189 protein-coding genes, 1 tRNA gene and 5 pseudogenes (2 of these 195 only partly in view) are annotated in these 230686 nt (G+C 67.4%); 101 read left to right on the top strand and 94 right to left on the bottom strand.

Annotated features, from left to right (window positions below):
- Both WS78_RS32710 and WS78_RS32705 read left to right on the top strand, forming a co-directional pair.
- Nucleotides 1-309: the 3' portion of a c-type cytochrome gene (locus tag WS78_RS32710; protein ID WP_038753687.1), read on the top strand. The gene continues 39 nt to the left of window position 1, outside the view; the window shows 309 of its 348 coding nt (coding positions 40-348); its start codon lies beyond the left edge, outside the window; it ends in the stop codon at nucleotides 307-309.
- Nucleotides 291-719: a DUF3564 domain-containing protein gene (locus WS78_RS32705; protein WP_059579323.1), complete on the top strand. Its 429-nt coding sequence runs from the start codon at nucleotides 291-293 to the stop codon at nucleotides 717-719. The genes WS78_RS32710 and WS78_RS32705 overlap by 19 nt, the downstream gene beginning before the upstream one ends.
- Nucleotides 720-1076: 357 nt before the next feature.
- Here WS78_RS32705 and WS78_RS32695 read toward each other — a convergent pair whose 3' ends face one another.
- Nucleotides 1077-1364, bottom strand: coding sequence for a hypothetical protein (locus WS78_RS32695; protein WP_038749393.1), 288 nt, complete (start codon nucleotides 1362-1364; stop codon nucleotides 1077-1079).
- Between the two features lie 320 nt (nucleotides 1365-1684).
- Between WS78_RS32695 and WS78_RS32690 the strand changes: the two genes are divergently transcribed.
- Both WS78_RS32690 and WS78_RS32685 read left to right on the top strand, forming a co-directional pair.
- Nucleotides 1685-2626 (top strand): LOG family protein, encoded by a 942-nt coding sequence (locus WS78_RS32690; protein ID WP_038749390.1) that lies wholly within the window; start codon nucleotides 1685-1687, stop codon nucleotides 2624-2626.
- 266 nt (nucleotides 2627-2892) lie between these two features.
- Nucleotides 2893-3174, top strand: a complete 282-nt coding sequence (locus tag WS78_RS32685) for a hypothetical protein (RefSeq protein ID WP_038749414.1) — start codon at nucleotides 2893-2895, stop codon at nucleotides 3172-3174.
- Nucleotides 3175-3669: 495 nt separating this feature from the next.
- On the opposite strand, the gene WS78_RS32680 is transcribed toward WS78_RS32685, so the two are convergent.
- Nucleotides 3670-4320, bottom strand: coding sequence for a BON domain-containing protein (locus WS78_RS32680; protein WP_038749387.1), 651 nt, complete (start codon nucleotides 4318-4320; stop codon nucleotides 3670-3672).
- A 165-nt stretch (nucleotides 4321-4485) separates the two neighbouring features.
- Between WS78_RS32680 and WS78_RS38435 the strand changes: the two genes are divergently transcribed.
- The gene (locus WS78_RS38435; protein WP_059579330.1) at nucleotides 4486-4764 is read left to right on the top strand and encodes a hypothetical protein; all 279 of its coding nucleotides are present in this window, start codon (nucleotides 4486-4488) and stop codon (nucleotides 4762-4764) included.
- Between the two features lie 52 nt (nucleotides 4765-4816).
- Here WS78_RS38435 and WS78_RS32670 read toward each other — a convergent pair whose 3' ends face one another.
- The gene (locus WS78_RS32670) at nucleotides 4817-5131 is read right to left on the bottom strand and encodes a hypothetical protein (RefSeq protein ID WP_156437573.1); all 315 of its coding nucleotides are present in this window, start codon (nucleotides 5129-5131) and stop codon (nucleotides 4817-4819) included.
- 308 nt (nucleotides 5132-5439) lie between these two features.
- On the opposite strand from WS78_RS32670, the gene WS78_RS32660 reads away from it, so the two are divergent.
- Nucleotides 5440-6276 (top strand): polysaccharide deacetylase family protein, encoded by an 837-nt coding sequence (locus WS78_RS32660; protein WP_059579337.1) that lies wholly within the window; start codon nucleotides 5440-5442, stop codon nucleotides 6274-6276.
- A gap of 19 nt (nucleotides 6277-6295) precedes the next feature.
- On the opposite strand, the gene WS78_RS32655 is transcribed toward WS78_RS32660, so the two are convergent.
- The 7 genes from WS78_RS32655 to WS78_RS32620 form a co-directional block, all read right to left on the bottom strand.
- Nucleotides 6296-7783 (bottom strand): efflux transporter outer membrane subunit, encoded by a 1488-nt coding sequence (locus tag WS78_RS32655; RefSeq protein WP_059579342.1) that lies wholly within the window; start codon nucleotides 7781-7783, stop codon nucleotides 6296-6298.
- Entirely contained in the window at nucleotides 7761-8846 is a 1086-nt protein-coding gene (locus tag WS78_RS32650; RefSeq protein WP_038749376.1) for an HlyD family secretion protein, read from the bottom strand. The genes WS78_RS32655 and WS78_RS32650 overlap by 23 nt, the downstream gene beginning before the upstream one ends.
- Nucleotides 8843-9547 carry an ABC transporter ATP-binding protein gene (locus WS78_RS32645; protein WP_059579345.1) on the bottom strand — a complete coding sequence of 235 codons (705 nt, stop codon included), beginning with the start codon at nucleotides 9545-9547 and terminating at the stop codon, nucleotides 8843-8845. The genes WS78_RS32650 and WS78_RS32645 overlap by 4 nt, the downstream gene beginning before the upstream one ends.
- Nucleotides 9544-10680, bottom strand: a complete 1137-nt coding sequence (locus WS78_RS32640) for an ABC transporter permease (protein WP_038749370.1) — start codon at nucleotides 10678-10680, stop codon at nucleotides 9544-9546. The genes WS78_RS32645 and WS78_RS32640 overlap by 4 nt, the downstream gene beginning before the upstream one ends.
- Entirely contained in the window at nucleotides 10677-10928 is a 252-nt protein-coding gene (locus WS78_RS32635; protein WP_059579348.1) for a hypothetical protein, read from the bottom strand. Before WS78_RS32635 ends, WS78_RS32640 begins: the two co-directional genes overlap by 4 nt.
- Before the next feature lie 36 nt (nucleotides 10929-10964).
- Nucleotides 10965-11435 carry a universal stress protein gene (locus WS78_RS32630; protein WP_038749365.1) on the bottom strand — a complete coding sequence of 157 codons (471 nt, stop codon included), beginning with the start codon at nucleotides 11433-11435 and terminating at the stop codon, nucleotides 10965-10967.
- 214 nt (nucleotides 11436-11649) lie between these two features.
- On the bottom strand, nucleotides 11650-12519 hold the full coding sequence (locus tag WS78_RS32620; protein ID WP_059579352.1) for a TetR/AcrR family transcriptional regulator: 870 nt from the start codon (nucleotides 12517-12519) through the stop codon (nucleotides 11650-11652).
- 295 nt (nucleotides 12520-12814) lie between these two features.
- Here WS78_RS32620 and WS78_RS32615 point away from each other — a divergent pair, with 295 nt between their 5' ends.
- Genes WS78_RS32615 through WS78_RS32600 form a run of 4 tightly spaced genes read left to right on the top strand, consistent with a single transcriptional unit; the run spans nucleotide 12815 to nucleotide 19753 of the window.
- Complete coding sequence (locus tag WS78_RS32615) at nucleotides 12815-14326, top strand: efflux transporter outer membrane subunit (RefSeq protein ID WP_059579355.1); 1512 nt, start codon at nucleotides 12815-12817, stop codon at nucleotides 14324-14326.
- A gap of 11 nt (nucleotides 14327-14337) precedes the next feature.
- Entirely contained in the window at nucleotides 14338-15411 is a 1074-nt protein-coding gene (locus WS78_RS32610; protein ID WP_059579359.1) for an HlyD family secretion protein, read from the top strand.
- Nucleotides 15408-18626: an ABC transporter ATP-binding protein/permease gene (locus WS78_RS32605; protein WP_059579362.1), complete on the top strand. Its 3219-nt coding sequence runs from the start codon at nucleotides 15408-15410 to the stop codon at nucleotides 18624-18626. Before WS78_RS32610 ends, WS78_RS32605 begins: the two co-directional genes overlap by 4 nt.
- 2 nt (nucleotides 18627-18628) lie before the next feature.
- Nucleotides 18629-19753, top strand: coding sequence for an ABC transporter permease (locus WS78_RS32600; RefSeq protein ID WP_059579365.1), 1125 nt, complete (start codon nucleotides 18629-18631; stop codon nucleotides 19751-19753).
- A 277-nt stretch (nucleotides 19754-20030) separates the two neighbouring features.
- Here WS78_RS32600 and WS78_RS32595 read toward each other — a convergent pair whose 3' ends face one another.
- Nucleotides 20031-20435 carry a DUF3331 domain-containing protein gene (locus tag WS78_RS32595; RefSeq protein ID WP_226377272.1) on the bottom strand — a complete coding sequence of 135 codons (405 nt, stop codon included), beginning with the start codon at nucleotides 20433-20435 and terminating at the stop codon, nucleotides 20031-20033.
- A gap of 31 nt (nucleotides 20436-20466) precedes the next feature.
- Nucleotides 20467-21759, bottom strand: coding sequence for an NAD(P)/FAD-dependent oxidoreductase (locus WS78_RS32590; RefSeq protein WP_059579368.1), 1293 nt, complete (start codon nucleotides 21757-21759; stop codon nucleotides 20467-20469).
- Between the two features lie 139 nt (nucleotides 21760-21898).
- Between WS78_RS32590 and WS78_RS32585 the strand changes: the two genes are divergently transcribed.
- Together WS78_RS32585 and WS78_RS32580 are read left to right on the top strand one after the other, a co-directional pair.
- A complete protein-coding gene (locus tag WS78_RS32585) occupies nucleotides 21899-22570 on the top strand; it encodes a TetR/AcrR family transcriptional regulator (RefSeq protein ID WP_059579372.1) in 672 nt (223 codons plus the stop codon).
- Nucleotides 22571-23169: 599 nt separating this feature from the next.
- Complete coding sequence (locus WS78_RS32580; protein WP_038749349.1) at nucleotides 23170-23679, top strand: hypothetical protein; 510 nt, start codon at nucleotides 23170-23172, stop codon at nucleotides 23677-23679.
- Nucleotides 23680-23819: 140 nt separating this feature from the next.
- Here the strand turns inward: WS78_RS32580 and WS78_RS32575 are convergent, their stop codons facing one another.
- The 12 genes and pseudogenes from WS78_RS32575 to atpD form a co-directional block, all read right to left on the bottom strand.
- Entirely contained in the window at nucleotides 23820-24257 is a 438-nt protein-coding gene (locus tag WS78_RS32575; RefSeq protein WP_038749346.1) for a hypothetical protein, read from the bottom strand.
- A 373-nt stretch (nucleotides 24258-24630) separates the two neighbouring features.
- Complete coding sequence (gene adhP, locus WS78_RS32570) at nucleotides 24631-25656, bottom strand: alcohol dehydrogenase AdhP (protein WP_059579376.1); 1026 nt, start codon at nucleotides 25654-25656, stop codon at nucleotides 24631-24633.
- A 498-nt stretch (nucleotides 25657-26154) separates the two neighbouring features.
- Nucleotides 26155-26358, bottom strand: a complete 204-nt coding sequence (locus WS78_RS32565) for a hypothetical protein (protein WP_038749342.1) — start codon at nucleotides 26356-26358, stop codon at nucleotides 26155-26157.
- Nucleotides 26359-26440: 82 nt separating this feature from the next.
- On the bottom strand, nucleotides 26441-27289 hold the full coding sequence (locus WS78_RS36740) for a F0F1 ATP synthase subunit gamma (RefSeq protein ID WP_059579379.1): 849 nt from the start codon (nucleotides 27287-27289) through the stop codon (nucleotides 26441-26443).
- On the bottom strand, nucleotides 27286-28989 hold the full coding sequence (locus WS78_RS32560) for a F0F1 ATP synthase subunit alpha (protein ID WP_156437571.1): 1704 nt from the start codon (nucleotides 28987-28989) through the stop codon (nucleotides 27286-27288). Before WS78_RS32560 ends, WS78_RS36740 begins: the two co-directional genes overlap by 4 nt.
- Entirely contained in the window at nucleotides 28973-29722 is a 750-nt protein-coding gene (locus WS78_RS32555) for a F0F1 ATP synthase subunit delta (RefSeq protein ID WP_038749336.1), read from the bottom strand. Before WS78_RS32555 ends, WS78_RS32560 begins: the two co-directional genes overlap by 17 nt.
- Before the next feature lie 13 nt (nucleotides 29723-29735).
- Nucleotides 29736-29984, bottom strand: a complete 249-nt coding sequence (locus tag WS78_RS32550; RefSeq protein WP_004187193.1) for a F0F1 ATP synthase subunit C — start codon at nucleotides 29982-29984, stop codon at nucleotides 29736-29738.
- Entirely contained in the window at nucleotides 29981-30682 is a 702-nt protein-coding gene (locus WS78_RS32545; RefSeq protein WP_059579435.1) for a F0F1 ATP synthase subunit A, read from the bottom strand. The genes WS78_RS32550 and WS78_RS32545 overlap by 4 nt, the downstream gene beginning before the upstream one ends.
- 2 nt (nucleotides 30683-30684) lie before the next feature.
- Entirely contained in the window at nucleotides 30685-30987 is a 303-nt protein-coding gene (locus tag WS78_RS32540) for an N-ATPase subunit AtpR (protein ID WP_038749334.1), read from the bottom strand.
- On the bottom strand, nucleotides 30980-31444 hold the full coding sequence (locus tag WS78_RS32535; protein ID WP_038749332.1) for an AtpZ/AtpI family protein: 465 nt from the start codon (nucleotides 31442-31444) through the stop codon (nucleotides 30980-30982). Before WS78_RS32535 ends, WS78_RS32540 begins: the two co-directional genes overlap by 8 nt.
- Nucleotides 31441-31920, bottom strand: a complete 480-nt coding sequence (locus WS78_RS32530) for a F0F1 ATP synthase subunit epsilon (protein WP_059579383.1) — start codon at nucleotides 31918-31920, stop codon at nucleotides 31441-31443. The genes WS78_RS32535 and WS78_RS32530 overlap by 4 nt, the downstream gene beginning before the upstream one ends.
- 438 nt (nucleotides 31921-32358) lie before the next feature.
- Nucleotides 32359-33817, bottom strand: a pseudogene (gene atpD / locus WS78_RS32525) (F0F1 ATP synthase subunit beta); the annotation flags it as partial.
- Nucleotides 33818-33911: 94 nt separating this feature from the next.
- Here atpD and WS78_RS38075 point away from each other — a divergent pair.
- The 4 genes from WS78_RS38075 (at nucleotide 33912) to WS78_RS32505 (ending at nucleotide 38559) form a co-directional block, all read left to right on the top strand.
- Complete coding sequence (locus WS78_RS38075) at nucleotides 33912-34046, top strand: hypothetical protein (RefSeq protein ID WP_257789115.1); 135 nt, start codon at nucleotides 33912-33914, stop codon at nucleotides 34044-34046.
- Between the two features lie 130 nt (nucleotides 34047-34176).
- A complete protein-coding gene (locus tag WS78_RS32515) occupies nucleotides 34177-35970 on the top strand; it encodes a PHA/PHB synthase family protein (protein ID WP_059579386.1) in 1794 nt (597 codons plus the stop codon).
- Nucleotides 35971-35980: 10 nt separating this feature from the next.
- Nucleotides 35981-37384, top strand: a complete 1404-nt coding sequence (locus tag WS78_RS32510; protein ID WP_038749325.1) for a bifunctional enoyl-CoA hydratase/phosphate acetyltransferase — start codon at nucleotides 35981-35983, stop codon at nucleotides 37382-37384.
- Nucleotides 37381-38559, top strand: coding sequence for an acetate/propionate family kinase (locus tag WS78_RS32505; RefSeq protein WP_059579391.1), 1179 nt, complete (start codon nucleotides 37381-37383; stop codon nucleotides 38557-38559). The genes WS78_RS32510 and WS78_RS32505 overlap by 4 nt, the downstream gene beginning before the upstream one ends.
- 521 nt (nucleotides 38560-39080) lie before the next feature.
- On the opposite strand, the gene WS78_RS32500 is transcribed toward WS78_RS32505, so the two are convergent.
- The 4 genes from WS78_RS32500 to deoA all read right to left on the bottom strand — a co-directional run bounded on the left by WS78_RS32500 (nucleotide 39081) and on the right by deoA (nucleotide 43423).
- Complete coding sequence (locus WS78_RS32500; protein ID WP_059579394.1) at nucleotides 39081-40022, bottom strand: 1-phosphofructokinase family hexose kinase; 942 nt, start codon at nucleotides 40020-40022, stop codon at nucleotides 39081-39083.
- Nucleotides 40023-40377: 355 nt separating this feature from the next.
- Nucleotides 40378-41025, bottom strand: coding sequence for a BON domain-containing protein (locus WS78_RS32490; RefSeq protein ID WP_038749398.1), 648 nt, complete (start codon nucleotides 41023-41025; stop codon nucleotides 40378-40380).
- A 375-nt stretch (nucleotides 41026-41400) separates the two neighbouring features.
- Nucleotides 41401-41793, bottom strand: coding sequence for a cytidine deaminase (locus tag WS78_RS32480; protein WP_038749317.1), 393 nt, complete (start codon nucleotides 41791-41793; stop codon nucleotides 41401-41403).
- Between the two features lie 307 nt (nucleotides 41794-42100).
- Entirely contained in the window at nucleotides 42101-43423 is a 1323-nt protein-coding gene (gene deoA, locus WS78_RS32475; protein ID WP_059579399.1) for a thymidine phosphorylase, read from the bottom strand.
- A gap of 485 nt (nucleotides 43424-43908) precedes the next feature.
- Between deoA and WS78_RS32470 the strand changes: the two genes are divergently transcribed.
- Complete coding sequence (locus tag WS78_RS32470; protein WP_038749313.1) at nucleotides 43909-44088, top strand: hypothetical protein; 180 nt, start codon at nucleotides 43909-43911, stop codon at nucleotides 44086-44088.
- A 13-nt stretch (nucleotides 44089-44101) separates the two neighbouring features.
- Nucleotides 44102-44359 carry a hypothetical protein gene (locus WS78_RS32465; protein WP_059579402.1) on the top strand — a complete coding sequence of 86 codons (258 nt, stop codon included), beginning with the start codon at nucleotides 44102-44104 and terminating at the stop codon, nucleotides 44357-44359.
- A 28-nt stretch (nucleotides 44360-44387) separates the two neighbouring features.
- Here WS78_RS32465 and deoC read toward each other — a convergent pair whose 3' ends face one another.
- The 4 genes and pseudogenes from deoC to WS78_RS32445 form a co-directional block, all read right to left on the bottom strand.
- Entirely contained in the window at nucleotides 44388-45173 is a 786-nt protein-coding gene (gene deoC, locus WS78_RS32460; protein ID WP_038749308.1) for a deoxyribose-phosphate aldolase, read from the bottom strand.
- A gap of 13 nt (nucleotides 45174-45186) precedes the next feature.
- The gene (locus tag WS78_RS32455) at nucleotides 45187-46461 is read right to left on the bottom strand and encodes a NupC/NupG family nucleoside CNT transporter (protein ID WP_038749304.1); all 1275 of its coding nucleotides are present in this window, start codon (nucleotides 46459-46461) and stop codon (nucleotides 45187-45189) included.
- A 469-nt stretch (nucleotides 46462-46930) separates the two neighbouring features.
- Nucleotides 46931-48110: pseudogene (locus tag WS78_RS32450) on the bottom strand (pyridoxamine 5'-phosphate oxidase family protein); the annotation flags it as partial.
- On the bottom strand, nucleotides 48035-48679 hold the full coding sequence (locus tag WS78_RS32445; RefSeq protein ID WP_038749298.1) for a glutathione S-transferase family protein: 645 nt from the start codon (nucleotides 48677-48679) through the stop codon (nucleotides 48035-48037). The gene WS78_RS32445 and the pseudogene WS78_RS32450, both read right to left, overlap by 76 nt.
- A 231-nt stretch (nucleotides 48680-48910) precedes the next feature.
- On the opposite strand from WS78_RS32445, the gene WS78_RS32440 reads away from it, so the two are divergent.
- On the top strand, nucleotides 48911-49810 hold the full coding sequence (locus WS78_RS32440; protein WP_059579407.1) for a LysR family transcriptional regulator: 900 nt from the start codon (nucleotides 48911-48913) through the stop codon (nucleotides 49808-49810).
- 366 nt (nucleotides 49811-50176) lie between these two features.
- Here the strand turns inward: WS78_RS32440 and WS78_RS32430 are convergent, their stop codons facing one another.
- Nucleotides 50177-50830: a TetR/AcrR family transcriptional regulator gene (locus WS78_RS32430; RefSeq protein WP_038749292.1), complete on the bottom strand. Its 654-nt coding sequence runs from the start codon at nucleotides 50828-50830 to the stop codon at nucleotides 50177-50179.
- Between the two features lie 103 nt (nucleotides 50831-50933).
- Between WS78_RS32430 and WS78_RS32425 the strand changes: the two genes are divergently transcribed.
- The 22 genes from WS78_RS32425 (at nucleotide 50934) to WS78_RS32300 (ending at nucleotide 84757) form a co-directional block, all read left to right on the top strand.
- Nucleotides 50934-51842 carry an SDR family NAD(P)-dependent oxidoreductase gene (locus WS78_RS32425; protein WP_038749289.1) on the top strand — a complete coding sequence of 303 codons (909 nt, stop codon included), beginning with the start codon at nucleotides 50934-50936 and terminating at the stop codon, nucleotides 51840-51842.
- Nucleotides 51839-53434 carry a flavin-containing monooxygenase gene (locus WS78_RS32420; protein ID WP_059579414.1) on the top strand — a complete coding sequence of 532 codons (1596 nt, stop codon included), beginning with the start codon at nucleotides 51839-51841 and terminating at the stop codon, nucleotides 53432-53434. The genes WS78_RS32425 and WS78_RS32420 overlap by 4 nt, the downstream gene beginning before the upstream one ends.
- A 5-nt stretch (nucleotides 53435-53439) precedes the next feature.
- Complete coding sequence (locus tag WS78_RS32415) at nucleotides 53440-54414, top strand: alpha/beta fold hydrolase (RefSeq protein ID WP_059579418.1); 975 nt, start codon at nucleotides 53440-53442, stop codon at nucleotides 54412-54414.
- Between the two features lie 909 nt (nucleotides 54415-55323).
- Nucleotides 55324-56787 (top strand): sensor domain-containing diguanylate cyclase, encoded by a 1464-nt coding sequence (locus WS78_RS32405; RefSeq protein ID WP_038749395.1) that lies wholly within the window; start codon nucleotides 55324-55326, stop codon nucleotides 56785-56787.
- Between the two features lie 204 nt (nucleotides 56788-56991).
- The gene (locus WS78_RS32400) at nucleotides 56992-57441 is read left to right on the top strand and encodes a zinc-finger-containing protein (RefSeq protein WP_038749277.1); all 450 of its coding nucleotides are present in this window, start codon (nucleotides 56992-56994) and stop codon (nucleotides 57439-57441) included.
- A 1013-nt stretch (nucleotides 57442-58454) separates the two neighbouring features.
- On the top strand, nucleotides 58455-60389 hold the full coding sequence (locus WS78_RS32390) for a S53 family peptidase (protein WP_059579422.1): 1935 nt from the start codon (nucleotides 58455-58457) through the stop codon (nucleotides 60387-60389).
- A 773-nt stretch (nucleotides 60390-61162) separates the two neighbouring features.
- A complete protein-coding gene (locus WS78_RS32380) occupies nucleotides 61163-62995 on the top strand; it encodes a collagen-like triple helix repeat-containing protein (RefSeq protein ID WP_085701546.1) in 1833 nt (610 codons plus the stop codon).
- 89 nt (nucleotides 62996-63084) lie between these two features.
- Nucleotides 63085-64368 carry a methyltransferase family protein gene (locus WS78_RS32375; protein WP_059576521.1) on the top strand — a complete coding sequence of 428 codons (1284 nt, stop codon included), beginning with the start codon at nucleotides 63085-63087 and terminating at the stop codon, nucleotides 64366-64368.
- A gap of 712 nt (nucleotides 64369-65080) precedes the next feature.
- A complete protein-coding gene (locus WS78_RS32365; protein WP_059576522.1) occupies nucleotides 65081-66424 on the top strand; it encodes a hypothetical protein in 1344 nt (447 codons plus the stop codon).
- 31 nt (nucleotides 66425-66455) lie between these two features.
- Nucleotides 66456-67784, top strand: a complete 1329-nt coding sequence (locus WS78_RS32360) for a cellulase family glycosylhydrolase (RefSeq protein ID WP_059577002.1) — start codon at nucleotides 66456-66458, stop codon at nucleotides 67782-67784.
- Nucleotides 67785-67890: 106 nt separating this feature from the next.
- Nucleotides 67891-70254, top strand: a complete 2364-nt coding sequence (locus tag WS78_RS32355) for a GNVR domain-containing protein (protein ID WP_059576525.1) — start codon at nucleotides 67891-67893, stop codon at nucleotides 70252-70254.
- 473 nt (nucleotides 70255-70727) lie between these two features.
- Entirely contained in the window at nucleotides 70728-71924 is a 1197-nt protein-coding gene (locus WS78_RS32350; protein WP_063889431.1) for a glycoside hydrolase family protein, read from the top strand.
- Nucleotides 71925-72201: 277 nt separating this feature from the next.
- Nucleotides 72202-72567 (top strand): hypothetical protein, encoded by a 366-nt coding sequence (locus WS78_RS32345; protein WP_059576531.1) that lies wholly within the window; start codon nucleotides 72202-72204, stop codon nucleotides 72565-72567.
- 318 nt (nucleotides 72568-72885) lie between these two features.
- Nucleotides 72886-73155, top strand: coding sequence for a metal/formaldehyde-sensitive transcriptional repressor (locus tag WS78_RS32340; RefSeq protein ID WP_038746235.1), 270 nt, complete (start codon nucleotides 72886-72888; stop codon nucleotides 73153-73155).
- A gap of 12 nt (nucleotides 73156-73167) precedes the next feature.
- Nucleotides 73168-74463, top strand: a complete 1296-nt coding sequence (gene dmeF / locus WS78_RS32335; protein WP_059576534.1) for a CDF family Co(II)/Ni(II) efflux transporter DmeF — start codon at nucleotides 73168-73170, stop codon at nucleotides 74461-74463.
- Nucleotides 74464-75306: 843 nt separating this feature from the next.
- Complete coding sequence (locus WS78_RS32330) at nucleotides 75307-76359, top strand: deoxyribonuclease II family protein (protein ID WP_038746226.1); 1053 nt, start codon at nucleotides 75307-75309, stop codon at nucleotides 76357-76359.
- A 66-nt stretch (nucleotides 76360-76425) separates the two neighbouring features.
- A complete protein-coding gene (locus tag WS78_RS32325) occupies nucleotides 76426-79368 on the top strand; it encodes a phosphorylase family protein (RefSeq protein ID WP_059576537.1) in 2943 nt (980 codons plus the stop codon).
- Nucleotides 79365-80147: a hypothetical protein gene (locus WS78_RS32320; protein WP_059576540.1), complete on the top strand. Its 783-nt coding sequence runs from the start codon at nucleotides 79365-79367 to the stop codon at nucleotides 80145-80147. The genes WS78_RS32325 and WS78_RS32320 overlap by 4 nt, the downstream gene beginning before the upstream one ends.
- Nucleotides 80144-80947, top strand: coding sequence for a hypothetical protein (locus WS78_RS32315; protein WP_038746218.1), 804 nt, complete (start codon nucleotides 80144-80146; stop codon nucleotides 80945-80947). The genes WS78_RS32320 and WS78_RS32315 overlap by 4 nt, the downstream gene beginning before the upstream one ends.
- Complete coding sequence (locus tag WS78_RS32310) at nucleotides 80948-82570, top strand: metallophosphoesterase family protein (protein WP_038746215.1); 1623 nt, start codon at nucleotides 80948-80950, stop codon at nucleotides 82568-82570. It abuts the gene before it with no gap.
- A gap of 75 nt (nucleotides 82571-82645) precedes the next feature.
- Nucleotides 82646-83584, top strand: coding sequence for a hypothetical protein (locus WS78_RS32305; protein ID WP_059576543.1), 939 nt, complete (start codon nucleotides 82646-82648; stop codon nucleotides 83582-83584).
- 18 nt (nucleotides 83585-83602) lie between these two features.
- Nucleotides 83603-84757, top strand: coding sequence for a ferritin-like domain-containing protein (locus tag WS78_RS32300; RefSeq protein WP_038746209.1), 1155 nt, complete (start codon nucleotides 83603-83605; stop codon nucleotides 84755-84757).
- 132 nt (nucleotides 84758-84889) lie between these two features.
- Here the strand turns inward: WS78_RS32300 and WS78_RS32295 are convergent, their stop codons facing one another.
- Nucleotides 84890-85642 carry a class II aldolase/adducin family protein gene (locus WS78_RS32295; protein ID WP_038746206.1) on the bottom strand — a complete coding sequence of 251 codons (753 nt, stop codon included), beginning with the start codon at nucleotides 85640-85642 and terminating at the stop codon, nucleotides 84890-84892.
- A gap of 298 nt (nucleotides 85643-85940) precedes the next feature.
- On the opposite strand from WS78_RS32295, the gene WS78_RS32285 reads away from it, so the two are divergent.
- Complete coding sequence (locus WS78_RS32285) at nucleotides 85941-86597, top strand: uracil-DNA glycosylase family protein (RefSeq protein ID WP_059576545.1); 657 nt, start codon at nucleotides 85941-85943, stop codon at nucleotides 86595-86597.
- Between the two features lie 159 nt (nucleotides 86598-86756).
- Here the strand turns inward: WS78_RS32285 and WS78_RS32280 are convergent, their stop codons facing one another.
- The 5 genes from WS78_RS32280 to WS78_RS36725 all read right to left on the bottom strand — a co-directional run bounded on the left by WS78_RS32280 (nucleotide 86757) and on the right by WS78_RS36725 (nucleotide 91934).
- A complete protein-coding gene (locus WS78_RS32280) occupies nucleotides 86757-88691 on the bottom strand; it encodes a Xaa-Pro dipeptidyl-peptidase (protein WP_059576548.1) in 1935 nt (644 codons plus the stop codon).
- Nucleotides 88688-88957: a hypothetical protein gene (locus tag WS78_RS36735; RefSeq protein ID WP_157131167.1), complete on the bottom strand. Its 270-nt coding sequence runs from the start codon at nucleotides 88955-88957 to the stop codon at nucleotides 88688-88690. The genes WS78_RS32280 and WS78_RS36735 overlap by 4 nt, the downstream gene beginning before the upstream one ends.
- Nucleotides 88958-88992: 35 nt before the next feature.
- Nucleotides 88993-90507, bottom strand: coding sequence for a S8 family peptidase (locus tag WS78_RS32275; RefSeq protein WP_081989468.1), 1515 nt, complete (start codon nucleotides 90505-90507; stop codon nucleotides 88993-88995).
- A gap of 621 nt (nucleotides 90508-91128) precedes the next feature.
- Nucleotides 91129-91407 carry a hypothetical protein gene (locus WS78_RS36730; RefSeq protein WP_156437363.1) on the bottom strand — a complete coding sequence of 93 codons (279 nt, stop codon included), beginning with the start codon at nucleotides 91405-91407 and terminating at the stop codon, nucleotides 91129-91131.
- Between the two features lie 296 nt (nucleotides 91408-91703).
- Entirely contained in the window at nucleotides 91704-91934 is a 231-nt protein-coding gene (locus WS78_RS36725) for a hypothetical protein (RefSeq protein ID WP_145986849.1), read from the bottom strand.
- Between the two features lie 293 nt (nucleotides 91935-92227).
- On the opposite strand from WS78_RS36725, the gene WS78_RS32265 reads away from it, so the two are divergent.
- From WS78_RS32265 to WS78_RS32255, 3 genes are all read left to right on the top strand, one after another.
- Entirely contained in the window at nucleotides 92228-92920 is a 693-nt protein-coding gene (locus WS78_RS32265; protein ID WP_038746198.1) for a heavy metal response regulator transcription factor, read from the top strand.
- Nucleotides 92917-94371, top strand: coding sequence for a heavy metal sensor histidine kinase (locus WS78_RS32260; protein WP_038746195.1), 1455 nt, complete (start codon nucleotides 92917-92919; stop codon nucleotides 94369-94371). Before WS78_RS32265 ends, WS78_RS32260 begins: the two co-directional genes overlap by 4 nt.
- Nucleotides 94372-94521: 150 nt before the next feature.
- Nucleotides 94522-94863 (top strand): DUF4148 domain-containing protein, encoded by a 342-nt coding sequence (locus WS78_RS32255; protein ID WP_038746192.1) that lies wholly within the window; start codon nucleotides 94522-94524, stop codon nucleotides 94861-94863.
- 186 nt (nucleotides 94864-95049) lie between these two features.
- Here the strand turns inward: WS78_RS32255 and blaOXA are convergent, their stop codons facing one another.
- From blaOXA to WS78_RS32220, 7 genes are all read right to left on the bottom strand, one after another.
- Entirely contained in the window at nucleotides 95050-95859 is an 810-nt protein-coding gene (gene blaOXA, locus WS78_RS32250; RefSeq protein WP_059576551.1) for an OXA-42 family class D beta-lactamase, read from the bottom strand.
- Between the two features lie 28 nt (nucleotides 95860-95887).
- On the bottom strand, nucleotides 95888-97054 hold the full coding sequence (gene ampC / locus WS78_RS32245) for a class C beta-lactamase (protein ID WP_059576554.1): 1167 nt from the start codon (nucleotides 97052-97054) through the stop codon (nucleotides 95888-95890).
- Between the two features lie 386 nt (nucleotides 97055-97440).
- Nucleotides 97441-100278, bottom strand: a complete 2838-nt coding sequence (locus WS78_RS32240; protein WP_059576559.1) for a bifunctional YncE family protein/alkaline phosphatase family protein — start codon at nucleotides 100276-100278, stop codon at nucleotides 97441-97443.
- Nucleotides 100279-100795: 517 nt separating this feature from the next.
- On the bottom strand, nucleotides 100796-101632 hold the full coding sequence (locus tag WS78_RS32235) for an FTR1 family iron permease (protein WP_038746181.1): 837 nt from the start codon (nucleotides 101630-101632) through the stop codon (nucleotides 100796-100798).
- Nucleotides 101633-101644: 12 nt separating this feature from the next.
- Nucleotides 101645-101983 (bottom strand): cupredoxin domain-containing protein, encoded by a 339-nt coding sequence (locus tag WS78_RS32230; protein ID WP_038746178.1) that lies wholly within the window; start codon nucleotides 101981-101983, stop codon nucleotides 101645-101647.
- Nucleotides 101984-102501: 518 nt separating this feature from the next.
- Complete coding sequence (locus WS78_RS32225) at nucleotides 102502-102939, bottom strand: hypothetical protein (RefSeq protein WP_059576562.1); 438 nt, start codon at nucleotides 102937-102939, stop codon at nucleotides 102502-102504.
- A gap of 1 nt (nucleotide 102940) precedes the next feature.
- Nucleotides 102941-103174 carry a hypothetical protein gene (locus WS78_RS32220; RefSeq protein ID WP_038746173.1) on the bottom strand — a complete coding sequence of 78 codons (234 nt, stop codon included), beginning with the start codon at nucleotides 103172-103174 and terminating at the stop codon, nucleotides 102941-102943.
- A gap of 516 nt (nucleotides 103175-103690) precedes the next feature.
- Between WS78_RS32220 and WS78_RS32215 the strand changes: the two genes are divergently transcribed.
- Nucleotides 103691-104179, top strand: a complete 489-nt coding sequence (locus WS78_RS32215; protein WP_059576566.1) for a DUF411 domain-containing protein — start codon at nucleotides 103691-103693, stop codon at nucleotides 104177-104179.
- A 348-nt stretch (nucleotides 104180-104527) separates the two neighbouring features.
- Here the strand turns inward: WS78_RS32215 and WS78_RS36720 are convergent, their stop codons facing one another.
- Nucleotides 104528-104944, bottom strand: a complete 417-nt coding sequence (locus WS78_RS36720; protein WP_156437364.1) for a hypothetical protein — start codon at nucleotides 104942-104944, stop codon at nucleotides 104528-104530.
- Between the two features lie 180 nt (nucleotides 104945-105124).
- Between WS78_RS36720 and WS78_RS32210 the strand changes: the two genes are divergently transcribed.
- Both WS78_RS32210 and WS78_RS32205 read left to right on the top strand, forming a co-directional pair.
- Complete coding sequence (locus WS78_RS32210; RefSeq protein WP_059576570.1) at nucleotides 105125-105526, top strand: rhomboid family intramembrane serine protease; 402 nt, start codon at nucleotides 105125-105127, stop codon at nucleotides 105524-105526.
- Between the two features lie 54 nt (nucleotides 105527-105580).
- A complete protein-coding gene (locus WS78_RS32205; protein ID WP_059576573.1) occupies nucleotides 105581-106306 on the top strand; it encodes a hypothetical protein in 726 nt (241 codons plus the stop codon).
- 288 nt (nucleotides 106307-106594) lie between these two features.
- Here the strand turns inward: WS78_RS32205 and WS78_RS32200 are convergent, their stop codons facing one another.
- Entirely contained in the window at nucleotides 106595-107377 is a 783-nt protein-coding gene (locus WS78_RS32200; RefSeq protein ID WP_156437365.1) for a S1 family peptidase, read from the bottom strand.
- Between the two features lie 871 nt (nucleotides 107378-108248).
- Here WS78_RS32200 and WS78_RS32195 point away from each other — a divergent pair.
- On the top strand, nucleotides 108249-110579 hold the full coding sequence (locus WS78_RS32195) for an AAA family ATPase (protein ID WP_059576584.1): 2331 nt from the start codon (nucleotides 108249-108251) through the stop codon (nucleotides 110577-110579).
- A 438-nt stretch (nucleotides 110580-111017) separates the two neighbouring features.
- Here the strand turns inward: WS78_RS32195 and glmS are convergent, their stop codons facing one another.
- From glmS to WS78_RS32160, 7 genes are all read right to left on the bottom strand, one after another.
- A complete protein-coding gene (gene glmS, locus WS78_RS32190) occupies nucleotides 111018-112835 on the bottom strand; it encodes a glutamine--fructose-6-phosphate transaminase (isomerizing) (RefSeq protein ID WP_059576587.1) in 1818 nt (605 codons plus the stop codon).
- 42 nt (nucleotides 112836-112877) lie between these two features.
- A complete protein-coding gene (locus WS78_RS32185; RefSeq protein ID WP_038746335.1) occupies nucleotides 112878-113960 on the bottom strand; it encodes a hypothetical protein in 1083 nt (360 codons plus the stop codon).
- Between the two features lie 89 nt (nucleotides 113961-114049).
- Nucleotides 114050-116203, bottom strand: coding sequence for a polysaccharide deacetylase family protein (locus WS78_RS32180; RefSeq protein ID WP_059576590.1), 2154 nt, complete (start codon nucleotides 116201-116203; stop codon nucleotides 114050-114052).
- A gap of 324 nt (nucleotides 116204-116527) precedes the next feature.
- Nucleotides 116528-117331, bottom strand: coding sequence for a hypothetical protein (locus WS78_RS32175; RefSeq protein ID WP_059576594.1), 804 nt, complete (start codon nucleotides 117329-117331; stop codon nucleotides 116528-116530).
- An 11-nt stretch (nucleotides 117332-117342) separates the two neighbouring features.
- Nucleotides 117343-118557 carry a YaiO family outer membrane beta-barrel protein gene (locus tag WS78_RS32170; RefSeq protein ID WP_059576599.1) on the bottom strand — a complete coding sequence of 405 codons (1215 nt, stop codon included), beginning with the start codon at nucleotides 118555-118557 and terminating at the stop codon, nucleotides 117343-117345.
- A gap of 13 nt (nucleotides 118558-118570) precedes the next feature.
- On the bottom strand, nucleotides 118571-119560 hold the full coding sequence (locus tag WS78_RS32165; protein ID WP_059576600.1) for a polymer-forming cytoskeletal protein: 990 nt from the start codon (nucleotides 119558-119560) through the stop codon (nucleotides 118571-118573).
- Nucleotides 119561-119563: 3 nt separating this feature from the next.
- Complete coding sequence (locus WS78_RS32160; protein ID WP_038746332.1) at nucleotides 119564-121138, bottom strand: glycosyltransferase family 2 protein; 1575 nt, start codon at nucleotides 121136-121138, stop codon at nucleotides 119564-119566.
- 109 nt (nucleotides 121139-121247) lie between these two features.
- Between WS78_RS32160 and WS78_RS32155 the strand changes: the two genes are divergently transcribed.
- Both WS78_RS32155 and wecB read left to right on the top strand, forming a co-directional pair.
- Nucleotides 121248-121463, top strand: a complete 216-nt coding sequence (locus WS78_RS32155) for a hypothetical protein (RefSeq protein ID WP_059576603.1) — start codon at nucleotides 121248-121250, stop codon at nucleotides 121461-121463.
- Nucleotides 121464-122391: 928 nt separating this feature from the next.
- Nucleotides 122392-123606 carry a non-hydrolyzing UDP-N-acetylglucosamine 2-epimerase gene (gene wecB / locus WS78_RS32145; protein WP_038746329.1) on the top strand — a complete coding sequence of 405 codons (1215 nt, stop codon included), beginning with the start codon at nucleotides 122392-122394 and terminating at the stop codon, nucleotides 123604-123606.
- A 724-nt stretch (nucleotides 123607-124330) separates the two neighbouring features.
- Here the strand turns inward: wecB and WS78_RS32135 are convergent.
- Nucleotides 124331-124407, bottom strand: a tRNA-Val gene (locus WS78_RS32135).
- A gap of 752 nt (nucleotides 124408-125159) precedes the next feature.
- Nucleotides 125160-126041 carry a LysR family transcriptional regulator gene (locus WS78_RS32130; protein WP_038746152.1) on the bottom strand — a complete coding sequence of 294 codons (882 nt, stop codon included), beginning with the start codon at nucleotides 126039-126041 and terminating at the stop codon, nucleotides 125160-125162.
- 137 nt (nucleotides 126042-126178) lie between these two features.
- On the opposite strand from WS78_RS32130, the gene WS78_RS32125 reads away from it, so the two are divergent.
- From WS78_RS32125 to WS78_RS32110, 3 genes are all read left to right on the top strand, one after another.
- On the top strand, nucleotides 126179-126934 hold the full coding sequence (locus WS78_RS32125; RefSeq protein ID WP_038746150.1) for a TerC family protein: 756 nt from the start codon (nucleotides 126179-126181) through the stop codon (nucleotides 126932-126934).
- Between the two features lie 174 nt (nucleotides 126935-127108).
- Entirely contained in the window at nucleotides 127109-127426 is a 318-nt protein-coding gene (locus tag WS78_RS32115) for a TFIIB-type zinc ribbon-containing protein (RefSeq protein WP_059576608.1), read from the top strand.
- Nucleotides 127427-127612: 186 nt separating this feature from the next.
- Nucleotides 127613-128041, top strand: a complete 429-nt coding sequence (locus WS78_RS32110; RefSeq protein WP_038746144.1) for a GFA family protein — start codon at nucleotides 127613-127615, stop codon at nucleotides 128039-128041.
- Nucleotides 128042-128090: 49 nt separating this feature from the next.
- On the opposite strand, the gene WS78_RS32105 is transcribed toward WS78_RS32110, so the two are convergent.
- Entirely contained in the window at nucleotides 128091-129512 is a 1422-nt protein-coding gene (locus tag WS78_RS32105; protein WP_059576611.1) for a pyridoxal phosphate-dependent decarboxylase family protein, read from the bottom strand.
- Between the two features lie 183 nt (nucleotides 129513-129695).
- Here WS78_RS32105 and WS78_RS32100 point away from each other — a divergent pair, with 183 nt between their 5' ends.
- Entirely contained in the window at nucleotides 129696-130601 is a 906-nt protein-coding gene (locus tag WS78_RS32100; protein ID WP_038746138.1) for a membrane protein, read from the top strand.
- 112 nt (nucleotides 130602-130713) lie between these two features.
- Here WS78_RS32100 and WS78_RS32095 read toward each other — a convergent pair whose 3' ends face one another.
- Nucleotides 130714-132285, bottom strand: coding sequence for a xylulokinase (locus tag WS78_RS32095; RefSeq protein ID WP_059577005.1), 1572 nt, complete (start codon nucleotides 132283-132285; stop codon nucleotides 130714-130716).
- 246 nt (nucleotides 132286-132531) lie between these two features.
- Between WS78_RS32095 and WS78_RS36715 the strand changes: the two genes are divergently transcribed.
- A complete protein-coding gene (locus WS78_RS36715; protein ID WP_152611666.1) occupies nucleotides 132532-132840 on the top strand; it encodes a hypothetical protein in 309 nt (102 codons plus the stop codon).
- Between the two features lie 245 nt (nucleotides 132841-133085).
- On the opposite strand, the gene WS78_RS32080 is transcribed toward WS78_RS36715, so the two are convergent.
- A complete protein-coding gene (locus WS78_RS32080; protein ID WP_059576614.1) occupies nucleotides 133086-134771 on the bottom strand; it encodes a M4 family metallopeptidase in 1686 nt (561 codons plus the stop codon).
- 412 nt (nucleotides 134772-135183) lie between these two features.
- Between WS78_RS32080 and WS78_RS36710 the strand changes: the two genes are divergently transcribed.
- Entirely contained in the window at nucleotides 135184-136182 is a 999-nt protein-coding gene (locus WS78_RS36710; protein ID WP_156437367.1) for a hypothetical protein, read from the top strand.
- Here WS78_RS36710 and WS78_RS32075 read toward each other — a convergent pair.
- Both WS78_RS32075 and WS78_RS32065 read right to left on the bottom strand, forming a co-directional pair.
- Nucleotides 136083-136763 carry a TetR/AcrR family transcriptional regulator gene (locus WS78_RS32075; protein WP_038746127.1) on the bottom strand — a complete coding sequence of 227 codons (681 nt, stop codon included), beginning with the start codon at nucleotides 136761-136763 and terminating at the stop codon, nucleotides 136083-136085. The genes WS78_RS36710 and WS78_RS32075 overlap by 100 nt on opposite strands.
- A 151-nt stretch (nucleotides 136764-136914) precedes the next feature.
- Nucleotides 136915-138087, bottom strand: a complete 1173-nt coding sequence (locus tag WS78_RS32065; RefSeq protein WP_059576620.1) for an acyl-CoA dehydrogenase family protein — start codon at nucleotides 138085-138087, stop codon at nucleotides 136915-136917.
- A 142-nt stretch (nucleotides 138088-138229) separates the two neighbouring features.
- On the opposite strand from WS78_RS32065, the gene WS78_RS32060 reads away from it, so the two are divergent.
- The 8 genes from WS78_RS32060 (at nucleotide 138230) to WS78_RS32025 (ending at nucleotide 148600) form a co-directional block, all read left to right on the top strand.
- Nucleotides 138230-139063 (top strand): SDR family oxidoreductase, encoded by an 834-nt coding sequence (locus tag WS78_RS32060; RefSeq protein WP_059576623.1) that lies wholly within the window; start codon nucleotides 138230-138232, stop codon nucleotides 139061-139063.
- A 17-nt stretch (nucleotides 139064-139080) separates the two neighbouring features.
- Entirely contained in the window at nucleotides 139081-139941 is an 861-nt protein-coding gene (locus tag WS78_RS32055; protein ID WP_059576626.1) for an SDR family oxidoreductase, read from the top strand.
- Nucleotide 139942: 1 nt separating this feature from the next.
- Nucleotides 139943-141559 carry an acyl-CoA carboxylase subunit beta gene (locus tag WS78_RS32050; protein ID WP_059576629.1) on the top strand — a complete coding sequence of 539 codons (1617 nt, stop codon included), beginning with the start codon at nucleotides 139943-139945 and terminating at the stop codon, nucleotides 141557-141559.
- Between the two features lie 12 nt (nucleotides 141560-141571).
- Nucleotides 141572-142723, top strand: coding sequence for an acyl-CoA dehydrogenase family protein (locus WS78_RS32045; RefSeq protein ID WP_038746118.1), 1152 nt, complete (start codon nucleotides 141572-141574; stop codon nucleotides 142721-142723).
- A gap of 6 nt (nucleotides 142724-142729) precedes the next feature.
- Nucleotides 142730-143572 carry an enoyl-CoA hydratase/isomerase family protein gene (locus tag WS78_RS32040; RefSeq protein WP_059576631.1) on the top strand — a complete coding sequence of 281 codons (843 nt, stop codon included), beginning with the start codon at nucleotides 142730-142732 and terminating at the stop codon, nucleotides 143570-143572.
- A complete protein-coding gene (locus WS78_RS32035; RefSeq protein ID WP_059576634.1) occupies nucleotides 143569-145593 on the top strand; it encodes an acetyl/propionyl/methylcrotonyl-CoA carboxylase subunit alpha in 2025 nt (674 codons plus the stop codon). The genes WS78_RS32040 and WS78_RS32035 overlap by 4 nt, the downstream gene beginning before the upstream one ends.
- A gap of 32 nt (nucleotides 145594-145625) precedes the next feature.
- Nucleotides 145626-146510 carry a BKACE family enzyme gene (locus WS78_RS32030; RefSeq protein ID WP_038746112.1) on the top strand — a complete coding sequence of 295 codons (885 nt, stop codon included), beginning with the start codon at nucleotides 145626-145628 and terminating at the stop codon, nucleotides 146508-146510.
- Nucleotides 146511-146938: 428 nt separating this feature from the next.
- The gene (locus tag WS78_RS32025) at nucleotides 146939-148600 is read left to right on the top strand and encodes an AMP-binding protein (RefSeq protein ID WP_059576637.1); all 1662 of its coding nucleotides are present in this window, start codon (nucleotides 146939-146941) and stop codon (nucleotides 148598-148600) included.
- 191 nt (nucleotides 148601-148791) lie between these two features.
- On the opposite strand, the gene WS78_RS32020 is transcribed toward WS78_RS32025, so the two are convergent.
- The gene (locus tag WS78_RS32020; protein ID WP_059576640.1) at nucleotides 148792-149739 is read right to left on the bottom strand and encodes a hypothetical protein; all 948 of its coding nucleotides are present in this window, start codon (nucleotides 149737-149739) and stop codon (nucleotides 148792-148794) included.
- 202 nt (nucleotides 149740-149941) lie between these two features.
- Nucleotides 149942-150553 (bottom strand): cysteine hydrolase family protein, encoded by a 612-nt coding sequence (locus tag WS78_RS32015; protein WP_038746104.1) that lies wholly within the window; start codon nucleotides 150551-150553, stop codon nucleotides 149942-149944.
- 177 nt (nucleotides 150554-150730) lie between these two features.
- On the opposite strand from WS78_RS32015, the gene WS78_RS32010 reads away from it, so the two are divergent.
- From WS78_RS32010 to WS78_RS31920, 18 genes are all read left to right on the top strand, one after another.
- Nucleotides 150731-151696: a GlxA family transcriptional regulator gene (locus WS78_RS32010; RefSeq protein WP_059576643.1), complete on the top strand. Its 966-nt coding sequence runs from the start codon at nucleotides 150731-150733 to the stop codon at nucleotides 151694-151696.
- 551 nt (nucleotides 151697-152247) lie between these two features.
- Complete coding sequence (locus tag WS78_RS32005) at nucleotides 152248-153279, top strand: acyl-CoA desaturase (protein WP_059576644.1); 1032 nt, start codon at nucleotides 152248-152250, stop codon at nucleotides 153277-153279.
- A 25-nt stretch (nucleotides 153280-153304) separates the two neighbouring features.
- Nucleotides 153305-153589 (top strand): acyl carrier protein, encoded by a 285-nt coding sequence (locus WS78_RS32000; RefSeq protein ID WP_038746098.1) that lies wholly within the window; start codon nucleotides 153305-153307, stop codon nucleotides 153587-153589.
- An 11-nt stretch (nucleotides 153590-153600) separates the two neighbouring features.
- Entirely contained in the window at nucleotides 153601-154536 is a 936-nt protein-coding gene (locus WS78_RS31995) for a class I SAM-dependent methyltransferase (RefSeq protein ID WP_059576647.1), read from the top strand.
- Nucleotides 154533-155558, top strand: coding sequence for an acyl-CoA desaturase (locus WS78_RS31990; RefSeq protein ID WP_059576650.1), 1026 nt, complete (start codon nucleotides 154533-154535; stop codon nucleotides 155556-155558). The genes WS78_RS31995 and WS78_RS31990 overlap by 4 nt, the downstream gene beginning before the upstream one ends.
- 39 nt (nucleotides 155559-155597) lie before the next feature.
- Nucleotides 155598-156632, top strand: coding sequence for an amidohydrolase family protein (locus WS78_RS31985; RefSeq protein ID WP_059576652.1), 1035 nt, complete (start codon nucleotides 155598-155600; stop codon nucleotides 156630-156632).
- A complete protein-coding gene (locus tag WS78_RS31980) occupies nucleotides 156629-158482 on the top strand; it encodes a fatty acyl-AMP ligase (protein WP_059576655.1) in 1854 nt (617 codons plus the stop codon). Before WS78_RS31985 ends, WS78_RS31980 begins: the two co-directional genes overlap by 4 nt.
- Nucleotides 158483-158495: 13 nt before the next feature.
- A complete protein-coding gene (locus WS78_RS31975) occupies nucleotides 158496-158915 on the top strand; it encodes a PaaI family thioesterase (RefSeq protein WP_038746088.1) in 420 nt (139 codons plus the stop codon).
- Nucleotides 158916-158921: 6 nt separating this feature from the next.
- On the top strand, nucleotides 158922-159893 hold the full coding sequence (locus tag WS78_RS31970) for an alpha/beta fold hydrolase (RefSeq protein ID WP_059576658.1): 972 nt from the start codon (nucleotides 158922-158924) through the stop codon (nucleotides 159891-159893).
- Between the two features lie 403 nt (nucleotides 159894-160296).
- Nucleotides 160297-160962 carry an HAD family hydrolase gene (locus WS78_RS31960; RefSeq protein ID WP_059577010.1) on the top strand — a complete coding sequence of 222 codons (666 nt, stop codon included), beginning with the start codon at nucleotides 160297-160299 and terminating at the stop codon, nucleotides 160960-160962.
- A 651-nt stretch (nucleotides 160963-161613) separates the two neighbouring features.
- Nucleotides 161614-162675: an inositol-3-phosphate synthase gene (locus WS78_RS31955; protein ID WP_038746082.1), complete on the top strand. Its 1062-nt coding sequence runs from the start codon at nucleotides 161614-161616 to the stop codon at nucleotides 162673-162675.
- Between the two features lie 10 nt (nucleotides 162676-162685).
- Complete coding sequence (locus WS78_RS31950; RefSeq protein ID WP_226377271.1) at nucleotides 162686-163363, top strand: DJ-1/PfpI family protein; 678 nt, start codon at nucleotides 162686-162688, stop codon at nucleotides 163361-163363.
- The gene (locus WS78_RS31945) at nucleotides 163360-164106 is read left to right on the top strand and encodes an SDR family NAD(P)-dependent oxidoreductase (RefSeq protein ID WP_059576667.1); all 747 of its coding nucleotides are present in this window, start codon (nucleotides 163360-163362) and stop codon (nucleotides 164104-164106) included. The genes WS78_RS31950 and WS78_RS31945 overlap by 4 nt, the downstream gene beginning before the upstream one ends.
- A complete protein-coding gene (locus WS78_RS31940; protein WP_059576670.1) occupies nucleotides 164103-164525 on the top strand; it encodes a RidA family protein in 423 nt (140 codons plus the stop codon). The genes WS78_RS31945 and WS78_RS31940 overlap by 4 nt, the downstream gene beginning before the upstream one ends.
- Nucleotides 164518-165588: a carbohydrate kinase family protein gene (locus WS78_RS31935; RefSeq protein ID WP_038746075.1), complete on the top strand. Its 1071-nt coding sequence runs from the start codon at nucleotides 164518-164520 to the stop codon at nucleotides 165586-165588. Before WS78_RS31940 ends, WS78_RS31935 begins: the two co-directional genes overlap by 8 nt.
- On the top strand, nucleotides 165566-167053 hold the full coding sequence (locus WS78_RS31930) for a phosphohexomutase domain-containing protein (RefSeq protein ID WP_059576673.1): 1488 nt from the start codon (nucleotides 165566-165568) through the stop codon (nucleotides 167051-167053). Before WS78_RS31935 ends, WS78_RS31930 begins: the two co-directional genes overlap by 23 nt.
- 26 nt (nucleotides 167054-167079) lie before the next feature.
- The gene (locus WS78_RS31925; RefSeq protein WP_038746071.1) at nucleotides 167080-167796 is read left to right on the top strand and encodes a histidine phosphatase family protein; all 717 of its coding nucleotides are present in this window, start codon (nucleotides 167080-167082) and stop codon (nucleotides 167794-167796) included.
- A 29-nt stretch (nucleotides 167797-167825) separates the two neighbouring features.
- Nucleotides 167826-168641 carry a phosphorylase family protein gene (locus tag WS78_RS31920; RefSeq protein ID WP_038746069.1) on the top strand — a complete coding sequence of 272 codons (816 nt, stop codon included), beginning with the start codon at nucleotides 167826-167828 and terminating at the stop codon, nucleotides 168639-168641.
- A gap of 200 nt (nucleotides 168642-168841) precedes the next feature.
- Here the strand turns inward: WS78_RS31920 and WS78_RS31915 are convergent, their stop codons facing one another.
- Entirely contained in the window at nucleotides 168842-169333 is a 492-nt protein-coding gene (locus WS78_RS31915) for a nucleotidyltransferase family protein (RefSeq protein WP_038746067.1), read from the bottom strand.
- A gap of 120 nt (nucleotides 169334-169453) precedes the next feature.
- On the opposite strand from WS78_RS31915, the gene WS78_RS31910 reads away from it, so the two are divergent.
- Nucleotides 169454-170296: an NAD-dependent epimerase/dehydratase family protein gene (locus WS78_RS31910; RefSeq protein ID WP_038746317.1), complete on the top strand. Its 843-nt coding sequence runs from the start codon at nucleotides 169454-169456 to the stop codon at nucleotides 170294-170296.
- An 18-nt stretch (nucleotides 170297-170314) separates the two neighbouring features.
- Nucleotides 170315-171058 carry an SDR family oxidoreductase gene (locus tag WS78_RS31905; RefSeq protein WP_059576676.1) on the top strand — a complete coding sequence of 248 codons (744 nt, stop codon included), beginning with the start codon at nucleotides 170315-170317 and terminating at the stop codon, nucleotides 171056-171058.
- A 420-nt stretch (nucleotides 171059-171478) separates the two neighbouring features.
- On the opposite strand, the pseudogene WS78_RS31900 reads toward WS78_RS31905, so the two are convergent.
- From WS78_RS31900 to tssJ, 19 genes and pseudogenes are all read right to left on the bottom strand, one after another.
- Nucleotides 171479-172441, bottom strand: a pseudogene (locus WS78_RS31900) (transposase).
- 515 nt (nucleotides 172442-172956) lie between these two features.
- Complete coding sequence (locus WS78_RS36705; RefSeq protein ID WP_152611664.1) at nucleotides 172957-173283, bottom strand: hypothetical protein; 327 nt, start codon at nucleotides 173281-173283, stop codon at nucleotides 172957-172959.
- Nucleotides 173284-173294: 11 nt separating this feature from the next.
- Complete coding sequence (locus tag WS78_RS36700) at nucleotides 173295-177830, bottom strand: RHS repeat-associated core domain-containing protein (protein WP_082717455.1); 4536 nt, start codon at nucleotides 177828-177830, stop codon at nucleotides 173295-173297.
- Nucleotides 177831-177852: 22 nt separating this feature from the next.
- Nucleotides 177853-179118: a hypothetical protein gene (locus WS78_RS31890; protein ID WP_059576680.1), complete on the bottom strand. Its 1266-nt coding sequence runs from the start codon at nucleotides 179116-179118 to the stop codon at nucleotides 177853-177855.
- A 15-nt stretch (nucleotides 179119-179133) separates the two neighbouring features.
- Nucleotides 179134-181338, bottom strand: coding sequence for a type VI secretion system Vgr family protein (locus tag WS78_RS31885; protein WP_038746060.1), 2205 nt, complete (start codon nucleotides 181336-181338; stop codon nucleotides 179134-179136).
- Complete coding sequence (gene tssH, locus WS78_RS31880) at nucleotides 181335-184001, bottom strand: type VI secretion system ATPase TssH (RefSeq protein ID WP_059576683.1); 2667 nt, start codon at nucleotides 183999-184001, stop codon at nucleotides 181335-181337. The genes WS78_RS31885 and tssH overlap by 4 nt, the downstream gene beginning before the upstream one ends.
- Before the next feature lie 12 nt (nucleotides 184002-184013).
- Nucleotides 184014-185273: a type VI secretion system baseplate subunit TssG gene (gene tssG / locus WS78_RS31875; protein ID WP_059576686.1), complete on the bottom strand. Its 1260-nt coding sequence runs from the start codon at nucleotides 185271-185273 to the stop codon at nucleotides 184014-184016.
- On the bottom strand, nucleotides 185237-187108 hold the full coding sequence (tssF, locus tag WS78_RS31870) for a type VI secretion system baseplate subunit TssF (RefSeq protein ID WP_059576689.1): 1872 nt from the start codon (nucleotides 187106-187108) through the stop codon (nucleotides 185237-185239). The genes tssG and tssF overlap by 37 nt, the downstream gene beginning before the upstream one ends.
- Nucleotides 187109-187112: 4 nt before the next feature.
- Nucleotides 187113-187673, bottom strand: a complete 561-nt coding sequence (gene tssE / locus WS78_RS31865; protein ID WP_038746309.1) for a type VI secretion system baseplate subunit TssE — start codon at nucleotides 187671-187673, stop codon at nucleotides 187113-187115.
- A 20-nt stretch (nucleotides 187674-187693) separates the two neighbouring features.
- Complete coding sequence (locus WS78_RS31860; RefSeq protein WP_038746052.1) at nucleotides 187694-188185, bottom strand: Hcp family type VI secretion system effector; 492 nt, start codon at nucleotides 188183-188185, stop codon at nucleotides 187694-187696.
- Nucleotides 188186-188242: 57 nt separating this feature from the next.
- Nucleotides 188243-189751: a type VI secretion system contractile sheath large subunit gene (gene tssC / locus WS78_RS31855; RefSeq protein ID WP_038746050.1), complete on the bottom strand. Its 1509-nt coding sequence runs from the start codon at nucleotides 189749-189751 to the stop codon at nucleotides 188243-188245.
- Complete coding sequence (tssB, locus tag WS78_RS31850) at nucleotides 189744-190337, bottom strand: type VI secretion system contractile sheath small subunit (protein WP_059576693.1); 594 nt, start codon at nucleotides 190335-190337, stop codon at nucleotides 189744-189746. Before tssB ends, tssC begins: the two co-directional genes overlap by 8 nt.
- A gap of 64 nt (nucleotides 190338-190401) precedes the next feature.
- On the bottom strand, nucleotides 190402-191487 hold the full coding sequence (gene tssA / locus WS78_RS31845) for a type VI secretion system protein TssA (RefSeq protein WP_059576696.1): 1086 nt from the start codon (nucleotides 191485-191487) through the stop codon (nucleotides 190402-190404).
- A 52-nt stretch (nucleotides 191488-191539) separates the two neighbouring features.
- On the bottom strand, nucleotides 191540-194161 hold the full coding sequence (locus tag WS78_RS31840) for a serine/threonine-protein kinase (RefSeq protein WP_059576699.1): 2622 nt from the start codon (nucleotides 194159-194161) through the stop codon (nucleotides 191540-191542).
- A gap of 305 nt (nucleotides 194162-194466) precedes the next feature.
- Nucleotides 194467-195363: a type VI secretion system-associated protein TagF gene (tagF, locus tag WS78_RS36695; protein ID WP_059576702.1), complete on the bottom strand. Its 897-nt coding sequence runs from the start codon at nucleotides 195361-195363 to the stop codon at nucleotides 194467-194469.
- Entirely contained in the window at nucleotides 195360-198989 is a 3630-nt protein-coding gene (tssM, locus tag WS78_RS31830; RefSeq protein ID WP_059576704.1) for a type VI secretion system membrane subunit TssM, read from the bottom strand. Before tssM ends, tagF begins: the two co-directional genes overlap by 4 nt.
- A 2-nt stretch (nucleotides 198990-198991) precedes the next feature.
- Nucleotides 198992-200305 (bottom strand): DotU family type VI secretion system protein, encoded by a 1314-nt coding sequence (locus WS78_RS31825; RefSeq protein ID WP_038746037.1) that lies wholly within the window; start codon nucleotides 200303-200305, stop codon nucleotides 198992-198994.
- 15 nt (nucleotides 200306-200320) lie between these two features.
- Nucleotides 200321-201703 carry a type VI secretion system baseplate subunit TssK gene (gene tssK, locus WS78_RS31820; protein WP_059576706.1) on the bottom strand — a complete coding sequence of 461 codons (1383 nt, stop codon included), beginning with the start codon at nucleotides 201701-201703 and terminating at the stop codon, nucleotides 200321-200323.
- Nucleotides 201700-202224 carry a type VI secretion system lipoprotein TssJ gene (gene tssJ, locus WS78_RS31815; RefSeq protein WP_038746033.1) on the bottom strand — a complete coding sequence of 175 codons (525 nt, stop codon included), beginning with the start codon at nucleotides 202222-202224 and terminating at the stop codon, nucleotides 201700-201702. Before tssJ ends, tssK begins: the two co-directional genes overlap by 4 nt.
- Nucleotides 202225-202863: 639 nt before the next feature.
- On the opposite strand from tssJ, the gene WS78_RS31810 reads away from it, so the two are divergent.
- Both WS78_RS31810 and tagH read left to right on the top strand, forming a co-directional pair.
- A complete protein-coding gene (locus WS78_RS31810; RefSeq protein WP_059576709.1) occupies nucleotides 202864-203271 on the top strand; it encodes a TssQ family T6SS-associated lipoprotein in 408 nt (135 codons plus the stop codon).
- Between the two features lie 49 nt (nucleotides 203272-203320).
- The gene (gene tagH / locus WS78_RS31805) at nucleotides 203321-204745 is read left to right on the top strand and encodes a type VI secretion system-associated FHA domain protein TagH (protein WP_059576712.1); all 1425 of its coding nucleotides are present in this window, start codon (nucleotides 203321-203323) and stop codon (nucleotides 204743-204745) included.
- A gap of 44 nt (nucleotides 204746-204789) precedes the next feature.
- On the opposite strand, the gene WS78_RS31800 is transcribed toward tagH, so the two are convergent.
- Nucleotides 204790-206697, bottom strand: coding sequence for a DUF3857 domain-containing protein (locus tag WS78_RS31800; protein WP_059576716.1), 1908 nt, complete (start codon nucleotides 206695-206697; stop codon nucleotides 204790-204792).
- 53 nt (nucleotides 206698-206750) lie between these two features.
- Here WS78_RS31800 and WS78_RS36690 point away from each other — a divergent pair, with 53 nt between their 5' ends.
- Entirely contained in the window at nucleotides 206751-207062 is a 312-nt protein-coding gene (locus WS78_RS36690) for a hypothetical protein (protein ID WP_156437368.1), read from the top strand.
- 38 nt (nucleotides 207063-207100) lie between these two features.
- Nucleotides 207101-208345, top strand: a complete 1245-nt coding sequence (locus WS78_RS31795; RefSeq protein WP_059576719.1) for a flavin-dependent oxidoreductase — start codon at nucleotides 207101-207103, stop codon at nucleotides 208343-208345.
- A 106-nt stretch (nucleotides 208346-208451) separates the two neighbouring features.
- On the opposite strand, the gene WS78_RS31790 is transcribed toward WS78_RS31795, so the two are convergent.
- Nucleotides 208452-209156 carry an SDR family oxidoreductase gene (locus tag WS78_RS31790; protein ID WP_038746303.1) on the bottom strand — a complete coding sequence of 235 codons (705 nt, stop codon included), beginning with the start codon at nucleotides 209154-209156 and terminating at the stop codon, nucleotides 208452-208454.
- A 134-nt stretch (nucleotides 209157-209290) separates the two neighbouring features.
- Between WS78_RS31790 and gcvA the strand changes: the two genes are divergently transcribed.
- Nucleotides 209291-210190 carry a transcriptional regulator GcvA gene (gene gcvA, locus WS78_RS31785; protein WP_038746026.1) on the top strand — a complete coding sequence of 300 codons (900 nt, stop codon included), beginning with the start codon at nucleotides 209291-209293 and terminating at the stop codon, nucleotides 210188-210190.
- Nucleotides 210191-210413: 223 nt separating this feature from the next.
- Here the strand turns inward: gcvA and WS78_RS31780 are convergent, their stop codons facing one another.
- A complete protein-coding gene (locus tag WS78_RS31780; RefSeq protein WP_038746024.1) occupies nucleotides 210414-211742 on the bottom strand; it encodes a D-serine ammonia-lyase in 1329 nt (442 codons plus the stop codon).
- Nucleotides 211743-211837: 95 nt separating this feature from the next.
- Here WS78_RS31780 and WS78_RS31775 point away from each other — a divergent pair, with 95 nt between their 5' ends.
- On the top strand, nucleotides 211838-212827 hold the full coding sequence (locus tag WS78_RS31775; RefSeq protein ID WP_059576722.1) for a LysR substrate-binding domain-containing protein: 990 nt from the start codon (nucleotides 211838-211840) through the stop codon (nucleotides 212825-212827).
- Between the two features lie 223 nt (nucleotides 212828-213050).
- Here the strand turns inward: WS78_RS31775 and WS78_RS31770 are convergent, their stop codons facing one another.
- Nucleotides 213051-213482, bottom strand: coding sequence for an Lrp/AsnC family transcriptional regulator (locus tag WS78_RS31770; protein WP_038746022.1), 432 nt, complete (start codon nucleotides 213480-213482; stop codon nucleotides 213051-213053).
- 214 nt (nucleotides 213483-213696) lie between these two features.
- On the opposite strand from WS78_RS31770, the gene WS78_RS31765 reads away from it, so the two are divergent.
- The 6 genes from WS78_RS31765 to WS78_RS31740 all read left to right on the top strand — a co-directional run bounded on the left by WS78_RS31765 (nucleotide 213697) and on the right by WS78_RS31740 (nucleotide 220135).
- Nucleotides 213697-214773 (top strand): ornithine cyclodeaminase, encoded by a 1077-nt coding sequence (locus WS78_RS31765; protein ID WP_059576724.1) that lies wholly within the window; start codon nucleotides 213697-213699, stop codon nucleotides 214771-214773.
- A gap of 44 nt (nucleotides 214774-214817) precedes the next feature.
- A complete protein-coding gene (gene ctlX, locus WS78_RS31760) occupies nucleotides 214818-215762 on the top strand; it encodes a citrulline utilization hydrolase CtlX (protein ID WP_038746020.1) in 945 nt (314 codons plus the stop codon).
- 169 nt (nucleotides 215763-215931) lie between these two features.
- Entirely contained in the window at nucleotides 215932-216198 is a 267-nt protein-coding gene (locus WS78_RS37335) for a hypothetical protein (RefSeq protein WP_156437369.1), read from the top strand.
- Nucleotides 216199-216209: 11 nt separating this feature from the next.
- Nucleotides 216210-217526, top strand: coding sequence for an MFS transporter (locus tag WS78_RS31750; RefSeq protein ID WP_038746017.1), 1317 nt, complete (start codon nucleotides 216210-216212; stop codon nucleotides 217524-217526).
- Nucleotides 217527-218001: 475 nt separating this feature from the next.
- A complete protein-coding gene (locus WS78_RS31745; RefSeq protein WP_038746015.1) occupies nucleotides 218002-218925 on the top strand; it encodes a LysR substrate-binding domain-containing protein in 924 nt (307 codons plus the stop codon).
- Between the two features lie 64 nt (nucleotides 218926-218989).
- Entirely contained in the window at nucleotides 218990-220135 is a 1146-nt protein-coding gene (locus WS78_RS31740; protein ID WP_038746013.1) for an alpha-hydroxy acid oxidase, read from the top strand.
- 251 nt (nucleotides 220136-220386) lie between these two features.
- Here WS78_RS31740 and WS78_RS31730 read toward each other — a convergent pair.
- A pseudogene (locus WS78_RS31730) lies at nucleotides 220387-220623 on the bottom strand (NAD(P)H-dependent oxidoreductase); the annotation flags it as partial.
- A 1-nt stretch (nucleotide 220624) separates the two neighbouring features.
- Between WS78_RS31730 and WS78_RS31725 the strand changes: the two are divergent.
- A pseudogene (locus WS78_RS31725) lies at nucleotides 220625-221134 on the top strand (LysR substrate-binding domain-containing protein); the annotation flags it as partial.
- Nucleotides 221135-221608: 474 nt separating this feature from the next.
- Here WS78_RS31725 and WS78_RS31720 read toward each other — a convergent pair.
- The 5 genes from WS78_RS31720 to WS78_RS31700 form a co-directional block, all read right to left on the bottom strand.
- Complete coding sequence (locus WS78_RS31720) at nucleotides 221609-222727, bottom strand: dihydrolipoamide acetyltransferase family protein (protein WP_038746009.1); 1119 nt, start codon at nucleotides 222725-222727, stop codon at nucleotides 221609-221611.
- Between the two features lie 4 nt (nucleotides 222728-222731).
- The gene (locus WS78_RS31715) at nucleotides 222732-223712 is read right to left on the bottom strand and encodes an alpha-ketoacid dehydrogenase subunit beta (RefSeq protein ID WP_059576733.1); all 981 of its coding nucleotides are present in this window, start codon (nucleotides 223710-223712) and stop codon (nucleotides 222732-222734) included.
- On the bottom strand, nucleotides 223705-224793 hold the full coding sequence (gene pdhA, locus WS78_RS31710) for a pyruvate dehydrogenase (acetyl-transferring) E1 component subunit alpha (RefSeq protein ID WP_038746005.1): 1089 nt from the start codon (nucleotides 224791-224793) through the stop codon (nucleotides 223705-223707). Before pdhA ends, WS78_RS31715 begins: the two co-directional genes overlap by 8 nt.
- A gap of 19 nt (nucleotides 224794-224812) precedes the next feature.
- Nucleotides 224813-226318, bottom strand: a complete 1506-nt coding sequence (gene glnA / locus WS78_RS31705) for a type I glutamate--ammonia ligase (protein ID WP_038746003.1) — start codon at nucleotides 226316-226318, stop codon at nucleotides 224813-224815.
- A 106-nt stretch (nucleotides 226319-226424) separates the two neighbouring features.
- Nucleotides 226425-226718, bottom strand: a complete 294-nt coding sequence (locus WS78_RS31700) for a GYD domain-containing protein (protein ID WP_038746001.1) — start codon at nucleotides 226716-226718, stop codon at nucleotides 226425-226427.
- A gap of 450 nt (nucleotides 226719-227168) precedes the next feature.
- Here WS78_RS31700 and WS78_RS36685 point away from each other — a divergent pair, with 450 nt between their 5' ends.
- From WS78_RS36685 to WS78_RS31685, 3 genes are all read left to right on the top strand, one after another.
- Nucleotides 227169-227510 carry a hypothetical protein gene (locus tag WS78_RS36685; RefSeq protein ID WP_156437370.1) on the top strand — a complete coding sequence of 114 codons (342 nt, stop codon included), beginning with the start codon at nucleotides 227169-227171 and terminating at the stop codon, nucleotides 227508-227510.
- Nucleotides 227511-227779: 269 nt separating this feature from the next.
- Nucleotides 227780-228559, top strand: a complete 780-nt coding sequence (locus WS78_RS31695) for an alpha/beta fold hydrolase (protein WP_081989454.1) — start codon at nucleotides 227780-227782, stop codon at nucleotides 228557-228559.
- Nucleotides 228560-229960: 1401 nt separating this feature from the next.
- Nucleotides 229961-230686, top strand: partial view of a LysR family transcriptional regulator gene (locus WS78_RS31685; RefSeq protein ID WP_081989453.1) — the 5' portion only. Its footprint extends 213 nt past the window's final position; only the first 726 of its 939 coding nucleotides appear in the window; its start codon is at nucleotides 229961-229963; its stop codon lies beyond the right edge, outside the window.

Genomic DNA, 230686 nt, shown 5'->3' with positions numbered 1-230686 from the left:
CTGGGCGCGGTCTGCATCGGCGCGGCCGGCGATGTGCGGGCGCAAGTGCGCGAGCCGACCGAGCTCGTCGACCAGCAGCATTGCATGTTCTGCCACGCGCCGAACATGCCGTTCCTCGCGCCGTCGTTTCATCAGATCGCGGAGCGCTATCGCGACGTGCCGAATGCCGCCGAGATGCTCGAGCAGAAGCTGCGTCTCGGCGGGCGCGCGCACTGGGGCGACGCGCCGATGCCGACCGCGCCCGAGCGCGGCGGCCCGCTGTCGAAGGAAGACGCGCATACGTTGATCCAATGGGTCATGAGCCAGTAGCGCGGCGTCGCCGCGCATTTTGCAAGGAGCCAGCCGTGCGCATCACCGTTCATCTCGATACGTTCGCGTCCGCCGATCCGGCCGCCTACGCGATCCTGTGGATCGACACGGCGGAGCGCAGGTGGTCGCGCGAAGGCCATGCGGGCGTCGAGCTGCCCGCATGGGGCAACGTCGTCTGCCGCGACGGCGCGACCCGCGTGACAGGCGCCGACGATTCGCATTCGCTGTGCGTGCTCGAAGGTCTCGACCTCGGCGCGAAGCACGGTCCGTTCGAAGGCGAGACGGGCGCGGCGCACTGGTATCGTCACGCGCACCACTCGCCCGTCGTCGGAGAGTGGCACGTGCAGTGCGTCGACGAAACCGCCGCGCCCGCCGAGCACGAGCTGTTCACGGGGCGCGAGGCATCCTGAGCGGACGGCGTCGCGCGGGCGCGAAGCGTCGCCCCGCGCGCGCCGATGTGTCCGTGCGGGATGCGCTCGGGGAATTTTCGGAGTCTTCGGGAGTCACCTGTTCGTCGCTTCGTCGCTTCGTCGCTTCGTCGCTTCGTCGCTTCGTCGCTTCGTCGCTTCGTCGCTTCGTCGCTTCGTCGCTTCGTCGCTTCGTCGCTTCGTCGCTTCGTCGCTTCGTCGCTTCGTCGCTTCGTCGCTTCGTCGCTTCGTGAAATCGGGATTCCGATCGTCGATCGTTGCGATCACCGGCCGTCACGCGGGCCGGCCGCGCCGCCGATCCGCGCGGCTCGATTCGTCACGCCACGCGGCTCGCTCCCGTCACGCCAACGCCGTGGCGAGCCCGCGCTCCGCGGCGTCGAATGCGCTTCGGATCGCCGCCAGCGGATCGGCGCCGTTCATGTGCGGAACCGGCTTCAGCTCGTAGTCGCGCGTGATCAGATCGAGACGGACATCGTACGTCGTGTTCGCGGTGCCGGCGCCGAGCGCCTCGATCGCGAGATGGCAGCCCGCGAGCCGCGCGCTGAATCGCTCCAGACGGATCAATTGGATGCTCGCCTCGGCTTCGAGCTGCGCTGATCCGGCAAAGCCGAAATAGGCGATCTGCATTCCAATTCCCATGATCCTTTTCTCCCCTGGCGCTCATACGGCAAAACGAAATGACGTGCCGGAGCGATAAGCATTGCGTCCATCCTCGGGGCGCTTCACTAGCATCTTCCGGTTCTTTGACGGATGCCGCTTGACATGCGTCAAGCGTGAGGCCGATACCGGGCGCGCGACTCACCTGAGAGCCCGATGCGCGGCTGCCGGGCAAGCGCGCCGCGCATGGTCACATCCGCTTTGTCGGGCCGCGTTGACCGCGATCAATCCGCGCACATCGAACCGGCTTAACGTGGGATCGACCCGACTTACCGCATCCGGACGGCGCGATGAAAAAACCGACCACACCCCGCACCAAGCGACGCGCCCCTTCCGTCGCGAACGCCGCCGCGCGCCGAGCGCCGCTGCGCCGTGTGCGCGCGGCGCCGAAGAGCCGGCTGCCGCTGCCCGCCGCCGTCGAGCGGCTCGTGTCGAGCCCGACGTACCGGCAAGCCGACGAGGATCTCGACTTCCTGCAGCGCCCCGAGATGTGCGGCGTGCGGCTGCAGCTCGATTACTGGAAGACGGAGGAAATGCTGCAGCGCGTCGGCATCAGCGATACCGTCGTCGTCTACGGCAGCACGCGGATCGTCGCGCCCGCCGTCGCGCGCGCGCGGCTTGCCGACGCGCAGCGCCAGCTCGCCGCGCGCCCGAACGATCCCGAGCGACGCCATGCGGTCAGCGTCGCGGTGCGGCTGCTCGAGCGCAGCCACTACTACGGCGTCGCGCGCGACCTCGGCCGGCTCGTCGGCAAGACCAGCCGCTCGCCCCATCCGCGCCGCCTCACGATCGTCACGGGCGGCGGCCCCGGCATCATGGAAGCGGCCAACCGCGGCGCGCACGAAGCGGGCGCGCCCAGCATCGGGCTCAACATCGCGCTGCCGCACGAGCAATTCCCGAACCCGTATGTGACGCCCGAGCTGTGCTTTCGCTTCCACTATTTCGCGATCCGCAAGCTGCACCTGCTCGAGCGCGCGAAGGCCGCCGTGTTCTTTCCGGGCGGCTACGGCACCTGCGACGAACTGTTCGAAGTGTTGACGCTGCTGCAAACCCGCAAGATCGCGCCGTTGCCCGTCGTGCTGGTCGGCCGCGCGTTCTGGCGCTCGGCGGTCGACTTCGGCTTTCTGGTCGACGAGGGCATGATCGATCCGCGCGACGCGGAGCTGTTCCGGTTCTGCGAAACCGCCGACGAGATCTGGACGGCGATCGGCGGCCCGCATCGTCCCGCGTGAGCGGCGCGGGCCGGATTCGGGTTGTCCCGCAGCCTGGTCCACCCCCGCGCGCGCGGCGCTCCGGGTTCTCCCGTAAGGCGCTTTCCTATTCGAAGAAAGCGCGCATCCGCGTTGTAGGAAAGCGCCGATAGGCCCGCCGCATTTCCTACGAGAAGCTCGGTGTGCGCTGCTTGGAGCGAATCGTTCGTCACACGATACTGTCATTGCAGACACGCATCACGCGACGAATGCAAGAACAAACGCTCCACGGGGATCAGGAGGTCGCCATGTCATACCAAGACGTCTACGCCGAATCGGGCTACCTCGCTTATGGCCGCACCGAAGCGACGCCCGCCGCCGATACGGACCGCACCGCGCGGCCGCAGCCGGCGGCGGCGAGCGCCGACCGGGCCGACGCGCTGCTTGCGCTCGCCCGCGAGGCCGGCATGCTCGTCACGCTCGACGGCCAGATCGGCCGCGAACGTTATCAGAGCGTCGCCGGCTCCGTCGCGTCGCTGATGCGCTTCGTGACCGCGCTCGAACAATCGCTGCTCGACGCAGACCGCTGACATGCTCGCCTGCGAAACGCCGGTGCGCTGCGCACGTGGCCGTTGCCGTTGCGCGCGCACGCCGCTCGCCACTGCCGCCCGCGCACGCAGCCGCCGCACCAATTCCGCGTCGCGCCGCTACGCGTCCGGCTGCCGCTAGGGCCGGTTCATCCACCCGCCTGAGCTCAAGTCTTCGTTCGCTTTCGTCTCGCGAGCCGCGCACCACCATCTCCTCTCACCGGCTCGCGAGCTTCTTTTTCCCCGCTCGACCGATTCGAATCCGCATCCCCCGCATCGGGCGGCCGTCACGCATCCCTTTCCGCCGTTTCATACGCCGCGCCGGCTTCCTTGCGTCGCCGCACGGCGCACGCGCCGCGACATGCATCGAACGGCGCGGGCGACGAGCGGCGCAGCGCGCAGTGCACGGCGCATTCGGCACCTGCGACACCGACGACACCTACGTTGCGCGTCACGCATGCGCGACTGCGCAATGCGCGCCGCGCCTTTCGCCCGACCTCACTCGACGACCAGGTCGTCGACCACCGCCCGCACGCCGCGCGCCGACCACGCGGCGCCGCGCGCGACTGCGCGCTCCGCATACGAGCCGACCTTGCCCGACAGCGTCACGGTGCCGTCCTTGACCGTCACGTCGATATGCTTCGCCTCGCGCTCCGCATGACGCTGCATCGCGAGCCGGATGCCGCCCGCGATCTCGTCGGCGCTCACGTCGCCGAGAACGTCGATCTCGTTCGTCACGCCGGTCACGCCGCGCATCTGCGAAATCGCACGAATCGCGACATGGCTCTGATACGCCCAGTCGACCTTGCCCGACAACGTCACCCAGCCCGATTCGACCTGCACCTGAACGGCCGCGTCATGCAGCCCGACGGTCCAGTGCAGGATCGAGCGCACGGCGTCGGCGATCTCCTCGTCGGAGCGGACGTCGCCGTGCGGCAGCCGCACCTGCACGTCGACGACCACCGCGCGCACGCCCGCGACCCGGTTCGCCGCCTTCTCGGCCGCGAGCTTTTCCGCGTAGCTGGCCGGATGGCCCGTCAGCGTGACGATGTGCCCGGCGACGTCGACATTGAAGTGCGCGACGTCGATCATCGGGTCGCCCGTCAGTTCCTCCTCGACTTCCTGCTTGATCTGCCTGTCCGTTTTCATCGCTCGCTCCACCTGAAAACACGGCGCGAATCCGCCGCTTCAGAACAGCTTTGCATACGCGCACCACGAGTTTTCTGATGCACGTCAAGTGCGATTCGGCGCTGCGCGGCCGAAGCGCCGGAGGGTCGAAGAACGCGATGCGCGCCGCGCGACGAATCGCCTTGCATGCCGGGGCGCAGGCTGCGCCGGCATTCGTCAGTCGGTTACGTCGAACGCCGCGTTCGATGCGTCGGGCGGCTCCGGCGCGCCGCCGTGCGGGCCGGCATGCGCGCGCCGCCGCAACCTGCCGCGCACCGCCTGGAGAAAATCCGCGCAATGCCGGCGCGCCGCGATATCGCGGAAATTCGACTGTGCAAGATCGCGCCACGGTTACCGCCGCCGCCGCGCATCGAAGCGTGCGGCGCGCGGGCACGACATGCCGGTGCGGATCGCATCGCCGATTGAAGCGCCCGTCGCACACGAAGCGCGGCAAGCGGCGAATGCAATCGATGGGCGCTCAATCGACATGGCGCGCCTTTGCAGCGCGCGATCGGATACGCGCGCCGCATCGCCGCCGCGTCGTCGAGCGACAGTCGCGCGGTGCGGTGCGGTGCGGTGCCGTGCCGAGCGCGAGATCGGCCGCAACGGGCGGCTCGCCAGACCACAGCACACCCTTGAGATTCGGCTGCGTCCGCCGCGCGCGTTGCGACACTGCGCTTTCGGGTCGCGCCGCCCGCACGCGTCGAGCGTCGCGCCCGAACGGCGCATCGTTGACCTCGCCGAGCCGCACGCCCCGCGTCCGCCCCCGCAAACCCGCGCGAATTTGACGCACGTCAACAATCGTGCGCGCGGCCGCGCACCGCTTCCGCAGCACCTGCCTATAGTGGCGCCCTGCATTGGTGCGACTGCGTTGACTTGGCTCAACGCGCGCGGGCATGCGCGGCGCATCCTATTTAAAAGATGCTTCGCATGCCGTTCACGAGGCTCGCACGTAGGTTCGTCCAGCGCCGCTCGACAGAAGACCCGGCGCGCCGACATCGCGCTCCCGCGCCGAGACGAACGCTCGCGTCCCGCCTCCGATCGCAGCCTGCATGCAACCGGCGCGATGCCGGCCCCGATAACCCAGCGACGCACACCATCATGTCACCTCGTTCCCGGTTCACTTGGCGCACGGCCGTCTTCGGCCCCGGCTTGCGGCCCGTCTCGCGGATCGTCGCTGCCGACGCGTCGGCCGGCGCACCCGCCGTCGACGCGCCGCCGACCGACGTCGCCGTGCTCGTCTACCACCGCTTTTCGAACACGTCCGGCGCCGATCCGATGACGGTCGGCACCGAAACGTTCGAAACGCAGCTCGCGTACTTGCGCCGGCTCGGCTACCGGATCGTCCCGCTGCGCGACATCGTCCGCTGGTTGCGCGGCGAGCGCGTCGCGCTGCCGCCGAAGTCGGTCGCGCTGACGATCGACGAAGGGCACGCGTCGATCTTCGAATGGGCGAAAACGATCGCGCTGCACGAGCGGGTGCCGATCACGCTGTTCGTCTATCCGTCGGCGGTCGGCGAAGCGCCCGGCTCGCTCACGTGGCATCAGCTGCGCGTGCTGCACAAGACCGGCTGGTTCGACGTGCAGTCGCACGCGTGGTGGCATCCCGATCTGAACGCGATGCATCGTTCGACCGTCGCATTTTGCGACGCGACGCGCGCGCAGTTCGAACAGGCGCGCGCGCGCATCGAGCGCGAGATCGGCAACACGGTCGATCTGCTCGCCTGGCCGTTCGGCGCGTTCGACGGCGAGCTCGGCGCGCTCGCGCGCGAAGCGGGCTACGTAGCGGGCTTCACGCTCGAGCCGAGCAAGATCCGTCACGACTCGCCGCTGCTTACGCTGCCGCGTTTTCTGATGGTCGAGGAATGCACGCCGCCCGTGCTGCGGCGGCTGCTCGCGAAGAGCGGCGCGCCGCGCGAGGAAGCCGCTCGGAGATGATGCGCGCGGCCCGCCGCCGTCACGGTGCGCGCGAATCGTCCCAGCCGCCGCCGAGCGCCGCGTACAGCGCAACGGTATCTTGCAGCCGCTGCGCGCTCGCCTGCACCCACGCGAGCCGCGCCTGCCGGTATTGCTGATCGGTGGCAAGAACCTGCAAATAGCCGGCCGCGCCCGTCTCGTATTCGATCGTCACGAGCCGCAGCGCCTCGCGCGCCGCGTCCATCGCGCGCGACTGCGCATCGAGTCCCGCCGCATCGTGATCAAGTGCGCGCAACGTGTCGGCGACTTGCGCAAACGCGCTCAGCACCACCTGCCGATAGGCGGCGTTCGATTCGTCGAACGCGTCGATCGCGGCCTTGCGCTGATACCACAGCGCGCCGCCATGAAAGAGCGGCGCGGTGATCGACGCGCCGACGCTCCACGCCTTGCCGCTCGCCGCGAACAGCGACGGCAATTGCGTCGCGTTGAAACCGCCCGAGGCCGACAGCGTGACGCTCGGAAACAGCGCCGCCGTCGCAACGCCGACGTTCGCGCTCGCCGCATGCAGCGCCGCCTCGGCCTGCAGGATGTCGGGGCGGCGGCGCACGAGCCCGGACGGCACCGTCTGCGGCAGCCGCGCCGGCAACGCGATGTCCGCGAGCGACAGCGTCGGCGGCGTGCGCTCGGCCGGAAAGCGGCCCGCGAGCGTCGCGAGCAGATCGTCGGCCTGGCCGATCTTCTGCTCGAGCGCGGGCAGCGACGCGTCGAGCGACGCGCGCGCGGACTCGAGCGCGAGCACGGCCGAGTACGCGCTCGTGCCGGCGCTCACCTGCGCGCGCGTGAGACGGATCTGTTCGTCCGTCAACGCGATCAGCTCGCGCGTGACCGCGACCTCGTCCGCATACGCGGCGCGCGCGATCATCGTGTTGACGACGTTCGCCGCGAGCGTGAGGCGCGCGGCCGCGAGCGCGTGACGCTGCGCGTCGGCCTGCGCGGCGAGCCCCTCGACGTTGCGCCGTTCGCCGCCCCAGATGTCGAGCGCATAGCTGATCGTCGTCGACAGCGTGAACAGGTTGAAGATCGAAGCGGGCAGATTCGTGCCCGTGCGCAACGGCACGTTGCGCTGCCGCGACGCGCCCGCCTGCGCGTCGATCTGCGGATAGAACACGCCCGCGCCCGCCATCAGTTCGTGCTCGCTGCGTCTGAGCGTCGCCTGCGCGCCGTCCAGCGTCGGGCTGCCGGCGAACGCGTCGTCGACGGCCGCGTCGATCTCGCGCGAGCCGAACAGGCGCCACCACGCATCGGGCAACGGCGCGTCGGGCGCGAGCGTCTGCGTCGCGCCGCCCGCGGTGAAGCTCGTGCGCGCGGCGGCGTCCGGCACGTAGGCGTCGACGCGGGGCGGCTCGGGCCGAACGAAGTCGGGCCCGACCGCGCAGCCGGCGACGAGCGCCGCGCCGCCGAGCGCGATCGCCGCGAAGCGCAGCCGGCGGCGCCGTCGCGCACGGTCAATCCGACGCGATGTACACATCGACGATCTGCCCCGGAAACAGCCTCAGATCCTTGTGCGGCACGACGCGGAAGATCACGGGCAGCACGCGCACGTCGACGCGCTCGGTCCGTTGATTGGACAACTGAATCTTCGGCGTCACGTAAGGCTGCACGCGAACGAACTCGAGATCCGCCTCGGTCGGCGTGCCGCGCACCGACATGTGCGCCTTCGGCATCTTGCCGGCCGGCAGGCGGCTGATCAGGATCTCGTCGACATAGCAGCGCACCTGCAGCCGGTTCGCCGACGAGCCGAGCACGATCGCCGGCGCGTTCCCTTGCGTGTACGTGTCGTACATCCCCTGCGGCGACAGGTACGAGCCGAGCGCCGCGTTCATCGCGAGCACGACGCCGTCCGAGGGCGCGCGCAGCGTGTAGTGCGCGAGCAGCGCGCTCGACGCGTCGGCCGCCCGGCGCAGCGCGGCGACCTGCTTCTCCTGGTTGCGCACGTCGTACACCCACGCGCCCGCGCGCGTCAGCCGATACTGGCGCGTGACGACGTCGAGGTTCGCGCGCGCCACCTTCACGGCGTTCAATGCGTTGTCGAGCGCGTCGCGGCTCACTGTCTTCGGATCGATCGCGAACGCGCGCTGCTGCTTGTCGTACTGGTCCTGCGCGGTCTTCAGGCTCGCGGCGGCCGCGTCGACCTGCGCGGCGGCGACGTCGAGCGTCTCGCGGCGCGGCTGCGCCTTCAATTCGTCGAGCAACGCCTGCGCGGCGTCCGCTTGCGCGGCGAGCTGCGCGGCGGTCGCCTTCTGCACCGAATCGTCGAGCGTGAGCAGCGTGTCGCCCGCCTTCACCGCGTCGCCCTCGCGCACGAAGATCCGCGTGACCGCGCCCGTGACGTCCGGATACAGGTTGACGTTCACGCCGGAGCTCTGGTCGCTCTCGACGATGCCCGTCGCATAGACGCCGCGCGGATACGGATTCGAAGCGGGCTTGAACACGGGCGGCTGCGGCGGCTCCTGAATGCTGTAGACCCATGCGGCGGCGACGCTCACGAGAAACCCGACGATCGCGATCAGGAAGATGAGCCGATGCTTCACTGGCCGCCCCCGCTCTCGATCGCGGTGAGCTTGCCGTCCTCCATCCGCAGGATGCGGTCCGCGTAGTCGAAGATGCGGCTGTCGTGCGTGACGATCACGATGCAGCGCTTGTCGTTGAGCACCTTGTGCTTGACGAAATCGATGATCGTGCGGCCGGTGTCGCCGTCGAGCGACGCGGTCGGCTCGTCGAGGATCAGGATGTCGGGCTGGCTCACGATCGCGCGCGCGATCGCGACGCGCTGCTGCTCGCCGCCCGACAGCTTCACGGGCGGCAGCGTCGCGCGGTTGCGCAGGCCGACGACGTCGAGATATTCGTGCGCCGCGTCGATCGCGAGACTCCAGTCGCGGCGCTTGAGGATCAGCGGAATCGCGACGTTCTCGGCCGTCGTCAGGCGCGGAAACAGATGGTAGTCCTGAAACACGAAGCCGATCCGGTTGAGGCGGAAATCGGCGATCGCGTCGTTGCCCTGCGCCCACAGATCGACGCCGTCGACGAACACGTTGCCCTCGTCCGGCCGCAGGATGCCGGACATCACGCTGAGCAGCGTCGTCTTGCCGCTGCCCGACGGCCCGACGATCAGCAGCATCTCGCCGAAATTCGCCTGCACCGACACGTCCGACAGCGCGCGCGTGCGCGCGTCGCCTTCGCCGAACCACTTGGTGAGGCCGCGTGCGTCGATCGCGAGCTCCGCCATGGTCATCCCCTGAAAATGTCGAACGGCTCGATCCGCAGCACGCGGCGCACGCCGAGATAGCTCGACAGCCCGGCGATCACGACGACCATGCCGAACGCGAGCGCGAGATTGCCGTACGTGATGAGCGCCGCGTAGCTCGGCAGGCGCAGCCGCGCGAAGCTGATGAGCGCGGTGCAGAGGCCGACGCCGAGGCCGTAGCCGGTGAGCGCGGTGAACGTCGCCTGGAACAGGATCATCGCGACGAGCTCGTGGTTCTTCGCGCCGATCGCCTTCAACGCGCCGAATTTTTCGAGATTCTCGAGAATGAACGTGTAGAACGTCTGGCCCGAGATCGACAGGCCGACGATGAAGCTGATCACGGTCATCAGCAGGATGTTCGTGCCGACGCCCGTCTCGTACTTGTAGAAGTCCGAGATGTGCTTCATGAATTCTTCTTTCGTGTACGCGCGATAGCCGAGCGCCGAGACCTCGCGCTTGATGTGCGCGATGTTCTGGCTGGACTTCGGCTCGACGAGAATGTACGACGTCGTGAAGCGCGTCGACGGAATGTACTGCGTCGCGCGCGCGTAGGTCGTGTAGAGCGTGGGCGTGCCGAACAGGCCGCTGCTCGCGACCTTCGCGATGCCGACGATCACGCCGCGGTTGTCGTTCAGCTCGAAGGTCGTGCCGAGCGCCGGATTCTTCAGCTTCGGGAACTCGGCGTCGTCGATCGCGATGAAGCCGTTTTCCGCGTAGATGTCCTCGATGCGGCCCGCCTTCATCGTCGGCCTGCCGAGCAGGCTCGCGTCGTCGAGGCCGATCACGGTGACGGCCTGGTAGGTGCCGTCGGCGAGCTTCACGAGCGCGCCGCCGGAATAGATCGGCACCGCGTACTTGACGCCGTCGATGCTGCGCACCGCGTCGAGCACGTAGTCGGGCATCCCGATGCTGCTCGCGATCGTCTGCACGCCCGGGTCCATCACCCACACCTTCGCGCCGACGTTGATGACGGTCGACGACGACTTGTTCAGGATTCCCGCGAACAGCGACGTCATCTCCACCATCAGGAACACGGCGAACGTGATGCCGACGATCAGCGCGCTGAACTTCGCGCTGTCGTTGACGAGCAGCTTGAACGCGAGCCTCAGTATCCCGTTCACGATGCGTCGCGCGCGGCCCCCCGGCGACGTTGGACGGGCACTGCGCGCTGCCGCGCGAACGCCGGCGCGAAGATCGGCCGGCAATACAGATCGACGAAGCCGAGCGCGCCCGCGACGATCGCGAACAGCATGAAATACGGGGCCGAGCCGTCGGCGACGAGCAGCCCGCGCACCGCGGCGATCAGGCCGACTTGCGAGGCGAACACGGCGACGGTCGATGCGATCGCGTTGCGGTCAGAATGCATCATGTCGTTCTCCTTGTTTTCCGGGCGCGCGCGATGCGCTCACACATCCACGTGATGTTCGGCTTCCTCGCCGCGCACGAGCAGCACCGGGCAGTGCGACGCGCGCAGGAAGCGCTCGGCGACGCTGCCGAGCACGACGCGCCGCATGCCGCGGCGGCCATGCGTGCCGAGCACGACGAGATCCGCGCCGTTTTGCTTCGCGCAGCGCTCGAGCGCCTGCGCCACTTCCTCGCCGATGCCGGCGGTTTCGAACAGCTCGGCGTCGCCCTTCACCTGCGCGGCCTCGATCGCCTTCTCCGCTTCGCCGAGCGCCTTGCGGCCGTCGTCGCGGAAGCCTTCGAGGAGCGCGTTCGGATCGAAATGGCCCGCGTAGCTGAACACCACCGACTTGTCGACGACGTACACCGCATGCACGCGCCCGCCCGTCGCCTTCGCGATCTTGATCGCTTCGCCGAGGCCGCGCTTCGAGATGTCGCTGCCGTCGAGCGCCACCATGATCTTCTGGTACATAAAACCTCCTGGTTCAAGTCGATGTCGTTTCGGCGGCCCGGCGGTCCGGGGCTTTCGCATGCTTCGAGAAACCGCCTCGCGCACCGGATTGCTTCATCGTTGCGCGGAACCGTTCGGGATGCCGAAAACATGCGTTCATGATCCGGCGTTCCATGTGCGGAAAGTTGACTTCCGTCAAGCTTCCGCCGCGCGGCGCACGGATTCGCGCATTTCGTCAGGTCAACAGTTCCTCGATGAAGCGCGCATAGTCGCGCCGCGATGCAGCAAGCTCGCGCCGGGTCGCGGGCGCGGCGCGCAGCGCCTGCCGCAGGCACGCCTGCGTGAGCGGCGCGACGAGCAAAAGCGGCGTGCGCGCGGCGATGCCGGCGCGCAGCTCGCCCGCGTCGACGCCCTGCCGCACGAGCCGGCCGACCGCCGTCGCGACCGCGTGCTCGACCTGTTTCTGCCAGCGCTCGACCGCGTGCGGCGCGCGCCTGCTCTCGGCGACGAGCAGGCGCAGCATCGCGATCACCGGCTCGCTCGTCGACCACGTGTAGAGATCGCCGGCGAGCAGATCGACGAGCGCGGCGAGCGCCGCGGGCGCTTCCGATTCGGATGAAGCCGCCCGGGCATTCGCGGTGATCGACGAGCGCGGCGCGCAGCGCGCATCCGATTCGCTCGGCGCATCGTGCGCATCGTGCGCATCGCGCGCATCGACGCCGCTCGGCGCACTCGCCGAATTCCTCGCGCGCGCGGCGCGATCCACATTCGCCCCATTCGCCTTGCGCGCCCCCTTCGGGCGGCGTGCGGCAAGCGCCGCCTTCGACGCGCCCGGCAGCGGCGGCATCAGCGAGCGCTCGAGCAGCGCCTCGAAAATCTCGTCCTTGCTGCCGAAGTGCGTGTAGACGCCGCCCTTCGACATCCCCGCGCGCGCCGCAATGTCGTCGATCCGCGCGCCCACGAAGCCGCTCGCGGAAAACTCGGCGAGCGCCGCATCGAGGATCTGGTGGATGCGGACGTCGGCGGGCAAACGGCAGCGCGCCGACCTGGCCGGTGCCTCGTCTCGCGCCTTCGCCGCCCGCTCGTTGCCGTTCCGGTTTCGCATGGTCCGCCGCCGCTTCGCCGCCCCGCGGGCGGCCGTTCGTTGTGCCGTTTCGTTTCGCGATGCGCGACGCCCGCGCGCGGCGGACGCACCTGCATCGTGCATGGCGACATCTTAAAAACTGACCAGTCGGTATCTCACTGACTCAGATCAAGATAAGACACGGTAATCGTCGGATATAAAGGGACACGAGAGCGGCGCGCGCGGCGCATCGCTTTTCCGCGCCGCGCGACGGTGAGCGTTTTCGGGAGCGCGCGGCGTCCACGAAGAACAGTCGGCTACATCGATCACCGAGGATATGACCATGCGCAACGATGCGCGTCACGACGAACGGCATCAGCGGCGGCGCGGCATCGCGCGCCGCGTGTCGCGGCACGCCGCCACGCTCGCGCTGTGCGCGGCCGTGTCGGGCTGCCTGTCTCTCGCGCCCGACTACGCGCGCAAGCCGCCGCCCGTGCCCACGGCCTACCCCGCCTATCCGGGCGACCCGACGGGCGCCGGCGCGCGCGCGCTCGGCCAGTTCGACTGGCGCGGCTATTTCGTCGATCCCCGGCTGCAGGCGCTCATTGAAACCGCGCTCGAGAACAACCGCGATCTGCGGATCGCGACGCGGCGCGTCGACGAGGCGCGCGCGATGTACGGAATCCGCCGCGCGGACCAGTTCCCGACGATCACGGCGAACGCCGCCTACATTCGCTTTCGCGAGCCGGGCGGCCTGCTGCTGCCGAGCCCGATCGTCGGCGAGCTGTATTCGGCGTCGCTCGGCGAAGTGCAGTGGGAAATCGACTTCTGGGGCCGCGTGCGCAACCTGAAGGCCGCCGCGCTCGACGCGTTCCTCGCGAGCGACGCGTCGCGCCGCGCGGTGACGATCAGCCTGGTCGGCCAGGTGGCCGACGCGTATCTGTCGCTGTGCGCCTACGACGAGCGCCTCGCGCTGACGAACGAGACGATCGAGAGCCGCCGCGAATCGTTGCGCATCTTCCGGCGGCGCTACGAGGAAGGGGCGATCTCGAAGCTCGATCTCACGCAATCGGAGATCCTGCTGCAGCAGGCGCAGACGCTCGGCTCGCAGCTCCAGCAGGCGCGCGACGTGCAGCAGCACGCGCTCGATCTGCTCGTCGGCGCGAGCGCGCCGGCGCAAACGCCCGCGTCGCTCGACGATGCGAGCGTCGCGCCGAACCTCGCGCCCGGCCTGCCGTCCGAGCTGCTCGCGAACCGCCCCGACGTCGTCGCGGCCGAGTATCAGCTGCGCGCCGCGCACGCGAACATCGGCGCGGCGCGCGCGGCGTTCTTCCCGCGCATCGCGCTGACGAGCTCGATCGGCACCGGTAGCACGGAGCTGCACAACCTGTTCGCGTCCGGCACGACCGCGTGGAATTTCATTCCGAACCTGTCGATGCCGATCTTCGACGCCGGCCGCAACATCGGCAACCTGAAGCTCGCCAACGCGCGCCGCGACGAAGCGCTCGCGCAGTACGAGAAGACAGTCCAGACGGCGTTTCGCGACGTCGCCGACGCGCTCGCCGCGCGCCACTGGCTAGCCGATCAGGTGCGCATCGCGCAGGACACGCTCGCGACGCAATCCGAGCGCGCGCGGCTCGCGAAGCTGCGCTACGACAGCGGCGCCGCGCGCTTTCTCGAAGTGCTCGACGCGCAGCGCGACTTGCTGAGCGCGCAGCAGCAGCTCGTGCAGACGCGCCGCGCGCTGCTGTCGAGCCGCGTCGCGCTGTACGCGGCGCTCGGCGGCAACCTGTCCGAGCCCGCGCGCGACGCGGCCGCGCCCTCTTCCACCGAACCCCAAGCGAAATAAGGTCCGTTGTCATGATCCAAGTCACCAGGAAGCAGATCGCCGCCGCGGCCGCCGCCGTCGTGCTCGCGCTCGGCGGTTACTACGGCTGGACGCTGTTGCGCCATCAGGGCCCCGGCGACGCCTTCGCGAACGGCAACGGCCGCATCGAGGCCACCGAAATCGACGTCGCGACGAAGCTGCCCGGCCGCATCGACGAAATCCTCGTCGACGAAGGCGATTTCGTGAAGGCCGGCCAACCGCTCGCGAGCATGCAGATCCAGGTGCTGCGCGCGCAGTACGACGAAGCGACCGCGCAGCGGCAGCGCGCGCTGAACACGGCGGCGGGCGTCGAATCGCAGGTTGCGCAGAGGAAGAGCGACAAGGCGGCCGCGCAGGCGATGGTCGTGCTGCGCGACAGCGAGCTCGACGCCGCGAAGCGCCGGCTCGCGCGTTCGGAGACGCTGTCGCGCGAGGGCGCATCGTCGATGCAGGAGCTCGACGACGATCGCGCCCGCGCCCGCAGCGCACAGGCGGCCGTGTCCGCGGCTGCCGCGCAGGTGGCCGCCGCGCAGGCCGCGATCGAGGCGACCGAGGCGCAGCTCGTCGCCGCGCATTCGGCGGTGACGGCGGCCGACGCGACCGTCGCGCGCGTGCAGGCCGACATCGACGACAGCAAGCTCGAGTCGCCGCGCGACGGCCGCGTCCAGTACCGCGTCGCGCAGCCCGGCGAAGTGCTGCCCGCGGGCGGCAAGGTGCTCAATCTCGTCGATCTGTCGGACGTCTACATGACGTTCTTCCTGCCGGAGACGGTCGTCGGCAAAGTCGCGCTCGGCGCCGACGCGCGGATCATCCTCGACGCCGCGCCGAACTACGTGATTCCCGCGACCGTGTCGTTCGTGTCGAGCACCGCGCAGTTCACGCCGAAGACCGTCGAGACCGCGAACGAGCGGCAGAAGCTGATGTTCCGCGTGAAGGCCCGGATCGATCGCGAGCTGCTGCAAAAGCACCTGAAGCTCGTGAAGACGGGGCTGCCCGGCGTCGCGTGGGTGCGCGTCGACCAGAGCAAGCCGTGGCCCGCGCAACTGATGGTCAAGGTCCCGCGGTGAGCGCGCCGAGCGTCGTTCGCTTTTCCGACGTCACCCTGCGCTACGGCAAGACCGTCGCGCTCGACGGGATCACGCTCGACGTGCCCGCCGGCCTCACGATCGGCCTGATCGGGCCGGACGGCGTCGGCAAGTCGAGCCTCCTCGCGCTCGCGTCCGGCGCGCGCGCGCTGCAAACGGGCGGCGTCCACGCGCTCGACGGCGACATGCGCTCGCGCCGCCATCGCGAACGCGTGTGCCGGCGCATCGCGTACATGCCGCAGGGGCTCGGCAAGAACCTGTATCCGACGCTCTCGGTCGAGGAAAACCTGCAATTCTTCGCGCGCCTGTTCGGCCACGATGCCGGCGAGCGCCGCCGCCGGATCGATTCGCTCACGCGGAGCACGGGCCTCTTTCCGTTCCTGTCGCGGCCGGCGGGCAAGCTCTCGGGCGGGATGAAGCAGAAGCTCGGCCTCTGCTGCGCGCTGATCCACGATCCGGATCTGCTGATCCTCGACGAGCCGACGACGGGCGTCGATCCGCTCGCGCGCGCGCAGTTCTGGGATCTGATCGCGCGGATTCGCGCGGAGCGGCCGACGATGAGCGTGATCGTCGCGACCGCGTACATGGACGAAGCGCAGCGCTTCGACTGGCTGATCGCGATGGACGCGGGCCGCGTGCTCGCGACGGGCGCGCCCGCCGAGCTGCTCGCGCGCACGAACTGCGACACGCTCGAAGCGGCGTTCATCGCGCTGCTGCCCGAGGACAAGCGGCGCGACCACAAGCCCGTGAAGATCGAGCCGCTGCGCGCCGACGCGCAGGCGGGCGCCGCGATCGAGGCGCGCGGCCTGACGATGCGCTTCGGCGATTTCACCGCGGTCGATCACGTGAGCTTCCGGATTCGCCGCGGCGAAATTTTCGGCTTCCTCGGCTCGAACGGCTGCGGCAAGTCGACGACGATGAAGATGCTCACGGGCCTGTTGCCCGCGACCGAAGGCACCGCGCAGCTGTTCGGCAAGGAAGTCGATCCGAAGGACATCAACACGCGCCGGCGCGTCGGCTACATGTCGCAGGCGTTCTCGCTCTACAGCGAGCTGACCGTGCGGCAGAACCTCGTGCTGCACGCGCGCCTGTTCGGCGTGCCGGCCGCCGGCATCGACGCGCGCATCGACGAAATGGCGTGCCGCTTCGGCCTCACCGACATCTACGACACGCTGCCCGACAGCCTGCCGCTCGGGATGCGGCAGCGGCTGTCGCTCGCGGTCGCGATGGTGCACAAGCCCGAGCTGCTGATCCTCGACGAGCCGACCTCGGGCGTCGATCCCGTCGCGCGCGACGGCTTCTGGCAACTGATGATCGACCTCGCGCGCCGCGACCTGGTGACGATCTTCATCTCGACGCACTTCATGAACGAAGCGCAGCGCTGCGACCGGATCTCGCTGATGCACGCGGGCCGCGTGCTCGCGAGCGATTCGCCGGCCGAGCTCGTGCGCGCGCGCGGCGCGGCGACGCTCGAGGACGCGTTCATCGGGTATCTCGTCGACGCATCGGCGGGCGAAGCGGACGGCGCCGACGCCCACGCCGAAGCGGCAGCCGCAACGGGTGCCCGGACCAACGCCGAAGCCAAAGGCATCGTAAAAGCAGACCCCGAAGCCGAAAACCTTCCCAAACGCGCAAGCGGCCGCGAACACGCAGCGGCCATCGAAGCCGGAGCGAACACCGAAGTCGACGTCGGAACCGGCGCGCGCGCCGAAGCCGCGACGGACATCGGCAACGACGCTCACGCCCGCCGTGCCGCCGCCGATACCGCCGATACCGCCGCGCACGCCGCCGCCGACATCGCGGCTCGCGACCGCGACGAGACCGCGATCCGAACCGAGACCGAAGCGCGGGCCGCCTCACCCGCCGCTTTGCCCGCCGCCTTGCCCGCCGCCTTGCCCGCCGCCTTGCCCGCCGCCTTGCCCGCCGAATCGCCCGCCGAATCGCCCGCCGCCTCGCCCACCGAATCGCCCGCCGAATCGACCCCGCCCGCCCGATCCAATCCGTCCGCTCGATCCGCCCCGCTCGTGGCCGCGCCGCGCTCCGCTACGCTCGCCTCCGAGCCGCCGCACCGCGCATTCAGCGCGCAGCGCGCGCTCAGCTACATGTGGCGCGAGATGCTCGAGCTGCGCCGCGATCCGGTCCGCGCGACGCTCGCGCTGATCGGCTCGCTCGTGCTGATGTGCGTGATCGGCATCGGCATCAGCCTCGACGTCGAGGATCTGACCTACGCGGTGCTCGACCGCGACCAGACCGAGCTGAGCCACGACTACGCGCTGAACCTGTCCGGTTCGCGCTATTTCGTCGAGCGGCCGCCGATCGCCGACTACGCGGAGCTCGATCGCCGGATGCGCACCGGCGAAGTGTCGCTCGCGATCGAGATTCCGCCGAACTTCGCGCGCGACGTCGAACGCGGCGCGCCCGTGCAGATCGGCATGTGGATCGACGGCGCGATGCCGCAGCGCGCGGAGACGATCCGCGGCTACGCAATCGGCATGCACACGATGTGGCTGTCGGACAAGGCGCAGCACCGCCTCGGCGTGACGCTCGCGCCGCGCGCGGAGATCGTCACGCGCTACCGCTACAACCCGGACGTGAAGAGCCTGCCCGCGATGATCCCCGCCGTGATGCCGCTCCTGCTGCTGATGCTGCCCGCGATGCTGACGGCGCTCGCCGTGGTCCGCGAGCGCGAGCTCGGCTCGATCCTGAACCTGTACGTGACGCCCGTCACGCGCACCGAGTTCCTGATCGGCAAGCAGGTGCCGTACGTCGTGCTCGCGATGCTGAACTTCCTGCTGATGACGGTGCTCGCGCGGCTCGCGTTCGACGTGCCGGTCAAGGGCAGCTTCATGACGCTGCTGCTCGCGGTGCTGATCTTCAACGTCGTCGCCACAGGCATCGGGCTGCTCGCGTCGACGTTCACGCGCAGCCAGGTCGCGGCGATCGTGATGACGATCATCGGCACGATGATCCCGACCGTGCAGTTCGCGGGGCTGCTCACGCCGCTGTCGTCGCTCGAAGGCACCGGGCGCTTCATCGGCCTCGTCTATCCGGCCACCTACATGCTGTCGATCAGCCGCGGCGTGTTCAACAAGGCGCTGTCGCTGTCCGATCTCTATTCGCAGTTCTGGCCGCTCGCCGCGTCGGTGCCGGTGATCCTCGGCGCGACCATACTGCTCTTGAAAAAACAGGAACGCTGATCATGCGGCGCCTCGCGATCGTCTATCGTCTCGGCATCAAGGAACTGTGGAGCCTCGTGCGCGACCCGATCCTGCTCGTGCTGATCGCCTACACGTTCACCGCATCGATCTACTCGGCCGCGACCGCGCGCCCCGACACGCTGCACATGGCGCCGATCGCGATCATCGACGAGGACGCGTCGCCGCTGTCCGCGCGGATCGCATCGGCGCTCTTCCCGCCGCAGTTCGCGCTGCCGAGGATGGTGACGCTCGCTGAAGCCGACCGCGGGATGGACGCGGGCGACTTCACGTTCGCGCTCGACATCCCGCCGAACTTCCAGCGCGACGTGCTCGCGGGCCGGCCCGCGCAGATCCAGCTGAACGTCGACGCGACGCGGATGAGCCAGGCGTTCACGGGCAACGGCTACGTGCAGCAGATCGTGAGCGGCGAGATCGACGATTTCGCGCGCCGCTACCGGAGCAGCGCGGCGCCGCCCGTCGACATCGCGATGCACATGCGCTTCAATCCGAACCTCGATCAGACATGGTTCGGCTCGCTGATGGAAGTGATCAACAACGTGACGCTGCTGTCGATGGTGCTCACGGGCGCCGCGTTGATCCGCGAGCGCGAGCACGGGACGATCGAGCACCTGCTCGTGATGCCGGTGACGCCGGGCGAGATCATGATGGCGAAGGTGTGGTCGATGGGGCTCGTCGTCGCGTGCGCGGCGGTGTTTTCGCTGACGTTCGTCGTGCGCGGCGCGCTGCATGTGCCGATCGAGGGTTCGGTCGCGCTGTTCGTCGTCGGGATGGCGATTCACCTGTTCGCGACGACGTCGATGGGCATTTTTCTCGCGACGCTCGTGCGCAGCATGCCGCAGTTCGGCATGCTGCTCGTGCTGGTGCTGCTGCCGCTGCAATTGCTGTCGGGCAGCCTGACGCCGCGCGAGAGCATGCCGTTCGCGGTGCAGAACATCATGCTCGCCGCGCCGACGACGCACTTCGTCGAGATCGGGCAAGCGATTCTCTATCGCGGCGCGGGAATCGAGACGGTTTGGCGGCCGTTTCTGATTCTGGCGGTGATCGGAACGGTGTTGTTTTTGCTGTCGTTGAAGCGGTTCAGGAAGACGATCGGGCAGATGGCTTAGGCGGGCCGGCGAACGGTCGCGGGCACGCTTCACCGCGTCAGCCCCGTTGCCCAAATCGCCCTGTTGACAAGCAGGCGCCAAACGGGCGTCCGTCAGGTCGTGCAGTCACATGATCCTCACGCGAGCGAAGTAACGACCATCCGAACGTGTCGGGGGTGACGTCGATGTCGCACGTCCGATAGCGAGAACGCATGTCGCCGAATCTCGAAGACTCGGGGCCACGGCAGCGCCGGTGTGCGTCGCCGGCGGCATCAGCGGACAAACTCCCCCGCGAAAACTAGCAGCGTTGATCGGCGAACGCGCGGTCGACCGCAACCGCGAGCATCATGGCGGCGGCATTGGCCGGAGGCGGCTTGACCTTTGCGGGGCGAAAGATCGCATCGCCCGCGGCGACCGGCTGTCCGCTCAGCGCGCATATCCCAGATTGTTTGGCGGTGACAAGGCGCCAAACCTGCTCGCCGTACTTGCAATCTTGCGGATCGCTCCACGAGACCGTGGCGGCTCGCGGGCTGATTCGATCGAGCAGAGCGATCACAACGGCGCCGCGACCAGTCGACAGGCGGTGCTCGCCATGGGAACCGACCAGGTGCCTGACGCGAGCCGTCAGTTGGTCCGCGTGCCCGGCGTCAAGCAGGCTGACAGCGCGCTGCCATGCGGTGTCGTCCGTCACGTACTGCTCCATGCCAGTGCTCCTGTCAAAAGCGGGGCGGCCTTCAGCTCAGCCGTATCTTCGGCTGCACGAGGCCGTTGATCCGCTCCGCCGCCCATAGCAATGTGGATTTGCCGAAGCCGTGCAACGCCTGCTGATGTTGGCGATAAAGCATGGCGTGACTCAGTTGCGCGAATCGGCCCTTGATGAACCCGCCACGGAAGAAACCGAACTGCCCGAGCGTCCCGAAAGCGTTGTAGTCGCTCAGCGACACGAGCGCGCCGAAGTCGCGAAACGCAAAGTCGGGCAGCGAGCCGGAGCCTAGCCATCCCGGTATGTGCTTCGCGAGAAACTGTGCCTGTTGCGTGGCGACCTGCGCGGTTGGCGCGAGAGGCCGCTCATTGCCCGCGAGCGTCAAAGTGGAGCAATCGCCGAGAACGAATATTTTGTCGTCGTCCAGCGCCTGTAGCGTCGGCCTGACGCTGATCTGGTTGGACCGATTCGCCGTGATTCCATCCAGCTTGCCCAGAAAATCAGGCGCCTTGACGCCCGCCGCCCAAACCATCAAATCGGCCGGCTGCCTGCTACCGTCGCCAAGCCGGAATCCATCCGGCTCGGCTGCGGTCACGCGCGTGCCCGTTCGTACCGTGAAGCCGATATGTCGCAGCTGCGCCTCGCTGGATTCCGATACCGCCGCTGGAAATGCCGCCAGTATGCGCGGCGCGCTTTCATAAAGCGTGAGGTTCAGGCGTGCGCGGATGCCCGGGTCGCCATAACTCGCGGCCACTTCGAGCAAGCGGCTCAGTTCCGCCGCCAACTCGACTCCGGTCGCCCCGGCGCCGACAATCGATACGCGCAACGAGCCATTCGTCACGACGCTCTGGAATACGCGAATGCGCAATGCTTCGTTGAAGATTTCAGCCTGCGCCTGACTGTCGATGAAATGGCAATGCTCGAGTACGCCCGGGGTGCCGAAATCGTTGGCACGGCTGCCCAGCGCGAGAATCAGCACGTCGTATTCGACCGTGCGCGGGCCGACGACGACTTCGCCGGATGGCGCTCTGAGTTCGGCCAGCTTCACGACGCGCGCATTGCGGTCCAGACCGTCCATTTCGCCGGGCTGGTAGTCGAACCCGTGATCGCGGGCGTGGGCGAGATAGATGACCTGCTGTTGCTGGACGTCGCGCGTGCCGGCCGCGATGGTGTGCAGCATGGGCTTCCAGATGTGCGTGGCGCTTTTGTCGATGAGCGTGACGCGAGCGCGGCCGCTGCGGCCGAGCGTGTCGCCCAGCCGGGTCGCAAGCAGGAGCCCGGCGATGCCCCCGCCGACGATGACGATTCGGGTGGCTTGACTCATGGTCACATATTCTACGAGTGATGAATTAACGCGATACTACGGGCTCGAGGGGCTCGTGTCAAACATGGCGCCGCGCTCACGCGCGGGAGCACACCGGTTAAACTTTCGAACTTTCCCTGAACACGATCCACCGCCGCTGATGAAACGTTCGAACGACACCGCCGCGCCCGGCACGACGATTTCCACGCCGCGCCGCACGCGCGGTCGTCCGGCCTGCAGCGACGCGGGCGGTGCCGAGGCACTGCTTCGCAGTGCGCGCGCGGCGTTCGCGAAGAGCGGCTACGAGGCGACCAGCGTGCGCGAAATTGCCCGGCTGTCGCGCGTGGACCCCGCGCTCGTCGCGCATCATTTCGGATCGAAGGAAGCATTGTGGGTCGCCGTCGTGGGCCAGATCGCCGACGAAGCCGCGCCGATGATCGCCAGCACCGCCGCGTTGCGCGCGACGCCCGGGCTAGGGCCGCGAGAGCGCGTCGAGGCGGCGGTGTCGCTCCTGATTGATCAGGTGTTTCTCACGCCGGACGTGGGCATGTTTTTTTCGACTGCCGCAACTGAAACGGGAGAGCGCCTCGATGTCCTGATTGAGCGCTTGGTGCGGCCATTTCATGACGTGTTCGTGCCGCTGCTCGTCGATGCGATCGATGCTGGCCAGGTACCGCGGCAGGACCCCGAGATCATGTTCCTGCTGCTCGCCAACGGCATCAGCAAAACCGTCGCGTACAGCCATGCGCTGAGCCCGTTTTCGGCGTTGCCGCGGCGCCCCAAGGAATTCAAGCGCGCCGTCCTGACGTCGGCTTTAGCCGCGCTCGGCTGAACTGCCCGGCCGCGGCCGAGCACCGACGGGCACCATTTGATCGGCAGCCCGCCCGTCTCCTGCATTCGGCGTCAATGGAACGTTCGTTTATCGCGTGAGCGCACGACGGTGGGGATAGGGAAGAGAGACCATCCGAGCCCCGCCCGGCCTTTCCCCGATAACGAGCAGACAACGCTTGTCAAACAACGACTTCCGTGGAGTGAGCCTTCATCGATGCCGCCTTCCGCAAACGGCGCGAGCAGCGCCGAATCATGCCCATTGGGGCCGCGATAAACATGCGGTGGAGCGGCCCTTCGGATATTGCCCTCGGGCGACCGAGTCCGGCCGACAGGCGGGCATCCATTTCCCTACGCATCCGAGAAGCGCGTCGAACGCTTGAGCCAAGACAGCGCCTGCCCAATGGCCCGGCTTGCCTCGGCATGGCTCGGCGCATCCAACGGCCGCCCGGCGCGACGCTTGCCGAAGCCCGCGTATCACCTAGACTTCGTCATATAGGCCTCGAACAACGAGCCTATCTCGCACGCGGCTTGCCGGGCAACACGCCATCGAAGTCATGGGGTCCGACGCGGATGCCCGGGCGTCCCCTGACAGAGGTCATCATGAGACGAATCTATTTCCTGCTGCCCGACGCGGACACGGCACGGGTGATCGTCGACGAACTATTGGTCAAGCGCATCGAATGGCGGCACATCCATGTCGTCGCGAATGATCAGGTTCCGCTGGAGAATCTGCCCGAAGCGTCGATCGCGCAAAGCAGCGATCTGCTGCCCGCGCTCGCTCGTGGAACCGCTGCCGGCGGCGTCACGGGCGCGCTCGCCGGATTGGCCGCGATCGCGTTTCCGCCCGCCGGCCTCACGATCGCGGGCGGCGCCGTGGTCGCGTTCGCGATCGCCGGGGCGGGATTCGGCGCGTGGGTCGGCACGATGATCGGCGTGAGCGTGCCGAACACCCGGCTCAGACACTTCGAGGACGCCGTCGAGAAAGGCGAATTGCTGATGATGATCGACGTGCACCGCGATCGCGTCGAGGAGATCGAGGCGTTGATCAAGCAGCATCATCCGGACGCCCATTTGGAAGGGACCGATCCGACTATTCCGGCGTTTCCGTGACACGACGCATGACGCTTCGGCGACGAGCCGATAATCGCGCCGGAGCAAGCGGCGCGTGTCGGCGACAGCCGCGCCGCGGCTCGTGAGCAACGGGCGGGCGCGCGTCGCCTTTCATCGCGATCGGTACTGAATAGAACGGCCTAGCGAGAATCCGCCTGAGATGCGAAGCGCGAGAAATTCAATCGCAGAAATCGCACGACGACATACCATGCTCCCGTGAAAATCGGGGCGTCGGGTCGCGCCTCGTCAATGACGGCGCAATCGCCGTCCGCAGCCGGAAGGATGCGGTATTGCACGCCGCTTTGCGAGAAGGTCTTCGGCATGCCCTCCCATGCCCGACGAATGCCGCGCATCAGTTCCTCGAAATCCGACGGCGCGACTTCGTCCGCCGAAACTGTGGTCCACGCTTCCTCATACTGAACATGGTCCGTGTTCCGGGCATCCGGGACGACGTCGATCTCCCACCCCATCGATTTTGTGAAAGAAAGCGCGTCGCGCAATCGTTTCTCGAACGCCGCGTGACTTACCCCGTAAAACGCCAGCGTGCGCTGGTCGACATGGATTTTTATTTGGCTCATGTTTTTCTAATTGAACGTCAGCAATATCGGCGAGCAGCGCCGATTCGTCACACCCTCGTACATGACTCGAACGCCTGCCGCGCGAGCGGCCGTCGTCGCCCCGGATTGGCAAGCGGCGCATGACGCGACGCGCATCTCGATGCGCGGCCGTCACCCGATCATTCTATTTCCTTTTCTGTCGCGATTCCTGCACGATCGAATGCCCGCCAAACGCGTGCGGCCTCGATTCCCATCCTGTCTTCTCGTCCCGATGCGGCACGTGCGCGAGAAACGCCCCGGCTCGCGTCACAACCACGGCAAGACGAAACGTAAGCTCCGTGGCGATGCGCGATCCGCTCGGCGCAAGCGGCCCCGCCGCCCGCGCCCCTTTGCATCACTCGCCGGTCAACACGATCCGCCCGTCGACCTTCCCTTCCCGCAGCGCCGAGAACACGCTGTTGATGTTCTCGAGCCTGTCGCGATGGATATGCGCGCGCACGAGCCCCTCGGCCGCGAAATCGAGCGACTCCTGCAAATCGCGCCGCGTGCCGACGATCGAGCCGCGCACCGTGATCCCGTTGAGCACCGTAGAGAAGATCGGCAGCGGAAAATCGCCCGGCGGCAATCCGTTCAGCGAGATCGTCCCACCGCGCCGCACCATCCCGAGCGCCTGCGCGAACGCGCCGCGCGACACGGCCGTCACGAGCACGCCGTGCACGCCGCCGATCTCCTTCTGGATCACCGCGGCGGGATCGTCCTTCGACGCGTCGACGACGAACGCCGCGCCCAGCTTGCGCGCGAGCTCGAGTTTCTCCGGCGCGACGTCGACCGCGACGACGTGCAGCCCCATCGCCTTCGCATACTGCACCGCGACGTGCCCGAGCCCGCCGACTCCCGAGATCGCGATCCACTGGCCGGGGCGCGTGTCGGTCACGCGAATGCCCTTGTAGACGGTCACGCCCGCGCAGAGGATCGGCGCGATCTCGTCGAACGCGACGTTGCTCGGCAGATGGCCGACGTAGTTCGGATCGGCGAGCACGTATTCCGCGTAGCTGCCGTTCACTGAATAGCCGGTGTTCTGCTGCTCGTGGCACAGCGTCTCCCAACCGGTCTGGCAATACTCGCAATGGCCGCACGCGGTGCAGAGCCAGGGCACGCCGACGCGATCGCCTTCCTTCACGTGCTTGACGCCCTCTCCAACCGCCGCGACGAAGCCGACGCCCTCGTGCCCCGGAATGAACGGCAGCGTCGGCTTGACGGGCCAGTCGCCGTCGGCCGCATGCAGATCGGTGTGGCACACGCCCGATGCCTTGATGTTCACGAGAATCTGGCCCGGTGCCGGCGTCGGCACCGGGACTTCCTCGATGCGAAGCGGTTCGCCGAATGCGTGCACCACCGCGGCTTTCATGTATTGCGCCATCTGTCGCTCCTGGTTGGTTCGATGCCCGATCGAGTATCGATCACGCACGGCGCCGGTCATTGACGTGCGTCAACCGCGCTCGGCGCGTCGCGCGGTTCCGTTGACGATTCGCTTGCGTTGCGCGGCGCCGCGGCATGTCGGGTGCGCGCGGCGCATGAGTCGGTGCGTGAGTCGGTGCGTGAGTCGGTGCGTGGGTCGGTGCGTGAGTCGGTGCATGAGTCGGCGCGTGGGTCGGTGCATGAGTCGGTGCGTGAATCGGCGCGTGAATCGGCGCGTGGGTCGGCGCATGAGTCGGCGCGTGGGTCGCCGCACAAGTCGGCTCGCGAATCGGCGCACCAATCGGCTCGCGGTTCCGCACACGATTCGCCGCTTGCGCGGCCGTTCGCCGCGGATGCGATCGATTCGCCGCACGCGCGGGTATCGAAACCGTTCGGCCGTGCGTCGCCGACGAGCGCGAGCGCGCGGCAGCACGATGCCGAGCGTGCGATCCGGCGACGATCACACCGGATACGCGCCGAGTTCGACGGCTGCGAAGCCGGCCTTGCCGAGTCGCGCGACGTCACGCCGTGAGCATTTCCGCACTCGCATCGCGCGCGTCGCCAACTCGACGATATCCGCCGTGATCTCGCCCCGCCGCGCGATCCGATACGCTTGCAGCAGCTCGCCGAGCGTGCGCTCGACCGATTCGCGCGCGGCGATCATCGCGCGCGTGCGCGCCTATCGTCGAGACGCACGCGCGCGGCATCGCCGCGTCCGGCTCCGCGCGACTCGTTCGCGTCCCCACTCAAAGCGCGCTCGCCGCCAACTCGACGATATCCGCCGTGATCTCGTCCTGCCGTGCGATCCGATACGCCTGCAGCAGCTCGCCGAGCGTACGCTCGACCGATTCGCGCGCGGCGATCATCGCGCGCGTGCGCGCCTCGTTCTCCGCCGCGAACGCGAGCATCGCCGCTTCGCACAGCTCGACGAACACGTACGCCTGCGCGAGCTCCGCGAGCAGCGCCGCGGGCGGCAGATGCACGAGCGGCGGCTGCGCGCGCGGCGCGCTGTCGAAGCGCGCGTAGTCGAACGGCAGCAGGCGGCGCTCGATCACGTCGAGCCGCTGCGCGGCGCCCGGCATCGCGTGGACGATCGACACCGGCTGCGCGCCGCGCTCGGCGAGATGCGCGTAGAGCGCATCGGTGATCCGGTTCGCGAGGTGCACGACGTCGTCCGCGTGCGACGCCATCGGCATGCTCCAGACGAGCGGCACGCCGCCCGCCTCGGCGAGCATCGCGCCGCGCGTGCCGACCATCATGTATTCGCGCGACGCGGCCCCGTCGGGCCGCGTCGCATATTCGATCATCTGCGCGTTGTATGCGCCGACGAATCCCTGCTCGCTGCACATCACGATCACGAGCCGCGCGTTCGGCGCGGCCCGGCGGGCGGGCGCGGCGTCACGCGAGGGCGCGCCGGCCGACAGCGCGTCGCCGATCGCCGCGCCGACCGTCGCCGCCGACGCGCGGATTCCCGGCAAGCGCTGCTGCGCCTCGTGCGCGCGCGCGGCGGCGACGCCCCGCATCGCGCCGATCACCGTCTGCAGTTGGCGTGCGGTGTCGGTGCGCGCTTCGATCGCGGCAAGCTTGTCGCTCATCGCTTGCGCTCCGCGTCGGCTTCGGCGTCGCGCGGCGGCGCAGGTTCGGCGCGCGCCGCGTCGGCAGGCGCATCGCGGCCGCTCCCCAGTTCGCCGTCGTCGCCGCGGAGCCCGCCGCCCATGTCGCCCGCCGCGTCTTCCGAACGCATATGCCCCGCCGCGAGATGCGCGGCGTCAGCCGCGATCCGTTCGAGCAGCTCGCCGACCGATTCCACGAGCGTCGCGAGCGCCGCGTCGTCCGCGAGCCAGTCGCGCGGCGGCGCGCCCGCCGGCGTCAGCGCCGCGATCCGCGCGTCGAGCCACGACGGCAGCCGCTCGCGCAACGGCGCGATGCGATCCGGCGGCATCGTGTCGAGCGCGCCTGCCGCGAGCGCCTTCAGCAGCACCACTTCGTCGAGCGTGCGCAGCGCGCGAAAGCGCGGCTGCGTGATCGACGCGCGAATCCGCTCGCCGCGCGTGATCTGCGCGCGCAGCCGCGCGTCGGTAAGCCCGCCGAAGCGCGTGAACGCCTCCAGCTCGAGGAATTGCGCGTAGTCGAGCCGCAGGCGGCCCGACGCGCCGCGCAGCGCCGGATGCTGCGCCTTGCCGCCGACGCGGCTCACGCTCAGCCCGACGTCGACGGCCGGCCGCTGGTTCGCCGCGAACAGCGCCGAATCGAGCACGATCTGCCCGTCGGTGATCGAAATCAGGTTGGTCGGAATATACGCGGCGAGGTTGCCCGCGTCGGTCTCCGCGATCGGCAGCGCGGACAGCGACCCGCCGCCGAGCTTCGCCGACAGCTTCGCCGCGCGTTCGAGCAGGCGCGCGTGCACGTAGAAGATGTCGCCCGGGTACGCCTCGCGGCCGGGCGGCTCGCGCGTGAGGAGCGCGAGCTCGCGGTGCGTCGCCGCGTGCTTCGTCAGATCGTCGACGACGACGAGCGCGTGCTGCCCCCGGTCGCGGAAATACTCGGCGATCGAAAAGCCCGCGAACGGCGCGATCCATTGCAGCCCCGGCGCGGACGCGGCCGGCGCGACGACGAAGATGCAGCGCTCGGGCGCGCCGTAGCGGCGCACCGCGTCGATCACGCGCTGCACCGCGCTCGCGCGCTGGCCGATCGCCACGTACACGCAGATCACGTCCGAGTGCCGCTGGTTGACGATCGCGTCGATCGCGAGCGAAGTCTTGCCGGTCGCGCGATCGCCGATGATCAGCTCGCGCTGGCCGCGCCCGATCGTGAAGAGCGCGTCGACGATCAGCACGCCGGTGTCGAGCGGCTCGCTCACGAGATCGCGCTCGATGATCGCGGGCGCGGCGCGTTCGATCGGCAGCGTGCCGGCCGCGCCGAGCGGCGCGCCGTCGTCGAGCGGGCGGCCGAGCGGATCGACGACGCGCCCGAGCAGCTGCGGCCCGACCGGCACTTCGAGCACCGCGCCCGTGCGCGCGACGGCCGCCTGCGCCTCGACGCTCGCATCCGGATCGAGCAGCACGACGCTGATCAGATCCTCGTCGAGCGTGTGCGCGAAACCCGTGACGCCGCCGTCGAAGCGCAGCACTTCGTTGAGCATCGCGTCCTCGAGGCCGGACACGAACGCGATCCCGTCCGCGACGCGCTCGACCCGCCCGACCGCCTGCGCGACGGGCGCGAGCGACACGCGCGCGAGCGCGTCGCGGCGGCGCGCGAGCCAGCCCGCCTCGGTTGCGTCAATGGTTTGCGTCATCGTCGTTCAGCAACGCCGCCTCGATGGTCGCGAGATCCTGGCGCAGGCTGTTGCGCACGTTCGCGTATTTCGATTCGAGCTCGAGCCCCGCGATCAGCGCGGGATCGACGCGCACGTCGGCCTCGAGCGGCCGCCCGACGCTCGCCGCGAACGCCGCGCGGCACGCGGCCGCCTCCTGCGAGGTCAGCGCGCGCGGCGCGACGAGCCGCACTTGCGCGTCGTTCGCGGCGAGCGACGCGCGCACGTCGGCCGGCAGTCGCGCGAGCGACGCCGCCACGCCGTCGACGAAGCCCGCGACGCGCGCGCTGTCGGGCAGCCGCGCGAGCAGCTTCGCGGCGATGTCGACGGCGAGGCGCGTCGCGCGCGCGTCGAGCTCCTTCGCGCGCTGCGCGGCGTCGGCTTGCGCCTGCGTGCGCGCCGCTTCACGCAGCGCCAGCGCGTCGGCGCGCGCGGCCTCGATCAGGCGCTCGCGCTCGGCGCCCGCCTGCGCGAGCGCGTCCTTCAACGCGTCGTCGCGCGCCGCGGCGAGCGACGCGCGCTCGGCGCGCGCCCGTTCGTGCTCGGCGCGCGCGGCGTCGCGCTCGTGCGCCGCGTCGTCGATCAGCTTGCGCGCGGCGGCCTGGCGCTTCGCGATGATGTCGCTGACGGGCCGAAACAGGAAGCGCGACAGCAGCCACACGAGCACGACGACGTTGACCGCCTGCAGCGCGAGCGTGGACCAGTCGATTCGCATCGCCGTCTCCCCGTCACTTGACGAACGGATTCGCGAACAGCAGCAGCAGCGCGACGACGAGGCAGTAGATCGCCATCGTCTCGATCATCGCGAGCCCGACGAACAGCGTGCGCGACACGGTGCCGGACGCATCCGGCTGCCGCGCGATCGCGTCCATCGCCGCGCCGACCGCGCGCCCTTCCGCGAGCGCGGGACCGATCGCGCCGAACGACACCGCGAGCGCGGCCGCCGCGATGCTGACCACTTCGATGAGATTGTTCATGAGTTCTCCTGCCCGCGCCGCGGCGCGGAAGTTTCTTCACCGGACACGGCCGCGCCGATGAACACCATCGACAGCACCATGAAGATGTACGCCTGCACGGTGCCCGTCAGCAGATCGAGCGCCATCAGCGGAATCGGCACGAACAGACCGGCGAGCGACAGCACGATGCCGATCACGAACACGCCGCTCATCACGTTGCCGAACAGGCGCACGATCAGCGAGAACGTGCGCGTCAGCTGCTCGACGACGTTCAGCGGAATCATCACCCAGGTCGGCTCGGCGAACGTCGCGAGATAGCCGCGCAGGCCGCGCACGCGCACGCCGTAATAGAGCGTCGCGGCGAGCACGACGAGCGCGAGCGCGGCGTCGGTCTCCAGATGCGCGGTCGGCGGCTCGACGCCCGGCACGAGCGACGCGCTGTTCGCGCAGAACACGAGCGCGAAGATCGTGCCGATCAACGCGCGGTAGCGCGCGGGCGGCGTCTGCATCGTGTCGGCGATCTGCGCGTCGATCGTCGCGACGAACAGCTCGAGCACGCTTTGCAGCCGCGACGGCGCGTCGACGCTCAGCCGCCTGCGCGCGACGAGCGCGAGCACGACGAGCAGCGCCATGATCGCCCACGTCGCGAGCACGGGCTCCGAGATGCCGACGGGGCCGATCGAGAACACCGGCACGGTCGACAGCGGCGACGCGTTCATCGTCACGCTCCCGTCAGCGCGTGCGCGCGGCGCACCGCGATCGAGCGCGCGGCGAGGAAGCCCGCCGAGCCCGCGACGAGCATGCCTGCGCCCGCGCGCGCGAGCACGACGAGCACCGCGACCGCGAGCGCGATCCGCAGAAGCTGCAGCGCGAGCGCCGCGCCCGCGCGGCCCGCGACGAACAAGCGGCTGTTCCAGCCGAGCGATACGAAGTGGCACGCGCCCGCCGCGAGCCCCGCTGCAAGCCCGATCGCGACGGCGACGCCGTCGAACGACGCGCGCGCGGCTTCCCACATTTCAATCATCGCGATCTCCTTCTTGTTGAGTTTTCATCCAGCGCCATGCGAGCCAGAAACCGAGCGCCGCGCCGAACATCAAGAGCGGCGCGGAAAAAAACACGCGCGACGCGAACGCGCGGTCGAGCCAGCGGCCGAGCGCGAGCGCGGCGAGCGTCGGCGCGAGGATCGTCCAGCCGAGCACGCCGATCTGCGCGAGGCGCCGGCCGAGCGACGGCTCCGGATCGCGCGCGCCGCGCGCCGCGCGCTTCGCGGCCGTGCGCGCCGCCTGTTCGACGCGGTCGGCGGCGGGCGTTCGCGCCGTGCCGGCGGGCGGCGGCGCGTCGCGCTTCGACACGTCCCGCGCGGCGGGCGGCCCGGCGCGCTTCGCATCGTCTCCCGCCGCGGACGCCGCCGCGGGCTTCGCGCCGGCACGGGCATCCGCTCCCGCGTCGCGCTTCGCATCGGCCGGGCGAGGCTTCGTCATTCGAGCGTCTCCGGCTTGAGCGGCGCGTGCATGCCGTCCTTCGCATGCTCGGGCCGCAGATACGTGAGGAGCCGCCGCATCGCCTGCGCGTGCAGCCGCGTCTCGTCGACCCGCGCGCGGCGCTTCTCGTCGAGCTGCGCCGCGCGCACGCCGCGCACGATCGCGTCGAGCTCGGCGAGCGACTCGCCGAGCACCGCCTCGCGGCACGCGATCTCGATCCGCGAGCCGCGCGTCACGCGCAGCACGCCGCCGTCGATCGCCGCGTAATGCGTGACGTCATGCGTCGCGCTGCTGCGCGTGTCGGCGGCGGTGCGCCAGCGCACGACCGACGCGCGCAGCAGCGTGACGAAGTCGACGTGGCCCGCGCGGATGCCGAACGAGCCGCTCGCGTCCTCGGCGCGCAGCGACACGATCGGCAAATCGTCGACGCACACGCGCGCCGGCGTCGCGATCGCGAGGCGCAGCTCAGCGGGCATGTGGCGCTCCTTGCGGCGCGTCGGGGCCGGGTGCGGGCGCGCGCGTCTCGGCGGCCTCGCGATCGCTCGCGGCGGCGTTCGTTGTCGCGGCCTTCGCCGCATTCGCGCCGCTCGCGCCCGCTTTCTCGCCGCGAGAAGCCGAGGCGCCGCCGTTCTCGCTGTTCTCGCTGTTCTCGCTGTTCTCGCTGTTCTCGCTGTTCTCGCTGTTCTCGCTGTTCTCGCCGTTCTCGCCGTTCTCGCCGTTCGCGCCGTTCGCGCCGTTCGCGGCGCTCGCGCCATTCGTCTCCGTCGAACGCGTTGTGTTCGTCGAACCCGCCAATTCATTCAAACCGATCGCGCCCTGCACGCCGTCCGCGCCATCTGCGCCGTCCGTGCCCTTCACGCCATCTGCGCCCTTCGTGCCGCCCGCGCGATGCGCGCCCGCCGCGCCGCTCCCGCCATCGCGCCGCGCGTCCGCGTCGCGCGCGGCCTCTTCCTTGCGCCGCGCGTCGTCGAGCGTGCCGACCATGTACAGCGAGCTCTCGCGCCAATCGTCGCAATCGCCGCGCAGGATCGCGCGGCAGCCGGCGATCGTGTCGGCGATCTCGACCGACGCGCCCGCCTGCCCCGTGAACGCCTCGGTCACCGCGAACGGCTGCGTCAGGAAGCGCTGGAGCCGGCGCGCGCGGCCGACGATGCGCCGATCGTCCGCGCCGAGCTCGTCGATGCCGAGAAGCGCGATCACGTCCTGCAGCTCGCGGTAGTGCTCGATCACGCGGCGCACCTCGATCGCCACCTCGACGTGCCCGTCGCCGACGACGAGCGGATCGAGCAGGATCGACGACGACGCGACCGGATCGATCGCCGGATACATCCCTTCGGCCGCCATCGCGCGCGACAGCACGACCATGCTGTCGACGTGCGCGGCGATCGCGGTGACGGCGGGGTCGGTGAAATCGTCGGCGGGCACGTACACGGCCTCGATCGCCGTCACGGCCGCCCCCTCGACCGACGCGATCCGCTCCTGCAGCGCCGCGACCTCGCTCGCGAGCGTCGGCTGATAGCCGACCCGCGACGGCAACCGCCCGAGCAGGCCCGACACCTCGGCGCCCGCCTGCACGAAGCGAAACACGTTGTCCATCAGGAGCAGCACGTTCTGCGCGCGCTCGTCGCGAAAATGCTCGGCGATCGCGAGCGCGGTGAGCGGCACGCGCCAGCGCGCGCCGGGCGGCTCGTTCATCTGCCCGTAGACGAGCACCGTGCGGCCGAGCACGCCGGAGCCGCGCATGTCGAGCAGCATCTCGTGGCCTTCGCGCGAACGCTCGCCGATGCCCGCGAACACGGAGATCCCGCGATAGCGTTCGACCATCGCATGAATCAGCTCCATCACGAGCACCGTCTTGCCGACGCCCGCGCCGCCGAACATCGCCGCCTTGCCGCCCTGCGCGAGCGGCGCGAGCAGGTCGATCACCTTGATGCCGGTCGCGAACAGCGCGGTCGCGCTCTTCTGCTCGGACAGCGGCGGCGCGCCGCGATGGATCGGCCGCCGCGCGACGCCCGCCGCGAGCGGCGCGCCGTCGTCGCCGGGCTCGCCCGTCACGGTCAGCAGACGGCCGAGCACCGCGTCGCCCACCGGCACGCGAATCGGCCCGCCCGTGGCGCGCGCGGCGGCGCCGCGCCTGAGCCCGCCCGTCGGGCCGAGCGCGAGCGCGCGCACCGCGGTGCCGCTCAGGTGCGCATGCACCTCGGCGAGAATCGGCGCGGCGCCGTCGACCGGAATGACGAGCGCGTCGTTCAGCGCGGGCAGCACGCCGCCGTCGAACGCGACGTCGACGACCGCGCCGCGCACCGCGACGACGCGCCCGTCGCGCGCCGCTTGCGCCGCAGTCTCGCCATTCGTCGCATGCAGTTCCGCCACGCTCGCTCCCGCCTGAGTGGTTCGTCGATGGCTTCACCATAACGACGGGCGGCGCCCGCCGGCTGATCTCGGTCAAGAAACGGGAAATCGCCAGATGAAACGATCCATCGCGCGAAGCGAAACGATCCGTGCGAAAACGCGCGGCGGCGACGCGATTGCCGCGGCGTCCGTCATTGATGCAAATCAGATTCCACAGACCTATGCGTGGCTACAGTGGCCGTGTCAGTGATCGTCGACGCATGCGGTCGAAGCGAGCGGCGGGCGGCAACGCCCGCGGCGCGGCTTCGCGCGCGGCCGCCGCATCGGCCGCCGTACTTCGTCATGCCGTCGCCCGCGCAGCGCCAGCCGAAGGAAGCCCGATGGATACACGCCACACCCCCGAACCCGGCGCGCCCGCCGCGCCGCCGCCCGCCCATCCGCCCGCGTCGTACGCGCCGGAAAGCCCGTATCGCATCTTCGATCTCGCGAAGGAGGCGTCGCTCGCGAAGCTGACGTCGGGCCTGTCGCCCGCGTCGCTGCAGCTCGCGTTGTCGGACTGGCTGATTCACCTCGCGGCCGCGCCCGGCAAGCGCGCGGAGCTCGCGACGCTCGCGACGAAGCACGCCGTGCAGCTCGCCGAATACCTGTTCGAAGCGGCGACCGGGCACGCGCCCAACGCGCCCGCGCAACCGTCGCCGGGCGACCGGCGCTTCCGCGCGAGCGCATGGCAACTCGAGCCGTTCCGCTTCTGGAATCAGACGTTCCTGCTCGCCGAGCAATGGTGGCGCGCGGCGACCCGCGACGTGCCCGGCGTGTCGCCGCATCACGAGGACGTCGTCGCGTTCACCGCGCGGCAGATGCTCGACATGCTCGCTCCGGCGAACTACGTCGCGACGAATCCGGAAGTCCTGCAGCGCACCGTGCTGTCGTGCGGCGCGAATCTCGCGCAAGGCGCGTGGAATTATCTGGACGACGTCCGCCGCCTTCTGACGAAGCAACCGCCCGCGGGCGTCGAGCGCTTCCAGGTCGGCAAGGATCTCGCGACGGCGCCCGGGCGCGTCGTGTTCCGCAATCACCTGATCGAGCTGCTGCAGTACGGGCCGACGACGCCCGACGTCTACGCGGAGCCCGTCCTGATCGTGCCCGCGTGGATCATGAAGTACTACATCCTCGATCTGTCGCCGCACAACTCGCTCATCCGCTATCTGGTCGACCAGGGGCACACGGTGTTCTGCATCTCGTGGCGCAACGTCGACGCGAGCGATCGCGACCTGAGCATCGACGACTACCGCCGGCTCGGCGTGATGGACGCGCTCGACACGATCGGCAAGATCGTGCCCGGCGCGAAGATTCACGCGACCGGCTACTGCCTCGGCGGCACGCTGCTCGCGCTCGCGGCCGCGGCGATGGCGAACGCGCGCGACGAGCGCCTCGCGTCGATCACGCTGCTCGCCGCGCAGACGGACTTCGCCGAGCCGGGCGAGCTGCAGCTCTTCATCGACGACAGCGAGATCTATTTCCTCGAGAGCATGATGTGGGAGCGGGGGTACCTCGGCGCGCACCAGATGGCGGGATCGTTCCAGCTGCTGATGTCGAACGATCTGATCTGGTCGCGCGTGGTCCACGATTATCTGCTCGGCGAGCGCACGCCGATGATCGATCTGATGGCGTGGAACGCCGATTCGACGCGCATGCCGTACCGGATGCACTCCGAATATCTGCGCCACCTGTTCCTCGACAACGATCTCGCGACCAACCGCTACGTGATCGACGCTCAAACGGTGTCGGTGCACAACATCCGCGCGCCGTTCTTCGCCGTCGGCACCGAGCACGATCACATCGCGCCGTGGCGCTCGGTCTACAAGCTCCACTACCTGACCGACAGCGACGTGACGTTCGTGCTGACGGCGGGCGGCCACAACGCGGGCATCGTCAGCGAGCCGGGCCATCCGAAGCGCCATTACCGGATGAAGCTCACGGCCGCCGACGCGCCGAACATCTCGCCCGACGAATGGCTCGCCGGCGCGACGGACTTCGAGGGCTCGTGGTGGCCCGCGTGGCACAAGTGGCTCGCCGGGCATTCGAGCACGCAGCGCGTCGCGCCGCCGCCGCTCGGCAAGCCGGGCGCACACGCGCTCGGCGACGCGCCGGGCACCTACGTGTTCCAGAAATAAGGAGCGCCGCGTGGACCGCGAAATCCTGCAGAACCGCCCGTTCGACTCGCTCGCGATCGGCGACAGCGCGTCGGTCGTGCGCATGGCGTCGCGCGACGACATCGACCTGTTCGCCGCGATGTCGGGCGACGTGAACCCCGCGCACCTCGACGCGGCGTTCGCCGCGCACGACCTGTTCGGCCACGTCGTCGTCCACGGAATGTGGACGGGCGCGCTCGTGTCCGCGGTGCTCGGCACGAAGCTGCCAGGGCCGGGCACGATCTATCTCGACCAGACGCTGGAGTTCCGGCATCCGGTCGCGCCGGGCGACACGGTCACGGCCACCGTGACCGTCAAGGAAAAGCGTCCGGAGAAGCGGATCGTGCTGCTCGACACCTGCTGCACGAACCAGGACGGCCAGGTCGTGCTGCGCGGCACCGCCACCGTGATCGCGCCCGACAAGCCGCTCACGTGGGAGCGCGTGCCGGGGCCGGAAGTCGCGGTGCGCCGCCACGACCGCTACGAGACGTTCGTGCGCGACGCGCGCGAGCAGCCGCCGCTGCGCACCGCCGTCGTGCATCCGTGCTCGCCCGACGCGATCCGCGCGGCGATCGACGCGCGCGACGAGAACCTGATCGATCCGATCCTGATCGGCCCCGAGGCGAAGATCCGCGCGGCCGCCGAGGCGGCCGGCGTGAATCTCGCGGGCGTGCGGATCGAAGCGGTCGAGCACAGCCACGCGGCCGCCGCGCGCGCGGTCGAGATGGGCGGCGCGGGCCAGGTCGCCGCGCTGATGAAGGGCAGCCTGCACACCGACGAGCTGCTCGCCGCGGTCGTCGGCCCGGCGTCGCTGCTGCGCACCGAGCGGCGCATCAGCCATGTGTATGCGATGGACGTGCCCGCGTATCCGAAGCCGCTCGTCATCACCGACGCGGCGATCAACATCGCGCCGACGCTCGAGCAAAAACGCGACATCTGCCAGAACGCGGTCGACCTGCTGCACGTGCTCGGCGTCGAGCGGCCGCGCGTCGCGGTGCTCGCGGCGGTCGAGACCGTCAACCCGAAGATGCCCTCGACGCTCGACGCGGCCGCGCTCACCGTGATGGCCGCGCGCGGACAGATCGCGGGCGCGATCGTCGACGGGCCGCTCGCGTTCGACAACGCGGTGAGCGCGATCGCCGCGCAGTCGAAGGGCATCGCGTCGCCCGTCGCGGGCGACGCCGACATCCTGCTCGTGCCCGACCTCGAGGCGGGCAACATGCTCGCGAAGCAACTGATGTATTTCGCGGGCGCCGACGGCGCGGGCCTCGTGCTCGGCGCACGGCTGCCCATCATCCTGACGAGCCGCGCGGACAGCCTGCGCGTGCGGATCGCGTCCGCCGCGCTCGCGAAGCTCGTCGCCGAGAGGACGCGCGCCGGCGCGCTCGCGTCATGAGCGAGCCGCTGCTGCTGACGTTCAACGCCGGCTCGTCGACGCTGAAGATCGGCCTCTACAGCGTCGCGAACGGCGAGCCCGCGCCGCTCGGGCGCGGCAAGATCGACTTCAACCGCACGCCGCTCCAGTTCGAATACGCGAACGGCGGCGACGCGCGCACGGTGCCGCTCGCCGCGCCCGTCACCGACGATCTGCACGAGGTGCTCGACGAGGCGCTCAACTGGATCGCCGCGCATCTGTCGCTGCACGAGCTCGTGTCGGTCGGCCATCGCGTCGTGCACGGCGGCGACGCGTTCGACGGCCCGGTGCGCATCGACGATCGCACGCTCGACGCGATCGCGGCGCTCGTGCCGCTCGCGCCGCTGCACCAGCCGCAGAGCGTGCGGCTGATTCGCGCGCTGCGCCGTCTGCGGCCGCATCTGCCGCAGGTCGCGTCGTTCGACACCGCGTTCCACCGCACCCAGTCCGATCTCGTGCGGCGCTTCGCGCTGCCGCGCGCGCTGTTCGACGAAGGGGTCAAGCGCTACGGCTTTCATGGGCTGTCGTACCGGTACGTCGCCGGACGGCTGCGCGAGCGGCACCCGGCGCTCGCGCGCGGCAAGGTCGTGGCCGCGCACCTCGGCAGCGGCGCGAGCCTCTGCGCGCTCGACGCCGGCGTGAGCCGCGACACCAGCATGGGCTTCTCGACGCTCGACGGCATTCCGATGGCCACGCGCTGCGGCGCGCTCGACGCGGGCGTCGTGCTGCATCTGCAGAAGATGCTCGGCCATTCGGTCGACGAGGTCGAGCAGATGCTGTATCACCGCTCCGGCCTGCTCGGCGTGTCCGGCGTGAGCGGCGACGCGCGCGTGCTGCTCGCCGATCCGTCGGCCGGCGCGCGCGACGCGCTCGAGCTGTTCGCATTCCGGATCGCCGGCGAGACCGCGCGGCTCGCGGCGACGCTCGGCGGCCTCGACGCACTCGTGTTCACCGCGGGCATCGGCGAGCATCAGGCCGAGACGCGCGCCGCCGTGTGCGAGCGGCTGCGCTGGCTCGGCGTCGAGCTCGATTCTCACGCGAACGCGCGCAACGCGGAGATCGTCAGCCGCGACGCGAGCCGCGTCGCGGTGCTCGTCGTGCCGACAGACGAGGAGCAGGTGATCGCAACGGATGCGGCATCGGTGTTGCATGCGTGAGCGCTCGGACCGGTCGGGCGATCCTTCGGGCCTCCCGACCGCTCGATGCGCGTCGTTCCGGGGCGGGAGGCGCGGACCGTCCGCCTGATCCGCTGCGTCGCGCACCGCACGGCTTGCGCTGAGCGTCGCGCGCCACGCGCCGGCGCCGCGGGCGGTGCCTCGGCGATCGGATGCCTCCCGGCTGTCGGGCGAGCGATCGCCCGACGCAGCTGCCACCGGCATCACCGCAGGTCGCGCCGCAGGTTGTGAATCGGCCCTCTCGCGCTAATGCAAGCGATCGCGTCCGCGCGGCCGGCGAAACCGGGCATCGGGGCGCAATCGCAAGACGCGGCCCGAAGCGAGGATGCAGAAAGAGCGCCGGGCGGGCAGGCGCTACGCGTGCCATCGCCGGCAATGTGAATCGGTCCTCTCACTTTCACGCAAGCGATCGCGTCCGCGCGGCCGGCGGAACCGGGCATCGGGGCCGAATCGCAACGCGCGGCCCGAAGCGAGGATGCCGAAAGGGGCCGGGCGGGCAGGCGCTACGCGTCGACCGTTCCCGGCAATTCCCGATAGATCCGCTCGACGTCCTCCTTCGCGCACAGCGCGGTGCCCGCGCTCAGCAGCGAAGCCGACGCCGCGGCTAGCGCGTAGCGCGACGCATCGGCGACGCTCGCGCCACGGTTGAGCGCCGCGACGAGCCCCGCGACGAAGCTGTCGCCCGCGCCGATCGCACTGCGCACCGCGACCTTCACGCCCGGCAGCCGCACCGCATCGTCGCGCGACACGACGAGCGCGCCGGCGTCGCCGAGCGTCAGCGCGACGATCTGCGCGCGCCCGCTGCCGACGATCGCGCGCGCGGCCGCGAGGCGCGCGGCGTCGTCGTCGAGCGGCAGGTCGGTCAGCGCGCGCAGCTCGCCCAGGCTCGGCTTCACCAGATAGACGCCCGCATCGAGCGCGGCCGCGAGCGCCAGCCCCGACGTATCGACGACCGTGCGCACGCCGCGCGCGTTCGCGAGCCGCGCGAGCCGGCCGTAGCAATCGTCGGGCATTCCGGGCGGCAAGCTGCCGCTCATCACCAGATAGCGCGACGCGTCGGCGAGCCGCGCGAGCGCGTCGACGCAGCGCGGCCATTCGTCGGGCGCGAGCGCCGGGCCCGGCAGCACGAAGCGGAATTCGCGCCCCGTCGATGTTTCGAGCACCGAAAAGTTTTCTCGCGTCTCGCCGGCGACGTCGATGCAGCTCGCGCGCACCCCTTCGTCGGCGAGCAGGCCGCGCAGCGCGCGACCGGTATCGCCGCCCGCGAGATAGAGCGCCGAGCAATCGGCGCCGAGGCGCGTGAGCACGCGCGCGACGTTGATCCCGCCGCCGCCCGGATCGCGCCGCGCCGGCGCGCAGCGCAACTTGCGGGTGTCGGTGATGCGATCGACGGACGTCGCGACGTCGACGGCGGGGTTCGGCGTGATGGTGACGATTTCGGGCATCGTGGCGGTCGGGATGATCGTGGTGGTTGTGACAAAAGGGTCCGCAACGGAAAGGAAACGGGGTGATCGAACGCGGCGGCGCGCGCCGCGTTGCGCGTGTTCGGTCCGGCGTCGAACCTTCTGCTGCGGAGCAGGTCCGCCGCCGTTGGCCGTTGGCCGTTGGCCGTTGGCCGTTGGCCGTTGGCCGTTGGCCGTTGGCCGTTGGCCGTTGGCCGTTGGCCGCTTGCCGCTTGCCGCTTGCCGCTTGCCGCTTGCCGCTTGCCGCTTGCCGCTTGCCGCTTGCCGCTTGCCGCTTGCCGCTTGCCGCCGATCAGTGTCGGGCGCCGTGCGCGCGATGCGCAAGCGCCGCCCACGCCTATGCGACGCTCAAATGATCGATGACTTCGCGCACGCCCTTGACCGACCACGCAGCGCCGCAAGCCGCGCGCCGCTCGATCAGCGAATCGACGGTGCCGGTCAGCGTGACGATGCCGTCGCGCTCGTCGACGTCGATATGCCCGGCCTCGCGCTGCGCGCGCCGCGCGAGCGCATCCGCGACGCGCTCGCGCACGGTCTCGCCCGCGTCGCGCGAGCGCACGTCGATCCTGTTGACGACGCCGATCACGCCGCGCATCCGGCTCACGACCGTCTCGGCCGCCTGACGCTGATAGCCGAACTCGACTTCGCCCGTGAGCGTCACGCAGCCTTCGTCGACGTCGACGTGAAGCTCCTGCCCGGCAAGCCCTTCCTGCCACGCGAGCGCCGACACGATCGCGGCGGCGAGCACTTCGTCGTCGCGGGGCGATTCGCTCGGCAGCACCTTCAGCTCGAGCACGAGCGCCCGCGCGCCCGCGATGCGCTGCGCGGCCTTCTGCGCCGCGTACTTCTGCGCCCAGCTGGGCACGAAGCCGCGCAGCGTCACGATGCGATCGTGCACCGACACGTCGATCTGCCGCGCATCCAGCGACGGGTCCCAATACAGTTCCTGCTCGACATCTTGCCTGAGCGCAGCATCCGATTTCATCGTCGTCTCCTCGCCGACCGGTTTCGATAAGCGGCCGCCCTCGGCGAACAACGCGCGGCGGCGCACGCAAGCCAGCATCGCGCATTGCGCGGCGCGGACCTTGACGCGCGTCAATGAAGGAGAAGTGACAAACGGATGCGCGGCGATGCGGCCGGCCGATACGCTGCGACGCGGGAGACGGCGCGGCTCGCGGCGGGTTCGTCGTTCGGCCGCCGATGGCCATCACGCGAAAAACCGACGAAATGCGCGGGGGAAAAAATGAAACCGCACGAATATGTACGAAGGCGTACGAATACGCGCGGAAACCGGGAAAAGCACGAGAAACCCGAGGCGGCGCGACGCATCGCGCACGCGCCGCCGCCGGCGCGCCGCGCGTCACTCCAGATAGAACGCGTCCGGCAGCAAGTCGCCCGCGCTCGTCACGCGCACGTCGCCCTTCATGTTCGTCAAGACGATTTCGAGCGCCGGCTTGCCGAGCTCGATCATCACCTGCCGGCATGCGCCGCACGGCGCGATCGGCCCGTCCGTCTCGCCGACGACCGCGATCGCCGCGAACTCGCCCGGCCGATAGCCCGCCGCGAGCGCCGAGAACAACGCCGTGCGCTCCGCGCAATTGCACAGCCCGTACGACGCGTTCTCGACGTTGCAGCCGTGGAAGATCTTGCCGTCCTTCGTCGCGAGCGCCGCGCCGACCCTGAAGTTCGAATACGGCGCATAGGCCTTCTCGCGCGCGGCCTTCGCGGCTTCGATCAATGCGTTGTGCGTCATGTCGTGTTACCTCGTTCGATGATTCGATGAGCTGTGATTCGGTTCTCGGGGTGCGATGGTGGTGTTGAGCGTCGCTTGCCGCACGTCGCACGTCGCACGTCGCACGTCGCATGTCGCACGCCGCATGCCGCACGCCGCACGCCGCACGCCAGTCTGCGTCGACGTGCGATTTTATGCCAACGTCCATCGCAGCGCCCCGCACGGCCGGCAGGCTCGATATGCCCGATTCTCCTGAGCCGCCCGATGCTCACGTTGCCTGCGGCGCGTCCGATGTGTGCGCCCCTCGCGCGCGGCCCAATTCGCTCGATTACTCGATCACCGCATAGACGACGTGCGCCTGCGCCGGCTGCTCCGCGCCGATCCGATACGCGCGCCGCACGGCGTCGGCGGCCCGCGCAGCCGCGTCGGGCTCGCGCGCGTGAACGATCGCGATCGGCTGCCCCGCGTCGACGCGCGCGCCCCGCTGCGCGAGCGCGGACAGCCCGACCGCATAATCCAGCGCGTCGCCGATCTTCGCGCGGCCGCCGCCCAGGCCGACGACCGCGAGCCCGAGCGCGCGCGCGTCGATCCGGTCGATCCAGCCGGCGCGCTCGGCGAGAACCGGCGCGGCGAGCGCCGCGCGCGGCAAATGCAGCTGCGGCCGCTCGATCAGATCGGCGGGCCCGCCGAGCGCCGTGACCATCCGCGCGAAACGCTCGGCGGCCGCGCCCGATTCGAGCGCGACGCGCAACTGCCGGCGCGCGTCGTCCGCGTTCGCGGCGAGCCCGCCCATCGTCAGCATCTGCGCGGCGAGCGCGAAGCTGACCTCGCGCAGCCGCGCGGGGCGCGCCGCGCCCGTCAGGAAGTCGATCGCGCAGCGCACCTCGATCGCGTTGCCCGCGCACGGCGCGAGCGCCTCGTTCATATCGGTGAGCGTCGCGGCCGTCTTCATCCCCGCGCCGTTGCCGACGTCGACGATGCTGCGCGCGAGCTCCGCCGATTTCTCCACGGTCGGCATGAACGCGCCGGTGCCGACCTTCACGTCCATCGCGAGCGCGTCGACGCCCGCCGCGAGCTTCTTCGACAGGATCGACGCGGTGATCAGCGAGATCGATTCGACGGTCGCCGTCACGTCGCGCACCGCGTAGATCCGCTTGTCGGCGGGTGCGAGCTGCGCGGTCTGGCCGACGATCGCGACGCCGACCTCGCGCACGACGCGCCGCAGCGCGTCGACGGACGGCGCGACGTCGTAGCCGGGAATCGCCTCGAGCTTGTCGAGCGTGCCGCCCGTGTGGCCGAGGCCGCGGCCCGAGATCATCGGCACGCAGCCGCCGCACGCGGCGACCATCGGCCCGATCAGGAGCGACGTCAGATCACCGACGCCGCCCGTCGAATGCTTGTCGACGACGGGACCGTTCAGGCGCTCGCCGCGCCAGTCGAGCACGTCGCCGGAATCGCGCTGCGCGAGCGTCAGCGCGATCCGCGCCGATAGCGGCAGCTCGTTGAAATAGACGGCCATCGCGAACGCGGCGATCTGGCCTTCGGTCACGTCGCCCGTCGTCACGCCGCGCACGAAACGCTCGACGTCGGCCGCGTCGAGCGGCTCGCGGTCGCGCACCTTGCGGATGAATTCCTGCGGCAGGAAAGTCATGACTTGCCCAAGTATTTGATTTTCAACGACACGATCGAATGCATCCCGTACGGCGCTGCGCCCCGCCGCGCGCGGTCGACGTTCCATCCGTTGCCGGGACCGGCAGGCCGGGCGGGAATCTCATGAAGAGCGACGCTATCACGGACGCGCAAGCCGCACACGCAATCCCGACGCGCCGCGAAGGCCCGCTCGATCGGAACGATGCGGGCCCGCGATGGAAGCGATCGCGAATCCGGCTGCGCGGGCAACGGCCGATTCCGGCAGGCGGCGGCGTCCCGCGCGCGTGCATATCGAGGCGATCGAATCGAGTGGCGACCGCTCGCCGCGAGCCGCGAGCCACCGGCCATCGCCATCGCCATCGCCATCGCCACCGCCACCGGCCGCCGGACAGCCGGCAAATTCGGCGCATCACTCTAACCGGGGAATTTCCCGGTCAAGAAAGCGATCCCCGCGGCCGTTAAGTTGGCTAAAGACAGGAGGTCGACATGCTCTACGCCATCTTGACGCCGAAAGCGGAAACGCCGCTGGGTTACTACGATTCGTCGGTGACGCCGACACCGGAGGACATGGCCGACCATCTCGCCAAAGCCATGGGATTCGACGATCGCGAGGAATGGATGGAGGCGTATGGAGTCCACAAGCTCGGCTATGCGCCGGTTCACTGACGGGAGCCGCGAGATGCGCGTCGATCCGTCACGCGGTCGCGCACACGTGCGCGCGCCTTTCGCGACGCGCGCGTCGCGGCGGGCGTGCCGGCGGCTTCAACGGCTCGCGCCGGCCATCGGACTGCGCGCGATCCTGACCGCGCTGCTCGGCTGCCGGTGGCTTCGAGCACTGGCCGAACTCGCGCGTGCGAGCGCGGCCCCCGGCTACAGCCTCGCCGTCGTCGAACGGCGCCCCGATCGCATTCGCCCCCGGCGCGCCCGTATCGACTGACGCCGCCCTTCGGTTCGCGCAACGTCGCTCAATACCCTGCGCCCCGCGTCGCCCCTGCCCGATGCCCGAGCGTCTCGAGCAGATTCCCGAGCAGCCCCGACGCGCCGAAGCGAAACGTCGCGCTCGTCAGATAGCCCGGCCCGAGCTCGCGCTCCGCGAGCGACAGATACTGCGCCGCGTCCTGCGCGGTGCGCACGCCGCCCGCCGCCTTGAAGCCCACCGCGCGCCCCGCCACGCGAATCGTCGCGAGCATCACGGCCGCCGCGTCGAGCGTCGCGTTCACCGCGACCTTGCCCGTCGACGTCTTCAGAAAATCCGCGCCCTCCTCGATCGCGATCTCGCTCGCCTGGCGGATCGCCGCCGCGTCGCGCAGCTCGCCGGTTTCGAGGATCACCTTCAGACACTGGCCGCCCGCCGCCGCGCGGCATTGCGCGACGAGCTCGCGTCCGACCCGCTCGTCGCCGTCAAGCAGTGCGCGATACGGAAACACGACGTCGATCTCGTCCGCGCCGCGCGCGAGCGCATCGGCCGTCTCGCGCGCGGCCGCATCCGGATCGGCCGCGCCGTGCGGGAAATTCGCGACGGTCGCCACCGGCAGCACGAGCCCGCGCGCCGCGAGCGCCGCGTGCGCGACGCCGGCGAAGCGCGGATACACGCACAGCGCGGCGGGCGTGCCGACCGGCGTGTCGGCGGACGCGGCGAGCGCGGCGATCTTCTCGTCGGTGTCGTCGTCGTTGAGCGACGTGAGGTCGATCAGGTGCAGCGCCTTCAGCGCCGCTTCGGTCAATTGGTTGCGATTCAACGAAAGCTCCATGCGAGCACCTCGTTCAAGAAAGGGACAGGAACAGCCCGGCGATCGTCGCGCTCATCAGGTTCGACAGCGTCGCGGCCGCGAGCGCGCGCATGCCGTTGCGCGCGACGTCGGAGCGCAGATCCGGCTCGACCGCGGTGAAGCCGCCCGTGAGGATCGCGATCGACGAGAAATTCGCGAAACCGCACAGCGCGAACGACACGATCGCGATCGTCTTCGGCGCGAGCACGGGCAGCCCGGCCGCGGCAACCTGCGCGGCGTCCTTCAGATACGGCGACAACGCGCCGTACGCGACGAACTCGTTCAGGATCAGCTTCTGGCCGATGAAGCTGCCCGCCACCGGCGCATCTTGCCACGGCACGCCGATCAGCCACGCGAGCGGCGAGAACAGCGCGCCGAGCAGCGACTGCAGCGTGACGCCCGCGAAGCCGAGCCAGCCGGCGACGAGCCCGACCATCGCGTTCAGGAGCGCGATCAGGCCGATGAACGCGATCAGCATCGTACCGACGTTCACGGCGATCCGCATCCCGACGCCCGCGCCGGACGCGGCCGCCTCGATCACGTTCGCCGCGCGCTTCTCGTCGAACTCGAGCGAATCGACGACGACGCGGGACGGCTCCGTCGTCGGGCACAGCATCTTGCCGAACAGCAGGCCGCCCGGAATCGCCATGAACGACGCGGCGAGCAGATACTCCATCTTCACGCCGAGCCCCGCGTAGCCGGCGAGCACCGAGCCCGCGACCGACGCCATGCCGCTCGACATCACCGCGAACACTTCGGTGCCGTTCATCCGCCGGATGAACGGCTTCACGAACGCGGGCATCTCGCTCTGGCCGAGGAAGATCGTCGCGACGGCCGAGCACGCCTCGATGCGGCTCACGCCGAGCAGCTTCGCCATCGCGGTGCCGACGATCGTGATCAGCCACTTCATCACGCCGATGTAATACAGCACCGCGATCAGCGACGTGACGAACACGATCATCGGCAGCACGCGCAGCGCGAACGCGAAGCCGCCGTCGCCGAAGAGCGCGAACATCTTGTCGCCGACGAGGCCCGCGAACAGGAACGCAACGCCGTGCTGGCCCATCTCGAGCACACTGTTGACCGCATGCGCGATCGCGGCGAGCGCGTCGCGGCCGACGGGCACGAACAGCACGAGCGCGCCGATCGCGAGCTGCGTCGCGAGCGCCGCGACGACAGTGCGGGCGCTGATCGCACGCCGGTTGATCGACAGCGCAAAACCGACGCCGAGCAATACCACGATGCCACACAAGCTGCGCAAGATATCCACGAACGTACCTCGGATGATGGGATGAGAGGCCCGCCGTCGCCGGCGCGGCCGGCGGGCTGGCCAGCCCGCTCGATCGGGCGGACGGGCGCGTCCGTCCAATCGTCGGACGAGAACATAACGTGCGCGGCCGGCGAACGCCAGTGGTCGAATCGATCGGCGAACGAAAGATGCGCGCCCGCGCGTTTCGCGCGCGGTTTCGGTTGTCAGCGGGATTTTGGCGAGGTAGGCGAGGGGCGGGCGCTTCGCGGCGATTTGGCGATTTGGCGATTTGGCGATTTGGCGATTTGGCGATTTAGCGTTCTGCGTTCTGCGGTTTGCGGTTTGCGGTTTGCGGTCGAGCGTTACGCGTCAAGTATCAAGTGTCAGGTATCGAGCGTCGGACATCGAACGTCGGGCGTCGGGCGTCGGGCATCACGCATCACGCATCACGCATCACGCATCACGCATCAAGCATCAAGCGCACAATATCGTCGCCTCCCGTGCCGGATTCGGACGCCGACGAAAGCGCGGACGCGGACGACGCCACCGAAGCCGTCGCCAACGCCGCAGCCACCCCCGCCGCCTCCATTCCTCCCACCCCCGCGAACTGCGGCGCGAACCGCGGCGCCGACCACCGAAACGGCAGCACCGCCGCGCTGCGCCGCACCTCGCGAACCCGAAACCGCACGAGACGCCGCGCGTCGTCGAACGCATCGAGCGCCGGCCCGTCCCACACGATCCGCGCGTCGACCGCGACGTACAGCAGATCGCCGCGCTCGAAGTCGACGAACAGCAAACCGGCGCGCGGATCGTGCAGCAGATTGCCGATCGTGTTGAAGAAATTGTTGCCGCTGTAGTCGGGCGTCGTCAGCGTGCGATCGTCGTCGACGCGCACGAAGCCGGGCGGCCCGCCGCGATGCGACACGTCGACGCCGCGCGCGCCGCCCGCCGCTTCCGACGCGTTCGCGCTCGCAATGAAGAACGTATCCGCTCGCGCAAGCAGCGCGCGGTCGTCGGCGCCGAGCTGCGCGGCGCGGCGCTGCGGCGGCGCGGCGTCGATCCGCTGCGGCGGCGCCGGAGTCGACGTGCGGCTCTGGATGTACTTCGGGCAATTGCCGAAGCTCTGGTCGACCGCCACCGCCATCGCATCGCCCGCGAGCGACGCGACGACGCCGTTGATCCGGTTGCGCCGCCGCGTGTGCAGTTCGATGCCGAGCCCGCCGAGCAGGCTGCCGACGCGCCAGCTGCCGGCGAGCGGATCGTCGCGCAGCGCGCCGCCTGCGATGTCGAGCGTGCGCGGCTCCCGCGACGACACGAAGCCCGGCGCGCCGACGCGCAGCGTCGCCCACGGCTGGCCGTCGCCGTCGACGCCGCCGACGACGAAGAACGGCAATTGCGCGTAGAACGCGCGATGCTGATCGGGCATGAACGTGCGGATGCCGCGCCCGCCGGACACGGCGGCCGCTTCCGCGACGCCCGCGCGCCGCTGCGCGGCGAGCTCGCCGTCGTGAAACGGCGCGACGGGCGCCGTCGATGTGGATTGCGTCATGTCGTTCTCCTTCGCGATCGATTCGGCGCCGCGCCCGAGCTCGCGTCACGCGACGCGCAGCCCCGCGCGGCTCGCCCGCATCGGCACGAAGCCCGGCAGCGCCTCGATGCGCGCGAGCCACGCGCGTACGTGCGGATACGGCTCGAGCGATACGCCGCCCTCGGGCGCATGCGCGATGTACGCATATGCGGCGACGTCGGCGATCGTCGGACGGTCGCCCGCCGCAAATTGCCTGGCGGCGAGCTCGGGATCGATCACGTCGAAGAGCCGCTGCGCGATCCTCACCGCGCTCGCGTGATCGAGCGGCGCGCCGAACACGGTGACGAGGCGCGCGGCGGCCGGGCCGTACGCGATCGGCCCGGCCGCGAGCGACAGCCAGCGCTGCACCGCGGCGGCGCCTTGCGGATCTTCGGGCAGCCACGACGGATCGCCGTAACGCTTCGCGAGATAGACGAGGATCGCGTTCGAATCGAACAGCACGGTGCCGCCGTCCTCGATGATCGGCACCTGGCCGAACGGATTGAGCGCGAGGAACGCGGGGCGACGGTTCTCGCCGCCGCGCATGTCGACTTCGACGAGCTCGACGGGCAAGCCGAGCAGCGACAGGAACAACTGAACGCGATGGCAGTGGCCGGACAGCGAACTCCGGTGGAGCCGAATCGGCGCGGCGGGCAATCGAATGGCGGGCATGGGGCGGCACTCCTCGAACGAAGGACTAGATACAAAGGGCTAGATACGAAATACGAAGGTCGAAACGCGAAGGGCGAAGGCGGAGCACGACGAACGGCGGCGGCGGACCGCCTCGGCAACCTGCGCTTTGCGTCGATCCGCCCGCCGACACCCGCAGCGTAGCGCGCGCATCCCGTTCACATAAGATGGATAATTGCCGAAACACAATCCCTGATGAATGGACAATTGACGATGGCGGACATCCGCGACGTGAACCTGAACCGGCTCGCGATCTTCGTCGCCGTGGTGGAGGCGGGGTCGCTCACGGCGGCGGCCGAGCGGCTCGGCCTCGCGAAGACGATGGTGAGCGCGCACATGCAGCGGCTCGAAGCCGAGGTCGGCGCGAGCCTGCTCGTGCGGACCACGCGGCGGCTCAACGTGACGGAGGCGGGCCGCGCGTTCTGCGACGCGTGCCGCGACATCCTGCGCCAGACGGAAGCGGCGCTCGCCGCGGCGGCGGGCGACGCGGGGCCGCTGCGCGGCACGCTGCGCGTGAGCGCGCCCGTCGACTACGGCGCGCTCGTCGTCGCGCCGGCGCTCGTCGCGCTGCGCGACGCGCATCCGGCGCTCGACGTCGAATTGCAGTGCGACGACCGCGTCGTCGATCTCGTGCGCGACAACCTGGACGTCGCGATCCGCCTCGGCCGGCTCGCCGATTCGAACTATCGCGCGGTGAAGATCGGCGGCTTCGAACGCTGGCTCGTCGCGAGTCCGGCGTTCGTCGCGCGCCACGGCGCGCCGGCCGCGCCCGATGCGCTCGGCGCGCTGCCGTACGTGATGCTGTCGACGGTGCCGCGCACGACGCTCGAGCTTTCGAACGCGCGCGGCGAGCGCGCGAGCGTGCGGTGCAAGCGCGCGTTCGCGTCGAACACGGCGACGGCATGCCGCGCAGCCGTGCTCGCGGGCGGCGGCTTCGGCGTCGCGACGAGCTTCTCGAGCGCCGACGACGTCGCGGCCGGCCGGCTCGTGCGCGTGCTGCCCGCCTGGTCGTTCCCGCCCGGCGACATCCATGCGGTGTTTCCGTCGACGAGCCATCCGTGCGCGAAGGTGCGCGCGCTGATCGACGTGCTGAAGGCCCGGCTCGCGGCGTGAGCGCGAGCCAGGGCGAATGCGCTGAACGGCGCGTCACGCAGGCGCGCCGGCGCATCGCTCATCGGCGAAGCCGGCGCCGGCGAGCCGGCTGCGAGTGAAATGCGAAGCGAGCGCGGGCAGACCGACGACGCAGCCCGGCCGAATCGCGTGCGCGGGGCTCCGCGCGTCGCCGTGGCGGGAATGGCGACGAACCTTCGTTCGACGCGTGCGTCGACACGCAGCCGATCGATCCGCACGACGAGACGATCCGCGCCGATCCGAACGCAAACGCATCGGCGCGCTCGACGCAAGATCGACGCGCATCCGCCGCGCGATCGACGCGCGACGTCCAACGCCGACGCGCCGCCGACGCGACGCCCCGCCCGCTCACCGCTTCGCGAGAAACTGCAACGTGCCGAGCAGCACCTTCCGGCAGTTGCGCACCATCTTCTCCTCGGGATCGCGATAACCGGTCAGCAGCCACGCCGCGCCGACGTTCGTCATCGCGCCGACGAGCGCGAGCCCGATGATCCGCTGGTCCGCGCGCTCGCCGGCCTCCTCGCTCACCGGCCCGGCGAGCGAGATGATCATCTTGCCGAATTCGAGCAGGTTCCGCTGATAGGTCGCGTCGGTTTCCGTGCTCACGCCCATCACTTCGAGCAGCAGCACGCGCGCCGCGCAAGTGTCGCGCAGGAATGCGAAGAATGCGGCGAGACCCGCGTCGACCCTCGCTTCGAGCCCGTCGCGCTCGCCGCCGAGCGCGTCGATCGCGTGCTTCACCGAAACGCGCAGTTGCTCCGCGTGATGCTGATAGGTGCAACGCAGCAATGCATCGGCGCTGTCGAACGCCGCGTAGAAATAGCGATCGTTGAGCTTCGCTTCCTGGCAGATCGCGCGCACGGTGGCCCGGCGGAAACCGACGGTGCCGAAGATGCGCGTGCCCGCGCGGATCAGCGCGTCGCGGCGCTCCGCGGCGCGGGCCTCGGGCGCGACCCCGCCGTACGGGCGGCCCTTCTTGTCCAGTTCGAGAGAGTTCTCCATTTCGCTATTTGACATCAGTCAATGTAAAAATTAAAGTGGTGACGACTCACACCACATTCAAAATTGACATATATCACGGAGACACCCTTAGGAGGGCCGTGTGATGAGGAATTTTTCCGGCAAGGTGGCGGCGATCACGGGCGCGGGCTCCGGCATGGGGCGCAGCCTCGCCGTCGAGCTCGCGCGGCGCGGCTGTCACCTCGCGCTCAGCGACGTCAACGAAAGCGGCCTCGCGCAGACCGTCGCGATCTGCGCGACGCACGGCGTGAAGATCACGTCGCAGCGGCTCGACGTCGCGTCGCGCGACGCGGTGTTCGCCTGGGCGCGCGCGACGCGCGACGTGCACGGCAAGGTCAACCTGATCTTCAACAACGCGGGCGTGTCGCTCGCGGCGCCCGCCGAGACCGCGCGGATCGAAGATTTCGAATGGATCATGGCGATCAACTTCTGGGGCGTCGTGCACGGCACTCAGGCGTTCCTGCCGTATCTGCGCGAATCGGGCGACGGCCACGTGATCAACACCTCGAGCCTGTTCGGCCTCGTCGCGATGCCGACGCAAAGCGCGTACAACGCGACGAAGTTCGCCGTGCGCGGCTTCACCGAGGCGCTCAGGATGGAGCTCGAGCTCGAAGGCGCGCCGGTCGGCGTGACCTGCGTGCATCCGGGCGGCGTCGCGACCAACATCGCCACCGCGTCGCGGATCGATTCGAGCATCGCGACGCTGACCGGTCAGGACATCGAAACGCATCGCCGCGCGGCGAACCGGCTCATCAACGTGACGACGCCCGAATCGGCCGCGCGCCAGATCGTCGCGGGCGTCGAGCGCAACGCGCGGCGCGTGCTCGTCGGCGCCGACGCGCGCCGCATCGACAAGCTCGCGCGCCTGTTCGGCTCCGCATACCAAGTCTTCGTGCTGCGCTTCGTGCGCAAGTCGCGCGAGCGCAACCTCGCGCGCCAGCAGGCCGCGGCGCGGACCGCTCCCCCTTCCTCCATCAGCAAGGACCCCGCATGAGTTCGACGACAGACTGGAACGCCGCCCGCGCGCTGAACGATCGCGCGCCGCAGGCGGCGACGGGCGGCGACACCCGCGCCGCGACCGACTTCGACGTGCTGATCGTCGGCGCCGGGCTGTCCGGCATCGGCGCCGCGTACTACCTGCGCGAGCGCTGCCCGGACGCGAAATACGCGATCCTCGAAAGCCGCGCGACGATGGGCGGCACATGGGATCTGTTCCGCTATCCGGGCGTTCGTTCGGATTCCGACATGTTCACGCTCGGCTTCAGCTTCCGGCCGTGGCACAGCGACAAGGCGATCTCGGACGGCCAGACGATCCTCGACTACATCGAGGACACCGCGCGCGCGTACGGCATCGACAAGACGATCCGCTTCAATCACAAGGTGATCGCAGCGAGCTGGGATTCGACGAGCGCGCGCTGGACCGTGCGCGTGCAGCGCGCGGGCGACTCGCATCAGGAAGAAGCCGTCTACACGTGCCGCTTCCTCTACATGTGCAGCGGCTACTACGACTACGACGAAGGCCACGCGCCGAGCTGGCCGGACATGGACGCGTACCAGGGCCGCATCGTTCATCCGCAGCATTGGCCGAGCGATCTCGACTACAAGGGCAAGCGCGTCGTCGTGATCGGCAGCGGCGCGACCGCGGTGACGCTCGTGCCGTCGATGGCGGGCGACGCGCGCCACGTGACGATGCTGCAGCGCTCGCCGACCTACATCGTGTCGCTGCCCGCGCGCGACGCGATCGCGAACGCGCTGCGCCGCTGGCTGCCGTCGGGGCTCGCGCACCGGCTCGTGCGGCTGAAGAACGTGCTGCTGACGATGTACTTCTACAACCTCGCGCGCCGCCGCCCGGACGCGACGAAGAAGTTCATCATCCGCGCGGCGGGCAAGCAGCTCGGCCCGCAGTTCGACGTCAACAAGCATCTGACGCCGCGCTACAAGCCGTGGGACCAGCGCGTCTGCCTCGTGCCGAACGGCGATCTGTTCAAGGCGATCCGCGCGGGCAACGCGTCGATCGTCACCGACGAGATCGAACGCTTCACGCCGACCGGCCTGCGCCTGAAGAGCGGCCAGCGCCTCGACGCGGACGTGATCGTCACCGCCACGGGCCTGAAGCTGAAGATGCTGGGCGGCGCGGCCGTGACCGTCGACGCACGCCCCGTCGACCTGTCGCAGACCGTGTCGTACAAGGGCATGATGTACAGCGGCGTGCCGAATCTCGCATCGTCGTTCGGCTACACGAACGCGTCATGGACGCTGAAGGCCGAGCTGATCGCGCAATACGTGTGCCGGCTGCTCGAGCACATGCGCACGCATGGCTACGACGTCTGCGTGCCGCGGCTCGCACCCGGCAGCATGGAGCTCGATCCCGTCGTCGACCTGACGTCGGGCTATATCCAGCGCGCCGCCGGCGTGCTGCCGAAGCAGGGCACGAAAAAGCCGTGGAAGTCCTACCAGAACTACGCGCGCGATTTCGCCACATTCAGGTTCGGCTCGCTCGCCGACGGCGCGATGCAGTTCGAGCGCCGCCGCCCGGCGCTCGCCGAACGTGACGACACCCGTCAGCCCGCCTACGAAGGAAGGTGATCCCGATGATAATCAAGCTGTTGCACTTTCTCGCTTATGCGTTCGTCGCGCTGTTTGCGTTCACGCTGTTCACCGCGCACCGCATCAAGAAGATGTTCCCGCCCGAGGGCAAGTTCGTCGACGTCGGCGCGGACCGCCTGCACTACGTCGAATACGGCGAAGGCCCGCCGATCGTGTTCGTGCACGGCCTCTGCGGCCAGTTGCGCAACTTCGCGTATCTCGATCTGCAACGGCTCGCGAAGTCGCACCGCGTGATCCTCGTCGATCGCCCGGGCTCCGGCCGCTCGACGCGCGGCCCGCGTTCGACCGCCAACGTCTACGCACAGGCTCGCACGATCGCGATGTTCATCGCGACGCTCGGCCTCGACAAGCCGGTCGTCGTCGGCCACTCGCTCGGCGGCGCGATCTCGCTCGCGCTCGCGCTCAACCATCCGCAGTGCGTGAGCCGGATCGCGCTGATCGCGCCGCTCACGCACACCGAAACCGAGCCGCCCGGCCCGTTCCGCGGGCTCGCTCTGCGCTCGTCGCTCGTGCGCCGCTTCGCGTCGTTCACGCTCGGCATTCCGGTGTCGATTCTGCAAAGCCGCAAAGCGATCGAGTTGATCTTCGCGCCGGAAACCGTGCCGCACGATTTCGGCGTGAAGGGCGGCGGCCTGATGGGGCTGCGGCCGCACGCGTTCTATTCGGCGTCGTCGGATCTCGTCGCCGCGCCGGAGGATCTGCCCGACATGGAAAGCCGCTATGCGTCGCTCGCCGTGCCCGTCGACGTGCTGTACGGCCGCGGCGACCAGATCCTCAACTGGCAGCGCCACGGCGAGGCGCTCAAGAAGCGGCTCGACGCGATCAACCTGAAGGTCGTCGACGGCGGCCACATGCTGCCCGTCACGCAGCCCGCGCAAACGACCGACTGGCTGCTCGAAGTTGCCGACGCGCCGGTGCCCGCCGAGCCCGAACGCCTGACTGAAAGCGTCGAGAGCTGAGCCGACGGTTCGCGTCGGGCGGCTTTCGCGGCGCGTACGCGCGCTGTGAAACCGTTCGATTCGCGTGAGATGCGCCGCCTTTTTTGGGCGGCGCTTTTTTTATGCCGCGACGAATCGCGATGAGCGATGAGCGATGAGCGATCGGCGATCGGCGATCGGCGATCGGCGGTCGGCGGTCGGCGGTCGGCGGTCGGCGGTCGGCGGTCGGCGGTCGGCGGTCGGCGGTCGGCGGTCGGCGGTCGGCGGTCGGCGGTCGGCAATCGGCGGCATGACGAATGCATGCCGTTCGTTGCACGCGCAACGAACTCGGCGCGGCGCCATCGCCACGCGCTTTATTACGCACACCTTCCAGCCCGTCATCGATTACATTACATCGGCCCGTCGCCTCGCTGCGTCCGGAGCGCCGGGCCGCCGTTGCGCACACACGCGACGATCCGATCGCCGCGCATGCATGCGGCAATCAGCCGCATGCGCAATCGGGGCGCAAGCTCGGGATCAGGCTTGCAACGACGAAAAATGATCGCCGCACGAATCCGTGCTCGACGATCGCGATAATCGGAAGGAAAATCTACGATCGTATCCACGGACGAAAGAACGCGCGCGACGCCCTCGTCCGTGCCGGCCGGCGAACGGCCGCCGAATCGCGCGCCGCCGCGGCAGCCGCGTGGAAACGGCCTTGTGCGACGCTCGAATGATCAAGAAAATGCGGCATTGCACGATAACCCGAATAATCGTTGCTTCGCGCGAGCCGGCAGCCCGCGCGAAGCGGCGGATGAAACGACGGTCCGATCGCACGGCCCCCGCGAACCGCGATGCCGCCGATCGGCCGCCCGACAGGCCTCCGACGTCATGCGCAAGCGCTCGACCTTCTTCGCGACTCGTTACCTGCAGTCCTGGATGCAGAGCCTGATGTCGCCGGCGGGCATCATCGTTTGCGGCGCGCTGCTGCTCGCGCTGATCTGGCTGTTCGGCGCGCGTGTGCTGTACGAATCACGCAAGGACGCGTACCTGCACGCGACCGAAAACGCGCACAACCTCGTGCTGCTGCTCGAACGCGACGTCGCGCGCAACATCGAGCTCTACGATCTGTCGCTGCAGGCGGTCGTCGACGGCGTCAACGATCCGCACATCATGGCGCTCGACCCCGCGATACGCAGCAAGGTGCTGTTCGATCGCGCGGCCACCGGCAAGTATCTCGGCACGATCTACGTGATGAACGAGCACGGCGACATCGTGCTCGATTCGCATTTCCCGCATCCGCCGCCCGTCGCGAATTTCGCGTATCGCGACTATTTCGCCTATCAGCGCGACCATCCTCAGGGCGGCCTCTACATCAGCGAGCCGTACGCCGCGCGCCTGCGGCACGGCGCGCTGACGATCGCGCTGAGCCGGCGCATCACGCGCGCCGACGGCTCGTTCGGCGGCATCGTCGCGGGCACGCTCAGCATCGACTATTTCCGCGCGCTGCTCGACGGCCTGTCGGTCGGGCCGGGCGGCACCGCGTCGATCTTCGAGACCAACGGGCTGATGATCACGCGCCTGCCGTTCGACCCGAAGATGGTCGGGCGCAGCATCGCCGGATCGGAGCTCTTCACGCAAGCGAAGGCGCGCGACGAAGGCGTGTTCACCGCCGTCGCGTCGATCGACGGCGTGCGGCGGCTCTACGTGTACAAGCGGCTGCCGGGGCTGCCGATCGTCGTCGCCGTATCGCCCGCCGAACACAACGTCTTTCTCCAATGGCGCATCCGCGCGCTGCGGCTCGGCTTGTTGATGCTCGTGTTCGGCGTCGTGATCCTGACGGGCACCGCGCTGCTGTCGCACGAGCTGCGCTGGCGGCGGCACGCCGAGCTGCGCCTGCAGCGGCTGGCGCGCACGGACGCGCTGACGGGCCTCGGCAATCGCCGCGCGTTCGACGAAAACCTGCGCAGCGAATGGGCGCGCGCGCTGCGCACCGGCCGGCCGCTGTCGCTGCTGTTCGTCGACATCGACCAGTTCAAGGATTACAACGACTGCTACGGCCACCAGGCGGGCGACGACGTGCTGCGCGAAGTCGGCCGCTGCCTCGCGCTGAACGTGCGCCGCGCGGCCGACGACGTCGCCCGCTACGGCGGCGAGGAGTTCGTGATCACGCTGCCGGACACCGATGCGAAGAGCGCGTCCGCGATCGCCGAGCATATCCGCCGCGCGATCTACGATCTCGACATCGAGCACGCAAGAAGCCCGTACGAGCGCGTGACCGTCAGCATCGGGCTCGTCACGTCGCGCGAGAACGTCGCGCATTCCGACACGACGCTCGTCAGGATGGCCGACGCCGCGCTGTACCGGGCGAAATCGTCGGGCCGCAACCGCGTCTGCGACGCGCAGCACGCATAGCGCACGCGGCTCGCGCGTCGGGCCCGTTTTGGCCCGTTTGGGTCCAATTTAGCCCGATTTAGCCCGTTTCAGCGCGGCTTCCGCACACCCGCCGCCGCGCCGCTTTCCGGCTCGCGAAAGCGCCCGAAAGGAACCGAGGCCGCGCGGCCCGGTCATTCGTATACGCTATCGCTTTGTCCACACACGAACCTATTGTCTTGAATCATGCGAGTCGGCCGCCCCGTTCCCGCCCTGCCTCAACCCGTCTGCGACTACTGCGGCGCGAAAGCGACGCTCGCGCGCTACGGCGAAGAAGCGTATCCATACCGCGAAGATCACGGCGAGCTGTGGATCTGCCCGCCGTGCGACGCATGGATCGGCGTCTTTCCGCGCAGCCGGCGCCACGTGCCGCTCGGCCGGCTCGCGAACGCCGAGCTCAGGCACGCGAAGTCCGAGCTGCATGCGGCGCTCGAGCCGCTCGTCGCCGCGAAGATGCGGCGCGACGGCTGCAACGCGTTCGAAGCGCGCGCGAAAGGCATACGCTGGCTCGCGACGCAACTGGGGCTCGACGCCACGTCGAACACGATCCACACGTTCGATCTCGACGCGTGCCGCGGCGCGCTGCGGCTCGTCGAGCAATTCATATCCCGCAAATCGCCGCCCGCGCATTCGTAATACTTATTCGCCATTACTGCGGCGCATCAAACGCTTTTCACATCCCAGCTTACATTCTGCCTTTATCGAATTTGGTTCAAACGAATTACGCTTCTAAATTTTTTAGATCGAATCAAAAAAAGTTTGACGCTTCAATTTTTTCCTTGCTATCTTTTCGCAAACAAATGCCGCATCGATACGCGGCGCAAGCATTAACCAAACATCTGCCTGACCGAATTCTTCCAATTTAATTACGTTATTTACGAGGGGCGGCTTTCAATCCACGAAGAAACCGCGGCACGCTTCCGGACAATCGATTAATTCCAGATTAACCGGCAATCCTTCGCCATTCATCGCGAATCGGAAATATCGAAAATCACTCGATTAATACGGATTTTCGAGATTGGATTCCCGAGCGGCGCAAAGCGAATGCCGGAATCTCGGTGGGCGAGCGTTTGGCCGGCGCGGCCAACGAAGGCGGCAAACGACGAACGATGCGCGCGGCGAGAGGGCGCCGCGCACCGCCGACGCGCAGGCAGCATGACTGATTTGACGGCCCCGACCGGCTCGCCCGGTTCCGGCCGGTCTACTGAGTAGGTGTTCCGTCTCGCGCGCCGCTTCGTCGCGGCTGCGCGACGGGCTCGTGTTGTCCGAATTTGCTGAAAGACGCGGTACAGCCGCCGCGTGACGGATCGACGCCGATCCGCCGCGCCGCACGCGGATCGCGCAACGAATTGCGGCGCGGCGCAAGCAGTGCTTTCGCGCGCCATATGAATGGGATTCCTAAGCATTTGACGAACGGCCCGCCGAATCGGGCGCGCGTTCGCGTCGGCATGCGGGTGCGCCCGACGCCGCCGCGAACGTCGAGCTCGACCACGCCGCGCCGCCTCAGCCATCCATCGAAGGGAGGGAATCATGTCGCCGTGAACGTCAGCTTCGCCGCATCGCCGTGCATCGGCTGCGCGCCGCGCGTCCCTACCCCGTCGGACCCAGGCTGCGCATCCGTTCTTCATCATTTTCTTGGGACTCCAAAAATGCAGAGAACTCAGCATGTCAACCGGCTATTCTCGAAACGCTTCGCGCTGTCGCTGCTACCGCTGGCGATCGCCGCTGCGTTGTCCCCGCTTTCCTCGCAAGCCGCATCCGACTGGGCACCGACCCGCACCGACGCCTTCCTGATCGCGCGCGCGCCCGCCGCCGCCGCATCGCAGACGCTCGCCAAGACGGCGCCGAGCTACACGCTCAACGTGATCGGCACGCCCGAGCTCACCGACACGAACGTCACGCCGCTCGAGCTGAGCCAGCCGCTGCGCGTGACCATCGTGCTGAAGAGCCGCAACGAAGCGCAGCTCGACGCGCTCGTGCGCGAAGTGAACCAGCCCGGTAGCGCGAACTATCGCAAGTACCTGACGCCCGAGCAGTTCAAGGCGCGCTTCGCGCCGACCGACGGCCAGGTGCAGGCCGTCGTCGCGCACCTGAAGGCGAACGGCTTCAGCAACGTCACGGTATCGGCGAACAACAAGCTGATTTTCGCGGAAGGCAACGCGTCGAACGCGGAGCGCGGCTTCCGCACGACGCTCAAGCGCTTCAACTATCGCGGCAAGGCGGTCTACGCCAACGACTCGGCCGCGCTGGTGCCCGCATCGCTGAGCCCGTTCGTCGAATCGGTGCTCGGGCTGCAGAGCGCAGCCGTTCCGCATCGGCTGATCCATCGCGGCACGCCGGCCGACGCGCGCATCCAGACGGACACGATCACGAAGAACGCGACGACGGGCGGCTCGCAGGTCGGCCATCAGCCGACCGATTTCGCGCAGATCTACGACGCAAGCGGCCTGCCCGCCGCGACCAATACGACGGTCGGGATCATCACGTGGGGCGACATGACGCAGACGATCGCCGACTTGAACACGTTCACGCAGAACGCGGGCCTGCCGACCGTCAACACCGCCGTCGTCGCGGGCAGCTCGGGCACGCTCGCGAACGACGGCGATCCGAGCGAATGGGATCTCGACAGCCAGACGATCATCGGCACGTCGGGCGGCGTGAAGCAGCTCATCTTCTATGCGGCCGTCAACGGCGACAGCAACGACAACGGCCTCACGAACGCGACGCTGACCGCCGCGTACAACAAGGCCGTCACCGACAACGTCGCGAAGGTCATCAACGTATCGCTCGGCGAAGACGAGGCGGCCGCGAATTCGGACGGCTCGCTCTCCGCGAACGACGCGGTGTTCAAACAGGCGGTCGCGCAGGGGCAAATCTTCTCGGTGTCGTCGGGCGACGCGGGCGTCTATCAATGGTCGACCTCGCCGTACGGTTCGCCGGGCTACGTCGGCACGTACAGCGGCGGCCGGGTCACGACGAAGATCAATCTGGCGAAGTACAGCGTGTCGTCGCCGGCGAGCTCGCCGTACGTCGTCGCGGTCGGCGGCACGACGCTGTCGACGAACGGCACGACGACCTGGGCGGGCGAAACCGTGTGGAACGAAGGGCTCGCCTACGCGGACGTCAACAGCAGCGGCCAGGTGCTCGACAACGCGGTGCGGCTGTGGGCGACAGGCGGCGGCGTGAGCGGCTACGAGACGGCGCCGAGCTGGCAGACGGCCGCGCTCGGCAGTTCGGTGACGAAGCGCGTGGTGCCGGACGTCGCGTTCGACGCCGCGCAATCGACGGGCGCGTATCTCGTGATCAACGGCCAGACGAATCAGCTGGTCGGCGGCACGAGCCTCGCGTCGCCGATCTTCGTCGGCGGCTGGGCGCGCGTCGAATCGGCGAACAGCAACAGCCTCGGCCTGCCGACGTCGGCCTTCTATCAGGGCCTGCCGAGCAATGCGTCGCTGCTGCACGACGTGACGTCGGGCAACAACGGCTACAACAACTACGGCTATAGCGCGACGTCCGGATGGGATTACGACACCGGCTTCGGCAGCCTCGATTTCGCGAAGGTCAGCGCGAGTTCGGTGAAGTAACGGGCGGGAAACGCCGCGCGTGGCCGGTTCGGGGCGCGCGGCGGGTTTCGTGCCGGCATGCCGGTGCCGGCGCGCCGGCGTGCCGGCGTGGCGAATACGCCGGCAAATGCGGTGAATTCGAGATGCAAGTTCGACACGCGCAACCGAAACTCGGGCCCGCGCGGCATGCGTCGGAAGTCGATTGCCGGCGGGTGCATGGCCGTCGATGAGGGCGACGCTTTTCATCGAGAGGCAAATTTCGGCCGAGTGCGCGTCACTGCGGCTTGCTTGCCGCGAGGGGTCGGTTCATTCGGGCGCTCGGGTCAGCGGCCGATCGAACTCGCGGACAGCGCCGCCGCGCAGGCGGAAGACGAATCGATACTGACCGGCCGGTCGGAACGCCTCCCTCACTCTCCTTTTCGAATCGGATCGTTTTCGATCGATATCGCAACGCCTGCGATCGATTCAGGCCTGCACGGATGCCGCCGTCACGCGATGCCGTCTTACCTCACGCGTACGCTTCGGCCCCCGTGTTCCGTGTTCCGTGTTCCGTGTTCCGTGTTCCGTGTTCCGTGTTCCGAGCGCAGTCCGTTACGCCGCCCGGAACGTCACGTAGCAAGACGGGAGCAGCGCGGCCACACCCTCGCAGAAAATCCAAATTTCCCCATCGATCTCGAACGATTAATCGATGATTTGATATTTTTTATACATTAACGAAGGGAGATTCTACGAAGTAATCAATGGTACGAAAATTGCATCGAAGGCTGTCATCAAAGTTTATCTGGGAGCCTGTCATGCAAAAACTGTTCAATAAATCGGCCATCGCAATCAGTATTTCCACACTTCTCGCGCTTTCGGGCTGCGGATCGGTCGACGGTCCGTCGCTGTCGTCCGGCGGCGTCAAGCCGGCCACCATCGGGACTTCGGGGACTTCGGGGACTTCGGGCACGTCCGGCACCTCGGGTTCGGGCGGCACGTCCGGGTCGTCGGGCACTTCGGGCACTTCGGGTACTTCGGGTACTTCGGGTACTTCGGGTACTTCGGGCACTTCGGGCACTTCGGGCACTTCGGGCACTTCGGGTACTTCGGGTACTTCGGGTACTTCGGGTACTTCGGGTACTTCGGGTACTTCGGGTACTTCGGGTACTTCGGGTACTTCGGGTACTTCGGGTACTTCGGGTACTTCGGGTACCTCGGGTACCTCGGGTACCTCGGGTACTTCGGGTACTTCGGGTACTTCGGGTACTTCGGGTACTTCGGGTACTTCGGGTACTTCGGGTACTTCGGGTACTTCGGGTACTTCGGGTACTTCGGGTACTTCGGGTACTTCGGGTACTTCGGGTACTTCGGGTACTTCGGGTACTTCGGGTACTTCGGGCACTTCGGGCACTTCGGGTACCTCGGGCACTTCCGGTACTTCCGGCACCGCCTCCTCCCCGCTCGGCAACATCCTCGCGCAGACCGGCAACCTGATCACCGCGACGGGCAACGTCGTCTCCGCCACCGGCAACCAGATCTCCGGCACGTCGGTGCCTGGCGTGAACAGCGCGACGACCACGAACCTCGGCAACGCCGTCAGTTCGCTCGGCAACGGCGTCCAGACGCTCGGCAACGGCACCGCCGCCGGCCTCGGCACGCTCGGCACGTCGACGAACCCGCTCGGCCCGACGCTCACGTCGACGTCCGGCGTCGTGTCGAACGTCGGCAATGCCGTTTCGTCGCTCGGCGGCGTCGTGACGAGCATCGGCACCGGCCCCCTCGCGCCGCTCGCGCCCGTCACGTCGCCGCTCGGCGGCGCGGTCGGCACGCTCGGCAGCACCGTCACGCAGGTCGGTTCCGGCCTGAACAGCGTGCTCACGAGCGCGCCCGTCCAGCAACTCGAAACCGGCGTCAGCGCGGTCATCAACCCGATCACGAACGCCGTCTCGGGCACGACGCAAACGATCGGCACCGTCACCGGCCTCGGCGCGCCCGTCAACAATCTGCTGACCACCGTCGGCGGCGGGCTGAACGCGGCCGGCGCGAAGGTGTCGGGCTCGACGAACAACCAGGTGGTCCAGGCGGTCGGCGGCGTCGTCAGCCAGTTGGGCAACACGGTCTCGAGCGTCGGCGGCCTGCTGACGGGCGGCACGACCAATCCGCTCGCGCCGATCACGGGCGCGCTGTCGGGTGGCACGACGAACCCGCTCGCGCCGATCACGAGCGCGCTGTCGGGCGGCACGACGAACCCGCTTGCACCGATCACGAGCGCGCTGTCGGGCGGCACGACGAACCCGCTCGCGCCGATCACGAGCGCGCTGTCGGGCGGCACGACGAACCCGCTTGCCCCCGTCACCGGCCTGCTCGGCGGCGCGTCGGGCTCGACGAGCGGCAACGCGACGACGGGCCTCAACGCCGTGCTGGCGCCCGTCACGAACCTCGTCGGCTCGCTGGCCACCGGCGTGAGCGGCACCGTCGCGACGACGTCGCCCGCCCCGAGCACCGGCTCGACGACGACCGCGCCCGCCACGGGCGTCGTCGGCAGCCTGACCGGCACCACGACCGCGAGCGGCTCGTCGACGACGAATCTGCTCGCGCCCGTGACCAACCTGATCGGCGGCCTGCTCGGCGGCGTCACCGGCAAGTAAGCGCGGGCGAGCCGAACGGCGCGGCGGCCGGGACCAACCAATCCAAACACCCGGCCGCCCGCCGTCCATGTCATGACACGGGGGATGACATGCAATCCACTCTCGACAGCGTCGCGAACGCACAAGAACGGCCGCCGCGCTCGGCGACGCCATTTTCGATCGGCCTCGCCGGCATCGCGGCGGGGCTCGTCACGCTGTGGGCGTCGCGCGGCGCGGCCGCGCTGACCGGCACCGAACGCAGCCTGCTCGCGTGCGCGGCGATCATCGCGACAATCGGCGCGTATGAACTCTTCGTCGCGCGCGTCCATCTGCGCCCGAGCGCCGGTCTCGCGAACCGCGCGCTGCGGCCGCTCAGCATCGCGCGCGTGTCGCTGCGGCTCGCCGCGCTCGCGTCGGTCTACGCGGGCATCGCACTCGTCTACTGGCTGCTGCCCGAATATCACGGCGCGTTCTACCAGCCGTTCTGGTCGCTCGTCGGCACGCTCGCGCCGTACGTCGCGCTCGCCGCACCGTTCTATTTCGGCTGGATGGACCGCCGCCAGCGCGACGTCGACGACGCCTATCTATGCTGGGCCCGATGGCTGTTGCGGGGGCAGCGCCCGGCCGACTGGCGGCCGATTCGCGAGATGCTCGCCGGCTGGGCCGTGAAGGCGTTCTTCCTGCCGCTGATGGTCGTCTATCTGTCGACCGACGCGGATCGCATCGGCGCGTCGTTCGCCAGCGCCGCGAGCGCGCCGTTCTCGCTCGCGACGTTCCGCTTCATGTACGACCTGTCGTACACGATGGATCTGATGTTCGGCGCGGTCGGCTACCTGTGCACGTTCCGACTTCTCGACAGCCACGTGCGCAGCGTCGAGCCGACGACGCTCGGCTGGCTCGCCGCGCTGATCTGCTACCAGCCGTTCTGGTCGCTGATCGGGAACAACTACATCCACTACGAAGGCTCGATGTTCTGGGACAACTGGCTGCTGTCCGCGCCCGCGATCCGCTTCGCGTGGGGCGTCGTCATCGTCGCGCTGCTGCTCTGCTATGCGTTGTCGACGATCTCGTTCGGACTGCGTTTCTCGAATCTGACGAATCGCGGCATCATCACCTCGGGCCCGTATCGCTTCACGAAGCATCCGGCGTATCTCGCGAAGAACCTGTCGTACTGGATGATCTCGGTGCCGTTCGTCGAGCCGCTCGGCTGGCGTCTCGCGATCATGCATTCGGCCGCGCTCGTCGCGGTGAACCTGCTGTACTGGCTGCGCGCGAAGACCGAGGAACGGCATCTGATGCGCGATCCGGAATATCGTGCGTACGCCGAATGGATCGCGCGGCACGGACTGTTCGCGAAGCTCGGGCGGATGGTCGGATGGGAACGGCACGCGTAGCGCGAACGCGCGGCGATCGAAGCGCCGCGAGCGTCGATGCACATTCGGCATGCCGTCGTGCGCATGACGGGGCGCCGCGCGATCGATCCCGCATGAACGCACGTCCATCGCGCAAGCGGCGAGCGATGCTGCGCCGCGTGCCCGATCGATTCGGCCGCCGAAGCACGCAAGGCCATTTCGAGATTGCGCATCGGAAGAACCGGCGAGCTCACATTCCCTGACATTCGCGCGACGACCTCGAGCAACAGCGCCGACTCCGCGCAAGAGCGCGCCCGCCGATCCTCCGGCGCCGCTTGCGCACCTGCCTTCGGCGCACGGCCGCCGACGCCCCCGCAGCGGCCGCATCGTTTCACGCAGCCTTCCGCCAAGCGCGCGCCGCGTGCCATTGCCTTCCCCTATTTTTTACCGCCGCCCGCGCCGATTCCTCGCTTTTCATCCCATCTGCGTAGTGTGGGCTGTCGTACTTTCCCCGCCGGGCGGCGACGCTATCCTTCGACGCAGATGCATGGCTCGCACGTCGATCCATGTCCGACGCCACGGCCCGACGGTCGCGGCTCCTCCCGCCAACCCGGCCGTCGTAACGACGGCTGGCCGCGCGAACGCGTCTACGGGCGCGCGGCTGGAGTGAATCAGACGAATTGAGCCGAGACCGCCGTTTTGCGGCATCGCTCGCTGATTAAAGGCGGTGCCCGCAACCGTTCGAGACTCGACGATGCCAGCCCGCAGCCCCCGGCGGTTCGATCCGCAGCCCGACTCGCCATTCGACCATTACGCACCGATGCAACGTATCTCGACGATACACAGACTCTGGGCGGCGACGTTCGTCATCGCAGTCGCGAGCGACGTGCTGTCCGGCGCGATCCGCTACTACACGTCGCTCGCCGGCGTCGCAGCGCTCGGCTATCTGCCGAAAGCGCTGATGGTCGCGTGCCTCGGGCTCGCGATCGTCCAGCGGCCGAAGGCGAGCCACGTGCTGATCGCCGCGTATCTGGCGGCGCAGACGTGCGTGTCGCTCGCGAACGGCGTCAGCCTGAGCGCGGTCGGCTTCTGGATCTGGACGATCGCGCCGATGCTGTTCGCGCTCGTCATGCCGCTCGAGGCACTCGACGAGCTCGAGTCGCAGCGGATGCTCCGCGCGTTCGTCGCGCTCGCGCTGCTGTGCATCGGCGGCGTGCTGCTCAATTACTTCGTGAAGCTGCCGTGGGTCGGAGGCAGCGTCGACATCGGCGGCGTCAGCGTGCAGCTCGCGAAGTCGTCGTATGTCGGCACGTCGTCGCGGCTGCCCGGCTTCGGCCGAAGCAGCGCGACGACCGGCCTGATGATCGGACTGCTGACGACCTGGGTGTTTCCGCGCCTGCGCTCGCGGCTCGCGCTCGCCGCGCTGCTCGCGCTGGCGGCCGTCGGCATCTGGGCGACGACGAACAAGACGACGCTCGTCGCGCTCGCGCTCGTCGTCGCACTGCATTTCATGCTGCGCACGCGTTCGCTGCGCACGGCCTGCATCTGGACGACCGCGATCACGATCGCGCTGCCGATCGCCGGCTGGCTCGTCACGCTCGCGAGCACGCAGGACGTCGGCAGCTCGGGCTCGCTGTCCTCGATGCAGGACCGCTTCATCAACACGTGGCCGCTGCTGATCGAAGGGCTGCTGCGCGAGCACCTGATCTGGTTCGGCATCGGGCCCGGCGGATTCGGCTCGGCGGTCGGCTACTACACGGCCGACTTCGGCTTCAACGTCGGCTACGCGGACAACATGGCGCTCTACACCGTCGCGAATTTCGGTGTGATCGGTGCGGCGCTGCTCGTCGCCGCATTCGTGCGCTTCGTCCTCGCGCAACCGGCGAACGATCGGCCCGTCTGGTTGATGTTGTGCTTCCTGCTCGTGAGCGGCGTGACGACGGACATCTGCGAAACGATCGGCTGCCTGCTGTTCCTCGGCGTCACGCTGCGCTCGATCGGTCTGCGCGCGCCGCAGCGCGCGCACGTCGCCAGCGCGCGCATCGCGCTCGAACGGCTGCGATACGACACCGGCGTGATCGCGCCGAACGCGCGCTGAAGCCGCCATGCGCCGCGAAGGAAACGACGACATGAAGAACTGCACGCCCAACCCGCGCCGCCGGCTGCTCGTCGCGCTCGCCGGCGCGGCACTCGGGGCGCCTCGCCTCGCCGGCGCCGCGCGCACCGTCGCGCTGGACGCCGCCTATGCGAACGCCGACGCGAAGCGCGCATACGTCGACTTGCCGGGCTTCGTCGCATCGCGCGACAACACGGGCATCGCGGTGCACGCGATCGGCGACATGAAGCTGCTCGACGCAGTCAAGGACGCCGGCTTCTCGTTCGTCCGGGCCGACCTGTTCTGGGAAGCAGTGGACACACCGCACGGCTGGGACTTCTCGAAATACGACGCGCTCGTCGCCGATCTGTCCGAGCGCGGACTCGGCGCGCTGTTCATTCTCGGCGGCATGCATCGCGTGCACAGCCCGAACCAGCCGCCGACGACGCCCGCTCAGCTCGCCGCGTTCCGCCGGTACGTGTTCAAGGCCGCGCAGCGCTACAAGGGCAAGCCGGTGCGCTTCGAGGTGTGGAACGAGCAGGACCACAAGACCTACTGGCTCGGCGAGCCGTCTCCGGCCGCTTACCGCAACGTGCTGAAGCAGGCGTTGCAAGCGGTGAAGGCCGCGAATCCCGATGCGATCGTCGCGACGGGCGGCGTGCAGCAAGTCAACCGCACGTTCATCCGCGCGGTCGGCGACATCGCCAGCGCAGCGCAGCCCGCGCCCGACGCCGTCAGCGTGCATCCGTACCGGCAAACCGAACCGGAAACGGTGTTCGCCGACTACGCCGCGCTGCGGCGCGACCTGTCGTCGTATCGGACGCGGCAGCAGATCTGGGCGACCGAATGGGCGTACCCGGCCTACGGCTACAACTACGTCGCCGATATCGGCGACGGCCATTCGAGCGTCGCACGCGCGCGGCAGGCGAAGTACGCGGTGCGGCTGCTGCTCGCGAACTGGATTTCGCAGATCGGGCTCACGTCGTACTACGACATTCGCGACGACGGCCGCGATCGCAAGAACATGGAGCACAACTTCGGACTCCTCGACGCCGACAACGGGAAGCTGCCCGCGTACGTCGCGGTTCGCCAACTCTTCTCGTTCACCGGGGATGCCGAACGCGCTCAGTATTTTCTGGATTCGGACGCGCGCTACGTGGTGCTGAAGCTGACCGCCGCGCGCGCGACGAAGTATGCGGTCTGGTGCTACGGCGACGGCAACGCGATCGGCGTCGACCTGTCGCGGCTGCCCGCCGGTGCCGCCGTGACCGACATGTACGGCGCCGGGCTCGATGCCGGCAACCGCAGGCGACTCGACGTTCCGGAAACGCGAGGGCCGATATTCATCACGATCGGAGCATGAGCGTCGCGCCCGGCTCCGCCTTCGCGCCGAGCCGGGCACGCGCTCGATGAAGAGGATTGACTCAGAGGATTGCGGCGGCCTTCGCCGCATATCACGGGAAATAACGATGGATCTGAAAGCACAACCCATTTCGGCGGCTCCGCACGCCAAGAGAAACGACGGGCTCGCGAGCCTGTGGTGGAGCCTCGCTCGGCATCGCACGCTATTCGCGGCGATCGTCGTCGTGTTCTTCGCGCTCGGCCTGCTGTACGCGCTCGTCGCCACGCCGCAATATCGCGCCGAAGCGCTGCTGCGGATTCAAACGAAGCCCGGATCGTCGATCAGCGCGCTGTCGGACGTGTCCGGCACGATCTCGAACGGCCCGTCCGCGAACGACGAGAGCGAGGTGCTGACGTCGCGCGCGATCGTCGGCGCGGCGATCGAACAGATCGGCGCAAACCTCGAGATCCGCACGCTCGACTATTTCCCGCTCGTCGGCCGTCTGCTCGCTTCCGGCCACACGAGCGACGATGAGCTCGCGTCGCCGTTCCTCGGACTGTCCGGCTTCGCATGGGGCGGCGAAAAGCTGAAGCTCGGCGAGCTCTCGCTGCCCGACGCCGCGCTCGGCAAGAAATTCCGGCTCGTCGCGGGTGAAAACGGCCAATGGGCGCTCTACGACAAAAGCGATCGCCTGCTCGCACGCGGCGCGGTCGGCCAGACCGTGCCGTTCGCCGTCGCCGCGGACGGCGAGCGCGCACAGGCGGGACAGATTCGCGTCGACACGCTGCGCGCGCGCGCCGGCATCGCGTTCTCGATCGCCAAGGAGCCGACGCAGCTCGTCTACGACGACGTGATGAAGAAAATGAAGACCGTCGTGGCGAATCGCGATTCGACGCTCGAAGAGCCGTCGATGATGAAGCTCATCTACCAGGCCGACACGCCGCAGCGCGTGCAGGAAATGGTGAACGCGATCGTGCGCGTCTATCTGGATCAGGACATCAAATATCGCGCGGAGAAGGCGCAGCGCAATCTCGACTCGCTGCACGCGCGCCTGCCCGGCCTCAAGAAGGACCTCGAGAAAGCCGAGGACGCGCTGAACCGCTACCGCACCACGACGGGCACGATCGACGTCGACCAGCAAGGCATCGCGCTCATCAACCGGCTGAACTCGCTGTCCGAGCATCAAACCGTGCTGCAACTCGCGCTCGACAACGTGAAGGCGCGCTTCCTGCCGGGCAGCACGACCTATCAGACCGTGCAGACGCAGCTCGATCAGGTGAAGAAGGAAATTCAGCAGACGACCACGGCGGCCAACCGGTTGCCGACCGCGCAACGCGAATTCGTTCGCCTGTCGCGGCAGGTATCGGTCGCGACGCAGCTTTACACGAGCGTGCTGACCAACGCGCAGCAGCTCGAGATCGCCGTGGCGAGCACGACGCCGGGCGTGAGCGTCGTCGATTGGGCAAGCAAGCCGTACAAGAAGGCATGGCCGCAGCGCGGCATCATCATTCTCGGCGCGCTGCTGGGCGGGCTGTTCGCGGGCCTCGCCGCGGCGTATCTGCTTGCGCGCCATCGCGATGAGCTGAACGGTCCGCAATCGATCGCGGACGTGTCGGACATCCCCTGCGTCGCGGTCATCGCACCGTCGCCGGCCGCGCTCGCGCAGCGCGACGACAGGGCCGGCAGCTCACGCGCGGCGGTAAAGCCGCTTGCCGCGCAATATCCGAACGACCCGGGCATCGAGGCGCTGCGCGCGCTGCGCACGAGCCTGCGCGCAGCGCTTGCGCACGACGGCCGCGGCGGCGGCAAGGTGCTCGCGTTCGCGGGCCCGACCGCGGGCGTCGGCAGCAGCTTCGTCGCATCGAATCTCGCGTATCTGTTCGCCGACGCGAACGCGTCGGTGCTGTTCGTCGACGCGGACATGCGCGGCGGTTCGCACAACCCGCTCGGCGTGGGCCGCAACGGCGGCAGCATCGGTCTCGCGAACGTGCTCGAAGGCGGCCAGCCGCTCGACAAGGCGATCGTCAAGCTCGGCAAGAGCAAACTGTCCGTGATGACGCCCGGTACGCTCACGGGATCGAATCCGGGCGAACTGCTCGAGCGCGCCGAGTTCTCGCAGTTGCTGGCGACGCTGCGCACGCGCTACGACTTCGTGATCGTCGACGCGCCCCCCGTGCTCCCGTTCAGCGATGCGCTTTCGATCGCCGCGCAGGATTGCGACGCAGTGCTGATCGTGTCGCGCGGCAGGACGACACGCGCGGCCGAACTCGAAACGGCGCTGCAGCGCCTCGACAGCGTCGGCGCGAAAATCGCCGGCCACATTTTCAATGCATACGTCGCGCCGCCGCGCCCGCCCCGCACGTCGCTGCGGGACGGGTGGCGCGACGTCGCCGAGCGTTGGACCAAGCCTCGACGCCCTGCCCGACCAGCTCAGGCGAAGCAGACGTTCAGGTTGGCGAAAGGAGCCGTCGCGAAAGCCTCTCGAAACTGAAGGCAGAGGCTCCGATCAGATCGGATTCCGAATCGATTCGATACGAAGAAGTAATCGCACCTAAAACCGGAGGTTTCCGCACCTCCGGTTTTTTATTGGCTCAAGCGTTTAAATCTTTGCTACGGCGCCGACGATCGTTTCATGAATCGATCATGAATCATGCAAGAACCTCAGTAGACAAAACATTCGATCGATTTCTTTCTCCCACGCGTATCGGGCATGAACCGAGACCATGCACGATGGCGGCAAAGGCCTGCCACACAAGCGTTCCACGTATTTCACGCCAGTCGCGCCCGCCGATTCCCATCACGTCACGAACGCTCGCCGAGCCCAACGCCGAGTAGGCAAAAGCCGCCCCGAGCCCACTATTTATCTCTCCAACGTGAATATTCAACGAGATCACTGCTCAATTTTGAGATAGGTTTATCTCAATTTAACCTAAAATAGAGATTTCCCCTTCCGGAGATCCCACCATGAAACGCCTAGCTGCGGTCGCCATGAGCGTGACACAATCCATTAGTATTCCTATCCATTACCCTGCGGCGAGAGCCGCATTGCTCGCGCTGCTGCTCTCCGCTTGCGGCGGCGGCGGCGATCAGGCCAAGGTCAACGCCGCCGCACCGACGAACAACGTCGTCGCACCGGCTTCCAGCTTGCCGTCGACATCTTCGTCCGGCACGGCCGCGCCCGCATCCGGTGCGTCGTCGCCCTCGAGCACCGCTTCGGCATTGCCGTTCTTCGGCGTGAACGGACATTACGTAGACGGCGGCGTCTATGCGTCGGTCCCGCTCGCCACTCAGGCGGCCCATCTTGCCGGGCTCGGCATGAGCGTTTATCGGCAAGACGTGTACATCCCGGCTCACATCGACACGCTTGCGTCGACGGTCATCCCCGGCCTCGGCTCCAACGTCACGGTCCTGCCGATGATCCAGGCGCACCCCTGGGCCGATCCCTCGCTGAACGGGCAGCAGCCGACCGAAGCGAGCGCCTATGCGTACGCCTACAAGCTTTCCGTCTACGCGGCGAAGAAGCTGGCCGGCATCCCGATAGTGGAATTCGGCAACGAGTACGACATCGACAGCCACAACGCGCCGATCCAGGGCGACGGCATCAATGTTTCGGATTACGACAATTCGACCTTTCCCATTTGGCGCGGCGCGCTGAGAGGCGCGCTCGACGGCTGGCGCTCGGTCGACACGAATCGCACGACTAAGCTGATCGCGAACGCGACGTCGGGCGCACTGCATTTCGGCTTCCTCGACGGCCTGATGACGGGCACGCAACCCGACGGCACGACCGGACACCCGAAGCTCACGCCCGACGTGATCCAGTGGCACTGGTATTCGAACGGCGGCGACCTCGAAAACGCACTCGGCAAAACCGGCCGATACAACGTGCTCGCGCGGCTGAAGGACCGCTACAACTTGCCGATCGTCGTCACCGAGATCGGCGTGAACACGGACAACTCGGACGCGCAGATCGCGGCCTACATCGCGAAGACGATTCCCGAGCTGGCCGCCGCGAAAGCGACGTACAACGTCATCGGCTTCGACTGGTACGAACTCTATGACGACCGCAGCGGCGCTTACGGATTGCTGACGAACAGCGCACAGGAAAAGCCGCGCTACGGGCTCATGAAAACGGCAATTGCCGGCGCCGTTCCGAACTGATCGGCGACCGCGCGGCGCCGATCGCGTCGGGAAAACGCGGCACGCTTGTAACCAACCGGTAACGCGTGCTTCCGCTTTGCACGAACGCGGCCCGACTCGTCCGCGCACGCGTTTGCAATCGGATTGTGCAGGCCGCTCGTGCGGCTTTCGCCCGCGCGCGCCGTTGCGCCGCAACGGAGTTACCGCAGCGGTTACCTTTGATTACAACGCCGCCGTTGCACGGCAAATGCGGTTCGTACAATGCAATTGCCCAAACAACGTATAGGAAGAGGCAAAAATGAAAGGTAATCGTTTGGTCGCGCTGACTGCTACGGGTCTGTTCATCTTGATGTCGTCGGCCGCGCACGCGGCGGGCGGCGGTGCCGGTGGCGGCGGCCACGGCGGCGGCATGGGCGGCATGGGTGGTGCCGGCGGCAATTCGGGCGGCATGTCGGCGGGCCATATGAGCAGTTCCGGCATGACGAACACGAACGGCTTCAAGTCCGGCGACCGCGACAAGGGCCTCTCCCGCGCAGCGGATCGCTCGGATACGCAGGCCGATCGCGCGAGCACGCAAACGTCGCGCTCTCACGCGCGCCATGCGTCGACCCATATGAACCACCACCATGTGGGCAAGCACGTGGCCGTCGGCAAGACAAGCTGATCGATCCATCTCGACGAACGAAGTCGACGACAAGGGCGCCATCGGCGCCCTTGTCGTTTTCCGCGCGACACCGTGCGTCCGCGCGCCGCCAGGCACGCGACGATTCATCCCTCTTACATCGACGCGAAGAAGCAATCGTGCGGCGGATCGGCGCCGCACCGGCAGCGATCGCCCGCGCATGATCCGCGGCAAGGCGAGCCGTCCGCGCTCGGCGTAGCGTCGCCTGCAGCTCGCGGCGTCGGAATGCCGCATACCCCTCCCCACTATACAAATTCGCACATTGATATATACTCCCCCCCGGTATTTAGGGGAGAGGCGATGAGCCACACCATTCGAGAGAAACAGAAGCTCCTGAACCGCGTTCGCCGCATCAAGGGGCAGGTCGAAGCGATCGAGCGCGCGCTCGAGGAAGAATGCGGCTGCAACGAGGTGCTGCAGCGGATCACGAGTTGCCGCGGTGCGATGAACGGCCTGCTGGCCGTCGTGCTCGAGGACCACATTCGCACGCATCTCGTCGACGCGGCCGACGACCACGAAGGCAGCGCGACCGAGCAGTTGATCGACGTGGTTCACAGCTACTTCAAATAATCGGAGCGATCGATGAGCGAATTCGAAAACGTCGCGTTCGGCGCAGGGCACGACCACATCTTCCTCGGCGCGGCACACGAGCAGAACGAACGCAGAACCTGGACCGTCATCGCGCTGTGCTCGGCGATGATGATCGCGGAGATCGTCGGCGGCACGCTGTTCGGCTCGCTCGCGCTCGTCGCCGACGGCCTGCACATGTCCACCCACGCGGGCGCGATGCTGATCGCGGCGCTCGCGTACACCTATGCACGCCGGCACGCCAACGACCCGCGCTTCGTGTTCGGCACGGGCAAGCTCGGCGACCTGGCCGGCTTCACGAGCGCAATCGTGCTCGCGATGATCGCGCTGTTCATTGCGTACGAAGCAGTCGCGCGTTTTCTGTCGCCCGTGCCGATCCATTTCGACGAAGCGATTCCGATCGCCGTGCTCGGCCTGCTCGTGAATCTCGCAAGCGTGTGGCTGCTGAGCGGCGATCACCATGGGCACGGCCACGGGCATGGCCATCATCACGGGCATGGACACGGACACGACGGCCATCACGATCACGAAGACGAAGCGCAGACGATCTCCACGCGCGCAGGCGCCTTCATCGTATCGATCTTCGAGGACGGCGTGCCGCCGGTATTCCGCATCGCGCCCGCGGCGGCGAGCCAGCCGGCAATCGGCGACGCGCCTGCAACGATCACGACGATCCGCTCCGACGGGACGCGGCAGACGTTCGGGCTGGCGAACCGCGGCGCCTATCTGGAATCGACCGACACGATCCCGGAGCCGCACGCGTTCACCGCCATCGTGAGCTTGCACGGCGGCGAGCATTCGCTCGCGTTCATCGAGCACGACCACGAGCATCATCACGAACACGGCGGCTCGAGCGACGCCACGGCGCGCGACCACAACATCCGGTCCGCGTATATCCACGTGATCGCGGACGCGGCGGTTTCGGTGCTCGCAATCGTCGGGCTCGTGCTCGCGCGCGCGTTCGGCTGGATGTGGATGGACCCGCTCGCGGGCATCGTCGGCGCGCTCGTGATCGCGAACTGGTCGTACGGCCTCATGCGCGACACCGGCCGCATCCTGCTCGACGTCAACCCGGACGCTCGCCTCGCCGCCAACGTGCGCAGCTCGATCGAAAATGGCGGCGATCGCGTCACCGATCTGCATGTCTGGCGTCTCGGCCCCGGCCACATGAGCGCGGTGGTGTCCGTCGCGACGGGCGATCCCGCACGCGACTCGGGCTTCTATCATCAGTTGTTGAAGCGCTTCAAGAGTCTGTCGCACGTAACCGTCGAGGTACACGGCCGCGCCTGACGCGAAAGTGAAACGAATCACATCGTCGTTGACGACGGCGTCGCCGAATCGCCGCGTTGCCCGATTCGACGAATGCATGCAGTGCCGTCGCGACCGCCGTGACCCAAACCCGCGGTCAAACGTATCGGCGCATGACAGCCGTGTTTCCGCGCAATCGCCCGCTCGAGCCGCGATCGCCGCGCTCGAGCGCGTGAAATGCTTAACTCAGAACGCGTGACGCTTGCGCGAACGCTGTTGTCTCGTATCGACGTCGCCATCCGGCCGGTTACGCAACGCGAAGCGCCTTTCCCGCGCTTCAGCCGATCGAGCCTCCGATCGGACCTCCCTCCACCGCAATCCCCATCCCGCACGACAAACCCCGCGCCGATCCGTAATCGCAACGCGTCCGGAATTGGCTTACCGTTTTCGTCGGAGTGTTCTATGCTAAGACCACAAGAACCCGCAACTTCCGAAGCCGTGCCGCTTCGGTCGCCAACGAACGGGTTCGGGCGCAAAGACAACGGATAGCAATAAACGGAGGGGACCTCTATGCGCACCAGTCGATTCGTCCACTAGCCTATTCGCATTCCTACTCATTGATCGTCGACGCCGACGGTTCGCAGAGCGAGCCGACGGGCGCCGTCGCGCGCACGCACGCCTGGGTTCGGCGGCGCATGCGCGCAACGCACATTCGCCCGTTGCCCGCGAAGGTCTGTTCGCGCGCCCGCGCAAAGCGATAGTCTGCCGGCTGCGAGTGCCACGCAACCGGTGCAGGCAAGCCTTCGACGACAAGATATAGACGCCTCGCACGAACGGGCGTCGTTCGCCGCGCATGCGGCGCCATTCAGCAACCGGGGACATCAGATGGCTATCTCGCCGCGCGACGAACTGAATCGATCCGTCGATCTATGGTTCGCCTACAAAGTTCCGAAGCTGGTCAAGGATGCCGAGAGCGAAAGCGCGACCGGCTACGAATATGTCTACTACGATCGTCAAGTCGGCGCGGTGCAAAAATCGCCGAATCTGATGAAAGACTCGAAGGGCGCGCTGTTCTACACGCTCGATGCGATCTTCGGCGATCCGGGCGGCACGACGGGCTGGATACTCTACAACGACGAAATGCCCGCTGACGCCGATCGCTCGAACAACGCGACGCTCGGCCATACGAAGGGCGTCATCGCATTCGATGTCGCGTCGAACTCCGCATTGTGGCTGCTGCATTCGTGGCCGAAATATGCCAGCCCGTCGGAACCGGGCGTGCCGACGCCGCTGTATGGACAGACCTTCCTGTGCGTGAGCCTCGATCTCGCGACGGCGGGCAAGATCGCCGCGCAGATGGCGCTGCATCAGCAGCCGCAGGTCTATCTGCCACGCACCGGCGGACTCGATCGCTCGAGCCCGCTGTATGCGCTGACGCAGCCGCTCACCGCGTCCGCGCCCGCGGATTCCGACGCGCTCGATTTCAAGACCCGCGGCGGCGTGCCGTTCAAGGTGATCGCGAAGAACCGCAAGTGGAACAAGGATTTCTGGAACGACCTCGTCGGCCCGACGCTGAAGGCCGACATGTACGTGGAGACGTGGATTCGAGGCGAGATCCCGCCCGTCCTCGATTCCGACGGCATCCACAAGACTTACGACATCAAATTCATCGATCTGCGCAAGCTCGGCGCGCCGTGGGCATGGCCCGAAACGCAGGACCACGCGAAATGGGGCATCACGACGACCGACAACTGGGTGTGCGTCGGCGACATCAACCGAATGGTGTCGCAGGAAAAACGCGGCGGCGGCACGATCGCATTCCAAGATCCGAAGCTATGGAAAGCGCTGTCCGAAACCGATCTGATCGTGCCGCCGCCCGGCAAGACAGAAGCGCAGGCACGCGAGCTGATCCGCAAAACGCATGAATCGGCCGAATAGCGCAGCATCCTTCGCATAACAAAACGTCGACGCTCACGCGTCCCCACATCGCCCTGGAGCCTTGCCATGAATGCGCAACTACCCGAAAGCGCGCTCTTGCCGCTCGTCACGCGCCACACCGACATCTCCGCCGCCGCGCCGCTGCGCGGCACGACGACGCTGCCGCCCGTCGCATGGGACACGATCGGCCAAACCAAGCCCGTGCGCACCGCACCCGGCACGCGCGCCCCCGATGATCCGCTGCCGCGCGCCGACATCGTCGTGATCACGTGGACGAGCGCCGAGTGGTTCGCGCTCGACCACGTGTTCGTCAACAGCGACCGCACCGGCGATTACAACGACTACGCGTGGAAGCAGGCATGGCTTCCGTATACGCGAGGGGCATCGTCGTATGCGGCGGACTCGAAATCGGGCACGCTCTGGGGGCTCTTTCAGATGGTGCGAGTCGTCGATCGCTCCGGGCGCCCATGGAACGTGCTGCTGTTCAAGTCGAATGCGCATCTCGCGCATTCTCCCTGGCTCGACGGCTTGTCCGCGATGATCCGATGCATCGTCGAAGATGCTCGCCCCGACCGCATCTACACGATCGGCACCGCGGGCGGCGCGCGCCGCGATCAGCGCCTCGGCGACACGGTCGTCGCGAACGCCGCGCTGCTCGAGCTGCAACGCCCGCAGAACACGACGAGCCCCGATGGCGGCAACATGTATCGCTGCCCGACCTGGTATCCGTCGACCGCGCTCGTCGGCGAAGTCGAGCGCACGTTGCTGTTCAGGATGAACGAGGTCGTGACGCCGCAGTCGCTCGCCGCGCTCTTCGACGAGCTGAAGGCTCGCCACCCCGACGATCCCGGCCTCGGCGAGCTTACGCTGTCGGATCTCGTCAACGACGCGATCCGGCCGGAATGTCTGAACGCGCCAGCAATTCGGCCGTTGAAGGATGCGCCGCTCCTGACGACGGACTTCTACTACATCGCGGAAGGCAACGATGCGCGCGCATACTCATGCCTCGAAATGGACGATGCGATCATCGCCCAGCAGGCGAACCGGCTCGGCGTGCGATTCGTGTGCGTGCGCAACATTTCGGACCCGATCGTCCGGCGACGCACCGACCGGGGCACGCCGATCTCCGACGCCGTGCGCGCCGACTGGTCCGGTCTCATCTACTCGACGTTCGGACTGCAAACGAGCTACAACGGCGCGCTCGCGACGTGGGCGACGATAGCCGGCGAAGGCAGCGCGACCTACAACCCGAGCCGCGACTACAAGCCCGTCGACGAAGAGGACCCGCTCGAGGTGCAGCTCGCCTTCCAGGTGCGCTCGTGCGGCACATGCTCGTTCTTCTGGCCCGCCGACCTGAAGAAGCGCGCGTACGGCCCGTACACGGCATTCGATTTCGACGTCACCGTGCCCTATCCGGCGAGCGCGAACGGCAAGAGCGGCGCGGCGCGCTGGATCAACGGCCGCACGCGTCCGCCGGCGTTTCCGAACGGCGAAGTGATCGACGGCTGCCGCAAGGCGCCCATCATGACGATCGGCATCAATCCGAATCTGACCGCCTTCCTGCCGGGCCAGACGGGCGCCGCGTGGTGCTATCCGGATTTCTCTTCCGACGGCGACACCGATGCGTGGGCCAAATACGCGTGGTACTACCGTTATCGCACCGTCTATCAGGAGAAGCTCGATCTCGATTTCGTGCGGCGCTTCATGCTGCCGGAAGGGCGCGTGATCGCGCCGCGCGGCGGCGAGGTAACGGGCGCGGCGCGCGTCGACGACAGTCCCGCGTGGTCGATCACGGTGCGCTACGATGGCGACGCCGCCGACACGAAGGTCGCGATCCCCGGCCAGCCGGGCGATTTCCCCTACGTACTCCTCTTCGATACTTACAAGCCGCACAACCGCTTCGCCGCGGGCGACGTGCTCGCCGCCCGCGTATCGGTGCCGGAAGGCATCCAGATCGAGGTGTTGCAGCAGCCGCAAAGCTACTACCTGCAGTTCGTGCCCGTGCTCGAAAAATTCGAGCGCACGCTGCACGGCGACGGCCACCCGGCCGCCTCGCTGCGCGTCGGCGAGGACGTGTGCCAACTCGACATGGTCGCGTGCGCGTCTCCACATTGGAAACCGGGATTTCTCGGCGGCAGCGACGCCAGCGTCGCGAACATCGTCGACAACTGCGTGAGCCGCAACGCATGGGCGATCAAGCAGATGGTGCAGACGCGGCCCGCCGTGCTCTACATCGTCAGCCAATCGAGCTGGAACATGTTCCATGCGGCGTTCGGCGCGCACGTGCGGCGCAATCCGCCGCTGTCGACGCATCCCGCCGACAAGGATTACACGCTGCTGAAGGAAACCAGCGACCCCGCGCACCCGGCCTATGTCGAATTCGACGTGACGATCGACGGCACGCGCTACTTCAGCCGCACACGCCTCGTCATCACGCCGCACTTCTCGTACAACAGCTTCTTCCTGCAGCAATACCGGATGAGCGCCGGCGAATGGCAGGCGTTCAGCGCGACGCAACCGCAATGCGCCGCGGCGCTCACGCCGCAGAACGGCTTCACGCTCGTGCTGCCGACGCAGGAATATCCGTACGATTACGTCGCGATCCAACTGCCCGCCGACGCCGATGCAGCGAACGCGGCGCGCGCGTGGCTCGCGAGCCAGTTCCCCGACGCGTATCGCACGCTCTGCGCCTATTTCGTCGACGCGCACGCGGCGATGGCGTCGGTGCTCGACGAGCTCTACGCGCAACGCGCGCTCACGTGGCACGACGCCGACGGCGGCGGCTATCTGTCGCGCACCGAAGGTTCCTGCCGGTTCTGCGTGAATCGCCACTGGCAGTTCCCGAACGAATGCCGCTACGACAAGACACGCGAGTCTCCGCCGCCCGCCGGATTTCTCGCCAAAGTCGCGCAACACCTCGTCGCCACCGGCAAGCCCGCCTTGCCGGCCGCCGCGCCCGCGAGCGCCGAAGCCGGCGCGCCGGCCGCCCCAACCGGAGCCATGCAATGAACACGCCCGATTTGCCGCAAGACATGCGCGTCGCCCCCGATTCGGTGCGGGTATGGCGAGGCTTCCGGTTGCCGTCGCTCGGCCTCGATCAATTCATGAGCAAGCTCGGCACCGTATTCGTGCCGGCCACCGTGAAGATGCAGATCGACGCGGGCCTGCGCGCGTACGCGCCGACGGTGCCGGCGGGCCTGCCCGGCAAGCCCGCGTCGGTGCCGGATGAAACCGCGATCCTGTTCTGGGCATCGCCCGCGACGTACTGGAACGGCTTCACGCGGCTCGCGGTGCGCACGTACACGCTGACGCACAACGGCGTTTATCTGACGCAGGACAACCAGAGCCGCGCCGATTTTCCGGTCCGTTTCGACGGCACGCTCGCCGTCGACCAGCCCGTCTATCTGTACGACGAGCCCGCCGACTGGATGCACGGCGCGATCCGCCATCTCGTCGCGGCGCGGCCGTCCACCGTCGACGCCGTGTCGTTCCGCTCGGCCGTCGCCAAAGCGCTCGCCGATATTCAGAAGAACGTACCGCTTGCCGGCGCGCTCGCGTGCACGGGCAACGACTACGTCGTCTACTGGGAGCTCGGCCCCGTCGCGGCCGGCTCGGCACAGGCACCGACCGGCGTGCCGCGCCTGCAGGCCGTGCTGACCGACTGGAAGGAAACCTTCGCGCCCGCGCCCACATTCCTGCCGATCGGGCTCTGGGACGAATGGGCCGGCATGGACGTGCGCGCGGGAAGCAGCTTCAACATGCAATTCGAACGTGAGGGCAACCGATGAACACGCCGCAGGAATCCTTCCCGGTCGCGCCGAACGCCGTCTACGTGTGGCGCGGCTTCCGGTCGCCCGCGCTCGACTACGAGCATTTCGCGCAGTTTCTCGGCAGCGTGTTCGTACCGGCCTGCGTGCTGCTGCAGCCGCCCGTCGGCCTGCGCGCGTATCTGCCGACGATGATTCCGCAAGCCGGCAAGCCGCCCGCCGTTCCGGACCAGACCGCGCTGATGTTCTGGGCGACGCCTTCGTCGCACGATCGCGCGACGAAGGCGATCGCGGCGCGCATCTATCAGAACCTGCACGGCGACGCCTACGACATGACGCGCAGCAAGCTGCCCGAAGTGCCCGTCGCGATCGATCCGCATGCCGATGCGCTCGTCGCCGAGCAGCCCTACTTCCTCATCGATCGGCCCGCTGACTGGATGTTCGGCAGCGCGAAGCATTTCGTCGGCGCGCGTCGCGCGAATACGCGGCCAACCGATTTACTCGCGGCCGTGCAGGTGTGGGCCACTTCCTTTCAGGCCGAGCCGCCGGACGGCGTCGACGGCGCGCTCGTGTGCTGCGGCGACGACTACGTCGCCGCATGGATACACAGCGCGTCTCCACATCCGCGTCCGTGTCCGGAGCTCGATCGGCTTGCGGCGCTGACGACGCCCGTGCTGCGGATGGCGCCGCGCCCGCTCGCATTGCCGGCCGGCTTGTGGGACGACTGGCCGGGCCTCGATCTCACGCGCGACACGTGCATCAATCTGCAATTCCCTCGGCCGCGCACGTCCCGCGCGGCGCCGCGCGCGCCGGAGGCATGAATGGTCCCGATCGAACATTTCGAGGTTCCGCATCTGGCGCTGTGGAAGTCGTGCGTCGCCGAAGTGCTCGCGCATGCGCTCCGTCTCGAGCATCGCGCGTCAGCCGGCATCGACGCCGATCATCCGCTGATGCGCGCGACCGACCGCTACTGCCGCGCGATGCTCGAAAACCGGCCGCTCGATCCGCCTCCCGCCGACAGCAACGACGAAGAGGCGGTGCAAACCTATCTGTCGTATCTGCATCATCGCCGCGCGCACGCGAACATCGCCGGCGATGCGCAGATCGAGCGCGACGTCGAGCATCAGACGCAGCAGTACAAATTCGGCAATCCGCTATGGCAGCAGATGTACGTCCAGTATTTCAAGTACTACTGGCAATATCCGTATCACAAAGGCAGCGAACCGCAGTACCGCTCGTGGCAGGCCGCCGACGCCGGCAAGGGCGACCTGCGCTACGGCGTGATCGAATGGAAGCTGCCGGCGCGCGCGCGAATCGCGATCGTCGGCGACATCGGCACCGGCACCGACGTCGCGGCAGCCGTGCTCGTCGCCGCGCTGAAGTTCTCGCCGGATGCAATCCTGCATCTCGGCGACGTCTATTTCTCCGGCACGCGCTTCGAAACCGAGCACCGGTTGATCGGCCTCGTGCGCGACGTGCTGCGCAGCGACAAACGACGCGTGCCGTTCTTCACGGTGCCGGGCAATCACGAATACTTCACGGGCGCCGTATCGTTCCTGCACGCGCTCGATTCCGGCGAACTCGTCGACGGCCCCGCGCAACGGCAGCAGGCAAGCTATTTCTGCCTGCGCACCGAGGACGACGGCTGGCAATTCCTCGGCCTCGACACGGGCTACCACGGGCACTACATGAACGTCGCGGCATCGGCGCAGCAAGCGACGCTCGAGCGGCTGCACATCGGCAAGATCGAGACGGCGGCCGCCGGCGCAAGCCCGCACTGGCCCACCGACAGGAATCCGTACTTCCGCCTCGCGTCGCTCGCCGATCAGCCGCCTCGCGACACCACGTCGCCCGTCGATCAGGTGACCGTTCGCACCGACGAAGCCGTCTGGCATCTCGACAAGCTGACGAACTTCTCCGGCCGCTCGATCCTGCTGTCGCATCATCAGCTGTATTCGGCGCTGGACGTGTGCGGAATCGCGCAACGTCGCGAAGCGTCCGGGACGCCCGATTCATCCGATTTCAATCGCGAATGGGTGAACACGGGACTATGGCGGCAATTCGGTCCGACGTTCGGCGATCGCGTGGCCGCGTGGATCTGGGGCCACGAGCACAACCTCGGCATCTTCGCGGATGCATACCGTCCGGCAGACTGGCCGACCGAAGGCGACGACGCGGCGCACATCTTCAAGACGCTGCCGAAAGGCCGCTGCGCGGGGCACAGCGCGATACCCGTGCAGGCGAGCGAAGCGCCTTACGCGCAAAAGTACCCGGTTCCGCTGAAGCAAGCGGACCTGCAGCTCGACCTGACCGACGACTGGTACAACCGCGGCTTCCAGATTCTCGAGCTCGCCGGCGCGGGCAAGCCCGCTCGGCTCAGCTATTTCCAGATCGCGGGGGCGGACCCGACGCCGCTGCCGCTGTTCGTCGAACCGATCTCATGATTCGCCGGCGCTGCCGGGACGCCGTTCCCGTCTGGCCGAGCAACCGTTCGACCGTTCTATCGCAAAGGAGCGTACATGAGCAGCCTCTACTCGATTCGCCCTGATTCGGGCTCCGAAAAAATCATGCTGGAACGCGTGTGGGACGGCGACGGCCCGCTCGCGCGCGGCTACACGAGCTTCGTCGCGCTACCGCACGCCGGCAAGCTCGATCTGATCGCCTACAACAAGGCCACGCAGAAGACCGATGTCTACACGCTCAGCGATGCGCCGCCGTGGATCGCTCCTGCCGATTCGAGGATCGATCTTGCGGGCGGCCCGTGGGACAGCGTCGCGTCGTTCGTGCTCGGAAACGTGCCGTACCTGCTCACGTATCGCGCGGACGACGGCACGTTCGGCTTCTTCGCGATCGCAGCCGACCTGAGCGCATCGCCGCCGTACAAGTTCGCACTGCCGCGCAACACGCCGACGCGCGGCTTCACGAACGTCGCGCCGTTCACGTCGCTCGGCCAGCAATACATCCTCGGCTACGACTTCAACACGGGACGCGTCGCGAATTTCAGCGTCGCCGTCACGCCCGCGTCGACGGGCGGCACGCCGCCCCTCCTCGCGCTGAACGTCTGGTATCACGAATGGGCAAAAGGCTGGACGCAGTTCTCGTTCTTTCAGCTGGGCGGCGCGAACTTCTTCTTCAAGATCAACACCGCGAAGCTCAACGTCAACATCGATCACATTCAGGACAATCCGGCGCTCGGCACCGTCGAAGTCGGCAGTTATCTGCAGAACCAACTGCCGGACGCGCTGAAGATCACGAATGCGGCGTGCGTGCCTTGGGCGCACGGCGCACCGACGCTCGTCACGTACATCGCCGGCGACGGCGCGACGGCCGTCTACCGGATTCACGCGGACTGTCTCGGCTGGACGCGCATCGGCGCCGCCACGACAGCCGCGGGCGCGTCCCACGTCGTGCCGTATCGCGTCGGCGGCACGTCGTATGCGCTTTTCTATCAAGGCTGACTTGGCGAGGAACATGCGATGAACCCGAACACCGTACCGCCCGCCGCGCGCGACCTCGCGTGGATCAAGCGCGCGCTGCAGACCGCGATCGAGCTCGAATACTCGACGCTGCCTCTGTACCTGTCCGCGATGTTTTCGTTGGAAGTCCAGAATTACACCGCGTACAACGCAATCCGCAGTGTCGCGATGGAAGAGATGGTACACATGGCGATCGCGTCGAATCTGCTCGCGGCTTTAGGCGGCTCGCCGCAATTCGCGACGATCCGGATCGCCTATCCGACGGCGGGACTGCCGGGCGGCGCGGAGCCGGATCTGCACGTCGGCCTCGCGCGCTATTCGAAGCCGCAACTCAAAAACTTCCTGCGCATCGAGACGCCCGCGTTCCTGCTGCGCCAGTTGGGCCGCGACGAAAGCTATCCGACGATCGCCGCGTTCTACGAGAGCATCCGCGACGCGGTCGAGCGCAACGCGGACGCGGTGCGCGCGGCGGTGCAGGCGGGCGGCCCGTCCAACCAGGTCGGCGACGATATCGGCTTCACGACGGTCACGTATACGCCCGGCGTCGATCCCGTCGAATCGTTCTATGCAGGCATCGACGAAATCCTTCGGCAAGGCGAAGGTTCCAGCCGGGGCGACGTGTTCGCCGGCAATCCGTTCGAAAACGAAGAATCGCACTACGCGCGCTTCGCCGAGCTCTACTACGGCGCGCGCTACGAAGCGCCGTCGCCGCCTGTCGACTTCAATCCGAAGAACGAGCCGCTCTTCTTCTGCGGCCCCGCGATCACCGCGCCCGTCGTGATCAACACGCTCGCCGTGCCGCGCGACGGCTACGCCGACATCCTCGCGCTCGATCCCGACCGCGGCGCGGTGGAGAATGATCTGAACGCGTTCGACACCAGCTTCTCGACGATCCTGACGACACTCGACGCGGTATGGAACGGCCCGTCGGCCACGTCGTGGAAAACGCTCGGCGCAGCCGTGCACGGAATGGTCGACCTGCGCGTGCTGTCATGCTTCAACATCATGCGCCATCAGGTGCCGGCCGCGGCCCTCGCGCAACTCGGCGAGCTGTATCCCGACGAGATCGGCTACTTGCGCACCTACACCGATCTGTCGAAACCCGTGTTCTATGGCCCGAGGTTCGTCAACACGAATGGCAAGCAGGCGTCGTGAGCTGTCGGCACGACGACCGGCGTTGGGCGGCGCGCACCACGCGCGCCGCTCCTTTGTATTCGACATCGCGAACGCGATGCATGCCCGGCTCGTGAATGCACGCGCTCGCAAGCGGCACGTGATCGCTCGCCGTCAAGTCTGGTAACTGTCGTCGCGGCGGTCTAGCTTGCGGATCAGCGCAGGCCACACGAACGCGCCGCCGAGGCCGCCCGTCTGCACGGACGCTGCCTCGGCGCTCGTCGCGACGATCTCGGGCGGTATCGCGATCAGTTCGCCGCCGCTTTGCGCGGCGATCTGGATCTGGCACGCCGTCTCGAACAGATACATCGCGAGAAATGCGTCCGCGATCGACGGGCCGACCGTCAGCAAGCCATGATTGCGCAGCATCAGGTACGTCGCGCGCCCGAGGTCGGCCTGCAGACGAGGCTTCTCGTCGTCTTTCAGCGCGACGCCTTCGTAAGCGTGATACGCGAGCGACGGCAGCACGAACGTAGATTGCTGCGAGATCGGCAGCACGCCGCCGCGCTGCGCGCTGACCGCGACGCCCGCGCGCGTATGCGTGTGCAGCACGCACTGCACGTCTTCGCGCGCGGCGTGCACCGCGCTGTGAATCACGAAGCCCGCGCGATTGACCGGATACGGCGAATCATCGACTTTGTTGCCGGCCTGATCGACCTTCACGAGCGACGACGCGGTGATCTCTTCGAACATCATTCCGTACGGGTTGATCAGGAAATGATGATCGGGGCCGGGCAGGCGCGCCGAGATGTGCGTGAAGATCAGATCGTCCCATCCGTGCATCGCGACGAGACGATAGCAGGCCGCCAGGTCGCAGCGGATTTTCCATTCGGCCGGCGCGATGCCGGCGGCGGATGCAGTGCTCATGAAGGATTCCTCTCGTTGCCGTCGACTGCCGGGCAGTCGCTCCCGATGCATTGTGGACGCGCTCGTTTCGCGCAGGCGAAGCGACGCCGATCACGCGCCCGCATCCGCTCGTCAAAGCCGCTCGCCGAATCCGCGCGCCATGCGCGACGCGTCGCCGCGACGAATTCGCACGCCACCCTACCAGTTTCACGCGCCGATGTGCATCGGGATTGCCAGCGTTCGCGCCTACGGACACGCGCTTCAAACGTTTGAAACGGGACGGATCGCATGTAGCGAAACGGTTGCATAATGGCGGGCGATGTCACCGAAACCAAACGACCCGCCGCCGATCCGCAAGGGCTCGCGCTCGATGCCCGCGCGACATGCGTCCCTCGACGCCCTCCTTCGCGAGATCCGCGCATGCACCGTCTGCGCGCCCCACCTTCCTTGCGGTCCGCGGCCGGTCGTGCGCGCACATCCGCATGCGCGCATCCTGATCGTCGGGCAGGCGCCCGGCGCGCGCGTCCATGCGTCCGGCATTCCATGGGACGATGCGAGCGGCAAGCGGTTGAGAGCATGGCTGAACGTGGACGATGCGACGTTCTACGACGAATCGCTGTTCGCGATCGTGCCGATGGGGTTCTGCTATCCGGGACGCGGCGCGAGCGGCGACAACCCGCCACGGCCGGAATGCGCGCCGCTTTGGCTCGACAAGCTGCTGCGCGAACTGCCCGACGTCCGGCTGACGCTATTGATCGGTCAATACGCGCAGCGCCGCTTCCTCGGCACACGCCGCAAATCTTCGTTGACCGAAACGGTGCGAGCGTGGGCCGAGTACGCGCCCGAATTCATTCCGCTGCCGCACCCGTCGCCGCGCAATCAGGGCTGGCTCAAGCAGCATTCGTGGTTCGACGCGCAAGTGCTGCCCGCGTTGCGCGACAAGGTGGCCGAACTGCTGCCGTCGCCGCAGGGGTAACGGCATCGGCAAACGAAGCGCTGATCGTCCGCGCTCTGCGCATCGCTCAGCGTGCGAATCGGCTTCGCCAAACGGCATCGCCGCGAGCAAGACGCTCGCGGCGATGCCTCGTTCGAGCGGCGCACGCATCGCGCGCCGCTTTCCGCCGCACGCCTGCCGTCAGGCCGGAAGCTGCGGCACCGTCACCGACGTTCCGGCCGGATCGAGCGTCAGCTCGGTGCCGGGCGTCGGCCGCAGCGTCGCCTCGCTGTCGCTCGACAGCACGACGAGCCCGAGCCGGTGCCCCGCTTCGAGCCTGTAGTCGCGCGGCATGAACGTGAGGCGCAGATCGTAAGGCATGCCGGGCAGCACCGGCTCCGAGAACCAGCTCGACACGCGGTTACGCGGATCGGTCCACGCACGGGTGACGATCGTCGCGCTGCCGTCCGGCGCACGATCGATCAAGAGCGCGGTCACGTTCGCGGCCGCCGAGAACGTCAGCCGAACGCGCGCCTTCACGGTACCCGAGATCCGCGTCGCGCTCGCGAGCGGCGTCGTCTCGAAGCGGCTGCGATGCTCGCCCGTATTCGCGTTCGCCAGCGCAAGCGCCGTGATCCGCGCATCGTCGGTGAATTTCGCGAGCGGACCGCCCGTCGGCTCGCGCAGCAGTGTGCCGGCGCTCGCGCCGTCGCCGCCGGCGAAATACGTGACCGACGAAGCGCCGCGCGCGGGCCAGTTCGCCTCCTTCAGCAGCGTGCCGTCCGCCTGCTCGATCACGGCACCCGGGCTGCGCTCGACGCCGTTGTCATAACCGAGCAGATAGCGCGTGAACCAGCGGTTCACCTGAGCGGTCCATGCGTCGGCCATCGCGGGCACGCGAGTCGGATCGGTGTGACGCGCGCGGTGCAGCCACAATTGCGCCGCCACGCCCTGACGCCTCATCGCCAGATACCACGACGTCGACTGCTCGGTTCGCACGTTGTCGTCGGCAAGCCCCTGCGCAACGAGCGCGGGCGCGACCGCAAGCGCGCTCGGAATGTCGCGCGCCGCCCAGAACGGCGAATTGTCGCCCGTCTTGCGATCCTCCTTCTGCAGCGCCTCGTCGATCAGGTGCGTGCAACGCTCCGGATGCGGATTCGTCAGCAGCGCCTTGATGTAGACGTCGACGTCCTCGCCCTGGTAGCCGTCGGGCGCGCGCACGAGCCCGCCCGAGCGGTAGTAGCCGTACATGTTCGACAGCCCGGCAACCGGCACGATCGCATCGAGCCCGCGCGTGCGCAGGCTCGCGACCATCTTCGGCAGCGTACCGTCGTACGACACGCCGTACATGCCCACGTGGCCCGTCGACCAGGTCGCGACGACCGGTTTGCCGTTCGCATCCTTCGCGGCCGCGCCGCGTCCGAGCCAGCGGATCACCGACGCCATCGCCACCGATTCGTCGCGCGTCAGGATCGTCGGGCAGCCGTCCGAGCCTGCGGTGCCGAGCGAATCCGCATACACGACCGTGAAGCCGCGCGGCACGAAATAGCCCTCGATCCACGAACGCCCCGCGGCGGCCGCGTCGACCTGCTGCCAGATCCGCGTCTGCGGCGCGGCGGCCATGATTCGTGCGGAGACCGAAGCAGTCGGATGCGGCGTGCCGTCGAGCTCGACGTCGACGTTGTGGTTCGGGCTGTCGGCAAGTCCGTTGTAGTAAGGACTCGCCAGCACGATGACGGGCGTGCGGGCGCCCGCTGCAGTCTCGGACGGACGCACGACGCGCACGTGAATGCGGTCCTTCGCGCCGTCGCCGTCCGAATCGACGGGCGTCTCGACCCACGCTTCCTCGGAAATCGTGTCGCCCGACAGCGACGGCTGCGCCTGGCCGTTCTCGATCACGGGCCGATAACGGCCGCCGCTCGACAGATCGGCATACGGCACGCCGGACGGCGAGAAGCGCGCGGCGATCTGCTGCGCGCCGGCCGCGGACGGCGCGGCTCCCTCCTGTTGGACCTGAGCGAGCGCGGACGCACCCGGAACGCCGGCGCCGTCTTCGCCGCCGCATGCGGCGAGCGTCGTAGCGGCCACGAGTGCGGCGATCCATGTGCGACGCGGTTCGATTCGATGAATTCTCATTGTTGTCCTTGTTTCGATGATCGTCTGGAAACGGTCATCCCGTGCGGGATGGCTTCTTGTCGAACATGCCGGCGAACGCTGCCGGCCGTCTCGCGCGCGATGCCGCCCGGACGACGCCGGGCATTCGCGACGCGATGCTTCGGCGCTGCCGACGCGGCATCGCCGGCCGGCAGCGCCGCGATGCGGGCGTTGCATATCAGCGTTTTCGCGCCTCGACTTGCCGCGCCGGTGCCCGCATCCCGCATGACGGGCATCGGCGCGCGCAAACGCGAAACCATTTCGCAACAACGCCCGCGTTCGCTCACTGCGCGGCGGCGTCGACCGCGTTGCCGGCGTCGAGCAAACCCGCGCCGCAGGTGCTCGTCGAGCAGTTCGATCCGCTCGCGAACGGACGCGCGCTCGACTGCAGCCGCTGCAAGACCTGCGATGGCGACAGCGCCGGATTCACGGCGAGCATCAGCGCGACCGTGCCCGCGACGTGCGGCGTCGCCATGCTCGTGCCGCTGTAGCTCGCGTAGCTGTCCGCGCCCGGCGACGTCCTGCCGGCGTTGAGCGTCGACAGAACGCCGACGCCCGGCGCGGCGATTTTCACGGCCGCGCCGTAATTGCTGAAGCTCGCGCGAACGCCGTTGCTGTCGATCGCACCGACCGCGATCACGCCTTGGCAATTCGCCGGCTGCGTCGTCGATACCGGGCCGCCGTTGTTGCCCGCGGCAACGACGACGTTCGCGCCACGCGACGTGATCTCGTTGATCGCACTCTGGTATGTCGTGCTGCATGTGCGGCCGTATCCGCCGAGGCTCAGGTTCAGCACCTTCGCGGGATTCGGGTTCGAAGGCGCGCCTGGCACCGACAGGCCCGCCGCCCAGCGCATGCCGTCGACGATGTCGCTCAGCATCCCGCCGCATTTGCCGAGCACGCGCACCGGCAGCACCTTGCCGACCCACGAGATGCCCGCGACGCCGAGGCCGTTGTTCGTCACCGCGCCGATCGTGCCCGCTACGTGCGTGCCGTGCCACGAGCTGTTGCTCGCGCCGCAGCCGTAGAACGGACCGCTCGGATCGGCGTCTTCCTGCACGGTGACCCAGTCGCCCGGGTCCGACGCGTCGCTGTCGCGGCCGTTGCCGTCGTTCGCGATCGCCGGATCGGAGATGAAGTCGTATCCGGGCACGAGATTCGCGGCGAGATCCGCGTGCGGCCGATAGCCGGTATCGATCACGCTGACGACGACGCGCGACGATCCGGTCGTGCGATCCCATGCCTTCGGCAGATTCGCGCCGCCCTTCGGATTGAAGTAGCCCCACTGCTCGGAATAACGCGTGTCGTTCGGCACGAGGAACGGATGCATCCGCGCGTCGGGTTCCGCATACTCGATCGCACCATCCGTCGCGAAGTCGCGCGCGAGCCCCTCCGCTTCGGCGAGCGACACGCGGCGCTGCAACGACAGCACGGTCGCGCCGCCCGACATGTCGCGCTTGATGCGAATGCCCGCGGCGGGATCGGCGAAATTGCCGGGCGCCGACGCAGCGGCCGCGCCGAACGCGCGCCCGGCCGCGCGCGCCTTGCGTGCGGCGAGCACGCGGTCGATGACCGCCTGGACGTCGGCGTGCGCGGCCTTCGCGATCGACGAATCGGACGACGAATCGGGCGACGTCTTCGCGACGCGCAACTTGACGATCAACTGATTGACCGCGTCGGCGGGGCCGGGAACTTGCGGCGCGGCCGAGGTTTCCGCCTGCGCGACCGAGGCGAACCCGGCCAGCGCAGCACAAAGGACGGTCAGCTTAAACGAAGCAGTACGAATTAACGTGGACATGCCCATACTCCCCCAAACGAGATTGAACGGAATGAGTCGACGATGTTGTGTTGTAGCTGCTTGCTTCGCTGCGCTGCCGGCAAGAAAGGACACGCCGCGCCGATGCGAACGATGGGAATCGACTGGACGACGTGTTGCCGACAAACCGGTTGCGGCCGATCGAATCGCCCGGCCGCGCGGGCCGGGCGATTCGTCTTCCGCCAGATCTGCGTCATGGGAACCGCTCGGAACGGTGGCCCGTTCCGTCTGCCCCACCCTCTCAGGTTCCTTTTGCCGCGTTTGTATTTATCGGTGCGTCTTTGCGACTCGTCAGGCCCGCATCAAGCGTTTGCCGCGTCGTTCGACGAAGGCAAACTCGGATTACATTCATATTTCTAAATGTCGACACGAAATCGCACGCGGCGAGAAGCGCCGGACCGCCGGATCTGCCGGCAGCGGCCGCTGCCGGCTCGGATCGCCGTCAAATTCGCGATTCCGAGCTTGCGCCGCGCAATCCATTTTCTTTCCAAAAGCTTGCGCAAAACTTATCTCGCTGAAATCCTCATGTCAAACATTTTTAGCTGATATCAAAAAAAGTTTCGTTCCCGCCACTTGGAGGAGAATCGGCTTCCGCGCTTTCGCTCAATTACCGGGCCGCGCCAATCGCGCGCCTCGCGCGACGACGCGTTGTTTCTCCGTACCGACGGTCTCGTAGAAGAAAATGGCAAACGAGCAAGAAAGCGCCAGTCGCGGGCGCGGAACAGAGAGATTTGCGGAGCCCGGATCGCGTGTGCAGGAATGGCCTTCCTCCGCGCGTTTCGTGCGCTGCGGCGGCGGTTTCGCGCTCGGGCACATCGCGTTGCCATGGTGGGCGCATATTCCGTCACGAAATGGCGATTCGAGTGAGGCTTCGTGCGTCACGGCCCGCTCGTTCGAAGCAGGAATCGCTACGGGCGCTGCTTTTGCAGCAGGCCAACTCTGCTCGTGCGGTGCAGCACGCGGCGCATGCCATATATCCCTACGCCGTATAAGGAATACTCCGGCGCGTTTGCGTGTGCCGCTCGACAAATTCCGGACTTTTCATCGCGTGCATCCGCAGCGCGTTGCTTCGCACTTCGAGATCGCAACCGCGCGTTTTCGTTTTTCAGCAATGTCGCGTGACGCCGAAAGGATGCAGACGGCGTGTTTCGGCACGGCGATTTGACGATCGGCGAGCATCACGGGTGATCGATATCCGTGCGTCGTTGCGTGCCGATATCCGCTTCGCCGACAAATTTCCATTCGTTCGCGCCGAGAAGTTCAATCGCTCGCCGGCGTGCGCGCATGACATTCTTGTCACGTTCAGTTGACACAGGAAAACGCTGGACGTCGCCGACGATCAGACGGCCTCGTCGCGCGACCGGTCGATGAACGTCGACATCGCCGTGAAGAACACGCGAACGACGCACCGAACATCATGCAACGGCTCGCACGACGCCGCGCGCCTCGTACGCATCGTACGCTTCGTACGCTTCGTCAAGCGCCGGCGAACGCTTCCGCGATTCGCTTCCCGCCGATCACCGTCACGATCGCGCGCGCCTGCCCGCTTCGCCGATTGGTTCTCGAATGCGACGTTTTATCGCGACACGCGCCGACGAAAAACGATACTCGCTTCGCACGTTTAATCACGCACACCGAAATGTTGAACTGTGAACGACACGCATTCTCAAAGAATATTTAACGCAATCTTAATGAGTTTGAAATGAAGGTCCTTATCGTAGAAGACGAGCCGAAGACGGGCATGTATTTGAAGCGTGGGCTCACCGAAGCCGGCTTCGTTTGCGACTGGACACAAGACGGCATCAGCGGCCTGCATCAGTTGCGCACGGAGAACTATGACCTCGCGATACTCGACGTGATGCTGCCCGGCTGCGACGGCTGGACGATCGTGCGCGAACTGCGCAGAACGCATCGCACGCCGGTGCTGTTCCTCACCGCGCGCGACCATGTCGACGATCGCGTGAAGGGCCTCGAGCTCGGCGGCGACGACTATCTCGCGAAGCCGTTCGATTTCGCCGAGTTGCTCGCACGCGTGCGCTCGCTGCTTCGGCGCGGCCAGGCGACCGATGCGCCGGTGTTGCGCGTCGCGAATCTCGAGCTCGACCTCATCCAGCGCAAGGCGCGCCGCCAGGGCAACACGATCCTGCTCACCGCGAAGGAATTCCTGCTGCTGTGGCTGCTGATGCGCCGGCAAGGCGAGATCCTGCCGCGCTCGCTGATCGCATCGCAGATCTGGGACATCAACTTCGACAGCGATTCGAATGTCGTCGACGCCGCGATCAAGCGCGTGCGCGCGAAGGTCGATCAGGATTACGAGCCCAAGCTGATCCATACGGTCCGCGGGATGGGATATGTTCTGGAGCAGCGAGGCGAGCCGTGCGAATCGTACGCATGATGCAGAGGCTCGTGCCGCGCACGATGCGCGGGCGGCTCGCGATCAAGTTCGCGCTGTCCACGTCGGTTCTGCTCGCGATCAGCGGCCTGCTGCTGTACGAAACGCTCACGCGCACGTTCGCGTATTCGTCCGAGCGCGCGATGGAAACGACGCTCGCCGGCATCGTCGCGCACGTCGGCGAAGCGCGCAGCATCGCCGAGTTGCGTGAAAAGGGAACGCGGTTCTACTACTCGTTCCATAGCGACGAGAAAGTCGATTTCGCGATCTACGACGCGCGCGGCACCGCGTACATGCAAAGCGGCTGGTACGTGCCGTACGGCGGCGTGCAGCGGGCCAAGCCCGGCCTCGATCCCGCGATCGTCGACGACAAGCGCAATGCAAAGCGCTATCTCGTCGCCGACGCGCGGCTCACCGGCAATCCGGGCTTGCCGCTGCGCGTCGCCGTTCAGTACGATTTCCGTCGCGAGCAGTCGCTGCTGCGCACGTGCGCGATCAGCATCGTCGCGATCATCCTCGTCGGCACGGCCGTCGCGGCGACGCTCGCGTACTGGATCGCCGCATACGCGCTCAGGCCGCTGCGCCGCTTCGCCGCGCAGGCCGATCAGATCTCGAGCAGCCGTCTCGCACAGCCGCTGACCGAAACGGAAATGGCGGGAGAGCTGCGGGAACTCGCGGTGTCGTTCAACCGGATGCTCGCGCGCCTGAACGCGTCGTTCACACGGCTGAAGGAGTATTCATCCGATCTCGCGCACGACATCCGCACGCCGCTCACCAACCTGCTCGCCGAGGCGCAAGTGGCGCTGTCGCAGCGGCGGTCGGTCGACGAATATCGTCAGGTGATCGAATCGAGCGTGGAAGAGTATCAACGGCTCGCGCGAATGGTCGACGACATGCTGTTCCTCGCACGCGCGGACGGCCATCAGAACAAGCTCGACATCGAGCCGATCGACGCCTATGCGATGGCCGACCGGATCGTCCGCTACTACGAGACGGTGGCGGAGGACCGCGGCATCGGGATCGCCGTCGAAGGCGAAGCGAGCTTCAACGGCGACCTGATCCTCGTGCAGCGGGCGCTGAGCAATCTGTTGTCCAATGCGATTCGCCATGCGCCTGACCACTCGACGGTCGTCGTCCGCTGCGAACAGGCCGGGCGGAATGCCGTGATCGCCGTGACCGACAGCGGACGCGGAATCGAAGCCGTGCATCTGCCGCGAATTTTCGATCGCTTCTATCGCGTCGACCCTTCGCGATACGACTCGGCGTCGGGCACGGGCCTCGGGCTCGCGATCGTGCGCTCGATCATCACCGAGCACGGCGGCGACTGCTGGGTCGAAAGCGTGCCGAACGTCTTCACGACGTTCTTCCTGCGCTTTCCTCGCGAGCATACGGCAGAGGACGCCGATTACATGGCGGCGGGTCATGATCCGCGTTGGCATCTCGAACAGACTTGAGTCATTTCGTGAATCATTTTAAATTCGAATTCGGCTTTTTCATCAAAATGACAAAAACTTCATATGGGAGTCACGTTGCCGGAGGGCCCCTTGTTCAAAATGTCAATCATCGAATTCTCCTTCTGAATTCGATATTGATATGGAGAACGTATGAAAGCCAAATTCCTTACTGTCGCCCTCGCCGCCGCGCTCGTTTCGCCTGCGGCATTCGCGGACGCACCGGCCGGGAAAACGCGCGCCCAGGTCTACCAGGAGCTGGTCGAGGCCAAGGCCAACGGGCTCGACTACGTGACCGACGCGTCGTATCCGGAAATCTCGCCGCTCTACGCGCCGCGCTTCGCGAACAAGGCCAAGCCGCAGCAGCCGACGCACGCAATCGCCGATACGCGCGGCGACGCGAAGGCGGGCTCGTCGGGCCGCATGTCCGAGGCGGCGCAGGATGAGCGCTGCGTCGGCCCGCGCACGTTCTGCAACCCGTATGCCGGGTCCTGAACGTCATGGCTGCGTCCCGCGTGATCGCGGATGAACATGCGGCAGGCCGTCTTGCAACGCCTGCCGCTTCCCGTCGGTCGAATAGATGCGCGGCCGAAAGCACGCCGGCGCGTGTGGTATCGCGCGAGGAGTCGCCGATACGAGGAATGCCGGTGCGTTCGATCGCCCGCGTCGATCGCCCGCGCGTCAGCGCACAGCCAAGCGCTGCGGCAGCTCGCGCATGAACGCGTCGCGCGTGCGTATGCCGGTGGAGACGGGCTCCTTGCGCTCGTCCTGCGTGAGGCTCGCGAACACCAGTGTCTGCTTGCCGCGCGCGATCCAGCCGACGAACCAGCCGAACCCATGCGCTTCGTCGCGCGTGCCGTCGGCCAGAAGCGGATAGGCCATGCCGGTCTTGCCGTGCACGACCGTGCCGTCGGCAAGCGTCGCGGTATCGACGATCCGCTCGGTCATGTCGATCGCGTGTGCCGACACGGGCAGTTCGCGATTCAGCATCCTGCGCAGGAATCCGATCTGTTCGAGCGGTGAGATCTGCAGCGACGAGCCGATCCACGCGCGCTCGAGACCGTTGTTCTTGCCGGGGTCGCCCGACACGTCCGCATTGCCGTAGTCGAACGCCTTCGCATATTGCGCGAAACGCTGCGCGCCCAGATGATGCGTGACCTGCTGCGAATACCACACGACCGAATACTTGAGCCACCGAGTCGGATCGGTCGGCTGCTTCCACGCCGCGCCGCCCCAGTCGACGTAGCCGTCGCGATACGGCAATACGGGCTCGTGCTCGTTGCGCAGGAAGCCCGCGTCGTAGCCCATCAGGCTTATCGCGATCTTGAACGTCGAAGCGGGCGTCGCGCGACGGCCGCAATCGCCGTCCTTCAGCAAGAACCTGCCCGTGGCCGCGTCGGCGATCGCGGTGCAGACGGGCTTCGCGTGCGCCGAGGCGGCGACGCAGCCAAGCAGAACGAGTGCGCTCGACAGCGCATATCGGATTTTCATTGTTGATCTGGATGAGTTGGTGTGCATGTCATCGTTCGGCCCGAACGATCGAGTCGACGATTGTATAACCCGCCGTCACTCGTTCGCCCAGCGGATACGATTTGTTCGCGAGAATCACGACGCCGACCTTCTTCGACGGCACGAACGCGACATACGTCGAGAACCCGTTCGTCGATCCGGTCTTGTTGATCCACACGTCCTGCTTCGGCGACAGCGGCGGATTGAACGGCTTCGCGACGACATCCTTGCCGATCAGATCGTTGCCCGCGAGCAGCTTGTCGAGACTCGCCGGATACGGGTATTGCTCCCAGATGAGGCTCTGGATCATGCCGTCCGCGTCGTAGTAGCCGACGTGCGTCGCTTTCATCGCGCGCCCCCATTTTTCGCTCAGCGGCACAAGCCCCATGTTCGCGTCGACGAAGCGGATCAGATCCGTCGTGCACGATCTGACGCCGTACGCCTCGGACGCGAGCACGCCCGCCTTCAGCCGAATCGGCGCGTCCTGCTTCGTGTAGCCCTGCGCATAATCGCCTCGCTGCTCGGCGGGCACGTCGATGTAGCTGTGCGTCATGCGAAATTCGGGAAACAGGTTCTTCTCGATCAACGTCTCGAAGCGCTCGTTCATGCTCGCCGCCGCGATCATCCCGAGCGTGCCGATGCCGAGATTCGAATAGACGCGGTGCGTGCCCGGCGTATGTTCGGGCCGCCAGTTCTTCAGGTAGTCGAGCAGCTCGGCGGTATTCGTGATCGTGTCGGGCACGAACAACGGCAGGCCGGATGTCTGCGTGCCCATGTTCAGCAGGCTGATCCGATCGAAGCTGCTGCCTTGCAGCGACGGCAGGTAGCGGCTCACGCTGTCGGCGAACGACAGCTCGCCGCCTTCCTGCGCATACGCGGCGAGCGTCGCCGTGAACGTCTTGCCGAGTGAACCGATCTCGAACAACGTCCGGCCGGTAACGGGCCGCCGCGTCGCTTTCGACGCGACGCCATAGTTGTAGAAGTAATGTCGGCCGTCGATGCTCACCGCGATCGCGAGCCCCGGAATGCCGTACTTCTGTTGCAGCGGTTGCGCAACGGCGTCGACGATGCGTTCGACGTCCGCCGGCTCGATGCCGCGGGCGGCGTGCGCGGCGGTTGCGATGCAGCAGCTCAGCGCGAGCCACATCCTGATGACGAACTGCGTACTCATGCGCATGGCGAATCGGAAAATTCGGAGCGTTCGGGAGGTTCGAATCCGGACCGTCGGCGCTTTGCCGTCGACAGCGAGACGGCGAGACGGCGCGTCACATACGGCGCGGCGCAGCGCGGCGTCCTTGCATCGATCGCATCGGTATGCCCGAAATGCCGATCGATCGTGAAAGACGGCGGCCGGACTTCGGCTTTCGGCGAGGAATTATTACAAACGTAAGGCGTCCGGACAAGCGACGATCGCACGCACGAGATCGCCGCCGTGCGGCGAACGATGCCCCAAAAAACCAAACGGACCGGCGCGAAGCCGATCCGTTTTTCCCTGCGCGCGCCGCCGTCTCGCGCATTCCGACCGGGCGGCGCACCCGCGCGCATCGCCCGGCGGCGGGCGCATCATCCTCGCGCCGCGCTCCTCGCTTGCGACACCTTCACGTCGTCATCGTCGTCGCGGCGATGGGGCGTCACGCGTTCGCCGATGCGCGCCGGGTACGCCCGGCCGCTCATCAACCCCTTCCACAGCACCTTGTTGTATGCCACTGCATCGATCTTGTCCTCGACCGAGAAGTCCATGCCGCGCGTCGCGAGCGCCCAGTAGCGCATTCCGTGCGTTGGCTTCAGCGCGGCCGTCTTGATATCGCCGGCCGGAATCGGCAGCTGCGTGTTCGCGAGCAGGCCCGACGCGACCGCCTTGAAGTTCCATTTCGACTGGTTCAGATCGAACACGTCGGTCATCGGGCCCTGCGTCGCATCGAAGAGCCCGAGGTGATCGAGGCCGAGCACTTCGGTGATCGTGCGGATCATGTTGACCGTCGTGTAGTGCGTACTGACGACCGCATTCTGCTTCACGTACGGCCCGATCACGAACGCCGTGCTGCGATGCGCGTCGACGTGATCCGGGCCGTCCTGCGCGTCGTCCTCGACGACGAAGATCAGCGTGTCGGCCGCATACGGGCTGTTCGCGACCGCCTGCGCGACACGGCCGACCGCATAGTCGTTGTCGGCCATCTGTATCTCCGGCGTATTCACGCCGTCGAGCGCCGTCGCATAGGAGCCCGTATGATCGTGCGGCAGGCGCAGCAGCGTCAGCGACGGCATCTGGCCGTTCGCGACGAAGCCGTTGAACTCGCGCTCCCACTCGAGTTCGCGATAGAGATCCGGATACGCGTTGTCGTAGCCGCGAAAGTACGGATCGGTGCGATCGACGAGCGCCGGGCTCGTCGCATACGTCTGCACCGCGTGATCGACGAACGGTGTGCGGTCCGGCGGGATCGCGCTCGGGCCGCTGTAGCGCGCGAGATCCGCGAAGAAGCCGTAGTTGCGCACCGTGAGGCCCGCGCGCAGCGCGGCGTTCCAGATGTAGCCCTGCTGAAGCGCGTCGGACGGGCCATCGGGCGCCGACACGTCGGCATTGCCCGGCAGCAGATCCGGATCGGCCGGCAGCGACGGATTCGCGGCCGCGCGCTGCGCACCCGCCAGGCCGACGTTGACGTTGCGGTTCGCGCCCTCCCAATCGTACGAGCCGCCGCGCGCGCCCGAGCGCGCCGGGCTGTTCGCATAGTTGACGGGCAGCATCTTCGCGCCCGCGTCCGATTCGCGCGCACCGGTGCTCCACGGCCAGCCGTCGCCGCTCACGTCGCCCGAGTCGTAGAAGTTGTCGAGCGTGACGAACGTTCTCGCGAGCGCGTGCATGCTCGGCGTCGTCGCGTCGGGGAATTCCGCGAGCGACGGATCGCTGTTGCCGCGGCCGACGTCGCCGAGAATCTGGTCGTACGTGCGGTTCTCCTTCACGATGTAGATCACGTGCTTGATCTTCTTGCGCAGCGCGGTCATCGTCGCGATGTCGTTCGCCGTGAGCGCAGCGTTGAAGCTGTTGTTGTTCGCGACCTGCGTCGTCAGTTGATCGAGCGTCTTGCTGCCCGGCGCCGGCATCCACATGAGGCCGCCCTTGCTCAGTTGTTCGATGTACTGATTCTCGACGAGCTTGACCGGCGTGTTCTTCACAGGGCACGGCACGGTGCGGCCGCTGTCCTTGCAGTTGCCCGGATTCGGACCGGGCATGTTCTTCGTGTAGACGACGTACAGCGCGTTCGCCGCGCCGAGCGCGACGTCGGACGGATACCAGCCGGTCGGAATCAAGCCCGTGACGACAGGCGACGAGCCCGCGAGCGAAATCACCGCGACGTCGTTCGTGCCGCGGTTCGTCACGTACAGCGTGCGCTCGTCGGCCGACAGCGCGAGTCCGTTCGGCGACGCGCCGCGATACTGCATCTCCGTGACGAGGCCGGCAGGCGCGACCGTCGACACCGTCGACACGACCTTATTCGCGGCCGTGTCGATCACCGAAACGACGTCCGCGTTGTCCGACGCGACGTAGAGACGCGTCTGCGCGGCGTTCAGGATCATCTTGTTCGGATTGCCGTTCACCGGAATGCGCCCGACGACCTGCGGCGCGTTCGTCGAGATGTCGACGACGACGATCTCGCGATCGCGTTCGCTCGATACGTAGGCGGTCTTGTTGCCGACGACGCGCACCGCGTTCGGATATTCGCCGCCCGGCACGCCGGACGCGCCGCCGCTCTTGCCCGGCCGCAGATCGCGCTCGGCGAGCACCGCGCCCGCCGCGAGATCGACGAGCGTGACTGAATCGTTGTAGCGATTCGCGACGACCGCGCGCTTGCCGTCCGCCGTCACGTCGACGCCCGTCGCGAGCGGCGTGCTGCCGATTCCATTGCCCGTCTTGTGATTCAACGCGATCGGCGCGCCCGCCTCGCCCCAAGCGCCTTGCGAGAACGCGAAGCCGTGCAGATTGTCGTCGCCGCCGCCCGTCACGTAGAAATGCCGGCCGTCCTGCGCGAACGCGATGCCGACGTAGGTGTCGGGCACCTGCAGCACCTGCTTCTTGACCGGCGCGCCGCCGGAAACGTCGAACACGAACACATACTCGTTCGAGTCCGCCTTCACCATCTTGCCGTTCGCGTCCAGCACGTTGTTGTAGCCGCTCGTCAGCACGAGCAGCGTCTTGCGGTCGGGGCTGAGCGCCTCGGAAACGGGCTGGCCGGCAACGTAGTTCGGCAGATCCGCGAGCCCCGGATTCAGCGCGACGAACGCCGTGCCCGGCGCCGCCGCGGGTGAAATCAGTTGGCCCGTCGCGAGCAGCGTCGTGCTGGTGTCGCCGAGCGCGGGCGTGTCGACGGAATCGCTGTTGCACGCGGCAAGCGCGAGCGTCGTCATCCCAACGAGCAGGAAACGTCTATGCACGATCGAACCTCTTCGAGAAGGCGCGGCGCCATACCGCGGCAGCGGCAGCGTCGTAACGATTGGTAATGAAGAGGAAAACTAACGGTGCGCGGTGACCCGACGATGACAGCGCCGAAAACAGGCGATGCGCGAAGCGATGGAGAAATCGCGCCGGAGAAGACGCGGCGGCCGCGAGGCGGGGCCGGAGCGAGTCGAACGACATCGCGGCATGGGTTCGCAGACGGCCATGGCCGCGCGGCCATTGCGTCGCGCAAGCGCAGTCGCGCCGCCTTCATCGTTCGCGACGGCCGCCCATTTCAAAGCCGAACGTGACGATACGCAATCCGCATCATTCCGCGCGCATGACGCTTCACGCAGTTCGCATCGGAAACGACGGGAATCGACGCCGCGCTCATCGAGCTTCGGCCGTCGCATCATCGCGCTGGCCGCTGCGGGCAGGCGCGCCGGAATGCAACGCCGCCGCTCGCGCGCGTCGCGGACAGACGCCCCGTCAAGCCGCCTGCGTCGGCGACGCGGCCGTCGCCTGCGTGCGCGCCACTTTGCGGGCGAGCAGCACGATGACGAGCAGCGTGCCGACGTACGCGGCAATCTGAATGCCGGCCGGCCGCGCCGTATAGCCGACGAGCGTATGCAGCATCTTGCCGGCGACGCTCGATTCCTTCAGCAGCCACGACGTATCCCACACGGTGTCGCCCCACGACGGCAGCCACCCGGCCGACACGAGAAACCCGACACCCTGGCTCGCCATGCCCGCCGCGAGCAGGACGATCAGCGCATTGGTCACGGAAAAGAGGCGCTTCAGCGGAATTTGCAGCAGCCCGGCGTACATGCCTACGCCGAGCCCGACGCCGCCGAGCACGCCGAGCGCGCCGCCGGCGATCATCTGCGGCGTTTGTCCGGGATCGCTCGCCGCGATGCCGTACAGAAACAGTACGGCTTCCGAACCTTCACGCAGCACGGCGACGCCGACGACGACCGCGAGCCCCGTCAACGGCCGGCTGCCGGCGGCGACCGCCTTACCGATCGTCGACAACTGCTGCGCCATCTCGCGGCCATGCTTGCCCATCCAGATGCTGTGCCACGCGAGCATGATCGTCGCGACGAACATCACGCCCGCGTTGAACACCTCCTGCCCCATGCCCGACGCCCATGCCGAGATGACGTCGGCGAACGCCGCAATCAGCGCGGCGCCGATCACGCCGCCGAGCAGGCCGCCGCTCACCCACCATCCTCGCCCGGGCACGCCCTTGGTCGCCGCGAGGACGATGGACACGACGAGCGCTGCTTCGAGCACTTCGCGAAAGACGATGACGGCGGTGGAGAGCATGTTGCGCGGTGCTTACTTGACGGTCAGTTTGGTTTTCGATTCGGCTTCGTGGTACTCGTCGTGAAACTCGTACGTGCCGGCCTTGAGCGGCCCGATGAAGACGTCGACCTGCTTGCCCGCGGGAACCACCTTCTCCGCCTTGAAATCGTCGCTTTCGAATTCGGCGGGCGTCGTGTCGAGGTTCTTGACCGTCACCTTCACCTTCTTGCCCGCCGGAATCGTGAAATTCGCCGGCGAGAATTTGTGATCCTTGAGCGTGAGGACGTACGTGTCGTCGGCTGCGAATGCGTGCGTCGCCGAAGCCGCGAACGCGGCCAGCGCAAGCGCGGAAATCGTCTGAAGAGTGTTCATGGAAGCGAGCGGTTGTGAGATGCGGACGATAATAGGAGCGATTCTCGTTCAGACAATTCGATATCCTTATTCTTGTTGTGGTCATCTCGTGCGGCGCGGTTTGCGAATGCATCGCGGGATGACGATGCGCCGGGCTTTCGAAGCCCCATGCGGTGCCGTCAATTAGGCAAAGCACCTGTCGTTTTCCACGTCGTCTGAAGAAAGTTTTCGGCGGCGGTCGGCCACGGTCGCGTGCATGCCGATCGCACCCGGTCGCTCCGCATTGAAATTGAAAGGCATCCGTAGGATTGATCGTCGACGTTCGGTCCCGGCGCACGTCGACGACCATTTGCTCGCACCGTCGCTTCGCAAACGGAACGATTCACCGCTTTGCTTCGTCCGGATGAAATCGAATTGCCGCGGGCTGCGCTGCGGCCTGCCTCCATTCCACCGGACGTCATGCCGGCTACCTCATGCTCGATGCCAGCCGCGAACGGCAACGCCGCCCGAATGCCTCCGCCTTCATCAAAACCCGCGCGCTATTCGGCGCGCGGCTCATAGATGACGACGGGGCATTGCATGCAGGCAGCGCTCGCGTGCTGCGCGTACCACCTGCACGTGCTTCGGATGCCGCACTTCGGCAGCCCTTCTACCGGCGTCGACAGCACGGCCGGTTCCTTCACGATCGCATCGACGAGCCCGCAACGGTGTCCGGCCCACTGCGCACACTTTCCGCCCAGACACGGGCCGAGAAAGCGAACGCGGTTCTCGACCGGAACGCCGTTCGCGCGGAGGCCGTCGAGCAATTCGCTGCTGATCGGAATCTTCGGGCTGATGTAGGCGACGGTACCGCCCTCCATCACCGCGCCCAGCACCGCTGAAGCCGACTCGGCCGGCGCGCTCGGGCAGGTGCCGAGCGACGTCTCGCCCGCCTCCGTCCGAACCGCGCCGGCGGAGATTCCCCCGGCCGGCGTCATGTCACTCTCCGCTTTCTTGTTCCGAGACTCTCAGCAAGCGCTCCGCCGCTTCGGCCACGATGACCTTTCCGCCGTTCGGCAATATGACATTCCACGCAGGCCCCCTGATCTGCGTGGAATTCTCGCCGACGAGCGCGGTGAGCAGCGCGATGTTCATATGCGCGGACGCATGCGCGATTTGTTTCTCGTCCAAAGCCGCGCCGGAAACCGTGATTTTGAATTCGGTTGGTTTCATGCTTGTCTCCACAGGCTATTTCAGTTGTTGATGACCTGCACCGGGACTCTTGTTTTTTGCGCCGCGTAACGGATTAAAGCTAGTTCATCGAAACATCCAAGTCAAAATTTTGTCATTTACATGATAATTAGATAATCGAATTAAGTGATTGGATAATGCATCGCCCAATGCGGCGATGCGGTTCGATAAAAACTTCATGCTTGATTTCGCGTTTCGGCCGAACCGGAGAATTCGATTCGATCACGAGAGACGCGAATCGGAACCCGTTCGATGCATGCCAGGCCATCCGACGGATAAAGGCCCGGCCGGACGCAAAAGCACGCCGCAGTGCGACGCGATGTCGCGGCATCAGCGAACTGCCGCGACGCCGGGAAAAGCGATAGCTGTGCGATGGCCCGTTACAATGGCCGGGAATCGCGATCGACCATTTGTATCGATTCGATCGCAGCCGCAAGCAAGGGCCGCGGCTAAAAGCGGAACATCGCCGATATCCCCTCCACTCCGACGGAAAGCCCCATGACCCGACCTTTCGAAAACAAGCCGATTTCTCACGCAAGACGCGCCTTCGCCACCGGATTGGCGCTGCTGCCCGTCATCGCGTTTTCGCAAAAAGCGGCCGCGAAGCCCGTCGTGCAGGTGTGGAAGACGCCCACGTGCGGATGCTGCGAAGACTGGCTGTCGCATCTGAAGAACAACGGCTTCGACGTGGCGGTGCACAATGTCGAGGACACGGCCGACGCGCGGCAAAAAGCCGGCATGCCCGAGCGCTTCGCGTCGTGCCATACGGGCGTCATTCAGGGATATGCGCTCGAGGGGCATGTTCCCGCACGCGAGATCAAGCGTCTTCTGCGGGAACGGCCGAACGCGATCGGGCTCGCCGTGCCGGCGATGCCGATCGGCTCGCCCGGCATGGACGGACCGGCGTACAACGGCCGTCACATGCCGTACGACGTGCTCCTCATCAAGCGCGGCGGCCAGTCGAGCGTGTATCGGTCGTATAGCTGAAGCGCCAGCCTTCCTGAAGGGGGGCCGCGATTGCGGCGTGCATCCGGCGAGATCGCGTGCGCTCGAGGACGCTGATGTCGATTAGTTTCGATTACGAGCCGGAACGTTCCACTTACGCCGCAGTATCTAGCAAGAAATCAATGGTTTGTGACATCGCCCGCAGCACGACTGGGAGCCACGTGTTTGCAAGGCGTAGGAGGATGCCACGGAAGGGCAATATTCAATAATTCTCTTTACGCGACACGGAGCCAAGCGCACAGACCACTATAGAAAGTGCATTGAACTTACCGGCCCAGCGCTCGCTGGGCCGTGTGGGACAGCAGTGCTCGCGATGGCGCTAAGAGATGCTCAAAGTACGTCTTTCAGCTGCGCGGCCAGGGTCTGGTAGAACGACCGTCGTGATGGGTAGAACGGGACCTCCGGGTCATCACCAGGCGAGGTTCCGTCGGTAGGCATTCTTGTAGCGAGCCCATATGCATTCGCTTGTGCTGCAGCGCACGAAGCGTTGCGCTTTGCCTCCGCATTCGAGCGAGCGTCTTGCACGCTGCCGCCCGAAAGGAACCCTGGATTGACCTCCGCCAGACGCTGAACAGCCTCTCCGATGCTTCGGTGTTCATCGACCGTGAGCCGCCCTCCATTTTGTATAGACCTTTTCACGAGCTTTTTTCCCTGTAGCAGGTCGTCCATCCACATGAGGTCCCATTCCTCCCCGGTCTGGCATGGCCCCAGAGTTCGTTCGTCTTCCTCAACCAACTGCAATTCCACGACCGAGCCGTCGTGCCGCAACCACAGAAGGGTGTGCGGCGAACCGTCGAGCCTCTTGACGTTGATGCGCAGCGGTCCCCGGTTGAGAGCTCATAAGGGATATATGGCGGACACGACTGGCCCGCTCATCAAGCAGGGGCATATCGGAAAGCCTCCAACAGTCCTCCGGGGCTGTTTCTTTTGTACACTGACGCGAGCCTCAGGCATCTGCTCGCCAACATCGGCGGCGTGCTGGTGCGGGGATGGCTCTGCATGTGGCCGAGCACGGCGGGCTTCTGGCGCGCAACTGTCGGCCGCCTGCTCGGCGCCGGCGCGTCATCCTGGCTGCTGGGGGCTCCACATTCGGTGCATATCGGGGCGAGCGGCCTCATTTTCGGTTATGCCGGCTACCTCGTCGCGCGCGGGTTGTACACCCGCCGCATTCTGTCGGTGCTGGTCGCAATGTTTGTCGTCTGGTGCCACGGCATGAGCCTGCTGTACGGCGTGTTGCCGCTGACGCCTGGCGTGTCCTGGCAAGGCCATCTCGGCGGCGCGATAGGCGGCTTGCTGATGGCGCGCGCCAGCCGGCACTCAAGAAGCTGACGGCGCTGCCGATATCTCGACGGCGGGCAAGGTCAATTCAACGGGAGGCACAGGATGGCACAGGCACCGCGGTGCAGACAGCGAGGGATGACGGCGGGGGATTTTCTCGTCGCGCTCGGGTACGTTGTGGCCATTCTGCTCTCGGTCATGTATCGCGTCGGCGGCCGCATAGCGGATTTCGTGCTCTCCACGCGTTTGCAGCGTGCGATGTTCGTGACGGTTGCCCGGTGGCATTCCTGGTTCGTGGTGGGCGGTACGGTTCTGGCCGTGCAGATTGCGAAATACACATATCCGCGCAGCGGGCTCGTGACGGTCTGCCTGCTGCTGCAGTTAATTCCCATCAACAGCCTGTTTTTCCGCCTGAAGCGAAAGGCTTCGGTGCTCCTGTCCTCGTGCTTCGGTCGGAACCTGCGAGTCCATCTGCCGGCGACCGCGATACGGCCGCGCGATGCGGTGTCGCTGCGGGAACAGATGGTAGACGTACTTCGTATCGCGCACACGACCCACGCCCGGTCCGTGCGGCTCGAGTCGCCATTGCTGGCCGCGGACTCGACGTCCCGCCTGCTGAGCAGTCTCCTCAAGCACGCAGCGCACGGGCTCGAACTCGATGTGACGATTTCGGTCGGTGGGCCACGGGAAATGTCCCGGTTGGAACAGGCTCTGATTTCAGGGCATTTGCATCGGTACGAATCGCTGCGCGATGGCCGCATGCCGACCGGGCGCAACGGCCGGTTGATGACTCGGGCGGTATGCGTGCAGCTGAAGAAACAGCCCCGATAGCTCGGGGCTGATGAGGGGTGTTGCTGTTTGCCTTGGGAGTTAGCCAGCCGAGCTAGAAAGCGGTTCCTCGGCATCCAGCGCTGCGTTCCAGAGCGCCATCATTCGGGCAGCGTCTGCGCGTGACTTCGGACTGTCAGGCCCCATGGCCGCGATGACGAGACCGCTGCGGTCCTCGGCTTCGAGGGCCACCCAGGGCGACTCATCCACAGTTGCCGACTTCATTTTCCGTGTTGTGGCCATCACACGCTTGCGCGTGAACTGGGTCGGGTCGACCTCCATTTCTGAGGGTTAAGCGATGAATCGCAACGGGACGAGGCTAATGGCCACCGTAGAACCTGAAGGAATTTGAGCGCGGCCATCTGCCCCGTACTCGACAGACGTAACGGCGCGTTGCGACAGAATTCCAATGGCTTCGCCCCTCTCATTGAAGACCGGGCCGCCACTCGCACCTGGATGCATTGCGTTATCGATATACATGACATCGCATTCCAAGGTTCCACGACCAGCAACTTCCACGACAATTCGTCTAAGATTTCCGATATACCCCTGCTTGATGAGCGGGCCAGTCATATCCGCCATATATCCCTTATCCATGGCGGACTTGAACGCATCGGCCCCTTGCATCTCTGGAGACAACAGTCGATCAACGTCGAAAGGAAGCCGCAGTTCTTCCGAATACCCGGCCAGAAAAACACGTTGACCAAGTCTCGGCGGCTCAAGCACCGCAAGAATATGTTGAACGTCAGCAGGAAGCGGCACCTTCGGGTTGAGTACCGCTAAGTCCAGTTGGACAGGGCGGAGAAATCCCGGGACCTGTATCTCCATGCAGCACATGACGACAGCATATTCAGCGACGGGCAATCCCGGAAACTTACAAAATATCTTCAGCGAGGGGTCCGTGTGGTCGCTCGTTCGAATCGGAAATCGCCCCGTGACAACATGCGCCGCCGTGAGAACCTGTCCATTTGAAGTGAATGCGAATCCTGAGCCTTCACTGATTTTTTCATCGTCCAGGAAGACCGTCACATAGCAGCAGGCCGGTGAGATTCGACTGTAGAGTTCTTCAAGCATGTGTTATGAATGTGGTATGAAATGTGAGAAGTGGGCTTCGGGGAGCATCACTGCGACGCTGTTCGCAGAACAAACATCAAGGCCTTTGGCGATGCGCAGACGACGCTCCAGCGCTCAGAGGAGCCTTGGTTCCCCGACGACGAACTCGACCCACATCCCGGCAAGAGTGCGGCGAACGGCGTATCGCCAACCCTAGCTCGTCTGGCCGATTCGCCGGCCGCTTTTACCGCTGAGTGCAGGTATTGTAATGATGTATGCAGAAGCAATCCGTCCTGTTCGCAACCGGCTGAGGAAATTCTCCTACGTCAGCGTGCTAAGCGAACTCTCCCGATTCATCAAAACCGAGTCCACAGCGAACGATGGGAGGGTGCATGCCCCATGGCTTGCCGAGCGCATCGCCGTTTGGGTGCTGCGCGATGAACCCCGAATGTACAGTTTTCGGGCAATTTCGCAGCAGGAATTGCGACGATGCATCGACAGTGCTTGGAAGGTATCAACCTCCGGCCACGGTCCGTCGAGCCTGGTTGGATTCCGATAATATCGACGCGAGACTCACTGTCTGATTGGCTACAAAATCCCGCCGCAGGTCACTTGAGCGCCGTGACTTTTGGTCATGCACAAGAAATGGCCACCTGCGTCGTGCGGCAGCTTATTCATGCAGCTGCCGCGCGAGCACTCAAGCTTGGTTTGGTCATTCGAACGTTTGTCGTCATGCATTTATACCTGGACTGACATCACACGAATGTGTTCAGAATGATTGCGGCCGGACAGCCTCAGACCTTCTCAGCACTGAAGCGGGGCACACATTGTAGCAAGGCATGTTACGGCTAACATAGATGTCGTTTTGCGCAGTTCGGCACGGGGGCAGACAATGAAGCTCGACCGCTTTGCAAAGATTCGCGACCATCGCATCTTCAAAGACTTCATGTGGCCGAGAGGTCTTGATGACTTTGGTCGATTCAACCTCATTTATGGGTGGAACGGTTCAGGGAAGACCACGCTTTCGGGCCTGTTCAAGTCGGCCCAAGATTTGAAGGACATCGTCGAAGGCGATGTCGATTTTGTTTTCGATGGAGTCCACGTTTCAGGCAAGAAGCTCAGTATTGCCGCCTTACCCTCGGTCCGTGTATTCAGTTGCGAGACGGTGGCGCGAAGCGTCTTTGAGAGCAGCAGCGGAGGGCTCGGTCAGCTACCCCCGGTTTATGTTTTCGGCGAGGAGAGCGCGGAGAAGCAGCGCCAATTGGACACACTCAAACTGGAGTTGCCGAAGCTTGCCGAGAGCGCGACGAAAGCCTCGGACAACGAGACGAAGGCTCAGAAGGAGTTAAACGATTACGCGACGAACACTGCGCGCACGATTAAGAACCTACTAGTTGCCCAGGGCAGCGGCTTCAACAACTACAATGCTGCTGACTTCAGGGAAAGGATGTCGCTCTTCGCTCAGGCCCCGAAGTCCGCATTGTCAGACAAGGACCGTGAGCGATTGCTCACGCTGAAAGACGCCCAACCCTTACCTATGGTGGAGCTGAAAGCAGTAAACATACCCGACGCGATGCTGCTCCGGAACGAGGTCCGGGATGCCTTGGCCAAGACTGTCATATCGAGCGTAATCGAGGAACTTGCGGCAAATCCCACAGTTGGCTCTTGGGTTCGCGACGGGTTGGCAATTCACACGCACGGCGAAGACGCCAAAGCATGCAGGTTTTGTGACCAGCCGCTGTCCGCAAACAGGCTGCGTCGACTCGAGGCTCACTTCAACGACGAGTTTAGACGATTCACCCAAGACCTTCACGGCCTAGCTGAGCGCATCGAGATTGCTGCTAAGCAACTTGAACGGACCAATCTTCCTGACAGCAAGGACTTGTATTCAGAACTCCGTGATAACTTTGAATCGGAACGAAGAACCTATGAGGTGAATCTCAACAATCTTCGCCACGGGCTACTAGCACTCGCCAACGCTGTGAAACAAAAACAAGCGCGCGTTTTTGAGGCGTTGGACCTAGAAGGCTTTCTCCTGGGAGGCGATGGAATCCCGGCGGAAGACAAATCACTCTTGGAAACCTTCGTGCGTATTCTGAGTGCTGGAGCGTCAGCGCTCGGCGAGTTCGTAGGTAAGCAGACAATTGCTCGCATTGAACAGATTGTGGAAAGACACAATGCAAAGACTCGCTCCTTTACCGAACGGGTCAAATCTGCTCGTGAGAAATTGCACGACCACGAACTAGCAGTCGCGCTTCCTGAATGGCTCGACAAGCAGAAGCAGTTGGAATCTGCCACGAAGGCGCGCTCCTCAGCCGACGAAGTGAAGGCCACGTCAGAGACGAAAGTTCGCGTGCTAGAGGCAGATATCTTGAGGCATCAGGAGCCTGCTGACGAGTTGAATCGGGAGCTACGTGCTTACCTTGGCCATGATGAAATTCAAGTCGCCGTTGAGGACACCGGCTATCGACTGGTGCGACGTGGCGGGGCTGCGACAAATCTTAGCGAGGGCGAGCGGACTGCGATTGCATTTCTCTACTTTTTGAAGTCACTCGAGGACCGGTCGTTCGACCTCAAGCATGGCATCGTCGTGGTGGACGACCCTATCTCGAGCCTCGATTCAAACTCCGTCTATAGCGCGTTCGGCTTCATGAAGCGCAAGCTATGCGACGCGGGTCAACTGTTCGTTTTGACGCACAACTACACCTTCCTCCGACAGGTGCGGAACTGGTTCAAACATGCGAATCGTCATAAGGCGAAGCCTGCACGTTTTTACATGTTGCGAGCGTCATACGTTGGCGGACAGCGAAGTTCAGCTATCGAGGCTATGGACCCGTTTTTACGCGACTACGAGTCTGAGTATCACTATCTCTTCAAGCGAATCGTGGAAGCGAGCTCGCTTCCGGAAGGTGGGCCGCTTAAGACATACTACGAACTACCAAACTTGGCTAGGCGCTTACTGGAAACATTCCTGGTCTTCAAGATTCCCGATGAGGACACGTTGCATGCGAGGTTGGAGACGGTCGAGTTCGATGGTCCCAAGAAAACGCGCATTCTGCGGTTCCTTGATACACATTCTCACGCCGAGCAAATAGCTGAGGGCCATGATGATGCCTCTGCGCTCTCCGAGGCGCCAGAAGTTTTAAAGGATTTGCTCGAGCTCATCGAGAAATGTGACGGCGGCCATTTCGAAAGAATGAGGCAAGTCTTGTCGGGACAATGACGACGATGAACGAGCGCGTCAAAACTACTGCGATTCCTGCAGCCGGGTATTTCTACCAAACCATGTAGGGAGTAAACCTCTTGTGTGACTGGCTGGACTCCCCGACACGCTACCCTCATTCGACTTCATCGTCTGATGCAGATATCTCAGCAGGCCGCTCATGAGCCATTGCCGCGCGAGCCAAGTTATTGGCCAAGTCCGGTATTGCCTCCTTGCGTTCGCCGTATCGGCTCGTCAGGTAACCCATCAGGCAGACAGGCCGCTAACCGTGTGCAAACAAACAGACCTTCATTCTTTCGTAGGCGACGTTGCTTGTTACTTTCTTGTACGCCTTGCTGGTAAAGGCGTTCGACAGGTCAGTGGGCCCCGTAAGCGAAGCATTTCGAGCGTCCGTAAAGGAAACTATTCGAAATCAGCAAGGACGCGCACCGCCCCTCCCTACTCGACCGTCACCGATTTCGCCAGGTTCCTCGGCTTGTCGATATCCGCCCCCCTGATGCAAGCCGCGTGATACGCGAGCAGTTGCAACGGCACGACGTGCAGGATCGGCGACAACAGCCCGTAATAGTCCGGCATCCTCATCACCGAAATTCCGTCGCGGTTGTCGATCCGCGTGTCCGCGTCGGCGAAGACGTAGAGCTGCCCGCCGCGCGCGCGCACCTCCTGCATGTTCGACTTGAGCTTCTCGAGCAGCGCGTCGTTCGGCGCGATCGTCGCGACCGGCATCGTGTTCGTCACGAGCGCGAGCGGCCCATGCTTGAGCTCGCCCGCCGGATACGCTTCCGCGTGAATGTACGAAATCTCCTTCAGCTTCAGCGCGCCTTCGAGCGCGATCGGATAGTGCAGCCCGCGCCCGAGAAAAAGCGCGTTCTCGTGCCGGGCGAACTCGTCCGCCCAGCGCGCCACCTCCAACTCGAGCGCGAGCACGTCCTCCAGCGCGCCGGGCAGGCGGCGCAGTTGCTGCGTGTAGCGCGCGAGCTGCGCGTCGTCGACGCGGCCGCGCATTCGCCCGAGCGTGACCGCCAGGATGAAGAGCGCGACGAGCTGCGTCGTGAACGCCTTCGTCGACGCGACGCCGATCTCCGGGCCCGCCCGCGTCAGGAAGCGCAGCCCGGTCTGCCGCATCATCGCGCTCGTCGGGACGTTGCAGATCGCGAGCGTGTCGATGTGGCCGAGCGCCTGCGCGTACTTCAGCGCGGCGAGCGTGTCGGCCGTCTCGCCCGACTGCGACACGACGACGATCAGCGTATTCGGCATCGCGACCGCGTCGCTGTACCGGTACTCGCTCGCGATCTCGACCTGCGCGGGTAGCCGCGCGATCGTCTCGAGCCAGCGGCGCGCGGTCAGTCCCGCGTAGTGGCTCGTGCCGCACGCGAGAATCAGCACGTTGTCGATCTGCTCGAACGCGCGCCGCGCGTCATGGCCGAACACCGCCGGATCGAAGAGCCCCGCGTCGGGAATCGTCGCGGCCACCGCGTGCGGCTGCTCGAAAATCTCCTTCTGCATGAAGTGCCGATAATCGCCGAGCTCGACCGCGCCCTGCGTCGACGGCACGGTCTGCACCGTGCGCTCGACCGGCGCGCCGCTGCGATCGACGATCCGCACGCCGCCCGGCGTCAGCTCGACGATGTCGCCTTCGTCGAGAAAGATGAACTGATCGGTGATGCCGGCGAGCGCGAGCGCGTCCGACGCGAGAAAGCACTCGCCGTCCTTCAATCCGACGACGAGCGGCGAGCCCACGCGCGCGCCGATCAGCCGGTTCGGCTCGGTCTTGCTGAACACGGCGATCGCGTACGCGCCGCGCAATTGCGACGTCGCGTCGCGAACCGCGGACAGCAGGTCGCCGCGATACTTGCTGTGGATCAGATGCGCGACGACTTCGGTATCGGTCTGTCCGTCGAACTCGTAAAGCTGTTCGGACAGCTGCGTGCGCAGCGCTTCGTGATTCTCGATGATGCCGTTGTGCACGAGCGCGATGTGATCGCGCGAGAAGATCGGATGCGCGTTGCAGGTCGCGGGCGCACCGTGCGTCGCCCAGCGCGTGTGCGCGATGCCCGTGCTGCCGGTGAGGCCGGCCGTGCGCACGTGCGCTTCGAGATCGGCGACGCGCGACACGCTGCGTTCGCGTCGCGCCTCGCCGTCAACCAGGGTCGCGACGCCGCACGAGTCGTAGCCGCGATATTCGAGACGCCGTAAGCCTTCGATCAGAATCGGAACGATGTTCCGTTGCGCAACCGCGCCGACGATGCCACACATGACTCGTTACCTCCAGTGACTAGCGATGCCCGCGCGTCTTCTTCAACGCAGCACGGCGGCGGCCGACGCCGTCGTGAACCCGCAGCGCGCGGGCGCGACCGGATCGGCCATCTTGCTTTCGAATGCGAGATAGAGCGTCTCCTCGAGCACGTTCCAGTGCGGGCCGTGCCGGTAAGGACCGGAGCGCGCGTGCCAGCACGCGACGGTGTTCCAGTCGTTCATCTTGTACGCGACGAGCGCGATCAAGCCCCACGGAAAATCGGTGCCGGCGAGTTGCAGCCACGTCTTGCCGTAGCGGCGCATCCATTGCGCGTAGATCGTCGCGTTCGATTGATCGGGCACGCGGATGCCCGACAGGATCGGGAACACCTGCGCGACCTTCTCCGGGTAGAAGCTCGTGTCGCCGATTTGCTGCGTGCTCGCCCGGAAGCCCGACTGCGTGCCGCGCCAGAACACCTGCAGGATCGCCGCCGACAGCCGGTCGGCGCGCTGGCTCCACGGGCCCGCGTGCGTGTAGTCGGAGCGGCGGATGTAATACGCGGCGAGCGCCTGCAGCGCGCTGTGCACCTCGACGTTGTCCATCAACAGCGCGACGTGCAGCGTCGGCGAAATCTGGTAGACGCCCGTGCGTTTGTCGAGCAACGTATCGAGATGCGCGCTCGCCCGCGCGAGGCTGCGCTCCCAGTTCGCCGGCATCCCGTTCTGCGGCGCGAAGCGCGCGAGCAGTTCCATCCACGTCGCCATCATCGAATCGTCCGCATCCGCATCCGCGCATGCGGTGTATTGGCCGTCCTTCACGCAGAAGCGGTCGAAGCCGCCGTCCGCGCGTTGGCGCGGCAGCAGCCATGCAATCCATGCGCGCGCGGCCCGGTGCGCGTCGAGCTGCGCGTCGGCGGCGGCGAGAAGCGCCTTCGCCGCGAAGTACGGATCGATGCCGGCCCCGTTCAGGCGCACGGTGATCGCGCCGTCGGGCCGCTGGTAATAGCCGCTCAGTTGCAGCTCGGCGGCGTGCGCGCACAACGCGACGCCGCACATGGCAAGCAGTACGACGCGCGATGCGCGGCGTAGCAGAAGGCGAGCCGCCCCGCATGCGCGAGCGGCCGCGACGAGCGCGGGCCGGTTCATGATGTCGTGCGCTTGCGCGCGGTTGGGCTTCGAGGTCGCCGCCGCCGTGCGCGGCCGAAGCCGCGCGCGGCGACGCGTTTGCCGCGTCACTACATCTTCGCGCTCGTGAACGTGAGGCTCGTGCCGGCGCCGGCAATCACGAGCCAGTTCGTCGGATCGGAATAATCGACGCTCGCCGAGCCCTGCGTCACGACGGGCATCCCGTACTTCGCCTTCGGCAACAGCCACGTCATGTTCGCGAGGCTCGTCGGGTGGCTCGCGTGGAATGCCCAGCTCGCCCCCATGTCCGTCGCCGACCACGCCACGTTCAGCCTAGAGCGGTCGAAGTTCGTGATGTCGCTCATCGTGTACCACCTGAACTGGCCGAGCAGCTTCAACGCGTTCGCCTGCGTGAAGATCGACGTCAGCACGGTCGGGTAGAACGACGCGCCGTACGGGTGCGCATAGATCAGACGGCTCGTGCGGTTCGCGACCACGAAGTTGATGAGGTTCGTGTACCAGTTCGTGATGTCGGTCGTCGACACGCCGTACTGCTGGAATTCCTCGAACGTCGCGTACTTGCCGAACGGCATCACCGGATACGCCCACAGCCCCGGGTTCAACAATGCGCCGTTGCGATACGCGCGGGTCGGCTCGGAACCGGTGTGGCCCGTGAAGTAATAGCCGTTGAAGCCGTTCGCTTCGAGCCAGTTCACGGACCAGGTCGGCGTGTTGCCTTCAGGCGCCGCGTATTCGACGTCGGGCATCGCCGTCGCGGTCATCACGGCCTGATGGTTCATCACCAGATACTGCTGGAACGTGCTCTGGTCCGTCTCGCTCGCATACGCGCCCCAGTAGTCGTGAATCCAGCCGCCGTGGCTGCCCACGTGATGTCCTCTCGACAGGAAGTACCTGACGAGATTCAGCGCGGTCGAATTGTAGTCGAGGTTGATGCCGTCGCCGTCGCCGAACGTCGCTTCGTCGGGGCCGGCGGTGAACACGATCGAGAACGGGCCGTTCGCCCACACGCCGAGGTTCTTCAGAGTCTGCGCCGGCTGAATCTGGTCTTCCGCGCAGAAGTGCCAGTTGAACACGAGCCCGGCCCGCGCCCTCGGCAGATTCGACAGCGACGGCAGGCTCAACAGGCCCGTGCCGAAGTAATGCAGGAAGCCGTGGATCAGCATCCCGTCCGTCTGGCCGTCGAGGTACGCGAGCGGCAGGTTCACGAACAGCACGCCGCCGTTGCCGTACGTGTTGTAGCCCGATACGAGGCCAAAGCTCGGCGAGGTCAGGATCGTCGTGCCGGTGTACGTGCCTTGCGTGACGAAGCTCGGATACGTGAGGAAGCCGTACACGTAGCCCGAGATGCCTTCGAGCGTGTCGGTCAGCGTCCCCGCCGTCGTGAGCAGCGTGCTCGCGGTTCCGGTCAGCGTCGTGGACGTGCTCGTCGTCAGAGAGCTCGCGCTGTACGTGCCCGACTTCACCGGCTTGCCGGTGACGAACCCCGTCAGCTTCGGCGCGGTCGACGTGAACGTGCCCTTGCCGTCCTTCGGCAGCGTATAGCCGAACCATGCGCTGTGGTTGTAGCCCTGCAGACCGCCCGGGTTCGACGGGCTCGCGCTCAGGTACATCAGCGTGCCCGACGTGGCCGTGCCGGTCGTGGCCGCGCTTGTCGTGCCGGTGGCGGCCGACAGCAGCGCGCTCGTCGTCGTGGACGACGACGTCGTCGTCCACGCCATCGACTTGCCGGGCGGCACCTGAATCGTGCGCAGCCAGCTGCTCATGCCGGTCACGTTGCCGAGGCCGATCGTGTTGCCGAGCAGTTGGCTGTAGAGCACGTAATCGACGCCCACCATCGAGCTGAAGCGCGACTTCGGAACCGGATAGAAGCCCGCAGAATTCAGCACGCCGAAATCATAGACGAGCATCACCTTGCCGCCATTCAGCGCATAGTTCTGGATTGCGGTGACGAGCGTGTCGTCGGCAACCGTATGCACCTGGTCGGGTAGGATGAGCCCCGGATATTGCGACAGCGTCGCGCCCGCCTGCATGAACTGACTATCCGTGATCAGCTTGATCTGAAGCCCTTCTTCTTGCGCGCTGTCGAGCCACGCGGACACTCTCGGATCGGGCAGCGTGAGCGTGTCCGGAACCAGCAGCAGCAATTGATTGGTGACCGCGCGCGCAACGCCCGGCCCGAACGCAAGCGCGAGCGCGAACAACGCGAACACGACCCGCAGGAATTTGCCTGACTTCGCCAACATGGTTCGCTCCTCTCTTCAGGGAAGGGCGGCTCGCGACCGGCTGCGGCGCGTCAGACGCGCCGCCCGGCACACCGGCCCCGGCCTCGTGGATGTGATGGCCGTTTGTCACGCCGGCGCATTGCCCGGCGTCTTCCGACGACTGCGCCGCGCCCATTCGGCGCGGCACGGCAATCGGACCTACCCCCCGGTGAAAGCGAGCTCCGTGCCATTTGCTTCGGATGCCCGATCGATCAGGCTCTGCGGCCGATCGTGCGGCGCCCTCCCGACGAAATCTCGCGAAATCGTCTCAGCGCTGATACGGAAGCGGTTTCTCTCGTCGGCCGCTCACGGCGGCTCTCGCGTCAACGCGCCGTGCCAGCTCGCGCAATAGCTGTAGAGCGTGATGAGCAATCCGATCAGCAACGGCGCGCCGAGCACGAAATAGCAGAACGGCACGAACAGCAGCGAGCCGTGATAGATGACGACCGCGTGCAGCAGCAGCACGAACGGCAGCGCCGCCATGAAATAACCGAGTACGAGGAGCGACGCGAACGCCTTCTGCGCGAGGGAGAAATCGAGCGGGTAGTAGAGCGCCGCCATCACGAGCGGAATCAGCGCGATCGCCGCGACGTTCATCACGAACACGTCTCGCAGATGAAGCGATGCGTCGTACGGGAACGTATCCGCCACCGCGCCTGCGGGCGAGGCGGCGGCAGCGGGCGGCCCGTACATCGTCCAGAAATACAGGCAGATCATCAGCTGCGCGAACGTCGCGATCCTCAGCAGGTACGCAACCGGCAGCCATCTCGCCCGACGAACGAACGTGGCCGAGAATCCCGCCGCGCAGGCCGCCGCGGTCGCGAACAGCAGCGCGCCGCTCGGCATCCGAGCGGCGAGATTGATCGACAGCAGCGGCACGCGCAGCGCGTGCGCCGGATAGCCGAGCACGACCGCGTCCAGCGACGGATCGATCTGTCGCGCACCCCAGCCGACCACCGCGCACCAGTACCGCCACGCGTACGGCAGCGCGAACCATAGCAGCGCGTACAGCGCGGGCGTGAGTAGCGCGGCCGATGCGAGCCAGCGCCGCGGATGCGCGTGCGTGCGCAGCGAACGATCATCGGGCGACGGGATGGGATCGGTATCCATGCGCCCGCCCGTCACCACCGATAGAACATCCCGACCTCCCCGCCGATCCGCGAGTAGTACGGGTTGTGGTAGTAGTCGAACTCGACTTGCGTGCCCCACTTGCGCGTGAACCAGTAGCGCCACTTCAGCGACACCTCGTGGCTGCGGAAATCGGTGATCTGCGCGTTGTTGCTGATCGCCTGATACGCCTCGCGGCCGAAGCTGCCGCGCAGCACGATCACGCTCTTGCCGACCTCGCCGTACGTGACCGCGCCGTAATACGCAGGCGCCTTCACGGAACCCGGGGAGTCGACCGTGTAGTTCCAGCCCGCCTCGAAGATCCACTTCGGCACCGCATACCAGATCGCGCCGAGGTGATAAAGCTGATCGCGGTGACCGTTGCGGTTCCACGCGTAGCCCGCGCCCGCCGACAACACGAGCGACCGGTTCGACAGCAGCTTGCGGTTGAGCGACAGGTCGACGCGCGCGCTCGGCAGAATCGTGCCGGACGTCGTGCCGGACAATCCGACGGCGCCGAACCAGTCCGGCCCCATGTCCTGTACGTACGTGATCGCGCCGAGCTGCGTGCTCTCGTGGAAGCGGTGCAGTTGCGCGAGCTCGCCGATGAACGTGCGGCCGCCCGCCTGATAGAGACCGCGCAGATGCACGCCGTACCAGTCGCCATAGCCGTTCGTCACGTGCGCCATCGAATACGCGAGCGACAGCTCCGTGTGCCGCTCCGCCGGCGCCTGGACGTGCGTGACGATCGCTTCCGGCAATGTCGGTTGGTTCTCCTGATCGGGCGTGACCTCGGCGAGCGGATAGCCGTCGGGCATGCCTTCCGAATCGACCTTCACGAGCGCCATGTCGTCGAACTCTCGCGGCACGATGACGAGCGGCGCAGCCGGCGGCGCCGAAAGGGGGGCGGACGCGGACGTCGCCGTGGACGCAGATGCGGATGCGGACGCGGACGCCGATGCGATCGCGTTCGGCGCGGACGACAAGCGCGACGCGGACGGCTCGGGCGACGCCGCGGTCGGCACGGCAACAGCAGCGGCAGCCGGCACGGCGACAGGCGCGGACGACGCGACGGAAACCGCAATAGGCGCGTCGGCGGCGGCCGCGACCGGCACGTCGCCGGAAGCCGGCGCCGCATGTGCGTTCGGCGCGCCGAGCGCGCACGCACACGCAAGCGCGAGGGCGGCGAGAGGAACGGGCGGGTCGCGCCGGCAACAAAGCGCATGCATGTCGATCTCCTTGTTACGACGCGTGATACCAGCCGCTGCGCCACGCGACGAGATCGCCGTGCACGCACGCATGGCCGACCACCGACACGTCGCGCGCGCACGCGCTGACCGGATGATCGGCCGCGCCGATGCGTGCGCCCGTCAGCCGCAACAGGCCGCCCGCGGACACGACGCCGTCGATGCAGCTCGCGTCGTCGAGCAGCACGTCGTCGCGAGCGAACACCGCGCCGTTCAACAGCGCATCGCATTCGAGCACGACGCTGTGCGCCTTCACGCTGCCGATCAGCACGCAGCCCTCGCCGAGCGTCAGCCGGCCCTCGACGATCAGCGTGCCGTGCAGGATCGTGTGCGACGGCATGCGCACGTCGCGATGCACCAGATAGCGGCCGTCCAGCACGCGGTGCGGAACGCCGGCCAGGCGGCTCGCGAGCGACAGCGCGCGATGCGGCGCCAGCGTGCCGTCGCGGCCGAGCGCGCGCGCGACGCGGCCGAACACGATCGGCGTGCCGTGCAGATTCGCGAAGCCGCCGCAGCCGTGCATGCGCACCGTCTGCCCGATCACCGCGCCGTGTACGAGCGTGTTGTCGATGTCGACGTTCGGCGCGTACGCGAACCCGCCGAGCGTCGCGCCCGCGCGCATCTCGATGCGCTCCTCGGCGAACGCGTATGCCGCTTGCGCGCCCGCGCCGAGCGAGATCATCCGGTCCGCATACAGCACGCCGTCGCGCCGGTCGCCGCGCGCGAGGCAGAGCGCGTCGACGTGCTCGACGCGCAGGCCGAGCGCCTGCCACGGTGCCGCTTCGCCCTGCGCGAGCGGCTCGCCGCGCGCGTTCGCGCGCAACGCGTCGAGCCACTGCTCGGCGCGACGCGGATAGTCGACGAACGGGCCGTCGCCGATCGGCAGCGCACTGACGTCGCTGCGCCTCACCAGCTCGTTCAAAAGCGGCAGAAACGGCAGGCTGAGCATTCCGGCCACCGGCATGATCACGTTGAAGGTCGTCATCGCTCATCGTCCCGATTTCAGCGGCCGGCGAAAGCGCTCGGTCTTGTCCCAACGCAGCTCGCGACGCAGCAGCACGTCGAGCGCGAGCCCCCATAGCGCGGCGATGACGGCCGCGATCGTCACGCAGAATCCGACGACGTTCACCGGCACGAGCCGCAGCCGCGTCGCGCGGCCGTCGAGGCGCGCGGCGACGACGATCTCGAAGAACACGCCGAAGTTGCCGAACGTGCCGAACGCGAACAGCGCGAACACCGAAACGAGCAGGCCGAGCGCGAGCGAATCGATGCCGTTCGTCAGATAGAGCGCGAGCGCGATGCCCCACGCGAGCGCGAGGAGCGCGGGCATCGTGAACACGCCGAGCAGCAGCGCGCCGTCGAGGCGGCAACGCCGCGACGTCACCGGGCTGCGCAGCAGCGGAATCAGGTAGCGGAACAGCGTCTGGTTGTGCCCCTTCGCCCAGCGGGTGAGCTGGCGCGCCCGCACGGGCCACCGCTCCGGCACTTCCTCGTAGCACTCCGCATGGTTCAGATAGACGGTGCGCCAGTCGCTCAGCAGCAGCCGGTACGTCATGTCGGTGTCTTCGGCGAGCGTGTCGTCGCGCCAGCCGCCGACCGCGTCGAGCGCGCTCTTGCGGATGCCGCCTACCGTGCCGCCGTATTGCGGCACGAGGCCGAGATTGTTGCGCGCCTGCTGGTTCACCTGATAGCCGCCCGCGCGCTCGAGATCGAGCAGCCGCGCGAGCAGGTTGCGATCCGCGTTCTGCGGCACGACGCGGCCCATCACCGCGCCCACTTCCGGATCGAAGAACGGCGCGACCAGTTCGCCGAGCAGGCCCGGGCGCGGCAGATAGTCGGCATCGAACACGACCATGATGTCGCCGCGGATCTCGCGCAGCGCGTCCTTCAGGGCCGCCGCCTTGCCGGGCTTGCCGCTCTCGCGGTGAAACGGCTTGATGAGATCGGGCGCGAGCGCCTGCACTTCGTCGATCAGCGCGCGCGTGTTGTCGGTCGAGCGGTCGTTGACGGGCACGATCGTCAGCCGGTCGCGCGGATAGGTCGTCGCGAGGAGCGCCATCAGGCAATCGACGACCACCGCTTCCTCGTTGTGCGCGGCCACGAACACCGTGATCTCCGGCCAGTCCGCACGCGTGATCGCGCGATACGGCGCGCTTTGCGGCTTGAACAGGCGATCGAGGCTGAATACGTAGTGGCGCGTCGCGTAGACGAAAGTCAGCAGCGCGAACGACCACAGATACGCCGCGCACAGGCCGATGACGATTCCCTTGCCGGAAGCGGCCAGCACACGGGCGACGGTCGTGCGGACGGCCGCGAAAAGCGGCGGCGCATCGAGCGGCGCGGATTCCGCGAGCGGGAATGCGATCGCTTCGGCGTGCGGCCGGCTCGGCTCGGCGAGCGCGCCGACCTGCTCGGCCACCTGCGTCGCGCGCACGAGCGGGATCGACGGGAGCAAAGCGGATGCCGGGCGCGACGCGGTGTCGCGCACGGCCAGCGAACATGCGAACACGATCAGCAGCAGCACGCATTCCACGCACAACGACATCGCCCGCCTGTTCTTCATGCTCATGTCCCCGTGCCCGTGTCGGCAGCGGCTTGCGCTCGCCCCCGCACGGACGTGCAAAAGGAAACCGGCGCTGCGCGCCGCGCGCGCGTCGCATGCGGCATGTCGCATGTCGCGCGTCGACGCCGCGCGGAACACGCGCCGCGCCGCCGGTTTCCGGCTTCGTCACATCGGCCGTTCCTTTGGTGTGTTGTCGTCGAATCGCGTCGGAACGGATCTGCGCTGGTTCAAAGCAAAGGGCGAGCCATCGCCCGGAAAAGTCCGCGCGACAAGGGTTTCGAGGCGAAGCGCGGGTTCGCGCGACGACGCGCGCGACGCGTTTTGATTCATCGGCGAATCAACGCCGGGGCCGCCGTCGCTCGCAAGACGGCGTGCGTCGCGCAACGCGCGATCGCATGCGCGCATACGCCGAGCGGCCGCGCCGCGCCCGCGCGCCATCGCAACGGGAACGCGCACGCAGTTCCGTCGTCGCGGCGCGCGCGGCATGCGAGCCCGCCGCAAACGATTGACTCCGGCGCGCGTACGCGGCATGTCTCTCGCGTCCGCGAAACCTGCGAAGCGGCCGCGTTTCAGAATCGAAACGTTTCGCGAAGGCGGCGCCGGCAGCCCGCCTTCGGCCGAGCGCGGCCGGGAAATCCCTGACGAACTCCGCCGCGCGGCATTCGTCGCGCGGTGTGCCCGAAAGCCGCGCGCGAGCGCGGAACCCAAGCGCCCAAAGGTTTTCGGCGAACGTCGTCATGGATGCGCGGCCGGCGTTGCGCGGCCGCATCCATGTGCCGCCGAGACGCCGCAAGCGGCGCCTGCATGCCGCGCCGGGCAAAGCGGTAATGCGCCGTAACAGCCGCGAGACGTTCCCGCGCGCCGGGCCCGCGGCCGGCGCCGTCCGCCTTGGCGGCGACGATGCTGGTTTAAATATTGCTCAAAGGACGAAACGGTGTGCCACATGCGGCGCACGCGGTCGTGCACCGCGACGCGGCGCCAATCCCGAGACCACGAGGAGCGATACATGACGTGACCGCCCAATCGCCACGGCCGAGCCAGCCGGTCGCGATGCGATTCGCACGACGAATCGTCGCGGACACGCTGCGCACGGACGTCGAAATACCGTCGCGCGACGCGCGGCGGACCGCGTCGCGCGTCCGATCGCGCGACGCCGTTCGCGCGCGCCGTTCGCTCGCACGTCGAGCTTCACGGCACGCGGCCGCCGCGCCGCGTGCCCGATCGACCGGAACAACCGTGAATCGGGGATGAAGATGAAGAAAATCCTGCTTGCGTTCGGCACTCGTCCCGAGGCCATCAAGATGGCGCCGCTCGTGCGTGCGCTGCAGGCGCGAGCCGACGTCGACGCACGCGTGTGCGTGACCGCGCAACATCGCCAGATGCTCGACCAGGTGCTCTCGCTGTTCGACATCGCGCCCGCGTACGATCTGAACGTGATGCGCCAAAGCCAGACGCTGACCGACGTGACGACAGGAATCCTTCAGACGATCGGCGCCGTGTTCGACGATTTCGATCCGGACGTCGTGCTCGTGCACGGCGACACGACGACGACGCTCGCGGTGAGCCTCGCCGCGTTCTACCGCTACTTGCCGATCGGCCACGTCGAAGCGGGGCTGCGCAGCGGCGACATCTGGTCGCCGTGGCCCGAGGAGCTGAACCGCCGCGTGACTGACGCGGTGTCGTCGTGGCACTTCGCGCCGACCGAGCGCGCGCAGCACAATCTGTTCAGCGAAGGCGTGCCGACGCAGGGCGTCGTGCTGACCGGCAACACGGTGATCGACGCATTGCAGGACGTGAAGCGCATGCTCGACGCCGACGCGCCGCTTTCCCGCGAAATCGCCGCGCAGTTTCCGTTCCTCGGCCGAGACGAGCGCGTCGTGCTGATCACCGGCCATCGGCGCGAGAGCTTCGGCGAGCCGTTCGCGCATTTCTGCGACGCGCTGCGCACGCTCGCGCTGCATTATCCGCACGTGCGCTTCATCTATCCGCTGCATCTGAATCCGAACGTGCAGAAGCCGGCGCACTCGCTGCTCGACGGGCTGCCGAACATCCATCTGATCGCGCCGCAGGAATATCTGTCGTTCGTATTCCTGATGTCGCGCGCGCATTTCATCATCACCGATTCGGGCGGCATCCAGGAAGAAGGGCCCGCGCTCGGCAAGCCGGTGCTCGTCACGCGCGACACGACCGAACGGCCGGAGGCGATCCAGGCGGGCACCGCGCGGCTCGTCGGCACGAACACCGAGCGGATCGTGGGCGAGGCGTCGCGGCTACTCGACGACGACGATGCGTACGACGAAATGTCGCGCGCGTCGAATCCGTACGGCGACGGCCACGCGAGCGAGCGGATCGTCCATGCGCTGCTGAACATGCCGTACGCGACCGACACGGCGCACTTCCCGCTCGCCGCGATCGAAGCGCCATGCAACGCGCTCGCGCTCGGCTTGCGCGCGCTGAGGTCGGCGTGAACGTGATCGTCTGGCGGCACGCGGGCCGCGACGTCTGCGCGAGCGCCCGGGCGGGCAACGTGTGCGCGTGCGCGCGCGGCTGCCATCCGGTGATCGGGCGGCGGCGTGTCACGTCGCTGCCGGCGCGGATCGGCGGAGGCTGCATCGGGTGCGGCGCGTGCGGCTGCGAACACGGGCCGCGCGCGACGCAGTGTCCGACGGGGCGGCGCTGTCGCCAGCGGTGACGCGGCGCTTGTGACGTGTGACGTGTGACGTGTGACGTGTGACGTGTGACGTGTGACGTGTGACGCGTGGTGCGCGGTGCGTGGTGCGTGGTGCGTGGTGCGTGGTGCGTGGTGCGTGGTGCGCCAGTAGCGTACCGCGTGCGAGGCACGCGCGCGGCATGACGCGCGATGCTCCGCAGGCAATGCGCGATGTGATGCGATTCACGCGCCGTTCGATGCAACCCGCCCATCCGCCGAACGCACGCCACTCCGCGATTCCGATGCTCGGAGCACGGCGTGACATCAACGCACGTACGCGATCGCACATGCCTATGCGATGTGCGATCACCCACCGCGCCGCGCGTCGAACGTCATGCCGAAAATTGAAGAATGCGAGAAACCGCGCGGACCGCCCCGTCGATGCGAAGGACGAGCGTCGAGCGCTGCATGAAGAAGAACGCGGATGAAAGCGCTCGCCCAAGAGGGCTTTGCTGCGCTGTTCATCCGCGTCCGATGTGCGTTGGTAGGCTCGATTGGATTCGAACCAACGACCCCCACCATGTCAAGGTGGTGCTCTAACCAACTGAGCTACGAGCCTGTGTGAGGCGCGAATTATAGAGAGCCTCGCACGCGCACACAAGCCCTTTTTGGAAAATTCTCGGATCGACTGCGTCGATGGGCCGCCCGTCCGAACCGATCGGCGCCGGATGCAACGGCGGAAGCGGCGGCGTCGGGCGCGATGAAGTGCAAGCGGCCGCCGTCCCACGTGCGCCGCGTCGCCGGACTTCCGCAGGGGTGAACGCTTGACGACCCGTGCAAATGCGGCGCGTTAGGTGACATATCCGAACGCGCCGACGTCTCGGCGATAAGCTTCGTCGCCGGCACTGGACGGATTCGCAGCGCCCGCCATTGCAGGCGGAAACGCAATCGCAAGCAAAGGATCGGCAAGCGCGGCGGTCGAAGAAAGAGGCCGCACGTTCACGATCGACAGCAAGCGGGACGTATTGCACGAATGCACACGAAGGCTTCGCAAGCCAATGCGTCTCAGCCAACCGAGGGCGACGGTCGGCGAAAGCCGGCGTCCCGTTCGCCGTTCGCCTTCCGCGTCGGCCAGGACGCGCCGCGGAACAAGACGCGACGACATCGAACGGCAACTTCTCAACCAGGCTGCAACAACGGTCGCCCGAGCGCGCATCGTCGCCGATGCACGCGGTTCGCGTCGGCCGGGCGAGGCCGGTCGAGGCCGGCGAGCGCGGCAACAGCAAGCACGGCGAGCACGGCGCTCGGGACACTCGCGAACGACCGCGACGTGCGCGTCGGCACACGGCCGGCCGCGCACGATCATGCGGCTCACCCTCGCGCCGCCGCGGCCAGCACCTGCGCGACGAGCGGATGATGCTGCCCGCGTTGCGAGCGGATCGCGTAGATCTCCTCGGTCACGCCGTCAGCGCGCCCGAGCCGCCTCAACCCGCGCAGCAGCGCGACGTCGCCCGCGCCCGGCTCGCTCAGCGGAAACACGCCCAGACCGCGCGCGGCGAACACGGCCATCAGCGCGCTGTCCTCGAATTCGCCGACGATCCGCGGCCGGATGCCGTGCGCGTCGAACCAGCGATCGAGCCGCATGCGCAGCACCGCGTGCCCGGTCGGCAACAGCACCGGCAGGTCCGCCAGGCACTGCGGAAAGCGGCCGCGCGCCGCCGATGCCATCGCGGTCGGCCCGTACCAGTCGACGGGCGACGCGACGATCCGCTCGCTCGCGAGCCGCAGGTTCGCGCGGCGCGGCGCGGGCTCGCCCGCGAGCACCAGATCGAGCCGGTGCAATGCGAGCTCAGCGAGCAGTTCCTCGTATTCGCCGTCATGGCAAAGCAGCCGCAGCGACGGCGCCGCGAGCGCGGGCTCGAGCGCCGCGTGCGCGGTGAGCTTCGAAATGCCGTCCGTCAGCCCGACCGCGAGCCGCGCGCCCTCCCCGCGCGCCGCTTCGCGCACCTCGTCCTCGATCAGTTGCCCGATCCGGAAGATCTCCTCGGCGCGCGCGAACGCGGCCTGCCCCGCGTCCGTCATCGCCACGCCCCGCCCCGACGGCTTCAACAGCTGATGCCCGATCGATCTTTCCAGCTCGCGCACCTGCGCGCTGATCGTCTGCACGGCCATGTCGAGCCGCCCGGCCGCGCGCGCGAAGCCGCCCTCCTTCACGACGACCCAGAAGTAGTACAGATGGCGAAAATTCAGCATCGCGCCCTCGCCCCCATCGTCATCGATACTTCGTAAAAACCGAATGATAGATCAGATTTCAACTGATTTTTTCGAAACATGAAAGCGCCGATCATCACGACTTCGACATTCGACGGACACCCCGTCCGACACCGCACATGGACTACCTGCTGACCCTCGCCGCCGATCCCGCCGTCTGGGCCGCGCTCGTGACGCTCGTCGCGATGGAGATCGTGCTCGGCATCGACAACCTGATCTTCATCTCGATCCTGAGCAACAAGCTGCCCGAAGCGCAGCGCGAACGCACGCGGCGCCTCGGCATCGGGCTCGCGCTGATCTTTCGACTCGCGCTGCTCGGCACGGTCGCATGGATCGCGCGGCTCACCGAGCCGGTATTCACGCTGTTCGATCACGCGTTCTCGTGGCGCGACCTGATCCTGATCTCGGGCGGCCTGTTCCTCGTCTGGAAGGCGACGAAGGAGATGCATCACCACGTGTCGCACGACGGCTCGAACGAAGCCGGCCCGACGAACGCCGCCGGCCTGACGACTTGGGCTGCGGTCAGCCAGATCCTGATGCTCGACATCGTGTTCTCGATCGACAGCATCGTCACCGCGGTCGGCATGACGACGCACGTCCCGATCATGTTCGTCGCGGTGATCGCCGCCGTCACGGCGATGCTGTTCGCAGCCGGCCCGCTCGCGCGCTTCATCGACCGCAACCCGACCATCGTGATGCTCGCGCTCAGCTTCCTGATGGTGATCGGCATGACGCTGATCGCGGAAGGCTTCGGCTCGCACGTGCCGAAGGGCTACATCTACGCGGCGATGGCGTTCTCCGCCTTCGTCGAAGGAATGAACATGCTCGCGCGGCGCGCGAAGGAAAAGCACGCGAAGCGGATCGCCGTGCAGTGACGCGCCGCCGCGCGACGTGACGTGACGCGATGCAGTGCAGTGCGGTGCGAACTGCTTGCACGGCCCGGCTCGATCGGGCCGTACGAAGCGAAACGTCGCGCCGCCTGGCCGTGCCGGACGCGCGGCGGGAAACGAAGCGCGGCTCGTCCGCGCGCCCTCGAAAGGAGTTGCACGATGAAATGCCCTGTTTGCGTGACGCCCGAGCTGCTGATGACAGAACGGCAATCGATCGAGATCGACTACTGCCCGGCGTGCCGCGGCGTATGGCTCGACCGCGGCGAGCTCGACAAGCTCATGGCCCGTGCCGACGACGATGCAGGCGAGCGTCGACGCGACGCCGCGCGCGATACCGCCCGCGAAGCGCCGCCCGCGCACAACGCGCACGACGATCGGCGCCGGCATGACGGGTACGAGCACGACGGTCATTACCGGCCGCAACACGGCGGGTATCGGAAAAAGAAATCGCTGTTCGACATGTTCGATTTCGATTAAGGCAGGCGTCGGCGCGATCGATGCCGGCGGCGCGGCGACACGCCCGCGCCAGCGAGCGTCCGTCGCTCGACGAACCCGCGCGCGGCGATCCGATTCGCCGACGAGCCGGCCGCGCGCAACGCATCTTGTTCACGCCGAAGCGCGCGGCGCTTGTCTTATACTCGCCGGCTCACCGCTGGAGACGAGATGACCGCAACGCGTTCCATTCGATGTCTATGCCGCGCCGTCGGCGTGACGCTGACGGGCGAGCCGGCCGCGCGAGCCAACTGCCACTGCGCGTCATGCCGCGATTTCTACGGCGCGCCGATGCTGTCGGCAACCGCTTGGCCGGCCGAGCAAGTCGCCGTCGCCGAAGGCGACGCCGCGACGTTCACGCATCCGGCGAAGCACCTGTCCCGCAGGTTCTGCGCAGCCTGCGGCGAAACCGTGTTCGGCACGAACCGGCTCGGCATGCGCGTCGTGCCGAACGCGATCGTCGCGCGCGCCACGGGCGGCGAGCTGCCCGACGCGCTGCGGCCGACGATGCATCTGTTCTATCGGCAGCGAATCGTCGACGTGCGCGACGAACTGCCGAAATATCTCGACGGCTGGGACGGACCGACCGGCGACTCGTGACGCTCGACCATCGCGCTCGATCGGCGCGCACGGCTCCATGCATCGCGGCCTAAAGCGGACAGTCGGTAAACAGATCGAGCACCTGCGTGAAGAACGCTCTCGCCTGCGCATCGTCGCGCAAGTCGAGCCCGGCCGAATCGCCGCCATAGACGCCGCTCGACTGCGGGCGCGCATCCGCGTGGCGTCGCGCATAGTCGACCGCCTCGCCGAGATCCCGCCTGAATCGCTCGACGACGCCCGGCTGCGTCTGCGGCCCCGTCACGCACATGTGCAGCGCGTCCGGACACTGAAGCCCGTTGAAGCGCCAGCCGTGCCGACGCATGCAGTCGTTCACGTGATAGATGTCGAACGCGTCCGACGCGAACGCGAAACAGAACGTCGGCCTGCCGAGCACGCGCAGTTCCGGAATCGCGCGCACGGCGGCCTGCATGTCGAACGCCGTATCGAATATCGCCTTCGCGCGCGCCAGGTATCCTTCGCGCCCGAGGCCGCGCAGCGCCGCCCACGTCGCGGCGATCAGGCCGCCCGAACGGCTGCCGGCCAAACCGGGCGACCCGTATACGCCGCCCGCCCAGTCGGTCATCAAAAAGTACTGGTGCCGGCGAAAGCTCGCGTCGCGCCACGCGAGCACCGAGCCGCCTTTCGGTCCGTAGCCGTATTTGTGCGTATCGGCCGAGATCGACGTGACGCCGGGCAAGCGGAAATCGAAAACCGGAATGTCGGGATAGCCGAGCGTTTCCCCCCACGGCAGAATCCAGCCGCCGAGACAAGCGTCGACATGCAGCCACACGTGCTTGTCGATCGCGACGTCGGACAGCGCCTCGATCGGATCGATCGTCCCGTACGGATAATTGCATGCCGAGCCGACGATCATCACGGTATCGGCGTCGATCGCATCGCGCACGAAATCGACGTCGACCCGCATCGTTTGCGGATCGACCGGCGCGACGATCACGTCGATGCCGAACAGATGCGCGGCCTTGCGAAACGCGGGATGCGCCGACGCGGGCCAGATCATCCGCGGCCGCACGATTGCGCGTTCGGCGCGCGCTTTGTCGCGATACGCGAGCGTCGCGTTCAGGATGCTCTCCGTGCCGCCGAGGCTCAGCGCGCCGCATGCGCGATGCGCGCCGTCATGCCCGGTCACGGCCTCGCCGTGCAGCAGTGCGACCGTCATCGCGACGATCTCGCTTTCCATCCGGTTCATGCTCGGGCACAGGTCGCGCTGCAACGCGTTGACGTGACTGAAGAGCCCGTACGCTTCGTTGAGGAACGCATAATGTTCGTGATCGCCGCAGTACATCGTGCCCGAGCAGCGGCCGTGTTCCCATTTGAAGTCTTCGCGCGCGGCCATCGATCGCAGCTCTTCGAGCAAGCGCTCGCGCGGCATGCCGCGCTCGGGAAAGCCGTGCATCGCGCCGAATTCGGCCGCATACGGATAAAGCACTTTGACGCCTTCTTCGAGATCCATCACGCCCTCCTGATCGGAACCGGCATCGGCTTTCGGACGTGCGTCGATGCCGACGGCACTGCCGATGATTCCACCTCGCCGTTCACATTAAGGCTGCCTAATTAACACATTAAAAATTCCCTGTACGTTCCTTTCGTTCACGCTATGCTTAGCATGACATCCTAATAAAAATCGGAACACGTCATGAAGAGATACGCATTGGCTTTCTTGTTGATGCTGTGCTCATCGATGTCGGCAATGGCGGGGGCGATCATTCCATCGGGCGGCACATTGGTCGCGGGGCAATACGCGATGTCGAACAACGGCAATTTCGCATTCGGCATCGACGCCGCGAGCGGCAAGCTGTATTTCCACTATAAATTCCCGACGCAGGCATGGGGCGCGAGCTCGATGTCGCAATTCTTCGGAACGAAGCCCGAGGGCGCGCTCTACGTGGGCAAAGGCGATCGGCTCGTCATGCAGACCGACGGCCGGCTCGCATTCTATTCGGGGAACGACGTCGTCTGGAGCAACTGGTATTACGGCCCCGCGCCCATTCCGGGCTCGTACGCGGTCGTCGAGGATTTCGGCGTCGTCGCGATCTATCCGCCGCAGGGCGGCTATCCTTCGTTCACCTGGCCGTTCGCATCGATCACGCCGAATAGCGGCGCGCTCACGACGGTCGTCGGCTATCCGTTCGGGCTGAACTTCCCGGTGCTCAACGGACGCCAATCGCTGCAGATCTTCAACAACGTCACCTATTACCTGTGGAACAAGAGCTTCGCGTCGGACAGCGTCGCGATGCAGCCCGACGGCAATCTCGTCGTCTACAACAAGGGGCAGCCCGTGTGGTCGACTGCGACATCGGGCAATCCGGGCGCCTACATGCTGGTGACGCCCGTCGGCTTCGTGCTCGGCAAGCAGTACGGCGGCATTCTCGCGAACGTCCCCTATCCGGTGTCCGTCGATCAGTCGAGCCGCGCGAGCGGGCCGAACGATCCGAAGCCGTCGCCGGCCACGCCGCCCGCTCCTTCGCTCAACCTGCCGATCAACTCGAGCTGGAAGTGCTTTTACGTCAAGGACTGGCTCTCGTGTTACGCGCCGGGCTGAGCGGCTCCCGGTTTGCGCGTCGGCTCGCGCGCGGCCGCCGACGCGCGCGCACGCACCGGGTATGAACCGAGGCTGACGACGCAGCGCGCCGGCGAGCGATTCGTTCGTGTGCCTAAACACGCTGCATCGCGCGAAAAACGGGCCGATTACGCTTGAACGCGTCGACGAATCGCGCGGACATTTCGGCATAGACGTCCGCGTTCGCGCGGTTCGGCTCGTGGACACCGCGAATCCGCACGCGTACGCCGAAATCGTCGAGATCGAGCAAGCCGAGCCGCTGGAACGCAAGCAGCGCAACCCCGACGCACGTCGTGTATTGCGGCTGCTCGACGCGATGCACGGGCGCGTTCAGCACGTCCGCGACGATCTGCGACCATGCGTCGGATTCCGCGCCGCCGCCGTAGAGCACGAAGTGCGAGAAGCGCCGCTTCGCGAATGCTTCGACAGGGCCGCGCAGCCAGCGCAGATTCATCGCGACGCCTTCGAGCACCGCGCGCGCGAGGTGGCTGCGCGTCGCGTCGAGCCCGAGATTGACGAAGCCGCCGCGCATCGATGCGTCCGCGCACGGCGCGAGCGATCCCGCGAGCCACGGCAGGAACAGCACGCCGCCGCTGCCTGGCGGCGTCGCGTCGATCGCCGTTTGCAGGCGCGCGAAGCAATCGTCGCGCGGCAGCGCGCCGAACGGATCGTCCGCATAGACCTGCTGCTCGATGAAGTGCTTGAGCGCCGCGCCGCCGACGCCGTTTTCCGCCATCACGAAATACGTGTCCGGCACCGGGCTCGGCATGCTGAGAATCGCGTGCCGGATATCCGTTCGCTTGAACCGCACGTGCGCGATCATCACGCTCGAGCTGCCGATCGACAGCGCCGCGTGCTTGCCCGCGAACGCGCACGCGCCCATGCCGCCCGCCTGCGTGTCGTTCAGGCCCGCAACCACCGGCGTATCGCGCGGCAAGCCGAGTTCGTCGGCGACGTCGGGCAACACGCGGCCGACGATCGCGTCGATCGGCAGCAGCTCGGGCAGCTTGTCGGCATCGATGCACGAGTAACGTACGAGCCGCGAATCGTAGCGCGTCGCGTTCAGGCGGCGGTTGTCGATCGCAAGCGACATGAACGCCGTGCATTGATTCGCGCACGCGCGCCCCGTGAAGCGCAGATTCAAATAGTCCATCGGTTCGAGAAACGTCGCGGTGCGCGCGTAGACGTCGGGCTTCGCATACTTCAGATAGCGCATGTGCGTGAGCGAGATCCCGCCTTCGACGGGCGGCAATCCATGCACGCGCAGCCATTGCCACTGCCGCAGCAGCGAATCGGCCCGCTTCGGGTAATGTGCGACGTCGCGCATCGCGCGCGGCGCGCCGCGCCGGTCGAGCCAGAGAATCATGTTCGCGACGGGCGCGCCGTCCGCGCCGACGGGCACGATCGAAGAATACTGGCTGCTGCATGCGATCGCGCGCACGTCGCGCGACGCGACGCCCGATGCGTGCAGCGCGACGACGCACGCATGCTTGACCGCGCGCCAGATGTCGAGCGGGTCCTGCTCGACGCCGCCGCCCGGCACGGACAGCGTCGCGACCGCCTCGCGCGCCGCCGCGACGACCCGCCCGTCGAGCGAGACGACGGCGGCCTTCGGGCCGCTCGTTCCGAGATCGATCGCCAACACGCAGGGGCCAGGCTCCGTCATCGCGCCTCCTTTCATCGGGACGTTGCGGTACACGTCTGAAGCATAGTCGACGGATCGCGTCACGGAAGGATTCGGCGATATCGCGCGTCGCCGCCGCGTGCAGCCGGTTCGAGCATTTTCACATCGGCGAACCGCAGGCGAACGACGCGAGCGACATCGCGGCGCTCGATGCACGCCGGGCCCGCACATGACGCAATGTTCGACGTGCCCCGCTCAATCGCGATGGGTAGGTGAACGAACCGGTTGATGTCGATGCCGAGCGGATCGATTTGGCGAACGCGCAACAGGAAAGCAGCGATCCGCAATGCATCCGCGATCGACTTTCTCGGTCGTTTCTCGCCTGCGGCCATCACGCAAGGCGTGATGGCAACGTCCGCCTGCAGTGAAGTGATTCCGTCAATTCGTATCGCCGCGCCGGTTGCGCCGGATGCGCCGGATGCTCTGCCGCATCATGCATTCATCGACGGCGTCGTGACGGCCCCTTGCGCGTGGCGCGCGAGCGGTGCGATGAAATGCTTGACCTTCGGCGTTTCGTCGCTGGAGGGCACGGCGTGAAACGATGGGCTTGAATGGTCCAACGTCCGCATCGATGACCGACATGCGCGCTGGTTTCGCTTCGTTCGCGTCTTCGCTTCGTGCGCCTCGTTCGCTTCTCCGCACGACGACATAGCGTCGCCATGGAAAACGGATGCGCCGCCGTGAAGCGGCTTGATCCAATCATGCGCATCGAGAATCGCCGGGAAGCCCGCAGGAACGGGCTTCCCGGCCGGCGGGCACGCCGCCGCCGATACGCCGCGTCGTCAGTTCACGCCGGACGCGCTCCACGCGCGCGCAACCGTTGCGCTCTCAGCCGAATTCGCGCCGTACAGGTCGTTCGCCGCCTGGATCGACGCGCGCCGCGCGCTCGAGTAGCTGGAGTTGGAGGTCAAGTACACAGTCAACGTCCGATACCAGATCTTGCCCGCCTTGTCGCGGCCGAGGCCGCTGAAGCTGGTGTCGCCGTTGCAGACCAGTTGGCTCTTCGACAGCCCGGTGTCGGTCGCCGGCACCACCGGGCCTTCCGCGAGCAGATAGAAGAAGCGGTTGCCGACGCCCGACGAGTAATGCGGATTCGTCCACGTGAAGCCACTGGACGGATAGCAGCTGTACGACCGGCCGTCGAGATCCTGCTTGTACATCTTGCGCAGGCCGCCGCTCGTGATGCGCGCGCCGATCACGTAGTTGCCCGGATCGTTCGGGTTGTTCGCGTAGTACTTGACGAGCGTGCCGAAGATATCGGAAGTCGACTCGTTGAGGCCGCCCGCATCGCCCGAATAGTTCAGGTTCGCGGTGGCTTCGGTCACGCCGTGGCTCATCTCGTGCCCGGCCACGTCGACCGATACGACGGGCTTCGGCAGGCGGCTGCCCGGCTCGCCGTCGCCGTACACCATCACGCGCGACGACAGCCATGCCGCGTTCGCGCCGGTCGTGCCGCTGCCGGTGTCGAACACCACGTGCGCGTAGCTCCTCACGCCGCGACCATCGTTGAAGATGCCGTTGCGGTTGTGCGTGGTCTTGTAGTAATCCCAGGTCAGCGCGAGACCGTAGTCGATGTCGGCCGCGACGGTCTGCCGGTTGCTCGTCGTGTTGTCGCCCCACACGTTCGTGCTGCTCGTGAAGATCGGCAGATCGGTCGCCAGCTCGACTTCGTCCGAGGTCAGGCCGCGGCCGTCGTACACCGAGCCGCTGCCGCGCGTCGGATCGAGCATCCGGTACGCGTTCGTGCCGGTCTGGTCGGTCGTCAGCGACAGGTTTCCGTAGTACAGCGAACGGCCGGTGCCGGTTGCGGCGGCGGTCTTGATCAGATCCTGCGCGTCGAGCACGTTGCCCGTGCGCGCGTCGACGTAGTAGAGCACGGCCTCGCCGTGCGCGTCGGTCGCCTTGCCGTACACGCGCACCGCGTGGGCGAGCGTCGGCGCGGCGTCGCGCGCGAACACGACGAGATCCGGGCCGTCGACACGGCGCACGTCCGCGCCGAAGTGCTTGGCCGCGGCGCGCCGGGCCGCGGCCGCACCCACATCGGGCGCGTTGCGCACCACGAAGCGCTCGCCGACCTTGCCGATCTTGCCGGCAAGATCGATCGGCACGGGCTGGGTCAGGCTCGCCTGCTTCAGTTGCCCTTGATTCGAGTGCACGACGACGTCGCCGCCGATCACGGGCAGCCCCGCATAGAAGCGGTCGAAACGCACGTGCTCGGTGCCGTCCGGGTCGACGATCACGTCGCGCACCTGGAACTGGTCGCCCTCCGCCGGCGCGCCCGGCGGCGCGGCCGCGAACTTCAGCGTGCGCGCGGCGCTGCCGGCGGCCAGGTTGAAGGCGGCCGGGTTCTGCTGGATCAATTGCAGCGCCCGGTCGACCGCGGCCGGCTGGTCGCCGGCTTGCGCAAACGCGCTGAGACTGGCGAGCGAAATCGCGGTGACGGACAGCAGGAAGGAAAGTTTCTTCATGTAATCCTCCAGATAATGAATGCGTGGTTATTGGAAACGTATTAACTGCAAGCACTAAACAAGAGAGGTACGGTGAACTGCAAAGCCATGCTAGGAGGTCAAATCTATCTTTACAAGAAATTTACCAATAAATTAATTTATCGTTATGGTCGCGTTAATCGAGTTAGGCTTTGGTTAGTGAATTGAAATGGTTCTGTGCGGCGTGCCTCAGGCATGCCGGTGACGGCGAGCGGGCGGGGCGCGCCGGATGGGCAGCGAACGAGCCGACGGCGAAGCCGCGCCGCACGCGATGCAGCCCGAGCAGAATTTACGGCGCGCTTGCAGAACGATGGCGACGGCCATGCTCTGCTTAATCGAATATTCATTTCAATTGTTGAATTCACATTATGAATATTCAATTGATCAATGACGCGTGGTTGTCAATGCAGGCGGCCTGCGTTTTCTTCAAATGAAAAAAGAGGGCGGTTCGGCGAACAGGCCGGCGAACGAATCGCGGCCTTTGCGGGAGGACGACACGGCGGCGCGGCGCGGCATCCGGCGACGCGTAAGAAAGGCGGTTCGCCGCGCGACGCGATGGTCGCCGGCGCCGATCAGGAAGAGCCGCTGCCGCCGCAATGGCCGGCGCACCGCGCGCAGATCGCGCGCCGCCCTGCAGCAGGCGGGTTGGCAAACGCCGCACGCATCGCCTGCGGGCGCGGCGTTGCGTCCGTTGCGTCCGTTGCTGCCGTTGCTGCCGTTGCTGCCGCAAGTGCGTGCCGATCGGCTAGCGGCCCTGCCGAAATTCTCCGAAGGGGAAAGCGCGCGGCTCGCGTTCGTGCATACCGACCCGCGGCACGCGGGGAGCCGGCTCGTGCTGCGCTTGCGGCGCTCGCATCACGCGGTGAGCGGCGTCTCGCGGCACGGCGCGCCGAACCCGAATGGCGCGCCGTGCCGCGAGACGCTGTACCGGCCCGCGCAGCCGTTGACGCTGGCGACGTCGCGCGACGCCGGCGATCCCGCGATCCCGCGATCCCGCGGACATCGTCGCGGCGCTGTCGGCCGCCGGGCGCATCGAGACACGCTCGGCGCGCGACGGCAACTGCGGCCATGGCGGCGACGTACGGCACGCAGTACTGATCGTTCCAGCAACGCTTGCCACGCCGTTCGACGCCGCATCGGGCGGCATGACAAGCGTCGCGGTTTCCGCCGCGACTGCTTCGTCCGTTGCCTCCGGCACACCCGGCGCTTCCGGCGCAACGCATTGCCGCACATGAACCGCGCGCCGCTCCGCGCCGGATCGTTCCGGATGACGAATGAATCGGCTCGACCGCGTCAGCCCGTTTTCCTGACGGATTTCTTCTTCGCCGCGCGCGCGGGCTCGGGGGCGAACGTGCAGCCGGGCTGCGTGCGCAACAGGAACTGCACCGCATGATCGGCGAGCGCGTCGAGGCCGAGCGGCCCGTTCGGCTTGTACCATTGCGCGACCCAGTTCAGCGCGCCGAACATCAGCAGCCGGTCGATCGGCGTCGGCGCGGGCCACTCGCCCGCCGCCTGCAGCCGCTCGATCACGCCGTCCCACACCGCCTCGTAGCGGTCCTTCAGCTTCAGCACCTTCGCCTGCATCGCTTCGTCGAGCGACTTCCATTCGTACAGCAGCACCGGAATGAAGTCGTGATCGGGCGACACCAGCGTTTTCAAGTGCGTGTGCACGAGCGCGCGGAACGCGTCGCGCGCGGGCAGGTTCTCGACGTCGAGCGCCTCGATCCGCGCGAGCGCGTTCGACATGCCCTGCTCCATCACCGCGACGAGAATGTCCTGCTTCGTCTTGAAATAGTAGAACCAGCTTCCCGCCTGCACGCCCGCCGCAGCGGCGATGTCGCGGACCGTCGTTCGTTCGTATCCCTGCGTGCGGAACAGCTTCGCGGACTTGAGGATCAGCTCGTCGCGCAGCGTCGCGCTCTCGCCCTTCACGGGACGCCCGCGCTTGCGCGTGGCCTGAGGTATGGCGCTCATAGAATCACAATGCGATGTTTCGAACCGGCGCTCGCCGCCGCGCAACCGCGCTGCTGCGGCGAAGCCCGTCATTCGAGCGATTATCGGCGAGTTTTAAACGCTTGGAAAGCCGATCCGCCCGCGCGCGCCGCCCGATCCCGAGCGCCGCGCGCTAATACTCGAGCTGGCGCGCCGCCAGATCCTTCATGATTTCCTCCGCGCCGCCGCCGATCATGTTGACCTTCACTTCGCGATAGATGCGCTCGGGCCGCGTGCCGCGCATGTAGCCCATGCCGCCGAGTATCTGCACGGCGGCGTCCGCGCAGAACTGCATCGTCTGCGCCGCGAAATTCTTCAGCATGCAGATCGTCGCGACGAGCGTCGGCGCGCCCCTGTCGAGATGATCGATCTGCCACGCGCATTGCTCGAGCCATGCGCGCGTCGCGTCGATGCGCATCGCCATGTCGACGAGCTTGTGCCGGATCACCTGATGATCCGCGACGCGCCGGCCGAACGTGCGCCGCTGCCGCGCCCAGTCGAGCGCGTCCTCGTAGCAGACTTGCGCGAAGCCGAGCGCCGACGCGGCGAGGCTGAAGCGCTCGAGGTTGAAATTCTGCATCACGAGCGCAAAGCCGCCGCCTTCCGGGCCGATCAGGTTCGCGGCCGGCACGGGGCAATCGTCGAAGCGCAGATGCGCGGTGTCCGACGCCCACCAGCCCATTTTCTTCAGCGGCGTCTTCGACAAGCCCGGCGCGTCGCCTTCGACGAGTAGCAGCGACAGCCCCTTCGCGCCCTGCGCGTGCGCATCGGTGCGCACGGCCACCGTGTAGTAGTCGGCCCGCATGCCCGAAGTGATGAACACCTTCTCGCCGTTCACGACGTAGCGGCTGCCGTCGCGCACCGCACTCGTGCGCAGCGCGGCGACGTCCGAGCCGCCGCCCGGCTCCGTGATCGCGAGCGCCGAGATCTTGCGGCCCGCGAGAATGCCGGGCAGCACGCGCGCCTTCAGTTCGTCGCTGCCCGCGTGCGCGATCGGCGGCGCGCCGATCGTATGCGACATCAGCGAGCTGACGACGCCCCCCGCGCCGCAGCGCGCGAGCTCGATCGAGCAGATCAGCCGATGAAACATGTCGACGTCCTCGACGCCGCCGTAGGCGTCGGGAAAGCCGATGCCGAGAAGCCCGACGCGCGCCGCCTTCTCGTACAGCTCGCGCGGAAACTCGCCCGCCTCGTCCCAATCGTTCACGTACGGCGAGATCTCGTTCGCGACGAATCGGCGCAACGTGTCCTGCAATTGGACGTGCTCCGGCCGGTAATAGGCCGGGTTCGGGATCGCGCGATGCATCGATGCCTCCTTTCGGTGCGCCGGGAGTCGGCCGCTTTCGTGCCGATTCTAGGAACGCGGCAAAAATAAATCAACCGATTGATTTATTAGATTCACGGCGCTACGATGCGCACATCGCACACGACGACATCCGGGGCGCCCGATGAGCACGCTGCAAGGGAAGACCGTCTTCATCACCGGCGCTTCGCGCGGCATCGGGCTTGCGATCGGCAAGAAGGCCGCGAGCCTCGGCGCGAACGTCGTCGTCGCCGCGAAAACCGCCGACGTGAATCCGAAGCTGCCCGGCACGATTTACAGCGCGGCCGCCGAGATCGAAGCGGCGGGCGGCGCATGCCTGCCGCTTCAAGTGGACATACGCGACGAAACGCAGATCGCCGCCGCGCTCGCGCGCGCGGCCGAGCGTTTCGGCGGCGTGGACGCGCTCGTCAACAACGCGAGCGCGATCAGCCTGACCGACACGCCGAACACGCCGATGAAACGCTTCGACCTGATGTTCGACGTCAACGTCCGCGGCACGTTCGCGTGCACGCAGGCGGCGCTGCCGTATCTGAGGGAATCCGCGAAGCGCGGCGGCAACCCGCACGTGCTGACGCTGTCGCCGCCGCCGAATCTCGATCCGAAATGGTTCGCGCCGCACGTCGCGTACACGATCGCGAAATACGGCATGAGCCTGTGCGTGCTCGGGCACGCGGAGGAATTCCGTCCGCACGGCATCGCGGTCAACGCACTGTGGCCGCGCACGGTGATCCGCACGGCGGCGCTGCAAATGATTCCCGGCATTGCGCCCGAGGTCTGCCGCACGCCGGAGATCGTCGCCGACGCCGCCGCGCACGTGCTGTCGCTCGACGCGCGCACGCACACGGGCTGCTTCTTCATCGACGAGCAGGTGCTCGCCGGCGCGGGTGTCGCCGATCTCTCGCGCTACGCGGTCGTGCCCGGCACCACGTCGTTTCCGAACGATCTGTTTCTCGACTGACGGACGAAAAACCTCACATGGCATATCGCTCACAACTTCGCGCGGGCAGCTTCGACGGCAAGGTCGCGCTCGTCACGGGCGGCGGCAGCGGCATCGGCCGCTGCTGCGCGCACGAGCTCGCGTCGCTCGGCGCGCTCGTCGTGCTGCTCGGCCGCAACGCGGACAAGCTCGCGAACGTGTCGGCCGAAATCCACGAAGACGGCGGCCGTGCGGACGCGATCGCATGCGACATTCGCGACGAGGACGGCGTGCGGCACGCGATCGCGCAGATCGTCGAGCGGCACGGCCGCGTCGATCTGCTGGTCAACAACGCGGGCGGCCAGTTCCCCGCGCCGCTCGATCAGATCAGCGCGAAAGGCTGGCAGGCCGTGCTCAACACGAACCTGCTCGGCGGCTTTCTCGTCGCGCGCGAGTGCTACGTGCAATCGATGAAGCCGCGCAAGACGGGCGCGATCGTCAACATCATCGCCGACATGTGGCACGGCATGACGGGCATGGGCCACAGCGGCGCCGCGCGCGCCGGCATGCTGAACTTCACCGAGACGGCCGCCGCCGAATGGGCGCCCGTGCGCGTGAACGCCGTCGCGCCCGGCTGGATCGCGTCGAGCGGAATGGACACGTATCCCGACGCGATCAAGCCGATGCTGCGCGGCCTGCCGAAGATGGTGCCGCTCGGGCGCATCGGCAACGAAGCCGAAGTGTCGGCGGCGATCGCGTTCCTGCTGTCGGACGCCGCGTCGTTCATCAGCGGCGCGTGCCTGCGCGTAGACGGCGGCGCGCCGAACGCGCGCCGCCATTTCGCGATGCAGCCCGTCGACGCGAACGCGCCGTTCGACGGCTTCCATCGCGCGATCGCGCCCGAACTCTTCAAGCGCTGACATGCCGATCTTCGATTCCCGTCTCGATACGACAAGCGCCGCGTTCCGCGACAACGCCGATCACATGCGCGCGCTGATCGCGCAATGGCACGCGCTCAACGCGCGCGCCGCGGACGAATCGGCGAAGGCCGGCCCGCGCTTCGACAAGCGCGGGCAACTGCTGCCGCGCGAGCGGCTCGCGCTTCTCGTCGACGCCGGCGCGCCGTTTCTCGAGCTCGCGGCGCTCGCCGGCTATCTCGTCGGCGAAAGCGATCCGGACAAATCGGTGCCGGGCGCGGGCCTCATCGGCGGCATCGGCTACGTGAGCGGCACGCGCTGCATGATCGTCGTCGCCGATTCGGGCATCGACGCGGGCGCGCTGCAGCCGATGGGCCTCGAGAAATTCCAGCGGCTGCAGCGGATCGCGCTCGACCATCGGCTGCCGTTCGTGCATCTCGTCGAATCGGCCGGCGCGAACCTGCTGCAATACCGCGTCGAGGAATTCATCCACGGCGGCCGCCATTTCCATCAGCTCGCGAAGCTGTCCGCCGCCGGCATCCCGGTGCTCACGCTCGTGCACGGCTCATCGACCGCGGGCGGCGCGTACATGCCGGGCCTGTCCGATTACGTCGTGATGGTGCGCGACCGCGCGAAGGCGTTCCTCGCCGGCCCGCCGCTGCTGAAGGCCGCGACGGGCGAGATCGCGACCGACGAGGAGCTCGGCGGCGCGACGATGCACGCGAGCGTGTCGGGCCTCGCCGAATACGTCGCGGACGACGACGCCGACGGCATCCGCATCCTGCGCGAGCTCGTCGACAAGCTCGGCTGGCGCGAGCGCGAGGCGGCGCTGCCCGTCGGCGAGGAACCCGCGCTCGATCCGCAAGGACTGCTAGGCATCCTGCCGCGCGACGGCAAGAAGCCCGTCGACATGCGCGAGGTGATCGCGCGGCTCGTCGACGCATCGGATCTTCTGGAATTCCAGCCGTCGTACGGGCCGGCCACCGTCTGCGCGCACGCGCGCATCCACGCAATGCCCGTCGGCATCGTGACGAACAACGGCCCGCTCGATCCGGCCGGCGCGACGAAGGCGACCCATTTCATTCAGGCGTGCTGCCAGAGCGGCGTGCCGCTCGTCTATCTGCAGAACACGACGGGCTTCATCGTCGGCAAGGAGTCCGAACGCGCGGGAATGATCAAGCATGGCGCGAAGATGATCCAGGCGGTGTCGAACGCCACCGTCCCGCAGATCACGATCCTGTGCGGCGCTTCGTTCGGCGCGGGCAATTACGGGATGTGCGGGCGCGGCTTCGATCCGGCCTTCGTGTTTTCGTGGCCGAACGCGCGCACCGCGGTGATGGGCGCGGAGCAGGCGGCGCTCACGATGGCGATCGTGATGGAAGGCGCGGCGCGCGCGAAAGGCGTCGAGCCGGACCGCGCGCGAATCGATGCGCTGCGCGAGAAGATCGTCGCGAACTTCGAGCGCCAGACCCACGCGTTCTACACGTCCGGACGCATGCTCGACGACGGCGTCATCGATCCGCGCGACACGCGCCGCGTAATCGCGATGACGCTCGCCGTCTGCCGCGACGGCCGCGGCAAGTCCGTCCAACCGCTCACGTTCGGCGTCGCCCGCCCCTGATCTGGAGACATCATGCATTTCACCGAAGAACACGAAGCGATCTCGCGCACCGTCAAGCGCTTCATCGAGCAAGAGGTCAATCCGCACGTCGACGAATGGGAGGAAGCCGGCATCTTTCCCGCGCACGACGTGTTCGGCAAGCTCGGCGCGCTCGGCATGCTCGGCCTGAGCAAGCCCGCCGCGTTCGGCGGCGGCGGCCTCGACTACAGCTACGAGCTCGTGATGGCCGAGGCGCTCGGCGTGTGCAAGGCGGGCGGCGTGCCGCTCGCGATCGGCGTGCAGACGAACATGGCGACGCCCGCGCTCGCGCGCTTCGGCTCCGATGCGTTGCGCGGCGAGTTCCTCGCGCCCGCGATCGCGGGCGAGCACGTGTCGTGCATCGGCGTGTCGGAGCCGGGCGCGGGCTCGGACGTCGCGTCGATTCGCACGGCGGCGCGCCGCGACGGCGACGATTACGTGATCAGCGGCACGAAGCTCTGGATCACGAACGGCACGCAGGCCGACTGGATGTGCTGCCTCGCGAACACGTCGGACGGCCCGCCGCATCGGAACAAATCGCTGATCGTCGTGCCGCTGAAATCGAAAGGCGTGCACATCGAGAAGAAGATCCGCAAGATCGGCATGCATTCTTCGGACACCGCGCAGATCTTCTTCGACGACGTGCGCGTGCCGCGCCGCAACCTGATCGGCGAGGAAGGCCAAGGCTTCACTTATCAGATGCTGCAGTTCCAGGAAGAGCGGCTCTACGGCGCGGCCGCCGCGCTCGTCGTGCTCGATCGTTCGATCGACGAAACGATCGACTACACGCGTCAGCGCAAAATCTTCGGGCGGCCCGTGCTCGATCATCAGGTCGTGCATTACCGGCTCGCCGAGCTGAAGACCGAGGTGGAGGCGCTGCGCGCGCTCACATATCGCGCGACGGAGCTGTACGTGCAGGGCGGCGACGTGACGACGCTCGCGTCGATGGCGAAGCTGAAGGCGGGACGCCTCGCGCGCGAAGTCACCGACAGTTGCCTGCAGTTCTGGGGCGGCATGGGCTTCGCGTGGGAATCGAGCATCTCGCGCACTTATCGCGACACGCGCCTGTTTTCGATCGGCGGCGGCGCGGACGAGGTGATGCTCGGCATCATCTGCAAGAAGCTCGGCACGCTGCCGCGGGAGTGACGCGCGATGACCGAGACGACTTCCTCGACGCTCGCGCCGCTGCACGTCGCGCAAACGCACGGCGTCGTGTTCGCGACGCTGAATCGGCCGGGCAAGCGCAACGCGCTGACCGACGATCTCGTCGCGGCGCTCGACGCCGAGTGCGCGCGCGTCGCCGCCGATGACGGCGTGCGAGCGTTCGTGCTGCGCGGCGCGGGCGGCGTGTTCTGCGCGGGCGGCGACTTCGGCGGCTTTCACGCGATGATGCGCGAGCCGGCGCCCGCCGACGCGCCCGATCCGATCGCAACGTCGAACCGCCGGTTCGGCGCGCTTCTCGACAGGCTCGCGGCACTGCCGATGCCGACGCTCGCCGTGATCGAAGGCGCGGCGATGGGCGGCGGCTGCGGGCTCGCGGCCGCGTGCGACCGCGTGCTGATGGCGAGCGACGCATATCTTTCGATGCCCGAAACGTCGCTCGGCCTGCCGCCCGCGCAGATCGCGCCGTTCATCGTCGCACGCGCGGGCGCCGTGCGCGGCCGCTGGCTGATGCTGACGAGCCGCCGCCTGTCGGCCGCCGACGCGTTGCACGCGGGCCTCGCCGACGAAATCGCGAACGCGGACGCCATCGATCCGTTGCTGCGCGGCGAGCTCGCGCGCGTGCTCGCATGCGAACCGGCCGCGCAGCGCGCGACGAAGCGAATCGTCGCCGACACACTGCATCGCGAGCGCGCCGCCGTCCTCGATGCGGCGGCGAACGCATTCGCCGCCGCGCTGCGCTCGGGCGCGGTCGTCGAAGGCCTCGCCGCATTGACCGACAAGCGCGCGCCCCGCTGGGCGACCGATGCGCCGACGCTGCCGGTGACGCCATGAGCGAGCGCCGCTTCACCCGTCTGCTGATCGCGAACCGCGGCGAGATCGCGGTGCGCATCGCGCGCACCGCGCGCCGGCTCGGCATCGCGACGATCGCCGTCCACTCCGACGCGGACGCGCGCAGCCCGCACGTCGCCGCGTGCGACGCGGCGGTGTCGATCGGCGGCGCGACGCCCGCCGAATCGTATCTGTCGATCGACAAGCTGATCGACGCCGCATCGAAGAGCGGCGCGCAGGCGATTCATCCGGGCTACGGCTTCCTGTCGGAGAACGCGGCGTTCGCGCGGCGCGCCGTCGAGGCGGGCCTCGCGTTCGTCGGCCCGCGCGCCGACGCGATCGACGCGATGGGCGACAAGGCCCGCGCGCGCCGCCGGATGGCAGCGGCCGGCATTCCCGTCGTGCCCGGCTACGACGGCGACGATCAGAGCGACGCGCGCCTGCTTTCGGAGGCCGAACGAATCGGCTTTCCGGTAATGCTGAAGGCAGCGGCGGGCGGCGGCGGGCGCGGAATGCGCCGCGTCGATGCGCGCGACGCGCTGCCCGCCGCGCTGAAGCTTGCCGTATCCGAAGCGCGGAACGCGTTCGGCGACGGCCGCATGATCGTCGAGCGCGCCGTGATCGAGCCGCGCCACGTGGAAGTGCAGGTGTTCGCCGATACGCACGGCCACGTCGTCCATCTCGGCGAGCGTGACTGCTCGGTGCAGCGCCGCCACCAGAAGATCGTCGAGGAAGCGCCGTCGCCCGCGGTCAATGCCGCGCTGCGCGCGCGGCTCGGCGCGACGGCAGTCGCCGTCGCGCGCGAGATCGGCTACGTCGGCGCGGGCACCGTCGAATTCCTGCTCGACCGCGACGGCCGGTTCTACTTCATGGAGATGAACACGCGGCTGCAGGTCGAGCACCCGGTGACGGAGCTGATCACCGGGCAGGATCTCGTCGAATGGCAGTTGCGCGTCGCGCAAGGCGATGTGTTGCCGCTCGCGCAGCACGACGTGCGGCTCGACGGCCATGCGATCGAAGTGCGCCTCTGCGCGGAGGACCCCGCCGACGATTTCCTGCCGCGCACGGGCGAAGTGCTGACGTGGCGGCCGGGCCGTCACGCGCGCTGCGATCATGCGCTCGCCGACGGCGTCGCGATCAGCCCGCACTACGATTCGATGCTCGGCAAGCTGATCGCGCACGGCCGCTCGCGCGACGAGGCGATCGACCGCCTCGCGAACGCGCTCGACGACACGGTGCTGCTCGGCGTGCCGAGCAACCGCGCATTTCTCGCGCGCGTGCTGCGACATCCGGCGTTCGTCGACGGACGCGCCGTGTCCACCGCGTTCATCGCCGCGCATTTTTCCGACAACGACAGCCGCCGCTTCGCGCCGACGGAAGCGGCGTGGGCGATCGCCGCGTGGCTGTCGGCGGCCGCCGCCGATCGCGCGGAGACGCTGTCGCCCGCGTGGCGCGGCTGGCGCAACGGCGCGCCGCTGCCCGTGCCATATCGGCTGTCGTCGGCGCGCGCGAACGCGAACGTAAGCGCGAGCGCGGAGCACGCGGATGCGCGACGAGGCGTGGTGACGATCGATCGGCAACGCGCCGTCGTGCGCGCGCACGGCCGCGCGCCGGTCGCGCTCGACGGGGCACGCCCCGCGCCGCCGGGCGAGCCGTCGACGGTCGAGATCGACGGCCGCGCGCACGCCTACTGCTTCGCGATCGCGCGCGAGCGCCTGTGGCTGCAACTCGACGGCATCGATCACGCGTTCGCGATCCTCAACCGCGCAGGCCGAGCGAGCGCCGGCGCCGCCGACAGCGACGGCGTGCTGCGCGCACCGATGAACGGCCGCGTGATCGCGGTCGACATCGACGAAGGCGCGACGGTCTCGGCCGGACAAACGGTCATGGTGCTCGAGGCGATGAAGATGGAGCACGCGATCACCGCGCCGTTCGCGGGCAAGGTCGCGTCGCTCGGCGCGCGCGCGGGCGAGCAGGTCGCGCCCGGCCAGGTGCTCGCGCAACTCGAGCCGCAGGCCGGCTAACGCGCCGGCATTCGATACAAGGAGAATTTTCGATGAGCCACCCCGTCGTCGTCACGTGCGCGCTGAACGGCATCTTCACGGACCCGAAGCAGTTCAACGTGCCCGTCACGCCCGAGCAGATGGCGCGCGAAGCGAAAGGCGCGTACGACGCCGGCGCATCGTGCATGCACGTGCACTTTCGCCGGCAGGAGCCGGACAAGGGGCACCTGCCATCGTGGGACCCTCAGCTCGCGGCCGAGATCGCGCAGGCGATCCGCGAGGCGTGCCCGGGCGTGATCTTCAATCAGTCGACGGGCATCGTCGGGCCGAACGTCGACGGTCCGCTCGCATGCATCCGTTCGATCCGCCCGGAAATCGCCGCATGCAACGCGGGCTCGCTCAACTATCTGAAAGTGAAGGCGGACGGCGCGTGGGCGTGGCCGCCGATGCTGTTCGACAACCCGGTCGAGAAAGTCGCGTCGTTTTTGACGACGATGGCCGAGACGGGCGCGGTGCCCGAGTTCGAGTGTTTCGACACCGGCATCGTCCGCTGCATCGACATGTACGCGCGCGCCGGATTGTTCGCAGGACGATCGAATTACAACTTCGTGATGGGCGTCGAGTCGGGCATGCCGGCCGATCCCGAGCTGCTGCCGATCCTGATCCGGCTGCTGCGGCCCGATTCGACGTGGCAGGTCACCGCGATCGGCCGCGCGAACATCTGGGCGCTGCATCGGCGGACGGCCGAGCTCGGCGGACAGCTGCGCACCGGGCTCGAAGACACGTTCTATCTGCCGGACGGCGCGCGCGCGACGTCGAACGCGCAGCTCGTCGACGCGATCGCGACGATCGCGCGCGAAGCCGGGCGCGAAATCGCGTCGCCGCAGGAAGCGCGGCGGATTCTCGGCACGCGTGCGCAAGCCGCATCGCTTGCATGAACGACGCTTGACGGGCGAAAGGAGCCGCGATCGCGGCGGCCGGCTCGGCAGCCCGCGCCGCCGATGCGCGGCGAGCGGCACGGAGGCCGCAACGCCGCAGCGGCGAGCGCGACGCCGATGAACGCCGCGACGGGAGCAACGCAACCGAGACGCGGCCAAGACACGGCCAAGACGCGGCCGAAGAAGGCGCGCGATCGCCGAAGCCGCTCGGCGATCGCGCGACAGCACGCATCGCGCATACATGCATGCGCGCAACGGGCGGCGCAGATATGGCGCGCAAGATCGAAAGGTGAGAATTTTCGGGAGGCCGCCGACGCCGCTCCGAACCGACGAAAACCGGCGCGCGTCGGCGTTGTGCGAATGCACCGGCCTGCAACGATACATCGCGCGGCGGCCGCCGCGCGCCCGCCGCTCGCAAGGAGACGACATTGACCTCGATCGACCCGGACAACCTGCCGCTCGAACGCCTTCAATACTGGGAACGCACGCGCGCCGACGACGTCTGGCTCGTCCAGCCGACGGGCGGCGGCGAAATCCGCCGCTTCACGTGGCGCGAGGCGCTCGACGAAGCGCGCCGCGTCGCCGCGTACCTGCGCGCGCTCGATCTGCCGCGCGGATCGAACATCGCGATCCTGTCGAAGAACTGCGCGCACTGGATTCTCGCCGATTTCGCGATCTGGCTGAGCGGCCATGTGTCGGTGCCGCTCTACCCGACGCTCGGCGCCGAATCGGTCCGGCAAGTGCTCACGCACAGCGAAGCGGCGGCGCTGTTCGTCGGCAAGCTCGACGCATGGGAGCAGATGCGCGACGGCGTGCCGCCGCACGTGCGGCGCATCGGCCTGCCGTACCTGTCCGGCGCGCAGTTCGACGGCGTGAAATGGGACGACATCGTGCGCGACACCGCGCCGCTCGCCGAGCACGTGACGCGCGCCGCCGACGAGCTCGGGACGATCGTCTACACGTCCGGCACGACGGGCGACCCGAAGGGCGTGATGCTGACGTTCGGCGCGCTCGGCTGGTGCGTCGAGCCCGTCTTCGATCTGATCGCGCTCGGCCCCGGCGACCGGATGATCTCGTACCTGCCGCTGTCGCACGTCGCGGAGCGCGGCTATGTCGAGATGCTGTCGGTGCGCGCGGGCTTCACCGTCTACTTCGGCGAATCGCTCGACACGTTCGTCGCCGACCTTCAACGCGCGCGGCCGACGTTCTTCATCTCGGTGCCGCGCCTGTGGGCGAAGTTCCGGCACGCGGCCGCGAGCCGCCTGCCGCCCGGCCCGATTCCGGACGCGATGAAGCCGATGATTCTTCAGCAGCTCGGCCTCGACCGGGTTCGCCTCGCCGCAAGCGCCGCCGCGGCGATCGAGCCCGCGCTGCTCACCTGGTATCGCGATCTCGGGCTCGAACTGCTCGAAGGCTACGGGATGAGCGAATTGTGCGGCGTGTCGCACTCGTGCCGGCAGCACGACATGCGGCCGGGCTACGTCGGCGCGCCGGTGCGCGACGTCGAGAGCCGGCTCGCCGACACCGGTGAAATCGAGATCCGCTCGCCGGGCAACACGATCGGCTATTACAAGCGCCCCGACCTCACCGCCGCGCTCTTCACGCCCGACGGCTTCATCCGCAGCGGCGACTTGGGCGAGCTCGACGAAGCGGGCCGACTCAAAATCACCGGGCGCGTGAAGGAGATCTTCAAGACGAGCAAGGGCAAGTACGTCGCGCCGTCGCCGATCGAAAGCAGGCTCACGACGCATCCGCTCGTCGATGCGTGCTGCGTCGTCGGTGCGGGACGGCCGCAGCCGTGCGCGCTCGTGTCGCTGTCCGACGAAGGCCGCCGGCTCGACGACGACGGCCGGCGCGCGGCGCTCGCGACATCGCTCGGCGAGCATCTCGAACGCGTCAACGCGAGCCTCGACGATCACGAGAAGCTGCGCTTCGTCGTGGTCGTCGATTCGATCTGGAACGAGACGAGCGGCTTCGTCACGCCGACGTTCAAGGTGCGCCGCAATCGCGTCGAGGCGCGGTATGCGCCGTTTCTCGACGCGTGGGACGCGCGCGGGGCGGCGGTCGTTTGGGAGTCCGATGCGGCGTGACGGATTGCGGTTCGTTGCGCATCGCTCGATGAAAAAAGGCGCGCCGGGCGGCGCGCCTTTCGCCTTTTGGAGCGCGACGGGAGACGCATAACGCGCTTCGCGTGCGTCGCGATCTCGGCCGCTTCCGCTTCCGGAAGCATCGGCTTCGCGAGGCTTCGCACGCTCGACGCCCAGGCATGCCCCATCGGCGGTCAGTGCTTCGAATAAGGACAGCGAATCAGCTTGCCGATCGCATTCGACAACAGATCCTCGGTCCCCTTGAGCGAATCCGCCAGCACCGGATCGGTCGGGAACACCATCTCGGCCGCGATGTTGTCCTGCACGATCCGCGCGAGATTGTCGAGCGCGACCGCGACCGGATCGGCGGGCGTCTCCGCCGTCGCGATGTCGATCAGGTGCGTGTCGACGTTCTTGCGGTCCATCAGGCGCCGCAGGATGATCGTGTTCTGGTTGCGCACCGACGTCGTCCAGATCGACAGCACGACCGTGTACACCTTCTTCCATTCGTCGTCGCCGAGCGCCGCCTTCCAGCGTTTGATCAACGCCTCGACGCCCGCCACCTGCGCTTGCGCCGCGCACTGCATGTTGACCTTGATCGCATCGGCGACGCTCGCGGAGAACCGCTCGTAGCTCTCGATGCTGAAGCGCCCTTCGACGACCGATTGCGCGATGAAGTGAATCCCGCCTTCGAGAATGCGCGCGCTCGCCGCTCGCGCATCGGCCGGAAACTCGGCGGCGTCGAGGTGCCGCAGCGCGTTCTTCAGCGTCTCGCCGAACGCCTCGAGCGGCCGCACCCATTCGATCGCTTCGGGCTGCTTCAGATACGGCGCGATGATCACGTAGATGCCGAGCGGCGTGTGGCTGATCGATTTCACCAGTTCGAACACCGGCGACACCGGCTCGAGCGTCTCGCGCCGGCCTTCGTGGATCAGCGTGTACTGCCCGCCGCGGTAATCGTTGTTGACGACGATGACGGGGCTCAGATGCGACGTGAGCCTCGCCTTCAGCGCCGCGTAGTTCTGCCGCATCGCGTTGTCGACGGCGAACACTGCGTCGCGCGCCCGTACGCGCGGGTTCGAGCCGAACGCGACCATCTCCAGATCGTGAGCATCGATTCTCGAGAACGACTTGTGATTCATTTTCTTGCCTTCTTTCTTATTGAAAAAACGGAGCGTTCCTTTCGTTCTGGTAATGCCCCGTCGGGCGATCGCGAACGCTCCGGGTCAAACTTCGTTGTCACGTCGGCCTGCGCGGCGCGGGTGGCACGCCCCGCCGCACGGCGACGATTTTCGTTTTTCGGTGGTCCCTCGCGCCGCCGGCCGAAGCCGGCCGCGCCCCGTGTTACGCGAGCGGCAGCGTCAACACGTCGTCGGTCGTCATCACTTCGCCGAACGTGTCGTCGACGGTCGCGAGCGCCGCGCGATGCAAATCCGCATGCGGCAGCACGCTGCCGTCCGCGCGATCGAGATTGCGCGTCGCGCACGCATCGTCGACGACGATCACGTCGTAGCCGAGCGGCACGGCGTCGCGCGCCGCCCCCGCAACGCACGCATGCGTCATCAGGCCCGCGATGATCAGCGTCTCGATGCCGGCCGCCTTCAGGCGCGCGTCGAGGTCGGTCGTCGGAAACGCGCTGACGGACGATTTCCTCAGCACCTGATGGTTCGCCGCAGGTTGCAACTGCGCGTGGAAGCGCACGCCGTCGCCGTCCTCGGCGAACACCGGGCTGCCCGCGGGCGCCACGTGCTGAATGTGAAACACGCGAATGCCTGCGCGGTCCGCATGCTCGACGAGCCGCTGCGTGTTGCGCAGCGCGCGCGCGCCGTCCGGGATCGGCATCTTGCCGCTGAAATATTCGTTCTGGAAATCGATCACCAGCAGCGCGGTGCTCACGGCCTCGATCGCCTGCGGAGCGCTCGCGCCGGCCAAGGTGCGAATGGTGGGATGGCTCATCGTGAAAGTCCTGGTGAATGAAACGCGACGCACGCCCATCGTCCGTCGCTGCGCGTCTCGCCTCCGCGGCGGCAAGACAGGCGCAAGTATCCGGATGCGGGCCGCACCGCGAAAGTGGCCTTCGAGACAACATGTGATAGGATCGGGCCACCTTTTTGGACTGCCGTCTCATCCGTCATGCATACCGTCGCGGTCATCGCGTTCGAAGGCATCAGCCCGTTTCACTTGTCGGTGCCGTGCATCGTGTTCGGCGACGACCTCGCGCGGCTCGGCGTGCCGCGCTACCGCCTGCTGATCTGCGCCGAAAAGCCGGGGCTCGTGCCGACGATGTCGGGCTTCAGCATCGACGTGCCGCACGATCTGTCGGTGCTGGCCGCTGCGGATACGGTGATCGTGCCGGCGTGGCGCGACCCGGACGAACGGCCGCCCGAGGCGCTGCTGAACGCGTTGCGGTCCGCGCATCGGCGCGGCGCGCGGATCGCGGGCCTGTGCCTCGGCACGTTCATCCTCGCGGAAGCCGGCCTGCTGGACGGCCGCACCGCCGCGACGCATTGGGTGTGGGGCGACGACTTCGCGCAGAAGTACCCGAAGATCGGGCTCGACCGGAAGGTGCTGTACATCGACGACGGCGACGTGCTCACGTCGGCGGGCACCGCGGCGGCGATCGACTGTTGCCTGCATCTGCTGCGCCGCGATCACGGCGCGGACATCGCGAACCGCGTCGCGCGCCGGATGGTCGTCGCGCCGCACCGCCACGGCGGGCAAGCGCAGTACATCGAGCAGCCGCTGCCGAAGGCGACGGCGGGCGATCCGCTCAGCGCGGCGCTCGATTGGGCGATCGAGCATCTCGAACAGCCGCTGTGCCTCGACGCGCTCGCTGCGCGCGCGGGCATGAGCCGGCGCACCTTCACGCGGCGCTTCAAGACGAAGACCGGCACGACCGTCTCGCAATGGCTGCTGAATCATCGGCTGACGGCCGCGCAGCGGCTGCTCGAGACGAGCGACAAGACGATCGAGCGCATCGCGGAGATCGCCGGATTCGGGTCGACCGTGTCGCTGCGGCAGCATTTCACCGCCGCTTATTCGATTTCGCCGGGCGCGTATCGAAAGCAGTTCGGGCGCGGATTCTCCGCCGCGCGATAGCCCGAAGGCCGGCGCGATTTTCATCGCCCGCGGCGACGATCGACGACGCAAGGCAAAACCCGCACCACACCGCGGCAGGCCGACATCGCGTGCGGCCGATTCAACCCCGATCGAAAAGCGCCCGTTCGATATCGCGTGAATCAAATCCTTATTTTTTATCGCCGCTTATTTAAATTCAGTCCGACTCAGGCAAGCTGACTCAATCTGCATCGCGACAACATTCCGGCAATTCGTTCACCGAGTATTTCCTCGATTTTCAGGAACCGCTTCCGAAACCCGTTTGACGGCCGCCGTATCGTCATCGGCGTCAAATCCAGACCTATCCAGCATTCACCGAAGCGAAACGACGAACCGAGGACTAGAAAGCGCGCGAGACGCTGGAAACGGTTTCCGCCGACGTTTATCCGATTGACGCATTCGAATCCAAATAACGCCTCGAAAAATCACTTTCTGCATACCAAACACTTCAGCATTGACGATAGGAAAATTCATATTGAGTTTCGAATGTCGTCAATGAAATATGTACCAAACAATTTACTGAGAGATATCCGATGAGTTCCGGCCAGCCTCCGTCTTCAAGCGAGGCGAGCCAGCCCGAGGGTGCGACCGGAAGCGCGATTCCCGCGTCTTTTTCTTCCGGTTCGCATGGCTCGGCTCGCCCGGCACGGTTCCCGCCCCGCTCCGCCGCCCGTCTCGATCGCCGCATCGCCGCCGCCGTCACGCTGCTGCCCGCATTGGGCACGGCCGCCGCGATCGCGCTATGGATCGGCGGTCACGCGCCGGGCGCCGTCGAATGGACCGTGTTCGCCGTGTTCTATTTCGCGACCGCGCTGGGCCTCGAAGTCGGCTTTCATCGCCACGTGACGCACAAGGCGTTCAAGGCGAAGCCGTGGGTGCGGACCGCGCTGATCGCACTCGGCTCGATGGGCGCGCACGGCCCCGTCAACTGGTGGGCGTCGACGCATCGCCGCCATCATTCGACGAGCGACGGCAAAGGCGATCCCCATTCGCCGCATCTGTCGGGCGACGGTGCCGGCGGCCGGCTCAAGGGCCTCTATCACAGCCACATCGGGTGGCTCTTCGTCGGCGAGTCGACACGGCCGGCGGGATGGGAGAAATACGTACCCGACCTCTATCAGGACCCGCTCGTCTTCAGGCAGCACATGGCGTACTACCGCTGGGTCGCGATCGGCCTCGCGCTGCCGCCGCTGATCTGCGGGCTCGCGTCGCGCTCGTGGACGGGCGTGCTGCTCGGCTTCCTGTGGGGCGACATGGTGCGAATCTTCGCGGTCAGCCATTGCATCTGGGCGCTGAATTCGCTGTGCCACGTGATCGGCCGGCGCGACTTCCACACGACCGCGCACGACCGCAGCCGCAACAGCCTGCTGCTCGCGATCCCGACATTCGGCCAAGGCTGGCACAACAACCATCACGCGTTTCCCGCGTCCGCCTTCACCGGGCTGCATTGGTGGCAGATCGATCCGGGCGGGCTGTTCGTGCGCGTGCTGGAACGCCTGCACCTCGTCCACGACGTGAATCGCCCCAACGACGAACTGATTGCAAAGAAGCGCATCGCCCCATGAACGACTCTCGACGGGAGCCCGGAAAATGAAGAGCGCCACCCTGAACGCAGTGGAATTCGACGCAAGAACCCACGAGGAAATCGCCGGCTGGATGACCGGCTACGTCGCAGCCAGGCTGCGCACCGACAGCAGCGCGATCGACGTGAACAAGCAGTTCGTCGAGTACGGCCTCGATTCGGCCGACGCGATGAGGATGGTCGGCGATCTCGAAGACTATCTCGGCTTCGAGCTGTCCCCGAGCCTGCCCTATCAATATCCGACGATCGACTCGCTCGCGCGGGCGCTCGCCGATCTGTCGGCCAAGCGATAGGAGACCGAACGATGACCATCCGGCCCGAGAACCGCGAAACCGGCGCGCCGAATCGCGGCGCGCCGTACGGCGCGTCCGCCGACGCGATCCAATACCACTACGACATCGGCAACGCGTTCCTCGCGCTCGCGCAGGAACGCGGCCGCAACTACTCGTGCGCGATGTTCGAGGAAGGCGATACGCACGAGCAGGCGCAAATCCGCAAGCTCGACTATCACATCGCGCAGATCCGGGCGCGCGGCGCGGCGCGCGTGCTAGACATCGGCTGCGGCTGGGGCGCGCTGCTCGACCGGCTCGTGACGGCCGCCGGCGTGAAGGAGGCGGTCGGGCTCACGCTGTCGAACGAGCAGCTCCGCTACATCGGCGAGCAATACCGGCATCCGGGCATCGACGTGCAGTTGCGGAACTGGCAGGACTACGAACCCGACCGGCCGTTCGACGGGATCATCTCGCTCGGCGCATTCGAACACTTCGCGAAGATCGACGAAGACAAGGTCGAAGCCTATCGGCACTTCTTCACGAAATGCCACGGCTTCCTGAAGCCGGGCGGCCGGCTGTCGCTGCAGACGATGGGCTACGGCGACGTGCCCCGCGACCGCCGGCACTCCGATCTCTTCATCGCGCGCGAAGTCTTTCCGGAATCGGATCTGCCGTATCTCGCGGATATCGTTCTGGCATCCGAAATGCTGTTCGAAGTGGAACTCGTTCGCAACGATCGCCACGACTACGTGAAGACGATGCGCGCGTGGTTCGAGAACCTGCGCGCGCATCGCCGCGAGGCGCTCGAGCTCGCGCCGCCCGACGTGATCGAGCGCTACGAGCGGCTTTACCGGACGATGAGCTATTCGTTCGATCTCGGCGCGTTCGTGCTCTACCGGATCACGTTCCGGCGCATCGAGCCGAACCGGATTCACGCCGGCTCCCGGCATCGGGCGGCCGTCGCATGAAAAACGCGCCCGCCGACAGCGCCGGCCGCGCGAAGACGCCGCATCGCGCGGCGTCGGCGACCGATCCGGCAATCCCGCCCACGCCCGGCGATCGCGCATCCGGGCATCTGTCGCGCGCGTCGTCCGCGCGCCATCTGGGCGTCGCGGCGATACCGGCGATCGGCACGGCCGCCGCGATCGCGCTCTGGGCTGGATTCGGCCTCGCCCCGCGCGCGCAGGACATCGCGATGCTCGCGCTCTTCTACGTGCTCAATATCCTCGGCATGGAGCTCGCGCTGCATCGCTACTTCGCGCATCGCACGTTCAAGGCCGCGCCGTCGGTGAAGATCGCGCTCGCGGTCCTCGGCTCGCTCGCATATATGGGGCCGCTCATGTGGTGGGTCGCGATCCATCGGCTGCATCATGCGAACGCCGACCGGCCTGGCGATCCGCATACGCCGCAACTCGGCGGACGCGGTTTCGTCGGCCGCGCGAAGGGCATTCTGCACGGCCACGTCGGCTGGCTGTTCGATCCGTCGTCCGCGCGCCCGGCTGGCTGGCGCCAGTACGCGAACGACATGTACCGGGACCCGGCGCTGCTGCGCATCCATCTCGCGTACGATTACTGGCTGCTGCTCGGCCTGCTGCTGCCCGCCGCGCTCGGCGGGCTGCTCGATCCGTCGTGGAAGAGCGCGCTGCTCGGCCTGCTGTGGGGCGGCACCGCGCGGATCTTTCTCGCGACGAACGCGATCTGGGCGGTCAATTCGATCGGCCATTCGCTCGGCGGCAACCGGCCGTTTCGCGGCCGCGATCAGAGCCGCAACGCATGGTGGCTCGCGATCCTGACGCTCGGCGCGGGCTGGCACAACAACCATCATGCGTTTCCGCAGTACGCGAGCATGCGCTTCGATCGATGGCAGATCGACGTGACCGGATCGCTGATCGCGCTGCTCGAGCGGCTCGGGCTCGTGTGGGACGTTCAGCATCCCGATCACGACGCGATCCGCCGGCGGCTCGCGAACGCGCGGCGCGACGATGCGTGACCCGCGTTTTCCTTCCATCGAAACCGACCGGATCTCCCGATGACGGCACTCAAGATCTTCGATGCGCGCATACACGTGCTGCCCGACGTCGTGACGAAGCTCGTCTGGAAGAACTACGAGCGCGACGCCTGGAAGAATCGCTATGCGCTGCTCGCCGAGCAATCGATCGTTTTCCTGAAGTCGCACGGCGTCGCGCGCGCGGCCGGCATCTGCTATGCGGCGCAGCCCGGCATCGCGCCGTTTCTCAACGACTTCGTCGCGCACCTGGCGTCGCGGCATCCGGCGTTTCTCGTGCCGTTCGGCACCGTGCATCCGCACGATCGCGATTGCGCGCGCGAGGCGGTTCGCGTGCTCGACGAGCTCGGCTTCGCCGGCCTCAAGATCCATTGCCGCTTGCTGAAGATCGCGCCGGACGACGACGCGCTCGCGCCGATTTTCGAAGCGCTCGCCGAGCGCGGAAAAGTGCTGAACCTGCATTCTGGCGCGGTCGCGAAGAACAACGCGAACATGGACGAAATTCGCGGCGTCTGCAACGTCGAGCGCTTTCGGCGCGCGATGCGGCGCACGCCGCACCTGAAAGTGATCGTCCCGCACATCGGTTATGACGAAGTTCAGGAGTACGTCGATCTGCTCGACGAATTTCCGAACCTGCATTTCGATACCGCAATGGCGTTCGGCGGGCATCGCGCGGCGACGGGCGAGATCGTGCCCGACGTCAGGCCGCTGCACGAAGCGCGCTATCCGCGCGGCGCGCATCCGCGCCTGCCCGCGCGATGGAAGCCCGCGCTCGAGCAACTGGTGCCGCAGATGCGCGACCACCCGAACCGCTTCCTGTACGGCAGCGACTTTCCGCTCATTCCGTACGAATGGGATTTCGAAATCGAGCAGCTGAGGCGCTACCTGCCGGCCGACGTGCTGCGCAAGGTTCTGTGGGACAACGCCTGCGCGCTGTTCGGCGGCGATGCGAGTGCGAGCGTCGGCATGGGCATCGGCGTGAGTGCGCACGCGAACGCAGGCGAGCGCGCATCGGCCGACTTGCTCGCGGCCGGACCGACCACGGGGCCGACACGATGAAGCATGCGAATCATTCGGCGCCCACCGGCGCGAACGCCGCCGGCGCGTTCGCCGATTTCGTCGAGCTCGCGCAACATCGCGCCGCGCATCAGCCGGACCTGCGCGTCTATACGTTCGTCACGGGCGGCGATCGCGACGAGCGGCATCTGACTTGCGCGGACCTGGACCGGCGCGCGGGCGCCGTCGCGGCGGCGCTGGCGGAAGTCGCCCGGCCGGGGGATCGCGTGCTGCTCCTGTTTCCGCCGGGCATCGACTACATCGTCGCGCTGTTCGGCTGCATGTATGCGGGCGTCGTCGCGGTGCCCGCGTATCCGGTCGAGCCCGCGCAAGCGGAACGCACGCTGCGGCGGTTGATCGGCATCGTCGCGGACTGCGCGCCGGCCGCGATCCTGTCGACGACGTCCGGGCGCGACAGCGCGAATCGCGTCGAAACCGGTTCGCCCGCGCTCGACGGCCTGCGCTGGCTCACGGTCGACACGCTGCTCGACGACGGCGCGCGCCGCGCGCCGCGCGCCGTCGATCACCGGACGCCCGTCTACCTGCAATACACGTCCGGCTCGACCGGCGCGCCGAAAGGCGTGATGATCGGCCACCGCAACCTGCTGCACAACTCCGCCCTCATCGCGAGCCGCTTCGAGCACGACGCGAACAGCCGCGGCGCGATCTGGCTGCCGCCGTACCACGACATGGGCCTGATCGGCGGCATCCTGCAGCCGCTCTACGCCGGTTTTCCGGTCACGCTGATGTCGCACGTCGACTTCCTGAAGCACCCGCTGCGCTGGCTGCGCACGATCGGCGAGCGGCGCGCGACGACGAGCGGCGGACCGAATTTCGCGTATCAGATGCTCGCGACGATGCGCATCGCCGATGCCGATTTCGACAAGCTCGACCTGCGCTCATGGAGCGTCGCGTTCGTCGGCGCGGAACCGATTCGGCCCGCCACGCTGCAGGCGTTCGCGCAACGCTTCGCGCGCTGCGGCTTCGACGAACGCGCGTTCTATCCGTGCTACGGCCTCGCCGAGCACACGCTGTTCATGACGGGCGGACTGAAATCGCAGCCGCCCGTCGTCGCGTGCGCGCCGCGCGGCGCGCAGCCGACGCGCGCATCCGACGACGCCGACGCCAACGGCACCGGCGACGAGCGGCACGCGCGCGCGAACACGGCAATCGGATGCGGCGACGCGGCCGGCGACAGCGTGGTGCTGATCGTCGATCCCGACACGCGCGTTCCATGCGATGATGGCCGGGTCGGCGAAATCTGGGCGCAGGGGCCAAGCGTCGCGCTCGGCTACTGGAACAATCGCGAGCTGAGCGCACAGACCTTCGAAAACGAACTGCCCGGCTACGACGGGCGGTTCCTGCGCACCGGCGACTACGGCTATCGGTCGGGGGCCGGGGTTTTCGTCACGGGACGTCTGAAGGACATGATGCTGATTCGCGGCGCGAATCATTATCCGCACGACGTCGAGGCGACGATCGAGGAGCTCGACGTCGAGCTGTTCCGCCCCGGCGGATGCGCGGTGTTCGCGCTCGATACCGAGGCGACGCCGCAAGTGATCGTCGTGCGCGAGTTGCGGGCCCGCTACCTGAAGGCGCTCGGCGACGGCGGCCACGAAATGGTCGGCCTCACGCCCGACGCGCTGTTCGGCCGGCTGCGTCGGGCAATCACTCTGCAGCACGGCATCGCGGTGCACAACATCGTCTTCACGCCGCCGTCGGCGATACCGAAGACGACGAGCGGAAAGATCCAGCGGCACGCCTGTCGCGAACTGTTTCTCAACGACACGCTGCCGGTCATCACCCAGTGGCGCGCGCAGCTCGGCACGCCGAACGAGATCCGGAACAACTGACGAGGAACGCGGCATGCAAGAAAAACTGGATGCGGACTACTTCAACCGGTTCGGCGCCGACTATCTGCCGGGCCTGCTCGGCATCGTCGTCAATCAGGTCGAGAAACACTACGTGCGCGCCGAACTGACGATACGCAAGGCCGTGCTCGCGCACGGCATCCTGCATGCGGGGACGATCGTCGGCCTCGCCGACACCGCGTGCGGCTACGGATGCCTCGCGAGCCTGCCGGAAGGCGCATCCAGCTTCAGCACGCTCGAGCTGAAGAGCAATTTCATGGGCACCGCGCGCGAAGGCGGGATTGTCTGCGAGGCGCGCGCGATCCATGCCGGCCGCATGACGCAGGTGTGGGACGCGACCGTCCGGCACCGCGAAACGGACAAGCTGCTCGCGACGTTCCGCTGCACGCAGATGATTCTCTGGCCAACGAAGTAAATCGCGATGAGCACGCGACGCCTGAAGAACGCGGCGCTCGCGAGCACTCGCGAACGGCGCGCCGATATCGGCATGACGTGGCTCGATCCGCTGCGGCTCGGCCCGCGCGCGTCGCGGATCAGACACGGCTGGGCCGCCCAATCGCGGCCGGACGTGCGCTTTTGCGACGTGCCGACCGCGACGATCCGCGTACGCGCCGCCGGCTCGCGCGCGGGCGAACGTCCGACGATCGTGTTCGTCTGCGATCCGCCGAGCGTCGTCGAGCACTTCGACCGGCTGATCTCGCGCGTCGCGCAACATGCGCGCGTCGTCTGCTTCGAGCCGCCGGGCTTCGGCTTTTCCGTGCCGAACCGGCGTTTCACGTTTTCGTTCGACGACTACCGCGCGGCGATCGAGGCGATGCTCGCGAGCCTGAACGAAGGGCCATACCTGCTCGCGTTCTCGTGCGTATGGGCGCATATCGCGCTGCAGATCGCGGCGGCGCGGCCGGAGCTCGTCGACAGGCTGCTGCTTTGGCAAAGCCCGGCGTGGGACGAACAGGTCGCATGGGCGCGGCGCGTCGACGCGCGCAGCCTGCTCTCGACGCCGTTCGTCGGACAGTGCGCGTGCGCGTTCGGCGCGCGGAAGATCGGCATCGGCTGGTTCCGTCAGGCGATGGCGAAAGACCGTTATCGCGAATTCGCACCGATGCTCGATACGTCCTTCGATCACGGCGCATTCTGCTGCCTCGGCTCGCTGTGGCAGCGCTTCTACGACGATGCGCCGCGCGCCGTGCAGGTCCGGCAGCCGACGCTGCTCACGTGGGGCGCGGCGGACCGCACGCACCGGCATAGCTGCAAGTGGTCGATTGCGCAGCACGTGCCGCACGCGGTCCGGCATCCGGGCTTCGAGCATGCGGGGCATTCGCCGGAGCTCGAGGAGAGCGACGCGTTCGCGACACTTGTGCTCGACTGGCTGACGGCGGAGCAGGAAGGCTGAGCGCATCGATCGTTCACGCGCCTCGCGCGATGCCGACAGTCGTTACGTGCCGTTCGTCGGCGCGCGGCGCTTCGCACGCGGCTTCGATTCCGCATTTGATCCCCTGTTCACCCGCGATGCGCGCCGCGGCTTCTGGCAGCGCACGCACCGCGCGGCGGCGGCGCGCGGCGCCCTTCGTCAGCGCACGAAGGATCATCGCGGCCTGCCGATCCGGTTCCGCCTGCAAGGGCGATACGTGTGGCCTGTCCGTCATGCGCGAATTCGCGGCTCATGGCTGCGAGAGCGGGTTCGCCGCATCGGTCACATATTCCGACACGATGCCGCCGATTGTGTTAGCGTTGAGCGGCATTCGCTTACGTATGACGAATGCGACACCATGACGCTTCGAAAGGAGTTCCGCCAAGTGACCGCGCTCACCCTGTTGTTCGATCTGGACGGTACGCTCATCGATACCGACGCGTTGCATCTGAATGCGTATAACGCGCTGCTCGCGCGCTGGAATCGGTCGATCGATATCGATTACTACAAGACGCACGTGATGGGGTTTTCCGACGACCTGATTTTCGGGGAGTTGTTTCCGGGGATGCCGGCGGCGGAATATACCGAGCTGGCGGCGGAAAAGGAGCGGCTGTTTCGTGCGCAGCTGGGCGCGAAGCTGACGCCGACGGCGGGGACGGCGGATATTCTCGGGTATGCGGAGCGGGTTGGCGCGAAGACCGCGGTCGTGACGAATGCGCCGCGCGAGAATGCGACGATGATGCTCAATGCGTTGGGGCTCGCGGAGCGGTTCGGCACGCTTGTGATCGGCGGCGAGCTGGAACATGGGAAGCCGCATCCGTTGCCTTATTTGACCGCGCTGGAGTTGCTCGGGGCGAAGGCGGAAGACGCGGTGGCGTTCGAGGATTCGGCGTCGGGGGTGCGCTCGGCGAGTTCGGCTGGGATTTTTACGTTCGGGATGTTGACGGCGTTGGGTGAGGAGAAATTGAGAGAAGCAGGAGCGAAGACGGCGATCAAAGATTTCGGGGATCGGGGGCTGTGGGAATTCCTCGAGCGTGCCCCAAGCCGATAGATTAACGATAAGGACCTGTCCGCAATTTTGTGTACAAGGCAGCCAAGAATCGTTATCTGTGCACCGGGATGAGCGGACTCCCGAACAGCCTGATTCACGGCTGATTTCCGTCGGAGATCTCGCGACAAGTGTTGATCCCCGCCACGGCGCGCGGGTCTGATCGATCGCACGACGCCTCGCGCGTCGCGTCGCAATCGACGGCCGGGCGCCACGACCCTGCCGTCCGTCAATGAGGGTCGTTTTCCGAAGCCGCTCGGAGCGGCTTAATCCATCAACAAATCCACGCCGCAATTTACAGCACGAATCACAAGCAATAAAATCGACAAATTCGCAATTCAATTAAATATAAATTAAACGGTTTCGCCCCTCATTAAAAAACATGGCGGAACGCCGCTTGAATGTTCCATCAAGCAATCGCCCGGCATCTCATCGCCTCTCGCCTTGATAATCCAATTCCGGCGACTAATATTGAAGAGTTGTGTTCCACCAAAAAATCAACTCATCAATAAAAACTGCCACCTTCCGTTTCGCCGCTCAATTTTCTATTAAACCGTAAATATAGAACGGAATCAGTTTATCGATTGCATTCCGCAACATTTCGGCAAACGATCCGATTCAATAGACACACGTACGTTACGAGGAGACCGAGACATGGCTCAGCGCATTCGTCTCGCAGTTGCCGGCGTGGGTAACAACATATCGGCACTGTTCCAAGGCATCGAATACTATCGGGCGCTTCGCGACCAGGGTGTCGACGAGCGCGAATTCGTCGGCATCAAGCGGCCGCGCATCGGCGGCATCGGCGTAAGCGACGTCGAGTTCGTCGCCGCATTCGACGTCCATCCGAACAAGGTCGGCCGCCCGTTCGACGCGGCCGTGCTCGCGCCGCCGAACAACTATCCGATGCTCGGCGCACCGCTGCCGGCCATCCCGTTCCCGGTGGATCAGGGCTTGACGGCCGAGACCACCCGCGACGACGACGACGCATTCAAGCACGTCGTGCGCCGCCTGCGCGAAAGCGAAGCCGAAGTACTGCTCTATTCTCTGCCGACCGGCTTGCAATGGGCGGCCGAAGCGTATGCGCGCGCGGCGCTCGCTGCCGGCGTGGCGTTCGTCAACTGCACGCCGGAGCTCGTCGCGCGCACGCCCGCGTTGCTCGACGCCTATCAGGCGGCCGGCGTGCCGCTCGTGGGCGACGATCTGGCGAGCCACTTCGGCACGTCGGTCGTGCATCGCGCGCTGCTCGGACTGCTGAGCGATCGCGGCATCACGCTGCAGAGCTCGTATCAACTGAACTTCGGCGGCAACGAGGACTTTCGCAACCTGCGCGAGCGCGGCGCGAGCAAACAGCAGTCGAAGCTCAATGCGCTCGCGCAGGACGGCGTCGATACATCTCGCGTCGAGATCATCCCGTCGGCCGGCTATATCGGGCAGCTGAAGGACAACAAGGTTGCGATCGTGAACATCGAGGGCGTCGGCTGGGGCGGCACGCCGGTACAGCTCGATCTGAAGCTGAAGGTCCAGGATTCGAGCAATGCCGCGGGTGTCATCATCGATCTGATCCGGATCGCCGCCGCATCGCGCCGCGCGAAGCTCGCCGGCTTTCCGGCCGCGGCCGCGAAGCTGCTGAAGTCACCCGTCGGCGGACACGACAAGATCACGCCCCAAAGCATCGACGCGAGCTTTCGCGCACTCGACGCGTCCGCCGCTTGAGAGCATGACGATGGCGCATCCGAAACGCGGCATCGAACGCCCTGGCGGCTACGCAGCGGCGACGATCGACGTCATTCTGCTCGCGTACGACGGCGTCGACGCGCTCGATCTGTTCGGTGTGCATGCCGTGCTCGCGAAGGCGTCGGCCGTGACCGCGCCGGACGGCGCCGCGCCGCTGCGCGTCGCGATCGCGGCGGCGTCGCGCGTCATCACGACTTCGTGCGGTATCGACCTGAGCTGCGGCGCGCCGCTCGACACGCTCGATCACGCGCACGCGATCGTCGTGCCGGGCGGACGCGGTGCGGCGGCCGCGGCCCGGCACCCGTCGCTCGCCACGCTGCTGGCACGCGCGCATATGCGCGGCGCGGCGATCTATGTAGTGTGCTCGGGCGCGCTGCTCGTGGCAGCGGCCGGCATCGCGAACGGACGACGGCTCGCGATCCATCACGACAAGCAGCAATGGCTGCGCGACGTCGCGCCGTCCGTCGAGCCTGCCGCGGGCCTCATCGCGGACGGACGCCTGTGGTCGGTCGGCGGCGATGCGTCGCCTTCGACGAAAGCGACCGATCTCGCGTTCCAGCTACTCGCCGATTTTGCGCCGTACGCAGTCGCACCGGTGGCGGCCCGGATGGAGTTGCGGCCGGGTCGCGGCGCGGCCGCCGCGCGGCTTTTGGAGGCGACCGCATGAGCGCGCGGCGCGGCACCGTCCTCGTGACGGGCGCGAGCCGCGGCGTCGGCCTCGCGATCGCCGAAACGCTCGCGCAGCGCGGCTACGACCTCGCACTATGGGCTCGATCCGCGTCCGACCTCGACGCGATCGCGCAACGCCTCGGCGCGGCCGGATGCCGTGTCCACACGGCGGCCGTCGACGTCGGCGACGCCGCCGCCGTCGAGGCGGCGGGCCGCGCGCTGCACGCGCAGGACGCGGCGCTCGCGGGCGTCGTCGTCAACGCGGGATGCGGCCGGTGGGCGCGCATCGCCGATACGGCGTCCGACGAATGGAGCCGCACGCTGCGCACCAATCTCGACGGCGCGTTCCACACGCTGAAGGCGTGCGTCCCACTGCTCGAGGCGCGCCATCCGCTGATCGTCGGCATGATGTCCGACGCGAGCGTGTGGCCGTTCGCCGAGCGGGGCGCGTATTGCGCGTCGAAGGCGGGCTTCTATCAGCTCTTCGAGATTGCGCGACAGGAGCTGCGCGAGCGCGGCGTCCGGATGACCGCCGTGCTGCCGAGCCGCATCGACACGCATTTCCAGGGCGGCCACGCGTCGGCCGCGCCCGGCAGCCGTCCCGGCGCGCTCGACGCGGCCGACATCGCGACGATCGTCGCGGATCTATTCGACGGCCCGCCTCATATCGAAATCCGCGAGCTGCGCGTCACCGCGTTCGCATCCAGCTTCGGCCCTTTCCCGGGAGGAAACCCAGCGTGACGATCTTCACAGGCATTCATCCCGCCGGCCACTCGCGGCCGATCGGCAAGTATTCGCCCGCCGTGTCCGTGCCGATCGGCGCGGGGCAGCGCCTCCTCTTCATCAGCGGCCAGGTCGCGACCGACGCCGACGGCGCCGTGCTCGCGCCCGGCGACGCGGGCGCGCAGACCGAGATCGTGTTCGAGCGCCTCGCGCGCATCCTCGACGCGGCGGGCGGCGATCTTTCGGCGCTCGTCAACGTCGTGATCTATCTGCGCGACATCGCCGATTTTCCCGCAGTGTCCGCGATCCGCAACCGCGTGCTCGGCACGCCGCCGCCCGCGAGCACGCTCGTACAGGTCGCGTCGCTCGCCGAGGCGGGCTGTGTCGTCGAAATCAGCGGCATCGCCGTGATCGGCGAGGACGGCGGACGTGGCTAGCCGCACCAACGCGCCCGCATCGCGCGACGCTGCAGCCAAACAGGCCGATCCCCGCAGCCAGCGGGCGGTGCTGCCGCGCGTCGCGCAGCACGCGAGCGTGCTCGTCGTCGGCTCGCTGAACGTCGATCTGCTGCTGTACAGCGACGTGTCGCCATGCGAAGGCGACTCGCTGCCCGTGCGGGCGATCACGCTGCCGGGCGGGCACGCGGGCAACTGCGCGTCCGCGCTGTCGGCGCTCGGCCTGGCCGTATCGATCGTCGCGGCTGTCGGCGACGACGCCGACGGCGAGAGGCTGCTCGCCGACCTCGACCGGCGCGGCGTCGACACGCGCTTCGTGCGGCGCATCGCGCACGCGCACACCGGCCGCGCGATCATCCCCGTGCTCGGCCCCGAGCGCTGCAACTACATGCTGCTCGATCGCGGCGCGAACGAGTCGCTCGTCGCCGACGATGTGCGCGCCGCGCTGTCCGGCGTCGCGCGCTGCGATGCGGTCATGCTGTTCGATCCGAGCGTCGACGCGCTCGTGCAGACGGTCGCGCTCGTGCGCGCGCGCCGTGCGGCCGCGGCGCTGTGCTGGACGCCGTCCGGGATGTACTCGCGCGATCCGGTCGCCTTGACGCTCCTCCCGCAATGCGACGTCGTGTTCTGCAACGCGCGCGAGTTCGCGCATCTGCGCGATCAGGGCGATCACGTGTTCGACATGCTCGATGCGGTCGACGTCGTCGTCACGCTCGGCGAGCACGGCGCGCTGTCCCGCCATCGCGGCATCGAGACGCGCGCGCCTGCGCATCCGTGTGAAGTCGTCGATCCGACGGGCGCAGGCGACGCGTTCGCGTCGGCTTACCTGCTCGCGCGGCTCGCCGGCCTCGACGCGGCCGACCGCCTGCGGCTCGGCAACGCGAGCGGCGCATGCGCGGTCGGCACGCGCGGCGCACGCGACGGCCTGCCGACGCTCGACGCGCTGCTCGACGCGACGCTCGACGGCCCACTCGACGGCCCGCGATACAGGTCCGCGCCGCCGCGCGCCCAGGAGCCCGCTCATGCGCATGCGGCGAAGCGCTGACGGCTGGCGCGGTCTCATCGGAAGCACGTTCACGCCCGAGCGCGCGGCGAGACTCGCCGCGACGATCGTGACCGCCGTGCGTGCGCACGACGGCGGCGGCCCGCGCGTCGTCGTCGGTTACGACTGCCGCCGCCTCGGACGCCGCGCCGCGCGACTGATCGTGCGCGCGGCGAGCGACGCGGGCGCGCGCGCCGTGCGCATCGTCGAACATCTGCCGACGCCGACCGCGTCGTACCTCGTCGGCGCGGGCGACGCCGAGCTCGCGCTGCTCGTCACCGCGAGCCACAACCCACCCGAATGGAACGGCGTAAAGGCGAAGGGCCGCCCAGGCTGCCCGCTCGACGCCGAGCTCGAACGGCGCGCGGATGCGCTATTCGACGATTCGGAGCGCGCCGCCGGCGACGCGCCATTCGGCGAGCCTTCCGGCGAGCCATTCGACCAAGCCGACGAAGCGCGCGCGGACGATGCCGACGGTCTCGACGATGCGATCTTCGAAGCATGCGACGCGTCTCCGTGGATCGACCGGCACATCGCGCACGTGCTGTCGCGCTTGCCGGCGACGCCGGATCTGCCGCTGCGCGTCGTCGTCGACGGGCTCAGCGGCATCGCGGGCAGCGCGATGCTGCATCTTTGCGACGCGCTGCGCTGGTCGGCGACGCCGCTCGGCTGCGCGCCGTCCGCTGATTTCGGCGGCGTCGCGCCCGATCCGTCGCTGCCCGCGAGCCGGCGACGCGCGGCCGAGGCAGTATGCGCCGAACATGCCGACCTCGGCCTCGTCGTCGACGGCGACGGCGACCGCGTCTATGCGATCGACAGCGACGGGCGCACGGTCGAGCCGCACGAATTGTTCGCACTGCTGCTCGCGCACCGGCATCGGCGGCGATACGGCCATCCGGAGCGCGGCGTCGCCGTCACGGCGGCAACGGGCGCGCTCGTGCAGCGGCTGTGCGCGCGGTGGAGCCGCCCCGTCATCGAGCAGCCGGTCGGCTTCAAGCATCTGTCGCCGCTGCTCGTCGAAGGCCGCATCGACGCAGGCGGCGGCAGCGTCGGCGATCTCGCGTTCGCCGAATTCGGCGTCGATCGCGATCCGTTCGGCGCTGTCGCGCTCCTCGCCGACCTGCTGGCGACGAGCGGCCAGTCTCTCGCAGCGCTCGTCGCTGACCTGCGACATCGCTACGGCCGCTTCGACTGGCATGAATCGCACGTGAACGGCGACGCCACCGACACGCAACTGCGCGACGCGGGCCGGCGCGCACTCGAACGATGCGGCTTCGACGCACGCACGGCGCGCATCACGACTGTCGACGGCATCAAGTTTTCGTTCGACAGCGGCGAATGGCTGCTGCTGCGGCCGTCCACGACGGAAGGCGGCATCCGCGTATACGGCGAGCTGCTGAGCACGCGAGCAGCCGCCGCGCTCGCCGCGCACGTCGCCCGCGCGCTCGCCGCCGAGCGAAGTCCGTAGTCGCGCGCCGCCGGAGGAGCAAGCCCGTGCACGATCGCTACCGCCTGATCCTGATCCGTCATGGCCAGACGCCGGACACGCTGGACGGGCGCTTCTGCGGCGCGCGCGACCCGGCGCTCACGGCGCTCGGGCACCGGATGGCGATCGAAGCGTCGCGACATCCGGCGCTGCGCGGCATCGCCGTCGTCGTGACGTCGCCGTCGCTGCGCGCGCGACAGACCGCGCGCCACATCGCCGACGCGAACTCCGTGTCGATTCTCGTCGACGAACGGCTGCGCGAACTGTCGTTCGGCGCGTGGGAAGGGCGCGTGCCCGACGACGTGCGCGACGAGCCGGCGTACCGGCGTTGGATCGACGATCCGGCGATCCACGCGCCGCCCGGCGGAGAAACCGGATTCGCGGTGCTCGCGCGCGTGATGTCGGCGGTGCGCGACGCGATCGGCATGTTCGACGACGTCGCGCTCGTCACGCACAAATCGCCGATCCGGCTGCTCGCGTCGTTCTACGGCGCGACGCCGCTGTCGCGCTTCCGGCAGATCGCCGACATTCACGCATGCTCGGTTTCGCTGATCGTGCGCGACGGCGGCGGCGTGGCGCTCGGTCCGCTCGGCGACACGTCGCATCTGTCGCTCGCGTGGCGAACCGATCCCGATCGCGCGCGCGCGCCGCCCGACGGTGCGGGCGCCCTCATCGACGACGGGGCGCGCGACGCGCCGCCGCTTATCGGAGGGCGCGACGGGTAACGCCCTCCATCACCCGACAGGAGTCGCGCATGTCACACTCGAAGCGCATCGCCATCATCGCGGGCACCGGTCTCGCCCGCGGCCTCGACGCATTCCTCGGCAACCGCGAGACGATCGAGAACGTGCGGGTCACGTTCGGCCGGCGCAGCGGCGCGGTGCTGCATTACACGACAGGCCGGATCGGCGGCATCGAGGCGATCGTCCTGCCTCGGCACGGCCCGACGCTCGAGATTCCCGACCGCAGCCCGTCCGAGCTCGTCGCCGAGCTCGGACACGAAGCGCACATCTGGCACCTGCACGAACTCGGCGTGCAAGCCGTCTACGCATTCAATTCGGTGGGCGCGATCGACCTCGATCTGCCGCTCGCCGCCGACAACGTGTTTCTCGCGCCCGACGACTACGCACGCGGCCTGTCGAGCGTCTCGCACAGCTTCGGCAATGTTGCGAAACACGTGCATCCGTCGATGCGCGAACCGTTCGACGCGCGGCTGCGCGCGAACTTCGCGCTCGCGGCCGACAAGGTCGGCGCGAAGCTGCTGATGCAGGGGCTGTACATCCAGTCGGGCGGCGACGCGTTTGAAAGCGTGGCCGAAGTCGAGACGTACCGCCACGTCTATCAGGGCCGGCGCAACCGCGTGCTCGGCATGACCGCGGGTGCGGAGCTCGTGCTGTGCAGACAGATGGAGATTCCGTATGCGCTCATCTGCGCGAACTGCAACTGGGCGGAAGGGCTCGATCCGGACAACGCGGTGACGCACGCATTCGTGCTCGCCGGCATGCAGCCCGCCGCCGCCACGCTCGCGAAGATCGCCGAGGCGGTGCTGCGCATCGAGGCTGAAACTTGAACGGATTGCGCGCAGTACGCTCGCGATCGGAAGCGGCGCGCGGCGACGACGACGCCGCGGGACGGCGCGCGCCGTCCGCCGTCGGACGCGATGCGGCGATATCGCGGCCGATTCAGTCGGTTGAGTCGTTTCGCTCGTGGCGGTCGTTTCGAGCGCTTCGAGCGCTTCGCTCGTTTTGGCCATATCGGCGCGAGCGTCGACTATTCGCGCAACGCATCGAAGCGCAGCCTCAGCAACGCCGCGCGCTCGAGATCCTTGCGCCGGCCGAACAGCGTCAGCATGCGTTCGAGCGCGAGCGGCGACGGCACCGGCACTTTCACGTTCGCGACGGCGACGTACCGCATCGAATCGACGACGACCTCGCGCCACGCACGGCCGTCGTTGACTTCGAGGCGGCCCATCACTTCGACGTCGAGCGGCGCGAAGCCGAATCGCGCGAAGCGGGACCGGAAACGCGCGCCGTCGGCCGGACGGAATTCGGCGCGGCGCGACGCGGCCCAATGCGCGATCGCGGCGTCGGCGTCGCGCACGCTCGTCAGCACATCGATGTCCTTCGGCGCGACGTCGACGCCGTACAGCGCGAGCGCCGCGCTGCCGATCACGCACCACGGATCGCGAAACATCGCCGTCATCGCCGGCACCGCCAGCAACAGTGTCTGTTCGAGCGCCGCTTCGACGGATGGTCGAACCATGGTTCCTCCGTGCGGCTGCGAAGCGCGAGGCCGCGCAGCGTGTGTGCCGACGAAGCGCGACCGCGCTCGGGCGGCCGCGACACATCGAAATCCTTACTTTAACGATTTTTGGAGGCGAGCATGACAAGGATCGTCATCACGGGTTCCGCCGGCAAGGCCGGCGCGTTCGTCGTGCGCGAATTCGCCGCGCACGGCTACGACACGCTCGGCGTCGATGTGAAGGCCACCGTCGTATCGAGCGCGCTCGGGCACCTGCCTTCGATGAAGGCCGATCTGCGCGACCTCGGGCAAGTAGTCGAATCGTTCGAGCGCGCGGATGCGATCGTCCATCTCGCGAACGTGTCGCTGCCCGGCATGTTCCCGCCGGGCAAGACGTTCAGCGACAACCTGACTGTCAACTACAACGTGTTCCAGGCGGCTCGCCTGCTCGGCATCCGCTCGGTCGTGTGGCTGTCGAGCGCCGCGGTCGTCGACGACCTGTTCGATCCGTCGGGCGAGATCGACGTGCCCGTGACGGAAGATTCGCCCGCGCGCGCGGGCTCCACGTACGCGCTGTCGAAGATCGTCACCGAGCAGATGGCCGACTTTTTTTGCGGCGAACACATGTCGATCGTCGGCCTGCGCGCGCCCGTGATCGAGGATCCGGCCGATTATCCGCACTATGCGAAGTATCACGGCGATCCGCAGCTGCGCCGCTGGCATCTGTGGTCGTACATCGACGCGCGCGATCTCGCCCGCGCATGCCGTCTCGCGGTCGAAACGCGGCCGCGAGGCGTGCACAACGTGTTCGTGTCCGCGCGCGACACCGTGATGGCCCAGCCGATCGATGCGCTCTTCGAGCTGCGCTTCCCCGGCGCGCCGGTGCCGGCGCGGCTGCGCGAATGCGGCAGCTTCTTCGCGCCGGAACATGCGAAGCGATTGTTCGGCTTCGAGCCGATCCATTCGTGGCGCGACGATCGATGAAACGGCGACGAGGTCATCATGGGCGCGACGCATTCGAACGGCATCTATTCACTTGACGGCCAGCGCGTGCTGATCGTCGGCGGATCGAGCGGCGTGGGGCTCGCGCTCGCGCGCGAGGCGACGCGGCTCGGCGCGCAAGCGATCATCGTCGGGCGGGATCGCGCGCGCCTCGATCGCGCGGTGGCGATCGTCGGCGCGGGCGCGATCGCCGAGGCGGCCGACGTACGCGAGCCGCGCGACGTTCGGCGGCTTGCCGAGCGCATCGGGCGTATCGATCATCTTTGCTTGAGCGTCGCTCACGACATCGCGCCGCATTCGATCGCGGACGATCTCGACACGCTGAAACAGCACTGGGACAGCCTGTTCTGGTCGTCGCTCGTCGTCGTGCAGGAAACGCTCGCGCATCTCGCCGAGACGGGATCGATCACGTTCGTCACGGGGTCGCTGAGCCGCAAGCCGGTGGCGGGGAAATCGCTGTTCACGTCGTCGCAGTGCGCGATCGAAGGGATCGCGCGGGCGCTCGCGGTCGAGCTTGCCCCGAGACGGGTGAATACCGTGGTTCCGGGGTTGCTCGATACGCCGCTGTGGAACGCGCTCGATCCGGCGCGGCGCGCGGCGTTTTTTGCGGGGCACGCGGCGAAGCTGCCGGGGAGGCGGATCGGGCGGGCCGAGCATGTGGCGGGGGTGGTGATCGCTTGTATGGTGAATGGGTTTGTGACGGGGGCGTCGATGACTGTCGATGGGGGGGAGCAGATTGTTTAGCGGTGGCGTCATATGACGGACTCGCTCGTCAGGCGGGGCGCGCGATGGGCTGAACGCATCGGCGCGACGGCAAGCCGTCGATCGCACGTGAGGTGTCGTGGGCCGTATGTCCTTCGGCGTGAGTGCTGCGAGCATGCGTGGCATTCGCCGGAACTCGAGGAGGGTCGGGCGTTTTCGAAAGTGCTGTCGAACCATTGGTTGAGCGCGACGAGCGACGAGCGACGAGCGGTTGCGGTTGCGTGCGCGCTCGGCTTGCCTGCGTGGCGCGATCGCTTCGCGATGTCGATCGCGATCTCCTGCCCGAAACGGTGTCCAAAAAGATTGGGATGCAGTCCGCTTTTGCCGCATTGATCGCGTATCCCGTCCTGATACTGCTAATTGGTCCGGCCCTGAACAACTCGTATTGGTGCGCTGATGAAGTCATGCCGCCGATAGCGGAACGGATTTGAGCCCGAACCAAGCGATGAGAATCAGGGCGTAAAAAAGCCGTAGCTGCCTCAGGATCATCCGCAGCTTGTGGCCTGCGCCACAACAGCACCGCATGGATCGCATCGCCCAGCGCGCCCTTGAGCCAGTCGCGATCAAGTTTGCCGTCCGCCTTCATATGGCCGATGGCCGGCTCAATCGCGCTGCGCCGCCGAATCATCGCCCGCAAGCCTCGCGTGATGCCGCGTCTCAAACCCGGGAGATAGACCTTCACGCCATCGACGGCGACGCCCTTGTAGCCGCGGTCAACGACGGCGATCTCCGGTTGGACGTCACTCAGGATCGCTGCCTGTTCCAACGCTTCGCCCAGTGTGTGCCCGTCGTACGTGTTGCCCGGCATCGAGCGGGCGCCGACCACCAAGCCTTCCTTGTGCGTCGTCGTGATCGACACCTTCACACCAAATTCGTATGGCTTGCGCGCCTTACCTTTCGCCAGGCACTCGACTTCCGGCGCGTGCACCGCGTACAGCTTGTTCTTGTCCTTTTGCTTCTGCGACAGATTTCGCTTCGTGCGGCCAATCAAGTCTTCCAGAGCCGCCCGACTTTGTTCCGCGACGCCATCGAGTTGACGCTCTTGATGACGTGGACCCGTTTGGCTGCTTCAATCGTCTCGGCCAGCAGTTCTTCAACGCCGGCCTCACCCAACCGCTTGCGTCAGCGCGTCAGGCTCGACGGATCGATAGGCGGTTTGGTCTGCAAGTACAGCAGCCCCGCGATCAGCCGAGGCGAGGTCGCCGGCCGACCTTAGTGCGAGACGAAACTCGCGCTCATTGCCACACCAAGCCGATCCCAGTCGATCAGGCCGGACCGGCGAACCAGCGGATGCTTCAGGTTGATCTGCTCACGTAGCAGCTGGCGGAAGCAGTCTCCCTCTGGCACCGGCGTCTTCGGACCCATTCAAACCTCGTCGGAACTTGCAGGAAACTCACACCAATATGCCTGTGCCTTGCAAATCTCTCAACACCATTTCGGCCCCGCCACCTTGCCGCACAAACCGCTCCGCTTTGTTCATGGACGACTAAGTAATATTTCTATCGAGAGGTTTCATACGCACGCCATCAACCAGTCGACCCGATCCGGCATGTTCATTACGGCGCCTCTTTAAATAATCTTATATCTATGCAATAGGGCTCACTTCCCAATATCATATATAACCCATACATATTAAAACCGGAGGTCGCCTCACGAAGCATCCCACACAGATAAATCCATCCGAGAGTATTGTGTGAAAAGCAATATAATCATCCGTCAAGCGAAACGGGCACATTCACGCCTCATGAAACCTTAGAGTCAGGTCTTGCTTTGCAACATGCTTCGTCGAGCGATGTGTCAATACAAGACCTGACCTCCTGCGGGTCGCGGCTCTGTAACTCGGGGGACTTAGAATTTCAGCGTTCTTCTCTTGAAACTGCTTACTCCACCTTCTCATTTTGGCTCGGATCTCTATATGCTTCATCACGGAGAAGGTTTCTACGCGATAAAGATTTTAGATTCCGAACATCATTTAATATTTTCTCAATAGCCCTCTGAATACTCTCCAACTCTTCCATGCTAAACCTATAGCTCATCGCATTATCAATGGCAGCCGCCTCGCAAGCATGAGAATTATTAATAAAAAACATTATTTCATTGCTATATTCTGGGATTTTAATAACCGCTGACACGCCTCCGCACAATGAATTTGACTTCACATCGCCGAACGCATAGAGTCCAGTATAAATTTCTTTGCCTTTTCTCATAAATCACCATATCAACAGTTCTTTGACAACACTTCCGGTTGTTCCGGGGTAGGAAATCTTCCATCCAGAAGTTTATTCAATTGATTAACCCCCCTTCCATTTTTATCCGCAGGATTGATTCGCACATTTGCCTTTTGTGCCACGTAGAGCGTACGATTGTTTAGAGTCGCCCATACTTCTTCTCCACTTGGAAGAATCATCCTTTCGTAACTGATCTCCAATCCTTTGGGAAGTTCACCCAAATGTACGGCCTCATCAATCGCCTCCTGCACACTTCTTCCAGTCCATTCTCCTTGAGTGAATACATCTGAAATTGTATTTTGCGTGAACCACAAATCGAAAGGGTCCATCAATCCGAGAGGATCGATGTGAGTCCATGGGTTTGGCGCGTATTGATAGAGGTAAGAGCCACCTTCTAATCCGATAGGATCTTGGCTGATGAAGTAGCCAGTATTGGGATCGAAGTATCTGTGCCGGTTGTAATGCAGGTTCGATTCAGCGTCGTGATACTGTCCCTGCAACCTGAGTGGCTGCACGATCCACCGCTCAGTGCATTCGACGTCACCCCTAGGGCGATAATGCGCCTCCCATACAGCCCTTCCACTAGCATCATGCATCCGTACGGGTGCCCCGTTCGGATCATTCTGGTAAAAATACACCGTTCCTGCGACCGGTGCTAGTTGCCCCGATAGTCGCGTCGATACCCTACCCTCAGCCAGATCGCCTTGCACAATAGCGAGCGGCCGGAACGTTTCAGGATAGTAAATCCACTCACACACACGGCTAGCGACGGGTAGCGCTCCTGTGTCGGTTTGGCCATGCTCCGGCGAAGCAAGTGGCGACGGCCGTATATCCCCGTCTATGTCCAGATCGGACCCACTCCCTCCCTCCCCTCCCGTTGTGGACTCCCCAACCAGCGTATTGCCGTCCCAAAAGAACCGGCTCAGACGGTACAGCGGCTGCTGCGATGCCCCGCCTGTTGCTCCCTCACACACGACTTTACGAACCCGCCGCTGGAATGGATCGTACTCATACTGTGCGCGAATGTGTGTTGACTTCTCCCCTGAAATGGCAAGACCCGGCCGCACCGCCACCGTCTCAACGAGCTGCCCGGCCGCATCCCAACGCAGCGTCAGGTCCTGCGCGGCATCCTGCTTCCGAATAAGGTTGCCGACTCTGTCGTACGCGTAATAGCAGCCTTCATATTCACCTTCACGCACCCAAGTGCCGGTCCTTGCCGCAGCGGCTGCATCCGCCGCGCGGCGCTCGCGAATGTGCGTCTTCAGCAAATCTCCGGCCGGATCGTACAGATAGCGACGCAACTGCCCAGCGGGGTCGAGATGCGCGATCACCTGCCCCACCGGATCGTACTGAAAGCGCTCGATGCCGCCCCGCGAGTCGCGCTTTTCGACCAATTCGCCATTCGCGTCGTACGTATATTCGCTCGCGAAGAGCGCGCCGGTGCCGGTTAGCAACGTACGCTGCGACGCAAGCTGGCCGTCCGATTCGTACGACAGTTCGCGCCGCAACTCCGCGCCCAACTGCTCGGTGCAAATCTGCCCGAGCGCATCTCGCTCGAGCACGACCGGCGCGGTGTCGTCGATCCGAATCGACGTGACGGCATCCAAAGCGTCGTATGCATAGCGAACGGTATGCTCGACAACCGCGCAGCCGGCAATAAGCCGGGTCCTGCGTGCTATCCGGTTGCCGGCTTCGTCGAAATCGCTGGCGATCGTGAAGTCGTCGCCTTGTCGCTCCTCGATCACGCGACCCGCTGCGTCGTAGCTGAACTCGACGTGGCAAGACGGATTCTGCGCGATCACCAAATCCCCGCGCCGGTCGTATGCGAAGCTGTCGATCCGGAGACCATCGCCATGTTCCGGATCAGGCACGCGCTTCTGCACGATGCGCCCAAGCCGATCGTATCGGTATTCGATCGTCTGCCCCAGAGGATCAGTGCTACAGAGCAGTTCACCCGCCGCGCCGTACCGATAGCGTCGCGCTTGCCCCCAGTAGTCCGTCTCCACGACGATCCGCCCCAGCGCATCGCGTTCGAGCGCGTATAGCTCGCCGCGTTCGTTCACGACGCCGATCAGTTGTTCTTCCGTGTCGTAGCGGTATTCAACGGTGGTGCCGTCGGGCGCGAGCCGTCTGCTGACCTGTCCGAGCGCCGAGTACTCCATCTGCGTCACGTAGCCCATGGGGTCGCGATAGCGAGACAGGTTTCCTTCAGCGTCGTACCCACAGTGAATCTCACGCCCGCCCGGCTCGATTGCGCGCATCAGATTGCCGTTGCGGTCGTACTCGTATTTGCTTTGTTGTCCGAGCGCATCGATTGCTTCGATGAGGTATCCGCGCGCATCGTACCGATACTGCGTGCGATGCCCCAACGCATCGATCTGCGCCGCGAGATCGCCGTCCCGGTGGTAATCGAATCGCGTGCTCGCACCGCGCGGCCCGGTATGTTCGACGAGCTGACCGTACTCGTCATATGTATAGCGAGATATCGCGCCCGACGGATCGATCTGCGCGAGCAGATTGCCGAACGTATCCCATTCGTAGCGCCACTGCCGGCCACCTATCAACGTCACGCAGACCGGGCGGCGATCGAGGTCAAATTCCGTTCTGACTGCGCTGCCGTCCGGCAACGTCTGCACGATCAAACCGCCATACGCGTCATATTCCCAAGCCGTCGTCCGCCCCGCCGGATCGATCACCGCGCTCGCACGCCCCTGCGCGTCATACCGATACGCGGTCACGCCGCCTAGCGGATCGATTTCAGCGACAGGCATCCCGCGCTCGTTCATCTGCATGATCGACGTATGCCCGAGCGAATTGGTGACGCGCGTCTCCACCCGCGCGCGATCGTAGACGAAGCGATAATCGAACAGCCCGTTGTCGCCCCAAGCATGATCGACGCGCCACACGCCGTCGTCGCCCTGCTGGTAGCTGTAGTAGAACGACACGCCGCGCGCGCTCGTATGGCTCACCATCCGATGGCCGGCCGTGTACTCGAAATGATGCGGATGCGCCATCGCATCGATCGCGGCCGTCAGATTGCGCTCGCGATCATGCTCGTAGCTCACGAGCGGATGCGGGTTCCCTCCCGCATCGATCAGCGTCAATGAAGTCAACAGCCCGGCGTGCAGCCCGCTGCCCGTGCCGCATTCGATCACACGCTCGGTCTGCCCGTCGCGCTTCCATTCGACGAGACGCACGAGCCCGCCATACACGTCACGCTCGAACACCCACGCATTGCCATTGAGATCGGCCATGCGATCGATCGGCAGCGTGACTCGCGACTCACCATCGAGCGCCGCAACAGCATCTCGCCAACGAGAAGGCAGCACGAACCCGTATTCGATACCCTCACGCGTGCGCAGCACCATCCGCCCATCGTCGCAATACAACGCATGCCCATGCTGCCAGTCATACGTGCGCGCTGGCCAGCCGTCGCCGGCCGGCACCACGTCGAAAGCGGTCGCATGATCCGGAAAATGCGCGACCGCGCCGATCCCGTCTTCGTTGCGCATCAGTTCAAGCCGGATATCGGCGGGCGTCTGCCAGCCGAAGCCGACCGCGCCCGCATGACGATCATGGCTCGCGTAATAACGATCCCACACGAGCGGCAGCCTGCCGGACACGGTGAAGTCGTTCTGCTGCACGACCACTTCGCCTGTCGTCACGTCGACCGGTTCCGCCTTCAGCACCGTGCAACGCAAGAACCCCGACTTCAGATGCAGCTTGTCCGCAAGCTTCTTCGCCCACTTCGATCCCTGAAACGCCTTGAACATCCCCTTCGCGGCCGCCGCCATGTTCATCACGGGCGGCCCGCCGACGAGCACGGGCCGTCCGGCGGGAATCGGCAGCATCACCGAACTCGGCATCGACACATGTGTGCGCGCCGTATGCGCGCCGTTGTGCGGCGGCGGCTCGATCCCTTCGGCCCAGCAGCTCATCGCGGACAGCGCCATGTACGAAAACGGATCGTTGTTCGCGAGCACGGTGCGGCTGCCCATGTACGATTCGGCGTCGTCGGACGGCAGCGGATCGGGCGGCGCGAACGTTTCGCCGAGCGGAAAGTGCAAGCCCGGCACATGAAACGAATGCGTGCCCGCCGTCGCGCGCATCAGCCCGTTCACGAAGATCGGCCTGCTGGCGGTGGCGCCCGCTCCGACGCCCGCGCCCATCGCGTTCGCCGCGTCGCCTTTGATCGACGACACGTCGCGATTGAGCTTCAGTGCTTCCGCGACCATCGGATTGCTCGTGGCCTTCTTCATCTGGTCATCGAGCGAATCGAACGTATCGGTCAATTTCTCGACGTCGTCGGGATGATCCTTCAGATATTCCAGCACCGCGTCTTCGGCGATCGCCATCGCAATGCTGCCGATCACGCCCTTCGCCGCCTCGACGTATTCCCGCAGATCGAGCATGAAGCCGATGTGCGGATGCGGCAAGAACACGGGAGGCAGCCCCGGCGTGACGATCACGGAATGCACGTCGACGCCGACGACGGGATCGAGATGCTTGACGGCCGGCAGCGCCATGTTTTCCGCTCCTTGCTCGCGCTCAGCGTCCGCCGCGCAGCGCCGCGACCTTGTCGCTCAGCTCGCTGCGGCGTCGGTCGAATGCGCCGACCTGCTTGACCATCCATTCGACGACGAGCCGCAAGTTGCTGTTCAAGCGCATCGATTCGTCGATCAGAAGTCCCGCGTCGAGCGCGTTGAAGCCCGCCTCCAATGCGTGCTCGCGCTCGCCCGCCTTCTCCCAGCACACCGCGCTCATGCGCCATGCCTCGACGGTCATCAGCGCGTCCCGCGCGGCCGTCATCGACGCCGCCGCGCGCTCGTAGCAGTATGCGGCCGGTGCGAACGCCTTGTGCGTCAGGTGCGCGCTCGCTTCGCCGAACAGCCCGTTCGCGACGAGCTTGTGCCCCGCCGGATGCGCTGCGCCGAGCGCGCGCTCGCCGCTTTCGGTCGCTTGCCGATACGCGTCGAGCGCGCGCTCGTGATCGCGCCACTTCAAATACGCCGCGCCCGCGATCAGATGCACGACCACGCACTGATCGAACCAGCGCTCGCGTTCGGCGATCCGCAACGCGGCCGCGCGCAATTGTTCGAGCCGCGCCGGATTGCCGTCGCCGATCGTCTCGCTCAGTTCGACGAACAATCGCCTGAACTCGCCGTTCGGCCCGCGCTCGCCGGATTCCGCGAGCAATTCGCGCGGCACGCTCGCCATCGTGTAACGTCCCTTCACGACGTGCACGGTGCTCGAATGCTGCTGTTGCAACGGCTTGAACGGTTCGTCGCCGATGCGCGGCAATACGAATCGCACACGCGCGCCGAGCCGCGGCGAGTTTTCGATGACGTCGAGCAATTCGCCGAGCCAGCGCGCGAGCGCCGCATCGTCGCGAACCTGCTCGGGCTGCAACACGAAAACCATCGCCGGAAAAATGTCCGGATGGTGCTGCATCAAGCTATCGGCAACCGTCAGAAACCGAAGAACCGGATGTCCGCCGTCGTCACGGGGCGGTTGCCAATCCGCTCGCAGCCCTTGCGCGTTCGACGCGTCGCGCCGGCTGTCGTAAAAGCGGATGAGCTCGTCCGCCAGCGCAGCCGCGTAGCGCGCTTCACCGACGAAATCCGAACGCATGACGATCACCGCGCTCGACATCTCCTCCTGCGTCTGAAAATAAAGCTGCACGAGCTGCGCATCGGCTTCGTTCGCCTGCCAGATCATCAGCCTTGCGGCTCGATCCTTCGCAAAGCTCTGCCAATCCGTGTGCGCATCCATGAACCTGCGCTCCACGGGGTTCGTGGGTTGCCAGTTCTGCATGATCCTCGTTCCCCGTCAGGGGTTCAGTTTCAGTATCGTGCCTTCCACCGTGTGCTCGCCCGTCGCCGACGACGTCACCGTCTTGCCGCGCACGCTATGGCTTCCGCTAGCGCTCGATTCCACCGTGACGCCGTTGATCACGATCGTGCCGTCCTTCTTCAGCGTGATGCTCGCATTGCCGCAAACAAGCGCGATCTGATCGCCCGCGCCGACATGCACGTTGTTCTTCACGTTCATCGCGTGACTCGCGCCGACGTTCACCGTCTGCGATTGGCCGACGTTGAGCACGTGCGCGTCCTTGATCGTCGACGTTCGTGCACCGATCTCCTCCGCGTGATGTTCGGCGACGGTCGTCTTCATGCTTTTCGAATTCGTCTGATAGTGCGTGGTGACATTCAGCGTCTTGCCCTGTCCGATCGATTCGGTCTTGTCTTTCGTCACTGTCTCCACGTGATTTCCGCCGATCGTCGCTTCGCGATTCGCGCCGATGGTCACGGTTTCGTCTTTTCCAACCTGCCGCGTGCGATTGCCGCCGACGCCATGCGTCTCGTTCCCGCCGATCTGCGCGACGCGATGCTGCCCGATGTTCACCGTCTCGTTCTGCCCGACGCTTCTCTGCCGGTTGTTCGCGACGCTCATCGTCTCGTTGTTGCCGACCGAATGCGAATGATCGCGGCCCACCGACAGCGTGTGATCCTGCTCGGTCTCCGCATCGAAGTTGCGCTCCGCATGCATCCATAATTGCTCCGCACCCTTCTTGTCCTCGAAGCGAAACGCGTTCGAATGCTCGGTGGTGCCGCCCGGCGACGAGCGGGACAGCAGCCCGCTTTGCGTCGCGCTGCCGGGCAGGCCCCACGGCGGCATCTTTTCGCCGTTGTATACGCGCCCCGTCACGATCGGCTGATCGGGGTCGCCGTTCAGGAAATCGACCACCACCTCGTCGCCGATGCGCGGAATCTGCACGCCCCCGAAGCCGCCGCCCGCCCACGGGCTCGACACGCGCACCCAGCACGACGAGTTCTGATCGCTCTGCCCGTAGCGGTCCCAGCGAAATTGCAGTTTCACGCGCCCGTACTGGTCCGTCCAGATTTCCTCGCCCTTCGGGCCGACGACGCTCGCCGTCTGCGGGCCGTTCGTGCGCGGCCGCGGCGTCGCGCGCGGCGATCGATACGGCAGGCTCGACGGCTGCACGAGCACCTGCGATTCGTGCACGACCGCTTCGTTGCCGCTGTCGGTCGCGTACGCATTCTCCTGAAACCGATACTGGCAGCGCACGATCAGGTACTCACGGTTCTGGTCGGCGCGCGGGCAGTGTTCGAGCGCGAACAGATAGCCGGGCGCGACGCCGCGCACGTCGGTACGCGCGAGCGCGCGCTCGTGCTCGGCCTGCTGCTCTTCGAGCCGCACGCGGCTGTAGTGCGCGCCCGGTTCGTCGTCGCGATAGCCGCCGGGCCATTCGAACGACGCGAAGCCGTCATGGTCGTGGCCGCGCGGATCGATCTTCTGCGCGGACAAGTCCGCGCGCGGCTTCGTGTAGTCGTAGTCGCTCGTCTCGTGCTTGCCGATGCTCACTTCCTGCGCGGGCAGCCAACTGTCGATGTGCTCTTCGTCGGCGATCGCGGTGCGGTCGCGCGCGATGAACGGAATCGTCTCGTAACCCGGCAGCGCGACGTGCGACGACATCGCGTCGCACAGCATCAGCGTATGCGTTTGCGCCGCATGCTTGAAGTAGTAATAAATCCCTTCGAACTCCATCAGCCGAGATACGAATGCCGCGTCGGTCTCGTTGTACTGCACGCAGTATTCGCGCGGCGTGTACGTCTCGGTCAGGTGGTTTTCGATCGGGAAGCCGTACGTGGCGAGCACCTCCTGCACGATCTCCGGCACCGTCTTGTTCTGGAAGATCCGGCAATCGGAGCGGCGCGTCGCGAGCCACAGCCACGGGCGCACGATCAGCTGGTAGCCGTAATGGCGCTCGGCACGCCGCCCGACGAGCGACGCGCGCGCGACGATCCCGTTCAGACAGCGCTCCGATTCGTTCTGCTGCCGGATGCGCACCGTCACCGGTTTGCCGAGCAGCTCCTTCAACGACAGGCTGTGATTGTCGGCGAGCGCTTCGATCCGGAAATCGAACAATCGCCCGAGCGCTTCCTCGCCGTAGAGCCGGTGGAACCTCAGGTCGTCTCCATGCAGGCTGTCGAGTGTGAACACGCGGGTCACGTCGCGCCCTCCTCTTCGAATCGATAAACGAATTGGCCGTCGTCCGCGCTCACGTCGATCGCCGACAGCGCGCGAGCCTCGATCGTCGCGCGCAGGATCTCCTGGCTGATGCGCGGCAGCACCGTGTGCGTGAGGATCGCGTCGACCATCCGCCCGCCGGATTCGATCGTCCGGCAGCGCTCGACGATCAGTGCGGTCGCCGAATCGGCGCAGCGCAGCGCGATGCCGTGATGCGCTTCGATGCGCCGCTCGATGCGCGCGAGCTGCAACGCGACGATCCGCGCGAGCATCTCGTCGGTCAGCGGGTAGTACGGCACGACGGTCAGGCGTCCCAACAAAGCGGCCGGGAACACGTCGCGCAGCGGCGCGCGCAGCGCGTCGGTCAACGTCTGCGCATCGGGCAGCCGCTGCGCGTCGCGGCACAGCTGCATCACGCGCTCGGAACCGACGTTCGACGTGAGGATGATCACCGTGTTGCGAAAATCGATGTAGCGCCCTTCGCCGTCTTCCATCCAGCCCTTGTCGAACACCTGAAAGAAGATCTCGTGCACGTCGCGGTGCGCCTTCTCGATCTCGTCGAGCAGCACGACGCTGTACGGCCGCCGCCGCACCGCTTCGGTCAGCACGCCGCCCTGCCCATAGCCGACGTAACCGGGCGGCGCGCCCTTCAGCGTCGACACCGTATGCGCCTCCTGGAACTCGCTCATGTTGATCGTGATCGCGTTGTGCTCGCCGCCGTACAGCGTTTCGGCGAGCGCGAGCGCGGTCTCGGTCTTGCCGACGCCGGACGGCCCGCACAGCAGGAACACGCCGTGCGGTTTCGCCGGATCGTCGAGCCGTGCGCGTGCGGTCTGAATGCGCTCGGCGATCAGCTCGACCGCATGCCGCTGGCCGACGACGCGCTCGGCGAGCGTATCCGCGAGCTTGAGCACCGATTGCATTTCGTCGCGCACCATCCGGCCGAGCGGGATGCCGGTCCAGTCGGACACGACGGCGGCCACCGCGTGCGTGTCGACCGCGGGCAGCACGAGCGGCGTCTCGCCCTGCAGTTCGGCGAGCGCCTGCAACGCCGCCGCGAGCTTCGCCTGCACGTTCGCGCGGGCCTGTGTATCGAGCGCGCGCGAGGGATCGTCGTCGAGCAGCGAAGCGCGCCAGTCGACGATCTCGCCGAGCGCGTCGCGCTCCGCCTGCCAGCGCGCGTCGAGCGCATCGAGCGTGGCCTGTTCGCTCGCCACCGATACATCGATCGAATCGAGCCGCGACGCATCGCCCGCGCCGAGCGCGCACTCGCGCGCGATCAGTTCGCGTTCGACGCGCAGGCTGTCGATCCTCCGCCGCGCGTCTTCGATCGGCGCGGGCACCGCATGCTGGCTGACCGCAACGCGCGCGCACGCGGTGTCGAGCAGGCTGATCGCCTTGTCGGGCAACTGCCGCGCGGGAATGTAGCGATGCGACAGCGTGACGGCCGCGTGCAGCGCATCGTCGAGCACGAGCACGCGATGATGCGCTTCGAGCTTCGCGGCGAGCCCGCGCAGCATCGCGAGCGCCGCGTCCTCCTCGGGCTCGCGCACCTGCACGAGCTGGAAGCGCCGCGTGAGCGCCGGGTCCTTCTCGATGTACTGCTTGTATTCGGACCACGTGGTCGCGCCGATCGTGCGCAACAGGCCGCGCGCGAGCGCCGGCTTCAGCAGGTTCGCCGCGTCGCCCGTGCCCGCCGCGCCGCCCGCGCCGACGAGCGTATGCACCTCGTCGACGAACAGGATCACCGGCCGCTCGCTCGAGCTCGCCTCGTCGATCACGCCGCGCAGTCGGCTCTCGAATTCGCCCTTCACGCTCGCGCCCGCCTGCAGCAAGCCGATGTCGAGCAGATACAGCTCGACGTCGCGCAGCGGCGGCGGCACGTCGCCCGCGACGATGCGCAGCGCGAAGCCCTCGGCGACCGCCGTCTTGCCGACGCCCGCCTCGCCGACGAGCAGCGGATTGTTCTGCCGGCGCCGCAGCAGGATGTCGACGATCTGGCGAATCTCGCCGTCGCGGCCGACGACCGGATCGATTTCGCCCGCGCGCGCACGCGCGGTCAGATCGACCGCATAGCGCGCGAGCGCCGCGCCCTCGCGTGCGGCGAACGACGCCCCGCCCGGCGCGCGCGCTCCGCCTGCCGGCGCGCGCGCGGCAGGCGGCGGCGTTTCCGGCGAGCCGTCGACGATCCGGTCGAGCTCGTCGGCGAGCACGTCCGGCACGATCCGCTCGAAGTCGCGCGCGATCGCATACAGCACGTTGCGAAGCTGCGCCGTCTTCACGATCGCGAGCAGCAGCACCGCGCTGCGGATCTGCGTCGCGTCGTACTTGAGCGTCGCGTACACCCACGCGCGCTCGACCGCATCGTCGATGTGCGCGGACAGATCGGACACCGAACCGGCGCCGCGCGGCAGCCGGTCGAGCGCGGCGACGATCCCGCGGTCGACCGCCGCCGCATCGATGTCGAAGCGGCGCAGAATCCGGTGCACGTCGCTGTCCGGGCGCCGGAGCATCTGGTTCAGCCAGTGCGCGAGCTCGACGTACGGATTGCCGCGCAGCCGGCAGAAACCCGTCGCCTGCTCCAGCGTCTCGTAGAGAAAGGCGTTCAGCTTTCCGAACAAGGTCACTCGGCCGATATCGGACATGGCGATTCCCGGTCAGGCAGGTTGGCGATGAGACGCATCGGCGGCGGCCGCCTGATCGGCCCTCGTCGATCGAGCGCTTGCGGCGCCCGCGCTGGCGCTTGCGCCGCGCGCGTGCGCGTCGTAGCCGAGCACGAGGTCGCGCGCGGGGCCGTGATCGAGCCGCTCGCCGAGCCACGCGGTGCGGCCGAGCGCGTGGCGGCTGCCGAGCGCGAGCGCTGGCACTTCGTCGTGTGCGAGCTCGAGCTGCACGTCCCAGCCGAATTCGACGCCGACGTATTCGCGCACCCATTGCGCGAGCTGCCGTGCATGCGCGCCGCCCGGCAGGAACCGCCGGTATTCGTCGAGCGTCAGCGGGCCGAGCACGATCCGCAAGCGCGACTGCGCGTCGCGCACCGCACAGCCGAGCACGGCGCCGCCGAGCCGCTGCGTCGGCCGCGTCGCGCGGATCGCGCAGCGCTGCGCGCGATCGAGCATCACCCAGTGCGGCACGTGCTCGACGATCCGCGCCCGCACGCCGAAGTAGCGCCGCAGGATCTGCACGAGCCCTTCCGGATTGCGCGTGTGCCGCACCAGGTGGCCTGCCTGGAAATACTTCGCGTGCGGCGCGAGCGCGTCCGCCGCGCCCGGCGCATCGCGCGGCCCGATCAGGCTCGCGACGTAGGCGTCGAACCGCGCGCGCGCCGGCCGGTCGAGACTGACGGTCGGCTGCGCGTCGGCCCATGCGCGGTAGAACAGCAGGATCAGCCGATGATGAAAGACGTCGGCGAACGCGGCGAACGTCGGATCGTCGTGTTGCGTCGCGCGCTCGTGCGCGTATTCGGTCAGATGCGACGGCAGCGGCCCGTTCGGCCCGAACAGCCCGAAGCCTTGAATCGCGATGCGCGGGCGCGGGCCGTCGTCGCGCACGCCCGCGAGCATCGCCGCCGCGAACGCGAGCGACGGCGCCTGGCCGAACCGCATCGGCTCGTCGCGCGGCCGCGCCGCGTAGCCGGACGGCGCGTGCTCCGGCGACAGCGCGTCGAGCCAGCGCAGCGCCTGGAACAGGTCGTAGCCGTGCGGCGCGGCGCGCAGGCGGCGCCACCATGCGTCGCGGCGCGCGGCGGCGCTCGCGCTTGCATTCGGAACCAGATTCGGATGCGCGCTCGGGCTCGAACTTCGGTTCGGGCTCGCGTCCTGCTTCGCGCCCGCGCGCTCATGCGCGTGCGCCGCGGGCGAATCCGGTTTCAGGTTCGTCGTCATACCGCGGGCCGCCTGCCGACGCGCGCCGGCCATTGCGCGAGCCTGCCGCGCTGCGCGCTGCTCAGCACGCATTCGGCGAACGAATTGATCGACACGTGCCGCGCGAAGAACTGCTCGATCACCGCGCCGAGCAAGTACGGGCTGTCGCCGGAGAACGCGTGATCGTCGACCGTCACGTCGACCTGCACGCCGCGCCCGAACATCAGCGGCCCCGCGGCGGGCAGCCTGCGGAACACCGGCGTGAACGCGACGCGATGCACGCCGTCGATCTGCCGGCGCATCGCGGCGTCGGCCGGGTCCGCGTGCAGGCCGAGCAGCTCGCGCAGCACGCGCGCGCCTTCTTCGTCGTCGACGTCGGTCAGCGTATGGCGCGCGAGGCCCAGATGGCTGACGAGCCGCCATGCGCTCTGCGCGTCGGCGATCGGCGCTCGCGGCCGCGACGGCCCGCGAATCGCGGCGATCCGCTCCACGGGCGCCGACACGCGCAGCGTGAACGTGTTCGCGTCGCCCGCCGGCAGCAGCAGCGCGAGGTCGCGGTTCGTGCACTGCGTGTCGACGGACAGATAGCGGATCGATTCGTCGTACGGCGCGCAATCGCTGTCGACGAGCGACACGTACGTCTCGCTGCCGACGTAGCCCGTGCGCGTGCCGTTCGCGCGCGCCTGCGCGGACACGAGGCGCGGCTCGCGGCGCACCGTGTAATACGCGCCGTAGTTGCCGTCGTCGCCCGCGAACGATGCGTGGAACGGCCGGAACTCGCACGCCTGCCCGTCGTCGCGCTGCTCGCTCGCGAGGCGCTGCACCGCATAGACCTCGTAGTCGAGCGGGCGGCTGCGATCGACGACGACGTGATGCTCGCGCACGCCCGGACGGATCGGGATGCGATCCGCGCGGCGCGCGAACAGGTTCACGGCCGGCGTGCAATTGAGCGCGAGATGCTGCGCGTCGACGCGGTTCTCGAGCGCCGCGTCGTGCCGGTCGAGCAACAGCGTCAGCTCGAACTCGTCGCCCGTCGCGCGCGCGAGCGCCGGCCGCAGCCCCTCGATGCTGAAGAACAGGAAGCGTGCGGGGAACGCGAAATACTCGCGCAGCAGCCGATAGCCCTGGAAGCCGCGGCCGTCGTCGGGCAGCAGCGCCTGTTCGGCATCGAAGCCCTGATGGACGAGCGCGTGCGCGCCGAGCACGTGCAGCCAGCGCGGCGGCTGGCCCGTATCGTGGCAGACGACGCCGATCGTGTGCCCGGCGATCAGTTCGAGCAGGTGCAGCGCGTCGCGCTCGGGGCCGGCGAGATGGAACATCAGCCGGTCGATCGGCAACTGCGCGAGACTCGCGCCGCCGCGCGCCTTCAGCCTGATCCGCAGCGCGCCGCGCACGTCGCGGCGCGCGGCCGTCGCCGAGCGCGGCAGATACGCGGGCGCGCCCGTCACGGCCGCCGCGGTCAGCTCGAGCGGCCAGAGCGTCAGATCGTGCGCGGTGCGGAACTCGCACGCGGTCTGCTCGGACGCGGCGGGCCGCGCGCGCAGCGCGGTGCCCGCCGGCAGCCGGCAGCCTTGCGCGAGGCTGCCCTCGTTCATCATCGGCGTGAACTGCACGATCGCCATCGACGGAAGCGGCGCGACGTAGCCCGGATAAACGGCGTCGAGCAGCGCCTGCGTGAAGCGCGGAAACTCCGCGTCCATCTTCAGCTGCACGCGCGCTGTGAGGAAGCTGAAGCCTTCGAGCAGCCGCTCGACATACGGATCGGGCGGCCCCGATTCGTGCATCCGCAAGCGCGCGGCCACTTTCGGAAACTGCTGCGCGAATTCACCGCCGAGCTCGCGCAGATAGGCGAGTTCGCGGTTGTAGTACTCGAGCAGGCGCGTGTCCATCGCATCAGCCTCCCGCCGCCGATTGCAGCGACATCGCGCCCGTCTCCAGATCGAGATCGGAGCGCAGCACGAATTCGACCGGATGCGGCACCGACCACAGCGTGCCCTTGATCTCGAACATCAGCACGTTGTGCCGGCGCTCGCCCGCCGCACCGCCCGGCGCGTCGAGCACGCTGCGCACCTCGACGCTGTCGGGCGCGATGCGCGGCTCGAAGCGCACGATCGCATCGCGGATCGACGCCTCGACCGACATCCGCTCGACGCCCGACATCGGCTTGCCGACGAGCGGCCGCATCCCGTAGTTGAGCACCGACGCCTGCGCGTGCGCGAACGCCGACCAGTCGACGAAGCCGTCCTCGCCGTTGCGCGTATTGAGCAGCCACGACAGATCGCGCAGCACCGCCGCGCGCAGGCGCTCGCCGCCGATCGCCTGCGCATCCGGCGGCTCGCTGCGCCGCTGCGGTTCGGCGTCGGTCAGCCGGTCGAGCAGCGCGGGCTGCAGCCGGTCGCGCGCGGCGCGCATGCCGCCCTCCCGGCCGTCCCGGGATCGCACGTCGTCGTCCATGATCGGTCCGCCTCGCGCCGTCACATCTCGGTGTTTTCCTTGATGTTCCAGCCGACCGACACCTCGGCGCCCTTGCCGCCGTTGTCGTTCTGCTGCCAGTACTGCTTCTTGACCTTCGCGGCCTGGAAGCCGTACTGCATCATCAGCCGGTCGGCCGCGTCGCCCGGATCGACGCCCGCGATCTGCGCCGACGTGACGAGCACTTCCTGCAACGTCACGCGCATGAATTCGATCTGCGTGCCGCCCGTCTTGCACGCCGAGATCTCGACGGTCGACAGGTGCTTGCCGTTCGCGCAGTTCTTGATGATCGCCGTTGCGCCCTTGTCCATGTAGGCGGCGACGACGAGATCGTTGAAGCTCGCCTTGCCCGCGTTGCCGCCGCTGCCGCTCGCCATCGCGCCCGGCTGGCTCGCGCCCCACGAGAACGACTGGATGTCGGTCCAGCCCTTGTGCTGTGCGTCGGCCGATTCGCCGGTGACGCCGTCCACTTTCATAAACATTGCGACGCCCATCGATTTCTCCGTCTTGGTTGATTGAGGGATGTCAGTCGAAACTCAGTCGGTTGACGCTCATTCGCCCGCCGCCTTCGCCGACGGCAGCTTCGAGATGAGCCGCAGCGACACGGTGAGCCCTTCCAGCTGGTAATGCGGCCGCAGGAAGAATTTCGATGCGTAATAACCGGGGTTGTCCTCGATCTCCTCGACGACGACCTGCGCGGCCGCGAGCGGCTTGCGCGCCTTCGTCTCCTGCGACGAGTTCGCCGGATCGCCGTCGACGTAGTTCATGATCCAGTCGTTGAGCCAGCGCTCCATGTCGTCACGCTCGCGGAACGAGCCGATCTTGTCGCGCACGATGCACTTCAGGTAATGCGCGAAGCGGCAGCACGCGAACAGGTAGGGCAGGCGGCCGGACAGCCGCGCATTCGCGGTCGCGTCGGGATCGTGATACTCGTCCGGCTGATACAGCGACTGCGCGCCGATGAACGCCGCGAAATCCGAATTCTTCCGGTGAACGAACGGCATGAAGCCGTTCTTCGCGAGCTCGGCCTCGCGGCGGTCGCTGATCGCGATCTCGGTCGGGCACTTCTGGTCGACGCCGCCGTCGTCGGTCGGGAACGTATGGCACGGCAGCCCTTCCACCGCGCCGCCCGATTCGACGCCGCGAATCGACGAGCACCAGCCGTACAGCTTGAACGAGCGGTTGATGTTCGCCGCCATCGCGTACGCGGAATTCGCCCATGTGTAGCGGTCGTGGCTCGCGGCGTCGGTGTCTTCCTCGAAGTCGAATTCGTCGACGGGATTCGTGCGCGCGCCGTAAGGCAGCCGCGCAAGGAAGCGCGGCATCGCGAGCCCGACGTAGCGCGAATCCTCGGACTGGCGCAGGCTGCGCCACGCCGCGTACTCGGTGTTCTGGAAGATCTTCGTCAGGTCGCGCGGATTGGCCAGCTCCTGCCACGAATCCATCTGCATCAGCTCGGGCGACGCGCCCGCGATGAGCGGCGCGTGCGCGGCCGCCGCGATCTTCGACAGCTCGCCGAGCATCTCGACGTCCGGCGGGCTGTGGTTGAAATAGAAATCGCCGACGAGGCAGCCGAACGGCTCGCCGCCGAACTGTCCGTACTCCTCTTCGTAGACCTTGCGAAACAGCGGGCTCTGATCCCACGCAACGCCCTTGTAGCGCTTCAGCGTGCGCGCGAGCTCGTTGCGCGACGCGGGCAGCGCCTTGATCTTCAGCAGCTCGTCGGTCTCGGTGTTCGTGACGAGATAGTGCAGCCCGCGCCACGCGCCCTCGAGCGTCTGGAACTCCTGATGATGCAGGATCAGGTTGATCTGTTCGGAGAGCTTGCGATCGATCTCGGCGATGATCTGCTTGACGCTGCCGTACGCGTCGGTCGTCATGCCGACCGTGTGCTCGAGCGCCTGCTGCGCGAGCGTGCGCACCGCGCGCTCCACCGATTCGCGCGCCTCGGCGGTCTTCGGCTTGAATTCCTTCTGCAGCAGCGCGGCGAACTCGTCGCGCGCGACGACGGGCTGCGCGGCCTCGCGCGCGTCGGCCCGGGTTTGAGCGTGTTCATTCATGGCGAATCTCCGAATCGTCTGCGGCGTTCGCGGCGTTCGCGGCGTCCGTCACCGCCTGCGCGCCGCCGGCGGCGCTCGCCGCGAGCGGCTGACGCACGAGCGACTTCAGCAGTTCCGGATCGTTGATCGCATTCTCGATCAGTTGCTCGGCGCCGTGCTTGCCGTCCATGTACGACAGCAGGTTCGACAGCTCGGTGCGCGCTTCGAGCAGGCGCCTGAGCGCGTCGACGTTGCGCGCGATCGCGGCGGGCGAGAAGTCGTCGATGCTCTCGAACGTCATGTCGACGCTCATCATCCCGTCGCCCGACAGCGTGTTCGGCACCTGGAACGCGACGCGCGGCGCGATCGATTTCATCCGCTCGTCGAAGTTGTCGACGTCGACCTCGAGGAACTTGCGCTCCGGCAGATCCGGCAGCGGCTCGGCCCGCTTGCCCGCGAGATCGGCGATCACGCCCATCACGAACGGCAGCTGAACCTTGCGCTCGGCGCCGTAGGTTTCGACGTCGTACTCGATCTGCACGCGAGGCGCGCGGTTGCGCGCAATGAATTTCTGTCCGCTGGCCGAGGCCTTGTACTTGCTCGTCATCGTCTGCTCCTTCGCATCAGGTTGCGTCGATCATGTCCGCCGCCGTCCCCGGCGGCGCCCCGCATCATTCGCTGCGCTGTCCGCTCAGCAAGTCGAGCTTCGGCAGGCTCTCCGGAGCGAGATCCCGGATGATTTCGTAGAAGTCGAGCGACAGCAGCCGCTGCGCGCGGCGCAGCAGGATCGGCGCCGGGTGGCTCGGCTCGTGCAGCTCGAAATAGCGGCACATCTTTTCGAGGCCGAGCTGCACGTCGTCGCGGCTCGTCACTTCGGCGTCGCGCCAGGCGCGACCGTGCGCGGCGGCGGCCGCGGCCGATGCGCCGGCCGCCGCCGCGCCGCCGTTTGCCGCGATGGCCGCCCCCCCCGCGCCCCCCGCCGCCGCCGACGCGCCCGCCGCATCGTCCGCCCGCGGCGCGGCGGGCGGCGGCAGCGCGTCGCGCACGATCCGGCGCAACGCCTTCTCGAAGTCGCTCGCGTCGGGCGCCCATTCGCCGCCGAGCCGCGACACGGCGTGCGCGCGAATCGCATCGAGCGCGTCGAGCGCGTCGAACGCCGCGCGGAGCGTCGGCTCCGCGCCGTCGCGCGCGCGCGTCAAATCGGCGATCAAGCGCTCGCGTCCGCCCGGATAGGGGTGCTCCGCGCCGCTGTCGTGGGCGTCGCGGGCGTCGAACACGCGCTCCGCGTCGCGCACGCTCGGCCCGCCGTCGAACAGCGCCTGCCGGCGCGCGGCGCGCGCGCAATCGTGCGCGCCCGCGACTTCGGCGAGCGCGTTCATCCGCAGCGTCGGATCGCGATCGCCATCGGCGTCGAGACGCGGATGCACGTCGTCCCACCATCGTTCGAGCATGCCCGCGACGAACGCGAGGCCGTCCGCGTAGCCGGGAATGCCGCGCAGCTCGGTCCAGCTGCGCGCGAGATGCGCGGCGACGCGCAGATCCTTCGTGCGCGCCGACAGCTCGAGCGCGAGACGCTCGACCGCGCCCCAGTCCGGCGCCTCGGCCGGGATCACGGTGTCGCCGTACTGCTGCTCGGGGCGCGGCGTCGCGCTCTCCTGCAGCCGCAGGAAATCCTGCTCGTATTCGAGATTCGCGCCGCACGGCGCATCGGGCGCGACGCCGGCGAGCAACGATTCGATCAGGTCTGAACTCCGCATGGGCCTTCCCGTGGTTGAACCGGCGCCGGCGACGCGCGCCGCCATGTCGACGTCATTCGAACGCATAGTCGATGTTGATCGGTTTGCTGCCCGGATCGATCTTCACCGTGCGCCGCAGCGGCGGCAGCGTGCCGTTGCGGATCTCGATCTGATAGACGCCCGGCGCGAGCGACAGCGCGCGCAGCGGCGGGCTCGCGCCGCGCCTCACGCCACTCACGTAGACGTCGCCCCACGGGCGCACGTGGAATCGCACGGGGATCGTCTCCTGCATATCCGGCGGGCGCTGATCGGCCGCGGCGGCGGCCTCCGCGGCGACGGACGTCGCCGGGGGCGGCGCGACGCCGCTCGCCGGCGAATTCGCGATCACCGTCTCCGTCGCATCGAGGCTGCCTTTCGGCGCGAGGTTCGCGGCAGGCGCGTGCTGCGCGGGCGCGCCGCCGGCGTCGTTCTTCGCGATCTGCGGCGACGCGGGCTGCGCGCCTGGCGAGGTCGTCTGCGAAGGCTGAAGCGCGGCCTCGCTCGTGACCGTCGTCGCGACCGTCGGAGCGGGCGCGGGCGTGGGCGCGGTCGTGTCGGCGAGTGCGGCTGCGGGCGGCGGTGCCAGCGCAGGCGGCGGCTCGCGCTGCGCGAGCACGGACGCTGATGCGGGCGTGTCGCCGGGCGCGGGCGTTGCCGTCGCTGCCGTCGTCGCGGCCGGTGGCGGCGGCGCGCTCGCATTCGTCGCGGCCGGAGACGGGGGCCCGCTCACGTTCGTCGCGGCGGTCTCGGCGGGGCCGGACGGCTTCAGCAGAGACGCAACGCCGATGCCGATCGCCAGCACCGCCGCGAGCGCGCCGCCCGCGTAGGCAATCGTCCTCCGGTCGCGCAGCCGGTTGCGCACGTCGCCGCGCAGCGCGGCCGGGCGCGCCGCAGCGGATGTGCCCGGCGTGGATGCGGCAGACGCAAACGCACCCGACGCAGATGCGGCGAAAGCGGATGCGCCGGAGGGCGATGCGGCCGCCCTCGAAGCGCCTGCCGCATGCCCCGTTCCGGCCGCCGGCATCGCGCCCGCCCCCGCGTTCTCGCGCGCCCCGGTCGCGTCGCGCGCAAGCGGCATTTCGGATGTGCGCCGCCCGTCGGCCCCGGACGGCGGCATGCCGTCGCTCGACGCCGATGCGGACTGCCGCGACGCGTCGCCCGCGACCGGCCGCGCCGGCAGCGAATCCTGCTCGCTCGCATGCCCGCGCGGCGGCGGCTGCGGCGCCGCGCGCTCGACGCCGGACTGCGAGCGCACGGCATCGCGATCGTCCGTCGGACGTCGCGGCGGCGGCGGCGCGGCCGCCGCCTCATCCGGTTTCGCGGCCGCCGCGCCGCGCTCGCCCGCTTGTCGATACGATTGCAATTGCGCTTGTTCCGCGCCGGAACGCGCCGACGTCGCCCGTTCGTCATCGGCCTGCCGATGCTGCGGCTCGGCCGCCGACGCGCCCGGCTCGACGCCGCCCTGCGCGGCGGCGGCCGAACCGGCGTCTGCCTGCCGATGCGGGCTCGACTGTCGCGCGCGCTCGCCGTCGGGCCACGCCGCCGTCGCCGCCGCATCCGCGTTGTCGCTTCGCCCCGCGCCGGACGAACCGGACGCCGCCGCCTGCTCCGCGCCGGAACGCGCCGCGCCCGCGTCCCGATCGCCCTCGGGCTCGCGCGGCTGCGCTTGCGTCGGCGTCGCCGGCATCGGCGACACATAAGGCGGCCGATCGAATTCGCGCAGCCCGAGCTCCGCCGCGAATTCCGCGACCGACTCCGGCCGGTCGGCGATCTTCAGTTGCAGCGCATGGTCGATCGCCGCGAGAAACGCCGGGCTGTAAGGCTCGCGCGCCGTCAGCTCGCGCGCCGCGAGCGGCCGGTAGGTGTCCTTGATGCTGCGCACGACCGCCGCGGGCGGCAGTTCGCCCGCAACCATCGCGTGCATCACCGCGCCGAGCGCGTACAGATCGGTCCACGGCCCCTGGCCGAACGCCGGGTCGTCGGTGTATTGCTCGATCGGCGCGTAGCCCGGCTTGATCATCATCGCGCTGTCGTCGACGAGATCGCCGATCCGTTTGCGCGCCGCGCCGAAGTCGAGCAGGATCGGATTGCCGTCGGGGCGGATCAGGATGTTGTCGAGCGCGATGTCGCGATGAAAGCACTGCGCGCGATGCAGCGTGTCGAGCGCGCCGAGCAGCGCGGCGACGATGTTGCGCAGTTGCGTCTCGCCCATCTGCGCGCCGCCGTCGAGCAGTTGCTTGAGCGTGCGCCCTTCGTAGAACGGCATCACCATGTACGCGGTGCCGTGGCTCTCCCAGAAATGCAGAACCTTGACGAGCCCCGGATGATCGAACTGCGCAAGCAGCCGCGCCTCGTTGAGGAACGCGCTGCGGCCCGCGTCGAACGCCTGCGCGAAGCGCTCGGAGCGCAGCGACACCGTGTAGTCGCCGCCGCGCGTCGCGAGCATCGACGGCATGTATTCCTTGATCGCGACCGCGCGCCGCAGCGTGCGGTCGAACGCGCGATAGACGATGCCGAAGCCGCCGACGCCGAGCACTTCGTCCAGCTGCAATTCGCCGAGACGATGGCCGAGCGGCAGCGGGCGCACCGCGAATTCGGCGGCCGCGCTGCGCGTCACGGTTTCCTGCTCGTTGTCTCTCGAAAATGCATCCGTCATGTGCCACCTCTCGATTCCGCGAACCGCGGCCGCCTCGGGCCGACGCCGCGAGCCGGTCCGTCGCGTGATGGCGCGCGGCATCGCGCGCGCCGTTCCATCCGCCGCCGTTGCGCGCCTTCTTCACTGCGCGCCTTAGTCGTTCGACTTAGCTGTTCGACTTAGCTGTTCGCCTTCGTTGTGCGTCTTCGTTGTGCGTCTTCGTTGTGCGTCTTCGTTGTGCGTCTTCGTTGTGCGTCTTCGTTGTGCGTCTTCGTTGTGCGTCTTCGTTGTGCGTCTTCGTTGTGTGTCTTCGTTGCGCGCCTTCGTTACACGCCGTGCTGGACGCCGCCGAACAGCCGCAGGAACAAGCGGCTGTCCGGCGCGCCCGTGTGCGCGTGCGTGCGCAGCGGCGATCCGTCGGCGCGATTGGTCCACCAGAAGCTCGTCGAGCCATGCGGATCGAAGTACTGTGAAAGCCCGGGCCACGCGGGCGCCGCGGGCGGGCCCGGCAGCGGTTGGGCGAACGAGCTGTCGTCCTCGTCGCCGCTTTCGCCTGCCCCACCGATCTCGCCCACTCCACCGATCTCGCCTGCCCCACCAATATCTCCCGCTCCGCCGATCTCGCCGGTCCCACCGATCTCGCCGGCTCCGCCGATTTCCCCACGCTCACCGGCCTCGCCGCGTTCACCGTTCCACCCCCTCCAGCCGCTTGCGCCTCGCCCGCCGCCCGCGCCGCCGAACAGCGCCGGCTGCACGACGCCCGGCACGAGCCGCACCCGCGCGAGCGTCTGCTCGAGCTGCACCGGCGCGCGCGAGTGCCTGATCGCATCGAGCAGCGCGCTGCCGACCTGCCAGTAAAACGCGTCGGCGACATCGGGCAGCCCGCCCCAGTAATCGGCGGTGCGCATCGGCAGCGTCGCGATCACCGGGTAGTAGCGGCCGACGCGATCGCAGCTCGGCGCGAGGCAGCCGGGCTGCACGCATTGCGCGCCCGCGCCCGCCGGAATCAGAAAGTTCCAGACCGGCGCAACCGTGTAGTAGCGCTCGATTTCGTCAGCGCCGCGCTGGCGCATCGCCGCCATTCCCTGCTGGAGCCAGCGCTCCCACCAGCCGGCGAGCTCGTGCGGCAGCCGGTGGTTGACGAAGTCGCCCGCGCCCGGAATCTTTCCGTACCAGGCGGGCGGCTCGCCGTCGCGGGCGAGCGGCGTCGGCGTCGTGCTCATTGCTTCGGAGGACATGTAAAGGACTCCATCTGCGGCAACCGGAATGGATTGCGGACGCTGCTCGCCGTCACCTGCAGCACGATCGGCTTGCCGTCGACCGAAAATCTCGCGACCATCTGCTCGGGCGCCCGCCCGCCCGACACGCCCGCGCGATCGAACAGCCGATGCAGCGCCCATGGCCCCTCGGTCGTGAAGCCGCCCGCCGCGCCCGACTGCTCGGTCACCTGCAGCCGCACCTGATTGCTGCCGCGCGTGCCGGGCCACTGCACCGCGGTCGGCACCTGCGGGCCGTGCGCGTAGCGGACGATCTGGCCGTCGATATCGAGCACCATCTCCGAAATCGACGGGTCCATTTCGAGCGGCACGATCTCGACCTTGATCTGCGCGGTCCGCGCGCCGCCTCCGAAGTAGACGTCGCGGATCACCGCAGCTTTCTCGAACGCGCCGAGCATCGCGGCCGCCGACGGGTCCGCGTCGGCGTTGCGGTTGTTGAAGCGCCACGGATGCGCGGCCGTGTCGACGAGCGATTGCAGGTTCTTCTGGAAGAAGTCGTCCATCAGGCCGCCCGCCGCGAACAGCTGCGCGAAATCGGACGGCGCGACGTCGCGCGCCGCGCCGCGCGCGAACGGATAGCGCCCGGCGATCGCCTGCCGGCAGAAGTCGCCGACGTTCGCGCCCGCGCGCTGCGCGACGTTGCGCTGCTCGACGCTCGCGACGCTGCCGTTCGCGACGTTCGACAAATCGTCGAGCACCTCGCGAAACGGCGTCGGCAGCCGGCCCGCCTGCGCGCGCAGCCGCGCGGGCGCATCCGACGGCGGCGGCGTCGCGCCGCTGCGCAGCGCGTCGTCGGTCGCGCTCAGGTACGTGTACAGCGCGTCGATCGCCTTCAGCACCGCGTCGAACGACGCCGCCTGATCGCCGCTGCCCGGCGCGAACGTGCGCAGCCCCGCGAAGTGGCTGTCGACGACCTGCTCGGGGCTCGCGGGCGCCGCGGCCGCCGCGCCCGCGTCCGCGCCCGGCTGGCCCGCGAAGATCTGCGCGAGCGAGCTGCGCGCCTCGTCGACCTTGTCCTGCGCGCGCGACGCGAGGTTGCGCGCGCCGCCCGGCGCATCGCCGAGCGGCGTGTCGCGCGCGAGCGCCACCATCAGCCGCGTGAGCGGCGAATCAGCCGACGAGAGCGTGCGCGCCACCTGGATGCTCTGCGTGAGCGTCACCGTGCGCTGCAGGCGGATGTCGGCCAGATAGTCGTCCCAGGTCTTGATGTAGTCGTTCAGATAGAGCTGGCGGATGTCGCGCGCCCACGCGGCGGCGTCGGTCGGATTCGGAATCTCGGATGCGCCGAGGTTCAGCACCCACACCTCCTCGCGCCCGTACGCATCGATCGCGCCGGGCAGGCGCGGCGCGAACACGTTCCGGTAGCCGTTGCGCGTGTAGAAGCCCGGCACGCCGTCGGCGAGGCTCTTGCCGCTCTGCCGCCGATAGACAAGCGACGCGTCCGGCCCGACTGCGCGCGCGACGCTGAAGTCGTACGACGCGGTGCTCGGCCGCAGCGTGCGCGCGAGCTGCCGGTACAGCCGCTGCGAGAACGGCGCTTGCCGCAGCCGCTCGCGGACATCGGCCACGAGCCGCTCGTTCATCGGAAACGGCGACACCGCGACGCGATCGCCGAACAGCGCGTCGAGATGCGCGCGCAGCGCGCTGCGTTGCGCGGACGAGAAATCGGCGGGCAGCGAGCGCTCCATTTCGAGATCGACGACGGCCTGCACGAACGCGGGATCGTAATGCGCGCTGTCGTAGAGCATCAGATACGCCTTCAGCGCCGCGTACGCGTATTCGATCTCGTCCGGCTGCGCGTCGCGCAGCGCCGCCTCCATCCGGCTCGCGGCGATCGGCAGCAGCACGTCGTCGAGCGCGCGCCGGTAGACGGCGTCGCTCGCCTCCTCGATCTTCTCGCCCTGAAAAAGGCCCCAGCGATACGCGAGCGGCGGATGCCGCAAGTCGACGCCGCCCGCGTTCGGCAGGCCGCTCAGCTCGTCGAGCACCGGCAGCAGCTGGACGATATCGGCCGCGCCCGTGAACTTCGCGCGGCCGATCTGCGCGTCGACCGCGGGCACGCGCGCGGCGACCTGGTCGAGATAGTCGCGATTGCGCGAATAGCTGCGCAGCCACCCGAACAGCACCGCCGCGCACAGCAGCACGATCGCCGCATAGCCGACGATCTGCAGCACGCGTCGCCGCTGATGCCAGCGCAGGTTGCTGCCGGCAAGCGCGGCCTCGCGAAAGATGTGGTCCTGCAGCAGCGACCTCAGAAAGAAGCTGCGCCCGCTCGAGCCCGCCTGCGCGGCGGGCGGCACGCCCTCGATCTTCAGGAAGCGCTTGATCCCGCTCATCACGCGGTCGAACGCGGTGCCTTCCTGCGTGCCGCTCGTCAGATAGACGCCGCGCAGCATCGGCATCGGCTCGAAGCTCGACACGGAGAACACCTCGGCGACGAACTGGCCGAGCATGTCCTGCAGATCGGCGATCTGCTGCGGCAACAGATACGTCATCTCGCGCTGGCGCGCGTCGGTCTGCGACGCGAGCAGCTCGGGCAGCCCGTCGTTCAGGCGCTTGTGCAGCAGCCGGTATTCGCGATCGAACGCCGCGCGCAGATCGAAGCCCGGCGCTTCGCTCTCGGCGAGCGGGAACGTGAAGCCCCACACCTGCGCGCATTCGGCGCGGCCGAAGCCGCCGAAATATTCGGCGAAGCCGGCGAGCAGATCCGCTTTCGTCACGAGCAGATACACCGGAAAGCGGATGCCGAGCTGCGCGCGCAGCTCGAGCAGGCGCTTGCGCAGCACCATCGCGTGCTGCGTGCGCTCCGCCTCCGACGCGCCGAGCAGATCCGCGACGCTGATCGTCAGCATCGCGCCGTTCAGCGGCTGGCGCGCGCGGTACTTCTTCAGCAGATCGACGAAGCCCTTCCATTCGGCCTCGTCGAGCGCACGGTTGCTCTCGTGCGTCGTGTAACGGCCGGCGGTGTCGATCAACACCGCGTCGTTCGTGAACCACCAGTCGCAATGCCGCGTGCCGCCGACGCCGCGAATCGCCGCGCGCCCGAACTGCTCGGCGAGCGGAAAGCTGAGCCCCGAATTGACGAGCGCCGTCGTCTTGCCCGAGCCCGGCGCGCCGATGAACACGTACCAAGGCAATTGATACAGATACTGGCGCGACATCCGCTCGAGCCACTGCGGCATGCCCTTGCGCGCGGCGTCCGCGGTGTCGAAGCGGACTTTCTTCAGGAGCGTCGCGGCCTCGTCGAAACGGCTGCGCAGTTCCTCGAGTTGGGCCCGCGCCGGATCGCCCGCCGCGGCGGGCCGCGACGCCGCCTCGCGCAACTGGTTCAGCAGCTGCGCGTTCAGTTGACCCGCGCGCCAGTTGCGCCACGCAATCCGCGCGCCCCACGCGACGAACAGCACCGCGATCGTGACGGCGCGCACCCAGCCGCTCTCGAACGGGCGGACATCGGCGAACGCGACGAGCGGCCCCGCGAGCCAGATGAAGCACGCCAGCACGACGAGGCCGGCGAACGTCCAGATTTCCCGCGAAGGCAGCGGGCGAACGATGCGTGCGACAGCGTGGCTCATGCTCAGGGCGTCTCCTTCGTTGCGCGCGCCGCGTCGCTGCCGGGCGCGAGCATCAGCGTGATCTCGACGCGCCGGTTGCGCGCGCGGTTCGCGGGCGAATCGTTCGGCGCGACGGGATCGAGCGTGCCGCGCCCTTCGGCCGTGATCCGCTCCGCGCGATCCAGGCGCGCGGCGATCAGGCTGCGGACCGCCTCCGCGCGCTCGCGCGACAGGTCCCAGTTCGACGCGAAGCGCGCGGTGTGCACGGGCGTGTCGTCGGTGTAGCCGCTCACGCGCACGCTGCCCGGCACCTTGTTCAGCGCGTCGGCCACGCGCATCAGCACCGGCGCGTAGCGATCGATCACCGACGTCGAGCCCGATTGGAACAGGCCGTCGCCGCGCAGCACGATCACGCTGCGATCGGCCTCGTCGCGCACGGTCACGAGGCCCGCGACGATCTCCGGCTCGAGGAACTTCGCGACGCGCGGCGCGGGCGCCGGACGCGCCGCGGGCTGCGCCGGCTGCAGCTTCGGCACGTGCAGCGCATCGATCGACGCGAACAGCCGATCCGAATGCCCGGCGAGCGCGATGCGCAGGCCCGCGAACACCGCGAAGCCCGCGAGCAGCGCGAGCGCCGCGCACACCCACAGCGGCACAGCGAAGCGCCGCGTGACTTCGCGCGTGACGACGTCGCGCCAGTGCGGCGACAGCGCCGGCTCGAATTCGCCGCGCACCGAGCGGATCGTCTGCGCGAGCTGGCGGCGCACGGAGTCGAGCTGCGCGCGACCGTTGTCGAGCACGCGATAGCGCCCCTCGAAGCCGAGCGCGAGACAGAAGTAGAGCAGCTCGAGCAGATCCAGATGCTGACGCGGCTGCTGCGACAGCCGTTCGAGCAGATGGAAGAACTTCTCGCCGCCCCACGTCTCGTTATGGAACGACACGAGCAGACTGTGCGACGACCACACGCTGCCGCCCCACGGCGTCAGCGCGGCCGCCTCGTCGAGCGCGGTGCACAGGCAGTAGCGCGCACCGATGATCGCCTCGGACGCGACGCCCGCCTGCTGCGCGCGCTCCTCGAACTGCCGGATCTCGACGACGAGATGCTCGCGCAGCCACGCGGGATTCGGATGATGAACCGTCGAGCGGATCTGCGGCACGAGGTTGAGCAGCGGATTCGCCGCCGCGACGAGCGGATTCGTGCCGCTCGCCGCCCAGCGGCCCGGCCTCGGCTGCGCCGCGCCCGCGGCCGCCGACGCGGCGCCCGGATGCACGCCGCCGGGGTTCGGCGGCACGAACCCGCCCGTGCCGGCCGAGAACGAATCGGAAGAAGAGTTCATCGCGCCATCCCGCCCTCACCCGCGAATCGCCCAGAACTCCATCGAGAGTCCCGGAAATTCGCCGGCGAAATGAAATGCGAGGCCGCCGGAGCGTTCGAGCTGCTTCCACATCTCGCCGCCCTTGTCGATCTCGAAATACGTGTGGCCCGCGTGATACGGAATCTGCCGGGGCGCGACCGGCAATTGCCGCATCGCGATGCCCGGCAGCTGCAATTGCACGAGATCGCGAATCCGCTCGACGGGCCCGAGCTTCGCCTGCGCCGGGAAGCGCGCGCGCAGGCTGTCGGCCGGCACGTCGGCGCGCACCGCGAGCACGAAGCCCGCGGTGTCGCGCAGCGCCGGATCGGCGATCGTCGCGATCTTCATCCCGTTGCCCGCGTCGCGCAGCTCGATCTGGATCGCGTTCTGCTCGAGCACCGTCGACAGCGAGCGCCGCAGCTCGGCCATCAGCTCGCCGAAGCTCGTGCGCAGATCGTCGTGCCGATAGATCGCGAGCGTCTGCGGCCGCCGGCCCGCCGCGGTGAACGTGCTCAGATCGCACGCGAGCTTCAGCCAGTCGCAGAACAGCGTCTCCGGATGCGCGGCGACGTCCTGCTGCGCGTGCCACGTGAGCGCCAGATAGCGGTTGACGAGCTGCAGCAGCAGGAAGTCGGCCACTTCGGACACGCCGCCGCGCCCCGGCTCCGACAGGCGCTCGGCGAGCGCCTCGCTGCGCTGCGTCAGCAGCCCGTGCAGTTCGCGCGTGTGGCGCAGCAGCACCGGATCGCGCTGCGCGACGAGCCGCGGCGCAATGTAGCCGTCGTCGACGACGAGGCGCCCGTCGGTGCGCCGCTCGACGACGCGCGCGACGCCGAGCGCTTCCCAATCGCCCGTCAGCTCCGATTCGAGCATCAGGCGCACGTTCAGGCGCCCGGTCTGCAAGAGCGCCGGGCCGAGCGCGACCTCGTTCGCGTCGGCGACTTCGTATTCGCGCACGACGTAGCGCGCGAAGCCCGCGTCGCCGTTGCCGTCGGCATCCGCGCCGAACGACACCTCCTGCGCGCCGCCGCGCCACAGCGGCAGCGCGAGCACGACGAGCTGATCCTTCGCGTCGGCGGGCACGTCGAGCGGCTCGGGCCGATCGTCGGGATGCGCGAGATCGAACGGCGTGCCGTCGCGCATCACGCCGGACGCGGCGTGCAACGCGACCTTGCCGAGCGCGAGCAGCTCGCGGTCGAGCTGCAAATCGTCGAAGCCCCAGTAGAAGCCTTGCAGCGGCAGGCAGCGCATGCCGACGTAGCGCTCCCAATGCCGCTCGAGCTGCTGGAAATGCTGCGGACGCAGGAACATGCCCTCGGTCCAGATCACGCGCTGGCGCAGCGCCGCAGCAGGGGTCGCGGACAATGCCGGCTCGTTCATTGGCGTACTCGCGAATCGCCGCCGAGGCCGATGCCGATGCCGCCGTTCTTGACCGCGATCGACAGCTTCATTTCGCTCGGCGAGGTTTGCCAGAATCGGTACAGGTTCAGTTGCTTCGCGCGCGGCAGCGGCACGGTGAGCCGCCAGCGGTTCTTCTCGAGCACGCGATACTCGGCGACGATGCCGAGCGCGCTCGCGTCGACGTTGCCGCGATAGTGGAGCGTGCGCGCGTCGCCCGGCCGCAGGATGATCCGGTCGATGCCGAGCAGATCCGGGCCGAGCGCGCTCTCCGGCTTGTCCTGCAGCGAGAAGAAATCGGCGGTCTCGAACGCGGACGCCGTCTTCAGCTGGAACACCTTCAGCACGATCGGCGACGGCTTGCGATTGATGTCCGGATTGACGTCGGGCGCGACGTCGAGCGTGATCGAATACGGCACCGCAACGGAACGCTCGGTCGCCCCGCATCCCGAAAGCAGCAGCACGCATCCCAATACGATGTAGCCGCCTGATCGCCGTCGCATTTTATGTGTCATTTCTCGCATCGCAACAAGATGCCCGCCGGCTTCCCCAAGCGGAATCCGGACCGAATTAAAAACAAGTGATGATCTTTTTTAGGTCGATTAATTAATAATTTCCATTTCCTTTCACTGATGTTTCACCCGGAAATTTCATCGAATAGAAAGCCGGGTCAAATCACCAATAAATCCTGGAGAATTGAAATTCCTGGAAATTCGAGTAGCTGAATTACTTCCTGACAATGCCTGACATCATTCACGGGACTGATTCGTTGCGGCCGCCCGTTCCAAGTTCGCGAACGCCAGCCGGGTAGACGCGACGCACCTCGCCGCCGCCTGGCGCGGACGGCCCTGCGCGGAGCCTATTTCGTGCCGAGCCCTTTATGCCGCCGGATGGGCGGCGGGCTTTTACGCACTGGGATGAGCACGGCCAAACAACCGACGAAAACAAAAAGCACATCGAACTATAGGTTCAACTTTCGCGCTTCACAAGGCATGGCCCGGCCGAGAAGCGGACTTTAATCAGACTTATTGTTTCAAGATGAAACAAAAAGTAACAGCCGGTCCATTTCCAATTATCGGAACTAGAATCCAACAGCACGGCGCGCCACCCTTTCCCATTCACTTAAAACCGTCAATTCAAGAATGAAAGGCCGATCGTCGCTTTATATTTTCCTTGGCTTTTTCTTGGCGGGGATTGGCGGTTGCGGCACGAATTCCCCGAATTCCCCGGCTTCCCCGATTCAGACCGCTGCGCAGGCCACGGTCGACGGCGCGCGCGCCGCCTACGACGCGGGCGACTACGGGCGCACGATTTCGCTGCTCGGCGCGCACGCGCGCGAGATCGACGGCGCCGACGCCAACACGCAAGTCACCGCGCACAAGCTGCTCGCGTTCAGCTATTGCTTGAAGAGGCGCGTCACGCAATGCCGCGCCGAGTTCTCGAGAATCCTCGACATCAATCCGCGCTTCGATCTGTCCCCTGCCGAAAAGGGGCATCCGATCTGGGGGCCGGCGTTCGAGGCCGCGCGTCGCAAACATGCGTCGTCCTGAACAAATCGGTTTCCAGGCGAACGCTTCATCCACTGAACGACGTATCGACATGCAACTGATCGTTATCGAACACGCGGGCGAGCCGGTCGGCACCGATGACCGCAACGCCGTCGTGTTTCATCCGCCGGGCGGCACCATCGGCCGGGACAGCGACAATCATCTCGTGCTGCGCGACGACACGCGCCAGATCTCGCGCCTTCAGGCGTTGCTGCAAGTGGGCGACGACGCGTGCCTGCTGAAGAACCTGAGCAGCGTGTCGACGATCGAGGTGAACCGCGTGCCGATCGGCTATGCGCAGGCGCAGCGCCTCAACATGGGCGACATCATCCGGATCGGGCCATATCTGCTGCGCGCGGAGCCCGACGATGCCGCGATCGAGCGGACCATCGAAGCGTCATCGGCGGCGGGCGCTCCGCCCGCATCGCGCATGGACGCGAAAGGCGCGGGCAACAAACTGTGGGGCCTGCTGCACGACCGCTTCGGGCTCGGCAGGACGCCCGCCGGCGGCGACGAGTCCGGCGCGCGGCCGGCCACGGCCGCCGAGCGCCCCGGCGCGGCGCGGCGCCCGGATGCGTCGGCCTGCGCCGCGCCGTGCGAGCTGCATCAACTATCGACCGATCCGCTCGACCTGTTCGCGCAGCCGCAAGCCGGCCTGGACGCGCCGGCGGGCGGCGCGCGGGACGGCCATCGTCACGCGCCGCCGCCCGCCGCGCAATCGGATCACGCGCCCGAATGGACGCATCACGTCCGCGTGCAGCCCGCCGCGACCGCGGCGCAGCCGGATTCGACGCCGCACGCGCGCGCCGCGAATTCCGCCGACGCGGCCGGCATGCCCGCGCGCGCGCGCGCATCGACGCCCGCAAAGCCCGCGACGCCCGAGAACTTGCTGCAGGCGTTCTTCGAGGGCGCGGGCCTCGACACCGCGGCCGAATCGCATCGCTGGTCCGCCGAGCAGCTGTTCATCGCGGGGCAACTGCTCGCGCTCTTCGCGAACGGCACGGTCGAGCTGCTGTCGTCGCGCAGTATCCTGAAACGCGAAGTGAAGGCCGACATGACGATGCTGCTCGATCGCGAGAACAATCCGCTGAAGCTGCTGCCGGACGGCAGCGCGGTGCTGCGCCAGATGTTCGGGCTGCCGCTGCCGGGGTTCATGTCGCCGCAAAGCGCGGTGTCCGACGCGTTCCAGGATCTGCACGCGCACCAGATCGGCATGGTGGCCGGCATGCGCGCCGCGTTGATGGACCTGTTGACGCGCTTCTCGCCGCAGCGCCTGCGCGAGCGCGCCGTCGCGCCGCAGTGGTACGAGAAGCGCCTGCCCGCGCTGTACAAGGCGCGTCTGTGGGACCGCTATGCGACGACGCATCGCGACACGCTGTTCGCGATCGAAGACGATTTCGCGTCCGTGTTCGGCAAGGCGTTTCTGGCCGCGTACGATGCGGAAGTGGAAAGCTATCGCGGGCGCGGCAGAAGCTGATTCGCCTTCGTCGACACGGCGAATTCCGAAGGTATCCGAAGCAGTCAGTCGCGCGCCTTCGCGCGCACGACGATCTGCGCGAGCGCATCGCGCTCGATGCGCTCGAGCGACGCGCGCGCCGCATCGAAATCTTCCGGCGAGCACACCTGATGCGCGAAGCGCGCGCGCAGGCGCCGCGTGATCTGCACGACGCGCGCGGGCGCATCGAGCACATAGTGCGATTCGTAATCGACGAAGCGGTCCCGCACTGTCGCGTCGGCCGGCAGATCGGTCACGCTCGCGTCGTCGGGCAGCGCGATCTGCGCAGTCTCGTCGAAGTCGCCGCCGATGCACAGCCACGGCTGCGTGCGCACGGGCTCGTCGAGCCAGCCCTGCACCTGCGTCGCGATGCCGCCCGACAGGCTCGACAGCGCCGGCAGCGCGGTCGTGCCGTCGGGCCACATGAAGTGCTCGAGCGTGCCCGTCATCGACGTCGAGAACGGCCCGCCCGTCGCATCGCGCGCGCTCGCGCCGAGCTGCGCGGTGCCGCGTAAGCCGCTCTGTCGCAGCCGATCGATCGCGAGCTGCCGCACGCGCTCGCGCGCCGCCTGCCTGAACACGCTGCGCTCGAGCTCCGCCGTCCAGCCCGCATCCTCGACGTAATACTGATAGCGCGCGGTCCCGCCCGGCGCGACGTCGATCCGCAGGCGCGCATCGCGCGCGCGCGGCTGCGTCGCGCTCGTGCGCGACAGCACGCCGTCGTCGACGAGGAGCGCCGGCCGATCCATCACGACGGGCGGCAGATAGCCGAACTCGACGCCGCCGACCGTCGTGTCGGCGAAGAGCCCGAGATCGGGCAGCCACGTGATCGCGTGATTGATCGCGCTGCCGCCGTAGCCGGGCACGGCGGGCAGCGTGTAGACGGGGCCGAGATTCAGCAGCGCCGGCTCGCTGCGTATGCCGAGCGCCGCGAGCAGCGCGCCGAACAGCGCGACATGATCCTTGCAGTCGCCGTAGCGGTTGCGCAGGATGTCCGTCACCTTGTGCGGCGCGGCCGCGGTCTCGCCGAGAAAGAGCGCGACGTAGCGCACGTTCATGCGCACCCAGTCGTAGATCGCCCGCGCCTTCGCGCGCGGCTCGGACGCCCCCGCGCTCGCGACGATCGATTCGGCGAGCCGCGCGACGGCGGGATCGGCCGCGGTCGCGTCGACGGCCGCGACGCGATAGCGCTCCGCGAACGACGCGAAATCGCGCAGCGTCGATACCATCAGCCGATCGCCGTACGTCGCATAGCCGACCGAGCCGCTCTCGATGCGCGGATATGGGCCGTGCCGATAATCGAATGCGTAGCGCGTGCGGCCGTTCTCCGTCACCGGCGCTCGCGCGACGTAGCCGCGCGCGTCCGCGTAGAGCGGCATGTCGGCGGGCAGGTCGAAGATGAGGCGCTGCGCGTCGACGGGCATCCGCGACGGCGCGACGAAATAGCCGAAGAACCCCGGATCGCGCGGCTTCGTGCGCGACTTGCGAAACACGAGGCGCGTGCGCGCGTGCGCGTCGACGCCCGGAAAGATCACCGAGCGCAACACGCCGTTCTCGAAGAACGGCGCGCCGGCGGAGCGCGGCTCCTCGACGTCGCGAATCGCCTCCGGGCCGACCGGATGCGCGACGCCGGCGCCGTCGATCGTCTCGGCCTTCAACAGCTCGACGCGGTCGATGTCCTTGTTGAACCACACGTAGCGCTGCGCGACGTCGTCGATGCCGCTCGCGGTGTTCGCGCGCAGCGTCGAATCGTCTTCTTCGTCGACGGAGCCGTCGCGCTGGACGACGAACACGTGGACGTCGCTGACGACGGTGGCGGGCGCGGCGTCGGCGGCGCCCGCATCGGCGTCGATCGGCGACGCGTTCGCGCAATGGACGACGAGGCCCGAGCAGGCGACGCAAAATAATCGGATCAATCGAACGAAATCGGACATCGCAGCGGGCGGGCGCGAGTGACGGGGCGAATCGCGGCGGCGGGCCGACACGGATGAAAACGCTCCGCCCGTCCGTCGATCGAAGCCAGTTTGGGTCGCGCGCCCGCACGCGTCAAGGCGCGCGCCGCACCGGCCTCTCGCGCCGGCCGATCGGGGCGACGCGCGACGATTCGCGTCGACGCGCCGCCGGTCCGGATGTCCGTTTTCCGAATAAAGTCACCAACGCATTCGGTGAAGTAAAAATCATCAATTTCACCATCGAACACAATCAGATCGACAATGAAAAATACGGCAACAACGCCCCCTTGATTTCAAGGTGGACGCATGATAATTTCCGGCCCGCTGCCTCGGATGAATATTATTGAATATCTCTTAAAATACGCACGCGGTTCATTTAACTGCCATGAAAAAGATCGTCATAGTCGGCGCGGGGATTGCGGGATTGACGCTGGCGCTCTCGCTGCACGCGCGGGGCCTATCGGTCAAGGTATTCGAGGCCGCGCCGCGCATCGAGCCGGTGGGCGTGGGAATCAACATCCAGCCTTATGCGACGCAAGTGCTTCACGAGCTCGGGCTGCTCGAAACGCTCGCCCGCCAGTCGGTAACGACGAAAGAGATGGTGTTTTTCACGCGGCACGGCCAGCGCATTCATTCGCTTCCGCTCGGAAAATATGGTGGCCATGATTTTCCGCAACTTTCGATTCACCGAGGAATACTTCAACTCGTTTTGCTGAAGGCCGCAACCGAACGGCTCGGCCCGGATTTTCTCGTTACCGGCCATTCGTTTATCTCCCTCGCGCAAAACGAACGGTCCGTAAAAGCGATTTTTTCCAGCGCGTCGACCAACGCGGGCATCGTGAACGTGGAATGCAACGCGCTGATCGGCGCCGACGGCGTTCACTCGAATGTGTATCGTTCGCTCTATCCGGACGGCCCGCAAGCCGAAGGCAACGGCGTGCTCATGTGGCGCGGCGTCACGATCGCGCCGCCTTTTCTCACCGGCGCGAGCATGGTCCGGGTCGGCGTCCCGTCGCACGGCAAGCTCGTGATCTATCCGATCCGCAACCAGGTCAACGCGCGGGGCGATCAACTGATCAACTGGGTCGCCGAGCTGGACGAGGCCGTCTACCGCGACGGCTCGAACGCCGCACCGGGAAACGACAAGGATTTCATCCGCTTCTTCGCGTCGAGAACGTTCGACTGGCTCGACGCGCCGAATCTGCTCGAACGCGCGGCGTGCCCGATCATCGCGATGCCGATGGCGGATCGGGACCCGCTGCCCCGCTGGCAGAGCGGACGCGTCACGCTGATCGGCGACGCCGCGCACCCGATGGTGCCCGTCGGCTCCAACGGCGCCGGGCAGGCGATTCTCGACGCCCACAGCCTCGGCAAACGTCTGGCCGAAACGCCGGACGTCTACGAAGCGCTGTCGATCTACGAGCACGACCGGCGAACGTACACGTCGAACATCGTGCTCGGCGACCGGCTCGATCTGCCCGACCGGTTGATCGACGAAGTCGACCGCCGCAGCAACGGCGCGCCGTTCTCGGACATCGACGACATCATCGAACGCGACGAAGCGAGCACGCTCGCGCTGCCGGATTATCACGGCCGCCCGCTCGCGCCGGCGCAAGCGAACGCCGCGTGACGCGCCCGCGCATCGCCGGACGGAGCGCGGCGCGCGAACCGGCGAAGGCGGCCTGATCGCGCCGATCGCGATCATGGCCGCGGCTCGGCGGCTGCGGCGAGCCGCGTCACACCGCCCGCACGATCCCGCCGTCGACGCGAATGCTCTGCCCCGTGATATACCCCGCGCCGTCCGACAGCAGGAACGCGACGGTCTTCGCAATCTCCTGCGTCTTGCCGAAGCGCCCCGCGGGAATGCGCGCGACGATCTCGGGCGTCTCGGGCCAACTGTCGACGAAGCCCGGCAGCACCGCGTTCATCCGGATGTTCTCGGCCGCGTAGCGCTGCGCGTACAGCCGCGTCCATGCGCCGAGCGCCGCGCGCAGCACCGACGACACCGGCATCGGCTGTTCCGGCGCGACGGCCGCGAAGCTCGACAGGTTGACGGCCGCGCCGCCGCCCTGCGCCTGAAAAATCGGCGTCACGCGGCGCATCAGCCGGGCGACGTTCAGCAGGATCAGATCGAGCGCGTCGTGCCAGCTCGCATCCGCGATCGACAGCAAGTCGCCCTTCGGCGGATGGCCGGTGTTGTTCACGACCGCGTCGATGCGGCCGTAGCGCGCGAGCGTCTCGCGCACGAGCCGCTCGATGTCGGCCTCGTCCGTCACGGAGCCCTGGATGCCGAAGCCGCCCAGCTCGCCGGCGAGCGCGATCGCGCTGCCCGACGGCGACATCAGCGCGACGCGGTAGCCGGCCGACGCGAGCTCGCGCGCGATCGCGGCGCCCATACCCTTGCCCGCCGCCGTGATCAATGCGATTTTTTCTACTGTCACGACAATCTCCTTCGGATGATGTGCGGGCCGCATTGCCCGCATTGCTCCTGCCGACGTGCTAATTTAGGCGCGGCGATTCGTCGTGTCGAATCATCATTTCTTGCATCTGACGATAATTCTTCTACTGGCAAAGCATGACGATCCGAATCCCCGGCCGACTGCCGCCGCTGAATGCGCTCCGCGCGTTCGAGGTATCCGCGCGGCACCTGAATTTCCGTGCGGCGGCCGACGAGATCGGCGTCACGCAGGGCGCCGTCGCGCAACAGGTGCGCCACCTCGAAGACGTCCTCGGCGTGAAGCTGTTCGAACGCCTGCCGCGCGGCCTCGCGTTGACGGCAGACGGCCTCGCGTACTGCACCGACGTACGGCGCGCGCTGAACCTGATCGGCGACGCGACCGACCGGCTCGTCAAGCGCCGCTCGAGCCTCACGATCAGCACGACGCCGTCGTTCGCGTCGCGCTGGCTGATCCCGCGGCTCGCGAGCTTCGGCGACGAGCATCCCGACATCGACATCCGCGTGATCGCCGATTCGCAGTTCGCGACGTTCCAGAACGACGGCGTCGATGTCGCGATTCGCTACGGCAAGCCGCCTTTCGGCAAGGGGCTCGCCACGCGCTTTCTGTTTCCGGTCGACATCTACGCGGTTTGCAGCCCGGCGCTGCTGAACTCGCCCGGCGCGCTCGCGAGCCCGCGCGATCTCGCCGGGCAGGTGCTGCTGCACGACGCGCACGATCTGTGGCCCGAGTTTCTCGCCGCGCTGCCCGAGCGCGTCGCGCTCGATCCGGGCAAGGGCCCGCGCTTCAATCAATCGTCGCTCGCGATCGACGCCGCGATCGCGGGGCAAGGCGTCGCGCTCGTCAGCGATCAGCTCGTCGGCCGCGACATCGACGCGGGAAGGCTGCGCCGGCTGTTCGATTTCGCGCTGCCGCTGTCGATCGGCTATTACGTCGTCTATCCGAACGAGCCGCGGCGCCCGGACGACATCGCGACGATGGTGACCTGGCTGATTCGTCAGGCGCAGCTCGATGCGTGACTCGATGCGCGATCCGCTATGCAGATGCGCGATTCGATGCGTCACTCGATACACAGCGCGACATCGCGTGGCGCGCCCGCGCGATTGCCCGATTTGCGGCGCGACGAGCACCGAAACGCCGCGCGCCTATCGGTTGTCGTGCGCCGCGCGGCATGCGAAACGACGCCCGCCGCGCGCGCTGCGCCCCCCAACCGCCGGCCGAAGCGGCGAAGCAGCCGCCCGCTCACGCGCGAGCGGCATCCGCTCGCCGCTGCGCGCGCGCCCGCGCCTGAAAGCGCCGATGCGCGCCGGCCGGAACGAGCGAGCCGCCCGTCGCCCAGATCACGTGCGTCGCCTCGTTCGGCGCGATGCCCCGGCCGCGCAGGTAGTCGCGCCCCGCCTGCGACGCCGCGATCCACGCCGGGCCGCCGAACGCCGCCGCCGCCGACGGCTCGAGATCGATGCCGAGCCGCTCGTTCGCGTCGAGCAGGCCGGCGAACAGCCGCCGATCGTCGACCGTGAACACGCCCGCGGCCTGCGCGCGCAGCAGCGGGCCGGCGAGGTGCGACGCCTGCGCGACCGCCAGCCCGTCCGCCTCGGTGCGATTGTCGAGGCCGATGTCGTAGACGGATATCGAACGCGCGCCGCCGCTCGCGAGCTGCACGAGCACGCACGGCGACGCGGCGGGCTCGGCGAGAAAGCAATGCACGTGCTCGCCGTACAGCGCCTTGAGCCCGTACGCGATGCCGCCCGGCGCGCCGCCGACGCCGCACGGAATGTGGACGAACAGCGGGTGACGCGCGTCGACTGTCCGGCCGGCGCGCGCGAGCTGCCCGGCGAGTTCGGCGGCAGCCGTCGCGTAGCCGAGAAACAGCATCCGCGATCCTTCGTCGTCGACGAAATGGCAGCGCGGCATGCCGGCGGCCTGCCGGCGTCCGGCATCGACCGCTTTCGCATAGTCGCCCGCGTGCTCGACGACGTCCACGCCGCGCGTGTGCAGGCGCGCCTTCTTCCACGCCTTCGCGTCCGCCGACATGTGCACGACGCTCCGAAACCCGAGCGCCGACGCGAGCACCCCGATGCTCAAGCCGAGATTGCCGGTGCTGCCGACCATCACGGTGTAGCGTGCGAACAGCGCCCGCGCGTCGCCGCTCGCGAGCACGCGCCGGTCGGCGTGCGCATCGAGCAGGCCGTGCCGATCGGCGATCGATTCGGCGAGCGCGAGCACCTCGTGAAAACCGCCGCGCGCCTTGATCGAGCCGGCTACCGGCAGCGCGTCGTCCCGCTTGACGAACCACGCGCCCGCGTCCGTATGACCGGCGCGCTGCAACCGATCGGCCCGCTGCAACGGCGACGCGATCCGCCCGCCCGACGGCCGCAGCTCGGGAAACAGCGCGGCCAGCAAGCCGCCGCAGCGGCGCAGGCGCGCGTCGGCGTCGGCGAGATCGGCGGCGGTCGGCGCGATGTCCGGCAGCGGCGCGCCCTGATGCGGATTGAGCCACAGCATCGGCGAGCCAGACTGAAGTCTGGCTAATAGATTCGGATCGAGCGGAAGTTGTCGGCTGTCGTGCATGGCCTGAAATAGAATGCGATGAACAGGCCGTCATCGTACGTTCCGACGATCAGCCGATGAAGCGATCAATTCTTGCGGGAGCATAAGCCACACTAATGAATACGAAGCTCGACACGCCGCTGCTCGGCGCGCTGCGCTGCTTCGAGGCGGCCGGCCGGCTCGGCAGCTTCACGAAAGCCGCCGACGCGCTGCACCTGACGCAAAGCGCGATCAGCCAGCAGATCCGCCAGCTCGAAGCGCGTCTCGGCTATCCGCTGTTCGTGCGCCAGGCGCGCGGGCTCGCGCTCACGCCGAAGGGCGGCGTGCTGCACGAAGCGACTTTGGCGGCGTTCGCGTCGCTCGGCCGCACGCTGCGCCAGTTGAGCGCGCCGGACGCGCACCTGCAGGTGAGCTGCCTGCCGTCGTTCGCGCTGCAATGGCTGATGCCGAGGCTCACCGAGTTTCATCGGCTGCATCCGCAGACGTCGGTGCGGCTGAAAGCGGAGTTTCACGCGATCGATCGCGAGACGATGGCCGCAGGCGACATCGACGTCGCGATCCGCTGGGACCCGTTCGATTACGACGCGCTCCATGTCGAGCCGCTGTTCGACGAGCGTCTCGTCGCGGTCGCCGCGCCCGCGTATCTCGACCGGCATCCACCGGAGGCAACGGCCGAATGGGTGTCGAGCATCGTGCCGCTGCACGATGCGTCGGCGTGGCCCGATGCGCCGAAGTACGTCGAATGGCGCACGTGGCTCGCCGCCGTCGTGCCGGAATACGCAGGCGAGCTGCGCGGGCCGGAATTCAACCTCGCGAGCCTCGCGATCGGCGCGGCGCTTGCGGGGCAAGGCGTCGCGGTGTGCCGGCAGGCGCTCGTCGACGACGAGATCGCGCGCGGGCGGCTCGTCCACGTGCTCGGACGCTGCGTGCCCGCGCCCGCGCAATACAAGCTGATCCATGCGCGGCCGGACGATCCGCGCGTGCAATCGTTCGTCGCCTGGCTGCGAAGCGAATCGAACGATTACGCGGCGCGTCGACCGTCGCCGACGGGCGGGGGGACGAAGGAGCGGCGGCGCACGGATCGGGAACCACGATCGCCGGTGTGAACGCGCGCGTCTCGCTCAATGATCCGATGTCCTGACGAACGCCTTCGGTCGGATGTCGGATGTCGCATGTCGGATGTCGAATCCCCGATGCCCGATGATGCCCGATGCGACAGGCGCGACCGCGCGCATCGCGCTTCTTCAGGCCCGATGCGCGACGCATCGAACGTCGCGCACGAACCCACGTGAAGCGCGAGCCAAGCATCGCGAAACACGAACCCGCCGTTCACGCCTTGTGCGTCGACAGCAGGATGCTCGTCTCCGTATTGGCGATCCCGTCGACCAGGCGAATCACGCCCAGCACGCGATCGAAATTCTCCAGCGAATCGGCGTGGAGCTCGGCGACGAGATCCCACCGCCCGTTGGTGCTGTGGATCGTCGCGACGTTCGGATTCCCGCGCAACACCTTGACGACGTCCGCCGCGCGATTGCCCTGCACGGCGATCGACATCAGCGCGCGAATTCGATGCTTCTCCGCGGCGGGCTTCAGCCGCACCGTATAACCGACGATCACGCCGTGCTTCTCGAGCCGCGCGATGCGGTTCTGCACGGTCGCGCGCGCGACGCGCAACTGCTTCGCGAGCGTCACGACCGGCGTGCGCGCGTTGTCGCGCAGCAGCGCGATGAGTTGTCGGTCGACGTCGTCGAGGCTGATCATGGGGAGTCTCTCCGAGCAATCAATGAAAGTGCGGCACCGGGCGGCGGCGCGAAAGCCGCCGACTGCGCATTTTGTCATCTCGAGGCAAGCAGAACGCCGAAATTATCGAGCATTCTGTCACTTTTGCTCGCTATCTGTTGGCCGAGGACTTCGAAATAATCAATTGAACGAGCGGCCCGACGAGGGCCGCGGCCAACACGGGAGACGACACCTCATGACACGCTTCCTCGACGTTCCCGACACGAGCCGGCTGATCGCGCGCGTCGGCGTTGCGCGCTTCGTCGGCGAACTCGTCGACACGCTGCGCGCCGATTATCTGCGCTGGAACGACTTCGACAAATCCCCGCGCGTCGCCTGCCATTCGCGCGACGGCGTGATCGAGCTGATGCCCGTCGCCGATGCGAAGCTGTTCGCGTTCAAGTACGTGAACGGCCATCCGGTCAACGCCGGCCGCGGCATGCACACGGTGATGGCGTTCGGCGCGCTCGCCGAAGTCGACACCGGCTACCCGGTGCTGCTCGCCGAGCTCACGCTGATCACCGCGCTGCGCACGGCCGCGACGTCGGTGCTCGCGGCGCGCGCGCTCGCACGCGACGACGCGAGGACGATGGCGCTGATCGGCAACGGCGCGCAGAGCGAGTTCCAGGCGATCGCGTTTCACACGCTGCTCGGCATCGACGAGATCCGCGCGTACGACATCGATCCGCACGCGACCGACAAGCTCGTGCGCAACCTGTCCGCGTATCCGGGGCTGCGCGTGATCCCCGCCGCGTCGACGGCCGGCGCGGCGCGCGGCGCCGACATCGTGACGACCGTCACCGCCGACAAGGCGTACGCGACGATCGTCACGCCGGACATGATCGAGCCCGGCATGCATCTGAACGCGGTCGGCGGCGATTGCCCGGGCAAGACCGAGCTGCACGCGGACGTGCTGCGCATGGGCCGCGTGTTCGTCGAATATGAGCCGCAGACACGCATCGAAGGCGACATCCAGCAGATGCCGGCCGATTTTCCGGTGACCGAACTGTGGCGCGTGCTGCGCCAGGAGGCGGCCGGGCGGGACAGCGCGTCGCAAGTCACGATCTTCGATTCGGTCGGCTTCGCGCTCGAGGACTATTCGGCGCTGCGCCATCTGCACGCGCTCGCGCTGCGGCACGACGCCGGCACGCCGATCTCGCTGATCCCGCCCGCCGACGATCCGAAAAACCTGTACGCGCTGATCGGCGCGCCGACTGGCGTCGCGCCCCGCGCGACGCCGGCGTTCGTTCGAGCGGAAGCGTTCTCGCGCTGAGGCGTTCGGCGCGCCGCGCCCTTCTCGTTTTCTCGTCGCACTCCATGAGTCTTCAGTCGATTCAGGCGGCTGCGGCCGTCGTCATGATCCGGCCGCACCGTTTCTTTCCGAATCCGGACACGGCCGCCGACAACGCGTTTCAACGCACGCCCCCGGCCGGCGACGACGCGCGCGCGCAGGCCGTCGCGGCCGCCGCGCGCGACGAAGTCGCCGCGGCCGCGGGCCGGCTGTCGGAGGCGGGCGTCCGCGTGCACGTCTTCGACGATCACGGCGACGGCAACACGCCGGATTCCGTGTTCCCGAACAACTGGTTCTCGACGCATCCGGGCGGCCACGTCGCGCTATATCCGATCTGCAACGCGAATCGCCGGCGCGAGCGGCGCGCGGATGTCATCGAGATGCTCAAGCGCGAATACCGCGTGCAGGACGTGATCGATTTTTCCGGCCTCGAGCACGACGACGTCTTTCTCGAAGGCACGGGCGCGATGGTGCTCGACCACGTCGCGCGCGTCGCGTACACCGCGCGCTCGCGCCGCGCCGATCCCGTCGCGCTCGAACGCTTCTGCACGCATTTCAATTTCGAGCCCATGTGCTTCGACACCGCCGACGCCGACGGCCGCCCGGTCTATCACACGAACGTGATGATGAGCATCGCGACCGAGTTCGCGTTGGTGGGCCTCGATCTGATCAGCGATCCGAACCGCCGCGACGAAGTGCGCCGCCGCATCGCCGAAACGGGCCGGACGGTGATCGCGCTCGAGAACGAGCAGATCGCCGAGTTCGCCGGCAACGCGCTCGAGCTGTCCGCGCGCGACGCGCGCGTGCTCGCGCTGTCGCGCCGCGCGCTCGATTGCCTCACGCCGCGCCAGCGCGGGCTGATCGAACGCTCGGCGCGGCTGCTGCCGCTCGACGTGCCGACGATCGAGACGGCGGGCGGCTCGGTGCGCTGCATGCTCGCGGGCGTCCACCTCGCGCGCCGGCCGACGTAGCGCGCTGCGTGAAGTGTCGCGATTCGAAGCGCCGGCTCGCCGCCGGCGCTTTTTTTCCACCTCCGATCGCCTGGAGCTACCCGGGAGCGACCCGATTCGGTCAGTCTCTGCGCGCACGGCACGCGACGCACGGCCGGTCGCGATCGATTCGGCGGCGGCGTCGATGCCGATGCAGGCGAACGAATCGGATTCGCTAAACGCGAGCGGCACGACGCGCGTGCTCGAACACCATCGAGGCCGCGGGCGCGCCGCCGCGCCGCGTGCCGGTTCGCGCAAGCGGCTGCCGATGCGCGAGCGGTGCGTGAGCGTCACCCATGCTTCGGATTGGAAAACAGAATCGAACGAAGGCCGCCCGGCGGCGGACGAGCGGGCGGATCGCTCGCTCGTCCGCCGCCTCGCCCGCGCCTCCGCCACCGTCACGCCGTCATCACCCTGACAGGATCGCCCATGCCTACCCCGACTCTGCGCACGCATCAGCCCGTGCGCGCCGCGACGGCCGCCTTCATCGGCACGGCCGTCGAGTTCTACGATTACTACACGTACGCGACCGCCGCCGCGCTCGTGCTCGGCGACGTGTTCTTCCCGAGCGGCAATCATTTCGTCAGCACGATGGCGTCGTTCGCGACGTTCTTCGTCGGCTTCGTCGCGCGGCCGCTGAGCGGCGCGGTGTTCGGCCATCTCGGCGACCGGATCGGCCGCAAGAAGATGCTCGTCCTGACGATGTTCCTGATGGGCATCGCGACGACCGGCATCGGCCTGCTGCCCGGCTACGCGACGATCGGCGTCTGGGCGCCGGCGCTGCTCGTGCTGCTGCGCATCCTGCAGGGGATCGCGGTCGGCGGCGAATGGGGCGGCGCAGTGCTGATGGCGAGCGAGCATGCGAGCGCCGAGCGCAGGACGTTGTTCGCGTCGTTCCCGCAGATGGGCAGTCCGGCCGGGCTGATCCTGTCGCTGCTCGCGTTCCGGTTCGTCACGTCGCTCGATCACGACAGCTTCGTGTCGTGGGGCTGGCGTCTGCCGTTCCTCGCGAGCTTCGTGCTGCTGCTCGTCGGCGTCGCGATCCGGCTCGGCGTCAACGAATCGCCGGAGTTCGAGCGCGTGCGCGACAGCGGTGCGATCGCCCGCTATCCGGTCGCCGACGCGCTGCGCACCGCGTGGCATCCGATCGTGCTCGCCGCCGCCGCGACGACGATCGGCTCCGCCGGCTTCTTCTTCACCAACACGTTCATGATCTCGTACGCGACGACGTATCTCGGGATGTCGAAATCGTTCATTCTCGATTGCCTGTTCATCGTCACGATCATCCAGCTGTTGTCGCAGCCCGTCTCGGCGCTGCTCGCGCAACGCTTCGGCGAAACGCGGTTTCTGATCTGCGCGGCGCTGCTGTCGATGCTGTCGCCGTATCCGATGTTCGTCCTCGTCCGCACGCACGATCCGGTCGCGATCGTCGCGGGCATCGCGTTCGCGGTCGTCGCGCTGTCGGCGGTCTACGCGGTGATCGCGGGCTTCATGACGCCCGCGTTCCCGACGCGCGTGCGCTATTCGGGCATCTCGATCGCGTACCAGCTATGCGCGCTCGTCGCGGGCGGCACGACGCCGCTCGTCGGCGCGATGATCGCGCAGCGCTATCAGGGCGAATGGCTGCCGCTCGCGCTGTACTTCTCGCTGCTGTCGCTCGTGTCGCTCGCCGGCATCGCCGGGCTCGGCCGATATCGGCGGAATCTGCGCGCCGCCGCGCCGCAAGCGTGGGCCGTGAGCTCGTAAGTCCGCTCGTCGCGCGGCGGCGCACGTGCCGATCTCGAATGAAGGCGCGGATCGTCGCGTCTTGCATGATCGATTACCGGCAGGTGGGCGGGAAGTCTCGCGGCCGAGATGGTGGTCGGGTAGCGGTCGGGTAGCGGTCGGGTAGCGGTCGGGTAGCGGCCGGGTAGCGGTCGGGTGGCGGTCGGGTGGCGGTCGGGTGGCGGTCGGGTGGCGGTCGGGTGGCGGTCGGGTGGCGGTCGGGTGGCGGTCGGGTGGCGGTCTCATGACGACGCGGCCGAGCGAGGCGCGCCGCCCGGCCGCGTCGCGGCGATTCGCGCGCGACACATCGGCTCCATTTCATGTCGAGCGGATATTCATCCGATGAAACGCGCCGCCGCCAATGCACGCTCGATCGAAGCCGCGCCGCGCGACGGCACGCCGCCGCCCGGGCGTCGTCCGCGCAACCGCCGCGAAACCGGTCGATTAGAATCGCCGGATGAACGCCTCCGACCTCCGCGACCTCCGCCTCCCGTCCCTCGACGGCCTGCTCGCCTTCGTGGCCGCCGCGCGCCACGGCACGTTCGAGCGCGCGGCCGAGGAGCTGTGCGTGACGGGAAGCGCGGTCGCCAAGCGCGTCGCGGCGCTCGAACAGTTGCTCGGCGTGCAGCTGCTCGTGCGCAGCGGCAAGGCGCTGGCGCTGACGTCGGCCGGCAGCGAATATCTGCATCAGGTTCATGCGCCGCTGCATCTGCTCGCCGCGGTGCCGCTGCACCGGCGCGGCGCAGGCAACGCGGAACGGCTGCGGATCTGCGCGCCGCCGACGTTCGCGCGACAGGTCATGGTTCCGCGTCTGGACGAATTCACGCTTGCGCACCCGGGCGTGGAGCTCGAAGTGATGCTCGCGAGCCCCTTTCCCGACGGTCCGCCGACGGGCGCCGATCTCTGGATTCGCGGCGGCGGCCCGATTGTGTCGGGCGCGACCGTGCTGATGGTCGATTCGCTGACGCCGCTTGCCGCGCCGTCGCTGCTCGAACGGCACGCACCGTTGCGCGCGCCCGCGGATCTCGCCGCGCTGCCGCTCCTCTGCACGCCGCTCGAACCGTGGACGCCGTGGTTCCGCGTCGCCGGCCTCGACTGGCCGGAGCCCGCGAACGGCCCGAAGCTGATGGATCTCGGGCTCCTGCTCGAGGCGGCGGTCAGCGGCCAGGGCGTCGCGCTCGGCAGCCCCGCGCTCGCGCGCCACTGGCTCGCGTCGGGTGCGCTCGTCCCGCCGTTTCCGCGCATCGCGCGGCCGGCCGCCCCGTATTACGTGATGCCGCACGCGTCACGCGCCGCCGCAGACGCGTTCGTGGCCTGGCTCGCGAGCGTCTGCGAGCGCGCGGCGCACGACGGCGCGGAATTTCTTTCGCGCAGCGCCTGAAGATATTTCCGGGCGCGACGCCGGGCGCGGCGTTAGCATCGTCGCCACCCTCTCGGAGCCGCCCATGTCCGTCCCGATCACCTGCATCGAAGATCTTCGCGTTCTCGCGAAAAAACGCATCCCGCGGATGTTCTACGACTACGTCGACACGGGCTCCTACACGGAAACGACGTATCGCGCGAACGAAGCGGACTTCCAGCACGTCAGGCTGCGTCAGCGGGTCGGCGTCGACATCTCGCAACGCAGCCTGCGCACGACGATGGCCGGGCAGGACGTCGCGATGCCGGTCGCGCTCGCGCCGACCGGGCTCGTCGGCATGATGCGCGCCGACGGCGAGATTCTCGCGGCGCGCGCCGCGCAGCGGTTCGGCGTGCCGTTCACGCTGTCGACGATGAGCATCTGCTCGATCGAGGACATCGCCACGCATGCGCCCGGGCCGTTCTGGTTCCAGCTCTACATGATGCGCGAGCGCGACTTCATCGAGCGGCTGATCGAGCGCGCGAAGGCGGCGGGCTGCCCCGCGCTCGTGATGACGATGGATCTGCCGATCGGCGGCCAGCGGCACAAGGACGTGAAAAACGGCTTGTCGACGCCGCCGCGCATCACGCTGGCGAACCTGCTGAACATGGCGAGCAAGCCGCGCTGGTGCATCGGCATGGCCCGCACGCGCCGCCGCCATTTCGGCAACATCTTCGGGCACGTGAAGGGCGTGACCGACATGTCGTCGCTCGAATCGTGGACCCGCGAACAGTTCGATCCGGCGATCGGCTGGCGCGACGTCGCATGGGTCCGGCAACGGTGGAGCGGCAAGCTGATCGTCAAGGGCGTGCTCGATCCGCGCGACGCGCTCCTCGCGGCCGAAGCGGGCGCGGACGCGATCGTCGTGTCGAATCACGGCGGCCGTCAGCTCGACGGCGCGATATCGTCGGTCGAAGCGCTGCCCGCCATCGCCGATGCGGCCGGCCGGCGCGTCGAAGTCTGGCTCGACGGCGGCGTTCGCACGGGGCAGGACGTACTGAAGGCGGTCGCGCTCGGCGCGCGCGGCACGATGATCGGGCGCGCGTTTCTCTACGGCGTCGCGGCGCTGGGCGAGGAGGGCGTGTTTCGCAGCCTCGACATCATCGCGCGCGAGCTCGACACGACGATGGCGCTGTGCGGCCATACCGACATTCGATCGGTGGATGCCGACGTGCTCGCGCGGCGGTTTTGAACCCGCTCGGCGCGCATGCGGGAACGCGCGCGCACGGCGATGGGCGCATGGCGCTCAAGTGCGAGCTTCGCGCGGCGACGCACGGCAAGCCGAGCGTGACGCCCCCGCCGCGCCCGCCGCATCGCGACGCACGGCACGCGATGCGCGATGTGCGACACGTGACACGTGACGCGTGACACGTCGCACGCGATGCACGATGCATCACGCCGGGCGACGCATCGCCTCGCATCTTCTCGCACGCCGCCGCCCCGCTACGCGATATGCGCGGCGAATCCCGACCGCTCCGGCGCGACGTCGTCCCGCAGCGTGAGCCGCGGAATTTCGTACTCGCCGGCATTCTGCGCGCGATAAGGTATCGGCGCGGTTTTCCAGAAATCGTCGAGGCGCTGCCCGAGCGAATCGCAGATCGTCTCGAATCGCGCCTCGTCGGTGCGGCTCGTCCGATAGACGACGAACGGCGGCAGCACGTCGAAGCCGGGGTAATACAGTCTCGCCGTCGTCGAGAAGGTGCCGTCGCGGATCGCGAAGCAGGCGGAGCAAGGCGACATCGATCTCGCCTTCCACATCACCGAATGCGCGCCGGGCAACCTGCGCCATCGCGCGCTCTTCACCGAACGGTACGTGCTCGCCGGGCGCGCCGGCCATCCGCGCCTGAAACGGCGGCCGACGCTCGCGCAATTCTGCCGGCTCGATCACGTGATCGTGTCGCCGGACGGCGGCGGCTTTCAGGGCGTCACCGACCATGCGCTCGCGAAAGCCGGCCTCACGCGGCGCGTCGTGCTGTCCGTGCCGCACTTTCTGTTCATGATGTCGGTCGTCGCGAGCAGCGATCTCGTCGCGATGATGCCTTCGCGGCTCGTCCGCGACAACCGCGCGCTGCGGGTGGTCGAGCCGCCCGTCGACGTGCCCGGCTTCCAGATGGCGATGCTGTGGCACGAACGCTCCCATCGCGACCCCGCGCACATGTGGCTGCGCGAGCACATTGCGGCATCGGTCTGACGCCGTTCGGTTCGGCGCCGGGATGCGCGACGCCGCACGCGAACGGCAAGAAGTCCTGATCGACATTCGATGCTTCGATCCAGTCTTCCCGGGTCACGGGGTACGGGGGCGTCGAGAGGCCCGCGCAGTCCGGCGGCAATGCGGGCGCATCGCGGATTCCGATGCGTTTCAATGCCCCTTTTGAATGAGACGTTGACCGACGAGCAACCCGAAAACGGCAATGCGCGGCGGTATCGCTTCCTCATGCAAAGGATGACGAAGTTTCGATGAAGGCAAGACTTGCGACACAGTTGATCCGAGCTCGCGCATCGGCCACCCGGGCGGCGAGGAGCACATTCGCGGCGGCGGCGCGGCAACCGCCGCACTCGGGAAATTCGTCATGCGCGGACGACGTCGAGCAACGATCGTGCGCGTCGCATGCATCACATGCATCGCGCGCGTCGTGCGTATCGCGCAGCCGCGCGAGCCATCGACCTATTGCGGCGATTGCAGATCCGCGATCGCCGCCGCGAGAAAGCGCGCCGCCTCGCCGCCCGTGACCACCCGATGATCGAACGTGAGGCTGAGCGGAAGAATGCGATGCACGGCGGGCACGCCGTTCGCCGCCACGACCGCGTCGTGCACGCGCCCCGCGCCGAGAATCGCGACGGTCGGCGGCACGACCACGGGCGCCGCGTACTTGCCGGCGATCATTCCGAAGTTCGACAGCGTGATCGTGTTGCCGCGCAGCTCGTCGGGCGGAATCTTGCGCGCGCGGATGTCGGCGCGCATCCGGTCTAGCCCGCGGCGCAGATCGGCGGCGTCGCGATGCGCGACGTCGCGCAGCACCGGCACGAACAGGCCGTCCGGCAGATCGACCGCGATGCCGACGTCGATCTTCGCGACCACGTGGCGGCGCCCCGCCTGCCCGTCGAACCACGCGTTGAGCCCGGGCTCCGCGCGGCAGCCGGCGACGAGCGCGCGAATCAGGCGCATCGTCACGTCCGCGCCCGCGGGCCACGCGTGGATGTCGGCGTCGTCGATCACGGTCGCCGCCGCGACTTCGCTCTGCGCGCGCGCCATGTTCTGCGCCATCGCTCGCCGCACGCCGCGCAGCACCTCGGGCGGCCCGAGCTCGGCGAGCACTTTCGCGACGCGCTGCACGTCCGCCGCGGTGATCACGCCGTCCGCGCCCGACGGCGTCACCATCGCCAGATCGACGTCGAGCTTGCGCGCGAGCGCGCGCACGGCGGGAATCGCCTTGATCGCGCCGGCCGCGCGCCCGCCCGGGCCCGCGCCGAGCGCCGCGGGCGTCTCGTGCACCACGTGCTCGCCGACCGTCATGTGGCCGACGACCGTGCCCGCATCGGCTTCGTCGGCTTCGCCCTCGAACGCGACGAGCGGCGCGCCGAGATGAACGATGTCGCCCGGCTGCCCGAACAGCTTCGCGATTCGGCCCGCTTGCGGCGACGGAATCTCGACGATCGCCTTCGCGGTCTCGACGGACACGAGCGGCCGGTCGGCCTCGATCGTGTCGCCGGCCTTCACGTGCCATTCGACGATCTCGGCTTCCTGCAAGCCTTCGCCGAGGTCGGGCAATTTGAAGATCTTCATGTCTTTACAGCGCCTCCAGCGTCTTTCCGATCGCGTCGACGATGCGCGCGACGCTCGGCACGTACTGGCTTTCGAGCCGGAACAGCGGCACGACGACGTCGTAGCCCGTCACGCGCTGCACGGGCGCGAGCAGCGAATACAGGCAACGCTCTGCGACGAGCGCGGCGATCTCCGCGCCGAAGCCGGCCGTGCGCGGCGCTTCATGAACGATCACGCAGCGTCCCGTCTTCGAAACCGACGCGACGATCGTGTCGGCATCGAGCGGCTTGAGCGTCGCGACGTCGATCACTTCGGCCGTCACGCCCTCTTGCGCGAGCTGGTCGGCGGCCGCCAGCACGTCCTGCAGCATCGCGCCCCAGCTGACGAGCGTGACGTCGGAGCCGTCGCGCAGCGTGAAGCACGTGTCGAGCGGCAGCGCGTCGCCGTTGTCTTCGACCGGCTGCCTGAACAGGCGATACAGGCGCGACGGCTCGAAGAACATCACCGGGTCCGGATCGCGGATCGCCGCGAGCAGCAGCCCGTAAGCGCGCGCGGGCGTCGATGGAATCACCACGCGCAGCCCCGGAATGTGCGCGAACATCGCCTCGGGGCTTTCCGAATGATGCTCCGGCGCGTGAATGCCGGCGCCGCACGGCGCGCGGATCACGAGCGGGCACGACAGCCGGCCGCGCGTGCGGTGGCGCAGCCGCGACGCATGATTGAGCACGTGATCGATCGCCGGATAGACGAAGCCGGTGAACTGGATTTCCGCGACGGGCTTGAGCCCCATCGCCGCCATGCCGATCGCCGCGCCCGCGATCGCCGTCTCCGCGAGCGGCGTGTCGATCACGCGCTGCGCGCCGAAGCGCGCCTGCAAGTCGACGGTCGCGCGAAACACGCCGCCGTTCGCGCCAATGTCCTCGCCGAGCAGCACGACCGACGGATCGTGCGCGAGCTCGTACGCGAGCGCCAGATTGACCGCTTCGACGAGATTCAGATCAGCCATGATGATTCCCCGCGGCCGGCGCGAACGCGAGCGCCGTCGCGAGCTGCTCCCGCATCGCCTGCGGCAGGCTCGCGTACAGATGGTCGAACATCGCCGACGCATCCGGCTGCGGCACGGCGAGATACGCCTGCACCGCTTCTTCGACCTGCGCGTAGCACGCCTTGCCGAGCTGCTCGTCCTGCGCCTTGTCCCACACGTTCCGATGCATCAGGTATTTGCGCAGGCGCAGCAACGGCTCGAACTCCCATTGCTTGCCGACGGTTTCGGCGTCGCGGTAGCGCGTCGCGTCGTCCGCCGTCGTGTGATCGCCGAGGCGGTAGCTGAGCGCTTCGACGAGCGTCGGGCCGCCGCCGCGCCGCGCGCGCTCGATCGCGTCGCCCGCGATCTGGCGCACCGCGACGATGTCGTTGCCGTCGATCTGCCGCCCTTCGATGCCCGCGGCGATCGCCTTCTGCGCGAGCGTGCGCGCGGCCGTCTGCCGCGCGCGCGGCATCGAGATCGCCCACTGGTTGTTGTTGACGACGATGACGAGCGGCGCGCGCCACGCGCCCGCGATGTTCATCGCCTCGTAGAAATCGCCCTTCGACGTGCCGCCGTCGCCGAGTATCGCCACCGCGACGCGCGCTTCGCCGCGCAGCATGAACGCATACGCGGCGCCCGCCGCATGGCACACCTGCGTGCCGATCGGCACGCAGTTCGGAAAATCCAGGCGCGCGGCCGCGAAATCGCTGCCGCGCTCGTCGCCGCCCCAATAGAGCAGGCTCTCCGTCATCGTGACGCCGCGCATGAACTGCGCGGCATGATCGCGGTACGACGGAAACAGTACGTCGTCGGCCCGCATCGCGCTCGCGACGCCCACGCCGATCGCCTCCTGCCCGACCGACGACGCAAACGTGCCGATCTTGCCGGTGCGCTGCAGCGCGATCGCTTTCGTGTCGAACGCGCGCGTGAGCACCATCGCGCGATAGAGCGGCAGCAACGCGGCCGCGTCCTGCGCGAACGCGGGCAACGGCTGGACCGGCTCGCCGTCGGGGCCGAGGTATTGCGTGTAATCGATGTCGAAGCTGCCGACCGTGGTCATCGCGGGCCTCCTCGTTCTTCTAGACGTCGAAGTACAGATAGAACTCCCAAGGATGCGGACGCAGCCGGATCGCATCGAGCTCGCGCCTGCGCTTGTAGTCGATCCACGTGCGGATCACGTCGTCGGTGAACACGTCGCCCTTGCGCAGGAACGCGTTGTCGGCTTCGAGCGCGGCGAGCGACGCGTCGAGCGAGCCCGGCACCTGCCGGACCTTCGCCGCTTCCTCGCGCGGCAGCTCGTAGATGTTCGTATCGAGCGGCGGGCCCGGATCGATCCTGTTCTCGATGCCGTCGAGCCCGGCCATCAGCATTGCCGCGAACGCGAGATACGCGTTCGCCGACGGATCGGGGCAGCGAAACTCGACGCGCCGCGCGGCGGGCGCGTCCGACACCATCGGAATCCGCGCGGCGGCCGAGCGGTTGCGCTGCGACATCGCGAGATTGACGGGCGCTTCGTAGCCCGGCACGAGGCGCTTGTACGAATTCGTCGTCGGCGCGCAGAACGCCATCAGCGCCGGCGCATGCTCGAGCAGTCCGCCGATGTACCAGCGGCACAGCTGCGACGTCATCGCCCAGCCGTGCGCGTCGTAGAACAGATTGCGTTCGTCGGCCCACAGGCTCTGATGGCAATGCATGCCGCTCGCGTTGTCCGCGAACAGCGGCTTCGGCATGAACGTCGCGACCTTGCCGTGCCGGCGCGCGACGTTCTTGCACACGTATTTGTAGATCATCACGTTGTCGGCCATGCGCGTGAGCGTCGCGAAACGCATGTCGATTTCGTTCTGGCCGGCCGTCGCGACTTCGTGATGATGCACTTCGACCTGCACGCCCGCGCGCTGCAGCGTCAGCGCGATTTCCGAGCGGATGTCCTGCAGCGTGTCGTTCGGCGGCGTCGGAAAATAGCCTTCCTTGTAGCGCTCCTTGTAGCCGAGGTTGCCGCCGCCGTAAGCGCCCTCGTCTCGGCCCGTCGCCCAATCGCCCTCGGCCGATTCGACGTGGTAGTAGCCGCTGTGCTGATCCTGGCCGTAGCGGATCGAATCGAAAATGAAGAATTCGAGCTCCGGGCCGACGTAGCAGGCCGTCGCCACGCCCGTCGCACGCAAATGCGCTTCCGCTTTTTTCGCGACGTAGCGCGGATCGCGCGAATACGGCCCGTGCGTCGCCGGATCGATCACGTCGCAAAGAATCGACAGCGTCGGCGCCTCGCATACCGGATCGACGAACGCGGTCGTCGGATCGGGACGCAGCAGCATGTCGGATTCGTGAATCTCCTGGAAGCCGCGGATCGACGAGCCGTCGAAACCGATTCCCGCGCTGAACAGATCCGCGTGGAGTTCCGGAAGCGTGATCGAGAAATGCTGCCAAAGGCCCGGCAGATCGGTGAACTTGAGATCGACGATCTGGATGCCGTGCGTACGCACTAGTTCGATCACGTCGCTCACGCCGGCCGGCCGCGCGATGCGGTAGCTGCCCGCTTCGACGGACGCCGCGAACGGCGATCCTGCGTCGCCTTGCGTATTCGACATGGGCTTTCTCCTTGCTTCAGCCCTTTCCTCTGCCTGCAATCCGCCTTCGGCCCGCGTTCGGACCAGCCCGCGCTCGACCGGCCGACGCCGGCGCGCGACGCGTGCGTTACGGCAATCTGCCGATGATCGCGCCGATTTCGTTCTTCGTGAACGCGCGCAGCGTCTGCGTGCGAACGTTGCCCGCCGAACCGAGCGCGAAGCCGAACGTGGTGAGACTTTGCTCGTCGGCCGCCTCGACGACCGCGACGATATCGAACGCGCCGAGCGTCCAGTAGACCTCCTTCATTTCGCATCCGAAACTCTTCGCCATCTCCGCCACCTGACCGGCCCGCTTCGGGCTGTCCTTCACCGTGCGGATGCCTTGGTCCGTGAAGTTTGCAAGAACCACATAAGTCGCCATGACGATTCACCTTACGATTGAAACATGTCGGGATTCGAACGCGCGAGCGACGCCGCCAGACGCCTTCGCGCCAATACGATCGGAACCGTCTCGCGCGTAACTTGATTTTAGGCAATGGGATCGGCGGCGAAGGGAGGGGTTTGCACGCGTGTCGCGTGTCGCGTTTCATGTGTCGCGCGGCGCGCGGCGAAAACGCGCTCCGGAGAATGCGGGTGCGAACACGCGCGTTCCGGGCATTTCGCATTCCGATCGTATTTCAACGACGCGCGGCCGACGACGCCGCGGCATGAATGGCCGAAGCAGCAAAGGCCGATCGACATCCGCTGGCCGCGCCCCGCTTCCGATCCTCGCGCCGTTCGATCCGGCGGGCGCGGCAACGGCTTCCGATGCGAACGATCGGAAAAGACGACCCGCCGCCCGGCAAGGCAACGGGTCGATCAACAACACAACATGGGCCGATTGCTGCAGTTTCTTGAGATCGGAGAAGGCCGGACGTCGAATAGCCTCTCCGTCGTAAAAGTTAGACGATTCATCGCGAAACGTCTGTCAATTTTGGTCAGATCACGGGAAATCTGCATCGGCCTTCGTCAATCGCGGATCGCTGCCGACGCAGGTCGCCCGTGGCGCGCCGCACGCCGCGCGCAGCGAACCAAGCGAGCCGGCGCGTCGATCACGGCATCGACAACCGCCGCGTCACGCGACGTCGCCGCCCGACAGTTCCCCGGCCAACGCCGTGCCTTCGCCGACACGGGTCGTCCGCAACGAATCATCGGCATGTCTTCGACGACATGACGACACAACGGCACGGCACGCCGCCTTCGGTTCGACCTTGCGGCCACACAACGGCCGGTATTCGGCTGCAAAATTCCGCGCGCGCGCCACGGTCCGACGGGCGTCCGGCGCCGCATCGCCACGACGCGGCGCCCGGGGCGTCCGACCGATGGCGTCGGCCGCCCCGCTGCGCTTATCATTGCGTGCGACATTGCGCCGCTACATCGACCGTGAATCACCTTTCCTCCCCCGACACCGCAACGACGCTGGAAATCTCCGGCGGCATCCGCATGCCCTACGTACGAACCGGCAACGGCCCGGCCGTGCTGTTCGTCCACGGCTCGCTGTGCGATTTCCGTTTCTGGCATGCCCAATCGAGCGGCCTCGCCGCGCATTTCGACTGCATCGCGCCGAGCCTCACGCACTATTGGCCTGCGCCGCACGCGGCATCGCTGCCGCCGTTCAGCTGGAGCACGCACGCCGACCAAGTCGGCGCGTTCATCGAACGTCTCGACATCGGCGCCGTGCATCTCGTCGGCCATTCGCGCGGCGGCTGCGTCGCATATCACGTCGCGGCCCGCTTTCCGTCGCTCGTCCGTTCACTCACGCTCGCGGACCCCGGCGGATCGCTCGCCGGCCCGGCCGCCGAGGACGCAAAGGCGTCGCTCGACACGAAGCGCCTGCGATCGCGCGCGGTGGCGCTGATCGCGCAAGGCGAGACCGACGCCGGGCTCGAGCTGTTCGTCGATTCGGTCAGCCGTCCCGGCACCTGGCGAAAGAGCACGCGCGTCTTCCGCACGATGGCGACCGACAACGCGCATACGCTCGCCATGCAGTTGCGCGATCCGCTGCCCGCGTATGCGGCGGAAACGGCGCGCGGCGTCGCGTGTCCGGCGCTGCTGATCGACGGCGAGAAGAGCCCGGCTCACTTTCACGCGAACGTCGACGCGCTGAGCCGATGGATGCCGAACGCGTCGCGGGCCACGATCGCGGGCGCGTCCCACGGCATGAATCTCGCGCGGCCGAGCGCGTTCAATCGGCATCTTCGCGAGTTCTTTCTGTCCGCGTGACGGTCGACGCGGATGCGGATGCGAACGCGAACGCCGGCAGATGCGGTTGCGGTTGCGGATGAGCACATCATGAGACGTGCGCGCGCCATGCCGCCGTTTTGCCGCATGGGTACGCCGTGCGGCAGGGCATCGCGCGAATCCATGACGTTCGCGCACCGGCTGCGCAACTCCGTGGCTGTGCGGTTGTGTGCCGCGTGCCGCATGCCACGAGCCGCTGACTGCTAGCTGCTGACTACTGACTACTGACTACTGACTACTGACTACTGACTACTGACTACGATCAGCCATTTCGAGCCGCTTATCGCGCCCGTCAATAAGCGATTACGCCGAATCGCCGTCGATAAGCGTCACGAAAGATCATCGAGCAAATCTCGCATTCGAGTTATTAGTAACCGGAAGGTAACTCATCTTGAATATTCGATCGGCGAGACAAGTAACCTTCAGGTAACTTAATTCCTCAAAATACCGGCATCCCCATCGCATAAAAATCGACGATGCGGCACTTGTCCGAATATTCTCGATTCCGCCGAATCCATCCGAATTCGCGCATTTTCCGACAGGATTCACTGCCTCTCACCGTGCGCCGTAGCGGTATCCCGCGTCGGCACGGCCGCCGCGTCGCCGGTCGAAATGCCGCTCCAGCCCGATTCCGCCGGCCCGGAACTCGATCGGCAACCACGTCCGAATCCTCCACCGGCTTCACGTGCGATCCATGCAAGCGCGCTATGCGCCATAAGCGCCGTAAACACATCGAATGAGGCCGAAATAATGAATGGATTCAACCGCCGCCTACGTGCAGCTCTGCACGAGATATCGACGCCCTCTCGACGAGACAATCGTCTCATATAAAATTATTTACCATTATTTTATTAAGGTCTTAAGTTGGCTATGGAATACTGACGGAGATGGTTGTAAAGCGTATGCGAGGGAGCATGGATTCCGCGGGACCGGATTGCTGCCGCATCGCATTGCCGATGAACCGATTGCCGCACATGAAGAACACGGGCCGCGATGAATGTCGGCTCGTCCGGCCCGTCTTTCGTGGATCGAGCATGCAAAGGAGGACGAACTTGACGTTCGCAGCCCGCCGCCGCGTCGGCGGCGCCGGTCGCCCGACTCGCGCCGAGCCGTCGGCGCCGGCCCGCACGTCGACAGCCGCGATTCGCGACGCGCGGATCGCGCGCGGCCGTGCGCGCCGCCTTGCCTGCCCGACGTCGCGCTCGCCCACGATACTCCCCGACGACACGCCCCGCATGCGGCGGAACAACCATCTTCCAGATCCAGCGCCGGGTTCATGTCGCCGTATTGCGATGCAGCGCACGCGCGACATCGGCGCCCCGTCCGCGACACGGCGGGCGCCGCCCGGCATTTCGAAACTTGACCGTTCTTGAGGTGGGATATATGTCCGAGGTGGGGATAAGAAATTTGAATCACCTGCGCGTTTTCATGACGATTGTCGAGAAGGGTAGTTTCACCGCGGCAGCGGAGTGCTTGAGCATGTCGAAGTCGCTGGTCAGCGAATACCTGAGTCGTCTCGAAGCCGAGATCGACACACAGCTCGTGATGCGCAGCACCCGCAGGATCGCGCCGACCGACGCCGGCAACAAACTGTATTCGGCCTCCCAGGAGTTCGTGAGCGGCCTTCACGACGTGATCGGCAGCATCCGGTGCCTGCGCCACGAATCGACCGGCCTGCTGCGCGTCGCTGCGCCGAGCGGCTTTTCCACCGCGCATCTGAGCTCGATCGCGGCAACCTTCATTCACCAGCATCCGCAGATCGAGCTCGAGATCGTCTGCAACGATGCTGAAATCGACCTGGTCGGCGAACGCATCGATCTCGCGTTCGAAACGGGGTGGCCGAAGAAGAAAGGTTTCCGGATGAAGATGCTCGGCGCGTTCGACCAAGTGCTCGTCGCATCTACCGAGTATTCGCGCAGGCACGCGGTGCCCCGGCATCCCGACGATCTGCCCGGTTCGCACTGGATCGGGCACGGCGGGCTCGCGAATCTCAGCTATTCGGTGTTCGGCAACGGCGGCCGCTCGGTCCGGATTCAGACGAACGGCCGCCTGAAGGTGAAGAGCGTGCTGCTCGCGCATCAGATGGCGCTCGCGGGCGCGGGCATCACC

The organism is Burkholderia savannae, assembly GCF_001524445.2.
Classification (GTDB): Bacteria; Pseudomonadota; Gammaproteobacteria; order Burkholderiales; family Burkholderiaceae; genus Burkholderia; species Burkholderia savannae.
This window is presented reverse-complemented; position numbering and strand designations above follow the sequence as displayed.

Excerpts from the sequence above, each read along its gene's own strand:
- WS78_RS32705 (WP_059579323.1), top strand. The coding sequence starts at position 291 with ATGGGTCATGAGCCAGTAGCGCGGCGTCGCCGCGCATTTTGCAAGGAG.
- WS78_RS32695 (WP_038749393.1), bottom strand. The coding sequence starts at position 1,364 with ATGCAGATCGCCTATTTCGGCTTTGCCGGATCAGCGCAGCTCGAAGCC.
- WS78_RS32690 (WP_038749390.1), top strand. The coding sequence starts at position 1,685 with ATGAAAAAACCGACCACACCCCGCACCAAGCGACGCGCCCCTTCCGTC.
- WS78_RS32685 (WP_038749414.1), top strand. The coding sequence starts at position 2,893 with ATGTCATACCAAGACGTCTACGCCGAATCGGGCTACCTCGCTTATGGC.
- WS78_RS32680 (WP_038749387.1), bottom strand. The coding sequence starts at position 4,320 with ATGAAAACGGACAGGCAGATCAAGCAGGAAGTCGAGGAGGAACTGACG.
- WS78_RS38435 (WP_059579330.1), top strand. The coding sequence starts at position 4,486 with ATGCCGGGGCGCAGGCTGCGCCGGCATTCGTCAGTCGGTTACGTCGAA.
- WS78_RS32660 (WP_059579337.1), top strand. The coding sequence starts at position 5,440 with ATGTCACCTCGTTCCCGGTTCACTTGGCGCACGGCCGTCTTCGGCCCC.
- WS78_RS32655 (WP_059579342.1), bottom strand. The coding sequence starts at position 7,783 with ATGTGTACATCGCGTCGGATTGACCGTGCGCGACGGCGCCGCCGGCTG.
- WS78_RS32645 (WP_059579345.1), bottom strand. The coding sequence starts at position 9,547 with ATGACCATGGCGGAGCTCGCGATCGACGCACGCGGCCTCACCAAGTGG.
- WS78_RS32635 (WP_059579348.1), bottom strand. The coding sequence starts at position 10,928 with ATGATGCATTCTGACCGCAACGCGATCGCATCGACCGTCGCCGTGTTC.
- WS78_RS32630 (WP_038749365.1), bottom strand. The coding sequence starts at position 11,435 with ATGTACCAGAAGATCATGGTGGCGCTCGACGGCAGCGACATCTCGAAG.
- WS78_RS32620 (WP_059579352.1), bottom strand. The coding sequence starts at position 12,519 with ATGCGAAACCGGAACGGCAACGAGCGGGCGGCGAAGGCGCGAGACGAG.
- WS78_RS32615 (WP_059579355.1), top strand. The coding sequence starts at position 12,815 with ATGACCATGCGCAACGATGCGCGTCACGACGAACGGCATCAGCGGCGG.
- WS78_RS32610 (WP_059579359.1), top strand. The coding sequence starts at position 14,338 with ATGATCCAAGTCACCAGGAAGCAGATCGCCGCCGCGGCCGCCGCCGTC.
- WS78_RS32600 (WP_059579365.1), top strand. The coding sequence starts at position 18,629 with ATGCGGCGCCTCGCGATCGTCTATCGTCTCGGCATCAAGGAACTGTGG.
- WS78_RS32595 (WP_226377272.1), bottom strand. The coding sequence starts at position 20,435 with ATGGAGCAGTACGTGACGGACGACACCGCATGGCAGCGCGCTGTCAGC.
- WS78_RS32590 (WP_059579368.1), bottom strand. The coding sequence starts at position 21,759 with ATGAGTCAAGCCACCCGAATCGTCATCGTCGGCGGGGGCATCGCCGGG.
- WS78_RS32585 (WP_059579372.1), top strand. The coding sequence starts at position 21,899 with ATGAAACGTTCGAACGACACCGCCGCGCCCGGCACGACGATTTCCACG.
- WS78_RS32580 (WP_038749349.1), top strand. The coding sequence starts at position 23,170 with ATGAGACGAATCTATTTCCTGCTGCCCGACGCGGACACGGCACGGGTG.
- WS78_RS32575 (WP_038749346.1), bottom strand. The coding sequence starts at position 24,257 with ATGAGCCAAATAAAAATCCATGTCGACCAGCGCACGCTGGCGTTTTAC.
- adhP (WP_059579376.1), bottom strand. The coding sequence starts at position 25,656 with ATGGCGCAATACATGAAAGCCGCGGTGGTGCACGCATTCGGCGAACCG.
- WS78_RS32565 (WP_038749342.1), bottom strand. The coding sequence starts at position 26,358 with ATGATCGCCGCGCGCGAATCGGTCGAGCGCACGCTCGGCGAGCTGCTG.
- WS78_RS36740 (WP_059579379.1), bottom strand. The coding sequence starts at position 27,289 with ATGAGCGACAAGCTTGCCGCGATCGAAGCGCGCACCGACACCGCACGC.
- WS78_RS32560 (WP_156437571.1), bottom strand. The coding sequence starts at position 28,989 with ATGACGCAAACCATTGACGCAACCGAGGCGGGCTGGCTCGCGCGCCGC.
- WS78_RS32555 (WP_038749336.1), bottom strand. The coding sequence starts at position 29,722 with ATGCGAATCGACTGGTCCACGCTCGCGCTGCAGGCGGTCAACGTCGTC.
- WS78_RS32550 (WP_004187193.1), bottom strand. The coding sequence starts at position 29,984 with ATGAACAATCTCATCGAAGTGGTCAGCATCGCGGCGGCCGCGCTCGCG.
- WS78_RS32545 (WP_059579435.1), bottom strand. The coding sequence starts at position 30,682 with ATGAACGCGTCGCCGCTGTCGACCGTGCCGGTGTTCTCGATCGGCCCC.
- WS78_RS32540 (WP_038749334.1), bottom strand. The coding sequence starts at position 30,987 with ATGATTGAAATGTGGGAAGCCGCGCGCGCGTCGTTCGACGGCGTCGCC.
- WS78_RS32535 (WP_038749332.1), bottom strand. The coding sequence starts at position 31,444 with ATGACGAAGCCTCGCCCGGCCGATGCGAAGCGCGACGCGGGAGCGGAT.
- WS78_RS32530 (WP_059579383.1), bottom strand. The coding sequence starts at position 31,920 with ATGCCCGCTGAGCTGCGCCTCGCGATCGCGACGCCGGCGCGCGTGTGC.
- WS78_RS38075 (WP_257789115.1), top strand. The coding sequence starts at position 33,912 with ATGAAACGATCCATCGCGCGAAGCGAAACGATCCGTGCGAAAACGCGC.
- WS78_RS32515 (WP_059579386.1), top strand. The coding sequence starts at position 34,177 with ATGGATACACGCCACACCCCCGAACCCGGCGCGCCCGCCGCGCCGCCG.
- WS78_RS32505 (WP_059579391.1), top strand. The coding sequence starts at position 37,381 with ATGAGCGAGCCGCTGCTGCTGACGTTCAACGCCGGCTCGTCGACGCTG.
- WS78_RS32500 (WP_059579394.1), bottom strand. The coding sequence starts at position 40,022 with ATGCCCGAAATCGTCACCATCACGCCGAACCCCGCCGTCGACGTCGCG.
- WS78_RS32490 (WP_038749398.1), bottom strand. The coding sequence starts at position 41,025 with ATGAAATCGGATGCTGCGCTCAGGCAAGATGTCGAGCAGGAACTGTAT.
- WS78_RS32480 (WP_038749317.1), bottom strand. The coding sequence starts at position 41,793 with ATGACGCACAACGCATTGATCGAAGCCGCGAAGGCCGCGCGCGAGAAG.
- deoA (WP_059579399.1), bottom strand. The coding sequence starts at position 43,423 with ATGACTTTCCTGCCGCAGGAATTCATCCGCAAGGTGCGCGACCGCGAG.
- WS78_RS32470 (WP_038749313.1), top strand. The coding sequence starts at position 43,909 with ATGCTCTACGCCATCTTGACGCCGAAAGCGGAAACGCCGCTGGGTTAC.
- WS78_RS32465 (WP_059579402.1), top strand. The coding sequence starts at position 44,102 with ATGCGCGTCGATCCGTCACGCGGTCGCGCACACGTGCGCGCGCCTTTC.
- deoC (WP_038749308.1), bottom strand. The coding sequence starts at position 45,173 with ATGGAGCTTTCGTTGAATCGCAACCAATTGACCGAAGCGGCGCTGAAG.
- WS78_RS32445 (WP_038749298.1), bottom strand. The coding sequence starts at position 48,679 with ATGCCCGCCATTCGATTGCCCGCCGCGCCGATTCGGCTCCACCGGAGT.
- WS78_RS32440 (WP_059579407.1), top strand. The coding sequence starts at position 48,911 with ATGGCGGACATCCGCGACGTGAACCTGAACCGGCTCGCGATCTTCGTC.
- WS78_RS32430 (WP_038749292.1), bottom strand. The coding sequence starts at position 50,830 with ATGGAGAACTCTCTCGAACTGGACAAGAAGGGCCGCCCGTACGGCGGG.
- WS78_RS32425 (WP_038749289.1), top strand. The coding sequence starts at position 50,934 with ATGAGGAATTTTTCCGGCAAGGTGGCGGCGATCACGGGCGCGGGCTCC.
- WS78_RS32420 (WP_059579414.1), top strand. The coding sequence starts at position 51,839 with ATGAGTTCGACGACAGACTGGAACGCCGCCCGCGCGCTGAACGATCGC.
- WS78_RS32415 (WP_059579418.1), top strand. The coding sequence starts at position 53,440 with ATGATAATCAAGCTGTTGCACTTTCTCGCTTATGCGTTCGTCGCGCTG.
- WS78_RS32405 (WP_038749395.1), top strand. The coding sequence starts at position 55,324 with ATGTCGCCGGCGGGCATCATCGTTTGCGGCGCGCTGCTGCTCGCGCTG.
- WS78_RS32400 (WP_038749277.1), top strand. The coding sequence starts at position 56,992 with ATGCGAGTCGGCCGCCCCGTTCCCGCCCTGCCTCAACCCGTCTGCGAC.
- WS78_RS32390 (WP_059579422.1), top strand. The coding sequence starts at position 58,455 with ATGCAGAGAACTCAGCATGTCAACCGGCTATTCTCGAAACGCTTCGCG.
- WS78_RS32380 (WP_085701546.1), top strand. The coding sequence starts at position 61,163 with ATGCAAAAACTGTTCAATAAATCGGCCATCGCAATCAGTATTTCCACA.
- WS78_RS32375 (WP_059576521.1), top strand. The coding sequence starts at position 63,085 with ATGCAATCCACTCTCGACAGCGTCGCGAACGCACAAGAACGGCCGCCG.
- WS78_RS32365 (WP_059576522.1), top strand. The coding sequence starts at position 65,081 with ATGCCAGCCCGCAGCCCCCGGCGGTTCGATCCGCAGCCCGACTCGCCA.
- WS78_RS32360 (WP_059577002.1), top strand. The coding sequence starts at position 66,456 with ATGAAGAACTGCACGCCCAACCCGCGCCGCCGGCTGCTCGTCGCGCTC.
- WS78_RS32355 (WP_059576525.1), top strand. The coding sequence starts at position 67,891 with ATGGATCTGAAAGCACAACCCATTTCGGCGGCTCCGCACGCCAAGAGA.
- WS78_RS32350 (WP_063889431.1), top strand. The coding sequence starts at position 70,728 with ATGAAACGCCTAGCTGCGGTCGCCATGAGCGTGACACAATCCATTAGT.
- WS78_RS32345 (WP_059576531.1), top strand. The coding sequence starts at position 72,202 with ATGAAAGGTAATCGTTTGGTCGCGCTGACTGCTACGGGTCTGTTCATC.
- WS78_RS32340 (WP_038746235.1), top strand. The coding sequence starts at position 72,886 with ATGAGCCACACCATTCGAGAGAAACAGAAGCTCCTGAACCGCGTTCGC.
- dmeF (WP_059576534.1), top strand. The coding sequence starts at position 73,168 with ATGAGCGAATTCGAAAACGTCGCGTTCGGCGCAGGGCACGACCACATC.
- WS78_RS32330 (WP_038746226.1), top strand. The coding sequence starts at position 75,307 with ATGGCTATCTCGCCGCGCGACGAACTGAATCGATCCGTCGATCTATGG.
- WS78_RS32325 (WP_059576537.1), top strand. The coding sequence starts at position 76,426 with ATGAATGCGCAACTACCCGAAAGCGCGCTCTTGCCGCTCGTCACGCGC.
- WS78_RS32320 (WP_059576540.1), top strand. The coding sequence starts at position 79,365 with ATGAACACGCCCGATTTGCCGCAAGACATGCGCGTCGCCCCCGATTCG.
- WS78_RS32315 (WP_038746218.1), top strand. The coding sequence starts at position 80,144 with ATGAACACGCCGCAGGAATCCTTCCCGGTCGCGCCGAACGCCGTCTAC.
- WS78_RS32310 (WP_038746215.1), top strand. The coding sequence starts at position 80,948 with ATGGTCCCGATCGAACATTTCGAGGTTCCGCATCTGGCGCTGTGGAAG.
- WS78_RS32305 (WP_059576543.1), top strand. The coding sequence starts at position 82,646 with ATGAGCAGCCTCTACTCGATTCGCCCTGATTCGGGCTCCGAAAAAATC.
- WS78_RS32300 (WP_038746209.1), top strand. The coding sequence starts at position 83,603 with ATGAACCCGAACACCGTACCGCCCGCCGCGCGCGACCTCGCGTGGATC.
- WS78_RS32295 (WP_038746206.1), bottom strand. The coding sequence starts at position 85,642 with ATGAGCACTGCATCCGCCGCCGGCATCGCGCCGGCCGAATGGAAAATC.
- WS78_RS32285 (WP_059576545.1), top strand. The coding sequence starts at position 85,941 with ATGTCACCGAAACCAAACGACCCGCCGCCGATCCGCAAGGGCTCGCGC.
- WS78_RS32280 (WP_059576548.1), bottom strand. The coding sequence starts at position 88,691 with ATGAGAATTCATCGAATCGAACCGCGTCGCACATGGATCGCCGCACTC.
- WS78_RS32275 (WP_081989468.1), bottom strand. The coding sequence starts at position 90,507 with ATGTCCACGTTAATTCGTACTGCTTCGTTTAAGCTGACCGTCCTTTGT.
- WS78_RS32265 (WP_038746198.1), top strand. The coding sequence starts at position 92,228 with ATGAAGGTCCTTATCGTAGAAGACGAGCCGAAGACGGGCATGTATTTG.
- WS78_RS32260 (WP_038746195.1), top strand. The coding sequence starts at position 92,917 with ATGATGCAGAGGCTCGTGCCGCGCACGATGCGCGGGCGGCTCGCGATC.
- WS78_RS32255 (WP_038746192.1), top strand. The coding sequence starts at position 94,522 with ATGAAAGCCAAATTCCTTACTGTCGCCCTCGCCGCCGCGCTCGTTTCG.
- blaOXA (WP_059576551.1), bottom strand. The coding sequence starts at position 95,859 with ATGAAAATCCGATATGCGCTGTCGAGCGCACTCGTTCTGCTTGGCTGC.
- ampC (WP_059576554.1), bottom strand. The coding sequence starts at position 97,054 with ATGCGCATGAGTACGCAGTTCGTCATCAGGATGTGGCTCGCGCTGAGC.
- WS78_RS32240 (WP_059576559.1), bottom strand. The coding sequence starts at position 100,278 with ATGACGACGCTCGCGCTTGCCGCGTGCAACAGCGATTCCGTCGACACG.
- WS78_RS32235 (WP_038746181.1), bottom strand. The coding sequence starts at position 101,632 with ATGCTCTCCACCGCCGTCATCGTCTTTCGCGAAGTGCTCGAAGCAGCG.
- WS78_RS32230 (WP_038746178.1), bottom strand. The coding sequence starts at position 101,983 with ATGAACACTCTTCAGACGATTTCCGCGCTTGCGCTGGCCGCGTTCGCG.
- WS78_RS32225 (WP_059576562.1), bottom strand. The coding sequence starts at position 102,939 with ATGACGCCGGCCGGGGGAATCTCCGCCGGCGCGGTTCGGACGGAGGCG.
- WS78_RS32220 (WP_038746173.1), bottom strand. The coding sequence starts at position 103,174 with ATGAAACCAACCGAATTCAAAATCACGGTTTCCGGCGCGGCTTTGGAC.
- WS78_RS32215 (WP_059576566.1), top strand. The coding sequence starts at position 103,691 with ATGACCCGACCTTTCGAAAACAAGCCGATTTCTCACGCAAGACGCGCC.
- WS78_RS32205 (WP_059576573.1), top strand. The coding sequence starts at position 105,581 with ATGGCACAGGCACCGCGGTGCAGACAGCGAGGGATGACGGCGGGGGAT.
- WS78_RS32200 (WP_156437365.1), bottom strand. The coding sequence starts at position 107,377 with ATGCTTGAAGAACTCTACAGTCGAATCTCACCGGCCTGCTGCTATGTG.
- WS78_RS32195 (WP_059576584.1), top strand. The coding sequence starts at position 108,249 with ATGAAGCTCGACCGCTTTGCAAAGATTCGCGACCATCGCATCTTCAAA.
- glmS (WP_059576587.1), bottom strand. The coding sequence starts at position 112,835 with ATGTGTGGCATCGTCGGCGCGGTTGCGCAACGGAACATCGTTCCGATT.
- WS78_RS32185 (WP_038746335.1), bottom strand. The coding sequence starts at position 113,960 with ATGAACCGGCCCGCGCTCGTCGCGGCCGCTCGCGCATGCGGGGCGGCT.
- WS78_RS32180 (WP_059576590.1), bottom strand. The coding sequence starts at position 116,203 with ATGTTGGCGAAGTCAGGCAAATTCCTGCGGGTCGTGTTCGCGTTGTTC.
- WS78_RS32175 (WP_059576594.1), bottom strand. The coding sequence starts at position 117,331 with ATGGATACCGATCCCATCCCGTCGCCCGATGATCGTTCGCTGCGCACG.
- WS78_RS32170 (WP_059576599.1), bottom strand. The coding sequence starts at position 118,557 with ATGCATGCGCTTTGTTGCCGGCGCGACCCGCCCGTTCCTCTCGCCGCC.
- WS78_RS32165 (WP_059576600.1), bottom strand. The coding sequence starts at position 119,560 with ATGACGACCTTCAACGTGATCATGCCGGTGGCCGGAATGCTCAGCCTG.
- WS78_RS32160 (WP_038746332.1), bottom strand. The coding sequence starts at position 121,138 with ATGAAGAACAGGCGGGCGATGTCGTTGTGCGTGGAATGCGTGCTGCTG.
- WS78_RS32155 (WP_059576603.1), top strand. The coding sequence starts at position 121,248 with ATGTCGCGCGTCGACGCCGCGCGGAACACGCGCCGCGCCGCCGGTTTC.
- wecB (WP_038746329.1), top strand. The coding sequence starts at position 122,392 with ATGAAGAAAATCCTGCTTGCGTTCGGCACTCGTCCCGAGGCCATCAAG.
- WS78_RS32130 (WP_038746152.1), bottom strand. The coding sequence starts at position 126,041 with ATGCTGAATTTTCGCCATCTGTACTACTTCTGGGTCGTCGTGAAGGAG.
- WS78_RS32125 (WP_038746150.1), top strand. The coding sequence starts at position 126,179 with ATGGACTACCTGCTGACCCTCGCCGCCGATCCCGCCGTCTGGGCCGCG.
- WS78_RS32115 (WP_059576608.1), top strand. The coding sequence starts at position 127,109 with ATGAAATGCCCTGTTTGCGTGACGCCCGAGCTGCTGATGACAGAACGG.
- WS78_RS32110 (WP_038746144.1), top strand. The coding sequence starts at position 127,613 with ATGACCGCAACGCGTTCCATTCGATGTCTATGCCGCGCCGTCGGCGTG.
- WS78_RS32105 (WP_059576611.1), bottom strand. The coding sequence starts at position 129,512 with ATGGATCTCGAAGAAGGCGTCAAAGTGCTTTATCCGTATGCGGCCGAA.
- WS78_RS32100 (WP_038746138.1), top strand. The coding sequence starts at position 129,696 with ATGAAGAGATACGCATTGGCTTTCTTGTTGATGCTGTGCTCATCGATG.
- WS78_RS32095 (WP_059577005.1), bottom strand. The coding sequence starts at position 132,285 with ATGACGGAGCCTGGCCCCTGCGTGTTGGCGATCGATCTCGGAACGAGC.
- WS78_RS36715 (WP_152611666.1), top strand. The coding sequence starts at position 132,532 with ATGTCGATGCCGAGCGGATCGATTTGGCGAACGCGCAACAGGAAAGCA.
- WS78_RS32080 (WP_059576614.1), bottom strand. The coding sequence starts at position 134,771 with ATGAAGAAACTTTCCTTCCTGCTGTCCGTCACCGCGATTTCGCTCGCC.
- WS78_RS32075 (WP_038746127.1), bottom strand. The coding sequence starts at position 136,763 with ATGAGCGCCATACCTCAGGCCACGCGCAAGCGCGGGCGTCCCGTGAAG.
- WS78_RS32065 (WP_059576620.1), bottom strand. The coding sequence starts at position 138,087 with ATGCATCGCGCGATCCCGAACCCGGCCTATTACCGGCCGGAGCACGTC.
- WS78_RS32060 (WP_059576623.1), top strand. The coding sequence starts at position 138,230 with ATGAGCACGCTGCAAGGGAAGACCGTCTTCATCACCGGCGCTTCGCGC.
- WS78_RS32055 (WP_059576626.1), top strand. The coding sequence starts at position 139,081 with ATGGCATATCGCTCACAACTTCGCGCGGGCAGCTTCGACGGCAAGGTC.
- WS78_RS32050 (WP_059576629.1), top strand. The coding sequence starts at position 139,943 with ATGCCGATCTTCGATTCCCGTCTCGATACGACAAGCGCCGCGTTCCGC.
- WS78_RS32045 (WP_038746118.1), top strand. The coding sequence starts at position 141,572 with ATGCATTTCACCGAAGAACACGAAGCGATCTCGCGCACCGTCAAGCGC.
- WS78_RS32040 (WP_059576631.1), top strand. The coding sequence starts at position 142,730 with ATGACCGAGACGACTTCCTCGACGCTCGCGCCGCTGCACGTCGCGCAA.
- WS78_RS32035 (WP_059576634.1), top strand. The coding sequence starts at position 143,569 with ATGAGCGAGCGCCGCTTCACCCGTCTGCTGATCGCGAACCGCGGCGAG.
- WS78_RS32030 (WP_038746112.1), top strand. The coding sequence starts at position 145,626 with ATGAGCCACCCCGTCGTCGTCACGTGCGCGCTGAACGGCATCTTCACG.
- WS78_RS32020 (WP_059576640.1), bottom strand. The coding sequence starts at position 149,739 with ATGAATCACAAGTCGTTCTCGAGAATCGATGCTCACGATCTGGAGATG.
- WS78_RS32015 (WP_038746104.1), bottom strand. The coding sequence starts at position 150,553 with ATGAGCCATCCCACCATTCGCACCTTGGCCGGCGCGAGCGCTCCGCAG.
- WS78_RS32010 (WP_059576643.1), top strand. The coding sequence starts at position 150,731 with ATGCATACCGTCGCGGTCATCGCGTTCGAAGGCATCAGCCCGTTTCAC.
- WS78_RS32005 (WP_059576644.1), top strand. The coding sequence starts at position 152,248 with ATGAGTTCCGGCCAGCCTCCGTCTTCAAGCGAGGCGAGCCAGCCCGAG.
- WS78_RS32000 (WP_038746098.1), top strand. The coding sequence starts at position 153,305 with ATGAAGAGCGCCACCCTGAACGCAGTGGAATTCGACGCAAGAACCCAC.
- WS78_RS31995 (WP_059576647.1), top strand. The coding sequence starts at position 153,601 with ATGACCATCCGGCCCGAGAACCGCGAAACCGGCGCGCCGAATCGCGGC.
- WS78_RS31990 (WP_059576650.1), top strand. The coding sequence starts at position 154,533 with ATGAAAAACGCGCCCGCCGACAGCGCCGGCCGCGCGAAGACGCCGCAT.
- WS78_RS31985 (WP_059576652.1), top strand. The coding sequence starts at position 155,598 with ATGACGGCACTCAAGATCTTCGATGCGCGCATACACGTGCTGCCCGAC.
- WS78_RS31980 (WP_059576655.1), top strand. The coding sequence starts at position 156,629 with ATGAAGCATGCGAATCATTCGGCGCCCACCGGCGCGAACGCCGCCGGC.
- WS78_RS31975 (WP_038746088.1), top strand. The coding sequence starts at position 158,496 with ATGCAAGAAAAACTGGATGCGGACTACTTCAACCGGTTCGGCGCCGAC.
- WS78_RS31970 (WP_059576658.1), top strand. The coding sequence starts at position 158,922 with ATGAGCACGCGACGCCTGAAGAACGCGGCGCTCGCGAGCACTCGCGAA.
- WS78_RS31955 (WP_038746082.1), top strand. The coding sequence starts at position 161,614 with ATGGCTCAGCGCATTCGTCTCGCAGTTGCCGGCGTGGGTAACAACATA.
- WS78_RS31950 (WP_226377271.1), top strand. The coding sequence starts at position 162,686 with ATGGCGCATCCGAAACGCGGCATCGAACGCCCTGGCGGCTACGCAGCG.
- WS78_RS31945 (WP_059576667.1), top strand. The coding sequence starts at position 163,360 with ATGAGCGCGCGGCGCGGCACCGTCCTCGTGACGGGCGCGAGCCGCGGC.
- WS78_RS31930 (WP_059576673.1), top strand. The coding sequence starts at position 165,566 with ATGCGCATGCGGCGAAGCGCTGACGGCTGGCGCGGTCTCATCGGAAGC.
- WS78_RS31920 (WP_038746069.1), top strand. The coding sequence starts at position 167,826 with ATGTCACACTCGAAGCGCATCGCCATCATCGCGGGCACCGGTCTCGCC.
- WS78_RS31915 (WP_038746067.1), bottom strand. The coding sequence starts at position 169,333 with ATGGTTCGACCATCCGTCGAAGCGGCGCTCGAACAGACACTGTTGCTG.
- WS78_RS31910 (WP_038746317.1), top strand. The coding sequence starts at position 169,454 with ATGACAAGGATCGTCATCACGGGTTCCGCCGGCAAGGCCGGCGCGTTC.
- WS78_RS31905 (WP_059576676.1), top strand. The coding sequence starts at position 170,315 with ATGGGCGCGACGCATTCGAACGGCATCTATTCACTTGACGGCCAGCGC.
- WS78_RS36705 (WP_152611664.1), bottom strand. The coding sequence starts at position 173,283 with ATGAGAAAAGGCAAAGAAATTTATACTGGACTCTATGCGTTCGGCGAT.
- WS78_RS36700 (WP_082717455.1), bottom strand. The coding sequence starts at position 177,830 with ATGGCGCTGCCGGCCGTCAAGCATCTCGATCCCGTCGTCGGCGTCGAC.
- WS78_RS31890 (WP_059576680.1), bottom strand. The coding sequence starts at position 179,118 with ATGCAGAACTGGCAACCCACGAACCCCGTGGAGCGCAGGTTCATGGAT.
- tssH (WP_059576683.1), bottom strand. The coding sequence starts at position 184,001 with ATGTCCGATATCGGCCGAGTGACCTTGTTCGGAAAGCTGAACGCCTTT.
- tssG (WP_059576686.1), bottom strand. The coding sequence starts at position 185,273 with ATGGCCGGCGCGCGTCGGCAGGCGGCCCGCGGTATGACGACGAACCTG.
- tssF (WP_059576689.1), bottom strand. The coding sequence starts at position 187,108 with ATGGACACGCGCCTGCTCGAGTACTACAACCGCGAACTCGCCTATCTG.
- tssE (WP_038746309.1), bottom strand. The coding sequence starts at position 187,673 with ATGGACGACGACGTGCGATCCCGGGACGGCCGGGAGGGCGGCATGCGC.
- WS78_RS31860 (WP_038746052.1), bottom strand. The coding sequence starts at position 188,185 with ATGGGCGTCGCAATGTTTATGAAAGTGGACGGCGTCACCGGCGAATCG.
- tssC (WP_038746050.1), bottom strand. The coding sequence starts at position 189,751 with ATGAATGAACACGCTCAAACCCGGGCCGACGCGCGCGAGGCCGCGCAG.
- tssB (WP_059576693.1), bottom strand. The coding sequence starts at position 190,337 with ATGACGAGCAAGTACAAGGCCTCGGCCAGCGGACAGAAATTCATTGCG.
- tssA (WP_059576696.1), bottom strand. The coding sequence starts at position 191,487 with ATGCGGAGTTCAGACCTGATCGAATCGTTGCTCGCCGGCGTCGCGCCC.
- WS78_RS31840 (WP_059576699.1), bottom strand. The coding sequence starts at position 194,161 with ATGACGGATGCATTTTCGAGAGACAACGAGCAGGAAACCGTGACGCGC.
- tagF (WP_059576702.1), bottom strand. The coding sequence starts at position 195,363 with ATGAGCACGACGCCGACGCCGCTCGCCCGCGACGGCGAGCCGCCCGCC.
- tssM (WP_059576704.1), bottom strand. The coding sequence starts at position 198,989 with ATGAGCCACGCTGTCGCACGCATCGTTCGCCCGCTGCCTTCGCGGGAA.
- WS78_RS31825 (WP_038746037.1), bottom strand. The coding sequence starts at position 200,305 with ATGAACTCTTCTTCCGATTCGTTCTCGGCCGGCACGGGCGGGTTCGTG.
- tssK (WP_059576706.1), bottom strand. The coding sequence starts at position 201,703 with ATGAACGAGCCGGCATTGTCCGCGACCCCTGCTGCGGCGCTGCGCCAG.
- tssJ (WP_038746033.1), bottom strand. The coding sequence starts at position 202,224 with ATGCGACGGCGATCAGGCGGCTACATCGTATTGGGATGCGTGCTGCTG.
- WS78_RS31810 (WP_059576709.1), top strand. The coding sequence starts at position 202,864 with ATGAAAGGCCGATCGTCGCTTTATATTTTCCTTGGCTTTTTCTTGGCG.
- tagH (WP_059576712.1), top strand. The coding sequence starts at position 203,321 with ATGCAACTGATCGTTATCGAACACGCGGGCGAGCCGGTCGGCACCGAT.
- WS78_RS31800 (WP_059576716.1), bottom strand. The coding sequence starts at position 206,697 with ATGTCCGATTTCGTTCGATTGATCCGATTATTTTGCGTCGCCTGCTCG.
- WS78_RS36690 (WP_156437368.1), top strand. The coding sequence starts at position 206,751 with ATGAAAACGCTCCGCCCGTCCGTCGATCGAAGCCAGTTTGGGTCGCGC.
- WS78_RS31795 (WP_059576719.1), top strand. The coding sequence starts at position 207,101 with ATGAAAAAGATCGTCATAGTCGGCGCGGGGATTGCGGGATTGACGCTG.
- gcvA (WP_038746026.1), top strand. The coding sequence starts at position 209,291 with ATGACGATCCGAATCCCCGGCCGACTGCCGCCGCTGAATGCGCTCCGC.
- WS78_RS31780 (WP_038746024.1), bottom strand. The coding sequence starts at position 211,742 with ATGCACGACAGCCGACAACTTCCGCTCGATCCGAATCTATTAGCCAGA.
- WS78_RS31775 (WP_059576722.1), top strand. The coding sequence starts at position 211,838 with ATGAATACGAAGCTCGACACGCCGCTGCTCGGCGCGCTGCGCTGCTTC.
- WS78_RS31770 (WP_038746022.1), bottom strand. The coding sequence starts at position 213,482 with ATGATCAGCCTCGACGACGTCGACCGACAACTCATCGCGCTGCTGCGC.
- WS78_RS31765 (WP_059576724.1), top strand. The coding sequence starts at position 213,697 with ATGACACGCTTCCTCGACGTTCCCGACACGAGCCGGCTGATCGCGCGC.
- ctlX (WP_038746020.1), top strand. The coding sequence starts at position 214,818 with ATGAGTCTTCAGTCGATTCAGGCGGCTGCGGCCGTCGTCATGATCCGG.
- WS78_RS37335 (WP_156437369.1), top strand. The coding sequence starts at position 215,932 with ATGCAGGCGAACGAATCGGATTCGCTAAACGCGAGCGGCACGACGCGC.
- WS78_RS31750 (WP_038746017.1), top strand. The coding sequence starts at position 216,210 with ATGCCTACCCCGACTCTGCGCACGCATCAGCCCGTGCGCGCCGCGACG.
- WS78_RS31745 (WP_038746015.1), top strand. The coding sequence starts at position 218,002 with ATGAACGCCTCCGACCTCCGCGACCTCCGCCTCCCGTCCCTCGACGGC.
- WS78_RS31740 (WP_038746013.1), top strand. The coding sequence starts at position 218,990 with ATGTCCGTCCCGATCACCTGCATCGAAGATCTTCGCGTTCTCGCGAAA.
- WS78_RS31720 (WP_038746009.1), bottom strand. The coding sequence starts at position 222,727 with ATGAAGATCTTCAAATTGCCCGACCTCGGCGAAGGCTTGCAGGAAGCC.
- WS78_RS31715 (WP_059576733.1), bottom strand. The coding sequence starts at position 223,712 with ATGGCTGATCTGAATCTCGTCGAAGCGGTCAATCTGGCGCTCGCGTAC.
- pdhA (WP_038746005.1), bottom strand. The coding sequence starts at position 224,793 with ATGACCACGGTCGGCAGCTTCGACATCGATTACACGCAATACCTCGGC.
- glnA (WP_038746003.1), bottom strand. The coding sequence starts at position 226,318 with ATGTCGAATACGCAAGGCGACGCAGGATCGCCGTTCGCGGCGTCCGTC.
- WS78_RS31700 (WP_038746001.1), bottom strand. The coding sequence starts at position 226,718 with ATGGCGACTTATGTGGTTCTTGCAAACTTCACGGACCAAGGCATCCGC.
- WS78_RS36685 (WP_156437370.1), top strand. The coding sequence starts at position 227,169 with ATGGGCCGATTGCTGCAGTTTCTTGAGATCGGAGAAGGCCGGACGTCG.
- WS78_RS31695 (WP_081989454.1), top strand. The coding sequence starts at position 227,780 with ATGCCCTACGTACGAACCGGCAACGGCCCGGCCGTGCTGTTCGTCCAC.